This window comes from Rhodococcus (subgen. Prescottella) equi (genome assembly GCF_003013675.1).
In the GTDB taxonomy this organism is placed as follows: Bacteria; Actinomycetota; Actinomycetes; order Mycobacteriales; family Mycobacteriaceae; genus Prescottella; species Prescottella equi.
In genome coordinates, this window is record NZ_CP027793.1 from 574657 (window position 1) to 805342 (window position 230686).

Sequence of the window (230686 nt, forward strand, 5' to 3'; positions counted from 1 at the left end):
CTCGCGTCGTTCGCGACCTTCGGACTCGCGTTCGTCGCCCGTCCGCTCGGCTCGATCCTGTTCGGCCATTTCGGTGACCGGATCGGCCGTAAGGCCACACTCGTCGGCTCGCTGCTCACGATGGGCATCGCGACGTTCCTGATCGGCCTGCTGCCCACCTACCACGCGGTGGGACTGTGGGCGCCTGCGCTGCTGGCGCTGATGCGCTTCTGTCAGGGTCTCGGCCTCGGCGGAGAGTGGTCCGGTGCCGCGCTGCTCGCGACGGAGACCGCGAAGAGCGGCAAGCGTGCGTGGGCCGCGATGTGGCCGCAGTTGGGTGCCCCCATCGGCTTCTTCTTCGCCAACGGCCTGTTCCTGCTGATCACGTTGGCACTCGGTTACACCAGCAGTTCGAACCCGGACCTCGACAGCGCATTCCTCACGTGGGGCTGGCGTATCCCGTTCCTGCTCAGCGCGCTGATGGTGATGATCGGTCTCTACGTGCGTCTCAAGCTCGAGGAGACGCCGGTGTTCGCCCGCGCGGTCGCGAACGGCGAGAAGGTCAAGACTCCGCTCAAGCAGGTCTTCAAGACCAGCTGGCGTCAGCTGATCATCGGCACGTTCGTGATGCTCGCGACGTACACGCTCTTCTACATCATGACGACGTGGGTGCTCAGCTACGGCACCGGCAAGACCGCCGCCGACGGTGGGTACGGCGCGGGCTTCCAGTACCGGGACTTCCTGGTGCTGCAGCTGGTGGCGGTGCTGTTCTTCGCGGCGACGATCCCGGTCGCCGGCTGGCTCGCCGACCGCTACGGCCGACGCATCACCCTGCTGGTCATCACCGCCGCCATGATGGTTTTCGGTCTGACCTTCGGAGTCCTGCTCGCGGCCGAGGGCATGACCGACGCCCGGATGCTGGTGTTCCTGATCATCGGCATGGTGCTGATGGGTCTGACGTTCGGCCCCATGAGCGCGGTGCTGCCGGAACTGTTCCCCACGAATGTCCGCTACACGGGTTCGGGTATCGCCTACAACACCGCGAGCATTCTCGGTGCGGCGGTTGCACCGTTCATTGCGACGTGGCTCGCCGAGAGCTACGGCGTCGGCTGGGTCGGCATCTACCTGTTGATCGCGTCGGCCCTGACGTTCGTGTCGCTGCTGGTCATGCGCGAGACCAAGGACGAATCGCTCGACGACGTCGCCTGACGCCGGAGCTCGGACGGGCACGCTTCCGCACTGCGGGGGCGTGCCCGTTTTCGTCGTGTGTGGGTGTTTTTCCGGGAATCGGAAAACTGTGAGCCGATTTCATTCGCGCGCGTCGAGTGCGGATATCCAGTATGTTCCGAAACGCTTGTAATGCGCGGCATCTGAGTTCGAACCCGTTTTGTCCTCGTGTGACGAAAAGGAGTTTCCAGAGTGCGTAATCCAGTTCTCCGGATTTCGGCCGTCGGCGTGCTCACCGCCCTGGTCGCCCTGACGACGGTGGTCACCGGCCCGCCGAGCATCGCCCAGCCTCCCGCCGGCGTCCTCACGCTCGCGAAGTCGGCGTCGCCGGAGACGGGGCTCGCATCGGGCGACACCGTCACCTACACATTCGTCGTGACCAACAGCGGGACGACGGCGGTCTCCGGAATCGCCGTGGAGGAGACTGCCTTCACCGGTTCGGGCGGGGCGCCCGGTGTCACGTGCGAGTCGGACACGGTGGACCCGGGGCAGTCGGTGACGTGCACCGCCGACTACGAGGTGACCGACGCGGATCAGGCCGTGTGTCTCGTCACCAACACGGCCGTGGCGACCGGCGACGCAGAGGGAACGCCCGTCAGATCGGCGCCGGACGCCGCGCGAGTCGTCACGGACTGCGCGGGCGACCTGGCCGGAAGCGCGATCCTGCCTGCGGCACTGGGGTCTGCGGACGCCGGGTCACTGGGCATCCTCGCCCCGCTGGCTCTGGGGTCGTTGGGTGTGGGGTCGCTGGGCTCGTTGGGTGCGCTCGGTGGCCTGATCGGGGTGGCGCTCACCACGCCGTACCAACCGGCCCCGGCCGCCCAGTGCCTGAACCCGCCTTTCCAGAACGTGCCGTTCCCGTACGTGCCGGGGCTGACGTCGCCGTGCCCGGGTGAGCAGAACGGCGGTCGGAACCCCGAGGGCCCCTGATCGAAGGGCCGATTCGAGAGGCTCGAGACAGGCGAGTGGCTCGGGACGCGCAGTCCCGGGCCACTCGTCCGCGTCGAGGTCTCGTTCTCACTGGCGGACGAACAGCGGATACCGCTCGCCGGCAATCATGCGGTCGTAACGGACGCGGGCGCGCTTCTCGCTCTCGTCGAGGGCTCCCGCGATCCAGGCGTACGTCCACGGCCCTTCGTCGAGGGCGACGATCGCGATCGTGTACGGCGTGAAGTCGGTGCAGTTCCGGCTGGGCGAGACCTCGATGACAGTCCACGAGACGATCGATCCGCTGCCGGCAGAGGGTGCCCGGCTGATGTCGGTGCCGCGGCACGACGAACAGATCGCCGCGTCGGGTGCGAGCAGGGCGTCGCAACTGTCGCAGCGGCCGATGGTGAAGGTGTCCACATCGGCGGTGGTGCGGGTGAGTTGAGCGTGCATCGGGAGACCTCGACTTCGTGAAGCTTGGGTTGTCCGGCTCCCACAGTTCCAAGACGGACGCAAGGCCACGACGGTAGAAGTACGCGTAGGCATACCTGTTTCCCGTGCACAGGTACCCGCGTGCGGCGAAGTCCCAGGTCAGGCCGACGCGTCCTAGGTCTCGTGACCCCGTTCGACGACCCACGCGGCGATCTGGGTCCGCGAGTTGAACCCGAGTTTCGCGAGGACGTGTTCGACGTGGCCCTGAACGGTGCGCAGGGAGATGACCAGCTTCTCGGCGATCGCCTTGTTGGTCAGGCCCTGTGCCACCAGTTCGGCAACCTCCTGTTCGCGCGGCGTCAGATCCGACGCCGCGCGCTCGGTCGGGGCTGCCTCGGGTAGCCGGTCGGCGACCGCGAAGTCGACCACCTCGTCGAGCGTCAGCTCGCAGCCGCGGCGGACCGCGGTATCGAAGGCGCGGGAGCCGAGGGCACCCTCGCACAGCGTCCGGGCCTCGTCACGGTTGGACCGGAGCGCGGGGATCACCACACCCGGATTGCCGGCGGCGGACCACAGGGCGTCCGCCGCTCCCAACAGGATCGCCGACCGCTCGAACTGGCCCGCCGCCGCGGCGGTCCACGCAAGGGCCTCGACGGCGATCGCCGTCCCGAGCAGGTCGTCGACGTCGCCGCTCAGCGCCGCCGCCTGCGCGAAGTCCGGGCGGGCTGCGGCCGGGTCGTCGTGCCATTCGGCGAGGCCCCGCATGCACAGCGCGTACGAGCGGTAGATCGACTCGCCGCGGGCGCGGGTGATCTCGAGGACCTCGTCGGTGTACCGGGCGGTCTCCTCACGCCGCCGCAGGACCGCCGTTGCGGTTGCGAGGCCGAGCACGGTGGAGATGTATCGCAGAATGTTGTGTCCGGAGCGGACGGCGTCGACGATGCTGTCGAGCAGGCGGATCGCTTCGGCAGGATCGTCTGCGTAGATCTGGACGTGTCCGGCCGCATGGGTTGCGATGATCTCGGCCAGGCGATCGTCGAGCCGGGCGGCCTCGTCGCGTGCCTCGCGGACGAGCGCCTGGCCCATCGGGACGTCGCCCTGGTTCGCGGCCAGAATCGCCGACGCAGCCAAAGCCTTCACGCGCTCGCGGGTCGGCTCCCCACCCTGAGCGGCGAGCACTCGTGCGAGCCAGAGGCGGCCTTCGTTGAGCAGTCCGCGCGAGATCCAGAAAATGTACAGAACATTCGCGATCCGCAGACCGTTCTCCGCCTCACCGGGTTCGGTGAGGCAGTACTCCAGCGCCGCCGCCAGGTTGGGGCGTTCGCGCTCGATCCTCGTGATCCACGACGACTGGTCCGGACCGATCCATTCCGCCTCCGCCCGGTCCAACAGCATCAGGTACCAGTCCCGATGGCGTCTTCTCAGCTCGGGGAACTCGCCTGCCTCGTGCAACCGCTCGAGTCCGTACTCCCGCAGGTTGTCGAGCAACCGGTAACGCACCACGCCCGGATGCTCCTCACGGATGAGGATCGACTTGTCGACGAGGGACGCGACGACGTCGAGCAGGTCGTGCGACGTGTGCTCCTGCGCGGCGACTGCCTCGGCGGCGTCGAGTTCGAACCCGTGGGTGAACACCGACAGCCGACGCCACAGCTCCCGCTCGTCCGGATTGCACAGGTCGTGGCTCCAGTCGATGCTCATCCGCAGCGTCTGCTGGCGGTCGGGCGCCGATCGACTGCCGCCCGTGAGCAGCCGGAACCGGTCGGTCAACCGTTCGAGGACCTGATCGACCGACATCGCCCGCAGCCGCGCCGCGGCGAGTTCGATGGGCAACGGTAGGCCGTCGAGTTCGGTGCAGATCGCGACGACCGAGTTGCGGTTCTCGTCCGTCAGCTCGAAACCCGGTACGGCGGCGGCCGCGCGCTCGGCGAACAGGTTCACCGCCTCGTACTGGGCGAGCGCCCGTAACGGCGTCGACTCGTCGGGAATCGGGACGGTCATCGGCGGCACCCGCAGCACCATCTCGCCACCGATCGCGAGGGGTTCGCGGCTGGTCGCGAGGATCCGCAGGTCGGGGCTCGACCGCAGCAACGTCTCGGCGAGCTTCGCGACGTCGTCGATGAGGTGCTCGCAGTTGTCCAGCACGAGGAGCAGGTTCCGGGAGGCCAGGTAGTCGGTGAGGACCCGCGTGGTCGGCACCGCCGACTGCTCGCGAAGACCCAATGCCGCGGCCACGGACTCCGCGACGAGCTGCGGATCGCGGCGTTCCCCGAATTCGACCAGCCAGACGCCGTCCGCGAACGATCGCTGCGAGTCGGCTGCCACGCGCAGCGCCAGCCGGGTCTTGCCCACCCCTCCGATGCCGGTCAGCGTCACCAGCCGGGACGCGCCCAGCGCCCGCCTCGTCTCGGCGACCTCGCGGCGCCGGCCGACGAAACTGGTCAGATCGAGAGGCAGGTTGCCGACCTTGCCTCGCACGGCGGGTGCCATCCGTGACCTTCTTTCGGTCTCCTCAGGTCACGGTACGCCTGCTCACGAGGCCGCCGCCGTCACTCGTCGGCCAGCCATCGCTCGACGGCGGCGGTCCCGGCGCCGAGTCGGTCGAGGCTCGCCGCCCGGCTGGGCGATTCCAACGGCGAGGCGCTGAACCGTGTGGCCGCCCGCGGGGCCAGGTAGGTCTCGTTCTCGGAGTCCAGAACCTCGTGGAAGAAGTCCACCGCGGTGAGATGCTCGTCGTCGAACAGGTCGTCGACACTGGAGATCGGCATCGCGGGGACGTCGAGTTCGTCGAGGATCTTCAGCCAGTCCTCGGTGGACCGCTTCTCGAGCAGTTCCTCGAGGAGGACGTACAACTCGTCGATGTTGCGGTTCCGTGCCTCGACGGTCCGGTAACGGTCCTGGTCGAGCAGCTCGGACCTGCCCACGAACTCGAGGAACCGGCGCCAGTGACCCTCGTGGTAGACGACCACGGAGATCAACCCGTCCGACGTCCGATACGGCCGACGATGCGGCGAACGCATCCGCGCGTAACCGGTGGGGCCTTCGGGTGGGACGAATGCACGTCCACCCCACTGCTCCATCAGGGTGAATCCGACGAGGGTTTCGAACATCGGGACCTCGATCGCCTGACCAGAGCCGGAGCGCTCCCGCCAGAACAGCGCCGCGGTGATCGCGTTCGCCGTGGCGAGCCCGGCGACCTTGTCTGCGATCGGGGACGACATGTACGAAGGCTGCTGCGCGACAAGGGTTTGCAACCATGCCAGCCCTGACGCCGCCTGGATGCAGTCGTCGTAGGCGGGACGTCCGGCGTACGGACCGTCGCTGCCGTACCCGGTGACGGCTGCGTGGATCAGCCGGGGGTTGATCTCCAGAGCGGTGTCGGGCCCGATGCCGAGTCGGCGGGCGGCCGTGGGGCGCATGTTGTGCACCAGGCAGTCGGCCCTTCCGATCAGGGCGCGGATGGTCGCGCGCGCCTCGTCGGACTTGAGGTCCAGTTCGATGCTGGACTTGTTCCGGTTGCTCGCCACGAAGACGCTCGCCATGCCAGGGGTCCTTGTCGTCCCGAGGCTACGGGTGATGTCACCCCCCGGCGCCTCGACCTTGATGACGTCCGCCCCCATCTCGGCGAGCAGCTGTGTGCAGTACGGCCCCGAGAACGTCGTGGTGAAGTCCAGTACGCGGATGCCGCCAAGTGGGCCGGTGCCACCACTCATCGCGGGTCGCCCGAAACGATCGGCTTGCTCGGCTTGGTGTCCCAGGCGGCTTCGCCCTTGCGTCCCATCGACCACATCTGGACGCCGCGTTCGATCTCGACGGCCGCGCTCCACGGCACTCCGGGCTGATCGAGCTCGAGTCGAGCGCTGTTCTTGATCCGCCGGGCGAGGAGGGGGTCGCGGGCCGCGATCGCCACCAGTGCCTCTGCCTCGGCGAGGATTTCGTCAGGTTCGGCGGTGTCCCAGGCGAGGCCGCGGCGCACGGCATCGGTGCCCGAGAGTGCCGCACCGAGCACGCCCATCGCGAGTGCCTGTTGGCGCCCGACGGCCCGTCCGAGCAGCGCCAGGTGGCCGCCGCCGGGATGAATGCGCCGCGCGAGGAAGCCGCTGTCGAGCACTGCGTCGGGGGTGACGAGCATGACGTCGGTCGCGAGCGCCAGGTTCAGGCCGGCACCCACCGCCCCGCCGACGACCGCGGACACCGTCGGCACCGGCAGATTGCCGATACGCACGAAGGCGCCGTATACGGCCGAAACACGCGCCACCGCCTCGGACGAGGCCGGCGCGGCGGATGAGACGGCGAGATCGCGGGTGTCCGCGCCGCTGCAGAAGTACGGGCCGACGGAGGCGACGACAACCGCGCCGATCGACTCGTCCTGTTCCACTCGGTCGCAGCATTCGCCGATCTGTGCGGCCATCTCGAGCGTGATCGCGCCTTTTCGGTCCGGGTTGTCGAGGGTGATCCGCGCAATGGAGCCCTCGACGGCGAACAGCACTCGAGGGGTGGCTGGGGACTCGGTCATGGGCAACCTCGCAGACGTCGATTCGGTGGCTCCCGCGCGATCGGAACGCCCGGGTTCGATCAGAATGCAGCACCAAAGATTGGATTACAAGATTGGATCCAATCTGTTGACAAAGTGGCAGGCTCCCTCTTGAATGAAGGCTCGGTAGGGCGAACGATGTTCGCCGACTTACCTTCCCGGATCCCACGCCGCCATCGCGGCGGCCGGGGCCGGTGCCGGAGGCCGCGCGCACGCTGCGCAGCCCAGGACGGCTGATCGGAGCGGGCGGGCACGGTGCGTTGTCGGAAGGTAGTTCATTGCTCACATTGGCAGCAGTAGGTGGCGTCGCCGACGAACTCGTCGCGCTGCGTCTCGAGGTTCGCGAGTTCCTGCGGGAGGAGATCGAGTCCGGTCGTATCCGGACCGAGGCCGACGCGTGGATGTCGGGAATCGACATCGAATTCAGCGGGCGGCTCGCTGCCCGCGGGTGGGTCGGCATGACCATCCCGGTCGAGTACGGAGGTCACGGTCTGACGGCCCTGGAGCGCTACGTCGTCACAGAGGAACTGCTGGCCGCGGGTGCGCCGGTGGCCGCGCACTGGATCGCCGACCGGCAGATGGCGCCGGGAATCCTGCGGAACGGAACGGAAGCGCAGAAGCGCTCGTGCCTACCGGGAATTGCCAAGGGGGAGAGGTTCTTCGCGATCGGAATGAGCGAGCCCGATTCCGGCTCGGACCTGGCGTCCATCCGAACCCGGGCGGTAGAGGTGGAGGGCGGCTGGAGGCTGTCGGGCACCAAGGTCTGGACGAGTGCGGCGCACGTCGCGACCGACATCGTCGTCCTGGCCCGAACGGATCGCGGTGAGTCCCGACACGAGGGTCTGTCGCAGTTCCTGGTCGATCTGCCGCACCCGGACATTCACATCCGGCCGATCGTCACGATCGACGGTGAGCATCACTTCAACGAGGTCGTGTTCGACGATGCCGTGATACCCGCAACCAGTCTGCTCGGCAGGCGTGGCGACGGCTGGCGCCAAGTGACCACGGAACTGTCGAACGAACGCTCGGGTCCCGAGAGGATCCTGAGCACACTCCCGCTGCTGACGGCGTGGGCGAGCCGGGAATCGACCGAGGCGTCGCCGGTCGAACGGCTCGAGATGGGCCGCCTGGTCGGCCGTATGACGGTGTTGCGTCAACTCTCGCTCGCAGTTGCCGACCGCTTACGCGCCGGGAAGAACCCGGTGGCGGAAGCGGCCTTGGTCAAGGATCTCGGCACCCAGTACGAGGGCGACGTCGTGAATGTCGTCCGGCGACACATCCCCTCGGGGCCGGACGCCACAGGCGACACCCTGACCAGGCTCTCGACCCAGTCCGTACTGCACTCGCCGGCTTTCACCCTGCGGGGCGGAACGAACGAGGTGCTGCGCTCGATCGTGGCGAAGGGACTGTGACAGCGATGCGCGAACATCATGCCGAACTCGGGGACGCCGTGCGGGCGGTCCTGGGCACTCGCCGCCGAACCGACTCCCGGCCGGTCGACGAGGTGGACCTTTCGCTGTGGAACGACCTCGAACAGCTCGGTTTCACATCGCTGACCGTGCCGCCCGAGCTGGGTGGATCCGGGGGAGATCTCCTCGACGCCGCCGTGATCCTGCGGGAGTCCGCAACGGCTGCAGTGCCATTGGCGGAGGCGCTCTTCCTGGCCGGCCCGCTGCTCGCGGCCGCCGGACTGCCGTTCCCGCGGGGGCCGATAACGGCCGCGGCCGCCGAGAACGTGGAGCTCGGTCGAGACGGCGACGGGTGGCACCTGTCGGGTGCGGTGCGCGCGGTGCCCTGGATCCCGGGAGCCGACCACGTCGTGCTGCTGGTGCGGCGTGGCGGGCGCGGCGCGGTCGCCCTCGTCCCGACCGGGGAAGCCGGGTTCACGGTGGTCGAGGGCCGCAACCTCGCCGGGGAACCGCGCGGGACCGTCCTGCTGGAACGGGTCCGGGTCGCCGCAATCGAAGACCTGGGGGAGACCGACTGGTTCCGGAGGTTCGAGATGCTCGGCGCCGCCGCGCGGGCCGCCCAGATGGCCGGCGCTGCCGGCGCGGTCCTCGCCGCGACCCGTGAGTACGTCCACGTGCGACACCAGTTCGGTCGGCCGCTGGTTGCCTTCCAGGCCGTCCAGCACCAGTTGGCGCGTCTGGCCGCGGATGTCGTGACGGTCGAGGTGTCCTCGGATGCCGCCGTCATCGCGCTCGTCGACGACGATCCGCACGCTGCCCTGCTCGTCTGTGCTGCCAAGTCCGAGGCGTCCTCGCTCGCCGGGCCGATCGCGTCCGTGGCGCACCAGGCACACGGCGCACTCGGGTTCACGATGGAGCACTCGCTCGGCGCGTTCACGACTCGCCTGTGGGCGTGGCGCGAGGAGTACGGAAACGAACTCCACTGGTGGAACCGAATCGCCGATCTGGTGCGCGAGTCCGACGGCGATCTGTGGGGGTTGGTGACAGGAACGGCACAGATTCGTCCGGGAGATGGACGAATCGATTGGCGGGTCGGTAGTGGCGAGCAAGGCTGACATGACAGCGGAGCTCGCCGCGGACACGGACGACCGGGAGGAGACGACGGTGCTGCAGTGGGACGAGGACGTGCGGGCGGTGCTCGCGGCTCGGCGCGCGAGGCCGACGTTGCAGGAACTCGGTGTCGAGCGGTCCCGCACCATGCTCGAACAAGCCCCCCGGCCCAGCGGGCCCGAGATGCGCAGCGTGCGGTCGACGGAGTTCGACGGGCCGCACGGTCGCGTGCCGGTCCGGATCTACACCCCCGAGGGCTCTGTTTCCCCCGCGCCGGCGCTGGTCTGGTTCCACGGCGGCGGCATGATCATGGGCTCCCTCGAGTCGTGGGATCACCTCGCTCGGGCGCTGGCCGTCGCGTCGGGGGCCGTCGTGGTCAACGTCGGGTACCGCCTCGCGCCGGAACACCGGTATCCGGTAGCCAACGACGAGGCGTATGCCGCCGTGGAATGGGTTGCCGCGCAGCATGTCTCTCTCGGCGTGGATCCCGCGCGCATCGCGGTCGGCGGCGACAGTGCGGGTGGATCGCTCGCCGCCGCGACAGCCCTGCGTGCGCGCGACGCCGGGGGGCCGACGCTGGTTCAGCAGGTCTTGGTGTATCCCGGTATCGAGCGCCGGTCGCCGCGGCAGTCGATGGTCGAGTTCGCGGACAGTCCCTTCCTCTGCGCGACCGATGTGGATTGGATGAAATCCCTCTACCTGGGCGACGACCCCACGGCCGACGATCAGTACGGCGTTCCGGCGCTGGCCGACGATCTGTCGGGTCTGCCGGCCGCAATCGTCGTGTCCGCTCGGTTCGACCCGCTGCGCGACGGTGTCGAGGAGTTCGGCGTGCGGTTGCGCGATGCCGGGGTCGCCACCGCGCTTCTGCGCTATCCCGGTGTGGGGCACGGCTTTCTCGTGCAGGTCGGATCCTTCGCCCGCGCCGATACCGCGGTCGCCGAGATCGGGGCCCTCGTGCGTGCGCGGTTCTCTCGTCCACCTGCTTTCGCCGAAACGCATGCCACCACGTCGGAGGTGCATTCGTGACTGTGCCGGACTACACCCGCAAGAGTCTGTTCATCGGTGGTCGGTGGCACACGCCGCGATCGACGGACTTCCGGCCCGTGCACGAGGCCGCTACGGGGGCGCTGTTGGGCACCGCGCCTCTGGCCGGTCCCGACGACATCGACGCCGCGGTGGCGGCGGCGCGTGCCGCATTCGACAAGGGTCCGTGGCCGCGGATGTCGGTGTCCGAGCGCGGCGCGGCGTTGCGGGCACTGGCCGCGGAACTGGACAGGCGCGGTGACTTCACCGCGGAACTGGTGAGCCGCGAGAACGGTATGCCGTCCGTGATGTCCCGAGGCGCCAACGTCGCGGTTCCGGTCGCACTTCTGCACCGATACGCCGATCTCATCGAGACCGGCGGGCTCGAGGAGGTGCGTTCGAGCCCGCGCGGAGCAACCATCGTCCGCAGGGCTCCGGTGGGTGTCGTGGCGGCGATCGTGCCCTGGAACTTCCCACAGCTGATCGCGATGGCGAAGATCGCGCCCGCACTCGCGGCCGGATGCACCGTGGTGGTGAAACCGTCTCCGGAGACCGCGTTGGACGCCTATGTCCTCGCCGACGCGGCCGAGGCGGTGGGTCTCCCCGACGGCGTGCTCAACATCGTTCCGGCCGAGCGGGATTCAAGTGCCGCCCTGGTGGCTCATCCCGACGTCGACAAGGTGTCCTTCACCGGCGGGACGGCCGCGGGTCGTCATATCGGTGAGGTGTGCGGTCGGCTGCTCCGCCCGGTGACGCTCGAGCTGGGCGGCAAGTCGGCTTCCATCGTCCTCGACGACGCCGATCCGGACGTGTTCGCTGCGCAGCTGGCAGCGACCTCCTTCATCAACAACGGACAGGCATGCGTGCTGCACTCGCGCATCCTGGCTCCGCGGTCACGATACGAGGAGATCGTGAGGATCGTTGCCGAGCAGGCACGCTCACTCGTGGTGGGCGACCCCCTGGACCCCGGCGTCACTTGCGGACCGATGGTCTCGCAGGAGCATCGCGACCGTGTCATGGGGCATATCGAGGCGGCCCGCGCATCGGATGCGCGACTGGTCGCCGGCGGTCGTGCGCTGGACGGGCCGGGTTGGTTCGTCGAACCGACCGTCTTCGCCGACGTCGATCCGCGTAGTCGCCTGGCCCAGGAAGAAGTTTTCGGGCCTGTCGTCGCGGTGATCCGCTACGAGGACGACGACGATGCGGTCGCGATCGCGAACGACAGCCCCTACGGGTTGGCCGGAGCGGTCTGGACCCGCGACGTGGAGCGCGGCGTGGAAATTGCCCGTCGAATCCGGACGGGCACTTTCGGAGTGAACTACTACCAGATGGACCTCGGAGCGCCGTTCGGTGGAACCAAGGCGAGTGGCCTCGGCCGCGAACTCGGTCCCGAAGGACTCGATGCGTTCGTCGAATACCAGTCGATCTATGTCGGCACCTCGGAACGGAAGGTCGGAGTATGAAAACTCGCGCTGCGGTGCTGTGGGCGCCCGGAAAGCCTTGGTCGGTCGAGGAGATCGAGCTGGACGAACCCGCCGCCGGTGAAGTGCTCGTCGAACTGACCGCCAGCGGTCTGTGTCATTCGGACGAGCACTTCCGGGACGGGACGAGCGTGATCGGGTACCCGTTCATCGGTGGTCACGAGGGGTCCGGGATCGTTCGGCGGATCGGTCCCGGGGTCACCGAGCTGGAGCCCGGGGATCATGTCGTCTTCAGCTTCATCCCTGCGTGTGGGAGGTGCCGTTCGTGTGCCCGGGGAATGTCGAGCGTGTGCGACATGGGTGCGCACATCGGAGTAGGAACCCAGATCTCCGACGGCACCTCTCGTCACCGTGTACGCGGTGAGGATGCGCGCTTGATGTGCGTCGTCGGAACGTTCGCCGAGCACACGGTGGTGAATCAGGCGTCGTGCGTGAAGATCACACCCGACGTGCCGCTGGACAAGGCGGCCCTGGTGGGCTGCGGAATCCCCACGGGCTGGGGATCGTCCGTATACGTCGGGAAGGTCACGTCCGGTGACTCGGTGGTCGTTCTCGGCATGGGTGGAGTCGGTTGTGGCGCGGTGCAGGGCGCCGCTCTGTCCGGGGCACGGCACGTGGTGGTGGTCGATCCCTCTCCGTTCAAGCGGGCGGAGGCGAAGAGGTTCGGCGCCACGCACACCGCGGAGACCGTCGAGGAGGCCGGAGCTCTCGTCCGTGAGTTGACCTGGGGGGCCATGGCCGATGTCGTCGTCATCACGGTCGGGGTGATGACCGGTGGACTGCTCGCTCCTGCGATGTCGCTGCTCGGCAAGGGCGGAACCTGTGTCCAGGTCTCCGTCGGCGACCCGGCAGAGACCGCAGTTCAACTGAGCCTCATCGATCTGACGTCGATGCGGAAGACGATCACCGGGTCCTGGTACGGCAACGCCAACCCCCGGTCGGATATCCCGCTCCTGTTGCGTATGTACATGGAGGGCAAGCTACTTCTGGACGAGATGATCACCCGGACGTACACGTTGGACGACATCAACGTCGGATTCGAGGACATGCGCCGGGCCGAGTCGGTTCGCGGAATGATCCTGTTCTGACATACGGCCGGTGCGCCCGGGACGAAGGTCCCGCCCGGTGACGTATGTGGCCACTGGACGGGAAAGCGCTATCCCCCAATGGAACCGGCACTCCTAACGTGGTCGATGCCCGGCAGGTCCGGGGCAGTGTCGTGCAGTAGTGGAGAAGGACGTGGTTTCGTGAATCCGACAGAAGCTCATTTCGACGTCGTCGTCGTAGGTGCCGGCGTCGCAGGTATGTACGCGGTGCACCGTCTGCGGCAGCGAGGACTGACGGTATGCGGGTTCGAATCGGCTGCCGGAGTGGGTGGAACCTGGTACCACAACCGCTATCCCGGGGCGCGGTGCGACGTGGAGAGCGTGGACTACTCGTTCTCGTTCGACGACGACCTGCAGCAGGACTGGACGTGGAGCGAACGGTTCGCCACTCAGCCCGAGATCCTCGCGTACCTCGAACACGTCGCCGACCGGTTCGATCTGCGCAGCGCGTTCCGATTCTCCACGCGTGTGGGGTCGGCGATCTTCGACGAGACCGAATCGTTGTGGCACGTCACCACCGACGGTGGCGACCGGGTCACGGCGCGCTACTGCGTGTTCGCGACCGGGGTTCTCTCCGCAACCAACGTCCCGGACATCCCGGGACGCGACGCGTTCGCCGGTGAGTCCTACCACACCGGAGAATGGCCGCACACCCCGGTCGAGTTCGCGGGCAAGCGCATCGCGGTGATCGGTACCGGCTCGTCCGGCATGCAGTCGATCCCGATCATCGCGCAGTCGGCCGATCATGTCTACGTCCTGCAGCGCACCGCCAACTACTCGATCCCCGCAGGCAATCGACCGTTCCCCGAGGACGAGATGCGCGAAATCAAGGCGAACTACGCGGACCGGCGCCGTCAGGCCTGGTCGAGCGGAGGCGGATCACCGTTCACCGCCTACCCCAAGGGTGCGCTCGAGGTCTCTGCCGAGGAACGTACCCGCGTCTACGACGAGTGGTGGCAGCGCGGTGGTGTGCTGTTCAGCAAGGCGTTCCCGGATCAGTTGTCGAATCCGGAGGCGAACGACACCGCCCGGGAATACTGGGAGAGTCGGATCAGCGAAGTCGTCGAGGATCCGGAGCTGGTCGACAAGCTGACACCGAAGGACCATCCCATCGGAACGAAGCGAATCGTCACGGACAGCGGATACTACGAGGTCTTCAACCGAGAGAACGTGACGCTCGTCGATCTGCGCGAGACGCCGATCGTGTCGATCACCGAGACCGGGATCCGGACCACCGATCGCGACTACCCGCTCGACATGATCGTCTACGCCACGGGATTCGATGCGATGACGGGATCGTTGAGCCGCATCGACATCCGTGGCCGCGATGGCCGCGAGCTCCGAGCCGAATGGGCCGGGGGTCCGCGCACCTACCTCGGCCTGGGAGTCGACGGCTTCCCGAACATGTTCATCCTCACGGGTCCCGGCAGCCCCGGGCCGCTCGCGAACATGGTGCTCGGTGCGGAACAGCACGTCGACTGGCTCACCGGTCTGCTGGACCGCGCGGAGGCGGACGGCGTAGTCACGATCGAGGCGAACGCCGACGCGGTCGAGAGCTGGGTTCGCGAGTGCAACGCTCTGGCCGAGAAGACGCTCTTCCTGCAGGCGAACTCGTGGTATCTCGGCGCCAACATACCGGGGAAGCCGCGGGTCTTCATGCCGTACATCGGCGGCTTCGCCGTCTACGGCCGAATTCTCGAAGATGTTGCCGCCGACGACTACCGGGGGTTCACGCTGGCGCGTGCGGACGGTGCGGACGGTGGGGACGGTGCGGACGGTGCGTACGGTGGGGACGGTCAGGTCCGGCAAGCCGCGCCCCTAGCCGCGAGTTCCCGGGGGCGTCTCGCGTGAGCGCGCACCCGACGCGGGAAGTCCACGACAACCCGGCTTCTCCGACGCCGGTGTTCACCGCGTCTGTGCGTGAGCCCATCTGGGCGAGGGTGCGGAACACCCTCGCCGCGACCGAATACCGATCCCGGGAGGGAACACGATGACAAGCTTCGCGCTCGACGGCCGGACCGCCCTCGTCACGGGTGGGGGCCAGAACACCGGTCTGGGAATCGCCCGGACGCTCGCGGAGGCCGGGGCACACGTGATCGTCAACGACATCACCGCCGAGCGGGCCGAGGCGGGTGCCGCCGCCGTCCGGGAAGCGGGAGGTGCTGCGACGCCCGCCGCATTCGACATCACCTCGTACGAGGAAGTGTCCGCTGCGACGAAGAAGATCGGTGAAGAGATCGGCGTCGTCGACATCCTCGTCAACAATGCCGGCCTGCCTGCCGGCGCTCAGATGTTGCCGTTCCTCGAAACCCCGCGACACGAGTGGAACCCGTACATCGACATCAACATCTTCGGCTCGTTGCACATGATGCATGCGCTGCTGCCCGCAATGGTCGAGCAGGGGTGGGGTCGCGTCGTCCAGATCTCCTCGGGGTCGGGATCGGTCGCGAGCCGCGGGTTGGGCGGCACCTTCTACGGCGCGAGCAAGGCCGGTATCGAAGGAGCGGTACGCCATATCGCCACCGAGGTCGGTCCGGGGGGCGTCACCGTCAACACCCTCGCCCTCGGTCTGATGGAGAAGCTGCGGGACGCGATCGAATCCAAGTCCTCGCCGATGCTGAACGCGATCTGGGAGGGCAACGTCATGCAACGAATCGGTACCGGTGACGACGTGGGGGCGGCCTGTCTCTGGTTGTGTTCCGGTGCCGGTGAATTCGTGTCGGGCCAGACGATTCACCTCAACGGCGGCTCCTACTCGGGCCGTTGAGGGGTCGGAACCACGGGTGAGCGAGATCCGGCTGTGGTTCGTTTCCCGCCAGCCGGACGTTTGGACTCGATCCCGGAAAGGGGCGGCCCTAGCGTCGCTGGGGTCACTGTCAGGCCGATCGATCGGCCTATTCTTCTGAAGGAGCATCCATGACCACACTCGAGCGGCATCCGATGACACCCGTCGCGCCTCCCTCGGTGATCCAGGACTTCTACACGCCGGAAGAGCTGGACACCATCTTCGGAGTGATCCGCGACAACGGACCCTGGCGCCTGATTCTCGCGCATCACTTCGCGTCGACGGAGGAGTACCTGGCGGTGTCGGGCGGCAAGGACCGTAAGGCCGACGCCCGCCTGTCCGACTTCACTTCACCGGTCTTCCGGGGGTTCCTCGCCAACGACGGGGTCGTGTTCCACCCCGAATTGAACGACATCTACTTCGGACGCAAGCTCCTCGACACCGCGCTCAGCCTCCACGGCGCGAAGTACGGCATGGCGCACAATCTTCTGTTCAATCTGGGTGGGCCGTCACACAGCTTCGATGCCGGCCATTTCGATACCGGAAGCTTCCGCGGCATGGGGCTCCACAACACACCGCTCTGGCTGATGTCGGTGATGGCCAAATCGGGTCTGTTCGATGCGTGGGAAGTGAAGACCGCGCAGGTGATCACCTACTTCTACAAGTCGGACTTCGCAGGCGGCTTCACGTACTGGCCCGACGGACCCGACGGGGACCCGCAGCGCCTGCGCCCGCCCTTCTGGAACACCGCGACACTGACCGACAACTCGCGGATGTATCACCGCCGTGAATCCAACGGTCCGGTCGAACGGCGGGATTGCCCCGAACTGGAGATGACGTCGCTGCTGCACAGCCTCCCCGACGGATCGTGGTCGGTCCGCAACGGTGACAAGGAGATCGCCCGATTCGACGAAGCCGACATGCGAATGCTGGTGCACTACACGGCGCTCCTGTTCGACGACATCGACGACGTTCGTCGGTACCAGAACCATACGGACGACATCGACGCAGAGCGGGCGATCGGAATGCTGGTCTCCGACATGCGCGCGAAGGGCGCCACCGTCGAAATGCCGGGCGACCCCATGGCCGATCCGGCGTTCATCGGGCAGTTGACCGAGTTCTACGCGATGGCGCCGAGCCGGTATCCCGCTGAGGCGCCGCTCGAGGTCGTCGGCCGCTAGACCGGCCGATGTGGTCGGCCGTATCGACTCGAAGATGCCGCGGATCGTAGGCGGCGGCCCGGAAGCGCCCCCCGCTCTCGGGCAATGAAGGGATTTGATCATGACTTTGACCTGGACGTCCGGCGGTTCTGCCGGTGCGCAGGAGCGTGTGACGGAGGCGGACCTGGGCGCGGCGATCGATGTCGCCGACCCGGGTGCCCTGCTGATGACGATCGTGCATGTCACCGGCGACCTGTCGTTGCTGGACGAGTTCGAGGCGAAACTGGACGACGCCAAGCGTGCGCGCGGTGCGGACAGCGCCGCATCGCAGACCCATTACGGGGCTCAGTCCGGTGCCGACGCGGTGCCACCGGGGCAGTTCCCGCCGGAGATCTCGGAAGAGGTCCGATCGCGTGCCAGGACTGTGCTCACTGCGGACCTACCGGTCCGGTTGGGGTCGCTGGATCCGGAGATCTTCCGACGGATGGCTGCGCTGTGCACGGCGAGCGCGGTCGACGAGGAGTTCGTCCCCCTCCTGTTGGAACAGGCCGGGTTCGAGAAGTCCCGCCGCTGTGTTCCGGTCACGACGCGGCCGCCGGCGGACTTCGATGTCATCGTCATCGGTGCCGGGATGGTCGGCCTCAACGCCGCGATCAAGCTCGAGGAAGCAGGTTTCGCGTACACGGTGTTCGAAGCCGCCGAGGGAATCGGCGGAACGTGGTGGCGCAATACCTATCCCGGCGCGGCCGTGGACACCCCCAGCCACTACTACTCGTACTCCTTCGAGTTGAATCCGAACTGGACCAAGTACTACCCACCGGGTCCCGAGTATCTCGAGTACATGCGCGGCGTCGCCGAGAAGTACGACCTCTACCGGAACATCAGACTGTCCACGTCGGTGCTGTCGGCCGACTGGAACGAGGACGACCAGCGTTGGACCGTGGTGACCCGCTCGGCCGACGGGACGGTCGAGCGGCATCGGGCGAGGGCCGTGGTCACCGCTCTCGGGATGCTCAATGCGCCGAACATTCCCGATGTCGAGGGCCTGGCCACCTTCGAGGGCGAGATCGTGCACACCGCCGAATGGGATCCGCAACTGGACCTGACCGGCAAGCGTGTGGTGATCCTCGGCACGGGATGCACTGCGGTGCAGGTGGTTGCGAACATCGTCGACCAGGTCGAGAGCCTCGACGCCGTGGTGCGCAGCCCCCACTGGATCGTGCCGGAGAAGGCCGTCGTGAACGACGTTCCGGAGGGTGAGCGGTGGGCGATGCGCCACCTGCCCTACTACCAGGAATGGTTCCGGCTCAAGGCCTACTGGCTGGCATCCGACAATCTGTACCCGATGCCGCGCATCGACCCGGAATGGGCGGCCACGCATCTGTCCGCGTCGCAGTCGAACGACCGCGTCCTGCAGACTGCGCTCGCGCACCTGCGAAACTCCTTCCCGGATCGACCGGATCTCATCGACAAGCTCACCCCGGACTTCCGTCCGTACGCGAAGCGCATCGTCAAGGATCCGGGATTCTTCGCCGCACTCAATCGAGAGCATGTGGCCCTGCACCGGGCCTCGTTCGCACGTGTCCACCCCAACGGTGTCACCACCACGGAGGGGGAGTTCATCGAGGCGGACGTCATCATCTTCGCAACCGGCTTCAAACTGCAGTTCGCCTCCTACATCGACATCACGGGCCGCGGCGGGCACAAGCTGGCCGACGTGTGGGACGACGGTGACGACCCGCGTGCCTACCTGGGTATCCAGGTGTCGGGGTTTCCGAATCTGTTCGTCACGGCCGGCCCCAACAGTGCACCGAATCATGGTGCCGGGCACAACATCCTCAGTGAAGAGCAGGTTCACTACATCGTCGAGTGCCTGCAGCATCTCGTCGAGAGCGGGAATGCGTCGATGGACGTGTTGCCCGAGGTCCAGGAGGACTACAACCGGAGGGTCGACGAAGCGCTCGATCTCACCGTGTGGGCGCATCCGGGTGAAACCGCGACCGGCTACTACCGCAACAAGAAGGGTCGCGTCGTCGTGTCGTGTCCGTGGCGACTCGTGGACTACTGGACCATGTTGCGTCAGCCGGCCGTCGAGAACTTCCACTTCGTACCGGAGCCGGCGCACCGCGCTGAGTGACCCGATGGGTCGGTGGGCTCGCCTCCGGGGTGAGCCCACCGACCGGTCACTGGCCGATCACCACCCGGTCGACGGCACAGAAGGTGTGGCACACCCGGTCGCGAACCACTACCTCGGGACACTCGGGGTCGAACCAACGATCGACGACGGCCCAGTGGACCGGGTGGTCGAGGTACTGGCCCGTCACGTCACCGACCTCGCGAAACTCCTGCTCCCACACGTGCGTCCATGAAACTGGACCCGTGGATGTCTCGACGGGGGACAGCCTCCACGCCCGCATCGACGAGATGTGCCGAGGCATGGAGAGGATGTCGCTCTCGAATTGTTCCAGGGATTCCTGGGTCGCTGACGGGTCGACGCGAACCAGCAGTGCGCGGTAGAGGGTGCCCGGGTCGGCGCCGGGCGCACGACCCGTGGTGCCGCAGTGGTACTCGACGCCGTACACCTTCTCGACGGAGGGCGACGCGAGGATTTCGTCCACACTCGTGCGGACGCGCAACCATTCGTCGCGGTCGGCGAACTGCAGATGAGCGATGAGGTCTCCGCCGTTGATCGCTCCCGGAAGGGTACGCCCCACGACGGTGACGGCCGTGCCGATCGCGTCGACGGTTGTGCGCAGACGGGTCTCGAAGTCGTCCGGGTTCGCGCCCGCGACCAGATGGACGATTCGCGTGAGGTTAAACATTGCAGAGCTCCTCGACGTCGGCGGCCTCGCCGGCCATCGAGCGCGAGCGTTCGACGATCAATTCGTCCACGCTGTCCCACCACTGTGCGAGCGTGACGTCGGGCCGACCGAGTCTGGTCATGTTCCACCAGGCTGCGACGTCCTCGAGCGACCATACGATCGTGACGACGTTGGACGTCTCACCCTGCCAGATCGGCGGACTGACGAGGATGTGCTCGAGCGTCATGCCCCGGGACCGCCCGCCGGGTACGTAGGCGGTCGTGTATCTGTCGACGAACTCGCGACCACGGCCCGGCGCCGTGACGACGCGGTCGACAACGAGTGCTTTTCCTGACATGTAACGAGAAGCTAGTGTCGGCGGACTCGTTTGAGAAGTCGATATTTCCGTTGCACGGGAACAGAATTCGGCTGGCTATCGGTCGTCCGGTGCAGGCCCCCGGAGGCCGAGGACGAGATTCGCGGTCTGCTGTCCGCCCTCGCGATGGTGCTCCATCAACTCGACGAGCCGTTCGTTGTCGTGGGCGCGGAGGGCGTCGAGCATCTCGTCGTGTTCCCGGACCACTCGTGCTCGTCCTTCGGCTTCGTACAGATACACCGCGTGGTACGGCATCGCGAGCGTCCACAGGCGACGCAACTCCTGCACGACGAGGTCGAGTCCGGACTGCTCGAAGATCGCGAAATGGAAGTCCTGGTTGCACAGCCGCATCCCGAGGAAGTCCCGCACCTCGGCCGCTGCCTTGACCTTCTCGCCCAATTCCTCGATGCGGTCGACGGCTTCGGCGTCGATCGTGGGCAGAGCGCGGAGCGTCTCACGCTCGAGTACCGATCGCATGAGGTAGATCTGTTCGAGTTCGGACTGGTCGAGGCGCGCGACGGAGTATCCGACGTTGGGCACGTGCTGGACCAGGCCGTCGGACGTGAGTTGGCGCAGGCTTTCCCTGATGGGGAGACGGCTCACACCGAGGCGTTCCGCCATCGTCTCCTGCCGGATCTGCTGCCCGGGCAGCAACTCGCCCGAGAAGATCATGCGCTTGAGCTCGTCGAGCACCTGTGCGGTCGCGCGCCCGGACGAAGTCGCTGCGGGAGTCTTCACATCACTTCGCTTCCGGATCCGACGTCGTGGCGGCCAGTGCCACCAGGCAGGCCGCGGCCAGTGTAGCGGCTCCGGATATCCAGAACATCGCGGCGAACGCGTCGAAAGTCGGGAGAACTCCGTCGACGGTGCGCACCGCCCACGCGGTGGCGACAGCCGCCATGGTGGCACTGGCGGTGGACGTCCCGATCGAGCGCAGCAGGGAACTGAGCCCGTTCGCCGAAGCGGTTTCCGACGGCGGTACGGATCGCATGATGAGAATCGGTATCGCGGCCTGAGCCAGCGAGAGCCCGATCCCGACGGCCGCGGCGCCCACCAGCACCTGCCACAGTTCGGTGCTGAGGTAGACCCGCGCGACGAAGACGATCGCCATCTCCACGGTCGCGATCAGCAGTGTCGTCCACGCGCCGTACCGGGTGATCGCCCGGGCCGCGACCGGAGCCATCGCGACCCCGACGAGCGTGGGCGGAATCATCCACAACCCGGCTTCGAGGATGCCGAGGCCGAAGCCGAAGCCGGCCGCGCGGGGCGTCTGCAGCAGCTGGATGGACACGAGGACGTTGCTGAACAGCGCGAATCCGACGAGCGCGGACGACACGTTGACCAGCAGGACCCTGGGCCGTGCGGCAACCCTCAAGTCGACCAGTGGCGAACGCGACCGTAGTTGGAGCGGCACCCACAGCGCGATGAGGAGGCCCCCGGTGCCGACCAGCGCCGTCGTCGCCGGCCACCCCCACTGCGCGCCCTTGGACAGCGCCAGCAGCAGCGATGTCAACGCGCCCGCCAAAAGGAGCGCTCCCGCACAGTCGAAGCGCGCCCGCGAGCGGAGTGAGGTCTCCGGCACGATGCGTGCCACCGCAGCGGTCAGCAACACGCCGCATCCGGCCGTCACCCAGAAGATCCCGCGCCAATCCAGGTAGTTGACGAGTACACCCGCCAGGGGGAGGCCGGCCGCCGAGCCGATCGCCAGCGAGGCGCCCATCGCGGACACGCCCCCGGGGACGCGTTCCGCTGGTAGCACGTCTCGCATCGTCGCGATCGCCACGGGAACCAGGGCCAGCCCGCAGCCCTGCAGGATGCGGGCGATGACGAGGGCCGGGAGGGCGGTGAAGAGGCCGCCCATCGCCGAGCCCACGACGACGACCACCAGCGTGAGCATGATCATCCGCTTCTTGCCGAACATGTCGGCGAGACGGCCGATCAGCGGGGTCACCACCGCTCCGGTCACGAGTGTGGCGGTGACCAGCCATGAAGCGCTGCCGGCGGACACCCCCAACAGCCCGGGAAGTGCCGGCAGCACCGGCAGGATCATCGTCTGCTGGAGGGTCATCACGGTGCCGCAGATCGCGAGGATCGCTATCACCCGATTCGAGAAGCCGGTGCGGCTCGGTGGGACGGGAGGACGTTCGGCGACCGGCGAGAGCAGCTGGCGTGTCGGGGTTTCGTGCTCAGGCACGCGAAGCGCTGGTTCCGCGACGCAAGGTCCGGGAGCCGCCGACCGTGACTTCCCCGAACGGTGGGGCCTGCGTGTACGACGGGCCACGGCCGCCGGTGGACAAGACAATCCCGTGTCGCATGGTCAGATGCTGGTGCGGGGACCGGTGCAGGCCAAGCGATTGTCTCACTCGATGGACACTTCCGTCCGCGAAGCTCCTGCTAGCCCTACGGATGGTAGCCGCTGTCCACCCAGCGGGAAATGCCTGTTGTCGCGCCGAGTTCGAAAGTGCGCTAATCCGGTGCCGGGGTGATCCGGACCACACCCTCCCTCGGCGCAGCCTTCCCGGCTCGATTGCCGATGTGCCAGTTCGAACTTCGAGGATTCAGATGACCAACGCCACCCGGTTCGCCTTCACGAAGGTGTTCGTGACCGATCTGGACGCGCAGGCGTCCTTCTACAAGTCCGTGTTCGAACTGAGCGAGAAGGCCCGGATAGTGGGGAGGGTCGGCGCGGACGCCGTCGAGGAGGTCCTGCTCACCACGGGGTGCGGTGACGATTCGACGCTCGGCCTGTGGTGCTACCGCGACCGACCCGCACCTGCTCCGGGCGAGGCGACCCTCGGATTCGACGTCCGCGATGCGCACGAAACGATTCGACGGGTCGAGCACGCCGGTGGTGCCGTCGTCGAATCCGTCAAGGGCATACCGGAACACGGCGTCCTCGTCGGCTTCGTGGCCGACCCCGAGGGTCACCTGATCGAGGTCGTCCAGACCCTCTGACCGCACCCCTCCCATTCGGAAGCTTCACCCAATCGAGGAGTCTTCATTGACAGCCCGAATCCGCACGACCGCAACCGTTGTCACCGGCGCCGCCTTCGCACTGCTGATCGCCGGTTGCTCAGGCGCGTCGACCGCGACCACGAGCGGTCCCGCCGGGGAACCGCAGCGAGGCGGCACCCTCGTCCAGGCCTACAACACGGATGCGCAGTCCGTGGATCCCGCGACGTGCGCGATCGGAATCGGTGTCGCCCCGTGCCAGGCGGTCTACGGCGCGCTTCTCTACTACGATTTCGAGACCGGTGAGATCACGCCCGGCATGGCCGAGTCCTTCACGTCGGACGACGGCAAGGTGTGGACCCTGAAACTGCGTCCGGGCCTGACGTTCACGGACGGAACGCCGTTCGACGCCGCTGCCGTCGCCTTCAACTGGGACCGCATCCTCGACCCTGCGCTGCTGTCGCCGAGTAGGGCTGCGGCCCAGACGATCACGTGGAACGTCGTCGACGAGACCACGCTGACGGTCACGTCGAACGAAGTCAACCACCAACTGCCGTTCCAGCTCACCGAGTCCCTCGCGTTCGTGGCCTCACCCACCGCGATAGCGCAGAAGGGCGCGGATTTCGCCAACGCGCCCGTCGGCGCGGGACCGTTCCAGCTCACTTCGTGGGCTCGTGGCACGCAGATCGAGTTCGACCGCAACCCCGGCTACTGGGACGCCCCGCGACCGTACGCGGACAAGCTCGTGATGAAGACGATCGCCGCCGACGACCAGCGCTTCAATGCTCTGCAGGCCGGCGAGATCAATGTGATGACGGTCGTCGGGGACAAGTATGTCGAGCGGGCGCGCGGGGCCGGGATGAATATCGTCCAGTCCCAGCAGCTCGGCGGAAACGGCGTGCGCCTGAACTTCCGTGGACCGCTCGCGGACGCCGGATTGCGCACGGCGGTCGGCAAGCTGATCGACAACGACCAGATCATGGCGGCCGCCTTCCCGGACGATCCGGGAGCTACGCACTTCATGCCCGACGACAGCCCGCTCTACGACGAGCAGGCGGTATGGCCGGACAAGGATGTCGACGGAGCCCGAAAGCTCGTCGACGAGTACCGGGCCGCCCACGGCGGCGCCGACATCACGCTCACCTATGTGACTACCGCCGGCAGCCCCGTTCTCAACCGTGTCGCCGAACTCCTGCAGTCGCAGATCCAGCAGGTGGACGGACTGAAGCTGGACATCAAGTCGCTCGACGGCGCCGGTTTCGCGTCGGCAATGACGTCGGGGAACTACGACCTCATCATCAGCTCCCTCGGCGGGGCTCACCCCGAGAACCTCTACAAGGTCTTCCGCACCGGAGCCGCGGGCAACAACTCCGGGTACTCCAACCCGGTCGTGGACCAAGCGTTCGAGATCACCCACAGCTCGAGCGATCCTGCGGTCGTGAACGAGGCCTACAAGACGGCCATTCGGCAGATCGTCGCCGATTCGGCGTACCGATTCTGGCGTCCCAGTGAGTCCACCCTCCTGTCGGCGGCCTCGGTGCAGGATGTTCAACCGGCCTACCAGTACTGGTTCCGCCCCGAACTCGCCTGGATCCGGTAGCCGTGGCAGCGACGACGTCGTCGATTCGTCGATCGAACGCCGCCAGGGTGAGGACGAGAAGGGTTTCGGTGGCTGCTGCCAAGCTGATCGCGGTGCTGACGCTCGTCAGTGTCGTCACGTTCCTCCTTCTCGAGATGATTCCCGGTGACCCCCTTGCGGTGATGCTCCCGGAAGGGGCGTCGCCGGAGATGCGGGCGGCGGCCGCGGAACGCTTCGGCCTCGACGGTCAATTGGTGCAGCGTTATCTCGAATGGGTCGGCAACGCCCTGCAAGGGGATCTGGGCAGGTCGATGCAGACACAGGTCCCGGTGACCGATGCGATAGTCGAAAGGCTCCCGGTCACTCTGGAACTCGCGGGACTGTCGATTCTCGTCGCGTTGCTGATCGCCCTCCCGTTGGGCGTGTACTCGGGCTACCGCCCGGGCGGAATCGCCGACCGCATCGTCACACTCGTGTGTTCGGTGACGCTGTCCATTCCGAGCTTCCTACTCGGCGTTCTGCTGGTGTTCGTGTTCGCCGTGACGTTGCACGCGTTGCCTGTGACCGGATGGACTCCGTTGTCGGCCGGCCTGGTTCCGCACCTGCGGAGTCTGGTTCTTCCGGTCGCGACGCTGGCGGCGATCGAGGCCGTGGCCTTCATCCGGCTTCTGCGTAACGACATGGCGGCGACCCTGCAGCAGGACTTCGTCCTCTCTGCCCGGGCCCGGGGTATCTCGACGCCTCGGATCCTCGTCGTCCACGCCCTCCGACCGTCGGCCTTCTCGCTCGTGACGGTGCTGGGTGTGTCGTTGGGCAGACTCATCGGAGGCACCGTCATCGTCGAAACCCTCTTCTCTCTACCAGGATTGGGATCGCTCGTGGTCACCGCCATCAACGGCCGCGACTACCTCCTGGTGCAGGGAATCGTGCTGGTCGTCGCGGTCGCGTACGTGCTGCTCAATTCCCTGGTCGACCTGGCCTATCCGTTGCTGGACCCGAGAGTGAGATCAGCATGAGTACGACGACCGACGTGTCGCTTCGCGGTCCGGACGCCGGGAAGGGCGATCCACCTTCTGCCCCGGCCGGATCGTCGATCCGTGCGACGAAATCTCGCCGTCGTCGCCGCGGGCGCAACGTCGTAGCGGCCCTCGGGGCGGCGTGGCTCGTCCTGATCGCCGGCGCCGCCGTCCTCGCGCCGGTGTTGCCATTGCCGGCGCCGGACCACGTGGGCGACCAGTATTCCCTGGCGCCCTTCCGGACGATGACCCATCTGCTCGGCACCGACCAGCTGGGCCGGGACCAGCTCAGCCGGGTCGTGTTCGGTGCTCAGGTATCGCTCGCCGTCGCGGTCGGGGCGACCCTTCTCGCCCTCACGGTCGGTACGGCCGTCGGACTCGCCGCCGGATACTTCCGCGGCGTGACGGATGTGGTCTTCGACATCACGACCAACACGACGTTGGCCTTCCCTCCGTTGATCCTGTTGGTCGCGCTCGTCGCCGTGATGCAGCCGAGCGTGACGACGTTGACCCTCGGTCTGGGAATCGTCGGGGCCCCGACGTTCGCACGCATCGCGCGCGCGAACGCCATCTCGTTCTCCGGTCGTGAGTTCGTCACGGCGTCGAAATCGTTGGGCTCGAGTACGTTCAGGATTCTCCGTCGGGAAATCCTGCCGAACATCCTCTTGCCGGTCTTCTCCTTCGCGACCGTCGTGGCCGCGTCACTCGTCGTCGCGGAAGGATCGTTGAGTTTCCTCGGACTCGGTATTCCGCCACCCACGCCGAGCTGGGGCGGAATGATCGCGGCGGGTCGGGAGAGCCTGTACGACCACCCGCACCTCGTCCTGGTGCCCGGGTTGTTCTTCTTCTTGACGGTGCTGTCGCTCAATCTCATCGGAGACTGGGCGCGAGATCGAGTCGGACGGGAGTCCTCGCTGTGAATACCGCTGTCCGCCCAGAACAATCGCTGACCGCCGACGTCACGACAGATCCTCCGGCACTGTCCGTCGCCGACCTGCGGGTGTGGTTCGACACGCCTCGTGGACCGGTCCGGGCAGTCGACGGGGTGACCCTGGACGTGAAGCCGGGACGCACGCTGGGAATCGTCGGCGAATCCGGCTCGGGCAAGTCCGTTCTGTCCAGAGCAGTGATGAACATCCTGCCGCCGAACGCCATGGTGCGGCCCGGATCGCGTGTCGAGGTGGAGGGTCGCGACGTCGCGACGCTCACCCGAGGCGAAGCGAAGTCGCTGTGGGGTTCGCGCATCGCCATGGTGTTCCAGGATCCGATGACGTCACTGACCCCGGTCCTGACCATCGGACACCAGCTCACCGAGACACTGCGGCGGCACCTGCCGTTGACGAGGGCCCAGGCGTCGGCCAGGGCCGAGGAACTGCTCGGGTGGGTGGGTATTCCCGAACCGCGGAAGCGTCTGGGCCAGTATCCGCACAGTCTCTCCGGGGGCATGCGCCAGCGGGTCGTCATCGCCCTGGCTCTCGCCTGTTCGCCGCGGCTGTTGATCGCCGACGAGCCCACGACAGCGCTGGACGTGACGGTGCAGCACCAGATCCTGAATCTGCTGGCGCGCCTGCAGGAAGAGTCGGGGATGGCGCTGATCCTGATCACCCACGACCTCGGTGTCGTGGCGGGACGAACGGACGAGATCGCGGTGATGTATGCCGGCAGGGTCGTCGAGCAGGCGCCCACCAAGGCTCTGTTCGGGGCTACCCGGCACCCCTACACGCGGGCGCTGTTGCGGTCGATCCCACGGATCTCCGATCCGAGCCATACTCGCTTGGCGGCTGTTCCGGGCCGTCCGCCCACCGTGATCGATCCACCGCCCGGCTGCTCGTTCGCGCCGCGATGTCCACACGCGCAGTCGCGATGCCTCGAGCAGACGCCGGTGCTGACCGACGATCCCACCGCGGGCGACCGGCACCGGATCGCGTGCTTCTACCCCGTGGGCACCGTCGAAGGCGAGTCCGCATCAGCTGCCAACGTCGCCGTCGGCGTCACCGCCGCCGGTCTTCCCGTCGACGCGAGGAGCGTGATCTGAGATGGCCGGAACAGGAACGGCGCATCTACGCGACGACGAGGTCGTGCTCAGCGCGCGCGATCTCGTCGTCGAGTACGACACCGCAGGCGCGGGCAAGGTGCACGCGGTGTCGAACGTCAGTCTCGACATCCGGCGCGGGGAGACGCTCGGCCTGGTCGGCGAATCCGGCTGCGGGAAGTCGACACTCGCGAAGGCCATCATGCAGCTACCCCGGCCGACATCCGGGGTCGTGATGTTCGAAGGTCGTGACCTCACGACACTCGCACCTCGCGAGTTGCGTTCGGTGCGCCGCCCGGTGCAGATGATCTTCCAGGATCCGATCTCGTCGCTGAACCCGCTGCGCAAGGTCCGGGACATCGTCGGGGAGGGTCTCGACGTCGTCGGAGGGCGTAGCCGTCGAGAGCGGGATGCGCTTGTCGACGACATGCTCGAAGTGGTCGGGCTCGACCCGGAGACGGCCGGCGACCGTCGGCCTCACGAGTTCTCCGGGGGACAGTGCCAACGGATCTCGATCGCTCGCGCGATGGTCGTGGAGCCGGACCTCATGATCTGCGACGAGCCCGTCTCGGCGCTCGACGTCTCGGTCCAGGCTCAGATCCTGAACCTGCTCGAAGACATGAAGGAACGGTACGGACTGACGCTGCTCTTCATCGCGCACGATCTGGCGGTCGTCAAGAACATCAGCGATCGGGTGGTCGTGATGTACCTCGGCAAGATCTGCGAGGTCGCGGATCCGAACGAGATGTATGTCGCGCCGTTGCACCCGTACACCGAGGCACTGCTCTCGGCCGTCCCCGAGCCGGATCCCGAGGTCGCGCCGTCGGAGTCGAGCCTGTCCGGGGACCTGCCCTCGCCCCTCGATCCTCCGTCGGGCTGCCACTTCCGGACCCGGTGCCCGCGCGCCGCCGCGCTGTGCGCGGAGAGTGAGCCCCGGATCCGGGAGGTGCGACCGGGGCATTTCGTGGCCTGCCACTTCCCGTCGACGACATCTACGTGACGAGCGTCCGCACAGTGGGAAAACGCTCTTCATCAACGGCCGGGTCAGCGGCGATCCTTCGCAAGAGCGGCGAATCGACCTCCGGTGGTGACAGATCGAGCGGCCGCACCGGTCCGAACGCCCGAAAGGAACGCGCATGACGGCATCCGCCTGCCACCCCACGACACCTCGTGTGCCGCCGCAGTCCGTCGGCGTCCTGGGCCGGGCCTGGGCCGTCACTCCAGCGGATCACCCGGGAGGGGCTGCCCCCGAGTCGTTCGGGGCGGTGTGAGGGAGACGCCCGGGGGAGCGAGTTCGGGTCCGGACGACGGGGACGGCGTTCCCGGCGCCGTTCTGGACCGGGCCGTGCTCGTGCTCGGAGCATTCGACAGGGGCGGGCAGTTGACTCTGACGGACGTCGTGAGGCGCACGGGACTCCCACGCTCGTCAGCCCATCGGATGATCGTGCGTCTCGTCCGGATGCGGTGGCTCCGCCGTGACGGCCGACGGTATTCGCTGGGACTCGGGTTGATCGAGCTCGGTTCGCTGGCTCTGCACCAGGACAGGCTCCGTGCCGCTGCGCTTCCCTTCCTGCACGAGCTGCACCGGTCGACGCGACTGGTGGTTCATCTCGCGGTTCTCGCAGGTCGCGACGTCGTTTGCCTGGAGAAGCTCGGGCGCTGCCCGGCAGAACCGGTGCCGACCCGTGTCGGAGGGCGATGTCCGGCCCGCGACAACGCGATCGGGCGCGCCCTTCTGGCGAACACGCTCGGTGGGGAGCGCGAGTACGAAGGGATCCGCCGCGCCGGCGCGGCCTACGAATGGGACGACCGGAGGGGATACGGCGCCATCGCCGTCCCGGTGGGGCCTCCCGGTGCGTTCGCCGCGGTCGGGATCTCCGGTCCTCGCGCGCACGTGCACTTCGACTCTCGACATGTCGCACCTCTTCGGGCTGCCGCGAACAGCATCTGGCGTTCGACCGATCCGGTGTGGAGATCGCGGGATCGGACCAGGTACGGCGCGAGCGAGGCGGCAGTTCGAGGCGTCCCCGCCACCCGGTTGTTGTGATGCGCGTCACCGTGTGGCAGGATCTGCCAAACAGACAGGAACTGCCTTGGAGGTCGTGTTGACTGTGATCAGCCGCGATGATTCCCCCCACGCCGTCGTCGACCGAGTGATCTCGGTCCTGAGTGCGTTCTCCGGATCCGAGGCGCTGACCTCGTCGCGGATCGCGCATCGGACGGGCCTGCCTCGGTCGTCCGTGCATCGGCTGCTGCAACGGCTGGTGGAGTTGGGCGTGATCAGGCGGGACGGGTTCGACTACCGGGTGGGGCTCAAGCTCTTCGAGCTCGGCAGTGTCGCTCTCGCCCAACACGAGGTCCATCAGATCGCGATGCCCTACATGTCGAGGCTCAGCCGCGCGACCGGGATGAGCGTCTATCTGGCCACTCTGTCGGGTCCCGACGTGGTGTTCATCGACGAGGTGTGGACTGACTGGGCCGCCCCGTTGCGTCGGGGAATCGCGCATCCCGCCCACCAGACCGCGTCGGGGAAGATGCTCCTGGCATGTCTTCCGGCGGAGGCACGGCCGGGCATCGATTTCACCGGGGTGACCCCGAAAACCCGGTACAGCATCACCTCTCAACAGGGTCTCGATCGCGAACTCCGGCGGATTCGGGAAACCGGTATCGCCACGACCCGCGAGGAGTACTACCTCGGATCGATGTCGATGGCGGTACAGGTCGGCCCTGCCGATCACGCCACCACCGCGTTGTCGCTGTGGGGGCCCGTCGAGCGGATGCGTCAAGCCGAACTCGTCGTACACCTGCGGCAGGCCTCCCGTGCCATCTGGACCGCGGCACAGCAGGGCCCCCGATGGGAACGCCGGAACTCGGTCTCTCGTCCCGTCGGCGAGTCCGGTGCCGCGCCGGGACAGCCCGTGGGCCGGTGAAGGGGAGCCGAGCCTGATGTCGGCGCGCTTCCTACTGCAGCAAGGAGTTCCGATGCTCACCAGCGGTTCCGCGGGTTCCTCGTTGCACCCTAGAATGGGCGACGTTCGTCGGCGGGCTTCGGCCGACATGTCGAACCGGGCATCCCGCCCGGGATCGCCGGCTCACGGTCCTCCGGCGGAAACGAGGGCGGAAGGAATGACAATGCAGGGTGGCCGGGCCGCGACACTCGTCGAACGTCGGCATGCCGACGTCCGCTTGGCCGTCGCGACGGCGGCACGGGATCTGTTCGTCGAGAATCACTCGACGTCCGTGACCGTGGAGGCGATCGCGCAGCGAGCAGGGGTTTCCGAACGCACCTTCTATCGCCACTTCCCCACCAAGGCGGACATCGTCATGCCGCTGCTGGAACGGTCTATGGACCGTCTCCTCGGTGCTCTCGCCGAGTCGGCAGGGGCGAGCACCGGCGTCGTGGACGCGCTGGTGGACGCTCTGACCGAGGAACTGGCGACCGATCTCGAAGATCGGCGAGAACTGCTCGAACTACTCATTCGGACGCCCGAGTACCGCCTGCGGTGGGAGAGTGTCGACGACTGTGTCGTCTCGGTACTCGCCGACTGGCTTCGCGAGAGGTCGGTTCATCCCGGCGACGACTTCACCCGCAGGACGACCGCCATCCTGATCCTGACGGCGTCGCGAGCGGCGTACACCGAGTGGATTCTCGCCCGGCCGGACACGGGGGTCGACGAGTTGCGCAGGCTCCACATCAGGGCGCTCGAGGCGATCGCCGGGGGATGGCGCAGTCACTGCGGCCACTGAGGTGGGGACGCGAAAGGAGGGGCCGCGTCCGGTTCGGACGGGGCCCCTCCTATCGGTGATGCGCGTCGGTGACGCGAACGTGCCTACAGCAGAGCCGCGGGTAGCTCGCCACCCGACAGATCGTGGCCCCAGTAGCTGTCGGCGGTGATCTCCTCGGACGTGTAGAACGTCTCGTCCACCAGGTGCCCGTCGGTGCCGAACTCGACGTCCCAGCCGCCGGGCGCACGGACGTAGAAGGACACCATCTTGTCGTTGGTGTGGCGGCCCAGCGTCGAGGACACCGGGAATCCGCCCTTCACCACGCGGTCGAGGGCCTGGCCGACGGCGTCGAGCGAGTCGACCTCGACCATGACGTGGATGAGACCGGGCGCCCCTTCCCTCGGCGCCGGGATCAACGCGAGGCTGTGGTGCCGCTGGTTGACCCCGAGGAATCGAACGCGGATCGGCCCGTACTCGGGTGGGGCAGGCAGGCGGAAGGCGCCGCGCGGCAGGAAGCCGAGGACCTCGGTGTAGAAGTCGAAGGTGCCCTGCAGATCGGTCACCGGTAGTACGACGTGGCCGAGACCTTGTGCGCCGGTGACGAACTTGGCGCCGAACGGGGTGACGACCGGACTGTGGTCGAGAACCGCGCCGTGGAAGATCTCGAGCGTGGCCCCGCCGGGATCCTGGAAGGTGATGACCTCCTCGACGCGGCGGGCGTCGGCCTCCTCGACTGAAAGGGGCTTGACCGCGATCCCGGCCGCCTCGACTGCGGTCCGCACTCGGGTGAGGGCGGCGTGGTCGCGGACCTCCCAGCCGACGGTGACGACGCGGTCGTCCGCTCCGGGTACGACCACGATGCGGGCGGCGCGCTCGTCCATGCGCAGGTAGAGGGCCTCGGGGTCCGGCCCGGAGCCCTCCGCGAAGCCGAGGACGTCGAACGCGAAGGTGCGCCAGCGCTCGATGTCGTCGGTCTGGACGGTCACGTAGCCCAGGGCGCGGATGTCGGTGCCGAAGCCCCCGACGATGGGGTTTGTCATGGATTGTCTCCGTTGATGTTTCGGAATCTCTGTCAGATCATCATTCGGAGCGGGCCCTGCGGGTCCACTCCGAGGTTCGCCAGCGAGGCTGCGTGGAAGGTGGTTCCGGGCACGTGAATGCCGTGATGCAGGCCCGCATGGGCGTCACGCCAGAAGCGCTGCATCGGCTTGTCCATGCGCAGCGCGTTTCCGCCGCAGCGGGCGTAGACCTGGTCCATCGCCGTGACGGCCTGCCAGGCCGCGTTGACCTGGGTAAGCCTCCCCTGCGCGCGCTGCTCGAACGTCGGGGTCCTGCCGGCTTCCACCAGATCCCACATGCGATCGACGTTGGCCAGCAGCGAGTCCCGGGCCGCACGCAGCTGGGCGGTGGCCTCACCGACCGCATACATCGTGTACGGGTCGTCCTTCATCGGGGCCCCGGTCGGGCTGATTCGTTCGCGCTGATACTCGTTGGCATGGTGAAGCAGGCCCTCGCAGATGCCGATCGTGGCCGACGTGATGCCGAGCGGGAACATGTTGGACCACGGCATCAGGTAGAGCGTCTCGGTGCGGCCGTACTTGCGCACCGCGGTGCCGTCCATGACCTCGGCGGCGTTCATGACGCGGTAATCCGGCACGAACGCGTCCTCGATGACCAGATCCTTCGAGCCGGTGCCGCGCAGACCCACGACGTCCCAGGAGTCCTCGATGATCTCGTAGTCGGTGCGCGGGATGATCACGTGCAGGCCGGTCGGGGGCATCACCATCCGGCCCTCGTCGTCGGCGAGCCAGGCGCCGAGAAAGGCCCAGTCGCAGTGATCGGTGCCGGAGGAGAACGACCAGCGGCCCGAGAGCCTGTACCCGCCGTCGACCGGCACGCACATGCCGCCGGGCATGTACGGCGACGCGAGCCACGTGTCCTGATCCTCGCCCCAGACCTCCTGCTGGACCTTGGGATCGGCGAAGGCCAGCTGCCACGGGTGCACGCCGACGATGCCGTGGACCCAGCCGGCCGACGGATTCAGCGACGCCGTGCGCATGACGGTCTCCGCGAATTCGCGCGGATGGACCTCGAGGCCTCCGTGCTCCTTCGGCTGGAGCATCCGGATCAACCCGGCTTCCTTCATCTTCTTCGCGGATTCGTCCGCGAGTCTGCCCAGCCGATCCGCTTCGACGCCTTCGGCGAACAGGTCGTCGGCCATGGCCTCGACCCGCGAAAGTACTTCGTACGTCATGTCTTCAGGTCTCTTCTCGAATGTCGTTCTACTCGGCGGCGCTGCCGGTACGCAGCGCGATGTTCTCGGCGACTTCCTTCTTCCAGCTCTCGACCGCCCGGGTGGTGTCGATCTCGAACTCGAAGCGCTTGGTCATGTCTTCCGTGATGTCTTCGACATCGACGTAGAACTGCTGGTACCAGCGGCGCAGCTGGTAGACCGGCCCGTCCTCCTCCGACAGCAGCGGGTTGTCGATGGGCGCCTTGTTCTTCCAGATCTCGACGTCCTGCTCGAATCCGATTTCGACGCCCTTGGCGAACTCCGCGGCCACGGCGGCGGTTTCCGCGTCGGACAGTCCGGGGATCTTCTCCACGATGACGCCGTACTGGAGGACGAACGAGTTGTCGGTCACGGGGTAGTGGCAGTTGATGAGGATCGTCCTCATCGTGTGTCCGGCGGAGTCGTTCTCGAGCCAGTCGATCATGTACGAAGGACCGAAATAGGATGCTTCCGAACGCCCTTCGGCGTCCGGGTTCCCGTCGTAGTTGGTGCCGAGCATGACGTCGCCGCGCGGCTGTGAGCGCATGTACTGCGTCGCGATGTGTCCTTCGAAGACGTTCTTGAAGTACTTCGGGAAGGCGTAGTGGACGTAGAAGAAGTGCGCCATGTCGACGACGTTGTCGACGATCTCCCGACAGTGTGAACCCTCGATGCGGATCGAGTTCCAGGTCCAGTCGGTCCACTCGTCGGTGCCGTACTCCGCGATCTCGGGGATCGTGACGTCGGCCGGCGGCGGGTTGCCCTGCGGGTCGTTCCAGACGTACAGCTGGCCGTTGCGCTCGAGCGTGGTCCACGCGCGGGTCTTGGCGACCGGGGGAACGCGCCGGGCGTAGGGAATGTCGGTGCACTTGCCCTTGCCGTTCCAGCGCCAGTCGTGGAACGGACAGGCGATGGTGTCGCCCTTGATCTCGCCCTGGCTCAGGTCGCCGCCCATGTGGCGGCAGTACGCGTCGAGGACGTTGAGCTCGCCCTTGCTGTCGGCGAACACGACCAGCTTGGTGCCGAACGCCTCGATCGAGTGCGGCTTGCCGTCCTTGAAGTCCCGGATGAGACCGAGGCAGTGCCAGCCGCGCGCGAAGCGGGTGGGCGCCGCGGCGGCCTCGATCATCCGGACCTCTTCGGTCTGCGGCACATCTGTCGCGTCTGTGGTCATCGTTCCTCCGTTTGCATGTATGCGCCGGTGACACGGCTGTTGATCCGCATGATCCGGCCGGCGGCCCTCCGGTGTGAAGGGCATGTGTTCAGTGGATGGACAGGTCGGCGTCGCCCGAATTCGCGCCCGGCCCGGGCGGCCGCGGGCCTCTGCGTCGCAGGCCCGGGCGGTGCAGGTCGCGGAGTATCGCTACGGCCGTTTCCCGGACTGCGGCGCGGGCCTGTGTGGCGAGGGGGGAGAGGCGGGACGGGGTACAGACGGACACTGCGGCCGTCGTGCCACCTCGGGGAGCGACCCGGGCGACGATGTGTGCCAGTTCGCCGTCACCGCCATCGATCTGCGATGTTGTCTTGACAGGGTGGTGGGCCCCGGCGTCGGCCCAGCCGAGCAGTGCCTCCCCCAGCACGCTTCCTGCGGCGGGCACCCGTAAACCCGTGCGTGTCGGCGACAGTCGGTCGAGGGTGTCTCCGACCTTGCGGAGGTAGACGACATCGGTGCCGTCGAGGACGGCGAGGTGGACCACCAGCCCGGTCCTCCGATGGAGGCGAAGCAGGTGCGGCTCGGCTGCCTGCGCGAGGGGGTCCTGATCGAGGGCCAGCGAGCCGAGTTCCACCAGACGGGTTCCCAGGCGGTGCGTATTACCCTCCCGCTCGAGCCATCCGATCGCTACGAGTTGTTCGAGGATCCGATAGGTCGAGGTGCGTGGAAGGCGGGTGGAGTCCATGATGTCGCAGCCGGTCAGGGGGCTGTTCGATCCGAATGCGTCGAGGACCGTCCCGATCCTGTCGAGCAACGTCGTTCGGGCGACAGTGGTCGAACGGGAGGTGTGCGGGTTCTTCATGCTGCTCCGATCCGCGCGACGTGAACGGTGGGCCTGCTCGGCGACAGGAGAAGGGCGCTGGAGACGAGGTCGCATCTCCTTGGCAGCTTCTGTCTAGGTGGCAGAGTCTGCCACACGCTGGTGTCGAACAAAAGCCCCCGTGGCGAGGGTGCCGGGGTGACCCGGAGGAATCTCGTCCGCTGAGTGGACAGCAGTACTGGGCGCCTCCCCGGGCCGCGGACGATGCTGTCGCTCAACAGATTGTGGAACTGCTCGGGCGTCGACTCGCGTCACGTGGAGAGCGATCTATTGGTGTGGAGGAAGCATGGCGCCGTCGTTGACAGGTAGGACTGCCCTGGTCACGGGCAGCAGCAGGGGAATCGGACGTGCGGTGGCTCAGCGCTTGGCGGCGGAGGGCGCGACCGTGGTGGTGACCGCGCGATCCCGGGGGGTGTCGGAGTCGGTCCGGGCAGGCCGCAAGGCGGCCGTCGCGGGCAGTCTCGACGAGACGGTGTCCCTCATCGAGGAGGCCGGCGGTCGGGCCGTCGCCATTCCCGCGGATCTCGAGGACGCACAGGCGCGGGATCAATTGGTGGACAAGGTTGTCGACAGTGTCGGCAGCATCGACATATTGGTGAACAACGCGGGATTCGCCGACTACTCGTTGGTCGAGGAGATGGAAACGGCGACGTTCGATCGCACGGTCGACCATTACCTTCGTGTGCCTTTCGCGCTGTCGCGTGCCGCCATCCCGCACATGCGAAAGCAGGGGGCGGGCTGGATCGTCAACATCGGATCCGTGACCGGGCTGGCCCCTATCCGCCCGTTCCGGGAGTACAACAAGATCTCGGGTGACGTGATCTACGGCTCGATGAAGGCGGCTGTCCACCGCTTCACCCAGGGGCTCGCAGCCGAGGTCCTCGACGCCGGCATCGCGGTCAACGCGGTGGGCCCGTCCACGGCGATCATGACGCCGGGTGCGGCGTCCCTGATCCCGGAGGGCTACGAGACGGAGCCCGTCGAATACCTGGCCCAGACGGTGTTGGCGATGTGCACGTTGCCTGCTGCGGAGCGAACCGGCCACGTCGCCTTCAGTCTCCACTACCCGTGGAGCCAGAACCTTCCCGTGATGACGCTCGACGGCCGAACCGAACTACCCCGCCGGGAACCGCCGGAGTGGGCCAACCCGAACATCCTGCCGGCAGGCCTTTGATCGACGACGAAAGAGGACACATGAGTCAGCTGGAGATTGCGCCCGAGGCCGTGGCGCAGACAGTGGCCAAGTGGTGGTTCCACTACGACGAGTGGACCCCCGACGTGCTTCGCGCCATGGCGACCGACGACTTCCACTTCGTGTGTCGAAGCGATACGGGCGCCACCGACTACGAGGACTTCATCCGCGCGGACCTGAACGGTGTGGACGCGGTCATGGCCTGGCAGGAGGCGCACCGCAGAGACAGTCCGTATCCTCTGCGGCACAACGGAACGAACGTCTTCGTCACCGGCTTCGACGGCACGGAGACCACCTTCTCCTCCTACATCTTCGTCACCAAGATTGTTGACGGCAAGCCCTTCAACTTGTCGAGCGGCATCGTCCGAGGAGCGATACGTGCGGGTGTCGACGGTGCGCCGCGACTCAGCGAGCTCGAGGTGGTACTCGATACGCGTGACTCCGTCCGCTATGCGGATCTGTCCGCAGGAGCTTCGGTGGGGGTGGGAGACGATCATGGCGCTCACGGCTGATGCTCAGCGCTTGATCGACGGCATCGCGGCCGACATGAAGTTGCCGATGCACACCTCCTCCGTGGGAGAACTGCGGGCTTCCTATGCGGCCCGGATGACCGCACCGACGACCGAGATCCATTCCGTGCGTGACGTGGTCGTTCCCTCAGCGGCCGGTGGGGTGCCGGTGCGCGTCTATCGACCGACGGACGAGGAGTCGCTGCCGGTCGTCATGTGGCTGCACAGCGGGGGATGTGTGTTCGGTGGTCTGGATCAGAACTCCGAATACCTGCGGAAGCTGAGCCTGGCGGCGGGCGTGGTCGTCGTTTCGGTCGACTACCGATTGGCACCCGAGCATCCGCACCCGGCCGCACTCGAGGACTGCCGGATCGTCTGGGACTGGCTGGTGTCCGGGCCTCCGGAGGTGCCCGCCGATGTGACACGTGCGGTGGTTGCGGGTGAGAGTGCCGGCGGCACACTCACCTTCGCCCTCACCCAACAGTTGCGTGACTCGGCGGGTTCGCTGCCCGTCGCGCAGGTGAGTTTCTACGGCGCAGCCGAGATGCGTGTGTCGAACCCGGAGCAACGGTGCCTGATCGCGTCCCCCGAAGACTGCGAATGGTTCTGGGACCTGTACGCGCCGGACCCGCAATCGCGACAGTTTCCGGACGTCAGTCCGGGTCTCGCCCGCGATCTCACGGGTCTGCCGCCCACCTTCGTCGTCACCGCGGAGGTCGATCCGACCAGAGACGCGACGGAGGCGTATGCGCAGCGACTCGCCGCCGCAGGTGTCGACGTGAACCTGATGCGCTACGAGGGTGTGATGCACGGCTTCGCGACCATGCTCGGGGCTCTTCCTCAGGCGCGCAACGTCTTCGACCGCACGGTGGCATTCCTTGCCCCGATCCTGGCGAGTCCGCGCGCCGGGACGTGACCGGTCGATTGCAAGCAAACCCCGGCCGGTACCGCCTGTCGGAGCACAAGAACTAGGAGGGGCAGTGTCCATAGCCCAGGTCAGATTCTCGACGGGCACAGCAGTCGTCACGGGTGGCGCCGCGGGGATCGGCGAGGGGTTCGTCCGACACCTTGCCGGTCTCGGCATGACGGTCGTCATCGCCGACATCGACGAGAGTCGCGCGGCAGCTGTCGCGGCGGACGTCGAGAGATCGGGAGGCGTCGCGGAACACTACCGACTCGACGTGACGGATCCGGCCGCCGTCGACGCGATGGCGGCGGACGTCTTCGCGCGGCACGGCACCGTCGAACTGCTCGTGAACAACGCGGGAGTGGAGAATGCCGGGCTCCTGTGGGAAGTCGGGGTCGAACGCTGGAAGCGCGTCATGGAGATCAATGTGGACGGTGTCTTCTACTGTCTGAGATCCTTCGTTCCACGCATGATCGCGGCCGACGCTCCGGCGTGCATAGCCAACCTGTCTTCGGTGGGCGGCCTGAAAAGCGTTGCGGTCCAAGCTCCGTACATCACCAGTAAGCACGCCGTGCTGGCGATGACCGAATGTCTCCATCAGGAATTGTCCCTCGTGGACGCGCCGATCCAGGTGTCGGCGGTGCTGCCGCACTCCATTCGGAGCCAGATCTTCCTGGCTGCTCAGGAGGCTTCTCCGTGCGAGAACGACACCGCCAACGCCGTCTTCGAGGCGATGCAGCGCGACAACGTCGAATCGGGGCTCGACCCGGTCGAAGCGGCCGCGCACATGACGGAGGCCATCGCGCGTGGAGATTTCTGGGTGTTCTCCGACGACGAGAAGTGTGCCGCGGTCGCGGCGCAGAGGGCCGGCCAGTTGGTCGGACTGACACCGCCACCGGATCCTCGGGAGATGCTCACACGGATGGGGATCGAGGTGAGTGCGTAGTGGCACCGGTTGCAGCTTCGCGCGCGGGACGACTGACTGCGCGGCACGCTCCGGCGCTGGTGGCAGCTGCTGTGTCCACCCTTCTCCTCGTGAGCTGCGGCACTGCGGATCCCGCCGAGTCGGACGGGGCGGACGAGCCGTACCGTGTGCTCGTCACCGGCGGGATCAGCGCGCAGGGGGCGCTCGCAGCCAACGCGCAGACGTCGATTCTCGCGGCGAAGGCCGGCGCGCAGGTGCAGAACGAGGCCGGCGGCATCGGTGGCCGCCGGATCGAGCTGACCGTCGTCGACGACGGAGGGGATCCGACGAAGGCCGTCACCGAACTGCGCAAGGCGATCACCGCGCAGAAGCCGGATCTGTGCCTGAGTTCGGGCCCGTCCGCGGTGAGTGCCGCGGTTCTGCCGATCCTGAACCAGAACGACATCCTTTCGTTCGGGGTGGCACCGACCTCGGATTCGACCGACCCGTCGAAGTTCCCGCTCAACTTCGACGTCGGTGTGGGCCCCACCGAAAGTGCGCGGGGGATCGTCGGTTTCGCGAAGGAGAAGGGTTACGACGACATCGGTGTGGTGCACGGCAGCACCGCGTACGGAGAGTCGTTCGGCAAGGAGATGACGAGCGCGCTGAAGGATGCGGGTCTCGAACAGGCCGGTAACGAGGAGTACGAGGCGACCGCCCTCGACATGACCGCGCAGCTGCAGGCCCTGAAGAACGCCGGTGCGAAGGCGATCGCGTTGGATGCGTACGGCGCGCCGCTCGGCTACGTACTGCAGAGTATGCAGCGGCTCGACTGGGACGTGCCGTTGATCGGGAACATCTCCGTCGGCGCGACGAACCTGGTCGCGAACGAACCACCGGCAGGCGTCCTCGGCACCCCGGCGAGCGAGAACCTCGTGGTCCAGGTGTTCGGCAGCACGGTTCACGACACCGACGCCGAGACGGTGAACCGGATGGTCGACACGATGGCGTCGCTCGGCACGATCTCGTCGACGCTGGTGATCGCCGGCCAGTACGACGCCTTCCCACTCGTCGCGGCCGCGGCCGAGTACGCGGGAACCACGACCGATGCCGCGAAGCTTGCCGAGGCACTCGAGACCGAGGAGGTCCAGGCGAACGCGTCCACGGCGTTCTTCTCGCGGTACCACTTCACCGCGGACGACCACGGGCCCAACCCGGATCAGGACGAGATGCGGTTCGTCGCCCCCACGAAGGTGCTCAACGGCCAGTTCGGCAATCCTCGCGCGTGAATTCGCCGACGACGAGACAGTGGAGGACGGAACGGATGGATACCAAGTCAGAGGGGGTCGTGGTGGGGACGGACGGGATGCCGCCGGCCGAGCAGGCAGCGGCGATCGAAGCGATCCGACGCGTCTTCTCCTCCCGGCTCCGCATCATGGACACCAAGCAGTGGGATCTCTACGGCAGCGTGCACACCGAGGACGTCGTCAGCGAGACCTTCGATCCGGACAATCCGGTGATCGGTCGGCAGGCGCTCACCGAGGCGATTCGGGCCGTGCTCGACGGCAACGTCTCGGTCACGTCCGTTCATCACGGTCATACTCCGGAGATCACGTTGACATCGGAGACGACTGCCGTGGGTGTCTGGGCCATGGAGGACATGCTGTGGTGGACCAACGGCGCGAGCGAGGAGCATCTGCACGGCTACGGGCACTACCACGAGGAGTACCGCAAGGTCGGCGACGACTGGCTGATCAGTCGTCGCCGGTTGACCCGCCTGCGGGTGGATCTGACCCCCGACTTCTTCGCGTATCGGGAGGAGTCCGCACGCATTCCGTGACCGGAGTGCGAACGCGCCGAGAAGGGCTGTGGCCCCGAGGATCGATCCTCGGGGCCACAGCCCTTCTCGTGCCTGCGCCGCGGATCTACCTACCGCGAATCGCGTCGAACACCTTGGGATCGACGAGGGTCGAGGTGTCGCCGAGATCGCGGCCCTCGGCGACATCGCGCAGCAGGCGGCGCATGATCTTGCCGGAGCGGGTCTTGGGCAGCTCGGGGACGACGGTGATCTGGCGTGGCTTGGCGATCGGGGAGATGTCGGTGGAGACCTGCGAGCGCAGCTCGGCGATCAGAGTGTCACCCGTGTTCTCGGCGCCTTCGCGGAGGATCACGAACGCGACGATGCCCTGACCGGTGGTCTCGTCGGCGGCTCCGACGACGGCGGCCTCGGCGATGGACGGGTGGCCCACCAGCGCCGACTCCACCTCGGACGTGGAGATACGGTGCCCGGAGACGTTCATGACGTCGTCGACGCGGCCGAGCACCCACAGGGCGCCGTCCTCGTCGTACTTGGCGCCGTCCCCGGCGAAGTACCAGCCCTCCTCGGCGTATCGGGACCAGTAGGTGTCCTTGTAGCGCTCCATGTCGCCCCAGATGCCGCGCAGCATCGCCGGCCACGGCTGGTCGAGGACCAGGTAGCCACTGCCACCGGGGCCGAGTTCGTGGGCGTCGTCGTCGACGATCTTCGCGGAGATGCCGGGCAACGGCGCCATGGCGGATCCGGGCTTGGTGGCGGTGACGCCGGGCAGCGGCGAGATCATGATCGCGCCGGTCTCGGTCTGCCACCACGTGTCGACGATCGGGGCCGTGCCGCCGCCGATGACGTCGCGGAACCAGCGCCACGCCTCCGGATTGATGGGCTCACCCACCGAACCGAGCAGCCGGATCGACGACAGGTCGTGGGCGTCGGGGATCTCCCGACCCCACTTCATGAACGTGCGCACCAGCGTCGGCGCGGTGTAGTAGATCGTGACGCCGTACTTCTCGATGATCTGGAAGTGCCGGTGCTCGTCGGGGGAGTTGGGGGTGCCCTCGTAGACCACCTGCGTGACGCCGTTGCTCAGCGGGCCGTACACGATGTAGCTGTGTCCGGTGACCCAGCCGATGTCGGCGGTGCACCAGTACACGTCCTGTCCGGCCTTGTGGTCGAACACGTTGTGGTGCGTGTACGACGCCTGCGTCAGGTAGCCGCCGGAGGTGTGGATGATGCCCTTCGGCTTACCGGTGGTGCCGGACGTGTAGAGGATGAACAGGGGATGCTCGGCATCGAACGCCTGCGCCTCGTGCGTGTCCGACGCCTTCTCGACGGTGTCGTGCCACCACAGGTCACGGCCGTCGGTGATGTCGACGTCGATGCCGGTCCGCTTGACCACCAAGACGTTCCGGACGGAATCGGCATCCGCGACGGCCTCGTCGACGGCGGGCTTGATCGGGGCCGCCTGGCCGCGGCGCCACTGTCCGTCGACGGTGACGACGAGCTTGGCGGCGGCGTCGTCGATGCGCGAGCGCAGCGCGGTCGCCGAGAATCCGGCGAAGACGACCGAATGGGTCAGGCCGAGCCGGGCGCACGCGAGCATCGTCACGATCGCCTCGGGGATCATCGGCATGTAGATGGCGACGCGGTCACCGGCGACGAGGCCCAACTCGGTGAAAGTGTTTGCCGCGCGGCTCACTTCGGCAAGCAGGTCGTTGTAGGTGATGTCGCGGCTGTCGCCCGGCTCACCCTCGAAGTGGATCGCGACGCGGTCGCCGTTGCCCGCCAGCACGTGCCGGTCGACGCAGTTGTACGCGACGTTGAGGCTGCCGCCGACGAACCACTTCGCGACGGGGGCGTCCGACCAGTCCAGGACCTCGGTCCACGGGGTGGCCCAATCCAGGCGCCGGGCCTGGGCGTCCCAGAAAGCCAGCCGGTCGCGGTCCGCCTCGGCCTGCAACTCGGGCCCTGCGTTCGCTGCCGCCGCGAAGGCCGCGCTCGGTGGGTACACCTGGGGTGCGTCGGTTGCACTGCTCGTCATCTCGGCTTGCCTTCTTTCCGGGTCGAAATCGACGGTTGTCGCACGTGTGAGGGTAGTCACACGCGGCCGTGGCCGCACGATTCGCTCCCGTGGAGTGGTCGCTGTGTGCGGCGATCGGTCGAAACGGTGCGACAGGCGGTCGCCGCACGGCGGGGACGTTGCGATCGGGCCTCGAACGGGTGCCGATCCGGTCGGGGAGCGCGGGACTGCGGCGGCCGGCGCCGGCGCTGTTTATCGTCGCAGGAACCAACCGAGTGTTTCGGGAGGTGGCGGTGACTGTTCGGCGGAGCTGGGCGGCTGCGGTGGCGTCGACGCTTGTCGTGGTGCTGGTGTCGGCGCTGCTCGCGGCCTGCGCCGGAGCGACGGCCCCGAGCGCGCACACGGTCTATGCGTGGAGTGGTGAGCCGCAGAACCCGTTGATCCCCACCGACACGGGCGAGAACACCGGCGGCCGGGTGCTCGACGCAATCTTCGCGGGCCTGGTGTCGTACACCGCGGCCGGCGACGTGGAGAACGAGGTCGCGCAGTCGATCGAGACGGTCGACGGCCGGCGGTACACCGTGACGCTCGAGGACGGCTGGACGTTCACCGACGGCACGCCCGTCACCGCGCACTCGTTCGTCGACGCATGGAACTACGGCGCGCTGTCCACCAACGCGCAACTGCAGTCCTCGTTCTTCGACCCCATAGAGGGCTACGACGAGGTGGCCGCGTCGAACCCGACCGCGACGACGATGTCCGGACTCGAGGTACTCGGCGACAAGACCTTCACGATCACGCTGAAACAACCGGAGGCGGCGTTCCCGAAACGCCTGGGATTCGCCGCGTACTACCCGTTGCCGCGGTCCGCGTACGCCGACATGGCCGCGTTCGGGCAGCACCCGATCGGCAACGGCCCGTACCGGTTCGCGGGCGACGACGCGTGGCAGCACAACGTGCGCATCGACCTCACGGTGAACGCCGACTACCGGGGCCCGCGGACGCCGCGGAACGAAGGGGTGACCTTCGTGATGTACAGCAGTCTCGACACCGCGTACACCGACCTGCTGTCGAACAATCTCGACGTCCTCGACGGCGTCCCGGCCAGCGCACTGGACACGTTCGAGGAGGACCTGCCCGGGCGGACCGTGAATCAGCCGTCGGCGACGATCGAGACGTTCACCATCCCGGAGCGGCTGCCGCACTTCGGCGGCGAGGAGGGGCGGCTGCGGCGGCAGGCGATCTCGCAGGCGATCGACCGCGACCGGATCACCGAGCGACTGTTCGCGAGTACGCGCACACCGGCCCGCGACTTCACGAGTCCCGCCGTGCCCGGTTGGTCGCCGGACCTGCCCGGATCCGCGAACCTGAGTTTCGCCCCCGACCGCGCGCGGGCGTTGTGGGCGCAGGCCGACGCCATCGCGTCGTGGAGCGGGACGTTCGCGATCGCCTACAACTCCGACGGTGGCCATCAGGACTGGGTGGACGCCGTCTGCAACAGCATTCGCAACACGCTCGGCATCGACGCGCACGGTGCGCCGTACCCGACCTTTGCGCAGTTGCGCACCGAGGCCACCGAGCGGACGATCCGGACCGCGTTCCGTTCCGGTTGGCAGGCCGACTACCCGCAGCAGTACGGGTTCCTGGCGCAGAACTACCAGACGGGAGGTAGTTCCAACGACGGCGAGTACTCCGATCCCGAGTTCGACGCTCTGCTGCGCGCGTCGGCGGGGGCGACCGATCCGGTCGAATCGCAGCGGCTGATCGACGACGCACAACAGATCCTGTTGCGCGACCTGCCGGCGGTGCCGAACTGGAACCGCAATGCGTCGGGCGGCTGGTCCGAGTACGTGACGAACGTCCGGATCGGGTGGGACGGTGTGCCGCTCTACTACCTGGTCGAGAAGGACTAGCCGTGCTGCGGTACACCGGGCGCCGTGTGCTGCAGATGATTCCGGTGTTCATCGGAACCACGTTCCTCATCTACGCGTTGGTGTTCCTCCTCCCCGGAGACCCGGTCGCGGCACTGGCCGGGGATCGGGCACTCACCCCCGCGGTGACCGAGCAACTGCGTGCCCGGTACCACCTGGATCAGCCGTTCCTGGTGCAGTACCTGCTGTACCTGAAGGGGCTCCTGACGCTCGACTTCGGCACGTCGTTCTCCGGACGCCCCGTCGGAGAGGTTCTGGCGCAGGCTTTTCCGATCACGTTGAAGCTCGCTTTCACGGCGATCGTCATCGAGACGGTCCTCGGGATCGGGGCCGGACTGATCGCCGGCCTCCGGCAGGGCGGGGTGTTCGACGGCACCGTCCTGGTCCTGAGTCTGGTTCTCATCGCGATACCGGTGTTCGTGCTCGGCTTCCTGGCACAGTTCTTCGTCGGAATCCGTTGGGGGCTGGCGCCGCCCACCGTCGGCGCCGACACCAGTCTGTCGCGCCTGCTGCTGCCGGCGTGTGTGCTCGCCGCGGTCTCGTTCGCGTACGTGCTGCGGCTGACGCGCACGTCGGTCGCGACGACGCTCTCCGCCGATTTCGTGCGGACCGCGACCGCAAAGGGTCTGTCCCGGCCGCGGGTCGTGTGGGTGCACGTGCTCCGCAACTCTCTGATCCCGGTCGTGACCTTCCTGGGCGCCGACCTCGCGGCGCTGATGGGGGGTGCGGTGGTCACCGAGGGCATCTTCAACATCAACGGGGTCGGCGGCACGATCTATCAGGCGGTCATCCGCGGCGAGGCGCCCACGGTCGTGTCGTTCGTCAGTGTCCTCGTCGTGGTCTACCTGATCGCGAATCTGTTCGTCGACCTGCTGTATGCCGTCCTGGATCCGAGGATTCGTTATGCCTGAGGCGCGCGGGATGTGGGGATCGGCGTGGCGACGGCTGCGGCGGCGCCCGATGTTCCTCGTCGCGTGCGTCATCCTGGCCGTCGTGGCCGCGGTCGCGCTGTTCCCGTCGGTGTTCACGAGTGTCGACCCGCGTTACTGCAACATCGCCGACAGCCTCGCACCGCCGCGGTCGGGGCACTGGTTCGGCTTCGACCGCCAGGGCTGCGACGTGTACGCGCGCACTGTCTACGGCGCTCGCCCGTCCGTCACCGTCGGGGTGTGCGTGACCGCGTCCGTGCTGGCGATCGGTGTGCTGTTCGGCGCGCTCTCCGGCTACTACGGCGGCTGGGCCGATTCGCTGCTGTCCCGTGTCACCGACATCTTCTTCGGGATCCCACTGATCCTGGCGGCGATCGTGCTCATGCAACTGTTCGCGCAGCGGACCATCTGGACGGTGGTGGCGGTCCTTGCGCTGTTCGGCTGGCCGCAGATGGCGAGAATTGCTCGCGGAGCGGTCATCTCGGCCAAGTCACGCGACTTCGTCCTCGCTGCCCGCGCCGTGGGCATGTCGGGGCCGTCGATCCTCGTCCGGCACGTGCTGCCCAACGCGCTCGCACCGATCATCGTGGTGGCGACGATGTCGCTGGGGACCTTCATCGTCACCGAGGCGACGCTGTCGTTCCTGGGGATCGGGCTACCGTCCACCACGGTCTCGTGGGGCGGCGACATCAGCACCGCGCAGGTCACCCTGCGCCGCGGGTCGACGATCCTGTTCTATCCGGCCGGCGCGCTCGCGATCACCGTGCTCGGGTTCGTCCTGCTCGGCGACGCCCTGCGCGACGCGCTGGATCCGACGCGAGCGAGACACCGGTGACCGCGCCGCTGCTCGAGTTGGACGGGCTCGAGGTGACCTTCGGCACCGGTACCGGCGCGGTGCGTGCGCTTCGCGGCGTGGATCTCACGGTGCAGCGCGGCCAGACCGTCGCGATCGTCGGCGAGTCCGGTTCGGGCAAGTCGACCCTCGCGCACGCGCTCGTCGGGCTGCTGCCGGGCGCAGGCCGGGTGACGGGCGGCCGCATCACGTTCGAAGGGCGCGACCTGGCACACGCGTCGGAGCGAACTTTCGTCGGAATCCGGGGGAGCGGAATCGGGTTCGTGCCGCAGGACCCCGCGACCAATCTCGACCCCGTCTGGAAGATCGGGTTCCAGGTGCGCGAGACGCTCGCCGCCAACGGGATCGCGAAGGGGCGGGCGGCCCACCGCCGTGCGGCCGAACTGCTCGCGCAGGCGGGTCTGGACGACGCCGAGGCCCGCGCCGGGCGCTACCCACACGAATTCTCGGGTGGTATGCGTCAGCGGGTCCTCATCGCGATCGGGTTGGCCGCCCGGCCACGACTGCTGATCGCCGACGAACCCACGTCGGCGCTGGACGTGACCGTCCAGCAGCGCGTACTCGACCATCTCGAACGCCTGACCGACGAACTCGGGACTGCACTGCTGCTCATCACGCACGATCTCGGGGTCGCCGCCGAGCGTGCCGAACACGTCGTCGTGATGCACGCCGGTGCCGTCGTCGAATCCGGCTCGCCGGAGCAGATTCTCACCGCACCCGAACATCCGTACACTCGCCGGCTCGTCGCGGCGGCGCCGTCGCTCGGGGCCACCCCGACCCGGCAACCTCCGAACGCGCCGGCCGGCGCGCATCCACTCCTCGTCGTCGACGGCCTGCGAAAGCTGTTCCACAGCAGACGCGCCGAGGTCATCGCCGTCGACGACGTCTCGTTCACCGTCGACCGCGGCACCACCACCGCGATCGTCGGCGAATCGGGTTCGGGTAAGACGACGGTGTCGCGGATGATCCTGGGGTTGCTGCCTCCCGACGGCGGCTCGGTCCTGTTCGACGGCACCGATCCGGCGGCACTCGGCCGCCGCGAGAAGGAGTTCCGACGCCGCGTCCAACCCGTGTTCCAGGACCCCTACGGCAGCCTCGACCCGACGTACTCGGTGTTCCGGATCGTCGAGGAACCGATGCGGGTGCATCGGATCGGTGATCGCGGCGAGCGTGCGAGGCGGGTGCGTGACCTTCTCGAGCGCGTCGCACTGCCCGCCGATCTGTCCCGTCGCTTCCCGGCCGAGTTGTCCGGCGGGCAGCGGCAGCGGGTGGCGATCGCCCGGGCCCTCGCTCTGGCACCCGAACTGCTGGTGTGCGACGAGGCGGTCTCCGCTCTCGACGTCGTCGTACAGGACCAGATCCTGCGTCTGCTCGACGAACTGCAGCGCGACCTGGGGCTGACGTACGTCTTCGTCAGCCACGACCTGGCCGTGGTCCGGCGGATCGCCGACCGCGTCGTGGTGATGCACGGCGGCCGAGTGGTGGAGGAAGCGGCCGCGGAGGACGTGTTCGAGCACCCCGGACACGAGTACACCCGGCGCCTGCTCGACGCCGTACCGGCGCGGCGCCGGCGCCGCAGAGACGGGTAGCGTCTGACAGCGTGACTGATCCCTTGCAGCCGCTGCTGGACCTCCCGGGTGTCGTCGACGCCGCGGATCGCGCGCGCGACGCGTTGGGCGAGGTGCACCGACACCGGACCAACCGCCGGGACTGGCCCAAGACGGCCACCGAGGCGTCGGTTCGCGCTGCGCGCGCGTCGGCGTCCATCGACGGCGGATCGACCGAGCTGCCGGTGCCGGGAACGGTCGGCGACCCGGTGCTGTCCGGTGCGTTGCGTGTGGCGCAGGCGCTCGACGGAGAAGCGCTCACGATCATCCTGCCGACGTGGCAGCGAGCGCCGCTCCAGGCGCTCGCCCGGTTGCACCTGCTCGCCGCGGCGGACCTGGTCGACGACGCCGCCACCTTGGGGCGGCCGCGGACCGATCCCGGGGTCGGCGAGCGTCTCGACATGCTCGCGCAGTTGGTGACGGGGGGCACGAACGCGCCCGCACCGGTGCTCGCGGCGGTCGTGCACGGTGAGCTGCTCGCGCTGCGACCGTTCGGGGTGGCCGACGGCATCGTGGCCCGTGCCGCATCCCGACTGGTTGCCACGTCGACGGGTCTCGATCCGCACAACCTGGGCGTGCCCGAGGTGAGCTGGATGCGTCGCGCGCCGGCCTACCGTGACGGCATCGCCGGGTTCGCGTCCGGCACGGCCGAGGGCGTGGGCAGTTGGGTGATCCTGTGCTGCGGCGCCCTGGAAGCCGGTGCCCGCGAGGCGATGTCGATCGCGGATGCCGCAGCGGCGGGCTGACGAAGCGCGCGTTCCGGGTCTCGCGTTCCCGGAAGTCGCGGGTGCCCGCACATGCGAAGCGGGTGGTGTCACCGACCGTGGTCGGCGCCGCCACCCGCTAGCACGGATTCCGGGTTACCAAGCGTGCAAGGTGGGTTGTGTGTCAACGGCCTCGGCGTGGTCTCGGGCGGTGCCGGTTCGTCCCGTGCAACGTGTGCAGGGTCCTTGCCGTCAGTCATCCGAGTCACGCAAGCCCACAACGCTTCTGCCCTTATAGTGGCTTGTGCTCCGCGTGGGTACCTGGTACCCGTGCTGGGAAGTCCGGTCGGGGAATCGGTCCTTCTCTTCCGGATCGATCCTGGCTTTCCGGCCTTCCGTAACTCCTTTGTACCCTGTGCCCCCACCCACTTCAAGTGGCAATTTTCCTTTGTGGCAGATGCAGGTTCAGCGTTTGCGGCGACGCATCCCGTAGGTGAAGGCGCCGGCCACTGCGGCGCTCGACAACACGGCGGCCGCCGCGGTGACCGTCGAGCGGGAGGGGGACTGCAGTCGTGCACGCAGTGAAACGGGGTTGGAGAAAGACAATACGGGCCAACCATTTTCGGCGGCAGCGCGGCGCAGTCCGCGATCGGGATTGACTGCGGTGGGGTGGCCCACTGCCTCGAGCATCGGCAGATCCGTCACCGAATCCGAGTAGGCGTAGCACTGGGCGAGGTCGTAGCCCTCGCGCTCGGCGAGCTCGCGCATCGCCTGGACCTTGCCGTCGCCGTAGCAGTAGAACTCCACGTCACCGGCGTACCGGCCGTCCTCGACCACCATTCGCGTTGCGCAACTGTGGGAGGCGCCGAGCGCGTCGGCGATGGGTGTGACGACCTCCTCGCCGGAAGCCGACACGATGACGACGTCGTGCCCGCGCAGCTTGTGGTCGGCGATGAGGTCCGCGGCCTCCGCGTAGACGAGTGGATCGACGATGTCGTGCAGGGTCTCGGCGACGATCGCGCGGATCTGTTCGACATCCCACCCGGCCGTCATGCTGGTCAGGTGGCTCCGCATCCGCTCCATCTGGTCGTGGTCGGCGCCGGAGAGGATGAAGAGGAACTGTGCGTAGCTGCTCTGCAGGACCGATCGCCGCGTGATCAGCCCTTGGGCGAAGAACGGCTTGCTGAAGGCCAGCGCGCTGGACTTGGCGATGATCGTCTTGTCCAGGTCGAAGAACGCGGCGGTGCGTCCGCGGCGGGTGAGGTCGCTCGGGTCGGCGGTCACCCGACCAAGAATAGGGGAGAGACCTCGTCTTCGGCCCGGTACCGGGTACCGGACGTTCCCGACGATCCGGGCGGATTCCGGCGATCGCTGAACTTGCAATTATTCCTGCACCTGGGTGTAGTATTGCTTCTACCTGGACGCGATCCAGGCGTGTTCAGCCCGACCCCCCGGGGCTGAACTCTGACGACCCCCGCCTCCTCCCCCCCTGGCGGGGGTCGTCCCATATCTCGGCCCGGACGGCCCCGGTGCCCCTCATTTCCCGTGGTAGAGCTGCCGGGACAGTTTCGTTCCGCCGAACTGGTACGAACGTACGAAAATTCATCCACACCCCGCGGATCTGTGCACATTCGACGTATCGACGTGCCGGCGGCGCGTCCCGGTGCCGCAGGCTGGCCGACATGACCACCGCATCCCGTGCCACCCCCGCTCTCGGCAGCCGCGGGGTAGTCGCCGCCGTCGGCGAGCGTGCCGTGCTCGAGATCCTGCGCTCCGTCGCCGCGGCGACCGATCAATCGTTTGCCGAGTCGGCCGCGCCGGTCGGCCGCAGCGTGTGGATGTCGGCGGACCTGGTGGTGCTCGACGCCGCCGCGGCGCGCGAGTGCGCCGCGGGACTGCCGCGCCGCGACCGAGTGGTGCTCGTGTGCTCAGGCGTTCCGGGCATCGCCGATTGGCAGGCCGCCGCAGAGGTGGGCGCCGACCGGGTATTGGGTCTGCCGGCGGACGAGGACGTCCTGGTCGCGGTGTTCGCCGACCGCAACACCCGACGCGAGGCGGGTGGCGCGGTCGTATCCGTCGTCGCGGGCAGCGGTGGCGCGGGCGCCTCGACGATGGCGGCCGCGATCGCCCTCGCCGGCGCGCGGGCGCGGAAGACGGATCGCGCACCCGGGGTGTTGCTGCTCGACGCGGACCCTCTCGGAAGTGGACTCGACCTACTGCTGGGCGTGGAGAGAGCGCCGGGGCTACGGTGGTCCGGCCTCGCTGTCGAGGGTGGGCGGGTGCTCGCCGACGCGCTGCATGCCGCGTTGCCCGCGCAGGCCGGGGTCAGCGTGCTGGCCTGCGATCGAGACAGTCGTACGGGCGGGCTCACACCGGCGGCGGCCACGGCCGTGGTGGAGGCCGGCCGACGGGCGGGGTGCCTCGTGGTGTGCGATGTCGCCCGACATCCCGGCGAGGTCGGCGAGAGCGTCGTCGAACTTTCCGATCTCGTCGTCGTGGTCGTCCCCGCCACCGTGCGCGGTGGCGTGGCGTCCGGGCGGGTGCTGTCGTGGATCACGCAGCGGAACCCGCACCGGGGCATCGTTGTTCGCGGACCCGCCCCGGGCGGGCTGCGGGGGACGGACCTCGCGGAAACCCTGGACGCGCCGGTGATCGCCGTGATGCGGCCGGCGCCTCGTCTCGACGCGATGCTCGAACGCGGCGGGCTCGATCCGGGGGAGCGCTCGCCGCTCGCAGCGGCGGCACGGTCGGTGCTCGACGTCCTCGCAGCCCGCCCCCGCTCGGGGCGGTGGGCGGCATGAGCGCGTTGTTCTCCACCGACCTGCTCGACCGGGTGCGCGAGCGGCTCGCGACCGCCGACGGCGACCCGACCCCGGCGACCGTCGCCGCCGCCATCCGCTCCGAGTCGGGTGGCGTACTCGGCGACACGGATCTGCTGGCGGCGCTGCGCGTGTTGCAGACCGAGCTGACCGGCGCCGGCCCGCTCGAGGCGCTGCTTGCCCAGCCGGGCGTCACCGACGTACTGGTCACCGCCCCCGACGCGGTCTGGGTCGATCGCGGTGCCGGGCTCGAACGAGTCGACGTGACGTTCGCGGACGAAGCGGCAGTGCGCAGGCTGGCGCAGCGGTTGGCGTTGTCCGCGGGCAGGCGACTGGACGACGCGCAGCCGTGGGTCGACGGCCGACTCCCAGCGGCGGGCGGCGGGGACCTGGGTGTCCGACTACACGCGGTACTCGCCCCGGTCGCCCAGGCCGGGACCTGCCTGTCGCTGCGGGTGCTGCGGCAGGCGACGCAGGGGTTCGACGATCTGGCCGCGTCCGGTGCCCTGCCCGGTGACGCGCGCTCGCTGCTGGAGCGCATCGTGCGCGCACGGCTCGCGTTCCTGGTGACGGGCGGTACCGGGGCTGGGAAGACCACGATGCTGGCGGCCCTGCTCGGGCGAGTCGATCCGGGCGAGCGCATCGTGTGCGTCGAGGACGCCGCCGAACTCGCCCCGGCCCACCCGCACGTGGTGCGTCTGGTCGCGCGAGTGGCCAACGTCGAGGGCGTCGGTGCGGTGACGGTGCGCGACCTCGTCCGCCAGTCCCTGCGTATGCGTCCGGACCGCATCGTGGTCGGCGAGGTGCGGGGCGCCGAGGTGGTCGATCTGCTGACGGCGCTCAACACCGGTCACGACGGCGGTGCGGGCACCGTGCATGCCAACTCGCCCCGCGAGCTCCCGGCGCGGCTCGAGGCGCTCGCCGCACTCGGCGGGCTCGACCGGGCTGCACTGCACAGCCAATTGGCGGCCGCGGTCCAGGTGGTGCTGCACGTCGAGCGGGACACCTCGGGGCGCCGGCGCCTCGCGGAGATCGCGGTGCTGCGCCGCGACCCCGCAGGGACGGTGGAGGTGGTACCGGCCTGGACATTCGGTGGGGGAGTTCATGCGGCAGGGAAAGTGCTGCAGGACATGCTGCTTCGACGGGGTGAATCGTGAGCGCGGTCGCCCTGGCGCTCGCGGCGGCCCTCCTGATGGTGCCCCGCAGGGGTGCGCCGGCCCGTCTGCGGTCCGCCGCGCCTCCTCGCGGCGGGGGTGCGCCGCCGTGTCGGCCGCGGTGGCGTCGAGTGTCGCCGTACGATGCCGCCTTCGCGGCGTGCGTTCCGCTCGTGGTCGTCGGTGCGATCGGCCCGGCGCTCGCCGCGGCGGTAGTCCTCGCCACCGCGCGCCGGCGGCACCGACGGCGCGCCGAAGTCGAGCGGCGTCACCGGGAGCGTGCGCAGGTGCTGGCCGGGCTCGAGGCCGTGATCGGCGAACTGGGGGTCGGCGCGCACCCGGCGGCGGCGTGCGATGTGGCCGCGCAGGAGTGCCGCGGCGACGCCTCGGTGGCGCTGCGCACCGCAGCGGGGCGAGCGCGCCTGGGTGGGTCGGCGGCCGGTGGACTCGTTCTGCCGGGCAGTGTCGTCGCCGACGAACTCTCCCGGCTGGCGGAGGCGTGGTCGGTGGCCGAGTCCCGTGGACTCCCGCTCGCCGAGCTGCTGCAGGCGGCGCGCACGGACCTGCAGGGGCGCAGCCGGTTCCGTGCCAGAGCTGATGCCGGACTGGCCGGCGCCCGGGCCACGGCTGCGGTTCTCGCTGGCCTGCCCGTCCTCGGGATCGGGTTGGGACAGCTCATGGGAGCCGCGCCCGTGCGGGTACTCGCCGGGGGCGGCCTCGGCAGCGCGCTACTGGTGGCGGGAACCGTGCTGGGCGCACTCGGGCTGGCGTGGACCGACCGAATCGTCGACCGGGCGGTGCCGTGATGTGGACGTCGGCGCTCATGCTGGCCGCCGCGGTGCTGGTCGTCCCCGGCACGGACCGCCTCCGACGACGGCTGCGTGCTTCGGCCGAGGCCGCCGACACGACCGCGGGCGCCGACCGTGCCACCAACGACGCGCCGTCGACGCGGCCGGACCCGCTCGCCGTCGCGGGCACCTTCGACCTCCTGGCAGCGTGTCTGAAAGCAGGCCTGCCGGTGCCGGACGCCGTCGCCGCGGTGGCTGCGTCGGCGCCGGATCCGCTGGGGGAGTCGTTGCGGCGCACCGCGGACCGGCTCGCGCTCGGTGCGGACCCGGCCACTGCGTGGGACGTCGTGGCGTCGGAGCCCGCGACCGAGGCGTTGGCCCGGATGGCCCGACGGTCGGCTCGATCGGGCGCCGCGCTGTCGTCGGCGATGGCGGACCTGGCGACACAACAGCGGACGGAGGCCGAGGACCGTGCGATCGCCGCTGTCGAGAAGGCCGGCGTGCTCATCGGCGGACCGCTGGGGCTGTGCTTCCTGCCGGCGTTCGTGTGCCTGGGCATCGTCCCGGTGGTGATCGGGCTGGCCGGTCGGGTGCTCGAGGGTGGGCTGCTCTGACCGAATCCGAAGGACCCCGGCGCGGGTACGCCGCGCCGGCATCTATGAAGGGGGAAAGCAATGTGGTCGAGGATGTTTCGAGGGGTTCAGGCCCGGATCATGACGGCTGCGACGGGGGACGACGGCATGTCCACCGCCGAGTACGCCATCGGCACCATCGCGGCCGCGGCGTTCGGCGCGGTGCTGTACACGGTGGTCACCGGCGATTCGATCGTCTCCGCGCTCACCGGGATCATCGACAAGGCACTCGCCACGTCGGTGTGACCGGGCGTCCCGGCCCGCGCGGCGACACCGGTGCGGTCACGGTGGAGGCGGCCATCGCGATCGCTTCCATCGTCACCGTGGTGGTGCTGTGCATCGGGGCGATCGTGGCCGTGTCCACACAGGTGCGATGCATCGACGCAGCCCGGGAAGCCGCCCGCCTCGCCGCACGCGGCGACCGCCCCAACGCGGCCGTCGCGGCGGGTCGGGTGGCCCCGCACGGGGCGGAGATCGAGATCCGGGACGACGGTGCGTTCGTCGTCGCGACGGTTCGGGCGCGGGCGACACTTCTGCCGGTGGTCGAACTGTCCGCGGAGTCAGTGGCGGTGAAGGAACCGGAGCAGGACAGCGGATGAGGAGGAGGATACGAGCACTGGCGCGTGACGAGTCCGGCGGTGCGACAGTGCTCGCCTGTTTCACGCTGGCCGCGCTCGTCGTGGTCACGGCTGCCCTCGTGCACGTGGGCGGGGTGGTCGTCAGCAGGCACCGGGCGCAGTCCGCGGCCGACCTCGCGGCGCTCGCCGCCGCCTACGCGCTCGACGGTGGAGGTGAATCAGCCTGCGCTGCCGCGTCGTCGATCGCGGATCGGATGCGGGTCGAACTCGCGGATTGTTCGGTCGACGGCTGGCAGGTCGTGGTGGCGACGACAGTGTCGGCTGCGGGTTCGGGTGTGCTGCCGATCGGTCCGGCCCGTGCCGTCGCTCGGGCCGGACCCCTCGAATGATGCCGTCACACCGCGGGATCCGACGGGGTCACGGCGCCGAGGATCGCGGTCAGCACCCGCACGGCGCCGTCCTTGTCGAGCGGATGGTTGCCGTTGCCGCACTTGGGGGAGTGCACGCACGACGGGCACCCGGCCACGCACTCGCACGCGTCGATCGCCTCCCGGGTCGCGCCGAGCCAGCGGACGAGTTCGTCGTGGCCGCGGTCGGCGAAGCCGGCGCCGCCCGGGTGGCCGTCGTAGACGAACACGGTGGGGAGACCGGTGTCCGGGTGCAGCGCGGTCGACACGCCGCCGATGTCGCCGCGGTCGCACGTCGCCACCAGCGGAAGCAGGCCGATGGCGGCGTGTTCGGCGGCGTGCAGCGCACCAGGGACCCGGTCCGCTCCGATGCCGTGTTCCTCGAGCAGTTCCGGCGTGACCGTGTACATCACCGCGCGGGTGTGCAGCGTCTGCGCGGGCATGTCGAGTTCCACCGAGTCGAGTACTTCGCCCGACGACAACCGGCGCAGGTATCCCACCACCTGATGGGTCACCTCCACCTGCACCAGCGCGACGCCGACCTCGCCGTACCGCTTGTGTTCGGCGACGTCGGCGATCGCGATGTCGGTGACCTCCCGGGCCGAGGTGGTCCAGTCCGGTTCCTCCGGGTGGACCAGCGCGAGACCCTCGTCGAGGTCGAGGTGGTCGACGACGAACGACTCACCCTGATGGATGTGCACCGCGCCCGGGTGGGCGGTGGCCGGGGCCCGCCCGGCGTCGACGGTCCCGAGGAGCCGGCCGGACTCGCTGTCGACGATCGCGATCTGGGCGCCGATGCCGCCCCGGATGTCGAGCGCACTGTGCGGATCGGATTCGGCCGTGACGAACCATCCGTGTGCACGACGTCGGATCAGGCCCTGCGCCGCGAGTTCGGTCAGGACTTCGGTGGCGCCGAAGTCCGCCACCTCGGCGTCGGACAGCGGCAGCTCCAGTGCCGCGCACAGCAACTGAGGTCCGAGCACGTACGGGTTCGTGGGGTCGGTGACGGTCGCCTCGACCGGGCGGTCGAGCAGCGCGGACGGGTGATGCACGAGATAGGTGTCGAGTGGGTCGTCGCGCGCGACGAGCACCACGAGGGAGCCTTGACCGCGGCGTCCGGAGCGCCCGGCCTGCTGCCAGAACGATGCGACGGTTCCCGGGAACCCGGCCACCACCACTGCGTCGAGCCCGGCGATGTCCACCCCCAGCTCCAGGGCGTTGGTCGTTGCGACGCCGAGAAGCCGGCCGTCCGCGAGGGCGGACTCGAGGTCGCGGCGATCCTCGGCGAGATATCCGGCACGGTAAGCGGCGACACGATCGGCGAGGTCGGGGTCCACGTCGGCGAGGGCCCGCCGCGCGCCGATCGCGGTCAGTTCGGCGCCGCGCCTGGACCGGACGAACGTCAACGTCCTGGCGCCCTCGACCAGCAGGTCCGCCATGATGCGCGACGCTTCGGACCCGGCCGCCCGCCGCACCGGGGCGCCGTTCTCGCCGGTGACCGACGCCAGTAGCGGGGGCTCCCACAGCGCGATCGTGCGGGGGCCGTGTGGTGATCCGTCCTCGGTGACCTGCGCGCACGGCGCTCCGATCAGCCGCGACGCGGCCGCTCCGGGGTCGGCGGTGGTGGCGCTGGCCAGGACGAATGTCGGATGGGCTCCGTACCGGGCCGCGATGCGGCGGAGTCGGCGCAGGACCAGCGCGACGTTCGATCCGAAGACGCCGCGGTACGAGTGGCACTCGTCGACCACGACGTAGCGGAGGTTGCGCAGCAGGTGCGACCACCGTTGGTGCGATCGCAGGATCCCGAGGTGCAGCATGTCGGGGTTGGTGAAGATCCAGCGCGAGTTCGCGCGCGCCCACTGCCGAAGTTCGATGGAGGTGTCGCCGTCGAACAGGCAGGGATGGATCGACCGCAGATCCGGCTCGGACTCGGTGAGTGCCGCCGTGGCGCGCAGTTGATCGGCGCCGAGCGCCTTGGTCGGTGACAGATACAGAGCGGTGCCGCGGGATTCGCCGGCGAGTGCAGTCAGGACGGGAAGCTGGTACGCCAGCGACTTGCCCGACGCCGTCCCGGTCGCAACCACCACGTGCTCACCGGCGGCCGCGATGGAAGCGGCCTCGGCCTGGTGGCTCCACGGCTGAGGGATGCCGGCTGTGCGAAGGGCCCGGACCACGGCCGGGTCCGCCCATTCCGGCCATTCCGAGTAACTGGACACGCGGGGCGGTAGATCCGCGGTGAAGGTCAGGGGGTGCTCGCCCGGAGGAGTGCCCGCCAGAATCCGGTCCAGAAGCATCCGGCCGAATGAGTCGTCGCCGTTTCCGTCGGGTCGACCGGGATGGGGCGGGGGATTCACGGGGGCCTCTCCGGAAACTCGTCGGTGTTGCGTTCTGGGTGACTGCTACGCGTCGGACCTGGGCTTTTCATCCTATCGACGGCCTGTCGGAATTATCCGCGTGGGGTGTACCGGAGAGTAGCCGGAGTGGCACTGCGTGCAAGATCAACTATTTGCAGTTTTTGTTCGTCTTTCGACTGTTGCGCGCGGGTCGGACGTGGTTGACTATGACCTGGTCGCAGCTTCTGTGTTCGTTTACACGCCCGCAGGATCGATGTTGCGAGCGCGGTGCTTGTGCGTTCCTGAGGGGGAATCGAGAAAGTACAGCGGTCGGAACCGGCCCGGTGGACCGGAAGTGCTGTCCATCGAATCCGGTGTAAGAAAGAGAAGGAAAAGCATGGCACAGGGCACTGTGAAGTGGTTCAACGCGGAAAAGGGCTTCGGCTTCATCGCTCCCGAGGACGGCTCCGCTGACGTCTTCGTCCACTACTCCGAGATTCAGGGCAGCGGCTTCCGCACCCTGGAAGAGAACCAGCGCGTCGAGTTCGAGGTCGGCCAGGGCACCAAGGGCCCGCAGGCCACCGGCGTTCGCGCCATCTGATTCGTTCACCAGCTGAACGTCAGAACTGAACGACAGGCAGAGCCGGCCGTCACGACCGGTGCCTGACGTCGTCCCCCACTGCCGACTCGGCAGTGGGGGACGACTGCGTTGAGGGGTGATCCCGCCGGGCTCCGCGGTGCAGATGCACGAAGAGCGCGAACAACGCGAATCCGTGGCCTAGTGTCCACTTGTGGCCCAGCTGTCGTTCTTCTCCGCCGAGTCGATGCCCCCCGCGGTGACCGACCTCGGCGGGCTGCTCGCGGCGCAGGGGCAGGTGGCCGTCTCGAAGGACGGCGCTCGGGTGTCCGTCGTCGTCGACAGTCTGTGGCGGGCCGAAGCGATCGCCACGTTGATGGCCGAGGCGGATCTCGAGCCGGAGATCGGTACTTCGGAGGAAGGACGGCCGCTCGTTCGGACGGCCTCGGTTCCGCATCTGATCGATCTCGCCGCTCGATGGACGCGGGGGGCGGTCAAGTCCGTGCCCCCGGGTTGGATTCCGGGCGCGCGTGAACAACGGGCGTGGGTCCTGGCCGCCGGACGCGTCGAGGCCGACGGCCAGCGCTATCTTCTCGGCCTGGACCCGCATGCGCCGGACACCCACGTCGTCCTGGCCCAGTCGCTCATGCGGGCCGGCGTCGCACCGACAATTGTCGGAATCAGGGGGTCCACTCCTGGATTGCGCATTTCCGGGAGAAGGCGCCTGATGCACCTCGCGGAGAATATCGGCGAAGCCCCCGACGATCCGGACGCTCGCCGCAACTGGCCGCACATTTGAGCGAACGGACCGGGACGGATCTACGTGATCGGCTTACCGGTGTGACACCCTGTTACTGACCGGACCCGGTATAACGGGGTCGAAGGCGAGATTCGCATCAGGTGCACACGGTGGCACTGATCGAGCAGGAAGGTGCGGACAACAGGTGGCATCACGGGAGAAGAGCACGGCGGACGGAGCGTCCGGCACGCGCCGCCTCGTCATCGTCGAGTCACCGACGAAGGCCAAGAAGATCGCGCCCTACCTCGGGAAGAATTACGTGGTGGAGGCGTCGGTCGGCCACATTCGCGACCTCCCGCGAGGCGCTGCGGACGTGCCCGCGAAGTACAAGGGTGAGCCGTGGGCGCGCCTCGGTGTGAACGTCGACCACGACTTCGAGCCGCTGTACGTCGTCAGCCCGGAGAAGAAGTCGAAGGTCACCGAGCTCAAGAGCCTGCTCAAGGATGCCGACGAGCTGTACCTCGCCACCGACCCCGACCGTGAGGGCGAGGCCATCGCCTGGCATCTCCTCGAGACGCTCAAGCCCAAGATCCCGGTCCGCCGAATGGTGTTCCACGAGATCACCGAGCCGGCCATCCGCGCCGCCGCCGAGGACACCCGCGACCTCGACAACGACCTGGTCGACGCACAGGAGACCCGACGCATCCTCGACCGTCTCTACGGCTATGAGGTCAGCCCGGTGCTGTGGAAGAAGGTCATGCCGAAGCTGTCGGCGGGCCGCGTGCAGTCCGTCGCGACGCGCGTCATCGTGCAGCGCGAGCGCGAGCGCATGGCGTTCCGCTCCGCGGAGTACTGGGACATCTCGGCGACGCTCGACGCCGGTGCCGACGCCAGCCCCCGCGCTTTCGGTGCGCGCCTCGTCTCGGTCGACGGCTCCCGCGTCGCCGCAGGACGGGACTTCGGGCCCGACGGCAAGCTCAAGTCCACCGGCGTGACGGTGATCGACGAGGCGTACGCCCGTCGGCTCGCGGAGGCCCTCGAAGGCGTCGACCTGGTCGTCTCCTCGGCCGAGGACAAGCCGTACACGCGCAAGCCGTACGCGCCGTTCATGACGTCGACGCTGCAGCAGGAGGCTGCGCGCAAGCTGCGCTTCTCGTCGGAGCGCACCATGCGGGTAGCGCAGCGTCTGTACGAGAACGGCTACATCACCTACATGCGAACCGACTCGACCACGCTGTCGCAGTCGGCGATCTCCGCGGCGCGGGCCCAGGCCACCGAGCTGTACGGCGCCGAGTACGTACACGCCACTCCGCGCCAGTACACCCGCAAGGTGAAGAACGCGCAGGAGGCACACGAGGCGATCCGTCCGGCCGGTGACGTCTTCCAGACGCCGGGTCAGCTGCACTCTCGTCTCGAGAACGACGAGTACCGCCTGTACGAGCTGATCTGGCAGCGCACCGTCGCCTCCCAGATGGCCGATGCCCGCGGCACCACCCTGACGCTGCGGATCACCGGCACCGCCGGCACCGGCGAGGAGTGCACGTTCTCGGCGTCCGGCCGCACCATCACGTTCCCGGGCTTCCTGAAGGCGTACGTGGAGAGTGTCGACGAGGAGGCCGGCGGCCAGTCCGACGACGCCGAGTCGCGCCTTCCGGTCCTGACGCAGGGCCAGGAGGTGACCGCTACCAAGCTCGACCCGGACGGTCACTCCACCAATCCGCCGGCGCGCTACACCGAGGCGAGCCTCATCAAGGCTCTCGAAGAGCTCGGCATCGGTCGTCCGTCGACGTACTCCTCGATCATCAAGACCATCCTCGACCGCGGTTACGTCTACAAGCGCGGCAGCGCGCTCGTTCCGTCGTGGGTCGCGTTCGCGGTGATCGGGCTGCTCGAGACGCACTTCGGCCGGCTCGTCGACTTCGACTTCACCGCGGCGATGGAGGACGACCTCGACGAGATCGCCGGCGGCCGCGAACAGCGCGGCAACTGGCTGTCGAGCTTCTACTTCGGTGACGCGGCGGCCGCGGACGACTCGATCGCGCGGGCCGGTGGCCTCAAGAAGATGGTCGGTCAGAATCTCGAGGACATCGACGCCCGCGAGATCAACTCGATCCGCCTGTTCGACGATGCCGAGGGCCGCGAGGTCCATGTGCGGGTCGGACGCTTCGGTCCCTACCTCGAGCGGATGGTCCAGAACCCGGACGATCCGGACGGCGACCCGGTCTCGCAGCGTGCGAACCTGCCCGACGACCTGCCGCCGGACGAACTCACTCCCGAGTACGCCGAGAAGCTGTTCTCGACGCCGCAGGAGGGACGGAAGCTGGGCGTCGACCCGCTGACCGGCCACGAGATCGTCGCGAAGGAAGGCCGCTTCGGCCCGTACGTCACCGAGATCCTCCCCGCGCCGGCACCCGAACCGGAGCCGGACATCGTGCCCGTCGAGGCGGCGGCCGACGGCACCACCAAGACGAAGGCCGTCAAGAAGGCGCCGGCGAAGAAGGCCGCGAAGAAGGTGGCCGGCCCCAAGCCGCGCACCGGATCGCTGCTCAAGTCGATGGACCTGGCCACCGTCACGCTCGAGGATGCCCTCAAACTGCTGTCGCTGCCGCGCGTGGTGGGTGTCGACCCCGAATCGAAGGAAGAGATCACCGCGCAGAACGGCCGTTACGGGCCGTATCTGAAGAAGGGCACCGATTCCCGTTCTCTGGAGAACGAGGATCAGATGTTCACGGTGACGCTCGAGGAGGCACTGAAGATCTACGCCGAGCCGAAGCGGCGCGGGCGTCAGGCTTCGGCGGCTGCTCCGCTGCGGGAACTCGGCAACGACGCGGCCACCGGCAAGCCGATGGTCATCAAGGACGGCCGCTTCGGCCCGTACGTCACCGACGGCGAGACCAACGCCAGCCTGCGCAAGGGCGACGAGGTCGAGTCGATAACCGACGAACGCGCGTCCGAACTTCTCGCCGATCGTCGCGCTCGCGGCCCGGTCAAGAAGAAGGCCGCCGCGAAGAAGGCACCGGCCAAGAAGGCGGCGGCGAAGAAGACTGCAGCCAAGAAGGCGCCGGCCAAGAAGGCCGCGGCGAAGAAGTCGTGACCAGCCGCGCCGTCGCCGTCGGCAGGGACAGTTAGGCTCGGCGCGTGGCGGGTGTTTTCGATCGACTGGTCGGCCAGGAGCACGTCGAGGCAGAGTTGACGGCTGCTGCGACGGCGGCGCGCGGCGGCGACGCCGGTTCGCGGATGACGCACTCGTGGCTGTTCACCGGTCCGCCCGGGTCGGGCCGGTCGGTTGCCGCGGTGTGCTTCGCCGCGGCACTGCAGTGCACGTCCGACGGAGTCCCGGGCTGCGGCGAATGTCAGGCCTGCACGACGACGATGGCCGGCACGCACGGCGACGTCCGTCGGGTCGTGCCCGAGGGGCTGAGTATCAGCGTCAGCGAGATGCGCGGCATCGTGCAGACCGCCTCGCGTCGACCCAGCACGGGCCGCTGGCAGGTCGTCGTCGTCGAGGACGCCGACCGTCTCACCGAGGGCGCGGCGAACGCGCTGCTCAAGGTCGTCGAAGAACCGCCGGAGCGGACGGTGTTCCTGCTGTGTGCGCCGTCGGTGGACCCGCAGGACATCTCGGTGACGCTCCGTTCCCGGTGCCGGCACATTCCCTTGGTGACGCCGAGTGTGGACGCGATCGCGCAGGTGCTGCGGGAGCGGGATCACCTCGACGCCGAGACCTCGGACTGGGCGGCCTCCATCTGTGGCGGGCATGTCGGGCGGGCCCGGCGCCTCGCGCGGGACGAGGACGCGCGCAGCCGACGCAAGCGTGCCCTGGCTCTGGCGGGCGCGGCGCTTCGGCCGGGCACCGCCTACGCCGCCGCCGAGGAGTTGGTGCAGTCAGCGGAACTCGAGGCCCGAGAACTGACCGCCGAACGCGACGAGCGGGAGACCGAGGAGATGCGGACCGCGCTCGGCGCGGGCGGCACCGGCAAGGGCGCCGCCGGAGCCCTGCGGGGCTCGGCCGGCGTGCTCAAGGAACTCGAACGTCGTCAGAAGTCTCGCGCCACCCGAACCGGGCGCGACTCACTCGATCGCGCGCTCATGGATCTCGCCGGTCTGTACCGCGACGCATTGGCCTACTCGTTCGGGTCGTCCGCCACTCCCAATCATCCCGACATGGCGGAACAGGCGGCGGACCTCGCGGGTCGCACGTCGCGAGAGGGCCTGTTGCGGTGCATCGAGGCGATCCTGGACTGCCGGGAGGCACTCGATCAGAACGTCAAACCCAAGTTCGCCGCCGACGCACTCGTCGCCCGCCTGGGCGCCGAGTTCAGGTAGAACGAGCCCGATTTGCATTTGGGCCGGGGGGACGGGATAGACTCGCGTGCGCCGAAAGGCACGCTGCCTTAGCTCAGTCGGTAGAGCATTTCACTCGTAATGAAAAGGTCGCGAGTTCGATTCTCGCAGGCAGCTCCGAGAGGGCCCCTCACCACCAGGTGAGGGGCCCTTCTGGTTTCGGCGACTCGGTGGCCGATCCGGCGCGGTCGCCGAAACCTCGCGGTACGGCCCCGCGGGGAGGACGATGAACCGTGGGACGGGCGGTCCCGCCGGCACTCCATGGGAGAAGGTGACTCATCGTGTGGATGGAGATCTTCTGGCTCATCCTCATGGTCGGCGCCCTGGTCATGTTGATACCGATCGCACGACAGGTGTTCCGTCGATCCGACGACGACCGGGATCACCACGATTCGTGACGGCAGGTCTCGACAGGGCTGCGAGCGAGGCGGCATGCTCGGGAGGTGAGTGATTCGCTGAAGACCCGCGTTCGCGAGAAACTCCTGCGCCAACTCTCCGAGAACGGGGGTCACCCGGTGGAGGAGGTGGAGAGCGACGATCCGCGTCTTGTCGCGATCGACTCCGACCTGGCCGCTCTCGACGAGGTCGCCGAGGACGATCCCCTCGTGGAGGAGTTGGCCACCAAGTACTGGGTTCCCTGACCCAGCCGGTCCGGACGGCCACGCGGCGTACATGACCGTGCTTTCGACGGCCTGATCAGGCGATTTGGCAATCGCCGAACGGTTCGCGTAACTTATTCCAGGTCAGAGCGACACGGACACCGACCCGGCCGCGACCTTCACTGGTCAGCGAGGGAAAACGAGGTTGTACGGGGAGCGCCTGGCGGTTGCCGATACTCCTTCCGGTCGCCGATTTGCGTCGGTGTCGGGTGCGGGTTAGGCTGGAACGGTTGCCCCGGAACGAGAAACTGTGTGTTTCGAGTGATGGTGTGTGCGTGTTCTTTGAGAACTCAACAGTGTGTCGATGAATGTCAGTGCCAATTTTTGGTACTCCATCACTTTTTGTGGTGGGTATTTGCTGATTGTCTCATTCTTCCGTCTGGGATGGTCAGCGCAAACAGCTAGTTTGAGTTTATTTTGCTAGTGATTTGACTCGATGTCTATGACTGATTGCCGGTTTTGCCGGCCAATCTTGAGTCTTCAACGGAGAGTTTGATCCTGGCTCAGGACGAACGCTGGCGGCGTGCTTAACACATGCAAGTCGAACGGTAAGGCCCCTTCGGGGGTACACGAGTGGCGAACGGGTGAGTAACACGTGGGTGATCTGCCCTGCACTCTGGGATAAGCCTGGGAAACTGGGTCTAATACCGGATATGAGCTCCTGTCGCATGGCGGGGGTTGGAAAGGTTTACTGGTGCAGGATGGGCCCGCGGCCTATCAGCTTGTTGGTGGGGTAATGGCCTACCAAGGCGACGACGGGTAGCCGGCCTGAGAGGGCGACCGGCCACACTGGGACTGAGACACGGCCCAGACTCCTACGGGAGGCAGCAGTGGGGAATATTGCACAATGGGCGAAAGCCTGATGCAGCGACGCCGCGTGAGGGATGACGGCCTTCGGGTTGTAAACCTCTTTCAGCAGGGACGAAGCGAGAGTGACGGTACCTGCAGAAGAAGCACCGGCCAACTACGTGCCAGCAGCCGCGGTAATACGTAGGGTGCGAGCGTTGTCCGGAATTACTGGGCGTAAAGAGCTCGTAGGCGGTTTGTCGCGTCGTCCGTGAAAACTTGGGGCTCAACCCCAAGCTTGCGGGCGATACGGGCAGACTTGAGTACTGCAGGGGAGACTGGAATTCCTGGTGTAGCGGTGAAATGCGCAGATATCAGGAGGAACACCGGTGGCGAAGGCGGGTCTCTGGGCAGTAACTGACGCTGAGGAGCGAAAGCGTGGGTAGCGAACAGGATTAGATACCCTGGTAGTCCACGCCGTAAACGGTGGGCGCTAGGTGTGGGTTTCCTTCCACGGGATCCGTGCCGTAGCTAACGCATTAAGCGCCCCGCCTGGGGAGTACGGCCGCAAGGCTAAAACTCAAAGGAATTGACGGGGGCCCGCACAAGCGGCGGAGCATGTGGATTAATTCGATGCAACGCGAAGAACCTTACCTGGGTTTGACATATACCGGAAAGCCGTAGAGATACGGCCCCCCTTGTGGTCGGTATACAGGTGGTGCATGGCTGTCGTCAGCTCGTGTCGTGAGATGTTGGGTTAAGTCCCGCAACGAGCGCAACCCTTGTCCTGTGTTGCCAGCGCGTAATGGCGGGGACTCGCAGGAGACTGCCGGGGTCAACTCGGAGGAAGGTGGGGACGACGTCAAGTCATCATGCCCCTTATGTCCAGGGCTTCACACATGCTACAATGGCCGGTACAGAGGGCTGCGATACCGTGAGGTGGAGCGAATCCCTTAAAGCCGGTCTCAGTTCGGATCGGGGTCTGCAACTCGACCCCGTGAAGTCGGAGTCGCTAGTAATCGCAGATCAGCAACGCTGCGGTGAATACGTTCCCGGGCCTTGTACACACCGCCCGTCACGTCATGAAAGTCGGTAACACCCGAAGCCGGTGGCCTAACCCTTGTGGAGGGAGCCGTCGAAGGTGGGATCGGCGATTGGGACGAAGTCGTAACAAGGTAGCCGTACCGGAAGGTGCGGCTGGATCACCTCCTTTCTAAGGAGCGTTCTCCAGTGGAGGGGGCAACAGAGGTTGTCTTCTTGCTGGCAGAGGCCGTTTAGTCCCCAATCGTGGGACTGCGGTTGCTCATGGGTGGAACACTGACTACCTCGTCTGCGTATCGGATGGTCACATGGCCGCCGGCAGGCGATATATCGGCATACTGTTGGGTCCTGAGAGAACACGTGAGTGATCTTTCAAGGAAGAAACGACGAGCGGGAAACGCAGGTCATACCGCAGCGGGAACTTCGGTTCTGGTTGGTCCGGTGTCTGCACGGGTTTTCTGTTTGTGTGTTGTTTGAGAACTGCACAGTGGACGCGAGCATCTTTGTTGTAAGTGTTTAAGAGCGTACGGTGGATGCCTTGGCACCAGGAGCCGATGAAGGACGTAGGAGGCTGCGATAAGCCTCGGGGAGCTGTCAACCGAGCTGAGATCCGAGGATGTCCGAATGGGGAAACCCAGCCACAGTGATGTGTGGTTACCCGCGCCTGAATATATAGGGCGTGTGGAGGGAACGTGGGGAAGTGAAACATCTCAGTACCCACAGGAAGAGAAAACAACATGTGATTCCGTGAGTAGTGGCGAGCGAAAGCGGAAGAGGCTAAACCATGGGTGTGTGATAGCCGGCGGGCGTTGCATTCGTGGGGTTGTGGGATCCGTCTTGTCAATTCTGCCGGATTGGCCGACAGTGAGAAATCATCGTGTTAGTCGAAGTGGTCTGGAACGGCCTGTCGTAGAGGGTGAGAGTCCCGTAGACGAAAACATGGTGACTGTCGTGACGGACACCCGAGTAGCAGCGGGCCCGTGAAATCTGCTGTGAATCTGTCGGGACCACCCGATAAGCCTGAATACTCCCTGGTGACCGATAGCGGACTAGTACCGTGAGGGAAAGGTGAAAAGTACCCCGGGAGGGGAGTGAAATAGTACCTGAAACCGTGCGCTTACAATCCGTCAGAGCCTGCGCCACTTCGGTGGGTGGGTGATGGCGTGCCTTTTGAAGAATGAGCCTGCGAGTTAGCGGCATGTCGCGAGGTTAACCCGTGTGGGGTAGCCGTAGCGAAAGCGAGTCCGAATAGGGCGTTTGTAGTGGCATGTTCTAGACCCGAAGCGGAGTGATCTACCCATGGCCAGGGTGAAGCGACGGTAAGACGTCGTGGAGGCCCGAACCCACTTAGGTTGAAAACTGAGGGGATGAGCTGTGGGTAGGGGTGAAAGGCCAATCAAACTCCGTGATAGCTGGTTCTCCCCGAAATGCATTTAGGTGCAGCGTCGCGTGTTTCACTCTGGAGGTAGAGCTACTGGATGGCCGATGGGCCCCACAAGGTTACTGACGTCAGCCAAACTCCGAATGCCAGAGTGTGAGAGCGCGGCAGTGAGACTGCGGGGGATAAGCTTCGTAGTCGAGAGGGAAACAGCCCAGATCGCCGGCTAAGGCCCCTAAGCGTGTACTAAGTGGAAAAGGATGTGGGGTCGCGAAGACAACCAGGAGGTTGGCTTAGAAGCAGCCACCCTTGAAAGAGTGCGTAATAGCTCACTGGTCAAGTGATCCTGCGCCGACAATGTAGCGGGGCTCAAGTACACCGCCGAAGCCGCGGCATTCACATAACACCCATGCGGGTCTACGGGCCTGTGTGCAGTGGTGTGGATGGGTAGGGGAGCGTCGTGCAGCCATGGAAGCGCCGGAGTGATCCAGGTGTGGAGGCTGCACGAGTGAGAATGCAGGCATGAGTAGCGAAAGACGAGTGAGAAACTCGTCCGCCGAATGACCAAGGGTTCCTGGGCCAGGTTAATCCGCCCAGGGTGAGTCGGGACCTAAGGCGAGGCCGACAGGCGTAGTCGATGGACAACGGGTTGATATTCCCGTACCCGTGTGAACGCGCCCCTGGTGAATCAGTGATGCTAAGCGCCCTGAAGCCGCCTTCGAACCTTCGGGTTCTCCGGTGTGTGGATGCGCGTGAACCGATCTGGTAGTAGCCAAGCGATGGGGTGACGCAGGAAGGTAGCTGAGCCAGTCAGTGGTAATACTGGTGTAAGCGTGTAGGGCGTGACCTAGGCAAATCCGGGTCACATACAGCCTGAGACGTGATGCGTAGCCGATTGAGGCGAATTCAGTGATCCTATGCTGCCGAGAAAAGCCTCTAGCGAGCTTTCACACGGCCCGTACCCCAAACCGACACAGGTGGTCAGGTAGAGAATACTAAGGCGATCGAGATAACTGTGGTTAAGGAACTCGGCAAAATGCCCCCGTAACTTCGGGAGAAGGGGGGCCTCGTCTGGTGACGGAACTTGCTTCCTGAGCTGGGTGGGGCCGCAGAGACCAGAGAGAAGCGACTGTTTACTAAAAACACAGGTCCGTGCGAAGTCGTAAGACGATGTATACGGACTGACGCCTGCCCGGTGCTGGAAGGTTAAGAGGACCGGTTAGCCAGTAATGGCGAAGCTGAGAATTTAAGCCCCAGTAAACGGCGGTGGTAACTATAACCATCCTAAGGTAGCGAAATTCCTTGTCGGGTAAGTTCCGACCTGCACGAATGGCGTAACGACTTCTCTGCTGTCTCAACCACAGACTCGGCGAAATTGCATTACGAGTAAAGATGCTCGTTACGCGCGGCAGGACGAAAAGACCCCGGGACCTTCACTATAGCTTGGTATTGGTGTTCGGTTCGGTTTGTGTAGGATAGGTGGGAGACTGTGAAGCGGGCACGCCAGTGTTCGTGGAGTCGTTGTTGAAATACCACTCTGATCGTATTGGACATCTAACCTCGGACCATGATCTGGTTCAGGGACAGTGCCTGGTGGGTAGTTTAACTGGGGCGGTTGCCTCCCAAAATGTAACGGAGGCGCCCAAAGGTTCCCTCAGCCTGGTTGGCAATCAGGTGTCGAGTGCAAGTGCACAAGGGAGCTTGACTGTGAGACTGACAGGTCGAGCAGGGACGAAAGTCGGGACTAGTGATCCGGCACCGGCAAGTGGAAGCGGTGTCGCTCAACGGATAAAAGGTACCCCGGGGATAACAGGCTGATCTTCCCCAAGAGTCCATATCGACGGGATGGTTTGGCACCTCGATGTCGGCTCGTCGCATCCTGGGGCTGGAGTAGGTCCCAAGGGTTGGGCTGTTCGCCCATTAAAGCGGCACGCGAGCTGGGTTTAGAACGTCGTGAGACAGTTCGGTCTCTATCCGCCGCGCGCGTTAGAAACTTGAGGAAGGCTGTCCCTAGTACGAGAGGACCGGGACGGACGAACCTCTGGTGTGCCAGTTGTTCCGCCAGGAGCACTGCTGGTTAGCTACGTTCGGAAGGGATAACCGCTGAAAGCATCTAAGCGGGAAGCCTGTTCCAAGATGAGGTTTCTCACCCCCTCGAGGGGGTAAGGCCCCCGGCAGACCACCGGGTTGATAGGCCAGAACTGGAAGCACAGTAATGTGTGGAGGTGACTGGTACTAATAGGCCGAGGACTTACCACAAAGAAGCTACGCGTCCACTGTGCGGTATCTGAAACAACACACAGATACCATTCACCCCCACCATCTTTCGGGTCTTCGGACCCCGGGGATGGGTTCGGGTAGGGGTGTTGAATGTGTGACAGTTTCATAGAGTTACGGCGGCCATAGCGGAGGGGAAACGCCCGGTCCCATTCCGAACCCGGAAGCTAAGCCCTCCAGCGCCGATGGTACTGCACTCGACAGGGTGTGGGAGAGTAGGACACCGCCGAACACCCGTTAACCGGAAGGCCCCCACCAGCATTGGTGGGGGCCTTCCGGCATTTCAGCACCTCTTTCACCGATCCACGCGCGATACCGCCGGCACGCACGAGTGCAGGATTCGAAGACGCCAGAAATCCAGGAAGCCCGCCACGACAGCGTCGGGCGCGGCCCTCGCCGTCGACGGTCAGTGCTTCTCGTTGATCTGGAACGGAGCCCGTCGGCCCTGCTCTCTGCCGAGGGCGACCAAATGAGATCAGACGTCTGAGGTCTGTAGACTCCCTGTGGGAGGTGACGGTGATGGCCGGACAGATGCTGCGAAACGGGCCGTTGGTGCCGCAGCTCGAGCAGGTTCTGCGCGGGCGGATCGACTCCGGTGAATGGCCGGTGGGCCGTAGGCTGCCCAGCGAGGCGGAGTTGGCCGCGGAACTCGGGGTGGGGCGTTCGTCGGTTCGGGAGGCGGTGCGTCTGCTGGCGCGGGACGGGTGGCTCGACGTCCGGCACGGCGTCGGAACATTCGTCGCAGAGCCGCCTGCCGCGGCGGCACTCGAGCAGCTGCTGCGCCGTTCCCGGGTTCTCGAGGTGCTGGAGGTCCGTCGTGCCCTCGAAGTCGAGGCGGCGCGGCTGGCCGCCGAGCGCGGCCACTCTGAGGCTCTGGCCGACCTCCGCCGGCAGGTCGAGGAACGGCACGCGAGCCGGTCCGCGAGTGCCTCCGAGTTCGTGTCGGCGGATCTCGACTTCCATAGATCCGTCGTCGTGCTCGCCGGCAATTCGGTACTCACGGCATTGTTCGACTCGGTTCGGCCTGTTCTCCACGCCGCTCTGGTCGACATGGTGGAGAACGAACCGGCGCTGCCGGACACCGGCGGCGCCCACGACCGCCTCGTCGCCGCGCTGGAGCTCGGGGACGGTGCGGCCGCGGTCGACGCGACGACAGCAAACCTCGACCCTATGATCGCGAGCCTGCGTGACGGAAGGAACGGCCAGTGAGTACCGGTACGGATGACAAGGTGGTGCTGAGCACCGAGGGCGTCGATCTGATCCGCGACGGGCGAAAGATCCTCAGCAGCATCGACGTCCGCATCGAGCAGGGGCAGCACTGGGTGCTCCTGGGCGCCAACGGAGCCGGCAAGAGCACGCTGCTGAGTCTGCTCGGTGCCGTCACGCATCCCACCCATGGAACGGTCCACGTGCTGGGGCATCGGCTCGGCCGGGTGGACATGCGTGAGCTGCGATCGCACATCGGGCACGTCAATCCGCGGCACGCGATCGAGCGTCCGCTGACGGTGCACGACGTCGTGCTCACCGGACTGACGAACACTCCCGAGTTCGCGCAGCGGTGGCAGCCGACCGACGCGGACCGGGCGCGGGCCGCGGAACTGATCGCGATGATGGGAATGACGTCGCGTATCGAGGCACGCTGGCCCGTTCTGTCTCAGGGCGAACGCGGCCGGGCGTTGATCGCGCGGGCGCTGATGCCCGATCCGCCGGTGCTGCTCCTCGACGAGCCGGCCACCGGCCTCGACCTCGCGGCCCGCGAGCAACTTCTCACCGCGCTCGACGAGATGCGGGCGCAGCACCCGTTGATGGCGAGCATTCTCGTCACGCACCACATCGAGGAGATCCCGACCACGACCACGCACGCTGTGCTGATTCGGGAAGGTCGCATCACCGCGCAGGGGGATGCGGAGTCGGTGATCACCACCGCGCGCATCAGTGAGTGCTTCGACCACCCCATCAAGATCGTGCGCCACGGCGGCCGGTATTCCGCGCAGTCCCGCACGGCCGTCCCGCCGTCCGCGGACTGACCCCGCCCGCAGGCAGATCTTTCGCAAGGCGTATAAATACATCTTGTGTCTAAGTTGTACTCAGCAGCCGAGTCGGCCTACCGCGAGGTCAAGGAACTGATCCTGTCCGGCGCACTGCCGGGCGGCGAGCTGATCAGCGAGGGCGAGATCGCGTCGCGCATGGGATCGAGCCGAACGCCGGTGCGAGAAGCTTTCCTGCGACTCGAGGCCGAAGGTTGGATGCGCTTGTACCCGAAGCGTGGTGCGTTGATCGTTCCGATCGCCGACGGTGAGGCCGAGCACGTCGTCGATGCCCGCCTGCTCGTCGAGGTGCATGCGGTGGAGGCCGTCGCGTCGAACCCGCGGGCGCGGGATGCGCTGGTCGCGGCACTACGGGAGAACCTGGTGCGCCAGCGCGAGCTGGTGTCGACAGGCGGCGACGCGCCGCAGTTCAGTGCGCTCGACGCGGACTTCCATCGGACGCTTGTGCGTGCGGGAGGAAACCCGTTGCTCGAGACTTTCTACGACGGCCTGCGGGAGCGTCAGCGCCGGATGACGGCGTCGTCGCTCGCTCGGGACCCGGAACAGATCACCAAGATCGTCGAGGACCACTCCCGGCTGACGGACCTGATCGCGGCCGGCGACGCGGCCGGCTTCGCGGCCGCGGTCCGCCGCCACATGCGAGAGGTCCACGCGCTCGGAGAGGGGAGCCGGCGATGACAGCCGTCAGGGAAGACGCAGTCGTCGACCCGCGCTCCGCCGCCCGCCTGCGGCACTGGACGCTGGTCGCGGCGGGGATGTTCGCGGTCGCGTGGGGCGGCAACGAGTTCACGCCCCTGCTGGTGATGTACAAACTGGACCACGGCTTCACCCAGGTGGTGGTCGACACCTTCCTGTTCGCGTACGTGCTCGGCATCGTGCCGGCGCTGCTGATCGGCGGTCCGCTGTCGGACCGGTTGGGGCGGCGTCCGCTGATGATTCCCGCGCCGTTCATCGCGGTCGCCGGTTCACTGGTGCTGGCGACGGGGCCGGACTCGGCGGCGTGGCTGATCGTCGGACGCGTGTTGTCGGGTGTCGCGCTGGGGCTGGGGATGGCCGTCGGCGGGAGCTGGCTCAAGGAACTGTCCACACCGGATCGCGATCCGGCTGCCCGGCCGGGGGCCGGTGCCCGCCGTGCCGCGATGAGCCTGACGGCCGGTTTCGGCATCGGTGCAGGTGTGGCCGGTATCCTGGCGCAGTGGGCGCCGTGGCCCAGTGCGCTTGCGTACCTGGTTCATTCGGCGCTGTCACTGGCGGCGGGCCTCGCGCTGCTGCGGGCGCCGGAGACCCGGCCCGCAGTACCGAAGGCCGAGCGTCGTTCGCTGGCGCGGGATCTGAAGATTCCCGCCGTGGGGCACCGGCGCTTCCTGTACGTCGTCGCGCCGGTCGCGCCGTGGGTGTTCGGGGCGGCCGCATCCGCGTACGCCGTGATGCCGGCGCTCATGACCGGCCGCAGCGGCAGTGCCCCCGTGGCGTTCTCGGCGTTGCTGTGCATGATCGGGCTCGGATCCGGCTTCGCGATCCAGGCCGTCGGCCGCAGGATCGACACCCCGTCGAACGCCCGTGCCGTCGCGGTCGCTCTCGCGGTGCTCGTGCTGGGAATGTCGGTGGCGGCCGTCGCATCGAACGTGCTGACTGTGCCCATGTCGATGATCGCGGCCGCGATCCTGGGCTGCGGTTACGGACTGGCGCTGGTGTCGGGTCTGCAGGAGATCCAGCGGATCGCCGGCCCGGACGATCTGGCCGGACTCACCGCCGTGTTCTACTCGCTGAGCTACCTCGGCTTCGCGGTGCCGGCCGTGATGGCGATGATCGCCGAATCCACCACCTCGCTGACCTATCCGATGATGTTCGTGTTCGGTGCTGTGGTCGCCGCAGCCAGCCTGGTGCTGGTCCTCGTCAAGTGGCGCCGGCACCTGCCCGAGGTGTCAGAGCGCGGGTAGCGGTTTCGCCCCGAGCCAGCTGTCCCACAGCGCCCGCAGCGGCCTGTCGGTGAAATGCGCTGCCAGATCGGTGAACTGCTCGGTGGACACCGTCGCGTGCCGATACTTCGCGGTCCACTGCTGCAACAGGCCGAAGAATGCGTCGTCCCCGAGGTGCTGCCGCAGCGCGTGCAGTGTGAGGGCGCCGCGCTTGTAGATGCGGTCGTCGAACATCAGTTCCGGTCCGGGGTCGCCGAGCAGGATGTCCTGCGGCTTGCCGGCCAGACCTCGATGCGCCTGCGCGGCGTGGGTGTGGGCGTCGGGCCCGCCGGAGTTCTCCGACCACAACCATTCGGCGTAGCAGGCGAAACCCTCGTGCAGCCAGATGTCCTTCCACTGCCCGAGCGTGAGGCTGTTGCCGAACCACTGGTGCGCGAGTTCGTGGGCGACCAGACGTTCCGAGCCCCGTCGGCCGTCGCAGTGGTTGGCGCCGAAGATCGACAGGCCCTGCGCCTCGATCGGGATCTCCAGGTCGTCGCCGGTGACGACTACGGAGTAGTCCTCGAACGGGTAAGGGCCGAAGAGCTTCTCGAAGACCTCCATCATCTGCGGCTGCCGGCCGAAGTCGTGGTCGAACCGGTCACGCAGATCGGGGGGATGCACGGCGTGGATCGGGACCCGGCCGTGGCCGACGCGTCGGCGCTCGTACGGGCCGATCTGCAGCGTCGCCAGGTACGTCGACATCGGCTCGGTCTGTTCGTACACCCACGTGGTGTGGCTGGCCTTGGTCTGCTTGCGGACGAGTTTGCCGTTGGCGAGGGCGTGATACGGCGAATCGGTGGTGATCGAGATGCGGTAGCTGGCTTTGCAACTCGGGTGGTCGTCGCACGGAAACCAGGACGGCGCGCCGTTGGGCTGGCTCGCCACGAGTGCGCCCTCGGTGAGTTCCTCCCAGCCGACGTCGCCCCACTCGGTCACGATCGGTTGCGGGTTGCCCGAGTACTGCACGGAGATCGTGAGCACGCCGCCGGCCGGGATCTTCTGCGCCGGCGCGATCGTGAGCTTCCCGTCGCGGTGGGTGTACTTCGCGACGCGGCGTCCGTTCACCGACAGCTTGGCCACCTGCATCGTCGGCGCGAGGTCCAGCGAGACGCGGGGGCGCACGTCGGTGGTGGTCGCGGTGATCGTGGCCTTGCCGGACAGTCGGTTGCTGTGCACCTTGTAGGTGAGTTCGAGGTCGTACCGGGACACCCGGTAGCCGCGGTTGCCGTTCCGCGGCAGGTAGGGGTCGAGCGGCCCCTCGGACGTCTTGCCGGGCTTCACCTTGCGGCTCCGTCGGCCGCCGAATCGTTCCACGGCATCGAGTCGTTCCACGGCGCAATCGGATTACCCTGCCATCGGGTGGACGCCGGGACGACGTCGCCGCGCATGACGAGCGACGCGGGGCCCACGGTGGCGCCGTCGCCGAGTCCGGCGGCAGGCAGCGCGACGCAGTGCGGGCCGAGGGTGGCGCCCGCGCCCAACGTGACGGTGTCCATGGACATGATCCGATCATGGAACAGGTGCGTCTGCACGACGCACCCTCGTTCGACGGTGGCGCCGTCACCGAGCGTCACCAGGTCGGCCTCGGGCAGCCAGTACGTCTCGCACCACACGCCGCGGCCGATGGTCGCGCCGAGACCGCGTAGCCACACGTTCATGACGGCCGTGCCGTTCGCGGCGCGCGCGAACCACGGGGCGGCGACGGTCTCGACGAACGCGTCGGACACCTCGTTGCGCCATACGAAAGAACTCCACAGCGGATGCTCGACGGCGCCGATCCGGCCGACGACGAGCCACTTCGCGGCCACCGACACCGCGCCCGCCACGGCGCCCGCGAGCATCAGGACCACGCCGCCGCACACAGCGGCGAGCGGGAAACCGCCCACCGAGACCAGCCACGCCAGCGTGAACAGGACCCCGAGGCCGATCCCGAACGTCACCATCACCGGGATCAGTCGGCACGTCTCGACGAACGCGCGGGCGACCTTCAGCCGCAGCGGCGGCTCGAAGGTGCGGGACGCGTCGGACTCGGTGGCGGCCCTGCGCAACCGGACCGGCGGGCTGCCCAGCCACGACGACCCCGACTTGGCCTTGCTCGGAGCGGCCGACAGCACCGCGACGAGCCCGTTCTTGGGGACCCGTCGGCCGGGACCGGCCATGCCGGAGTTGCCCAGGAACGCACGCTTGCCGACCTTGGCGGGTTCGATGCGCATCCAGCCGCCGCCGAGTTCGTAGCTCGCCACCATGGTGTCGTCGGCGAGGAACGCGCCGTCCGCGACGGTGGTGAACTTGGGTAGCACGAGAGCCGTGGAGATCTCGGTGTCGCGGCCCACCTTGGCGCCCAGCAGTCGCAACCACAGCGGCGTCAGCAGACTCGCGTACAGCGGGAACAGGAACGTCCGCGCCGAATCCATGAGGCGCTCGGTGGCCCACGCCTGCCAGCCCACGCGGCTGCGGACCGGGTGGTAGCCCTCGGTCAACCCGATCGACAGCAGGCGCACGGCGATCACCGTCAGTGCCGCGAAGACGAACAGGCTCGCCAGTGTCGCCACCGGCAGGATCACCAGCGCGCGCCGGAAGGCGTCGCCGAGATCGGCGGCGCCGCGGACCCGCAGGCCGACGAGGAGCAGGCCGGCGGCCAGACCGAAGATCGGCATGCCCGCCAGGACGACGGAGGTGACACCGAAGATCGGTACCCAGTGCGCGGCGCGGCGCGGCGGGTGATCCGGCCACGGGTGCGTGGCCTTGCCGACCTTGACGGCGGGCGATCCGGCCCAGTGCTGGCCCGCCTTGACCTTCCCGAACACCGCGGAGCCCGGTGCGACCTCCGCTCCCCGGCCGATCCGCGCGCCCGGCAGCAGTGTCGACCGAGCGCCGACGGCGGCACCGGCGCCGATCCGGATCTCGCCGATGTGTACGACGTCGCCGTCGATCCAGTGCCCCGACAGGTCCACCTCGGGCTCCACCGAGCACCCGTCGCCGAGCACGAGCATGCCGGTGACCGGCGGCAGAGTGTGCAGGTCGACGCCGCGGCCCACCCTCGCGCCGAGGGCGCGGGCGAAGTACAGCATCCACGGCGCGCCGGACAGATTGTCGGCGCCGCTGGCCTCCACGAGTCGCAGCGCGATCCACAGGCGCAGGTGTTCGGGGCCGCCGCGCCGGTACGTGCCCGGTTCCAGGCCGCGCAGCAACAGCCGGGCCCCGGCGACCGCGATGGTCATCCGGCCGAACGGGGTGATGAAGAGGACGAACGCCAGCGCCACCCACCACCAGGACAGCGTCGGCGCCCAGTCGACGTCGAACCACGCCAGCACGTTTCCGGTGATCGCCAGCCAGGTCACCCACTGCAGTCCCGTGAGCGTCATGAGCGGCACCGTGACCGCGATCTGGGCGGCCTGGGCACGGCGGGACATCGGGGTGACGTGCCGGGGCGCGGTACTCGCGGCGGGGGAGAGTTCGTCGAGGAAGGCGGCGAGGGAGCCCAGCCGCGGATGGTCGTACAACTGCGCGACGGTCACCTCGGGGAAGCGCTCGCGCAGCGCCGTCACCAGTTGGGCCGCGGAAAGCGATCCGCCGCCGAGCTCGAAGAAGTCGTCACCGGGTCCGGTGATGCTCGCGCCGAGGATCGACGCCCACAGACCCGCGACCCAGGCCGCGGTGCCGTCGAGGCCCAGTGCTTCGCCCGGATCCTCCGCCGCGCCGGGCAGCGGCCACGGCAACGCGTTGCGGTCGACCTTGCCGGACGTGCGGGTGGGGAGTTCGTCGACCAGCGCGAGTCTGGGGACCAGGGCGGCCGGTAGCTGCTCGGCCAGCTGGTCGCGAGCCGCCTTCAGGTCGAAGTCGGGGTCGGTGCTGGCGAGGTAGCCGACGAGGACCGATGTCCCGGCCGCCGTCTTGCGGACCGCGGCGGCGGCGCCACTGACACCGGGAAGGTGCTGCAGCGCGTTGTCGACCTCGCCGAGTTCGATGCGGCGTCCGCCGAGCTTGACCTGGTCGTCGGCGCGGCCCTGGAACAGCAGACCGGCGGTGTCGAGGCGGACCAGGTCGCCGCTGCGGTACGCGCGGTCCCAGCCGAGCGTCGGCATCGGGGCGTACTTCTCGGCGTCCTTCGCCGGATCGAGATACCGGGCCAGCCCGACGCCGCCGATGACGAGCTCGCCGACCTCGCCTTCGGCGACCGGTTCACCGGACGCGTCGACCACCGCGAGATCCCAACCGTCGAGCGGCAGGCCGATCCGGACCGGACCGGTGCCGTTCATGCGCGCTCCGCACGCGACGACGGTGGCCTCGGTGGGGCCGTACGTGTTCCACACCTCGCGGCCGGGGATGGCGAGACGTTCGGCGAGCTCCGGCGGGCACGCCTCGCCGCCGAAGATCAACAGCCGCACCGCCTCGAGTGCCTCCGCCGGCCACAGGGCAGCGAGCGTCGGAACGGTGGAGACGACCGTGACGTCGCGGGAGACCAGCCACGGTCCGAGATCCATACCGCTGCGTACCAGCGAGCGTGGTGCGGGCACCAGCGTGGCGCCGTGCCGCCACGCCAGCCACATCTCCTCGCACGACGCGTCGAACGCCACCGACAGCCCCGCCAACACCCGGTCGCGGGGGTTGATCGGATTGCCCTGCAGGAACATTCGTGCTTCCGCGTCGACGAACGCGGCGGCGTTGCGGTGCGTGACCGCGACACCCTTCGGGGTGCCTGTGGAACCCGAGGTGAAGATGATCCAGGCGTCGTCGTCGGGGGTGGGCGGGCGGACCTGCGGCACCTCCGTGCGGCGAGGTGCGGTGCCGGGCCGCACGCCGTCGGCGGTGAGGATCGCCGCCACCCGGGCCTCCCCGAACACCAACTCGGCGCGCTCGTCGGGGTCGTCCGCGTCGACCGGCACGTACGCCGCGCCGGCCGCCAGGACCGACAGGATCGCCACGTACAGATCGCGCGAACCCGACGGCATCCGCACGCCGACCCGGTCGCCCGCGCCCACTCCTGCGTCCGCGAGGCCGCGGGCGCCGGCATCGATCTCTGCGAGCAGCTCGCGATAGGTGAGGGGGGCCGCGCCGTCGTCGATCGCGGTCGCGTCCGGGTGTTGCGCGGCCGTCGCCTCGAGGATGTCGACGAGGGTGCGGGGTGCGGGCGCGAGGCCCGCCCGCAGGAACTCGGCGGGTATCCGGTGCGACAACTGCTGGTCCGACTGGTCTGTTGCTTGCTGGGCAGACAATCCGGGACGTCCCTCTCTGTGCCTGGTCGGGCGGACATCAGGTTCTCTCACGTCCAGGTGTCCGGAGGATGAACACCCGCCCGGCCGGGCGAATCGCTTCTTCCCGGAGATTCTCCCCCGGATGTGTCGAAATCGGCGCGCCCCGCACGTCGTGTTGACGAAAGCGGGGTACTCGGCCCCGCGTCGGAGGGAGATGACGACATGTACTACTTGGCACTGCTCGCCGCCGAGGAGGGCGGACCCGCGTCGGTACCCGGGACCGACGAGTACGCCGCGTCGATGCAGCGGCATCAGGAGTTCTGGACCAGGGCGCAGGAGGCCGTCGCAGGTGGCGGGCTGTATCCGGGTTCGGAGGCCGCGACGATCCGGCACGACGGCGGCGGGAACGCGGTGGTGACGGACGGGCCGTTCGCCGAGGTCACGGAGGTGGTCGGCGGCTACTACGTGTTCGACGCCGCCGACCTGGACGCCGCGCTGAGCATGGTGCGGCAGATTCCCGAGGTCTCGACCGGGCACGTCGAGTTGTGGCCGATGGTGTTCTGGAACTCCCAGGACGAGCCGATGGACACGTGGTGGGCCGCACTGCTGCGCGAACCGTCCGGAGCCGCGAACGAACCCGGATCGGCCGAATGGGAGGCGCGGGTGACCGAGCACAAGCGGTTCGGTGAGATCGCGGGCGCCCGAATCAAGGGATCCGGCGCACTGTTCCCGCCGGCGTCGGCGACGACCGTGCGGCTGCGCGACGGGGAGATGCTGCTGACCGACGGACCGTTCACCGAGGCCGACGAGATCGCGAACGGTATCTACGTGCTGTCCGCTCCCGACCGGGACGCGGCGATCGCGCTCGCCTCGCAGATTCCGGTCGGGTCCAAGGGGTGCGTCGAACTCCGGCAGATCGTTGCCGGCTGACCGAGTCGCGGCCGAGGTGGCGACGGTGGGGCTCACGCGCCCGAACGGCTGCGCGGCGACCGCGAGGTGGACGCGTTCCGGCAGAAGTTCGAGGACTTCGACGAGGAGATGCCGTCCGTCGCGGACGACCAGTTGCGGTTGATCTTCACGTGCTGCCACCCGGCGCTGTCCGCGGAGTCACAGGTGGCGTTGACGCTGCGTCTCGTCTGCGGACTCACCACCGCCGAGATCGCGCGCGCGTTCCTGCGGCCCGAAACCACGGTGGGACAGCGACTCAGCCGCGCCAAGTCGAAGATTCGGAACGCGGGGATCCCGCTGCGGCTACCGTCCGACGAGCAGTTCCCCGAGCGGCTGCCCATCGTCCTCGCCTGCGTGTATCTCGTTTTCACCGAAGGCTACTCGGCGACGGCGGGGGAATCCGCGGTCCGGGCCGAGCTGTGCGACGAGGCGCTGCGGCTAGGGCGTCTGCTGTGCGTACTCGTGCCCGCGGAGCCCGAGGTGTGGGGCCTGTCGGCCCTGATGTGCCTGCAGGACAGCCGACGTGACACCCGTGTCGACGCGACCGGACGGGCGGTGCCGCTCGACGAGCAGAACCGCGGTCGATGGAACCGCGAGCGGATCGCGGAAGGCTTGGCGTGCATGACCGTTGCCGGTGAGAGTGACGGCGGACGGTATGCGATCGAGGCGTCGATCGCCGCCGCGCACGCTGTCGCACCGACCTTCGCGGACACCGACTGGGTCGGCATCGTCGGCGCGTACGACCGGCTGCCGGCACTGCGGGAATCTCCGGCAGTGCGAATCAATCGTGCTGTGGCGGTGAGTTTTCGGGACGGACCCGACGTCGGGCTGCGGGTGGTCGACGAGCTGGGGACCCCCGGCGCGGATCGGCTCGAGCACGTGGTGGCGGCGGTTCGCGCCGATCTCCTGCGGCGGGCCGGGCGGCCGCAGGAGGCGGCCCAAGTGTGACCACCGTCTCATGTTCGAAGGGTTGACGGTGGGTTGACATCGCGAGGACGGCTCTGCCATTCTCGTTGCCAGGTCACGAGTACCAGCGTCAAGCCCCGGCTAGCTGGTCGGCAACCCTCCAACCGCGGTGGGGTGCTCCGGGTGACGACCAGGTCATGGTCCACAAGGACATGGCAAGCGCGGACTCCGATGGCGTCGACTTCCACTGCCGACGAGTCCCAAGACTCGAAGGATTTGTGATGACCGCTGTACTGACCGCCGACGCCTGCGCCACCGCTCCGATCGCCCGGGTGTCCGGCTGTGACTTGCAGGTTCCGCTCGTCGGGGGTGGAACCTGCGTTTACGCAAACTTCGACTACGCAGCCAGCGCCCCGGCGTTGTCGCAGGTCACGGACCGCGTCCAGGAGTTGCTGCCCTTCTACGCCAGCGTCCACCGCGGTGCCGGCTACGCCTCGCGGGTGAGCACCGAGGCCTACGAGAACGCCCGTGGATCCGTCGAGCGCTTCGTCGGCACTGACACCGACCAGGTCGTGGTCTTCACCCGCAACACCACCGATTCACTCAACCTGCTCGCCAGCTGTGTTCCCGGCGACGTCGTGGTCCTCGACATCGAGCACCACGCGAACTTCCTGCCGTGGAAGAACTCTCGCGTCGTCGAGGCCGCCGACACGGTGGCCGAGACCATCCGCCGCATCGTCGCAGAGCTGTGCGCCAAGCCCGCTGCCCTCCTCGCGATCACCGGCGCCTCCAACGTCACCGGCGAGGTCCTCCCCATCGCCGAACTCGCCGAGGTCGCCCACCGCTGTGGTGCCCGCATCCTCGTCGACGGCGCACAGCTCACTCCGCACCGCCGCGTGAACCTGGCCGAGAGCGGTGTCGACTACCTGGCGTTCTCCGGGCACAAGCTGTACGCGCCGTTCGGGGCCGGCGTCCTGGTCGGCCGTCGGGACTGGCTCGACGAGGCCGAGCCCTACCTCGCCGGTGGCGGCGCCGTGCGCGAGGTGACCGTCGACGAGACCTGCTGGGCCCCGGCCCCGGCCCGCCACGAGGCCGGCAGCCCCAACGTCCTCGGTGTCGCGGCGCTCGCTGCTGCGTGTGATGCGCTGGCCGCGTTGGACTTCGACAAGGTGGTCGAACACGAGCAGGTGCTCGCCTCCCGTCTCGCGGAGGGGCTCGCGGAGATCGACGGCGTGCAGTTGCTGCGCCTGTGGTCGGACGCCCCGGACAGCGTCGGCATCGTCACCTTCACCATCGACGGCTACGAGCCCGGCCAGATCGCCGCATACCTGTCGGCCGAGCACGGCATCGGTGTGCGCGACGGTCGATTCTGCGCCCACCCGCTGCTCAACCGCATCGGTCACGCCGGCGGTGCGGTGCGCGCCAGCCTCGGCCTGGGCACCGGCTCCGACGACGTCGAGCGGCTGATCGCCGCCGTCCGCCGGCTGGTCGCCGGCGAGCAGACGTGGAACTACGGCAAGACCGACGGCCTGTGGAACCCGGTTCCGGAGACGCGTGGCTTCTCCAGCAGCACCGACGGTGCCGCCGAGTGCGTCTGACCGTCTCGGAATCGGTCTGATTCGAACTGTGGTGGGGGACAGGATCGGGGGATAGCGTGACGCGCATGCAGTCGACGCACACGCACGGGCAGTGGTCCCGCCGTCATGTCGATCTGTGCCGCACCTCCTCGGACAGCTGTACGCGCTGACGCCCCGCGCCCTCCATCAGCTGTCTTCTTCCGAGGAGTTCGTCATGTCCCACTCCGTTTTCGCCTCCGTCCCGTCCATCGCCCCGCGGCGTCCGCTGCGGGTGGCCGTCGAACTGACCGGTGCCGGGCATCATCCCGCCGCATCGCGGATCGCCGGCAACGTCCCGCTCACCGGGCCCGACTACTGGGTCGACCTGACGGTTGGCCCCGACATCCTCGACCTCGCCGCCCGGCCCGCCGTGGTGCAGCGCATCCAGGCTGCGGATCTGCGCGACGCGCAGCAGGCCCGCGAACGGATCCGCGCCGAGGTCGCCGCCGAGGGGCGGGATCCGAACAGCGTCACCGTCCTCGTCGACATCGAGGTCCTGATCGCGCCCGATTCGCGAAGCGCGCGTACCGAACTGGCACTGCTCGACGAGACTCTCGGGGTGCCGCACCAGTCGTCGTCGCTGACGTACGTTGGGACCGCGGAGGGACTCGGGAGCCTGCTCGCCGACATCCGTGCCGCCGACGTAGCGGACGGCGTCACACTGCTGCCGCTCGCCCTCCCGAAGGTGCTCGAGCGCATAGTGGACGGAACCCTGCCCTGGCTGGAGCGTCGTGGCTTGGCGACCGCGTCGGACGCCGTCGACGAGGCGCTTTCCCGGTTCGGGCGGACTCGCCCTGCTCGCGCGTCCTGAGTTCGCCCCGTCAGCCCGGTTTGCGGGCCTCGATGAGGAACCGGGTGGAGTGGGCGACGAACGACCCCTCCGCTCGGATCCGCCGGTCGAGGTCCCGTAACCGGCCACGGTAGGCGTCGACGGTGAAGCCGGGGACGATCCAGATCACCTTCCGCAGGAAATAGATCGCCGCGCCGACGTCGAAGAACTCCATGCGTAGCCGCTCGAACCGCAGATCCACGACCTCGAGTCCGGCGGCGTGCGCCTCTGCCACGGCCGTGTCCGGATGTCGCAGTTCTCGCGCCTCGGGCTGCGGACCGAGGAAGTACTCGGTGAGTTCGAAGGCGCTCGCCGGCCCCACGTGTTGCGCCAGATAGGTGCCGCCGGGGGCGAGCACACGGGCGATGTCCGGCCACGAGACGACGTTGGGGTGGCGACTGCTGACCAGATCGAAAGCGTTGTCCGCGAACGGTAGTGGCGGCTCGTCCGACGCGTGCACCACCACCACGCCGAGCGGGTGCAGCATCTCGGTGGCCTTCGCGAGGTTGGGCGGCCACGATTCCGTCGCGGCCGTGGTGGGAGCGATCGCCCCCGCGCCGGCGAGGACCTCTCCGCCTCCGGTCTCGATGTCGAGCGCGGCCGACGCTCGCGCGAGACGCGCACCCAGCAGACGCTGGTAACCCCAGGTCGGGCGCTCCTCGGTGGCTCGCCCGTCGAGCCACGAGAACTCCCAGCCCTCCGTCGGGGCGGCCTCCGCCTCGGCGACCAATTCGTCGAATGTGCGCTCCATGACAACGAGTTTCCCAGAGATCAGAGGGTTTTGATCAGTCCGCCGTCGATGACGAAGTCGGCTCCGGTGACGTTGCTGCAGCGATCACTGGCGAGGAACAGCACCAGATCGGCCACCTCGTCCGGGCGGGTGAATCGTCCGGTCTCGGAGCCGGCGGCGGCGGCCTCGACGACCGCTTCGGCGCTGCTGCCACTGACACGCGCGACGGTGGACGCCACCCCGTCCTCGGCCAGCCACAGCGCCGTCGTCACCGGCCCCGGACTGACGGTGTTGACCCGGATATTCTGGCCGGCAACCTCTTTGGACAGTGATTTGCAGAAGTTGGTGAGCGCGGCCTTCGCCGCGCAGTAGTCCACCACCCCGGGATCCGGAAGAAGCGCGTTGACCGAGCTGACGGTGACGACGGCTCCGCCGCCGCGGCGAACCATCTGGGGGAGCGCCGCACGGGTGGTGCGCACCGCGGACAGGAACGTCACCGACAGAGACGCGATCCAGTCTTCGTCGGAGACGCTCGTGAAACCACCGGTGCGTGGCGTGACCGCCCCGGCGTTGTTGACCAGGATGTCCACTCCGCCGCGTTCGGCCGCAGCCTCGACCAGCGTGACCGGGCCCTCCGCCGTGGACAGGTCACACGGCACGAACGTCACATTTCCCTGGGCCTCCAGCGATTCGAGTTCGGGAGTGCGAGTGCGAGATCCGGCGACGACGTGGCAATCCTCGGATGCCGATGCGCGCGTCACCGCCAGCCCGATGCCCTTGCTCGCGCCCGTGACCACGACGGTCTTCCCGGCCAGATGCAGGTCCATCACTTCTCGATCCTGTGGATCGGACGGTGTCGGATCCCATGCTACCGGCGTCCTGCCGAGCCAGAGGGCGCTCTTCGCGACGACAGGTGCGTGAGCGGTCCGGTTCGGGAACACTGCCCTCATGGTGGAAGTGCGTGCCGGAATCAAGAGGCAGGTCGGGGCGGTCGTCGTGCTGGCACTGACATCGGTGTTCGTGGCCGGTTGCGCACGCCCTGTCACGTGTGACGGCACGGTCACCGCCCTGCATGCCGATCCGGGTCCGTGCCTCCGATTCGGGGTGAGCACGCCCGGCGGGTCGACGGCAGTCGACGAATTCCTGACAGTTGCCCGCACCGTCGGCAAGGCGCCCAGTGTCGTCCTGTCGTTCTCCGACTTCGCTACGGCGCCGCCCATCGCCGGACTCGATGCCGTGAGCGCGTTCGGTGCCGATCCGATCGTCACGTGGGAGCCGTGGAGATGGATCGAGGGTGGCACCTACGATTCGAGCGGATTCGCGCTGCAGTCGATCGTCGACGGTGTGCACGACGACTACCTGTACCGGTGGGCGGACGAGCTCACCGCGTGGGGGAAGCCGGTGTATCTGCGGTTCGCGCACGAGCCCAACGGCACCTGGTACCCGTGGAGCGTGGCCGCAGGTACCCCCGCCGATGTCTACGTCGCGGCTTGGCGGCACGTGCACGACCTGTTCGCGACCCGACGCGCCCACAACGTCAAATGGGTGTGGTCTCCAAATGTCTCGTTCCCGGGCAGTAGCTCGACGGGCGCGACCTACCCCGGAGACGACTACGTCGACGTGGTGGGTGTGGACGGCTACAACTGGGGAACTTCGCAGCCGTGGAGTCACTGGATCGCGCCGACCGACCTCTTCGTGCCGACCATGGACGAACTGCGCCGGATCGCTCCGGGGAAACCGCAACTCGTGACCGAAGTGGGCAGCGCGGAAGCCGGAGGGTCCAAATCCGAGTGGATCCGGAATCTCGTCCGAATGATCGAGAGTCGACGCGACGTCGCCGGATTCGTGTGGTTCGATCATGACAAGGAAGCGGATTGGAGTATGGCGAGCACCCCGGAATCGGCAGTTGCACTCGCCGAGGCGTTGGGGACGAGGTATCGCTGATGACGACTGTCGGGGCGGGGATTCCGCCGGAGCTGGAACGCGACCGGCTGCGATCGCTGAAGCAACTCGAGCTCATCGACACCCCGCGCGAGGAGCGGTTCGAACGGCTCACCCGCATGGCCCGTCACGTGTTCGGTGTGCCGATGTCGAGTGTGTCCTTGATCGACCAGGATCGGCAGTGGTTCAAGTCGATTCAGGGATTGCCGTTGTCCGAGGTGCCCAGGGAGCGGACGGTGTGCCAGACGACCATCGCCCGCAGCTACGACCACGCCGAGGATCCGGCTCTCGTGTTGGAGGACGCGGCCGCGGATCCGGACTTCGCTTGGATCCCCGGTATCGGTGGCGACGGCGGTATCCGGTTCTATGCGGGGTACCCGCTCTACGGACCCGGTGGCCACCCGGTCGGCACCTTCTGTCTGTACGACACCGTTCCCCGCACGCTCGATGCCGACCAGGTCGCCGCCTTCTCGGAGTTGGCGGCGATGGTGCAGCGCGAACTGCAGTGGGCCGACGATCTGGAGCGGGCCGCGGCGATCCAACGCCAGTTGTTGCCGCGGCCGCTGTCCGGGATCGACGGCGTCGACGTTGCGGCCGTGTGCATCCCGGCGTTCGTCGTGGGGGGAGACTTCTACGACCACTATCCGATCCGCGGTGGTCTGGTGGTGACGGTCGCCGATGTGATGGGCAAGGGGATGGGCGCGGCCATCGTCGCCGCGGGCGTGCGGTCGGCCTTCCGGGGCGCGTCCCGACTGTTCGGACGGATCGACTCCGACGGTTCCGTCGCTCTCGACGCCGGGACGGCGACCACGGCTGCGGCCGAGCATCTCTCGGAGGATCTCGAGGACACCGGAACCTTCGCGACGGCGTTTCATGCTGTTCTCGACTGTGAGACCGGCACGGTGACCTACGTCGACGCCGGCCACGGCCTGTCGATGGTTCGCCGCAGTGACGGCACCGTCGAAGCCCTGGGCACGGTCGGATTACCGCTGGGCGTCGTGCAGGGCGATTCGTGGTCGGCTGATCGCATCGTGCTGGAGGACGGGGACATGCTGGTGGTGTGCTCCGACGGATTGCTCGACCTTCTCGACGGAGGCAGCGACTGTCGCGCGGTCCACCGCTTCGTGGCGGACAAACCGAACGCGTCGGCCCTCGTCGAGGCAGTTCGAGCCGTCACGGCCGACGCCCCGCCCCTGGACGATGTCACGGTTGTCGCGATCCGCCGGGGAGGCCGCCGATGACGGCGCTCGACACCGATGCCGCGAAGGCCACCTACCCGTCCTTCGGGTTGCGCGCGCTGATCGTGCTCACCGCCGTCCTGGGTCTGAACTACATCGTGTGGCGATGGTTGTTCTCGGTGAACTGGTCTGCTTGGTGGATCGCCGTCCCCCTGGTCGTGGCCGAGACGTACAGCCTGATCGACTCGTTGCTGTTCGGCTTGACGATGTGGCGGCTGAAGCGGCGGAAGGCGCCGCCCGAGGCCCCGCCCGGCGTGACCGTGGACGTGTTCATCACGACTTACAACGAGCCGCTCGACCTGGTTCTCGGCACCGCGGAAGCCGCGCAACGCATCCGGTACCCGCACACCACGTGGATCCTGGACGACGGAGATCGACCCGAACTCGCCGCCGCTGCAGCACGACTCGGGGTCCGCTATCTCACCCGTTCGGCAGTGTGGGCCGACAAGCCGCGGCACGCCAAGGCCGGAAACCTGAACAACGCCCTCCTGGCCACCGAGGGCGAGTTCCTACTCGTCCTCGACGCCGACCAGGTTCCCGATCCGGAGATCCTCCACCGCACGCTCGGCTACTTCCGGGACGAGAAGATGGCGTTGGTTCAGACGCCGCAGTACTTCGTGAACGTTCCACCGTCCGATCCGCTCGGCAGCCAGGCGCCGCTCTTCTACGGGCCCATCCAGCAGGGCAAGGACGGGTGGAACGCAGCGTTCTTCTGCGGATCCAATGCGGTTCTGCGCCGAGAAGCGCTGATGCAACTGGGGATCACCGGCTACGTGCGGGCGGTCGAGGACGGCGTCCGCCGGACCCTGCGCACCGCGAGCAAGGTGCTCGATCGCGCCCGGATCGAGACCGACGAACCGTCTGTGCAGGCCGCTCTGGACTCGGTACGTGCGGCGGTCGTCCGCGCCCGCGAGGATCTGCGCGCCGAGATCCCGATCGCCGACGTGACGTTCGAATTCCAGCAGCGGGTGGATGCTGCCGCCCGCGCCGTCGTCGAGGCCGATGCCGATGCGATGCGCGCCGACCTGGCAGCCATCGAATCGGTACTGGGGGAAGCGGATCCGGACGACGCGTCGGGGGTCCTCCTCGACGACACCGTCCTGCGACGACTCGCGGACCGCGACTGGTCTCCGCTGGGTGCGATCGAGTCGGTGCGCCGCATGATCCGCGCGGTCGACGTCGGCCGGGACGACGAAGCGCAGCCCATGCTCCCGCTGGCGACGATCTCGGTGACCGAGGACATGGCCACCTGCATGCGGCTGCATGCGCAGGGCTGGCGGTCGGCGTACCACCACGAGGTCCTCGCCCACGGTCTTGCTCCCGAGGATCTCGGCACGATGCTGACCCAGCGGTTGCGGTGGGCGCAGGGGACGATCCAGGTGATGCTGCGCGAGAACCCGCTGGTGCAGCGGGGCCTGACACTCGCGCAGCGGTTGATGTACTGGGCCACGATGTGGAGTTACCTGTCCGGGTTCGCCGCCATCGCCTACATTGCGGCACCCGCGGTGTACCTGATCTTCGGCGTCATGCCGGTGGACGCCTACAGCTGGGACTTCTTCGGTCGGCTCGTACCGTTCCTGGTGCTCAACCAGTTGCTCTTCTTCGTCGTCAGCAGGGGGACGCCGACGTGGCGCGGCCAGCAGTACAGCCTCGCGCTCTTCCCGGTATGGATTCGCGCGTGTACGACCGCGTTCGACAACGTGGTCCGCGGGAAGTCGCTGGGATTCGCAGTGACACCCAAGACGCGTCAGGAGCAGGGCGCGCTGCCGTGGCACCTGGTCCGCTGGCAACTGGGCGCGATGGGAATGCTCGTGGTTGCCTCCGTGACCGGGCTCGTCCAGCTCTACTTCGGTGCCATCTCGGTTCTCGGTGTCGGCGTCAACCTGTTCTGGGTGCTCTTCGACCTCGTGATCCTGAGCGTCGTGATCAAGGCGGTCCGCTACCGTGGGCCGGATTCGGAAGGAGTCAGATGAAGCGGTTCGACATCCGAACCACGGACGCGGGCGTCGTGGTCATCAGTCCACAGGGTCGTCTCAACATGACGGCGGCGCCGATCCTCCGTGAACAGTTGCGCGAACTCGTCGAGGCCGGGTCGACCAGGCTGGTTGTCGACCTGGGCCGGACCGATTTCATCGACTCATCGGGACTCGGGGCTCTGATCTCCGGCCTGAAGACAGCCCGTCAGGCCGGCGGTGACCTGCGTATCGCTGCGCCCACCGCGCAGATCGAGACGGTGCTCGAACTCACGAATCTCAACCGCGTCCTCCGCAGCCACGACAGCGCAGACAGCGCGTTCGATGCCCGGTGAGAGCTCCGGACCCGACGCGGGGAGCAGCAGCGGTGCCGGGCGTTCGCTGAGGCTGGTCACGGCCTCGGACACCCTCGACCGCATCCATGCGTTCCTGGACGAGGCGCTGGCCGGCGAGCCGGTCGACGATCTGGTGCGCATGCAGTTCGAGATCGCGGTGGCGGAGATCGCCGCGAACATCGTCGAACACACAGCACGGGACGCGCCGGTCGGTGTGCATCTGGAACTGCGCCTGCTGCCGGACCGACTCGAGGCGGAGTTCCGGGACGACGGCAGACCTGTTCGGGTCGACTTGGCGTCGGTGGCCCTCCCGGACGACCTGGCCGAACGCGGACGCGGCTTGGCGATAGCGCGCGGGGCGCTCGACGAACTGTCGTACCAGCGCGACGGCGACACCAATCGTTGGCTCCTCGTCCGGCACCGGTAGCCGGGACACCAAACCGACGGACGTCAGTCGATCGGGGTGGCCCGGTGGTAGCGGCCCTCGTGGTACAGCAGGGGAGCGGCGGAGGCCTCGGCGTCGTTCTCGTTGTGCAGGCGGGTGATCAGGCCGATCACCAGGGTGTGGTCGCCGGCCGGGATCAGCTGATGGATGGTGGTGCGCATCCAGATCGGGGTGCCGTGCAGCACGGGCTCGCCGGTCTCGAGGCGCGACCACAGCGACTCGTCACTGAACCGCTGGTCGGCGCTGCGCGAGAACCGCTGCGAGAGGTGCTGCTGGTGCTCCCCGAGCAGATGCACGACAACCGAGTCGGCGGCGTGGAGCGCATTGATGCTCGACGAGTTCAGTGCGATGTTGAACGAGATGAGCGGCGGATTCATCGACAGCGACGCGAACGACGTCGCCGTGAAGCCGACCGGACCGTTCTCCGAATCGAGAGTGACGATGGTGACGCCGGCCGGGTGGCGGCGCATCGCGGCCTTGTACTCCTCGTTGCTGATGCTCTCCACGCCATCGGCGGGGACGACAGCAAGCTCGGACGCATTCTCGACAGACTGTGACAAGGCATTCTCCGATTCGAACCTGGTGGACTGCCGCCACTATAAGGCCAGGCTCACCGGGCAACCAGGTTCTCGTTCACTGAGCGGGCAACTGCTGTTCCCCTTGCTCCGTCCGGCATCCGACCGATCAGTCCATGTCGACGGCCAGACCGGCCGTGACCCGCAGAAGTTCGGGAAACGTGCTGCGGAAGACCGTGTCGGGATGCCCGGCGGCCGCCCACAGTTCCGGGTGGGCGGCGAGCGCGGAGTCGAGATATGTCGGCAGGTTGGTGGGGTGTCCCAGCGGCGCCACACCACCGATCGGCTGCCCGGTGACCTCCTGCGCGAGATCGAGCGGGGCGCGCGTCAGGGTGCCCTGCAGACGAGCCCCGGTGGCGGCCAGGTCCACCTCGTGTGAGCCCGAGACGAGCAGCAGCACCGGCTCGTCGTCCAGGAGGAAGATGAGCGACTTCACGATCGCGCCGGGATCCGCGCCCAGAGCTTCCGCAGCCTCCAGGGCGCTGCGGGTCGGTGCCGGCTGGGTGACGATGACGCCGTGGTGGCCGCGCGCGATCAACGTGTCGGCGACGTGCGCCGCATTGGGATGCAGCAGCCTGGGCATGGGTTCAGAGTAGGACTACTTCGCGGCCGGGGCAGCCGTATCGGCACTCGAACTGACGGTCCTCCGTGACCGCCACGCCGTGAAGCCGAGGAGCAGTACGGCCCCGACAGCCGTGTACAGCGCCAGCGCCACCGTGGGCTGTCCCAGCCCGACGTTGTCGAAGTACACGATGCTGCGCACCCCCTCGGTGCCCGCGCCGGGCGTGATCCACTTACCGATGGCCGCGTAGAAGCTCGGGATCACGTTGGCGCCGAACGCGCCCCCCGCGCTCGGATTGCCGAGGACCACGAACACCGCGATCGCGAGCGGCACCGCGAGGATGCCGACCGCCGCCCGCAGGCCCAGGGTGAACAGGCCGGTGGCGAACACGACTCCCGTGCCCAGAATCCACAGCGGGAACCAGTGTCCGGCAAAGGTTCCCAGGACGTGTGTCGTGATGAGTGCGCCGAGGGCGCCCGAGACGACGGAGTATCCGAACATCACGGCGACATGTGCCCATGCCTGCCGGAGCGTCGCAGGTGCTCCGATGATCAGGCCGATCGCCGCCGCCAGCAGGTAGCCGCCGACGACCCAGCCGATCGACAGGTAGAAGCCCGACAGTCCGCGGTTGTCGTGCGCCCCGACGGGGATCTCGTCGCGCACGACCAACTGGCGGTCCTGGCTCTGCGCGACCTGTCCGAAGACCGACTCGAGTGCCGAAGCGATGGAACTGCCACCCGCGCTCGCGGTGATGAGGGTGTCGGTGCCGTTCGGTGCGATCACATACGCACCCTGGATCTCGCGCTCGCGGAGCAGCTGCCGCACCTCGGCGGTGTCGACGGCGGTGCGGGCGTCGACCGGACGTCCGTCGAGCGCGTTGAGCTTGTCGACCGATTGCTGCGGTATCCCGGCGGGCACCCCCGGTCCGGCGACGACGGCGACCGAGATGTCCCGCGGTGTCGGCTGGTGGAAGGCCGCGACGTAACTGAGGATGAATCCGAGTTGCAGAGCCAGCACGCCGACGACGAGCGCGGCCATCACCTTGCGGGAGCCGAAGCGCTCGAGCGGACTGGCAGGCGCCTGGGGGACGGCGGGGGTGGTGGCGGACGACGTCGGAACGTCGGCTGTCTCGGTGGCAGGTGCGGTCACGGGTGTCCTCGGTGTCTGAGTGGTTTCGCGGTCTTGTCGATACCGTGGGTATTGAATACCCTAGGTATCGTGACTGGTAGTCGTCAAGACGAGTTGTCCGCGACTGCGCGGCCGGGGCGGGACGTGGTGCGGGCGCGGATCCTCGAGGCCGCCGCCGACGAGTTCGCCGAACAGGGCTTCGCCGGCGCCAAGCTCGCCGAGATCGCCCGCCGCGCCGGCTTCACCAAGGGGGCCGTGTACTCGAACTTCGAGTCGAAACAGGATCTGTTCGCCGAGTTGTTCGCGCAGCGCTCCCTCGACCTCGCCGGCCGCGTCCTCGCCGAGATCTCCGGCCTGGACCTCGCCCACGCGGTGGGTCGCGGCGGTGCGGAGATCGCGTCCGCGCTCACCGCTGACCCGGGATGGTCGCTGCTGGTACTCGAGTTCGGTGTCCAGGCCGGCCGCGACCCGGTCGTGAAGCAGGCATACCTGCGCGAACGTCGTTATCTGCGCGGCAAACTCGTCGAACTGATCGGCGACCGTGCTCGGGAGTGGGGGGTGGACCTCGACGTCCGCACCACCGCCATCGCCTTGATGGCCCTCATCTCCGGGCTGGTCCTCGAACACTCCGTCGACCCCGAGGAAGTGGACCAACGCGCGATGGGTGAGGTGGTGACCACCCTGTTCGCCGGAGCCGTCGCGCGGGCCACGCGGTCTCAGTAGTCCGGAAACCCGCCCTCCGGCCCCAGCATCCGTTCCAGCCGGGTCCGTGTGATCCGCGCGAGTTCCGTTGTCCGGACTTTTCGTTCGGTGTCGACGTCGTGGGTCATCCGCGCCGTCAGGTCGGCCAGCAGCGCGCGTCCGTCACGCCCGTCGGAGAACCACACGTACCGGAAGCCGAACAACTCCTCGTACGCCGCGGCGGCGTCCTCGAGGGTGTGCATGACGGCGGCATCCTCGACCCACACGGCGCACTGCTCACGGAACGAGGGTCGGCTGCGGGCCCGGGAACCGATCCGGGGATGACCCTGCAGCGCCTGCTCGATCTCCGGCTTGGACAGCGCGTGCAGTTCCGCGTCCGCGGCCGCCAGAAGCTCGGTGTACGTCCGGTATTCGCGGCCGTCGGCGATGCGCGTCGACCACGACAGGCAGCAGCAGCACTCGAAGAGCGCGTGCACCGCCCGGCGGCGGGGCAGCTCGTTGAACCGGTCGAGGCCGATTCCCTGATGCATGAGCATGTGCAACCCCTCTCGACATCGTGCCACCTGCGGGTACTCAGATCATGCGCGTGTCGCGGCGTGGAACGGGTCCGTGGACGGGGGAATTTCCGCACATTTAACGACCCGCCACGGTTGCCGAGGGTGGGCCGCGCACTGGAATCGCGACTCCGGAGCGCCGGGCCGACCGAACTGGGAGTATCGAGTACGCCCGCGACGCGATGGGACAGGAGGACGACATGCGCGTCACTCGCATAACGGCCAATCTGCATGTCCCCGAGGTCGATGGGGCCAAACGGTTCTACGCCGACTTCCTCGGATTGAGCACCGAGGAGTTCGACATGGGTTGGGTCACGCGCCTCACTTCTCCCGACACCGGCGTGAGCGTCCAGCTCGTCACCGGCGACGCATCGGCGCCCGAGGATTCGGTGGTGTCGGTGCACACGACCGACGTCGACGCCGCGTACGCCGAAGCGCAGGCGGCCGGATACGAGATCGTCCATCCGCTCACCACGGAACCGTGGGGGGTGCGCAGGTTCTTCGTTCGCGCACCGGACGGCAACGTCCTCAACATCGTTCGGCATCACGAATGACGGCACTACATCCGCAACAGAGGAGCGCACATGAGTTCGGTGAATCTCGGCAAGCAGCACCCGGACGCGTACAAACAGTTGATCGCGCTCAACGGGCAGGCCGACGCCGCGGTCGAAGCGTCGGGTCTGGGCCCACTGGTCGGCGATCTCGTGAAGATCAGGATCTCTCAACTCAACGGCTGCGCCTTCTGCCTCCGGATGCATACCCGCGACGCCCTCGAGAAGGGAGAGACCACCGATCGGGTGGCCGTACTGGCGGCCTGGTGGGAATCGCAGTACTTCTCGCCGCAGGAACGGGCGGCGCTCGCGCTGGCGGAGCAGGTGACACGACTGTCGGTGCCGGACGCCCGGGCGTGGGACGACGGATCCCTCACCGACGAGCAGGTGTCGGCGATCAGTTGGCTCGCGATCGTGATGAACGCGTGGAACCGCGTCGCGATCACCAGCCACTATCCCGTCGCGCCCTGACTCTGGTGCGCCCGAGGCCGTCAAGTTACTCTTCGGTAATGACGGAACAGCAGAGCTGGAAGGCGTTCACAGTCGAGCGCAAGGACCACGTCGCGCAGGTGACGCTGATCGGACCCGGCAAGGGCAATGCGATGGGACCGGACTTCTGGGACGAGCTGCCCGGCATCTTCGCCGAACTCGACGCCGACCCCGAGGTGCGGGCGGTCGTGCTCGCCGGATCCGGCAAACACTTCTCGTTCGGGTTGGACCTGCCCGCGATGAGTGGAGGCTTCGGCGCCGTGCTCGCCGACAAGGCCCAGGCCGGGCCGCGCACCGACTTCCACAACCTCATCAAGCGGATGCAGGCCGGTATCAACGCTGTCGCGGACTGCCGCAAGCCCGTCGTCGCCGCGATCCAGGGCTGGTGCATCGGCGGCGGCGTCGACCTGATCTCGGCCGCCGACATCCGTTACGCGAGCGCCGATGCGAAGTTCAGCATCCGCGAGGTCAAGGTTGCTATCGTCGCCGACATGGGCAGCTTCGCCCGCCTGCCGGCGATCATCGGCGACGGGCATCTGCGTGAACTCGCGCTGACCGGCAAGGACATCGACGCCGCCCGCGCGGAGAAGATCGGACTGGTCAATGACGTGTTCGAGGACGCCGACGCAGTACTCGCCGCGGCCCACGCGACCGCCGCCGAGATCGCGGCCAACCCGCCGCTCGTGGTGCAGGGTGTCAAGGACGTGCTCGACCACAGCCGATCCGCGGCGGTGAACGACAGCCTGCGTTACGTGGCCGCGTGGAATGCGGCCTTCCTGCCGTCGGAGGACCTCACCGAGGCCATCACGGCGGTGTTCCAGAAGCGTCCACCCGAGTTCCGGGGACGCTGACCGCGATGTGACGAGCGACGGCGGGGGCCGGACATGACCGAGGAACCACGAGGTACCGATCCCGCCGTCGCCCCCGGGCAGCAGGCGACCTTCAGTCACCGTCAGATCCTGGCGATCCTCAGCGGCCTGATGCTCGGCATGTTCCTCGCCGCGCTCGACCAGACGATCGTCGCGACCGCGATGCGCACCATCGCCGACGACCTCGACGGCTACGCGCTCCAGGCGTGGGTGACCACCGCCTACCTGATCACCGCGACCCTCGTCACCCCGCTGTACGGAAAACTCTCCGACATCTACGGCCGCAAACAGTTCTTCATGGCCGCGATAGTCCTGTTCGTCATCGGCTCGGTGCTGTGCACCTTCGCGCAGTCGATGTACATGCTCGCGGTGTTCCGGGCGATCCAGGGCCTGGGCGCGGGCGGCCTGTTCTCCCTCGCCCTCGCGATCGTCGGCGACATCGTCTCCCCGCGCGAGCGAGCCCGCTACCAGGGCTACTTCCTGGCCGTGTTCGGCACGTCGAGCGTCCTCGGCCCGGTGATCGGGGGCCTGCTGTCGGGGCAGCCGTCGATCCTGGGAATCGCCGGTTGGCGGTGGGTGTTCCTCGTCAACGTCCCCATCGGACTGGTCGCGCTCGCCGTGGTGTGGCGGGTCCTGCACCTGCCGCCCGTGCACCGGCCGATGCGGATCGATTGGTGGGGCGCCCTGGTCCTCGCGGTAGGCCTGGTGCCGATTCTCGTGGTCGCCGAGCAGGGGCGCGCGTGGGGCTGGACCAGTCCGGAATCGTTGACCTGCTACGCGATCGGCGTCGTGGGCGTGCTGGGATTCGTCGTCGTCGAGTACTTCATGAAGGACGCGGCACTGTTCCCGCTGCACTTCTTCCGCGGCCAGACGTTCGCGCTCGGCGTGCTCATCAGCTTCCTGGTGGGTGCGGTGATGTTCGGCGCGATCACCGTCATTCCGCAGTACCTGCAGGTGGTGCAGGGCTCGAGCCCGACGCTCGCCGGATTCCAGATGCTGCCCGCAGTACTCGGCATCGCGATCGGCTCGGTGGTCTCCGGCCAGTTGATCGCCCGCACCGGCCGCTACCGGATCTTCACGATCGTCGGCGCCGTCCTCATTGCGGTGGCCGCGCTGCTGCTGCACTCGGTGACCGCGCACACCAGTCTGTACGTCTTCATGACCTTCATCTTCGTGCTCGGGCTCGGGCTGGGAAACCTGCTGCAACCGTTGACCCTCGCGATTCAGAACGCGCTGCCGCCCAAGGACATGGGCGTCTCCACCGCATCCGCAACATTCTTCCGGCAGATCGGCGGCACGCTCGGCGTCGCATTGTTCCTGTCGATCCTCTTCGCCCAGCTGACGCCGTCGATCACCACGCAACTGCAGGACGCCGCCCGGTCACCCGAATTCCAACAGGCGGTCGCGGCCGGTGCGAGCAGCCCGAACCCGGTGGAGGCCGAGATCGCTCGCGGCCTGATGAGCGGGGACCCGAGCGCCGCGAGCGCCGCGATGAACGACACGTCCTTCATCGAACAGCTGAACCCCACGCTCGCGGCCCCGTTCAAGGACGGATTCGCGATCGCCTTCGAGGCCGTCTACCCGCCGATCGTGGTCCTCGCCGTCGTGTCGCTGGTGCTGATCCTCATCTGGCGGGAAGTCCCGCTTCGGCAGAAATCGGGTGTGGACGCCGACGAGTCCGTCGACAGCTGACACGTCGGCGGCGGTTCGTCCGTCATCGGCCCTGGATGCCGATACCGTTGAGCTTCTGCGGGTTACGGACGAAGTCGATCGAGGTGACCAACCCCTCGGTGATGCCGAGCGCGACGACGCCGTCCAAAGCGTCGCCGACGAAGACCAGGAGTGCCGGGTTGTGGTTGACGACGGTGGCGCGCATGGTCTTGTGCGGTCCCTGCGCCGCGATGCCGGACAGGAAGGCGGCGATCGCCTCGGCGCCGAGGACCGGTTCGAGTGCGGCCCGGACGATGCCGCCACCATCGGCGGTGAGGACGGCATTCGGATCGAGGACACGCAGCAGCCCTTCCAGATCTCCGGACGTCGCGGCCTCGGCGAAGGCGTCGACGACACTGCGGTGCACCGTGGGATCGATCGTGAATCGTGGCTTGCGGGAATCGATGTGGTCGCGAGCGCGCGAGGCCAGTTTCCGACAGGCTGCGGGGTTTCGGCCCAGCGCCGTACCGATCTCGGTGAACGAGAGCCCGAACAGGTCGTGCAGGACGAACGCCGCGCGCTCGGCCGGGGCCAGCGTCTCCAGGACGACCAGCATCGCCCACGAGATGGAGTCGGCCAGGCTGACCGCGTCGGCCGGATCGGCTGCCGTCTCCACCGGCTCCGGCAGCCAGGGGCCGACATAGCTCTCACGCCGGCTCCGCGCCGAGCGCAGCACGTCCAGAGCGAGGCGGGAGGTCGTGGTGACCAGCCATCCGGTGAGGTCGTCGATCTCGTCGAGGTTGCTGCGCTGCAGGCGGATCCAGGCTTCCTGGACCACGTCCTCGGCCTCGGTCACGCTGCCGAGCAGCCCGTAGGCCACGCCGACCAGGCGTGGCCGCAGGGCGTCGAACTCGGATGCGACGGACATGTCAGCCCCACTGACCGGGGGTGTAGCCGCCTGCCGGCGTGGCCGCGATGACATTCATCCGATTGTAGGAGTTGATCAACGCGATCAACCCGACCAGCGCGGCGAGTTGGTCCTCGTCGAAGTACTTGGTGGCGTTGGTCCAGACGTCCTCCGGAACGCCGCCCGCGGCGTCGGCGATGCGGGTGCCCTGCTCGGTCAGCTCGAGCGCGGCGCGCTCCGCATCGGTGAAGACGGTGGCCTCTCGCCAGGCTGCGACGAGGTTGAGGCGCAGCGCCGACTCGCCGGCGTGGGCGGCGTCCTTGGTGTGCATGTCGGTGCAGAAGCCGCAGCCGTTGATCTGGCTGGCACGGATCTTCACCAGTTCCTGCGTCGTGGCGGGCAGCGTCGAGTCGCCGATCACCTTGCCCGCCGAGTTGATGTACTTGGTGAACTTGGCGGCAGTGGCGTTGCCGAAGAAGTCGAGTCGAGCGTTCACGGTACTTCCTCCTGATGCGTTGTTTCGCGGTCGGAGGGAGGACGGGGCGGGCGCGACTTGTGTGACCTGTTGTGAGGCAGGTCACAACATAGCCGGCCTCGTGGGGCGGCGGCTCGGCGGGCGTCAGATCCGCCGCATCACCGAGACCACCTTGCCGAGGATCACGGCCTCGTCGCCGTCGATGACCTCGTAGGCGGGGTTGCGCGGCTCGAGCAACACGTGCCCGTTACTGCGTCGCAGCACCTTCACCGTCGCCTCGCCGTCGATCATCGCGGCCACGATCTCGCCGGAGTGCGCCTCCTCCTGGCGGCGCACCACCACGGTGTCGCCGTCGCAGATCGCGGCGTCGACCATCGATTCGCCGCGCACCCGCAGCGCGAAGACGGTGCCCGAGCCGACCAGCTCGCGCGGCAGCGACAGCATCTCGTCGGCGTGCTCCTCCGCGAGGATCGGAGCGCCGGCGGCGATGTCGCCGACGACCGGGACCGTCACCGTGTTCTCCGTGGACCGTCCCGGCGCGGAGCCGGTGAGGAACGGGCGCACGTCCAGCTGTCGGGTCATCGACCCGCCCCGGCGCAGGAAGCCCTTGTCCTCCAAGGCCTTCAGATGCTTCGACACCGTCGATGTGGACCGCAGCCCCACCGCGTCCGCGATCTCACGGGTACTCGGCGGGCACCCGTGCCCGTCCACCCAGTCCCGGATCGTCAGCAGAATCCGCTGCTGACGCGGCGGCAGGGTGGAGGCGTCGAGGCCGCCGAACATGTCGAGATCGTCGTAACCGGTCACCCGCCGAATCGTAGTGGGGGCGTCGGACGGCGCCGGAAGGCAGCAGAAACAGCGAGGGGCGGGACCACCATCGTGGCCCCGCCCCTCGCAGACGAACTCAGTGTCCGCCGTTGGCCTTCAGGCGCTCGACGGCTTCCGTGATGACCTTCTCGGCCTCGGCCCGACCGACCCAGTCGGCGCCCGTGACGTGCTTGTTGGGCTCGAGATCCTTGTAGTGCACGAAGAAGTGCTTGATCGCGTCCAGCTCGAACTGCGCGACATCCGCCAGATCCTGGATGTGATCCCAGCGCGGGTCGCCCGCGGGGACGCACAGCACCTTGTCGTCGCCGCCGGCCTCGTCGACCATCTTGAACATGCCGACCGGGCGGGCCTCGACGATGACGCCGGGGAAGACCGACTCGGGCAGCAGCACCATCGCGTCCAGCGGATCGCCGTCCTCGCCGAGGGTGTTCTCGATGTAGCCGTAGTCGGCCGGGTAGCCGAAGGAGGTGTAGAGGTAGCGGTCCAGCTTCACGCGGCCGGTCTCGTGGTCGACCTCGTACTTGTTGCGCTGGCCCTTGGGGATTTCGATGGTGACGTCGAACTCCACGTCATGTCCTCACTGTCTGGGTCTACTGGCTGTCTGCCTAGCCCGCCTGGATCGACGGTTCGGGAAAAGGGTAGCCGGTCGGCGATACTGTGTGATGCGGGCGCCGGAAGCAGTGGGAACTGCGCGCGAGACGATCTGGATGGTCCGCGGAATCAGCGGCGAGAGATTTCGGAGGGACGTTGGCGGGCGACGGGAAGAAGAAGATCGGCGCACTGGCCGGACGCCGCCGCCGAAATGTCCGGATCCTGATGTCGCTGGTCGCCGTGCTGATCGTCGCAGCCGCGGCACTGACGATCGTCCTCGTCCAGAAGGACACCTCCACCGCGGCGGACGGCGCCACCACCACGTCCGCCGAGCCGTCGCCGGTCACCGCGACGCCGCAGGTGGCACCGGTTCCCGACGACGCGCCGATGCCGACTCCGGCCGCGCTCGGTGCCGTCCTCGCCCCGCTGGTGTCGAATCCCGCGCTCGGCGCCTTCACGGGTGTCGTCGCCGACGCCCGCACCGGCACCACCCTGTGGAGTCAGAACCCCGACACTCCGATGACCCCGGCGTCCACCGCCAAGATCCTCACCGCCGCCGCCGCGATGCTGTCCCTGTCACCGGACCATCGGGTCGAGACCCGCGTCGTGCAGGGTTCGCGACCCGGCGAGCTCGTGCTCGTCGGCGGCGGCGATCCGACCCTGACGGCCCAGCCGGTCGGCCAGCCCAGCTACTACCCGGGCGCGCCCCGGATAGCCGACCTCGTCGAGCAGATCCGGCGCGCGGGTGCGGAGGTCGACAGCATCGTCGTCGACATCAGCGCCTACGCCGGCCCGACGATGGCGCAGGGCTGGATGCCCGAGGACGTCGCCGCCGGCTACATCGCGCCCATCGAGTCCGTCATGATCGACGGCGCGCGGAGCGACCCGTTCGCCGAGGAACCGCCGCGCAGCGCCACCCCGGCACTCGACGCCGGTCGTGTCCTCGCGCAGGCCCTCGGCATCGATCTCGCCCGAGTCACCGTGGGCAAGGCCGAATCCGGCGCCGCCCCCGTCGCGAGCGTGCTGTCCGCGCCGTTGCGTGACCGGCTCGGGCAGATGATGCGTCGCTCCGACAACGTGCTCGCCGAGACGATCGCCCGCGAGGTCGCGGTCGCGAAGAACTCCGAATCCTCCTTCACCGGTGCGACGGAAGCGATCGGGAAGACGCTCTACGACGCCGGATTCAAGACCGACGGGCTCACCCTCCACGACGGCAGCGGGCTGTCCGTCGACGACCGGGTCCCGGCCCGGCTGCAGGCCGACATCCTCACCGCGGCGGCGGGGGAGACCAAGCCGCAGCTGCGGCCGATGCTCGACGACCTGCCCGTCGCCGGTGCCACCGGCACCCTGTCCGACCGCTACGCGTCGGGCGACCGGACCGGCGCCGGCTGGGTGCGCGCCAAGACGGGAACGCTCTCGGTCGCCAGTGCGTTGACCGGGTACGTCGTCGACGTGGACGGTCGGGTACTGACGTTCGCGCTGATGTCCAACGATCGTCCGCCGGAGGTGAGCCGTCCCGCACTCGATGCGGTGGCGGGTGCGCTGCGGCTGTGCGGCTGCAGGTGAGGTAGCAGGTAGCAACCGGAAGTGGGTCGAGAGGTGACGGAGCCCGAGCACGGATTCGCGAACGCAGTGGACTGGGGTGTCGCCGCGCGCGCCGGTGCCCGCCTGGCCCCGGCCGGACCGGCCACGTCCCGCTACACCGCGGAGAGCGTCGTCGCCGAACTCGCGCAGGCGTCGATCCGCGCCGAAGGACCGGTCCGCGACGTCACGAGGCTCGCCGACGGGCTGCCGATCCCCGAGGCTCAGGTCCTCGATCGGGCCGGCTGGATCCGCGCCGCCGCGCAGTCGATGGCACAGCTCACCGGTTCCGATCTCGAGGCCGGGCAGAAGACGCTGCTGGCCGGCAAACCCGGCGGACTCCAGGCCGGGGCGATGCTGGCGTTCCTGTCGTCGGCCATCCTCGGCCAGTACGACCCGTTCACCGGTGAGCACGGCGCACTGCTCCTCGTCGCCCCCAACGTGTTGCAGGTGGAGCGCACGCTGCGGGTTCCGCCCAGCGACTTCCGGCTGTGGGTGTGCCTGCACGAGGTCACGCACCGGGTCCAGTTCTCGTCGGCGCCGTGGATGGGCGACTACATGCGCCGGTCCGTCGCCACGCTCGGCGAGGCCGCCGACGAACCGATGACCGAGATGGTCACCCGGCTCGCGGGTGCGCTGCGCGAACGCCGCCGCGACGACCTGCCCCCGGACCAGCGCGGCATCGTCGGACTGCTGCGCGCGACACAGGCCGAGCCGCAGCGGCAGGCGCTGGACCGGATGCTGATGCTCGGCACGGTGCTCGAGGGTCACGCCGACCACGTGATGGACGCCGTCGGACCCGACGTCGTGCCGTCGGTGGTCCGCATCCGCAAGGCGTTCGACGCGCGCCGTCACCGCAAGAGCAACCCCGTCCAGCGCGTCGTCCGTGCGCTGCTCGGGATCGACGCCAAGATGGCGCAGTACGTGCGCGGCAAGGTGTTCGTCGACACCGTCGTCGCCAAGGTCGGGATGGACGAGTTCAACGCGATCTGGTATGGCCCCGACGCGCTGCCCGTCACCGCCGAGGTCGATGATCCGGACGCGTGGATCGCCCGGGTCCTCGGGTGAGCGCACCGTCCTCGCCGCCGCTGCTCCCGGAGGAGCCCGCGATTCTCGAGGTCAGGCACGCGGTGCGCGCCTGGCTGGCCCGGCACCACCCGGCGGGAGGTGTCGTCGTGGCGCTCTCCGGCGGCGCGGACTCGCTGGCGCTCACGGCGGCCGCGGTCGCCGAGGCACCGTCGGTGCGGGCCGTGGTCGTCGACCATCGCCTGCAGGACGGGTCCGCCGAGGTCGCCGCCGCCGCGGCCGCCCGCGCACTCGAGTTCGGTTGCGCCGGCGCCGACGTCGTGCCCGTCGACGTCACCGGACCCGGGGGGCTCGAGGCCGCCGCCCGCGCTGCCCGCTACGCAGCCCTCGACGCCGCGCGCGCCGGGCGCCCGGTACTGCTCGGCCACACCCTCGACGACCAGGCCGAGACCGTGCTGCTGGGCCTCGCTCGCGGCTCCGGTGGCCGGTCGATCCGCGGGATGGCCGGCTACGACGCGCCGTGGGGCCGCCCGCTGTTGGGGGTGCGCCGCGACGTCACCCGTCGGGCGTGCGCCGAGCTGGGCCTGGCCGCGCACGAGGATCCGCACAACGCGGACCCGGCATTCACCCGGGTCCGATTGCGCACCGAGGTGCTGCCGCTGCTCGAGGACGCCCTCGGCGGCGGTGTCGCCGAGGCGCTCGCCCGGACCGCCGAACACCTCCGCGAGGACGGCGAGGTCCTCGACACACTCGCCGAACGGGCCGTCGCGTCCGCACGTGACGGAAATGACCTCGTGATCGAGTACCTGGTCGACGTTCCGGTCGCCGTGCGGCGCCGCGTCCTGCGGCTGTGGCTCCTCGACCTGGGAGCGAAGGCATTGACGGACAAGCAGTTACGTGCCGTCGACGACCTCGTCGGCCGCTGGCGCGGGCAGGGCGGCGTCGCGCTCGGCGGCGGGAGAACGGGAGTCAGGTTGGTTGCATCCCGGCGGCGTGGCAGGCTGTCCGCGGGGTTCGTGAACGACTGAAGGGAATGCTCCGTGTACGAGGGCGACATCGCATCGGTACTGATCTCCGAGGAGCAGATCGAGGAGCGCACAGCCGAACTGGCCGAGGCCGTCGCCGCGCGCTACGCCGACGAATCGATGCAGGACGACCTGCTGCTCGTGGGTGTCCTCAAAGGCGCGATCTTCTTCATGACCGACTTCGCGCGGGCCCTGCCGATCCCCACCCAGATGGAGTTCATGGCCGTCAGCTCGTACGGCTCGTCGACGTCGTCGTCCGGCGTGGTGCGGATCCTCAAGGATCTCGACAAGGACATCGCCGGCCGGCACGTGCTGATCGTCGAGGACATCATCGACTCCGGACTGACGCTGTCGTGGCTGATGCGCAACCTCCGCACGCGCAACCCGGCGTCGCTCGAGGTCGTCACACTGCTGCGCAAGCCCGAGGCGTGCAAGGTCGACGTCGACGTCGCGCACGTGGGCTTCGACATCCCCAACGAGTTCGTCGTCGGATACGGCCTCGACTACGCCGAGCGCTACCGCGACCTGCCCTACATCGGCACCCTCGACCCCAAGGTGTACGGCGGATAGGTCCCCTGGGACACGACGCGTTCGAGTGCCCGCAGATCCTCCTCGAGCAGGCGGAACAGCCAGTACACGAAGACGAACGCGATGACGCCGCCGACGCACAGCACCCGGACGGCATAGATCACGACGGAGATCTCGTCGGGGGACAGGAACGTCACCCCGGCCACCCCGACCAGCGGCACCGACGCGGCCACCGCCAGGTACATGGTGCTGCGCCGGTCCAGTCCGCGGAGTCGTCGCTCGTCGCTGCTGCTGGTGATGCCGTGCGGCAGCAGTGACGGGTACAGGCAGCGCACGGCGTAGAACGTGACCAGGAAGAACGGGTACGCGACGGCGATCGCGCCGCACACGATCTGGGATCCCAGGAAGTGCACGTACGCGCCCTGCGGGATGCTGCCGGCCGCGATCTGCAGCGACACCGGGAACACGATGCCCGCCACCAGCCACAGCGCGAACACCACGGCGACGATCCGGTCGCCCATCAGCAGCGTGTCGGCGCGGGCGCGGGCGAGGGTGGCGGCGTCGTAGGTGCGGCCCTTGCGCAGACCACGGGGCACGGAGATGACGTAGCGGCAGAAGTAGACGATCAGTACGAACCCGAGCGGGAACAGCACGCTGTTGATCACCCGCGACACCTCGACGAACCGTTGCTGCGCCTCCGCGGACAGTTCGCTGATGATCAGCGTCTGGTTGTGGTGGTAGTTGTACATCGCCGCCAGCGCGTTCGGGACCCCCGCACCCAACGCGACGATCGGGATCATCCACGGCCGCAGCCGGTACCGCCAGCTGGTCGGGGGCGGGTCGACGAGGTCGCGGGCGCGTGCGTCGAGGCACAGGTCGAACTGCTGCGCCAGCTCGGCCCCGGTGGCCCATCGACCGTCGGGGTCGGGGGCGAGGCACGTGAGCAGGACGCGGCGCAGCGCGGCCGGACAGTCGTCGGGCAGCTCGTCGCGGAACTGTGGGTCGATCTCGCGGCGGCGCAGCCCGAGCATCCGCTCGAGGGAGGTCGCCGACTCGCCTGCGCCGCTCTCGTCCGCGAACGGACGCCGCCCGGTGAGCAGCTCCCACAGCATCACCCCGAGCGCGTAGATGTCGCTGCGCGCGTCCAGATCGGCCGCCGATCCGCACATCTCCGGGTGGCAGGCCTCGAGCTGCTCGGGGGACATGTAGGCCAGCGAGCCGCCGAAGTACGCGACCGGGCTGGTGCCCGCCACGCGATCGCTGAAACTGATGTTGAAGTCCGCGAGCTTGGGCACGCCCTCCGACGTCAACAACACGTTCGCGGGTTTGATGTCGCGGTGCAGTACGCCGTGCTGGTCGGCGTAGTCGAGCGCGTCGGCGAGACGTCGGCCCAGCCACGCCACCGTCTCGGGCCACGTCAGCGTCGCGAGCTCGTCGCGCACGCTCGAATCCGACGGCCGGATCTCGCCCTTGCGCTCGAGAACCGCATCGATCGACTCGAGCAGCAGCCGCCCCGTCCGGGGATGCCCGGGCGGGTGTTCGCGCACCCGGCGCAGGACGTCCAGCAGGGTGCCACCCGGCACGTACTGCATGTACAGCAGCTTCAGCTCGCGGTCGGCCAGTTGGCGTTGGTCGAACACCCGCACGATGTAGTCGTGGTCGAGCTGGGCCAGTGTCTGCGGTTCGGTGCCGTGGTCGTGGGAGATCTTCACCGCCACCAGCCGCTGCATCGACCGCTGCCGGGCCAGGAAGACCCGGGCGAACGATCCGCGGCCGAGCCCGGTCAGCAGGTCGAAGTCGTCGATGTGGTCGCCGACCTCCACCTGGTCGAGCGCATGCTGCGCGCCCGGCTGCGCGACGAGGGTGCTGCGGTAGTCGCCGGCGCCGTCGAGCACGTCCGTCAACCGGTCGGCGTGCTCCGGGAATTCCCGTGCGTACTCCGCGACGTCGACGGTGTGCCCGCCGCGCCGGCGCAGGTGGAAGTCCTCGTAGATGAGGTCGGGGGGCAGCGGCTTCGACCGCAGTTCGGGGAACTCCTCGCAGTACGACGCCAGCGATCTCGGTCGGTCGGCGCGCAGCAACCGGTACTCGAGATCCACCTTGATCAGCTCGACCAGCGCCGCCCGGCGCAGGGCGTCGCCCACCGGCAGACCGCCGGGGAGGAAGTACTCCAGGTCCGGCGGAGTGCCGTCGCCGGGTGCTTCCCATGCGGACGCGAAGCGGGCCACGACATCGGCCAGGAACGACACCGTCCGGGTTCCGGGTTCGGCCGGCTGAACACCGGTGACCGTCGACGCCGCGGCTCTCGTGGCGCCGGCGGTCGATTCGACTGAACCGTCCATCACTCGTCACCGTCCGAAGATGGGGAGTGCAGAAGGGTGGGTACAACTCACCCCTCGGGGTACTCGAAATCTTATCGCCGACGGACGGATACTCGGCAGGTGCGAGATCATCTGGTCGAGGAGTTCACCGCCACGTCGATCGCAGCCCGGGTCCGCGCGGGTGAGCTGTCTCCCGTCGCCGCCGTCGAGGACGCGCTAGGCCGGATCGAGCAACGGGACCCCCGGATCAACGCCTTCGTACGGGTGATGCGGGACCGCGCGCTCACCGAGGCGCGCAGGCTGACCGAACGCGAGGATCTCTCCGATCTGCCGCTCGCGGGAGTGCCCGTCGCGATCAAGGACAACGTGGAGGTGGCCGGCGAACCGATGCGGGACGGCTCGGTGGCCACCAGCCCGATGCCCTCGGCCCACGATCACCCCACCGTCGCGCGGCTGCGGGCGGCCGGGGCGATCCCCGTGGGGCTGACCGCGGTCCCCGAACTGTGCGTGTGGGGCGCCGTCGACTCCCCGGGGCGGATCACCCGCAATCCCTGGAATCCGGCGCTCGTGCCGGGCGGATCGTCGGGCGGCTCGGCCGCGGCCGTCGCCGACGCGATGGTGCCGATAGCGCTCGCCGCCGACGGGATGGGATCGATCCGGATTCCGTCCGCCGCGTGCGGCGTCTTCGGTATCAAGCCGGGCCGGGGACTCGTCCCGGCCGAACTCGGTGTGCACTCGTGGTTCGGGATGTCGGAGAACGGCCCCATCGCGTCGACCGTCCAGGACGCGGCCCTGATGCTCGCGGTGCTCGCCGATCGGCCGGACCTGGCGCAGGTGCCCGCACCGCGGCCGCTGCGAATCGGGGTCGCGACCAACACGCCGTCGCCGATCGTGCGGTTGGACGGTGAATGGGCCCGGGGTGTGGAGGCGACGGCGGCGCTGCTGGGCGCGGGCGGTCACCACACCGTCGGCACGAAGGTGCCGTATCCGCCGAACATGACCGCGGCGTTCGCCCGCTGGTTCGCCGGCACCGCGGCGGATGCCGCCGAGTTGGACCCGGCGTTGCTGCAGCGGCGGACCCGACGCCACGTCGCGATCGGACGCGTGGTGGAGCGGGCGGGCCTGGTCCGCGCCTCTCAGGTGGAACGCCTGGAGGCGCGGATGCGCCGGTTCTTCGACGAGCACGACGTGGTCCTGACGCCCTCCCTCGCGCAACCACCGCTGCCCGCCATCGAGTGGAGCGAGAAGTCGTGGGCGGCCAACGTCGTCGCAAATGTACGATATGCCCCGTTCAGTGCGCTCTGGAACGTCCTCTGCTGGCCGGCCGCGAGTGTTCCGGTCGGTATGCACAGCGGGTCGGGAACACCGCTCGCCGTGCAGATAGCCGCGCCTCCCGGAGGTGAGTCGCAGATTCTCGCGGTGGCCGCCGAAATCGAGCGTCGTCAGGGATGGTCGCGGCACCCCGGTGTGTGAGATGCGGCACGAAACGGGTGGCCACGGCCCCCGATCGGCTCCGGCCGGGAACCAGGACGGCACCGTCGTGCGTTGAACGCAATGACCCCACTTCTCGGAGTGGATGGCTGCTACCAGGCATCGAGCATCATCGTTCGCGGTAATCTGAGATGTCCGGACAGCCGGGAGTTGATTTGTCCGGTACGCCGGACTGATGACCCGTGAACCTGCACGAGCGTAGCCCGCACTACCGAAAGGACCGGCCGCCGTGGCCGAACCTGTATGAACCGCAAGACTGTGTTCCGCAACCTGGCGATAGTCGCCGGCGTCCTGTTGGTGATCTACGCCTTCAGCTACTTCGGTAACGACACGCGCGGCTTCAAATCGGTCGACACCTCCGTGGCGATCGCCCAACTCGACGCCAAGAACGTCGACAAGGCGCAGATCGACGACCGCGAACAGCAGGTGCGCCTGTGGCTCAAGAACGGCGACGACGCCACCGACGGCAAGACCGAGATCATCGCGAAGTACCCGAGTGCCGCCTCCGAGCAAGTGTTCGACAAGGTCGCCGGGTCCGGGGCGGAGCAGTACAACACCAGCGTGACGCAGGAGAGCTGGCTGACGTCGATCCTGCTGTTCGTGCTGCCGATGATCATCCTGCTCGGCATCTTCTTCTTCGTCATGAACCGCATGCAGGGCGGCGGGCGCGGCGGAATGATGGGCTTCGGCAAATCGAAGGCCAAGCAGCTGTCGAAGGACATGCCGAAGACGACGTTCGCGGACGTCGCGGGCGCCGACGAGGCGGTCGAAGAGCTGTACGAGATCAAGGACTTCCTGCAGAACCCCGCGCGCTACCAGGCGCTCGGCGCCAAGATCCCCAAGGGTGTGCTGCTGTACGGGCCCCCCGGCACCGGCAAGACGCTGCTGGCGCGCGCCGTCGCGGGCGAGGCCGGCGTGCCGTTCTTCACGATCTCCGGTTCGGACTTCGTCGAGATGTTCGTCGGTGTCGGCGCATCCCGCGTGCGCGACCTGTTCGAGCAGGCCAAGCAGAACAGCCCCTGCATCATCTTCGTCGACGAGATCGACGCCGTCGGCCGCCAGCGTGGCGCCGGACTGGGCGGCGGACACGACGAGCGTGAGCAGACCCTCAACCAGCTGCTCGTCGAGATGGACGGTTTCGGTGACCGCCAGGGCATCATCCTGATCGCCGCGACCAACCGCCCCGACATCCTCGATCCGGCCCTGCTGCGCCCGGGCCGCTTCGACCGGCAGATCCCGGTCGGCGCCCCAGACCTGGCGGGCCGCCGCGCGATCCTGAAGGTGCATTCGCAGGGCAAGCCGATCGCGCAGGATGCCGACCTCGAGGGCCTCGCCAAGCGCACCGTCGGCATGTCCGGCGCCGACCTGGCGAACGTCATCAACGAGGCGGCCCTGCTGACGGCCCGCGAGAACGGCACCGTGATCACCGAGGCGGCGCTCGAGGAGTCCGTCGACCGCGTGATCGGCGGCCCGCGCCGCAAGAGCCGGATCATCTCCGAGCACGAGAAGAAGATCACCGCGTACCACGAGGGCGGCCACACACTCGCCGCCTGGGCGATGCCGGACATCGAGCCCATCTACAAGGTGACGATCCTGGCTCGCGGGCGCACCGGCGGTCACGCCATGACGGTGCCCGAGGACGACAAGGGTCTGATGACGCGGTCCGAGATGATCGCCCGCCTGGTGATGGCGATGGGCGGACGCGCCGCCGAGGAACTCGTGTTCCACGAGCCCACGACGGGTGCGTCGTCCGACATCGACCAGGCCACCAAGATCGCTCGTGCGATGGTCACCGAGTACGGCATGAGCGCCAAGCTGGGTGCGGTGCGGTACGGCCAGGAGCAGGGCGATCCGTTCCTGGGTCGCTCGATGGGCATGAACTCCGACTACTCGCACGAGGTGGCCCGCGAGATCGACGAGGAGGTGCGCAACCTGATCGAGGCGGCGCACACCGAGGCGTGGTCCATCCTCAACGAGTACCGCGACGTCCTCGACATCCTGGCGCGCGAACTGCTCGAGCGCGAGACGCTCACGCGCAAGGATCTGGAGGAGATCTTCACGTCCGTCGAGAAGCGTCCCCGGATCACGGCGTTCAACGTGTTCGGCGAGCGCACGCCGTCGGACAAGCCGCCGATCAAGACGCCGCGCGAGCTCGCCGTCGAGCGGGGCGAGACGTGGCCGCCGGTTGCCGAGCCCACGCAGGCGATCCCGCAGCCCGCGTTCGCGCACCGGGAGTCGACGGCTCCGGTGAACGGGCACGACGCGACGGATCCGAACCGGGCGCCACGGCCCGAGCAGTCCTACCCGCCGGGCCGGCCCCAGGCGCAGCAGCCGCCGCACGGCACGATGCCCGACTACGGTGCCCCGGCCGGCTGGTCGGCGCCGGGTTGGCCGCCGAAGGAAGGCGCCGACAGCCGGAATCGGCCTCAGCACGGTGGCTGGCAGCAGTACCCGCAGTGGGAGCCCCCGAATCCGCAGCCGGGCGGCCAGGGTGCCCGACCTGGGACTGAAGGGACCGGACGGTCTGATGACGATGCTCGGACGCAGGCATGGGAGGGGCCGAGCGGCTCGCAGTAGTCGGCTCGCAACTAGGCTTGGCCCTGGCCCACTCCTACCTGGGTGGGCCAGGGCAGTCAGCCCCGATACTGGAGGTGCGGTCGGTTGTCGGTGAATCAGCTGGGGAGCGAGTCGGTCGCCCTCGCCACTGGGAGGCCTTTCGATCAGGCGCGCGCGGAAGCGGCTGTTCGCGAGTTGCTGCTCGCGGTCGGTGAGGACCCCGACCGCCCGGGTCTGCTGGACACCCCGGCGCGCGTCGCACGCGCGTACCGCGAGGTCTTCGCGGGTCTGTACACCAACCCCGACGACGTCCTGAACACGACCTTCGACGAGGGACACCAGGAGCTGGTCCTCGTCCGCGACATCCCCATGTACTCCACGTGCGAGCACCACCTGGTGTCGTTCCACGGTGTCGCCCACGTCGGCTACATCCCGGGTCCGGAGGGTCGCGTGACCGGCCTGTCGAAGCTCGCCCGGTTGGTCGATCTGTACGCCAAGCGTCCGCAGGTGCAGGAACGGCTCACCAGCCAGATCGCCGACGCGTTGATGGCCAAGCTCGCTCCGCGTGGCGCCATCGTCGTCGTCGAGGCCGAGCACCTGTGCATGGCCATGCGGGGCATCCGCAAGCCCGGCGCCAGCACGACGACGTCGGCGGTGCGGGGACTGTTCCAGTCGAACTCTGCTTCGCGTGCCGAGGCGCTGGATCTGATCCTGCGCAAGTGATCGCCTTACCGCGCCCCGGCCGCCCCGTCGTGATGGGCGTCCTCAACGTCACCGCCGATTCCTTCTCCGACGGTGGGCAGTTCCTCGATCGGGACGCGGCCGTCGCGCACGGTGTGCACCTGCACCGGCTCGGTGTGGACATCGTCGACGTCGGTGGCGAGTCCACCAGGCCGGGTGCCGCCCGCGTCGATCCGAAGATCGAAGCGGAGCGCGTGGCCCCGGTCGTCGCGGCTCTGGTGGACGAGGGTGTGACCGTAAGCGTCGACACCATGCGGGCATCGGTTGCGCAGGCCGCGATCGAGGCGGGCGTCACCATCGTCAACGACGTCTCGGGTGGGCGTGCCGACTCCGACATGGCCCGCGTCGTCGCCGACGCCGGGGTGCCCTGGGTGCTGATGCATTGGCGGCCCGCGGGCGAGTTCGTGCATGCCGGCGGCTCGACCCACTACGACGACGTGGTGCGCGACGTCCGCGACGAGCTGATGGTCCAGGTGGACGCGGCGATCGCGGCGGGGGTGGATCCGTCGGCGCTGGTGCTGGATCCCGGTCTCGGCTTCGTCAAGGACCCCGACCACAACTGGCAGTTGCTGCACGCGCTTCCGGAATTCGTCGAACTCGGCTTCCCGGTGTTGATCGGGGCGTCGCGGAAACGTTTTCTGGGATCGCTGCTCGCCGACGCCGACGGGGTGGTGCGGCCGCCGTCGGGGCGGGAGACGGCCACCGCGGTGATCTCGGCGCTCGCCGCGATGCACGGCGCGTGGGGCGTACGTGTGCACGACGCGCAGGCCTCGCTCGATGCGATCGCGGTGGCGTCGGCGTGGGCGCGAGGTGCCCAGAGTTGATTCTCGTTTGTGCCAGGAGGTGGCGGTGAGCGGTGGCGGTAGTGGCCCGGATGTCCCGGAAGTCTCGGGTGATCGCATCGAGTTGCGGGGACTGAAGGTCCGCGGCAACCACGGGGTGTTCGACCACGAGAAGCGGGACGGTCAGGACTTCTACGTCGATGTGACGCTGTGGATGGACCTCGCTCCCGCGGCGGCGTCGGACGATCTCCAGGACACCTTCGACTACGGCGACCTGGCGCAGCGCGCCGCCGCGATCGTGGGTGGCCCGGCGCGGGATCTGATCGAGACGGTCGCCGCCGAGATCGCCGACGACGTCATGCGCGACGACCGCGTCCGCGGCGTCGAGGTGGTGCTGCACAAGCCGTCCGCCCCGATCCCGCTGACCTTCGCCGACGTCGCGGTCGTGGCGACCCGCTCGCGCGCCGGCGCCGGGATCCGCCGATGAGCCGGGCCGTCCTGTCCATCGGATCCAACATCGGTGACAGCCTCGCCCACCTGCAAGGTGTGGTCGACGGTCTCCGGGAACACGTGGTGGCGGTCTCCCCGGTGTACGCGACGGCCCCGTGGGGCGGCGTCGAGCAGCAGGACTTCCTGAACGCGATCGTCGTGGTCGACGACCCCGGCACCGATGCCCACGGCTGGCTGCGGCGCGGGCAGGAGCTCGAGGCTTCGGCCGATCGTGTCCGCGAGCAACGGTGGGGCCCCCGCACCCTCGACGTCGACGTCGTCACGTGCGACGGCATCCGCAGCGACGACCCGGAACTGACACTGCCGCACCCGCGGGCACACGAGCGTGCCTTCGTCCTCGTGCCGTGGCTCGCCGTCGAACCCGATGCGACGCTCGACGTCGACGGGGTGGACGTGCGGGTGGACGAGCTGCTCGCGCAATTGGACGCGAGTGAAAGGGACGGAGTTCGGCGGACGACGCAGCGACTGGAACTACGGTAACTGTGATGAAGCCGACCCGGATCTGGGACCTGTTGTCACTGTCGCTGCTCGCGGCAGTGGCGACGTGGCTTCTGCTGCGGGTCGCGTACGGCTCGCTTCCCCCGATCCCGGTCTATGCCGGGGCGTCGCTGTACCCGGTTGCGCTCATCGAGACGATTCTCGCTTTCGTCGTCCGCTCACGTGTGCGCGAGCACGCGATCGGTGACGGGCCGAGGCAGCTGCACCCGATCACCGCGGCCCGGGCGGTCGCGCTCGCGAAGGCATCCGCACTGGTCGGAGCGGCGAGCGCGGGTGTCTGGGCGGGGTTTCTGGTGTTCCTGTGGCCACAGAGGTCGCACCTGCGGGCGGCCGTGTCCGACAGTTCGGGCGTCATCGTCGGGTTGATTGCGGCCGTTTTGCTGGTGGCTGCCGCACTGTGGCTCGAGCACTGCTGCCGCACGCCCGACGACCACCCGGACGAGCCGGCGCATTGAGCGGCACACACCTCGGATCAAACGGGCATAACGGATTGTTGCCACCGTTGTGTCCGGAGCTGGGAACTCTCCCGGTCCGGCTACCCTGATCGCATGACGGTTCCCGGTCGCGCCAAGCAAGTACGCCGTAATCGGCGTAGTGCGAGCCAGATGATCGTCGCCGGCCTCGTCGTGCTCGCCGTGGTCGCGTCGCTCCTCTTGATTTTCAGTGAAAGTGTCCAGCTCCTGCGCGTGGGGCTGGTCGTCGCGCTGTGGGCCGCCACGCTCGGTGCCATCGCGATGACGAAGTACCGCCGTGAGTCCGCGCTCGACAAGGCCAAGGTTCGCGACCTGCAGAAGGTGTACGAACTGCAGCTCGAGCGCGAGATCACCGCACGCCGCGAATACGAACTCGGTGTCGAGGTGCGAGTTCGCGGAGAACTGGGCGCCGAGGCCGAGACCATCGCGGCGCTGCGCGAGGAACTCGCGGCGCTGCGCAAGAACCTCGAGGTCCTGTTCGACGGCCGCCTGCCCGAAGACCGCGTGGCACTGCGCGCGGAGTCGATGCGCGTCCAGGAAATCGCCGGCGGCTACCAGCCCGCCGCGTCGGGACTGTTCGTTCCCGGGGCGGAGAAGCCGGCACGTAACGACAACCAGCCTCCGGCCCCGCGGGGACCGTCCTTCGCGACCCCGTACGACGAGCCGATGACGGCCGAGACGACGGTCGTGCAGCCCGAACCCCTCGATGTCGAGGCTGTGGACGACGAGGCGGAGAAGGTCGAGAAGGCCGAGAAGACTCAGCCGCAGCCCGCGCCCGAACCGCAGCCCGCGCCCGAACCTGAGCCCGAACCGCAGCCCGTGCAGGAGCGGAAGCCGGAACCCGAGCCGGAGCCGGAGGCGGAGTCGCAGTCCGAGCTCGACGACTCCGCACGTCCCACCTCGCGACGCTCGCGCCGCCTGTCCGAGGACGCCGAGCCCGCGGGTGCGCACTCGAGCGGACTCTCGGTCGCTGAGATCATGGCCAACATGAAGTCCGCGGAATCGAGCGGGAGCGCGCCGCGCCGGCGCCGGCGGGCAGAGTAACCGTTCTGCGTCGCACGCGAGTGAGCTGTAGATCACGTCTGTAGCCCGTGGCGGCGCCTCTTCGCGCGGCGCTATCCTCTCCGCAGGACGTCTGGTACCCGCCGAGCGGGACTGGAACGAACGAGAGGACAAGTGTGACCTCTTTCGGGATCACCAATGGGCCTGCGCCTGCGCGATTGACGGTCGGAATCGTCTCCGCGGGTCGGGTCGGCACAGCCGTAGGCTCCGCTTTGGAGCGAGTCGGTCATCTGGTCGTCGCCTGTTCCGCGGTGTCCGACGCTTCCGTCCACCGCGCCGAGACGCGACTGCCGGACAGCGAGATCCTTCCGGTTCCCGAGGTCGCGGCCCGCGCGGAGCTGTTGGTCCTCGCGGTTCCCGACGACGAACTCGCGGGACTGATCAAGGGTCTCGCCGCGACCGAATCGGTACGCCCCGGCACCATCGTCGTGCACACCTCCGGCGCCAACGGCATCGGTATTCTCGAACCGCTCACCGCGCAGGGCGTCGTCCCGCTGGCGATCCATCCCGCGATGACGTTCACCGGCCATGCCGAGGACACCGCACGGCTGTCCGACGCCTGCTTCGGCATCACCGCCGCCGACGACATCGGCTACGCGATCGGCCAGTCGCTCGTGCTCGAGATCGGCGGTGAACCCGTCCGGGTCCGGGAGGACGTCCGCCCGCTGTACCACGCCGCGCTCGCGCACGGCAGCAACCACCTGGTGACGCTGGTCGTCGACGCCGTGGATGCGCTGCGTGTGGCGCTCGAGGGGCAGGAACTGCTCGGCCAGGAACTGGTCGGCTCCGATCCCAACGGGCTGCCCGAGCGGGTGCTGCAGCCGCTGCTCTCGGCGGCGCTGGACAACGCCCTGCGGCGTGGACAGTCCGCGTTGACCGGCCCCGTCGCCCGGGGAGACGCGGCCGCAGTCGCGAAGCATCTCGAGGTTCTCGAGGGCGTCGACCCGCAACTGGCCGCCGGCTATCGCGCCCTGTCGCGGCGGACCGCGCAACGCACGGGATCCAAGCCCGAACTGATGGAAGTACTCGAGGACCGAAGGTGAGCACTGTGACCGAAGCTTCTGCACTGCAGGGCGGATACAAGCGCGGCGAACTGACCGTGCACCACGACCCCGCGATCCTGACGCGGGTGTCGAAGGCGCTGCGCGGCGTCGGCCGTCAGGTCGCTCTCGTGCCGACGATGGGCGCCCTGCACGCCGGGCACATCGAGCTGGTCCGACAGGCGAAGCTGACCGGTGCTGTCGTGGTCGTGTCGATCTTCGTGAATCCGCTGCAGTTCGGCGCGGGCGAGGACCTCGACGCCTACCCGCGCACCCTCGACGCGGATCTGGAACTACTGCGTGCCGAGGGTGTCGAGTTGGTGTTCGCGCCCACCGCCTCCGCGATGTACCCGGACGGGCCACGGACCACGGTGCAGCCGGGTCCGCTGGGTGCCGAACTCGAGGGCGGGAGCCGTCCGACGCACTTCGCCGGCATGCTCACCGTCGTCGCGAAGCTGCTGCAGATCGCTGCGCCCAACGCCGCGTTCTTCGGTGAGAAGGATTACCAGCAACTGACGCTCATCCGGCAGATGGTCCGCGACCTCAACTTCGACGTCCGGATCGTCGGGGTGCCGACGGTGCGCGAACAGGACGGCCTGGCGCTGTCGTCGCGCAACCGCTACCTCGACGCCGACCAGCGGCAGCTGGCCACCACGCTGTCGGCGGCGCTCGTCGCGGGTGCCCACTCCGCGGCCGGTGGTGCGGAGGCGATCCTCGGCACCGCCCGTGCCGTGCTCGACGCCGTCCCCGCGATCGAGGTGGACTACCTCGAAGTTCGCGGCGTCGATCTCGGGCCGGCCCCGGAGCGCGGCGACGGTCGTCTCCTGGTCGCCGCCCGTATCGGCACCACCCGGCTGATCGACAACGTCGGTGTCGCAGTCGGCACCGGGTTCCTCGAGCGCGACACCCAGCCGGGCGACCCGGCCGTCGCGGACATCTACTGACCTCCTCCCACAGACACACCGAAGGGCCGAACATGTTGCGCACCATGATGAAGTCGAAGATCCACCGGGCGACGGTCACGCACGCCGACCTGCACTACGTGGGTTCGGTGACCGTCGACCAGGATCTGATGGAGGCGGCCGACCTGCTCGAGGGTGAGCAGGTGACGATCGTCGACATCGACAACGGCGCCCGCCTCGAGACCTATGTGATCACCGGCGAGCGCGGCTCGGGTGTCATCGGGATCAACGGTGCCGCAGCGCATCTGGTGAACCCGGGCGACCTCGTCATCCTCATCGCCTACGGCGTGATGAACGAGGACGAGGTCCGCGAGTACGCGCCGCGCGTCGTGTTCGTGGACGGCGACAACAAGCCGGTCGAGCTCGGCTCGGACCCCGCGCACGCGCCCGAGGGTTCCGGTCTGATCACGCCCCGGATGCTCTCCAGTCTGGTGTAGGACGGTGCTCCTCACCGTCGACGTCCGGAACACCAACATCGTTCTCGGGCTGTTCACCGGCAGCGGCTCGCACTCGAAGCTGGTGCAGGACTGGCGGATGCGCACCGATCCGCGGATGACCGCCGACGAGTTGGCGCTCAAGTTCCGGGGCCTGCTGGGTGCGAACGCCGAACAGGTCACCGGTGTGTCGGCGCTGTCGACCGTGCCGTCGGTGCTGCGGGAGATCCGGGTGATGCTGGGCCGCTACTGGGACCACGTACCGCACGTCGTGGTGGAGCCCGGGGTGCGCACGGGGGTGCCGTTGCTGGTCGACAACCCCAAGGAGGTCGGGGCCGACCGAATCGTCAACAGTCTTGCGGCGCATCATTTCTACGACGGTGCGTGCATCGTCGTGGACTTCGGGACGTCGACGTGCATCGACGTCGTGTCGGCGAAGGGGGAGTTCCTCGGTGGCGCCATCGCGCCGGGCCTCGAGATCTCCACGGATGCGCTGGCGTCGCAGTCGGCGGCGCTGCGCAAGGTCGAACTGATCCGCCCCAGGTCGGTGGTCGGGAAGAACACCGTGGAAGCGATGCAGTCCGGCGCCGTGTTCGGATTCGCCGGCCTGGTCGACGGTCTGGTGCGCCGAGTTCGCGCGGAGCTCACGGCATTCGGTGGCGCGGACGTCGCCGTCATCGCGACCGGTGACAGTGCGCCGTTGATCATGCCGGAGTGCGAGACCGTCGAACACCACGAGCCCGAGCTGACGCTCGAGGGTCTGCGTCTGGTGTACGAGCGCAATCTCGCGCGTCGTGGAGCGCGTCGCAGCGAGATCTGAGGCGAAGTTGCGCGTCGCCACGCGTGTTCGGGGTTTCCCTGTCGGCGATGTTGTGTCACACTGTTCGACATGTTCCGTTGCATGAGCGCCCAGGAGTGTTGTCGAGGCTGAACGCTGCCTTGACCAATTTCACTTCCTGGAGCTTTGCTCATGCCTTCTTCTTCTTTCGGCGTCTCCACGTCTGCGCTCGACCTCTCCACTCACCCCGACGTCCGTCGTCTCGGATCGTCATTGCCCACGCGACTGCGTCCCGCCGACCTGCTCCGGATCACCGACCAGGGTGCCGCCGACGTCATCGAGGGTCGGCACGACCACCTGCTGCCCGCGGCGTTCCCGACGCACGAGCGCTGGTCCACGCGGCTGTCCTCGGACGACGACGTCGACGTCTGGCTGATCAGCTGGGTTCCGGACAAGTCCACCGAATTGCATGACCACGCAGGATCTTTCGGTGCGCTGACCGTGCTGAGCGGCAGCCTCGCCGAGTACCGGTGGACGGACGGCGATCTGCGTCGCCGCACCCTCGACGCCGGCGATCAGGCTGCCTTCCCGCTCGGGTGGGTGCACGACGTCATGCGTGCTCCCGGCCCCGCCACCGACAGCACCGAACCCACACTGAGCGTGCACGCGTACTCGCCGCCGCTCACCGCCATGTCCTACTACGAGGTCACCGAACACGGCGCGCTGCGCCGCACCCGTACCGAGCTGACCGATCTGCCCGAAGGGGGCTCCAAGTGACCATCGACCAGATGCTCGAGGACGCTCGTTCCCAGCTCGACCGCATGTACGTCTTCGAACTCGTCGAGGCTCACCGCCGCGGCGCGATCTTCGTGGACATTCGCCCGCAGGCGCAGCGTGCGCGTGAGGGCACACTGCCCGGGGCGCTCGCGGTCGAGCGCAACGTCCTCGAGTGGCGGCTCGATCCGTCCAGCGACGCGCACCTCGCGCTCGCGGTGGACCACGACGTCGAATGGGTGATCGTGTGCTCCGAGGGTTACACCTCGAGCCTTGCGGCGGCGTCGTTGCGGCAGCTCGGGCTGCACAAGGCCACCGATCTGGTGGGCGGCTACAAGGCGATCAAGGCGGCGGGTCTGCTCGGCGCGTTGATGGGCGAGCGCCACTGCACCCGTGAACTGGCATCGGTGTCGGCGCACTGACCCCCGACGTCCGGCGGATCCGAAGGCAAGACGTGATACCGGCGCCAAGCTCGACGAGCGCCGCCCTATAGTCTTGTACCCCGTGAGTGAAGCACCCGCGCAGCCAGTAGACGACACCCCCGAGCAGCTCCGGATCCGCCGCGAGAAGCGGGAGCGTCTGCTCGCCCAGGGGCAGGAGCCGTATCCGGTCTCCGTGCCACGCACTCACAGCCTCGCGGAGATCCGTGCCAAGTACCCCGATCTCGAGCCCGACTCGAGCACCGGCGAGCAGGTCGGCGTCGTCGGCCGGGTCATCTTCGTCCGCAATACCGGCAAGCTCTGCTTCGCGACGCTGCAGGAGGGCGACGGCACCCAGCTGCAGGCGATGCTGAGCCTGGCGAACGTCGGTGAGGACGCCCTCGCGGCGTGGAAGTCCGACGTCGACCTCGGCGATTTCGTGTTCGTGCACGGCGAGGTCATCAGTTCGCGCCGCGGTGAGCTCAGCGTCATGGCCGACACGTGGCAGATGGCGGCGAAGTCGCTGCGCCCGATGCCGGTCGCGCACAAGGAGATGAGCGAGGAGTCGCGCGTCCGTCAGCGCTACGCGGACTTGATCATCCGTCCCGAGGCCCGCGACATGGCGCGCAAGCGTGTGGCGGTGGTGCGTGAGCTGCGTAACGCGCTCGAGCGCCGTGGCTTCCTCGAGGTCGAGACGCCGATGCTGCAGACGCTGCACGGCGGCGCCGCCGCGCGTCCGTTCGTCACGCACTCGAATGCGCTAGACATCGACCTGTACCTGCGCATCGCGCCGGAGCTGTTCCTCAAGCGCTGCGTCGTCGGCGGTATCGAGAAGGTGTTCGAGATCAACCGCAACTTCCGTAACGAGGGTGTCGATTCGACGCACTCTCCGGAGTTCGCGATGCTCGAGACGTACGAGGCCTACGGCACGTACGACGACTCCGCGAAGATGATCCGCGAGCTCGTCCAGGAAGTCGCGCAGGCGGCGTTCGGCACGCAGGTCGTCACGCTGGCCGACGGCACCGAGTACGACCTGAGCGGCGAGTGGAAGACGATGGAGATGTATCCGTCGCTGTCCGCCGCGATCGGCGTCGACGTCACTCCCGACACCACGGTCGAGGAACTGCTGGCGCTGGCCGAGCGGGTGGGACTCGAGGTCCCGAAGGACAAGGGCTACGGCCACGGCAAGCTCGTCGAGGAGCTGTGGGAGCACCAGTGCGGTGATCAGCTGTTCGAGCCGACCTTCGTGCGGAACTTCCCGGTGGAGACGTCGCCGCTGACGCGTCAGCACCGCAGCCTGCCGGGGGTGACGGAGAAGTGGGATCTGTACGTCCGCGGATTCGAGCTGGCCACCGGCTACTCCGAGCTGGTCGATCCGATCATTCAGCGCGAGCGTTTCATGGATCAGGCGCGCCTGGCCTCGGCGGGTGACGACGAGGCAATGGTTCTCGACGAGGAGTTCCTGGCGGCGATGGAACAGGGTATGCCTCCGACCACTGGAACAGGTATGGGAATCGATCGTCTGCTCATGGCGCTGACCGGATTGGGAATCCGGGAAACGATCCTGTTCCCAATTGTCCGGCCTTCCGCGCGCTGACCGGCGGCTTTATATTAAATTCCAATGCTGAGTCATCGAATTCGGTGACTCGGGGTACTATTGCATTCGAGTCGCCGACAGGCGGTTAGCGTCCGAGCAGGTCGCAAGATTCGGAAGGAATTGACCCCATGGCAAAGAAGGTCACCGTAACGCTCATCGACGACGTCGATCAGAACGCGACTGCCGATGAAACTGTCGAGTTCGGCCTGGATGGGGTTCTGTACGAGATCGATCTGTCGTCCGATAATGCTGCGAAACTGCGCGAGCAGCTCGAGGTGTGGGTTTCGCACGCACGCAAGGTGACGAAGAGTCGTCGCGGCGGAAAGAGTTCGGCCGCCGCCGGCGCCACGTCCTCGCGACCGTCCGTCGATCGGGAGCAGAGTGCGGCAATTCGCGAATGGGCGCGTCGCAACGGGTTCACGGTCTCGTCCCGTGGGCGCATCTCCGCCGAAATCACCGAGGCGTACAACAAGGCGCACTGATCACGGGCCGAGCACGGCTCCCGCGAATCGGGTCCACCTCCGCTGACTCGCTGATAACGTCCGCGATGTGCAGACGAGGTGGATCTTTGCGGGCACGCAGCCCGAGAAATTACCGCTGAATCGTGCTTCGGACGTTCCGCAAGAAGACCGTCCGGTTTTCTGTGACGCTGCGGGAATTTCGCTGATTCTGGGCAATCCCGGTGGGTCGTCGCGCTGCTCGGACGGCTGGGCGGGTAATCCGTGGGCAAGCCATTCGAGCGCGGAAGTGTCGGTGCGACGCGCCGGTGGTAAGTCGTCGCAGAGTAATTGGTCGGCCTTCCTGTCGGTGTCGATCGTCGAGGGCTATTGCGCCTTCCGGTCGCGATACTTCGCTATGCATGATCTCGAGTGGCCGATTTCTGCCGGCGGTGGTATGAAGCGTGTCGAGCCGTGCGTCGCGAAGTCACATCATTTCCGTGCTGGATCGCACGACGCCCCCGTGCCGACCGATTACGCGGTCGGCGCCGTTACAGGTGTGCCTGTAAAAGGCGGGTGGATCCGTAATCCCCGAGACGCGTGTACGGACTTCGCTGTCGGGCCAATCGTCGGAGGCCGACCGGACGGCGGCCCGTCGGACCCTCAGAGACGCATTAATTTGCGTCGGTAAGGTTCCCCGACGGTGACCGGCGGGCTGGAAGGAGTACGCGAGTGCGAACCGTTCCGGAAGCAGGCACGGGCGACCCGACGGCGTTGTCGGACACGCCGCGGAACCGTTGGTGGCCGCTTTCCCCACGCCGGGTTCTCGCCGTCGCGGCGGCGCTCGTCGCTCTTCAGCTCGTGGTGCGAGGCATCGTCGCGTTCGCGGGGGACTTCTACTGGGACGACCTGATCCTCGTCAGCCGGTCGGGGCAGTACTCGGTGCCGTCCGGCGCGTTCCTGTTCTACGACCACGACGGGCATTTCATGCCGGCCGCGTTCCTGGCTGCCTGGCTGGCTACGGCTGTGGCGCCGCTGAACTGGACGGTTCCGGCGATCATGCTGATCGTGCTGCAGGCGGGCGCCTCGCTCGCGGTGTTGCGGGTGTTGCGACTGCTGCTGGGCACACGCGCCGTCCTCTTGCTGCCGCTCACGTTCTACCTCTTCTCGCCCCTGACGCTGCCGTCCTTCGCGTGGTGGGCGGCCGGTCTGAACTCGCTGCCGATGCAGATCGGTCTCGCCTGGGTGGCGGGCGACGCTATCCGGCTGTGCCGGACCGGGCGGATGCGGTTCGCGGTGTCCGGCGCGATCGTCGCCGCGCTGTCGCTGGCGTTCTTCGAGAAGTCGGTGCTGGTGCCGATCGTCGCGTTCGCAGTGGTGGTGTTGATGTACCGCGTCGACGACATCGACCACCCGGTGCGCACGGCCCTGGCGAAGGGGCGTGCGCTGTGGATTCCACTCGCCGCGGTCGTCGCGTGCTGGGCGGCGTCGTACCTGGTGTTCACCGAGTCACGATTCGTACTGCCGAGCGCGACGCAGACCGCCGGTCTGCTGCATCACGGAACCTCTCTCGGTGTGATCCCGACGCTGCTCGGAGGTCCGTGGGCGTGGGATCGCTGGCCCCCCAGTCCGCCGTGGGCGACCCCTCCGCTCGTGCTCGTGGTGTTCGGGTGGGTTGCGGTGGCGGCAGCGCTGGCGTGGTCGTTGCGGTATCGCCTGCGCACCGGCGGAGTGTGGATCGCGATGGTCGCCTACGTCGCGGCGTCCGAGGCCGCGATGGTGCTCACCCGATCCGGACCCGACACGGCGTACGAGCTGGCGCAGACGCTCCGGTACGTCGCCGACAGCGCCGTCGTGCTCGCCATCGGCTGGGCGCTCATCGTGCGTGCGCCGCGCCGCGAAAGCGTCCGGCCACTGCCGAAGGTGCCGCCGGTCGCCGTGGCGGCGCTGACGACGCTGTTCGTCGCGAGCAGCCTGTGGTCGACGGTCACCTTCGTGCAACGTTGGCGCGACAACCCGACCGTCGACTACCTGGCGCACGCCCGTCAGTCACTCGCCGCGAACCCGGACACGCTGCTGCTCGATCAGCCGGTCTCGATCTGGGTACTGCTGCCGGTCGCCTACCCGCACAACACCACCAGTCACCTCTTCGCGCCGCTGCGGGACCGTCCGGAGTTCGCCCGGCACACCGACTACCTGCAATTGCTCGACGACTCCGGACGCCTGATCCCCGCCGCGGTGACGCCGACCCGGAATCTCGGCCAGGGCCCCGAACCGGGCTGCGGGTACCGGGTGGAGGGAGGCGGTGCGATCTTGCCGCTCGACGGTCCGCTGATCGACTGGGAGTGGACGGCGCAGCTGAACTACTTCGCGAGCGCGGACGGTGTGGTCGCGGTCGGTCTCGATCGCAGCGACGACACGGTGACGGTTCCCGTCGAGGCCGGACTGAACCAGGTCTTCGTGCGGCTGTACGGCGCCGGCGAGGGGCTACGGCTCACACCGGAGACGCCCGGACTGGAACTGTGTGTGGGCGCGGGACCGGTCGGTTCCGTCGTCGGCGCACCGAAGGCCGGGTCGTGAGCGAGGCGGGCTACATTCGGTCGCTGACGGGCCTGCGGGCCGTCGCGGCACTGCTGGTCGTCGGCGCCCACGCGGCGTTCTGGACCGGCCGGTACACCCCCGATCTGGCCGGTGGCGCGTTCTCGAGGCTCGAGATCGGGGTCGCGATCTTCTTCGTTCTCTCCGGATTCCTGCTGTTCCGGCCATGGCTGCTGACCGCGGCGGGGGAGCGCGCCTTGCCGTCGACGCGGACGTACCTGTGGCATCGCGCCCGCCGCATCCTGCCGGCGTACTGGATCACCGTCGCCGCGACGTACGCGATCTACCTGTTCCGGGACGACGCTGGCGAGACCGGGCTGGGCTGGTCGGGCTTCCTGCGGAACATGACGCTCACCCAGATCTACGGTCCGGGCCATCTGCACACCGGTCTCACCCAGATGTGGAGTCTCGCGGTCGAGGTCACGTTCTACCTGCTGTTACCGGTGATCGGCTGGCTGCTGGTGGTCGTCGTCTGCCGGCGGGAGTGGCACCCCATGCGCCTCGCGATCGCACTGCTCGCCCTCGTCGCGGTCTCTCCGCTGTGGACGTCGATCACCCACGGCACCGACATCACGTTCACCGCCCGGCTGTGGCTGCCCGGATTCGTAGCATGGTTCGCGGGCGGAATGCTGCTCGCGCTGGCGTCGGTGACGATCAGGCGCTGCAACCCGTACGGAACGGGTTTGCTCGCGCTCTACTTCCTGCTGCTCGCGTGCACCCCGCTGGCCGGGGAGGCGACCATCGTGCCGTCGAACGCGACCGAGGCGATCAGCAAATCCATGCTGTACCTGCTGTTCGCGACGGCGCTGATGGCGCCACTCGTGATCGGCGATCGCCCCGGCCCGCTGGGGCGGCTGTGCTCGTCGGGCCCGATGGTGTGGCTCGGGGAGATCTCCTACGAGATGTTCCTGGTGCATCTCGTCGTCATGGAATTCGTCGTCGACATGCTCGGCTACCGGACGTTCCAGGGCTCGACGGTCGGCGTATTCGTCGTCACCGTCGCGTTCTCCGTCCCGATCGCGTGGGCGCTGCATCGGACACTCGAACGCGTGATCCCCTCGGGCCCCCGGGTGGAGCGCCGGCCGATGACGGTGGTGCGGCGTGGAGCCGACCGGGTGCCCACTACGAGTCCGGTCGACTGAGGGGCGGAGAGTTCGAAGGCTGTGTCACACCTTCCCTCCGGCCGGTGTCTCCATGCCGAGTGCACGTGATCCGAGTGCACACGAGCGGAGGAGGAATCATGACCAGCAGAACCCGGATCCCCCGGGCCGAGTTGACCGGAATCTGCGGCGCGGTGGTCAAGCGCATGTCGCGCAGGATGCTCGGCGACGTGGCCGAACCGGTGGAAGTGACCTGGCACAACCGGACCACCCCCGACGTCGCGGACGACGTCGAGCTGGCCGAGAACGTGTCGATCGCGATGCTGACGGTTCTCGAGACCCTCGGGCCGGTCGAACGGGCGGTGTTCGTGCTGCACGAGGTCTTCGAGATGCCGTACGCGGAGATCGCGGAAGCGGTGGGCCGGAGGCCGGCCTCCGTGCGGCAGATCGCGCACCCGGCGCGCGAGCACGTCGGGGCACGCCGACCGCGGATGCAGGTCGACCGAGCCCAGCAGCAGGCGGTGGTCGAGAAATTCCTGGCCGCCGTCTCCACCGGTGATGTGCAGGCGCTGGTCGACGTGCTCGCTCCGGACGTCGTGGTGGTCGCCGACGGCGGCGGCATCGCGACGGCGGCGCGCAAGCCCATCGTCGGCGCCCGCCGGGTGGCGGTCTTCCTGTCCAAGGCGGCATCGCTGCCGGGTTTCGCGACGACCACGACCTGGCTCAACGGGATGCCCGGCATCCGAATCGACGTCGACGGCGAGGCCACCGCGGTGAGCGTGGTCGTCGAGGACGGCCGCATCACCCGCGTCTACGCGATCCGGAACCCGCACAAGCTGGGGTCGCTGGACAGCGTGTGGGATCTGCGGCGGTGACCGAGTGCGGTGATGTTCGCTTCAGGCGTACAGCGTCCGGGAAACGTTTCCGCGACCTGCGGCGTTGAGAACTTTATGCAGGTCCGCTCCGCACGTTTGACGGGTGGAGGAGCGGCAGGTCGCAAGGCAGCCCACTAGAGTATGAGGTGGGGTCGTGGAACCTTCGTCGGTTCCGGAGGCCGTCAGCCTGTTGTGCCGGAGCGAAACGCGGCGGGAGGACCGAGACGCAGGTCTCGGAACTGATTGCCGGAGAGTGTGAGGGAGAGCGATGTTCGAGAGGTTCACCGATCGCGCGCGGCGCGTCGTCGTCCTGGCTCAAGAAGAAGCCAGGATGCTCAACCACAACTACATCGGCACGGAACACATCCTGCTGGGTCTCATCCACGAGGGTGAAGGCGTGGCGGCGAAGTCGCTGGAGTCGTTGGGTATCTCCCTCGAAGGTGTCCGCAGCCAGGTAGAGGAGATCATCGGCCAGGGTCAGCAGGCCCCGTCCGGACACATCCCCTTCACTCCGCGTGCCAAGAAGGTCCTCGAGCTCAGCCTCCGTGAGGCGCTGCAGCTCGGCCACAACTACATCGGCACCGAGCACATCCTGCTCGGCCTGATCCGCGAGGGTGAGGGCGTCGCCGCCCAGGTCCTCGTGAAGCTGGGTGCCGACCTCAACCGTGTCCGCCAGCAGGTCATCCAGCTGCTGTCGGGTTACCAGGGCAAGGAGCCGGCCGAGGCCGGCGGCAGCCGCGGCGAGGCGGGTACCCCGTCGACGTCGCTGGTCCTCGACCAGTTCGGCCGCAACCTCACCCAGGCCGCCCTGGAAGGCAAGCTCGACCCCGTCATCGGCCGCTCGAAGGAGATCGAGCGCGTCATGCAGGTGCTGAGCCGCCGTACCAAGAACAACCCTGTCCTGATCGGTGAGCCGGGCGTCGGCAAGACCGCGGTCGTCGAGGGCCTCGCGCAGGCCATCGTCAACGGCGAGGTCCCGGAGACCCTCAAGGACAAGCAGCTGTACACGCTGGACCTGGGTTCGCTGGTTGCCGGCAGCCGCTACCGCGGTGACTTCGAGGAGCGCCTGAAGAAGGTCCTCAAGGAGATCAACACCCGCGGCGACATCATCCTGTTCATCGACGAGCTGCACACGCTGGTCGGTGCGGGCGCGGCCGAGGGCGCTATCGACGCGGCCTCGATCCTCAAGCCGAAGCTGGCCCGCGGTGAGCTGCAGACCATCGGTGCCACCACCCTCGACGAGTACCGCAAGTACATCGAGAAGGATGCCGCCCTCGAGCGCCGGTTCCAGCCGGTGCAGGTCGGTGAGCCGACGGTCGAGCACACCATCGAGATCCTCAAGGGTCTGCGCGACCGCTACGAGGCGCACCACCGCGTCTCGATCACCGACAGCGCGCTGGTCGCGGCGGCCACCCTGGCCGACCGCTACATCAACGACCGCTTCCTGCCGGACAAGGCCATCGACCTCATCGACGAGGCCGGCGCCCGAATGCGCATCCGCCGGATGACCGCACCGCCGGACCTGCGCGAGTTCGACGACAAGATCGCCGACGCCCGCCGCGAGAAGGAGTCCGCGATCGACGCGCAGGACTTCGAGAAGGCCGCGAACCTCCGCGACAAGGAGAAGACCCTCGTCGCGCAGCGTGCCGAGCGGGAGAAGCAGTGGCGTTCGGGTGATCTGGATGTCATCGCCGAGGTCGACGACGAGCAGATCGCCGAGGTGCTGGGCAACTGGACCGGCATCCCGGTCTTCAAGCTCACCGAGGAGGAGACCACGCGTCTGCTCCGTATGGAGGAGGAGCTGCACAAGCGGATCATCGGCCAGGAGGACGCCGTCAAGGCCGTCTCCAAGGCGATCCGTCGTACCCGCGCCGGCCTGAAGGATCCGAAGCGTCCGTCGGGCTCGTTCATCTTCGCCGGCCCGTCCGGTGTCGGTAAGACCGAGCTGTCCAAGGCGCTCGCGAACTTCCTGTTCGGCGAGGACGATGCCCTCATCCAGATCGACATGGGCGAGTTCCACGACCGGTTCACCGCGTCGCGTCTGTTCGGTGCCCCTCCCGGCTACGTCGGCTACGAAGAGGGCGGCCAGCTCACCGAGAAGGTGCGCCGCAAGCCGTTCTCGGTGGTCCTGTTCGACGAGATCGAGAAGGCACACCAGGAGATCTACAACACCCTCCTGCAGGTGCTCGAGGACGGCCGTCTCACCGACGGTCAGGGTCGTACGGTCGACTTCAAGAACACCGTGCTGATCTTCACCTCGAACCTCGGTACCTCGGACATCTCCAAGGCCGTGGGTCTGGGCTTCTCGGCGGGAACGGGCAGCGAGTCGAACTACGAGCGCATGAAGCTCAAGGTTCACGACGAGCTCAAGAAGCACTTCCGCCCCGAGTTCCTCAACCGTATCGACGACATCATCGTCTTCCACCAGCTCTCGCAGAACGAGATCATCCAGATGGTGGACCTGATGATCGGTCGCGTCGAGGCGCAGCTGAAGAACAAGGACATGGACATCGAGCTGACCGAGCAGGCCAAGTCGCTGCTCGCGAAGCGCGGCTTCGATCCCGTCCTGGGTGCGCGACCGCTGCGTCGCACCATCCAGCGCGAGATCGAGGACCAGCTGTCGGAGAAGATCCTCTTCAACGAACTGGGCCCGGGCCAGATCGTCCTGGTCGACGTCGAGGGCTGGGACGGCGAGGGCGCCGGCGAGAACGCGAAGTTCACGTTCCACGGATCCCCGAAGCCGGTCAAGGTTCCGGACTCGCCTGCCGAGGCGCTGGCCGGTGCCGGTGACTCCACCCCCTCCGAGGGCGGTTCGGCCGAGTAGGTTCACGTAAAGCGACGCCCCGCGAGCGAAAGCTCGCGGGGCGTCGTCGTGTCACGAGGCCTGAGTCCGAATCTCGGTTCCGGTGAGGGCAGAGCTCGTCGACACCGTGACGTGGGCGGCGCGCCGGGTGCGGTCCGGTCCGAACAGCGCCGATTCCTGCCGCGCCCACCGGTCCCAGTGCGGGCGGAATATCTCGCCGTCCCGTTCCAGTGCCCGACGCATCCGGTCGTCCGGGTGGGCGTCGACGAAAACCCGGACCGCGAAGTACTCCCGGGCGACGCCGCACGTCGACCCGGCGCCCTCGACGACGAGGTACCGGTGACGGCGGACGGCACGCCACTCCGCGTAGTCGCCGCGGTGCCAGTCGTACCGGCGGTACCGCGGGATCCGGCCGTGCCGGGCCGGGGAGAGGACTTGTCGGACCAACCGCGGAACCGCGGCGGCGAGGCCGTCCCAGCCGGGGTACAGGTCGTCCATGCGAACTGTCGGGGCGTCGTCCAGCGCCGCGGCGACCCGCGCGGCAAGCGTCGACTTGCCGCCGCCGGATGGTCCGTCGATGCCGATCAGGATCGGTCCTCGTCCGCGGTGCCGGAGATGGCGCCTGTGCGCGGCGTGCGCGAGCGCGACGATTCGGGCCGTGCTCTCGGCGAGCGCCGGGAGGTCGGTGTCGACGGTCATGGGCAGCACGCTATGCCAGATCCGGGGCTCGCCGGCGCAGCATCGGCATTTCGGGCCACGCACCGGTCGGGATGGTGTGGACTGGCCGGATGACATCCGCAGCGGCGGGGACTCGTCCCGCTCGGGCCCCACTCGTCCTGGCGGCGCTGATCCTCGTCGCCGCTGTGGCGAACCTGAACCTGGCGGTCGCGAATGTCGCGTTGCCGGACATCGGCAAGGCGTTCGACGCGAGCCAGACGCAGCTCAACCTGATTGCCGTCGGCTACTCGGTAGGACTTGCAGGTTCGGTGCTCTACCTCGGAGCACTCGGCGACCGGTACGGGCGCAAGATGATGCTGGTACTGGGGATGGCGCTGTCCGTGCCGGCATCCGTCATCGCCTCGACGGCGCCGACCGTCGAGGTGTTGATCGTCGCCCGACTGCTCGGTGGCGTCGCGGCCGGCATGGCCTTCCCGACCACTCTCGCGTTGATCACCGCGCTCTGGTCGGGGCCGGGACGGACGAAGGCGATCGCGTTGTGGTCCGCGATCGGTGGCGGTATCTCGTCGCTCGGCCCGCTCGTGTCCGGGGCCCTGCTGAAGTCGTTCGAGTGGGGCTCGGTGTTCCTGGTGACGGTCCCGTTGGCGCTGGTGGCGCTGGGCGCGGCGGTGGTGTTCGTGCCGAGCCACGTCAACGAGTCCGCCGACCCGGTCGATCATCTCGGCGGCATCGTCTCGGTGATCCTGGTGGCGGCGCTGGTGCTGGGAATCAACTTCGCCCCCGTCGCCGGAATGCGTACGACGGCACTGTCGATGTTGTCGGTGGCTCTGGCCGCCGGGGTGGCCTTCGCCGTCCGGCAGCTACGCGCGAGGTTCCCTCTCTTCGACCTGCGGGTGGCTCGCCGCCGCATCTTCTGGGTCGCGGCGGTCGCGGGCATAGTCGTCTTCGGAACGCTCATGGGGACCTTGTTCATCGGACAGCAGTTCATGCAGAACGTGCTCGGGTACTCGACGTTGGCGGCAGGATCGGCCGGTCTGCCCGCCGCAGCCGTCATGGTGGTGGTCGCCCCGCAGTCCGCGAAGCTCGTCGAGTCGCACGGTGCCAGATTCACGTTGCTGCTGGGGTACGCGGCGATCGTCCTGGGACTGCTGGTGGCGCTGTTGTTGTGGAAGGAGGACGCGCAGTACTGGAAGATCGCGCTCGGCTACATGTTGCTCGGAGCGGGTGTGGGTCTGGCTGGTACGCCCGCCTCGCATTCGCTGACCGGGTCGGTGCCGGTGTGGCGGGCGGGAATGGCGTCGGGCACCGCGGACCTGCAGCGCGACCTGGGCGGAGCCATCGTGCAGTCGGTGCTCGGCGCGCTGCTCACCGCCGGGTACGCGGCGTCCTTCGCCGCCGCGATCGCCGCCGCCCCGCAGTCCGGTGACGTCGGTGACCAGACCCAGGCGGCGCTCGAGAAGTCCTTCGCCGGCGCCGAGAACGTGGCGGAGCGGTACCCGCAGTACGCGGACGCGATCACCGCTGCCGCCCGCGCAGCGTTCCTCGACGGGGACTCCCGGGCATACGTCGCGGCCATCGTGATCGTCCTGGTCGGCGCAGCGCTGGTCTTCTTCGCCTACCCGCGCCGCGACGGGGAGCGGGAACTGCTCGAGCGCTATCGCGAGATCGACCGGGCGGCAGCCGAGCGCGCCGAGTCGCGGTCCTGAGCTCCGTCAGTCCCCGGCGCCCGTCGCCACCCGGGGCGACGACGGCCGCATCAACAGTGCCGCGGCCAGGAAACACAGCGCCCCGATCAGTGTGCCGAGGTTCGCGGCCGTCGCGCTCTCCGGCCGATGCGTTCCGGGGACGAGCAGGGCGCCCGCCGCGGACACCCCGAAGGCGACCGAGCCGATCGCGCCGAGCCACGTGCTGCCCCAGTTCCGCGCGTGCGGATCCCACAGCCCGTCGACGTCCGTGGTGGCGACGACGGCGAGCGCTGAGGCCACGAGGAAACACAGCGAACCGAACACGTCCGGTTGCCAGACGAATTCGCGGTGCTCGGGCAGGGTCAGGCTGTGTACGAGGGCGGCGCCGGTGCTGACGTTGAACAGCAGGGTGCCGACGAACTGCACGAAGGCCGACCACCAGTCGTACCGGTCCACCCGTGATGTCGAGGCGGTGGGAATCAGGCGTCCGCTCAGCCGGAGTTGGATGAAGGCGGCAACGGTGAAGAACAGAGAGCCCACGAAGTACGTGAGGTTGTCGGCCTCGCTGCCCACCCTCGTCGCGTAGCCCGGGAGCGCGCCCACTGCGAACAGGATCGAGCCGATCGCGAAGCCGAGCGATTCGCGGCGTAGCCCGACCTTCTCCAGCTGTCCCATGCAAGTACACGATAGGGGGTAGTTTGCGAGGAGGACGTGGACCTACCGACGAGAGGGGATCTGCACATGCCCACACGCACCGCACGTACCGCCTGGAACGGGACACTCGAAAAGGGTTCGGGTCAAGTGGAACTCACCAGTTCGGGAGTCGGCACGTTCGAAGTGTCGTTTCCGAAGCGGGCAGCGGACGATGCCGGGGGTACGACCAGTCCCGAGGAGCTGATCGCGGCGGCGCACTCGTCCTGCTATGCGATGCAGTTGTCGGCGTTGATCGGGGAGGCGGGCGGTACCCCGCAGAGCCTGGACATCCGCGCCGACGTCTCGCTCGGGCCGGACGACCCCGGATTCAAACTGACCGGCATCGTACTCACGGTGCGCGCAGAGGTCGACGGCCTGGACGCTGCGGGGTTCGCCCGCGTCGCCCAGGCCGCCAAGGAGTCCTGCCCGGTGAGCAAGGCTCTGACCGGCGTCGCCATCACGCTGGACGCCGCGCTCGAGTAGCCCCCTGGTTGTGAGCGCTCGAACGTACTGGGGCGGAAAGGTTCCCGATTCTCAGGTGCGTTCGAGCCTCGCCCGGATCTGTTCCATCTTCGCGCGTAGTTCGTCCTGGCTGACGATGCCGCGATCGAGGAAGGTATGCGCGGTGGTGATGGCCGACCGCGAGTGCACCGGGAACTGGCTGTAGATGGTTTCGCCGAGTTCGTCCTCGGTGTGGCGGCGTTCGAGGTTGTCCCACGATCCGCGCCACGACAGGCACTCGCAGGTGGCCTGCATCGCCGACTCCCAGGGATCGGGCTTGCGGTCGGTGTCGTCGAGGTCGCCGGCTCGTTCGTTCCCCGGTTGCAGTGTTCGCAGAATGACCTCGTAGCCCTGGGTTGCGGTCATCGGCCGCCTCCTGCCGACGGTGCCTTCGATGCGTCCCAGTCCGCCGTGGGCAGTGCCACGCCGATCATCGTGTCGCGGGTGACGATCTTCTGGAGTTGTTCCTCCGTCCAGCCCTCGGTGCCCTCGGGTCGCATCGGCATCACCATGAACCGGGACTTCTGGTTGGAGTCGTGCACGCGCACTTCGACATTCGACGGGAAGTGCAGGCCGAACTCGGCGAGTACCTCGCGGGGACGGCGGACCATGCGACGCCGGTAGTTCGGCGTCCGGTACCAGTCCGGCGACATGCCGAGCACGGGCCGCGGATAGCACGAGCACAGGGTGCACACGATCACGTTGTGCACCTCGGGGGTGTTCTCGAGAACGTAGAAGAACGTGTAGTCGCTCGGTGTGCCGCTGCCGGTCGGGTCACGCCAGTCGATACCCACCTCCTTGCACGTCTCGGTGCCGTTCTCGAGCAGTCGCTTCTTGAACTCGGGGTCGGTCCAGGCCTTGGCTACCAGCTTGGAGCCGCCTGACGGCCCGATGGATTCGGCCCACTCGGAGAATCGGCGGTGGTCCTCGGCCGAGAAGAGTCCCTTCTCGATGGCGAGCTCGCGCAGGGCGAGCTCGAGGACCTCGAACTCACTGATCTCCTCGGAGGCCTGGATGGGCTTGTGTGGATCGCTCACTTCTCCTCCTCACTCGTTCGTCCCGGCAGGCCGAAGCCAACCTTCTGCGCACTCGGTCTCGAGTGTGTCGACGGGGAACCCGGTGTAGCGGGGCCACAGATCGGTCTGCTTGAAGCGGACGACGTAGAAGGGTTCCTTGCGTCCGGTCTCGAGCTTGTCGAACGCCTCGTCCTCCGGTATCACCCACTCGGGGCGGTGTTCGACGACGGTCCCTTCCTGATTGCGCACGAACGCCTGTGTGCGGGTGTGGAACAGGCTCGTCTGGTCCTTCACGACCACGCGGTCGCCCACCTTGAACTTGGGGGTCATTTCCGTTCCTCCTGAAGCCGGGCGCGCACTTGGTCGACGCGGTCGCAGAGTTCGTCGAGGGGGATGAGGCCCTTGTCGACCATCACCTTGGCCGCCACGGTGAGCCATCGGGCGTAGTACGGATAGCCGAAGTACTGCGTCTCGCCGAGATCGACCTCGGCCCGCCGACGCATCTCCGCATTCCACGAGCCCCGCCAGGCCAGGCACTCGCAGGTGACGTAGGTGTTCAACTCCCACGACTCTTCGCCCTTCTCCAGGTACGGGACCGAGAGCGCGGGCTGCCCGCCGACGTCGTGGAGGACGTGCCGCAGGACGTCGTACCGTGCGTTGGAGATCGTGTACGGCGAATCCTGGACGTCGTGCTCCGCTGGTGCGATCTTGGCCAGACCATCGGTGAGCGTCTGGAATCGGGCTTGGTTTTCGGTGGTCATGGAGGTCTCCCTTCCATGTGGGTTCGGGGTGCTTGTGCGGTCGTTTTCGAAACCTCGCCAGTGCCCCTCCTACGGTCGCGCTGTGCCGGTCGTCGTCGCGTCGTACACGGCAGTGGGAACCGGCCCGTGCGTCGCCCTGCGCTGTGCGCGTTCGGTGAGGAATGCGAAGGTGAGGCCGAGGCACAGCCACAATGTCGCCTGGGTCGCCAGCGACGAGATCCGGAACTCCCACAGCAAAGTTGCGGGGAAGTCGTCTCCCACCTCGTTCACACCCGGCAGCAGGAGGTAGCCGACCGTCACGATCACCAGGAACGTGAGGATCGAGGCGCCGACCCTGATCGTCCAGTACCTCTGGGAGACAAGGATCTTCGCCGTGTACACCGTCGCGCTGACTGCGAGCAGTCCGAGCGCGAGCGCCGCCAACCACAGCCAGGTGCGCTGGTCGATCGTCTCCGGGTCGCCTACCGCGGGTGGGTTCGCCGGGTACTTGAAGAACGGCACCGCCTCGACCGCGAGCCAACCTCCTGCGGCCAGACCGAGTGCCAGCAGCGGACCCGCCACGGTGGTGAACCGTCTCGCGTAGTGGGTGACGACTCCGAATATCGCGCCGATCGCGATACCGGCGAGAGTGGTCGCCAGGAACAATCCCGCGCGCTGGCCGTCCCGTGAGACGAGCGCATCGTCACCGTGCGAGTGTGTCGCCGTCCCGGCTTCGTGGTCGTGTGATCCTGCGGCGTCGGCGGCGGGAGCCGACTCCTCGATGGCGATCGCCGCGGCGACGTGTGGTTCGCCGAGTGCGAAGGCCACGGCACCGGTCAGCACGCCGGCGATCAGTCCCGCGAGCAGGCCGCGGAGCAGCAGACTTCGCAGCGATCCTGCTAGTGGCATGGGAGCCCCAGGAGGTGCCGGCCGTCGTGCATCAGTTCGTGCATGTACATTCCGCTGCGCGAGATCGCGCCCTGATCGAATCCGACCAGGTAGAGGGTGAGCAGGGCGAGGAGCACGACGCCGACCGCGACGAGCGCGATTCCGAGCGATTCGATTGCCCTGTCGGGACTGTGGACGAGAGTCATGTTTCCTCCTGGGGTGCGCCCCGGAGCGGGTGGGAGAGAGGGGCGGATCCGGCACCGAGGCCCAACCGTGCGAGCGGCCCGGCGGATCAGGATCCGAAGGCGGCGTGCAGTCTTGCCCGACGACGAGCCGACGGGGGTCGAGTGGCCTGCTCTTCGGCGTCGGATCGAGGGCAGTTCCGACGCTACACGCGACGGTTCCACGCCTGCACGCGGTTGTGCTGATCGCACAACCGCGGGGACGGACCGGACACCGTGAGAGTGGCGGGGCTCGGCGACCCCTCGACGCCGAACCCCGCCGAGCACGGGACCTGCCGACAACTACTGCAGCAGAATCGATTCACCGCCCGAGAAGACTGAATCGTGTACTTCGAGCACTGCGGGGACGGTTCCGGCGGGCACGTCGAACACGATCGTGGCGTCCACGGAGTTGCCGGGATTGATCTGTTCGAACGGCACACCCTGGTCGAGGGTGAAGGTCGCCATGTCGTCGACCGAATACTGCCGTCCCTGTGCGTCGACCATCTTCTGTGCCGAGGTGGTGAAGCTCTGCTCCCGATCGCCGATGTTGCGGACGGTCATCCGTACGAGGACGAACTGCCCCTGCGCCTTCTCGGTGAGGTACTCGTTCGTCCCGACCGTGGGAACTCCGGCTTCCACCCCGTGCACGACGAACTCGAACTTGCCGTCGCGGACAGGGGTTCCGATCCGGGCATCCGACGGTCGTTCGACGGCGGCGCCGGCCTCGCGGGCTTCCCGAGTGGGGCCGTCGCCCGATCCTCCGGTGGCCGCGACGATCGCGATGATCGCGACGACGGCGACGCCGAGCGAGGTCAGTACCTTGTGTCGGCCGAACCAGTTCTTCTTCGCGGGTGGGGGAGGCGTGTAGCCGGGCTGCTGCGGATGCGGGAACTGCTGCGGAGCGCTCACCGAGCTTCCTTTCGATGTTCGTGGCGCGCAGTCGGGTGGCGGCGCGCGTCGTGCTGTGACGAGCACATCGCAGTGGTGCCGTCGGCGTCTTCCTCCTCACGGACCGATCGTCTCCTCATTTCGTACTGTTCGCGCCTGCGACGATCCGACCTCCGTCGGATGCCGCGGTGTCGGTCGAATTGCGTACCGTCCTCCTCGTGAATCCCGAGAGAGCCGTGCGGATCCGGCGTCGAGTGTGGACCGTGCTCGCGGTGTCGTTCAGTGCGTTCTGCTCGCTCATGACCGTCGGGCTCGCGTCGATGTCGGCGAACACGCCGGCGTGGAACCACGGGGTGGGACTCGTCCTCAACCTCGTCGCCGCGGCGGCACTGGTGTGGCGGCACGAGCGTCCCTGGCTGGTGCTGGCGATCGCGCTGGTCGGCCCGATCGTGTTCGAGACCGATGCCACCGCCGCTCTCGTCGCGCTCTTCGCAGTAGCCGGGGTTGCACGCGGATACCGGTTGGCCGGTGCGGCGGTCGCGGTCTGGGTGGCGTGCGCGGTGTCCCTGCTGTACGACGCGCATCGCCTGCGTGAGTACTCGGTTCTCACGATGGCCTCGGAGAAGCCCGAGGACGGCAGCCCGATGCCCCAGTACGTCGTCGCGGCGTGGATCCCGCTGCTGGTCGCGGCGATCGTCGTCGCCCTGGTTCTGGCGTCGGCGACCGTGGTTCGTACGCGGAGCGCGCTGGTGGAGGCGGAACAGGTGCGAGACGCGGCGACCGAACGCAGCGACGTGATGCGCGACGAGATGATCCGGGCCGAGGAACGGACCCGGATCGCTCGGGACATGCACGACACGCTGGCCGCCGGTCTGAGCCGCATCTCGCTGTTCGCGGGAGCCCTGCAGGTCAATGCTGCCGACGATCCGGAGAAGGTCGTCAACTCGGCGGCACAGATCCGAGCCACCGCCCACGAGTCGCTCGACGATCTCAAGAGCATCGTGGGGGTCCTGCGCGGCACCGGTGGTCCCCAGCAGTCGGCCCGGCACCAGGGAATCGACGCGGTGCCCCAGTTGGTGCAGGCGGCCCGTGCCGCCGGCATGCACTGCACACTGGCCACCGACCTCGCACCGGGTGACGTGGGTGTGTTGTCGGGGCACGTCTGTTTCCGCGTGGTGCAGGAGTCGTTGACCAATGCCCAGAAGCACGCGTCCGACCAGATCGTCGCGATCTCCCTCGAAGGTGCACCCGAGCGCGGGATCCGGATCCTGGTCCGGAACGCGTTGAGCAACAGTGTCACCGAAGTCGGAGTCGGATCGAGGACCGGGTTGCGCGGGCTGGCGGAGCAGGCGCGGGAGATCGGGGGGTCCTTCGAGGCCGGGCGTATCGGATCGGAGTTCGTGGTGAGTTGCTGGGTTCCCTGGACTGCTTGATCGGCCGGAAATGTCGGTGTCGGCCGCTAATCTGTCCACACTATGGAAGACCTTGGGGGAATTACGGTTCTGATCGTCGACGACGATCCGTTCGTTCGACGGGGGGTAGCGGACATTCTCGAGCCTGCACAGGACATCGTGGTGGTGGGGTGTGTGAGTGACGGCGACGAGGTGCCTGCCGCGGTGGCGTCGCTGCAGCCGCACGTGGTGCTGATGGACCTGAAGATGCGCCGGACAGGCGGTCTCGAGGCGACGCGCAGCCTGATGGAGCTGGAGTCGCCGCCGAAGGTGATCGCGATGACCGCGATGGACGTGGACGACCTCGTCGTGCAGGCCGTCGCGGCCGGTGCGCACAGCTTCCTGAGCAAGGACGAGGCCCCGCTCACCTTCCATCAGTCGGTCCGTGTGGTGGCGTCGGGAAACACGCTTTTCAGCCCGGAGGCCCTGCGGCGCATAGTGTCCGAGAGCGAAGGGACGGCTGGTTCGACGCCGGTGGTACGCCCCGATCTGAGCAGGCTCACCGAGCGGGAGCGGGAAGTCCTGACCGTGCTCGCCGAAGGTGAATCGAACGCGGACATCGGCCGCCGGCTGTTCCTCGGCGAGACCACGGTGAAGTCGCACGTATCGGCGATCTTCGAGAAGCTCGGTGTGCGCAATCGTGTCGAGGCCGCCCTGCAGGCCTACCGAGCAGGCCTGGTCGTCTGACCTGGACACTTGCCCTACTTCGTGGGATTCGTCTGATTTCCGCAGGTCGTGCCCTATCCGATGGTCTGCGACTCGCGCAAGTAACCCGACCGTGATAAATCTAGTGACATAGATCACACATCCAGTGGAGTGACGGCTGTCGGGGACGTCGGATCGTGAGACCAGGGAGGGCACATGGGGAGCCTGAAGATTCACCCTCAGATCCGCATCGACGAATACACCAAGTCCGGTGTCTGGACTCAGGACACCGTCCAGCAGTTACTGGCCGAAAGGGTGCGAGATCGAGGCAGTCAGCTCGCGGTCGTCGACCCGGTGGACAAGTCCGAGTACGTGGACGGGGTCCCCGGCCGGGTCACCTGGGCCGAGTTGGACGCCGAGGTCGATCGGCTCGCGGCGATGCTGTTGCGCGCCGAGGTCCGTGCCGGTGAGGTCGTCGGTGTCCAGCTGCCCAACACCGTCGAGCAGATCGCCGTCGTGCTGGCCGTCTGGCGGATCGGGGCGATCGTCTCGCTGCTCGCCGTTCACTCGACCGAACCCGAGATCGTCGAGGTGTGCAACGAATCGTGTGTGAGCGCCTTCGTCACCGCGGCTCGGATCGGCTCCAATCACGTTGCCGAACGGGTGATCTCGGTGCGAACGCAGATCCCGACGCTGCGGACCGTTCTCTCGTACGGCGTCGGCGTGCCGGACGGTGTCGTCCGGATAGGCCACGGCGTCGCCACCGCCGCGGACATCGCAGAGGTTGCGGCGCACGTCGCGGCCGACAGTCCCGCGGCGGACGACTGCATCGCGATCTGCTGGACGTCCGGCACCGAGGGGCGGCCCAAGGGCGTTCCACACGCGCACTGCGAGTCCCTCGCCCACGCGCGTGGTGTCGTCGAGGCGGCGGGCCTCACCGCCGACGACGTGATCCTCAACCCGTTCCCGATGATGACGTCGGCGGGGATCATCGGGACGATGCTGCCCTGGCTGTCCACGGGATGTGTTCTGGTGCAGCATCAGCCGTTCCGTTTGGACGTGTTCGTGCGGCAGATCGCCGAGGAGAAGGTCACGTACACGGCCGGACGCCCGTCGATGCTGGCCGCCGTCGACGTCATGGAGGGGCCGTCCGTCGACCTGTCCACCCTCACCCGGATCGGGGTGGGCGCGGGGCCGCTGGACCCGCAGACCGTGCAGCGCTGGCGGGAGCGGTACGGCGTGGAACTGGTGAACTTCTTCGGCACCATCGAAGGTGTCACGCTGCGGTCCGACCCCGACGCCCGCTCGGACGATCGGCCGCACGCGATGCTGTACCCGCGTTCCGGTCACGGGCGGGGCACCGTGCTCAAGCTGGTCGATCAGCAGACCGGTGCCGAGATCGTCGATCCCGGTGTGCTCGGCGAACTACGCGTCAAGGGGCCGACGGTGTTCTCCGGGTATCTCAACCCGGCGCGCGACCGCGACCCGTTCGATGCGGACGGTTTCCTGATGACCGGCGATCTGTTCGTGATCGACGGCCCCGACGACGCCTATCTGCGCTTCGTCGACCGGGCGTCGGACATCATCCGGCGGGGCGGCGTGCGGATCGGGTCGGTCGATCTCGAGACGATGATCGCCGAGCATCCGGCCGTCTCGGAGGCTGCGGTGATCGGCTGCCCCGACGGTCGGCTGGGTGAGCAGGTGGTCGCCGTCGTGGCGTGCCGGCCCGGCGCCGCCATCAGTCTCGAGGAGATCGGGCAGTTCCTGGTGGATCGCGGTATCGATCCCGGGGAGACGCCGCAGCGCCTGGTGATTGCAAAGGGGTCCGCGGGGTTGCCCCGCAGCAGCACCGGCAAGGTGCTCAAGCGCGTCCTGAGGGAGGAACTGGCGCGGCGCTGACCGGTCGGCGGCGGGCGCGGAACAAGTCGCGTCCGCCGTGTGTTCGAATGCGTCGTGACCATCGAGAGCAATGTCGGCGCCGAGCCCGCCGAGAACGAGCCCGCTGCGCCGACCGCCCTGATCGAGGTGTGGTCGGACGTCGCCTGCCCCTGGTGCTACATCGGTAAGCGCCGCTTCACGGCGGCCCTCGACCGGTTCGAGGATCGGGATCGGGTCTCGGTGGTGTGGAGGTCGTACCAACTCGCGCCGGACACCCCGGTCGGCGCGCGCCGCGGCGAACTCGAGGCGCTCGTCGAGCTCAAGGGGATGCCCGCCGACCAGGTGCGTCAGATGTTCCAGCACGTCGCCGCGACGGCGGCGGCCGACGGGCTGGTCATGGACTTCGACACCGTGATCGCCGCCAACACGTTCGACGCGCACCGCTTGCTGCATCTCGCGGGGGAGCGCCGGGATGCGCTGCTGGAGGCGCTGTTCCGGGCCCACTTCACCGACGGGAAGGTGATCGACGACCGGAACGTGCTGGCCGACCTCGCGGCGAGCGTCGGGATGGACGCCGCCGAGGCGGCGGCCGCACTCGCCGGCGACGCCGGCGCCGACCTGGTGCGGGCCGACCTCACGGCGGCCGGGCAACTCGGGGTCTCAGGGGTGCCGTTCTTCGTCGCGAACCGCCGCCTCGCGGTGTCGGGGGCGCAGCCGCAGGACGTGTTCACGGAGTTGCTGCGGCGGGCCGTCGCGGACGCCGACACCGAAGGTGCGGACAGCGGTGCAGCCCCCGGCGGGGATGCCGAGGGCTGCGCCGACGATTCGTGCGCGGTCTGAGCTAGCGGACCGCCCGCCGGGCCCCGCGTTCGGTGAGGAAAGCGAAAGCCAGGCCGAGTGCCAGCCACAGTGTGGCCTGGGTGGCGAGAGACGAGATGCGGAACTGCCACAGCAGGGTGGCGGGGAAGTCCTCGCCGACCTCGTTGATTCCGGGTAGGGCGAGGTAGCCGATCGTGACCACCGCGAGGAACGCGGCAACCTGTCCGATGACACGGGTCGTCACCAGGTCCTGATCCCGCAGCGCACGCCCCGCGTAGACGGCCGCCGCAACGGCGAGCAAGCCGAGGAGCACCGAGGCGAGCCACAGCAGGGTCCGCTCGTTGATGGTGTCCGGGTCGCCGACCGCCGGCGGGTTGGCGGGGTACTTGAAGAACGGCACGGCTTCGATTGCCAGCCAACCGAATCCAGCCACCGCGATGGCGAGGGGGGTGCCCGCCATCGCGGTGAACCGGCGTGCGTAGTGCACGACTACCGCGAAGATCGCGCCCAGCGCCAGGCCGGCGAGCGTCGTCGCGAGGAACAGGCCGAAACGTTGCCCGGTACGGCTGACGAGGGCGTCGTCGCCGTGGGAGTGTCCCTCCGGCTCAGCGGCTTCCGCACTGTGATCGTGCGGAGCGGTCTCGCCCACGTGGTGGTCCGGTTCGGCCGGTGCGGCGGATTCCTCGATCTCGATCGCGGCCTGCACGTGCGGCTCACCGAGCGCGAATGCGACGACACCGCCCAGCAGACCGGCGATCAGGCCGGCCAGTAGTCCGCGCAGAAGTAGGGTCCTGAGGCTTTCGGTGACGGGCGTCAGCGTGTTCAGTGGCACGGCAGGCCCAGCAGGTGTCGGCCGTCGTGCATCAATTCGTGCATGTACATGCCGCTGCGGGAGATTGCGCCCTGGTCGAACCCGACCAGGTAGAGCGCGAGCATGGCGAGCAGCACTACTGCCGCCGCGATGAGTGCGACAGCGGCCGAATCGGCCGACTTGTCGGGTGAATAGGCGATTGCCATCGGTGCCTCCTGGGGATTACGCGTCCCGCTAGGTCCATGCGATGGCCGGGGTGTCTGGCTTTCGAGGGCAGACCCTCGATCACAGTGGCGCGACCGCTCCGGAATGGCACCGGATTACCGTCGATCCATCGCTCTGTCGAGCGAACTCTGGCATCCCGAAGTCACGGTGTCAATCGGATGATCGACACCGTGACCGATTTGTCCGTTACCGGCTCGGTTCGTCGTCGAACCGGATGCGGTGGATCAGGATTCGGGCTTCGCCGCCACGTCGAGGACCACCTCGAACTCGAGCAGCGAGGCGCCGGTCGCGACGGGCTTCGCGCGCTCACCGGCGTGCGCCTCGCGGGCGGGCCCGCTCGCCCACGCCTGGAAGGCCTCGTCGGATTCCCACTGCGTCACCACGAAGTAGCGGCCCTCGCCCTTGACCGGACGCAGCAGCTGGAACCCGAGGAACCCGGGGGAGTTCTCCACGGCGTGCGCGCGGTTCGCGAACCGCTTCTCCAGTTCGGGTCCGGCACCCTCGGGTACCTCGATTGCATTGATCTTCACGACTGCCATGCTCGCGAGGGTACTCCGGGCCCACGCGGGTTCTCCCCGAGTCGCCGGGGGTTCGGCTACCGTCGGATCCGTGTTGCACGACGAGGGTGGGACGGGGCGGCCGATACTGCTCCTGCACGGGCTCATGGGCAGTGCCAGGACGTGGTCGCGGCACGTGTCGTGGTTGCGCGAACACGGCCACGTCTACACGTTCGACGCGGCCGGGCACGGGCGGCCGATCGACGGGGAGCCGACGACGGAGCTGTTCGTGGCCGACCTCGCCGCTGCTGTCGCCGGACTGGACGAGCCGCTCACCGTGATCGGGCACTCGATGGGGGCGCTGCACGCGTGGTGCTTCGCCGCGTCGCACCCCGATCGCGTACGCGCGTTGGTGCTCGAGGACATGGCGCCGGACTTCCGGGGACGCACCGCACAGGACTGGGCCGCAATGGTTTCCGCGTGGCCACAGCCGTTCCCCACCGAGGACTCCGTGCTCGAGTACTTCGGTGAGGTTGCGGGCCGCTACTTCCTCGATTCGTTCGAGCGGCGCCCGGACGGCTGGTATCTGCACGGTGACGTCGAGACGTTCCGCGACATCTCGGAGGAGTGGGGCACCCGCGATTTCTGGGCGCAGTGGGACGCCGTCCGCGCGCCCGCGCTGCTCATCGAGGGCGAGTTCACGATCACTCCCGAGGGGCAGATGCGTCGCATGCTCGACGGCCACGACGCCCGGTACGTGTGGGTGGCGCAGGCCGGCCACCTCGTCCACGACGACCAGCCCGAGCGGTATCGGACCGCGGTGGAGGAGTTCCTGACGTCGCTGCGCTGACGGTGGTCAGCGACTGCCCTCGCCGGCCAGCGCGAACATCCCGTCCTCGGTCTGCTCGATCAAGCCGTCCACCAGCAGCGAGTCCAGCGCGCGGTCGCGTTGTCCGGGATCGCTGAGCCACACCAGGTCCAGCTGGGCGCGTTCGACCGGGTGCGCGCTGCCGCGCAGTACGTCCATCAGCTTTCCGCGGACCTGGCGGTCGGTGCCCGCGAACTTCTGCACCTTGCGGGGTTCTCCGGTGTACGCGGGGCGCCCGGCCTCCACCCACGCACAGCGCGGCAGCGGGCAGTTCGCGCAGTCCGGGGTGCGGGCGGTGCAGATCGTCGCTCCCAGCTCCATCAACGCCGCGGAGAACCGTGCCGCCCGTTCGCGGGAGCGGGGCAACAACGCGTCGACGTCGGCCATGTCGCGCTTGGCCGCCGGGTTGCCCTGATCCGCCCGGCCGTGCACCGCACGCGCCACGACGCGTCGAACGTTGGTGTCCACCACGGGAACCCGCTGTCCGTACGCGAAGCAGGCAACCGCGCGGGCGGTGTAGTCGCCGATGCCGGGCAGGCTCAGCAGTACGTCGACGTCGGCCGGGACCACGTCGTCGTGCTCACGTGCCAGCACGCCCGCGCAGTCGTGCAGGCGCAGTGCCCGCCGCGGGTACCCGAGCTTGCCCCACGCGCGTAGGACGTCGGCCTGGCTCGAGGCCGCCATGAGCGAGGGCACCGGCCAGCGGCGCACCCACTCCTCCCAGATCGGGGCGACGCGGACCACCGGCGTCTGCTGCAGCATGATCTCGCTCATCAGGATGTGCCAGGCCGTGACGCCGTCCCGGCGCCACGGCAGGTCCCGCGCCTGCTCGTCGTACCACCGCAGCAGCGCCGCGCCGTCGACCGACCCGGAAGACACCGAAGACCCCGAAGACACCGAATCCCTCATCCTTCTCCGTTCACCACTCCGGGCTTTCGTCATCGGTCCAATCGAGACGGCAGGCGGCGGAGGGTGCACAATTGCCCCATGCCCAATTCCAACCCGATCTCCGCTTGGAAAGCCCTCAAGCAGGGTAACGAGCGTTTCGTCAGTGGTACCCCGCTGCATCCGAGCCAGGGTATTGCCGACCGTGCGAAGCTGGTCGACGCCCAGCATCCAACCGCAGTGATCTTCGGCTGCGGTGACTCCCGAGTCGCCGCCGAGATCATCTTCGACCAGGGCCTCGGCGACACGTTCGTCGTCCGCACGGCCGGTCACGTGATCGACAGTGCCGTCCTCGGATCCATCGAGTACGCCGTCGCGGTCCTCAATGTCCCACTGATCGTCGTGTTCGGCCACGACAGCTGCGGCGCCGTCAAGGCCACACTCGACGCCCTCGACAACGGTGCCATTCCGGCCGGCTTCATCCGTGACGTCGTCGAGCGCGTCTCGCCGTCGATCCTGATGGGGCGCCGCGAGGGCCTGAGCACCGTCGACGACCTCGAGGGCCGTCACGTCGTGGAGACCGGCTCGCTGCTGATGCAGCGGTCGCGGATCATCTCCGAGGCCGTCGAGGCCGGTAAGTGCGCCATCGTCGGCGTCACCTACAAGCTCGCCGAGGGCGACATCAAACTGCAGAGCGTCGTCGGCGACGTCGGCGAGTCCGTCGACTGACACCTCCGTCACAGCGGCCCCGGAGCGATATCGGCTCCGGGGCCGCCGGTGTGCGCGGAGCCGGGGCGGCACTTCTTTAATGCATGGTCCGGCAGCTTCGGGGGAGCGACACGCCGAGGCTGCTCAGGCGGGTACCGGCCGGGGCCAATTACGGTTGAGTCGTGCTTGAACCGAACGGACCGTTGCCCCCGGAGATCTACTGGCGCCGGCGGGCGCTCGCCATCGGCGCCGCCGTCGTGGTGCTCGCGCTGATCGTCTGGATCGTCCTGTCCATCGGCGGCGGTGACGACGACTCCGAGTCGACCGCCGCCGCGGCCACGTCCGAGCTGACGGAATCGAGCGAGGCGCCGACGACGTCGCAGGCCGAGGATCCGTCGGGAACCTCGGGTGCCGACTCGTCCTCCACGACGACGGCGAGCAGCACCACGTCGGCCAACCCGTCCAAGGACTGCGCCGACCAGTCGCTCGCGCTCAAGGTGACCCCGGACCAGCCGCAGTACAAGGCGGGTGACGAGCCGGGCTTCACGATCGCCATCACGAACATCGGCACCAACGCGTGCGAGCGCGACCTCGGGTCGGGCCTGCAGCAGGTGCTCGTGTACTCGCTCGACGGCGCGAACCGCCTGTGGTCCAACGTCGACTGCTTCCCGTCGTCGGAGCCGGAGGTCCGGACGCTGGAGCCGGGCGGCCAGGCACGCTTCACCGTCAAGTGGTCGGCGAAGACGTCGGCGCCGGGCTGCACGGCGCCGCGCGAGCCGGTGGCCCCCGGCGGATACACCGTGGTCGGGCAGCTGGGCTCCCTCAAGAGCAACCCGGAGCCGTTCAACATCGCATGAGCCGACGGCACCGGCCCGACGGACCGGCCTAGTCGTACGGCCCGTTGATCGACGCCTCCGCGAGTCGCGACAGGCCCTCCCGGATGTGCCGGGCCCACAGGCCGCCGATGCCGTCCACCGACTGCAGGTCCGCGGCAGTTGCGGCCAGCAGTCCCTGTAGCGTCCCGAACGAGCAGACCAGCCGGTGGATCTGCATGAACTGCAGCCGCGGAACCCTGGTGAGCACGCGATAGCCGCGCGGACTCATCGGCGCATCGAGGGCCTCGATCGTCCCGGGGTACCCGAACGCGCGGGCAAGCGTCGTGAGGTCGAGCAGGTCCACGTCGGTGAGCTTGTCGAGCGCGGCGAGGGTGCTATCCACCGCCGTCGCCGAGGCCGGCTCGCTGCCGGCCAGGTAGTCGCGGACCATCAGCTGCCGGACGGCGTCGTTGTCGCCGACGAGTTCCTCCAGCTGCAGTGCCAGCTGCCGGCCGTCGGTCCCCAGTTCGAGGACGTCCTGCTCGATCTCGACCGAGACCCGGCGCACCATCTCGAGTCGCTGCACCACGGTCAGGGCGTCGCGCAGGGTCACGAAGTCCTCGATCTCGACCACCGACAGCTGCCTGGTGACCTCGTCGAGGCGGGACTTGTAGCGCTCGAGGGTGGCGACGGCCTGGTTGGCGCGCGAGAGAATCGTCTCCGACGCGTTGATGACATGCCTGATCCCGCCGACGTACACACTGACGATGCTCATCGACTGGCTCACCGACACCACCGGATATCCGGTCTGGATCGCGGTCCGTTCGGCCGCACGGTGCCGGGTCCCGGATTCGACGGTCGGAATGCGATGGTCCGGCACCAGCTGCACATTGGCGCGCAGGATGCGGGTGCCGTCGGTGGACAGCACGACGGCGCCGTCCATCTTCGACAGCTCGCGCAGCCGGGTGGGCACGAAGTCGACGTCGAGTTCGAAGCCGCCGTCGCACAGTTCCTCGACCTGGTCGTCGTAACCGAGCACGATCAGCGCGCCGGTGCGTCCACGCAGGATCCGCTCGAGGCCGTCGCGGAGGGCGGTTCCGGGCGCGAGCCGGGCGATGGTCTCCCGGGTGTCGCGTGCAACCGTCGACGCGGGCACATCGTTCATCGCGGATCCCCCCAGGTGCGGTCGACGTCACATCTTGCCGTGCCGCATACGGGCCGCGGTCGGGCCGCATCTACATTACCTAGTTGTGAGCAGTACTTGGATCTTGCCCGATGACCTCGTTCTTCCGGAGGTGCCGGACTGGTACCCCGCTCCCGGGGAACCGCTCCCGCAGCACTGGTCCAAGTGCTTCGGCTGCGGCGACGACCAGCCCGCCGGTATGGCCATGACCTTCCAGGCCGGCGAGGACCTGACCGTCACCGGTCGGCTCGAGGTGGCGAACCGCTATCAGGGCGGACCGGGTGTGATCCACGGCGGCATCCTGTCGACCGCGTTCGACGAGGTCCAGGGCATGGCGTGCATGGTGCTCGGCGGCCCGGTCGTCACCGCGCACCTGGAGATCGACTTCGCCCGGCCCATCCCGCTCAGCTCGGTGCTCGAGTTCCGTGCGCGGATCGAGGGCACCGTCCGGCGTAAGGCCTACACGACGTCCGAGGCGTTCATCGTCGAGGGGCCGGGCACCGACCCGAACACCCCGGTCGCGACCTCGCGCGGGCTGTTCCTGACGGTCGACCCGGAGCATTTCGCGCCCACCGCGGCGTTCGTCGACGGTCAGCCGACGTCGCCGTTCGGCACTTCCGCGGTCTGACGCTCAGCGAAGACTCAACGCCCGCAAGGCATCTCCGACGTTCGCGACCTCGATCGCCCGGATGCCCTTCGGTAGTTCGCCGGAGTCGACCGGAACCACCGCGCGCGTGAAGCCCAGGCGCGCGGCCTCGGCGACCCGGCGGCCGACGCCGCTCACCCGGCGGACCTCGCCGGCCAGGCCGACCTCGCCCAGCACGACGGTGCCGGCCGGGATCGGACGGTCCTTGCTGCCCGACGCCACCGCGATCGCGAGCGCGAGATCGCACGACGGGTCCGTCATCCGCATGCCGCCGACGGTCGCGGCGTAGACCTCCTTGTCGGAGAGCTTGATCGAGTGCCGGCGCTCGAGCACGGCCAGCACCATCGACACGCGCGCCGAGTCGAGTCCGCTCACCGCCCGCCGCGGCGACGGGTTGTGGGTGGGCGCCACGAGTGCCTGCACCTCGCCGAGCAGTGGACGCTTGCCGTCCATCGTGACGGTCACGGCGGTGCCGGGCACCTCGTCCAGTCGGTGGTGCAGGAACAGGCCGGACGGGTCGCTCACGCCGACGATGCCGTCCTCGCGCAGTTCGAAGCAGCCCACCTCGTCGGCGGCGCCGAACCGGTTCTTGATGCCGCGGATCATGCGGAGGGTGGAGTGCTTGTCGCCCTCGAAGTGCAGCACGACGTCGACCAGGTGCTCGAGCGACCGCGGGCCGGCCACCGCGCCGTCCTTGGTGACGTGGCCGATGAGCAGCACCGGCACGCCGCTGGCTTTCGCGAGTGACGTCAGCGCACTCGTGATGGCCCGCACCTGCGTGACACCGCCGACGACACCGTCGACGTCCGCCGCGAGCATGGTCTGCACCGAGTCGACGATGAGCAGCGTGGGGCGGACCTGCTCGACGTGACCGAGAACCGTCGCCAGATCGGACTCCGCGGCGAGGTAGACCCGCTCGTGCACCGCGCCGGTGCGGTCCGCGCGCAGGCGCACCTGTCCCGCCGACTCCTCGCCGGTGACGTACAGCGCGCGGTCGTCGGCGCTGCGGGTGGCCCACCGGTGGACCACCTCGAGCAGCAGCGTCGACTTGCCCACGCCGGGTTCACCGGCGAGCAGCACCACCGATCCGGGGACGACTCCGCCGCCGAGGACCCGGTCGAGTTCGTCCACGCCGGTCGCCTTGGCACGCGTGGTCTTGCCGTCGATCTGGGTGATGGGCGTCGCAGGTGTGGACGGGAGCAGTGCCGCCGCGCCCGCGCGGGCCAGCGAGGCTCCGGGGCGGGACGTCACCGCTGCCAGGACCGGGGCCTCGTCCATGGACCCCCAGGTGCCGCACTCGGGGCAGCGGCCGACCCACTTGGCAACCGTGTGCTGACACGACGAACACCTGAAGCTGGATTTGGGTTTGGCCACCCGGGAATCCTAGTGGCTGCCACAGACAGGAAGGCCCGGGCGACACTGTCGCCCGGGCCTTCCTTCACGTGCTGTGGGTCAGTGCCCCTCGGACACGACGGGGGACTTCTCCGACTCGTGGCGCTCGGTCTTCGGGCCGGCGTCGACCGGGACCTGCACGACGATGTCGCCGGCGTTCTCGAACGTGAAGATGACCGGGAAGGTCAGGCCCGGACGGACGCCCTCGCGGATGTCCTGGAGGGTGACGTCGATCAGGCTGACGTGCTCGGGCGCCTCCTCGGGAACCGAGACGTCCGGGTTGCCGGCGCCGAGCGCGAACTGCGGCTTGATCTCGAGCGTGCCGTCCTTCTCGTCGATCTTCACCGAGCCGGCGTAGTCCGTCTTGATGGACTTCAGGCGGTCCGACTTCGACTCGCTGAGGTTGACAGCGGTGAACGCGAGCTCGGCGTCGCCGCCGGGCTCGATGCTGAACTCCTCGGAGTTCGGGTACACGACGTGCACGTTGCGCAGCGCGATGTCACCGCTGGTGGCCTGGTTGCCGTTGATGGCAGCGACCTGGGTCGCGGTCTGCGAGATCTGACCCGCTCCGCACGCGGACAGCATGAGCGTCGCGCCGGCGGCGAGAGCGACGGCGGCCATGACTCGGCGAGTCGGCGACGCAGTGAGAGCAGTCACGGGTTGTCCTCCATGGGTCAGGTTCACAATCCACTAGGCAGAGTAGTAGTCACCCTCGAGGCGCCGCACTCTGGGTACTCGTTACGAGGTCGTGTCGGGCGCGCAACGGTTGGCGGAGTACAGGATCGGGCGTCCGCGGGGGTGCTCCGGAGGGGTCTCCGAGGGGGGTCGAAATGCACGGTTGGGGCACTCTGTCAACCCCTAAGATCAGGTAACGACGCCCCTGACCTGCGCCGTTGATGGGACGATCGTTTGGTCACGTGTTAAACTCGAAAGATCGAAAGGGGCACGGGACAGATGATTTTCAAGGTCGGAGACACCGTCGTATACCCCCATCACGGAGCGGCGTTGATCGAGGCGATCGAAACCCGCACCATCAAGGGTGAGCAGAAGGAATACCTCGTTCTGAAGGTCGCGCAGGGTGATCTCACCGTCCGCGTTCCCGCGGAGAACGCCGAGTACGTCGGCGTGCGTGACGTGGTCGGTCAGGAGGGTCTCGACAAGGTGTTCCAGGTGCTTCGTGCGCCGCACACCGAGGAGCCGACGAACTGGTCTCGCCGTTACAAGGCGAACCTGGAGAAGCTGGCCTCGGGTGATGTGAACAAGGTCGCCGAGGTCGTGCGTGATCTGTGGCGGCGTGAGCAGGATCGCGGCCTGTCGGCCGGCGAGAAGCGGATGCTGGCCAAGGCGCGTCAGATCCTCGTGGGTGAGCTGGCCCTGGCGGAAGGTACGGACGACGCCAAGGCGGAGATCATCCTCGACGAGGTCCTGGCCGCAGCATCCTGACAGTGAGTGACAACGGGGGGCCGGTCGTAGCGCTGGTCCCTGCAGCCGGACGTGGTGTTCGGCTGGGTGAGCCCGTGCCGAAGGCGTTCGTCGAACTCGGTGGGCGCAGCATGCTGCGCCGCGCCGTCGACGGACTCCTCGGTTCGGGCGTCGTCGACACCGTCGTGGTGATCGTTCCCGACGAACTCGTCGAGGCGGCTCGGGCAGACCTGCCCGCGGGAGTGCTCGTCGTCGTCGGTGGTGAGGAGCGCGCGGATTCGGTCCGTGCGGGTCTCGCCGCGGCGCCCGAAGCCGGTCTGGTGCTGGTGCACGACGCCGCGCGGGCACTGACGCCGCCGTCGTTGATCGCCCGCGTCGTGGCGGAACTGCAGGCCGGTCGCACTGCGGTCGTGCCGGTCCTGCCGGTGAGCGACACCATCAAGACCGTCGACGTGCTCGGCACCGTCACGGGCACACCGCCGCGTTCGGAACTGCGAGCGGTCCAGACCCCGCAGGGCTTCGACGCCGACCTGTTGCGTCGGGCGTACGAGGACGTGAACGGGGACGCGACCGACGACGCCGGCCTGGTCGAGCGGCTCGGCGAGCCGGTCCGGACCATCGTCGGCGAGCCCGAGGCATTCAAGATCACCACCCCGTGGGATCTCGCGCTGGCCCGGGTACTGCTCGGGCAGGCCGGACCCGAGTAAGGAGCCCGAGAGCGTGCGAGTCGGAATCGGTACGGACGTCCATCCCGTGGAGAAGGGCCGTCCGTGCTGGATGGCCGGTCTGTTGTTCGACGACGTCGACGGCTGCGCCGGGCACTCGGACGGTGACGTCGCCGCCCACGCGCTGTGTGACGCACTCCTCTCGGCGGCCGGTCTGGGCGATCTCGGTTCGGTGTTCGGCACCGGCCGACCCGAGTGGGACGGGGTTTCCGGTGTGCGGATGCTCACCGAGGTCCGACGTCTGCTCGGTGACGCCGGCTACACCGTCGGCAACGCATCCGTGCAGGTCATCGGCAATCGGCCGAAGATCGGTCCGCGCCGCGAGGAGGCCCAGCGGGTGCTCGGTGACGTCCTCGGTGCACCGGTCTCGGTATCGGCGACCACCACCGACGGACTGGGGCTCACCGGTCGCGGCGAGGGCATCGCCGCGGTGGCGACCGCGCTGATCATCCCCGCTGCTAGCGCCCGGTAGAATCGCTCGTCGTGACCCTGCGCCTATACGACACCGTGACACGGGCTCCGCGTGACTTCGTCCCGCTGACCCCCGGACATGCCTCGGTGTACCTGTGTGGCGCCACCGTCCAGGGCGAACCTCACATCGGCCACGTCCGCAGTGGCGTCGCGTTCGACGTGCTGCGCCGCTGGCTGCTCGCGCACGACTACGACGTCGCGTTCGTGCGAAATGTCACCGATATCGACGACAAGATCCTGAACAAGGCCGCCGAGGCGGGCCGCCCCTGGTGGGAGTGGGCCGCGACGTTCGAGCGTTCGTTCGACTGGGCCTACCGGCAGCTGGGTGTGCTGCCGCCGTCGGTGGAGCCGCGGGCGACCGGGCACGTCACCCAGATGGTCGAGATGATGCAGCGGCTCATCGACAACGGCCACGCGTACGCGTCGGGCGGCGACGTCTACTTCGACGTCCGGAGCTTCCCCGAGTACGGGCGGTTGTCCGGGCACAAGCTCGACGACGTCCACCAGGGCGAGAGCGCCGGTGCGGGGAAACGGGATCCGCGGGACTTCACGCTCTGGAAGGCCGCCAAGCCGGGCGAGCCGTCGTGGCCCACACCGTGGGGTCCGGGCCGGCCCGGATGGCACCTCGAATGCTCGGCGATGGCGGTGTTCTACCTCGGCCAGGCGTTCGACATCCACTGCGGCGGACTGGATCTGGTGTTCCCGCATCACGAGAACGAGATCGCGCAGGCCAAGTGCGCCGGTGACGACTTCGCGCAGTACTGGCTGCACAACGGCTGGGTCACCAAGTCGGGCGAGAAGATGTCGAAGTCGCTCGGCAACGTGCTTTCGGTGCCGAACGTACTCAAACTCGTTCGCCCGCAGGAACTTCGGTACTACCTCGGCAGCGCCCACTACCGGTCGATGCTCGAGTACTCCGAGGAGGCGCTGCAGGAGGCCGCCGCCGGGTACCGGCGTTGCGAGTCGTTCGTGCAGCGGACGGCCGAGCGGGCCGGCGAGGTCCAGGTCGGCAAGTGGACCGAGGAGTTCGCGGCGGCGCTCGACGACGACCTGAACGTGCCTGCGGCCCTTGCCGAGATCCACGGCCGGGTACGCGAGGGCAACATCGCGCTCGAGTCCGGTGACGCGGACGGCGCGCGGGCGCTCGCCGGCCAGGTCCGGGCGATGCTCGGGATCCTGGGCGTCGATCCGCTCGACGAGCAGTGGACCGCTGCGTCGGACGACGCGGCGGCGATGGGCGCACTCGACGTGCTCGTGCAGGCCGAACTCGACCGGCGCCAGCAGGCGCGGGCCGACAAGAACTGGGCGGTGGCCGACGAGGTCCGCGACCGGTTGGCTGCGGCGGGCATCGCCGTGACCGACACTCCGAGCGGACCCGAGTGGTCGCTCGAGCAAGCTTCTTCCAACGAATCGGGTAAGTGATGGCGGGTAATTCGAGCAGGCGCGGTGCGATCCGCAAGGGTGGCACCAAGAAGGGCCAGGTCGTCGGATCCGGCGGCAAGCGCAGCAAGGGCCTCGAGGGTCGCGGTGCGACGCCGCCCGCCGAGGCGCGCACCAAGCATCCCGCGGCCAAGAAGGCGCGGGCGGCGGCACGCGCGGCGGACCAGCGGCAGATGCAGCGGGCGGCGGCGATCCGTCGGGCCGACGACTCGCCGGAGATGGTGCTCGGACGCAACCCCGTCGTCGAGTGTCTGCGCGCGGGTGTGCCGGCGACGGCGCTGTACGTCGCGGTGGGCGCCGAGACCGACGACCGGCTCAAGGAGTCGGTGCAGCGGGCGGCGGACGCGGGAATCTCGATCCTCGAGGTGCCGCGCACGGACCTCGACCGCATGAGCGCCAACGGCATGCACCAGGGCATCGCGCTCCAGGTGCCGCCGTACCGGTACGCGCATCCGGACGACCTCCTCACCGCGGCGCGGTCCCGGCAGGAGCCGGCACTGCTGGTGGCGCTCGACAACATCACCGATCCGCGTAATCTCGGTGCCGTCGTGCGCTCGGTGGCCGCGTTCGGTGGCCACGGTGTCGTGATCCCGCAGCGCCGCAGCGCCAGCGTCACCGCCGTCGCGTGGCGCACCAGCGCCGGTGCCGCCGCACGGCTGCCCGTCGCGCGTGCCACGAATCTCACCCGCACCCTCAAGGACTGGCAGAGCAAGGGCGTCCAGGTCGTCGGCCTCGACGCGGGCGGCGATACGAGCCTCGACAACTACGAGGGCACCGGTCCGGTCGTCATCGTCGTCGGCTCGGAGGGCAAGGGCCTGTCCCGTCTGGTCCGCGAGACCTGCGACTCGATCCTCAGCATCCCGATGGCCGGCGAGGTGGAGTCGCTCAACGCGTCCGTCGCGGCGGGCGTCGTGCTGTCCGAGATCGCGCGCCAGCGCCGGAGCTGAGCGTCAGAGAACCTTCCGGAACCTGATCCGACATCCCGGCCGCAGCTGCGCTGCGGCCGGGATGTCGTCTTCGAGGACCACCGCGATCACCGGGTAGCCGCCGGTCACCGGATGATCGGCCAGGAACAGCACCGGCATTCCGTTCGGTGGCACCTGCAGGGCTCCGGAAACCATGCCCTCGCTGGGCAGTTCGCCGGTGCGGGCGCGGTGCAGCGGGCCCGTACCGTCCAACCGAGCCCCCACCCGGTCGGTGTCGGTCGTGACGGTCCACAGTCGTTGCACCAGTGCGGAACGCGAGGCCGGTGTGAACCAGTCGGCGCGGGGCCCCATCCGGACCCGGAGTTCGACGGGGTCTGCGGCGGTGGCCGGCGGCGGGATGAAGTCCTCGGCGGGCAGTTCGCGGTGCGCGTCGCCCACGGGCAGGCGGTCCTCGGCGCGAACCGGTGCCGGACCGATCCCGGAGAGCGTGTCGGTGGCCCGGCTGCCGAGCACCGGCGGGACGTCGATGCCGCCGCGCACCGCGAGATAGGTGCGCAGGCCGGCCGGCGCGATGCCCAGCGCGATGTCGTCGCCGTCCCGGAGGTGGAGGCGCGAGAAGAGCGGTCGGGGTACGCCGTTCACTGTCAGCGGCGTCGGTGCGCCGGTGACCGCTACGGTCGCGTCTCCGTGTAGCCGTGCTCGCAGACCGCCGAGCGTCACCTCAAGGGTGGCGGCGTCGGGACCGTTTCCGACGAGGCGGTTGGCGGCATCGTGAGCGACGACGTCGGCCGCGCCGGATGCCCCCACTCCCAGGGCTGCGTGTCCGGGCCGGCCGCGGTCCTGGACGGTGGTGCGTGCGCCGGCGCGCAGGACTTCGAGCCATGCCATGCGTCGATTGTCGCGCATTTCGGGCGGTGGTCACTACGATCGATCGATGCTGACAGCTGCGCTGTACGGTCTCGGAACGGCTCTGCCGTTGTTGTTCGGGGCGTGGATCGGATTGCGCTACAACCTGCCCAGGCCGCTGCTCGCAGCGTTGATGGCTTTCGGTGCCGGCACGATGGTTGCGGCGGTGTCGTCGGAGCTGTTCGCGCCGGCGTTCGCGATCGAGGGAGTGTGGGTCGCGGGCACGGCGCTCCTCGCGGGTGCGCTCGTGTACGTCGTCGCGGATCATCTGGTCGAGAACAAGCTCGGGCCGGCCGCGTTGGGTTGGGCGCTGATGCTGGGGTCGCTGCTCGACGGGATCCCGGAGAACACCGCGCTGGGCGTCTCGCTCATGGAGGGCGGGGGAGTGGTGCTGCTCGTGGCGGTTGCGGTCGGCAACGTCCCCGAATCCGTTGCGGGCGCGGCGTCGATGCGTAAGCAACCCGGGTTCGATTCGCGTCGGGCGTTCGGGGTCTGGGCGATCACCGCGGCGGTCCTGGTGTTGGTGGTGGTCGGCGCGAACGCCGTCTCCGACAACATCTCCGACGGCGACATCGCCGTCATCCAGGCCTTCGCGGGCGGCGCGACCATCGCGGTGCTCGCCGACTCGCTGATGCCCGAGGCCTATCGGGAGGGCGGCTGGTGGGTGGGGGTCTCCACCGCCCTGGGCTTCCTCGTCGCCTTCGCCCTCGGCGCCTGACCCGCGTTTTGCGCACTTGTCGCGACAATCCCCGCCCCCACCCCGCGTTTTGCGCACTTGTCGCGAGAATCGCGGGGCGTGGGGCGCGATAAGTGCGCAAAACGCGGGAGCCGGGAGGGTGCGGCCGGGAGGGGTGGGGCGGAGGGGCGGGATACGGGGGCGGATCAGACGGCGCGGAAGGTGACGGCCGCTCCCGGCTGCAGGAGGGCCGGCGGATCACGGTCGACGTCCCACATCGGTTCGGCGGTGCTGCCGATCAGTTGCCAGCCGCCGGGGGAGCTGCGCGGGTAGATCCCGGAGAACTCCCCGGCCAGCCCGACGGCGCCGGCCGGGACCGTGGTGCGGGGTGACGACCGGCGGGGCACGTGCAGGCGGGAATCCTGGCCGGCCAGATATCCGAAGCCTGGGCTGAAGCCGACGAACGTGACCGTCCACGTCTGCCCGCTGTGGGCGGCGATCACGCCGTCGGCTCCGAGACCGGTGAGCGCGCCGACCTCGTCGAGATCCGGGCCGTCGTAGCGGACCGGGATCTCGACGGGCGCGGTGGGCGGCAGCGTGTCGGCGGTGATCGGGTCGGTCGAGCGCACCCACGCCGCGACGTGGTCGGGGCGGACTCCGCGGAACCGCACGAGCACGGTGCGTGCGGCGGGCACCAGATCGGTGACCGCCGGGTGCGGGTCGGCGGTCATGCCGCGGAAGTGGGCGAGCGTCGCGTCGAGTCCGTCGAACTCGACCAGCAGCGCCCGGTCCCCCATGTCCAGGATGCGCATCAGACGAACGGTTTCACGTGAATCTTCTCGGCGTCGAGCAGCTTGCGGATCGCCGCGGCCATCGCGACCGCGGCGGGAGTGTCGCCGTGGACGCAGATCGTCTCCGCCGGGACGACGATCGGGGTGCCGTCGATCGCCTCGATCGTGCCCGTCGTGACCAACTGCAGCACCCGCTTCGCGACGACGTCGGGGTCGTGCACGACGGCGCCCGGTTCGGTGCGGGGGACGAGCGTGCCCTCGGGGGTGTAGGCGCGGTCGGCGAAGGCCTCGGTGACGACACGGAGTCCGGCGCTCTCCGCCTCCTCGAGGAACGCGGACCCGGGCAGGCCGAGCACCGGCAACGACGGGTTCACGGCCCGCACGGCGTCGACGACGGCCCGCGCCTGATCACGGTGGTGGACGATCGCGTTGTACAGCGCGCCGTGGGGTTTGACGTACGTGACGGCCGATCCCGCGGTGCGGGCGAGGGCGTCGAGGGCTCCGATCTGGTAGATCACATCGGCCGTGAGGTCCGCGGCGGAGACGTCGATGAAGCGGCGACCGAACCCGGCCAGATCGCGATAGCCGACCTGGGCGCCGATCCGGACGTCGCGCGCCGTCGCGTCCCGGCACGTGCGCAGCAGCGTCGCGGGATCGCCGGCATGGAATCCGCCGGCGACGTTCGCGCTCGTCACGAGGTCGAGCATCGCCGCGTCGTCGCCGAGGGTCCACGCGCCGAAGCTCTCGCCGAGGTCGCTGTTGAGATCGATCATCGCCACGCCTCGATCCTAGTTCCGCGCGATGCGGTACCGGCCGCCCGCGACGGGTTACCGGGCGGTGGGCCGCACCGTGAGGATCTGCGACGACGTTCCGATCGGGCCGCGCACGCCGCTGACGGTGCTGTGGGTCAGTCCGATCCCGGAGGCGCCGAAGCTGACGGACGTGTCGAACCCGACCCACTCGCCGTCCGGTTCGGCGAACAGGTGCAGGGTGAGGTCGAGGTTGGGGAACGCCACCTCGGCGGGGCTGACCCGAGTGGCCATACCGTTGGCGATGTCGAGCACACCGGCCGTTCGGGCGACGGCGCTGACCGGCTCGTCTGCGACCAGCGGGATCGGGGTGCGCACCCAGAACGACGCGCGTCCAGGTTCGACGTGGTCGCGGCGCACGTCGACGGACTCGATGAACCCACCCGGCCAGACGGTGGTCGCGTCCCACGTCGGCATGGCGTCGGGTGCGGCGATGGACGGGAAGGGGGTGCCGCCGAACGGTGCGGTCTCGAAGGACTGCATCAGCCAGGCCCGCGCCACCACGGCGGGCCGGCCGTCGTGGCTGAGTGTGGCCTCGACCAGTTCGATCGTGCGCCCGGCACGCAGTGTCCGGACGGCCGTGTCCACGACGCCGATCGGGAGGGTGCCGAGGATGTCGTAGGACAGGCGGCCGATGGCCGGACGGTCGTCACGGCGCCGGTCGCGGTCGGTTTCGATTGCGTGCGCCAGTAGTCCGAGCGCGGGTGCGATGTGCTGTTCCTCGGTGTTCCACGCGCCACCGGTGTGGTTGGTCGCGCGGAAGCTCGTCTCGGAAAGCCGTTCGAAGTAGTGGATCGTTCTCTCCCTGCGCACTAGTGCCTGCCGACGATTCGATTCCGAATCTAGGGCGACGGCCCCATATTCGGGCACCCCCGATCGGGGGTGAACGGGTGTCTACGGCGCGCTGCAGCCGTTGCCGTCGTGCACGACCACCACCAGGACGGCCCGCGTCGGCGACACCGATCGGACGCGGTGTGGGGTGTTGGCGTCGAAGTACAGGCTGTCGCCCGCGTCGAGGGTGATGACCTGATTGGGAATGCTCACCTCGACGGTGCCCTCCTTGACGAAGACGAACTCCTCGCCGGGGTGTTCCATGTAGTCGGAGCGGGGCTGCGTCGTGGGATGAACGATGAACGGCTGCATGGCCTTACCGATCATCCGGGTGGCGATCGCGTCGTAGACGGCGCTGTCGTCGTCGGCATCGACCTGCGCGCGCTCGGCGTGCCGCTCGATCGCCATCACGCTGTTGTCGGGGGTGTCGGAGAACAGTTGGCTGACGTCGGCGTCCAGGGCGCGGGCGATCTCGAGCGCCACCGCGATCGAGGGTGTGCTGATTCCCCGCTCGACCTTCGACAGGTAGCTCTTGGTCAACCCGGTGTCCTCGGCCAGTGCCTCCAGCGTCAGGCCTGCCCGGCGTCGATGCGACCTCAGTAGCGCCGCCATCCGTCGAACCTCTCTCTCGCTCCGCGCACGGCGTGGACCGACGTCCTCGCGCGCCCTCCCACCCTAACGATCGATCTACTCTGTTGCACAATAGGACACCTTGTGTCATATAGTGCTCGATGTGTCACTCACGCGTTTCGGTTGAAGGGAGCCACGAGGATGGCGACGACGATGAAGCTCGGTAAGGCCGAGTTGATGAAGACCGCCGAGAAGGCGATGCTCACCGAGGTGTCGACGGCGCAGTGGACGGATCGGCAGAAGATCGCCCTCACGTGCCGTGCGCTGTTCGACGCCGGTCACGACTCCGGGCTCGCGGGTCAGATCTCGGCGCGCGGTCCGCGGCCGGGAACCTTTCTGACGCAGCGGCTGGGGCTCGGGTTCGACGAGATCACCGAGGGCAATCTGCTGCTCGTCGACGAGGACCTGCAGGTTCTCGAAGGGAGTGGAATGGCGAACCCGGCCAACAGGTTCCACAGCTGGATCTACCGGGCGCGGCCGGACGTGAACTGCATAGTCCACACGCATCCGCTGCACGCGGCGGCGTTGTCGATGCTCGAGATCCCGCTGCAGATCTCGCAGATGGACACCGCGCCGCTCTACGACGACTGCGCGTTCCTGCCCGACTGGCCGGGGGTGCCCGTCGGCAACGAGGAGGGCGAGATCATCTCCGCCGCACTGGGAGACAAGCGGGCGATCCTGCTCGCGCACCACGGACAGCTGGTGGTGGGGGCGACGATCGAGGAGGCCTGCTCGTCGGCACACCTGATCGAACGCGCGGCCCGGCTGCAGTTGCTCGCCATGGCGGCGGGCGAGATCAAGCCGCTCCCGCCGCGGCTGGCGAAGGAAGCGCACGACTGGACGCTGACCCCGCGGCGCAGTGAGGCGAACTTCGGCTACTACGCCCGCCGGGCGCTGCGCTCGCACCCGGACGCGATCGACCACGACCTCTCGAATCCGACCGCCGAACCCGATTGGACTGCACGGTGACCCACATCAGCGGAATCGTCGCGTATCCCGTGACCCCGTTCGACCTCCGCGACCCCGCCCGGATCGACGTCGACGTCCTGCAGCTGCTGCTCGACCGCATGATCGAGGCGGGAGTCGACGCGATCGCTCCCCTCGGAAGCACCGGCGAGAGTGCTTATCTCGACCGAAACGAGTGGATCACGGTCGCGGCCGAGACCATCCGGCACATCGACGGCCGGGTGCCGACCGTCGTCGGAGTGTCCGACCTGACGACCGCCGGCACGGTCCGTCGCGCCCAGATCGCCGAGCGGCTCGGGGCGACGGCAGTGATGGCGCTGCCGATCTCGTACTGGCGCCTGACCGAGGCCGAGCTCCGGCAGCACTTCACCACCCTCGCCGACGCCGTCGGCATCCCGGTGATGGTCTACAACAACCCGGCCACCACGGGTATCGACATGTCCGCGGAGTTCCTGTTCGACCTCGTCTCGACGGTCGAGAACATCACGATGGTGAAGGAATCCAGCGGGGACATCGCCCGTATGCACCGGCTCGCCGACCTCAGCGGCGGCACGCTCCCGTTCTTCAACGGCAGCAATCCGCTTGCGCAGAAGGCATTTCGGGCAGGGGCCGTCGGGTGGTGCACGGCGGCGCCGTGTCTGATCCCCGACCGCATCGTCGAGTTCCGTCGCGCGGTCACTGCCGGTCGGGACGACGAGGCCGCCGAGATCTTCCGCCGGATCCGCCCCTTCCTCGACATGATCGTCAGCCGCGGACTCCCGACCACCATCAAGTCCGGTCTCCGCAGCATCGGTGTCGAGGCCGGTGTTCCGCGCCTGCCGCAACTTCCCCTCGGGGAACCCGAATCCACTCGTCTCAGGGACCTGATCGCCGCCGCCACCCGGTAGCGGGACGGTCCACCCACATCGCACGACTCTCGACCACCGACAGGAGCACGACCATGGCAACCACGACGAAGATCCGGTTCCTCCTTCCCGCCGACGAGGCCCGCTGGCGGGTGCTGTTCCGCGCGTACCGCGAGTTCTACGAACTGCCCGAATCGGAGGAGGTCGTCTCCCGCGCCTGGGGTTGGTTCATGGATCCCCGGCACGAGTGCAAGGCCCTCGTCGCGGAGGTGGACGGCGAGATCCTCGGGTTCGCGCACCACCGCCGCTTCTCGTCGCCGTACACCGGAACCACCGGCCTGTTCCTCGACGACCTGTTCACCGATCCCGCGGCCCGGGGCCGGGGTGTGGGAAGGGCTCTGATCGGCCGGCTCACCGAGATGGCCGCCGCGGAGGGCCACGCGCTGGTGCAGTGGGTGACCGCCGAGGACAACCACCAGGCTCAGGCGCTCTACGACACTCTCGCGAAGCGCACGAACTGGGTCACCTACGAGGCGCTTCCCGCCGCGACGTAGTACTACCTCCAGAACGTGAAAGCGCTACCACCCGCGGGTGGTAGCGCTTTCACGTGGGGGCTCGACTCAGGCGTGCAGGTGCTCGCCGGCCGGGACGACCGCGCGTCCCGCCGACCGCCGCCGCGACGCGCCGATCGCCCGGCACACCAGGTAGATAACGAACGAGATCGTGGTGACGAACGTCGAGACCGGAACACCCGGCGCAAGCGAGAGCAGGATGCCGCCGACGGCGGCCAGCTCGGCGAACAGCACGGCCAGCACCGTCGCCTTGAGCGGGTTCGCGGTGACGTGCCCGGCGGCGGCGGCCGGGGTGATCAGCAGCGCCATGACGAGCAGCGCGCCGACGATCTGCACACCCAGCGCCGCGGTGATGCCGACGAGCACCGCGAACACGATCGACAGGGCGCGCACCGGAACCCCGCGGGCGGCGGCGACCTCGGGGTCGGTGCTGGCGAACAGCAGCGGCCGGTAGATCACCGCCAGCGTGCCGAGCACGACGACCGCGCAACCGAACAGCAGTGCCAGACCCGAGTTGCCGGGGGCGACGATCTGTCCCACCAGCAGGGAGAAACTGGTGCCGGTGCGGCCGTCGTACGCCCACAGGAACAGCACCGACAGACCCAGACCGAACGCCATGATCACGCCGATCACCGAATCGCGTTCGCGTGCCTTGGTTCCCAGTAGGCCGAAGAGGACGGCCGCGACGACGGACCCGACCACGGCACCGATGCCGACACCGACGCCGATGAGCAGCGCGGCCGACGCGCCGGTCAGCGACAGCTCCGACGTCCCGTGCACCGCGAACGACATCTGCCGACTCACGATCAGCGGGCCGATCACGCCGGCCAGCAGGCCGAGGATCGCGCCCGCGATCAGCGCCTGCTGGACGAAGTCGTAGCGCAGCAGGTCCGCGGTCGCGGAGAAGTCGAGCAGGTGCGACATCGCGTCGGTGAACTTGTTGCTCATGCGTGGTCCTCGGTGTGGTGGACGCCCTCGCCGGGGCGCGGGCCGCCGCCGCTGCCGAGCGCGTCGATGGCGTCGCCGGTGCCCACGACGACGAGACGGCCGCGCACGTGCAGCACCTCGACGTCGGTGCGGTACAGCTCGGACAGCACCTCGGAGGTCATGACCTCTTCGGGCGTCCCGATCCGGAACTTGCCGTCGACCAGGTAGAGGACGCGGTCGACGAGCGGCAAAATCGGGTTGATCTCGTGCGTGACGAACAGAACCGCGGTGTCGTGGTCACGGCGTCGACGGTCGATCAGTTCGGACACCCGGTGCTGGTTGGCCAGGTCGAGACTGAGCAGCGGCTCGTCGCACAGCAACACCTTGGGGTCACCGACGAGGGCCTGCGCGATGCGCAGCCGCTGCTGTTCGCCGCCCGACATCGAGCCGATGGGGGCGTCGGCGTACGCCTGCGCACCCACCTGCGCGATGGCGGAGTCGACGATCGCGCGCCGTCCGGCGCGGCCGAACAGGCCGGTGCCCCAGCGGTGTCCATCGACGCCGAGACCGACCAGGTCGCGTCCGCGCAGCGGCAGACCCTCGTCGAGGGACTTCTGCTGCGGCACGTATCCGACGTGGGCGTTGCCCGCCCGCGCCGGGGTACCGGCGATGCGGACTGTGCCGCACGTCGGAGCCAACTGTCCGAGCAGGACCTTGAGCAGCGACGTCTTTCCGGAGCCGTTGGGGCCCAGCACGGCGATGAACTCGCCCTGCTCCACGGTGAGGTTCAGGTCGGACCACAGCGTGCGCTCACCGAACGACAGGCAGGCGTCGCGCAGTTCGACGGCGGGGGTACTGCTCACGACGCACCGTTCAGGGCGTCGGCGAGCGACTGCGCCGTAGCGGTCTGCCACTGCACGAAGTCCATGCCTTCGGGGAGCGTCTCGGTCACCTCGACGACCGGGATGCCCGCGTTCTCGGCGTTCTCGCGGATGTTCTCGGTCACCTTGTCCACGGTCTGCGAGTTGTAGACCAGGACACGTACCTTCTTGTCCGCCAGCAACTGTCGCGTCTCGGCGATCGACGCCGGCGACGGGTCGGTGCCGTTCTCGACGGCGCTGGTGAACGCCGCGGGGGTGACGTCCTTCAGCGACGCGGCCTGCAGCAGGTAGTGCGCGATGGGCTCGGTCTGCGCGATCGGCGCGTCGCGGTGGGCGGCGGCGATGCCGGCCGTCGTCTCGGACACCTGGCGCAGCCGGTCGCGGAACGCCGCGGCGTTGCGGTTGTAGACGTCGGCGCCCTCGGGGTCGAGCTTGCCGAGTTCCACGGCGATCGCGTCGGCAGTGGCGTCGACGGTGGGCATGTCGTACCAGACGTGTTCGTTGACCGACCCGTGCGAGTGGCCCGCATGCTCCTCGGCGGACTCGGTGGCGTGGGTGCCGGTGCGCTCCTCGTACAGATCGAAAGCGTCGACGGCCGGTTTGTCGCCGGCGGACTTCAGGACGTCCTCGACGAACTGGTCGTAACCGCCGCCGTTGAGGACCACCAGGGACGCATCGGTGATCTTCGCGGCGTCGGCCGGGCTGGCCTCGTAGGAGTGCGGGTCGGCCGACGGTTCGGTGACGATCGAGGTGACCTCGAGTCGGTCGCCGGCGACGGCCTGCGCGACGCTGCCCCAGACGTTGGTGGACGCGACGACGCGGATCTCGCCGTCGGAGTCGGGGGAGGTGCCGCACGCGGTGAGTGTCAGGGCTGCGAGGGCGGCGCCCAACGCCGCCGCTGTGGTTCGAGTGGAACGGAACCTTCGGGGCATGCGCACTTCTTCTCTCCTGATCACGACTCGGAAGATCGTCGGCCCGGGACCGGGCCCAAACGTTATTGGTAATCGTTTCCGTTTCACTTTAGCGGAAACCGTGCAGGTCGCATCGGTCCGGGGCGGGTTCCAGTTCGCCCTGACGCGTCCGAACCGCTACCGTCCCGTTATGCCAAGGTCTCGACAGCCACGTCGCCAAGCCACTCTGGCGTCGCTCGCCGCCGAGTTGAAGGTCTCGCGGACGACCGTCTCCAACGCGTACAACCGTCCCGACCAGCTGTCGGCTGAACTCCGCGAACGTGTGCTGCAAGCGGCGAAGCGCCGAGGCTATCCCGGGCCCGACCCGGTCGCCCGCTCGTTGCGCACCCGCCGCGCCGGTGCCGTGGGCCTGTTGCTGACCGAGGCCCTCAGTTACTCCTTCCGCGATCCCGCCGCGATGAGTTTCCTCGCGGGCCTCGCCGAATCCTGCGAAGCCGCCGGCCAGGGCCTGTTGCTCGTTCCGGCCGGGCCCGGGCGCGACGACGTCGACGCCGCCGCGGTGGTGCAGCAGGCCGGTGTCGACGGTTTCGTCGTGTACTCCGTGGCCGACGACGACCCCTACCTGGCCGCGGTGCGGGAGCGGCACCTGCCGACCGTCATCTGCGACCAGCCCCGGGAAATGTCGGGCGCGTCGCTCGTCGGGATCGACGACCGGGGCGCCATGCGGAAGGTCGCCGACTACCTCATCACGCTCGGACACGTGGAGATCGGCGTGCTGTGCATGCGGCTCGGTCGGGATCGCGCGGACGGCGTCGTGCAGGGGGAACGTCTGCACGCCCCCAACTTCCACGTCCAGCGCGAGCGGATCGCCGGCGTCCGGGACGCGATGTCCGACGCCGGTCTGGACCCGTCGTCGCTCACGGTCGTCGAACGCTTCGAGCACACCGCGCAGTCCGGGCACTCCGCGGCCGCGCAGGCCTTCGCGGTCAACCCGAAGATCACGGCACTCGTGTGCACCACCGACGTGCTCGCGCTCGGTGCGCTGGACTGGGCACGCTGCGAGGGCCTCGACGTTCCGGGCCGAGTGTCGATCACCGGCTTCGACGGGATCGAGGAGGCACTACGCGAAGGCCTGACCACGGTGCGTCAACCGCAGGAGGACAAGGGCCGCCGCGCCGGCGCGCTGCTGATGTCCGGGTCGGACTCGGGCGTCACGACAGTCGAGATGCTCGAGACCGAACTGGTGCGCGGGCACACCGCGGCCTCCCCGCCCGAGCCCTAGCGAACCTTCGCGTCCGCACTCAGCAACTGTGCGCACCGCAGCAGGCCCAGGTGGCTGTACGCCTGCGGATGGTTGCCCAACGAGCGCTCGGCCACCGGGTCGTACTCCTCGGCCAGCAGGCCGGTCGGGCCCGCCGCGTTCACCAATTGCTTGAACAACGCCTCCGCGTCGGAGCGCTGCCCGATCAGCAGGTACGCCTCCACCAGCCAGGCGGCGCACAGATGGAAGCCGCCCTCGATGCCCGGCAGTCCGTCGTCGTGGTGGTACCGATACACGGTCGACCCGCTGCGCAACTCCCGCTCCGTCGCCAGCACCGTCGCCGCGAACCGCTCGTCCTGCGGGTCGATCAGCCCGGACAGGCCGATGTGCAGGGTCGCGGCGTCCAGGTCGCTGCCGTCGTAGGCGGCGGTGTACGACTCGACGTCGGCGTTCCACCCCTTCTCGATGACCTCCTCGGCGATCTCGTCGCGCAGCGCCGGCCACGACTCGCCCGCCCGACGGCCGAACTTCTCGGCGAGGGTGAGCGCGCGATCGACGGTGAGCCAACCCATCACCTTCGAGTACACGTGGTGGCGCGGGTTGTCGCGGATCTCCCAGATGCCGTGGTCCGGTTCGCTCCAGCGACGCTCCACGGCCTCGACCATGGCGGAGACCAGTTCCCAGTCGCGGTCGGTGACCGCATCCGATCCGGCCATGCCCTTCTTCTGCCGGGCCAGGGCTAGATCGGAGATCAGGTCGACGATCGGACCGAACACATCCAGCTGGACCTGCTGGTTCGCGGCGTTGCCGACGCGCACCGGACGGGAACCCGCGTATCCGGGGAGTGAGTCGATGACCGCCTCGGGCGGTAGGCCGGTTCCGTACAGCGTGTAGAGGGGGTGCAACCGCTCCGGGCCGTGGAGCGTCTCGAGCACCCCGTGCACCCATTCGAGGTAGTTCTCGGCCTCCTCCAGCGATCCGAGGCTGACGAGGGCCGACGCGGTGAGTGCTGCGTCGCGCAGCCAGCAGTAGCGATAGTCCCAGTTACGAACGCCCCCGATCTCCTCGGGCAGCGATGTCGTGGCAGCTGCGAGGATCGATCCGCTCGGTGCGTGCACCAGTCCGCGTAGCGTCAGGGCCGACCGCTTCATCAGGTCCGGTTTGAGGGGCGGCAGATCGAGCGTGTGCGCCCAGTCTCGCCAGTAGGACTCGGCGATCTCCCGGCGCTCGGGCTCCGACAGTAGGGATGGGCTCAGATCCTCTGTACCGCAACGCAGTTCGAGAACAATCGGGCCCTGCGACGGGTCCACGACCGCGTGTGCGGTCTGCTGGGTGCCGTCGCTGGTGATGTCCCAGTGCACGCCGGGGGAACGCAGCACCATCGGCTCGCTCGTGCCCGAGACCCGCAGCCCGTCGGTGTCGGGTTCGAGTTGTACCTGAACCTGACCGAACTCCGGGCGGGGTGCGAAGCTGACGACCGCTTTCGCGCGCCCGGTGATGACGCGGGTCAGGTCGGTGCGGCTCGGCTGGACGTCGTGCGGCAGGTAATCGGTGACCGTGAGGCTGGCCCAGCGGGTCTGTACCGTCATGGTGCCGTCGAGGTACTGCTGGCTCAGCGGCAGCGCCTCTCGCTGTGGGCCGACGCTGAAGTGGCCGGCCTCGGTGCCTCCGAGTAGGTGTGCGAACACCGCCGCCGAATCCGGTTCGGGATGGCACAGCCAGGTCATGTTCGCGTCGGGCGTGATGAGAGCGACCGAGCGAGGGCTGGCGAGCATCGTCAGGCGTTCGATCGGTGGAGCGTCGGCTCCCGAGAGCCACGTGCGCCGTTCCTCGAGCAGGAACGCCAGCGCGGCCGCGACGTCTTCGGTGGATTCGACGCGGTACTGGGCGCGGGTCTCGCCCTCGCCCACCTTGATGCCCAGATCGGGACCCTGGAGGCGCCCGAACGCCTTCTCGTCGGTGACGTCGTCGCCGAAGAAGACCGCAGCTGTCGCGGCCTCCTGGTGGCGCAGGATGTCGAGCGCGTTGCCCTTGTCGGTCGCGACGACCGCGAGCTCGATGACGGCTTTGCCCTCGGTCACCTGCACGCCGGTCCACAGGGCCGCCTCGGCGTGCACAGCGGCGAGTGCCTTCGCACCCACCTCGGGACTGGCGTTGCGCACGTGCAGCGCGGCGCTGGCCGGCTTGGTCTCCACGGTGACGCCGGGATGCAGGTCCGCGATCCGCGACAGCTCCGCCGTGACCTCGCCCAGTAGCTTGCGGGCATTCGCGTCGATCGCGTGCACGAAGCCCACGTCGAACTCCGAGCCGTGGCTGCCGACGAGCTGCACCTCGGCGGGCAGGCGGGACAGCGTCGCCAGGTCCTTGAGTGCGCGTCCGGAGATGACGGCGGCCGTCGTGGCGGCCAGGCCGGCCAGCGCGCGCAGGGCCCGCACCGACTCCGCGTGGGGATAGGCCTTCTCGGGGTCGCTGACGATCGGCGCCATCGTGCCGTCGTAGTCGGACGCGACGAGCAGGCGAGGGGTCCGGGCCACGGTGGACAGGGCCCGGCGAAGTTCGATCGGCAGATCCAGAGCGCTCACAGCTTCAAACCTAAGCGATTGCGGACGGGCTGGCGCGCTGCGTTCGGGTTGCGGCCGTCGGATCCGGTCAGAACGGGGTCTTCGACCCGTCACCGAGGAGCAGCTCGACGGTCAGTTCGAGGCGCTTGGCGACATCGGTTGCCGACGAGCGACGAGTGAGCCACGCCACGAGATTCGACAGCCATACATCGCTGATGACACGGGCGACGGCAAGCTGTTCCTCGGTGGGCTCACCGTCGGTGATGGCCCGCGCGAACAACGTGTCCATGAGCTTGCCGACCTGATCGACCTCCGCCGCCGCGGACGCGTCCGCGAACATGAAGGCGCGCGTCATGGCCTCGGTGAGGAGGGGATCGCGCTGCATCGCCTTGGTGATCTGGCCCAGGATGAGCTGCATCCGCTCGAGCGGGCTGTGGCCCGGGGGGATCTTGCCCTTGGACTCGATGCGCTCGAACTCGCGCGCCAGGGCCGACACCAGCAGGTGCACCTTGGAGGGGAAGTAGCGGTAGAGGGTGCCGACGGCGACGTCGGCGCGCTCGGCCACCGCACGCATCTGCACGGCCTCGTAGCCGCCCTTGGATGCGAGGGTGAGGGTCGCGTCGAGGATCCGCTTGCGACGCTCACGCTGAGCGTTGGAGCTGAGATCGTCTTCGCTGAGGGTCGAGACCGTACCCCCGGTGGAGCGGGATCGAGATGAGGTGGTCATCGACAGTTTCCTTCACGCCTTGACTCTTGACGGCCGAGCATATTAGAACACGTTCTAAATGAATATGTCATCCACGAAAGGTGGGTAGCCGTTGTGACAATCGCCACGAGTGACGAACAGAAGGCCGTCCAGGAGTCGATTCAGGCGTGGGCGCGCTCGGCGGCCCCGATAGCCATTTTACGCGAGGGACCTGCGGACTTCTGGCGCCAGACCTGGCCGTCGGTGGCGCAGCTGGGGCTCTTCGCCGTGGGTGTTCCCGAGTCGGTCGGCGGGGTCGGCGGACAGGTCGTCGATCTGGCCGCGATGTTGGAGCAGTCGGCCGTCGAACTCGTCGGCGGTCCCGTTCTACCCACCGCGCTCGCGGGCCTCGTGCTCGGGCGCTGCGACGGTGCCGCGGCGAAGGCGTGGGCAGGGCAGATCGCCGAGGGTGAACTGCCGGTATCGGTGGTGCTCGACGCCCCGGCGCTCGAGGCGACGCCCGACGCGGACGGCGGTCTCGTGCTCGCCGGCGACGCGGGCAACGCCCTCGGCGGTGAGCCGGGCGTCGCCGTGCTCGTCCCCGCACGCTCCGGTGCCGACGTCGTATGGTGCCTCGTGGACGGTGCGGCGACAGGCCTGACGGTCGAGTCGCTCGACATCCTCGACAAGAGTCGCGCCGTCGCCCGGATCCGGTTCGACGGCGTCGCGGTGACGCCCGATCGGATCGTCACCGGCGTCGCGCCGGACCTCGTACGCGACCTCGCGGCCACACTGGTCGCTGCGGAGGCGGCCGGGGTGGCGGGCTGGAGCCTGCGGACCGCGGTCGAATACGCCAAGATCCGCGAGCAGTTCGGCAAGCCGATCGGCTCGTTCCAGGCGATCAAGCACCTGTGTGCCGAGATGCTGTGCCGCGTCGAACAGGCGCGTGCCGTCGCGTGGGATGCGGCCGTCGCGGCAGAGGACGCGCTGCCGGACCCCGACACCGGTCGTTCGGGCACCTCCGAGCTGCCCGTCGCGGCTGCGGTGGCGGCGGCCGTCGCGCTGGACGCGGCCGTCCAGAACGCCAAGGACTGCATCCAGATCCTCGGCGGTATCGGCTTCACCTGGGAGCACGACGCGCATTTCTACCTGCGCCGCGCGGTCTCCAACAAGCAGTTCCTGGGCGGCAGCAACGTCTGGCGCGCACGGGTGACCGAGCTGACCCGCGCCGGAGCACGCCGCCACCTGACGATCGATCTGTCCGACCTCGAGTCGGAGCGGGCCGCGATCCGCGACGAGGTGGCCGCGCTCGCCGCGGTACCCGAGTCGGAGCGGCGTGTCGCGGTCGCCGAGTCGGGGTACGCCGCGCCGCACTGGCCGCGTCCGTACGGCCGCGGGGCGAGCGCCGCCGAGCAGATCCTGATCGCGGAGGAGATGGCGGCGGCCGGCGTCGAGCGTCCCGATCTCGTCATCGGCTGGTGGGCGGTCCCGACCGTCCTCGAGCACGGCAGTCCGGAGCAGATCGAACGGTTCGCGCTCCCGACGCTGCGCGGCGAGATCACGTGGTGCCAGCTGTTCTCCGAGCCCGGCGCGGGCTCGGACCTGGCATCGCTGCGGACGGTCGCGGAGAAGGTAGACGGCGGCTGGAAGCTCAACGGCCAGAAGGTGTGGACGTCGCTCGCCCGCGAGGCGGACTGGGGCATCTGCCTGGCCCGCACCGACAAGGATGCGCCCAAGCACAAGGGCATCACGTACTTCGTGCTCGACATGAAGACCCCGGGCATCAGGATCTCGCCACTGCGCGAGATCACCGGCGACGCGCTGTTCAACGAGGTGTTCCTCGACGACGTGTTCATCCCGGACGACTGCGTCGTCGGCGAGGTGAACGGCGGCTGGAAGCTGGCCCGCACGACACTTGCGAACGAGCGGGTCGCGATGAGTGGCGGGTCGTCGCTCGGCAAGGCCGTCGAGGATCTGCTCGCGCTGGCGGGCGAGCCCGACGCCGTGACTGCAGACCACCTGGGCGCGTTGATCTCCGAGGCGCTCGTCGGCTCGCTGCTCGAGCTGCGCACGACGCTGCGTCAGCTCGACGGCCAGGACCCCGGTCCGGCGTCGAGCGTGCGCAAGCTCGTCGGTGTCCGCAACCGTCAGGGGGTCGCGGAGTTCGCCGTCGAGCTCGCGGGAGAGGCCGGCTGGGTCGAGGGCCCGCTCACGCGCGAGTTCCTCAACACCCGCTGCCTGTCCATCGCGGGTGGCACCACGCAGATCCTGCTCACCGTCGCGGCCGAGCAGTTGCTGGGTCTGCCCCGCGGCTGACGAAGGATCGACGCTGCGAACGACACCCGCCCGGCCGCTCCGGGCGGGTGTCGTCGTATCGGCCGGGTCCGCGGTGGTGGCGTGTCGACTCGGTCACACCGACCCGTCCGCGAGCGGGTCGACTCCGAACAGGAGTTGTCGGGCAGCGGCGGCGGACCGGCGGGGTGGCTCGTCGGCCCAGAGATGGTCGCCCACGGGGCGGTGGCGGAGGTGAACATGTTCTCGATCGTGTAGGACTTTCTCCGTTACCCTGCAGGTGATACAACTGGAACACGTTCTAAATCGTAGGCGGGATCGGCAACGTGGATTTCTCTCTGGATCAGACACAAGAAACGGTGGCGGAGATCGTCGTGGGCCTGCTGGCCCGCGAGCACACCGATCCCGCCGACACCGGCGGCTTCAGCCCCGAGTTGTGGCAGGCGCTCGCGAAAGCGGACCTGCTCTCCCTCGCGGTGCCCGAGCGGCTCGGCGGCGACGGCCTCGGCGTGCTCGAGGTCGCGACGATGCTCACCGAGATCGGACGCGGAGCGGCGCCGGTTCCGGCGCTGGCGACCCTGGGGTTCGGCGTGCTGCCGGTGCTCGCGCTCGGCTCGGCCCAGCAGCAGGACGCGCTGCTCGACGGCATCGCGGGCGGACGCGTGCTGACCGCAGCACTGGCCGAGCAGGGTGCCGCGTTCCCGTCGGTGCCCTCGACGACGGCCGTCGCGGACGGTGACCACGTCGTCGTGACGGGCCACAAGATCGCGGTGCCGTTCGCCGACATCGCGCACCGCATCCTGGTGCCCACCGACGCCGGCGTGGTGCTCGTGGCACCGGACGCGCCGGGCGTCACGCTCACCCCGAGTGCCACGTCGTCCGGCGGACCGGAGTTCTCGCTCCGGCTCGACGCGGTCCGTGTCCCGGCCGGGGACGTTCTCGGTGACGGCATCGACGGTGTCGCGACGCTGAACCGGATCGCGCTCGCGAGCATCGGCGCGTACGCCGACGGCCTCCTCGCCGGCGCCACCGCCCTGGCCGCCGACCACCTCACCACGCGTGAGCAGTTCGGCAAACCGCTCGCCGCGTTCCAAGCCGTGGCGCAACAGATCGCCGACGTCTATGTGACGTCGCGGACGCTGCACGTCTCGGCGCTCGCGTCGGCGTGGCGGGTCGCCGAAGGGCTCGACGCCGCAGACGATCTCGACGTACTGGCGTACTGGATCGCCTCGGAGATCCCGGCGGCGATGCGCACGCTGCACCACCTGCACGGAGGCATCGGCGTGGACGTCACGTACCCGATGCACCGCTACTTCTCCATCGCCAAAGACCTGGCGCGCCTCGTCGGCGGCGCGTCGTACCGACTCGACCTCGTGGGGGCCCGGTGTTCATCGATCTGACGCCCGAACAGCGCGAGCTGCAGGCAGAACTGCGTCGCTACTTCTCCGGACTGATCTCGCCGGCCGAGGCCGAGATCATGCTCACCGAACGACACGGCCCCACCTACCGTGAGGTCATCCGCCGGATGGGCAAGGACGGCTGGCTCGGAGTCGGCTGGCCGGTCGAGTTCGGGGGCCGCGGCTTCGGTGAGATCGAACAGCAGATCTTCGTCAACGAGGCTGTGCGCGCGGATGTCCCGCTGCCGTCCGTGACACTGCAGACGGTCGGTCCGACGCTGATGACGTACGGGACCGAAGAGCAGAAGCGAAAGTTCCTGCCCGCCATCCTTGCCGGTGAGGTGCACTTCGCGATCGGCTACTCCGAGCCCGACGCCGGCACCGACCTCGCGGCGCTGCGTACCACGGCCGTTCGCGACGGCGACGACTACGTCGTCAACGGCCAGAAGATCTTCACCACCGGTGGTCACGACGCCGACTACATCTGGCTCGCCGTCCGCACCGGCGAGGCCGAATCGCGTCACCGCGGCATCTCCATCCTCATCGTGGACACCAAGGATCCGGGGTTCTCGTGGACCCCGATCATTACCGCGGACGGCGCGCACCACGTCAACGCCACGTACTACTCCGACGTCCGGGTTCCGGCGAGCATGCTGGTCGGCGAGGAGAACAAGGGTTGGAGGTTGCTGACCACCCAGCTCAATCACGAGCGCGTCATGCTCGGACCGGCCGGGCGTGTGGCGGGTCTCTACGAGAAGGTGTACGACTGGGCCGCGAAGCGGGAACTGCTGGACCTGCCCGACGTTCGTCGCGGACTCGGCGAGATCCACGCCACCTACCGCCTCAACGAATTGCTCAACTGGCAGGTCGCGGCGGCCACGGGTGACGTCGACATCGCGGACGCGTCGGCCACCAAGGTCTTTGCGACCGAGCGCATCCAGCGGGTGGGCCGGATCGTGGACGAGATCGTCGGCGCGCACGGCGATCCGGGCGATCCGGAGACGGCGGCGCTCATGCGCTGGCTCGACGTCCAGGTCAAGCGCAACGTCGTGATCACCTTCGGGGGTGGTGTCAACGAGGTCATGCGCGAACTGATCGCGGTGGCCGGACTGGGATTGCCGAAGGTGCCGCGATGACCGAGAACGACGTGACCGCACAGATTCTCGCCGGTGCCGAACAGATCAAGGCGGGCGGCGCGAGCAAGCCCCGCGCGGGCCGTGACCCGATCAACATGCCGATGATCCGCAACTGGCTCGAGGCGATCGGCGACGAGAACCCGATTTACGTGGACGAGGACGCCGCCGTCGCCGCCGGCCACGGCGGGATCGTCGCGCCCCCCGCGATGGCGCAGGTATGGACCATGCGCGGTCTCGGTGCGGTGCGCGAGGAGGACGATCCGCTGGGGCGGATGACGCAGATCCTCGACGACGCCGGCTACACGTCGGTGGTCGCCACCAACTGCGACCAGATCTACCACCGCTACCTGCGTCCCGGCGAGGAGGTGACGATCGAGTCGACTCTCGAGGAGGTCGTCGGCCCCAAGCGAACCGGACTCGGTGAGGGCTGGTTCTTCACGACACGCAACTTCTGGAAGGTCGCTCGCGAAGACGGCACCGGGGAAATCGTCGCCGAGATGATGTTCCGCATCCTCAAGTTCATGCCGCCGGCCAAGGACGTTCCTGCATTCGAAAGTGCTTCGGTTCCCGAGGATCTCGATCCGACGCGGATGATGCGGCCCACGCCGTCGCGCGACACCCAGTTCTTCTGGGACGGGGTGGCCGCGCACGAACTGCGGATCCAGCAGCGGCCGGACGGTTCACTGCAACATCCGCCGGTGCCCGCGCTCTGGAAGGACAAGGCCGAGACCACCGACTACGTCGTCGCGTCCGGCCGCGGCACGGTGTTCAGCTTCGTCGTCCACCACGCCCCCAAGGTGCCTGGGCGGTCGCTGCCGTTCGTGGTGGCGCTCGTCGAGCTCGAGGAGGGCGTGCGCATGCTCGGCGAACTGCGCGACGTCGACCCGTCCGAGGTCGTGGTCGGCATGCCGGTACAGGCACAGTTCCTGGACTTCCCGGGCGATGACGAGACCGGTAACGAGCCATGGACGCTGTACGCGTGGCGTCCGGTGAAGGAGTCGTGAGATGACCAGCGCCCTCGACATCTCGGTCGGCGATCAGCTGCCGGGCCTCTCGATCCACGGCGATCCCAAGTTCATCGTCTCGACGGCGTTGGCCACCAGGGACTTCCAGGACGTGCACCACGACCGGGACAAGGCCCAGCAGCGCGGGTCGAAGGACATCTTCGTCAACATCCTCACCGATACCGGCCTGGTGCAGCGGTTCGTCACCGACTGGGCGGGCCCGCGAGCCCGCCTCACCTCGATCAAGTTGCGCCTCGGTGTGCCGTGGTACGCGTACGACACGCTCCACCTTTCCGGTGAGGTCGTCGCGGCGGAGGACGGTCTGGTCACGGTCAAGGTGGTCGGCAAGGACAGTCTCGGCGATCACATCACGTCGACGGTCACACTCGTGATGAACGACGATTCGGACGGAGGACGGGCATGAGCGGGTTGTCCGGGAAGGCCGCGATCGTCGGCATCGGGGCCACCGACTTCTCGAAGGATTCGGGCCGCAGCGAGCTGCGCCTGGCTGCCGAGGCGGTGCGGGCCGCGCTCGACGACGCGGGTCTGAAGCCGTCCGACGTCGACGGTCTGACGTCGTTCACGATGGACACCAACACCGAAGCAGCCGTTGCTCGTTCGGTGGGTATCCCGAACCTGAAGTTCTTCAGTCGCATCCACTACGGTGGCGGCGCGGCGTGCGCCACCATCCAGCAGGCCGCGATGGCGGTCGCGACGGGCGTCGCGGACGTCGTGGTGGCGTACCGCGCATTCAACGAGCGCTCGGGTGCGCGCTTCGGCCAGGTCAACACCGGGCTGGTGCAGCAGGTGAACTCGTCGGGCACCGACAACGCGTTCTCCTACCCGCACGGTCTGGGGACCCCCGCGTCGTTCGTGGCGATGGTCGCGCAGCGCTACATGCATGTGTACGGCGCCACGAGTGAGGATTTCGGCCGCGTCGCGGTCGCCGACCGCAAGCATGCAGCGGTCAATCCCGACGCCTTCTTCTACGGCAAGCCGATCACGCTCGAGGATCACCAGAACTCGCGATTCATCGCCGAACCGCTGCATCTGCTGGATTGTTGCCAGGAGACCGACGGCGGCATCGCCATCGTCGTCACCTCGCCGGAGCGGGCCGCGGATCTGCCGAACAAGCCGGCCGTGATCGCGGCGGCGGCGCAGGGCAGTGGGCCGGACCAGTACATCATGACGAGCTACTACCGTGACGGCCTGACGGGTCTGCCCGAGATGGGCCTGGTCGGCGATCAACTGTGGGAGCAGTCGGGACTGCGGCCGTCGGACATGCAGACCGCGGTGCTCTACGACCACTTCACGCCGTACGTGCTGATGCAGCTCGAGGAACTCGGTTTCTGCGGCCGCGGCGAGGCGCGCGACTTCATCGCCGACGGTGCGATCGAACTGGGGGGCCGGCTGCCGATCAACACACACGGCGGTCAACTCGGCGAGGCGTACATCCACGGTATGAACGGCATCGCCGAGGGCGTCCGTCAGATCCGGGGTACCTCCGTCAATCAGGTGCCGGGTGTCGAGAACGTCCTCGTCACCGCCGGAACCGGCGTTCCCACCTCGGGACTGGTGCTGACCGCGTAGGACACGAGAGTTTCCCGCACGCTGGGACGCCGGTATTGCGGGCGTCCACGCGCTGCTGAAAGGTGGCGTCGCGAGGAGTCGGCTCAGCCCGGTCCGGCGGCCGTGTGACTGCCGCCGAGTCGAGCCGGTTGCGTGACGAGAGAGGAACTGTGACGTGGCAGTGGATCGCCGACCTGATTTGCACCCGGACGTGGAGTCCATGCTTGCTGTGCTCGAGGCAGGATTTCCGGACGTCACCAAGTTCCCGGCGGCGGAGCTTCGTGAGGTGATCGCTTCTCGCCGGGCACCGTTGGCGTACCAGCCCGACATGGAGACCGTCCGCGACGTCACCATCGACGGACCGGGCGGGGACCTGAAGCTGCGTGTCTACGTACCGCATTCGGAGTCGAACGACCCGCTGCCGGTCATCGTCTTCGCGCACGGTGGCGGGTTCGTGTTCTGCGACCTCGATTCCCACGACGAGTTCTGCCGGTCGATGGCGGACGCCGTGGACGCCGTGATCGTCTCGGTCGACTACCGGCTGGCGCCGGAGCATCGGGCGCCCGCCGCGATGGAAGACGTCTACGCCGCCCTGGTGTGGACTGCGGACAACGCCGGCGAGTACGGGGGCGACCCCACCCGGATCGCTCTCGCGGGCGACAGCGCGGGTGGAAATCTGGCCGCCACGGTGGCGCTGGCCGCGCGGGACCGGGGAGCGCCCCGGATCGCGGCACAGATCCTCGTCTATCCGGTCATCGACGACGACTTCACGACCGAGTCGTACACGAAATACGGAGTGGGCTACTACAACACGACCGATGCGATGCGTTGGTACTGGGATCAGTACGCGCCTGAGGACCGGTCGAGCGAGTACGTGGTTCCCACCCGGGCGGCGACGCTCGCGGGGCTGCCCCCCGCACTGGTCGTGACGGCCGAACTCGATCCCCCGTGTTCGTCCGGCGAAGACTACGCGCAACGGCTGGCGGCGGACGGGGTGCCGGTTGTCGCGCACCGATTCGACGGCCTCTTCCACGGCTTTCTCACCTTTCCCAAGCTGTCGCTCACCGGTCCGGCACGGCTCGAGCTGTGGCAGATGATCCGGGACGTCCTGAAGGTGGGCGATCCGTCCGCCCGGTGAGGCCCCGCAGTCGCTGCAACGGCCCCCGAACCGTCCGGTTCGGGGGCCGTTCCTGCGGGTGTCCGGATGCGGCGGGTGTCCGGATGCGGATGGAGACTCGCGATCAGTGCTCGGCGAGGTGACTGCGGAGCGTGTCACCGGCGTACTTCTTGCGGAGCAGTCCGCGGTCCTGGAGGCGCGGGACCACATCGTCGACGAATTCGTCGAGCCCGGTCGGTAGATCGGCGGGCAGCACGATGAACCCGTCAGCGGCGCCCGACCGGAACCAGCGCTCGAGGTCGTCGGCGACGGTGTCGGGGGAGCCGACCAAGGTGCGGTGTCCGATGCTCAGGCCGACGCGCTGTGCCAACTGCCGGACGGTCAGCCCCTCGCGCAGCGCGATCTCGGTGAAGAGCTTCGGCCGCGACACGCTCGCGTTGGCGGGCAGAGACTCTCGTAGATCGGGGAAGGGCCCGTCTAGGTCGAATCGGGACAGGTCGATGCCGCCGAACGACTGGTTCAGGAATTTCAGTGTGGTCCCGTCGTCGATGTGGGATCCGAGTTCGATCGCCAGCTCACGGGCCTCGGCGTCGGTTCTGCCGACGATGGGCGTCACCCCCGGAAGGATCTTCACGGCGTCGGTGGTCCGGCCTGCGGCCGACACCAGGCTCCGCATCCGGTCGGCGAATTCCCTCGCCTCGGACAGTTCGTGCTGGGTGGTGAACACGAGGTCCGCGACACGCGCGCCCAGTCGCATGCCGGTGGGGGACGATCCCGCTTGCGCCAGAGGGAGCCGGCCCTGCGGGGACCGAGGGATCGTCAGTGGGCCCGCGACCTCGAAGAACTTGCCCCGATGATCGATGCGGCGAACCTTGCTCGGGTCCGCCCACACGCCGGACGCCCGGTCGCCGACGATGGCGTCCTCGTCCCAACCTTCCCAGAGGGCCCGGACCACGTCGACGAACTCTTCTCCGCGAGCGTAGCGATCCTCGTGGTCCGGGAGCTTGGCGGAGCCGTAGTTCTCGGCGGCGGCGGGAATCGCGGTGGTCACGATGTTCCAACCGGCCCGCCCGTTGCTCAGATGGTCGAGAGTGGCGAACTGGCGCGCGACGGTGAACGGATCGTTGTACGTGGTCGAACTGGTGCCGATCAGACCGATCTTCTCCGTGACGGCCGACAGCGCCGCGAGCACGGCGATCGGATCGGGTCGGTCGGTGGCGTCGGCGGCGATCGCGGGGGACAGGTTCAGCGCATCGGCGACGAAGAAGGCGTCGAAGCAGCCCCGTTCGGCCGACCGGGCCACCGCAGCCCAGTGGTCGAGCGTGTGCATGTTCGCGGGATCTGTTCGTCTCGAACGCCATACGGACTGTCCGACGCCGACGCCTTGCGCGAAAACGGCGAGATGCATCTGTCTGGTCATGGGACGTGTCGCTCTCCGCGATGCGGCTCGGTCGGCCTCCGGTCATCGCTTGGTCGGGGTGGTTCGCTCGGACCGTCGAGCAGCGCGAGTTCGTCGGCAGACAACTCGAAGGTTGCCGCTGCAACGGAATCGACGACGGATTCCGCCCGCGAGGCACCGGGGATGGGGATCACCACCGGCGATCGGTGAAGCTGCCATGCGAGTGCGACGCGGTGGGGGCTGACGCCGCGAGCTCGTGCGATCGCTTCGAACGGAGAGCCCGCTCCGCCAAGGCTCTTCGCTTGTCTCATACCCCCGAAGGGGCCCCAGGACAGAAAGGCGAGACCTCGGTCCTCGCAGGCTCGTATCTCGACCTCGGCGGATCTGGCGCTGGGGGAGTACTCGTTCTGTACCGCCACCAGAGCGTCACCCAGGATCTGCTGCGCGATATCGATTCGGCGGACGTCGGCGTTGGAGATACCGACCCGCGCCACCAAACCCTCGTCGTGGAGGTCACGGAGCGCGAGCATCGACTCCTCGTACGGAATCTGGGGATCCGGTCGGTGGTGTTGGTAGAGGGGGAGCGGGTCGAGTCCGAGTCGTCGGATCGACGCGATGCAGGCCTTGCGCAGATGCTCGCGGCGACCGTCCGTCCACCAGGTGTCGGTCTCGGCGAACCGCAGGTGGCCCCCTTTCGTGGCCACGACGACGTCGTCGAGCGGGCCCGGCCATCGCCGTAGCGCATCGGCGAGTGCCAACTCGTTGACGCCGTCGCCGCCGCGCGCGGGCCCGTACACGTCGGCGGTGTCGAACAATCGGACGCCGACGTCGAGTGCGGTGTGCACCGCCCGCCGACCGCGCTCGACGTCGTACCCCGGAACCTGCGTGATGGTCATGGAACCGAACCCGATGGCAGGCAGGAGAAGGTCGCCGAGTCGACGGACCGGAAGGCGGGTGGTGATCATTTGCCGACCGCCGTCCACCCACCGTCGACGGGCAGGCACACGCCGGTCACGAAGCTCGCGTCGAGCGCGAGGTACTCGATCGATCGCGCCATCTCCTCGGGCTCGCACATGCGATCCAGCGGCGTGCGTTTCACAGTGGCGGACACGTCGTAGCCCTGATCGATCATCTCCTGGACCATCGGCGTCAGGGTGTGCCCGGGCGCGACGCTGTTGACGCGAAGAAGAGGTGCCCACTCGATTGCGAGATTCTTGCTCAGTTGCTGGACAGCGGCTTTCGCCGGGCCGTAGTCGGCCTGCCGTTCCCAGCCGCCGCACGCCGTCGTCGACGAGATCGTCACGATCGACCCGGGCCTGCGGGCCTCGACCAGCGGGCGTGCGAACGCCGAGGCGACCAGTAGGGTTCCCATGACGTGGACGTCGAAGACTCGTCGCACACGTTCGGGATCCATCTCGAGCGCGAGAACGTAGGCCCCGCGGATTCCGTGGCAGGTCACGAGTACGTCGGGCTGCGGCGCCCGAGTGCTCGCGCGGAGCATCGCCGACTCCACGGCGGTGCCGTCGGTCGCGTCCACCGTGTAGTAGTCGACGCCCTCCACGCGTGCGGCAGGTACGTCGAGATCGAACACGCTGACTCGTAGTCCCCGCGCGAGGAACCGGTCGACGACGGCCGCCCCGATCCCGCTCGACCCGCCCGTCACCACGGCATGCCGGGCATCCATCACAAGCCTTCCTGCGGAGCGGCGAACCGCGATGCGAACGCGTGGATGCTGGCGACGACGTGGTCGAGTTCCTCGTCGCTCATGCCGTGGCTCATGCCGAGCGACATGCCGCGCTCGAACACCTCGTCCGCGAAGGGCAGCCCGCCCTCGGGGATGCGGTACTCGACATTACGCATCATCGGGTGCCGGGTGACGTTGCCGCTCCAGACCGTTCGGGTATCGATGCCCGCAGCTTCGAGCGACTCCTGGAGTTGGGAACGGCTGAACCCGGCGTTCTCGCGGACCGTCACCGGGTAGCACAGCCACGCAGTTCGGAATTCCTCGAGCTGCCTCGGCAGGCGGAAGAGGCTCGGGTAGGCACCGAAGGCCGCCGAGAAGGCCTCGAAGATCTGTGCTCGCCGTTTGTAATTGGTGTCGAGCTTGCTCAACTGGACCAGTCCGAACGCGGCACCGAGCTCCGACGGCTCGAAGTTCCACGGCAGGACGTCGAAGATGAAGTCGTTGTCGTACGCGACGCCGTCGAGGTCCTCACGGAAGACGCGCCCGGTGCGAGCCTGCTCGGACCCGAACAGGTGCGGCTCGGACCGCCGCCCCCAGCGGCGCAGCATCAGGCCCTTGTCGCGCAGCTTCTCGTCGTCGAGGCACACCATGCCGCCGTTGCCGGCGGCCGTGATGATGTGCGCCATTGCGAAACTGGTGACCGTGATGTCCGAGCGCGAGCCGGTCTTGGTGCCGCGCAGGGTGGTTCCGATGCAGTCGCACGAATCCTCGATGACCTCGAGGTCGTGCTTGTCGGCGATCTCGCGGATGACGTCCCAGTCGGGGGCGTTGCCGGCGAGGTTCGGCACCAGGATCGCCTTGGTCTTGTCGGTGATCAGCTCCTCGATCTTGCCGACGTCGACGTTGTAGGTGTCGGGCTCGACGTCGACGAACACCGGGATCCAGCCGCCCCGCACGATCGGCGAGACGTCCGTCGAGAACGTCAGCGGCGAGGTGATCACCTCGGAGCCCTTGGGCAGATCCAGCAGCTCGAGCGCCAGGTACAGCGCGGACGATCCCGAGTTGCACATCAGGCCCAGCTTCTTGCCGTACAGGTCGGCGACCTTGCGCTCCATCTCGGCGACGTTCTTGCCGATCTTCAGCGCGAACGGACCACCACGCAAGACCTCGAGGCAGGCCTCGATCTCGCGCTCGTCGTGGACACTGCGGGCGTAGACAACCCTGGTCATGGAATCTCCTCGTCGGTCGAAGTGTCTGCGGTGGTTGACGGTCGAGTGGGTTCAGCGAATGGTCGATCCGGCGTCGACCGGCAGCGAGATGCCGGTGACGTACCGCGCGTCGTCGGATGCGAGGTACATGAGCGCGTTCGTCACGTCGGACGCATCGATGCGTTCGACGGGCAGCGAATTGACGAAGATGGGGGCGAGGTCGGGACGCTCGGCCAGCAGTTCGGGAAGTACCTGCGAGTGCCCCTGTGGCGTGTCGACCCCGGTGGGGTTGATCATGTTCACCCGTATGTTCCGGTCGGCCAATTCGAGCGCCAGCGACCTGCACAGGCCGGTGAGGGCGTGCTTCGCCGCCGTGTATGGCGCGTAGAACGGCAGCCCGACCGTGCTCGCCGTCGACCCGATGACGACGATGTTCCCTCCGCCGGTGGCTTCCAGGTGCGCGATGGTGGCGGCGCAGGTGTTCCACACGCCGGTGAGGTTGACGTCGAGCGTCGTTCTCCAGATTTCGTCGGTCACGTCCTCGTGCCGTTGCACCGTGCAAATGGAGGCGTTCGCCACGACGACGTCGAGTCGGCCGAGCTCGTCGACGCCTTTCGCGACGGCCCGCTCGAGGGCGGTTCGGTCCCGCACGTCGACCTCTGCAGCGTGCACGCGCCGGCCTGCCGCTTCGATCAGGCGAGCAGTCTCGGCAAGTCCTTCGGAGGTTCCCATCGGGTAGGGGACGAGATCGATCTGTCGGCAGATGTCGAGCGCGATGACGTCGGCCCCCTCGGATGCCATCGCCACGGCGTGACTGCGTCCCTGGCTCTGCGCCGCCCCGGTCACCAGCGCAACTTTGCCGTGCATTCTCATAAAGGCCCTCCGGACGTGAATTCTTTTTGTTCCATTGAGTGGTCACCGATGTTCTGTAATGGTTCGCGGCTGTGCTATTTCGCCGGCGGTCCTGTGCGTCATCGAGCGTCGTCGAGCCGGGAGGCCAACCGTGCGGCGGTCTCAGCGTCGAGTAGTTCGATGGTCAGCCCCAGTGCGTCGCGGTGATAGGCGGTGCCGACCGGGCACCGACCGTCACCGAGCCCGCCCATCCACAGTGGTGCCCCGCGACGTGCGAGGGCCGCCGACGCCGCGGCCAGGTCGTCGACCACGAATCCGAGGTGATGTACCCCCGAATGGGGCTGCCATACGGAAGTTTCAGGGATTTCGCGGAGCAACTCCACGTGTGGGGGGCCGTCGATGCTGAGTCCGAGGCGCTGGACCGTCGAGTGCGCGATGCCGTCGATCCGGCAGTGGTAGTGCGACTCCGGCAGCAGACGTATCGGGAGGCCATAGAGGTCTTCGAAGTGTTGCACCGCGGCTTCGGAGTCCGGCACGACGATGCCGACGTGATGCAGCTTTCCGAGTCCGAAATCGACGTCGGGTACGGCGAACGGTCCCACCGGAATCCTCCTTGTAGTTGCGTCACAAGTGCGAGTGCGGGTTCGGATCTCGAGATGAATGATCGTTCAAAGCTGCGTTCGGACTCAAGGATCTGTTCCATGCAGTGAACACTTGACCGGCCGAAAGTGCGTGTTAGCATTCGCTGAATGAAGGTTCAATATTCGATATCGGTCGGGATCCGCGGGTGTGAATCGAATCTTCTCGATGCTGTGGTCGCCCCACTCGCGAACCCGGGCCGTCCGTTCGCCGCGTCTCTCGTTCCCCGCGTCGCATCACAGTGAGGCAAACCGCCATGCGCTCAGCTCCACCACCGTCCACGCTGCTCGATCGGGTAGCCGCGGTGCTGGGCGCGTTCGATACGGGCCGTGGCCAGATGACGCTGGCCGAGCTGGCCGCGCACACCGGAATCCCGCGGACGTCGTCCTACCGAATTCTCGAGCGCTTGGTGGCGATGAAGTGGCTGCAGCGTCACGGCAGTGCCTACGAGCTCGGTCCCCGGCTGATGGAGCTCGGATCGCTTGCCCTGCAGCGCAACAGTCTGAGCGTGGCCGCGACGCCGATCGTCCACTGGCTTCACCGCACCACGGGGCACGTCGTCTTCCTGGGAGTTCTCGACGGCCCGGACGTCCTGTACCTGGAAAGGGTGGGAGGGAGCCTGGCGCAGCAGCTTCCCAGCCGGCCGGGTAGCCGTCAGCCTGCCCACCGGTCGGCGATCGGGAGGAGTCTCCTCGCGTCCAGCGCTCAGGGCCTCGCCTTCGAGTCCAGCGGGGAGGGTGGGGGCATCAACATCATCGCGGCACCGATCGACACCCGTGGCGAACTGCGGGCCGGCATCTCGATCTGCGGGCGGCCCTCTCGTGTCCAGTTCAGTCAGGCGCACGGCGCGCCGGTGCGTCAGGCTGCCGGCGCGATCTTCCGGGCACTCGAGCAGGCCCGGAGGGCCCGTGCGCCTTTTCGGTAGTGGGGACTACCAGAAAGGCGCACGGGCGCGAAGCGCCTAGTGCGTCGCCAGCGCCACGCGCCGGCGCTCGTCGGCCGTCTCGGGACGGCCCTCGCCCGGGAGGTCGACGCGGACGTGGTGAAGACGCCCGGTGAACGCGAAGCGGCCCACGATGTCCTCGCACACCGGGCTGCCGCGGTTGACGCCGATGTCCAGCTGTTCGTTCATGCTGAAGATCGCGCGAGTCGTCTGCTCGACGCGGCCGCTGCCCACCTCGACGTCGTCGACGAACAGTCGCGCCACTCCGCCCAGACCGATTCCGCCTCCGTCGTAATCGAATTCGAGGCGCACCTCGCGGGTGTCCGCGGTCAGCTCCACGTCCGGTCGCACGAACGTCGTGCCGCCGCCGCTGAAGTTGTAGCAGAACACCGGCTTCGACGCCGCGACGTACAACGCCAGGCCGCCGAAGCTGCCCCCGACGCTTGCCAGCACACCCTCGCACGGCTCGCCGCCGGTCTCGAGGGACGCGGTGAGGACGTACGACCGGTTGAAGAACGGCGGTGCCGCCTTCTCCGGCAGGCCGTTCATGTGCGGGTACAGCGTGATGCTCGTGCGTCCGCGCAGCGGATGCGGCGGCCGGTCCGCGGGTGCGGCGTTGCGGGTCACGGTGCGGTCGTCGAGCGGCAGCACTTGGTACCGGGCCGCCTCGACGAGGAACTTCTGCTGGAGCTCCGCGAGCTTCTCGGGGAACTCGTCGGCGAGGTCGCGAGCCTGCGACCAGTCGACGCTGGTGTCGTACAGCTCCCACCGATCCTCGTCGAACGTCGGCAGTTGCAGCCCGTACGTCGCCATCAGCCACGGGGCGCGGTGCAGCGTCACCGCCGTCCAGCCGTTGTCGTAGATGCCGCGGTTGCCGTAGATCTCGAAGTACTGCGTGGTGTGCCGGTCCGCCGCGTTCGCGTCGGTGAAGGTGTAGTTCATCGCGACACCTTCCATCGGCTTCTGCGGCACCCCGTCGACCGAATCGGGAGCGGGCACACCGACAGCCTCGAGAATGGTCGGCGTGATGTCCACGCAATGGTGCCACTGGTGGCGGAGTCCGGCCTCGCTGATTCCCTTGGGCCAGTGCGCGATCAGGCCGTTGCGGGTGCCGCCGTAGTGCGACGCCGCCTGCTTGGCCCACTGGTACGGAGTGTCGAGGGCCAGCGCCCACGACGCCGGGTAGTGCGGGTAGCTGGTGGGGGTGCCCAGCTCGTCGAAGCGTTCGAGCACCTCGGCGGTGGTCTGCTTGTAGCCGTTGAGTCCGGCGAGGTAGTTGAACGAGCCTTCCATGCCGCCCTCGGCGGAGGCGCCGTTGTCACCGAGCATGTAGAGCACCAGCGTGTTGTCGAGCGCGCCCGACTCCTGCAGCCGGTCGACGAGACGTCCGACCTGATCGTCGGTGTGCTCGAGGAATGCCGCGTACAGCTCCATCAGGCGGGCGGAGACCTTCTTCTGGCCCTCGTCCAGGTCGTCCCAGTGCGGCAGATCGCCCGACCACGGCGCCAGTTCGGTCTCCGGCGGCACCACACCGAGCTGCTTCTGCCGCTCGAGCGTGATCTCTCGCTGCCGGTCCCAGCCGTGGTCGAACTCTCCGCGGTACTTGTCGAGATAGCTGTCCGGAACTTGCAGCGGCGCATGGCAGGCACCGAACGGCAGGTAGCAGAACCACGGCTTGTCGGGGTCCATGGTGCCGACGGACTCGATCCACTCGATCGCCCGGTCCACCAGGTCCTCCGACATGTGGTAGCCCTCCTCGGGCGTGCACGGCGGATCGACGACGGTGAAGTCCCGGTACAGCACCGGCGCGAACTGGTCCGACTCGGCGCCGAGGAAGCCGTAGAAGCGGTCGAATCCCTCGCGGGTGGGCCACCGGTCGAACGGGCCGGCCTCGCTGATCTCCCATGTCGGTGTCTGGTGCATCTTGCCGAACGCGCCCGTCGCGTACCCGTTGCCCTGCAGGATGCGGGCAACCGTGGCAGCCGAGTCGGGTCGGGTGCCGTTGTAACCGGGCGCCGCCGTGGCTTGTTCGGCGATCACGCCGAAGCCGACGCTGTGGTGGTTACGTCCGGTGAGCGTCGCGGCCCGCGTCGGCGAGCACAGCGCGGTGGTGTGGAACCGGGTGTACTTGACGCCGTCGGCGGCCAGTCGTTCCGCGGTGGGGGTACGGCACGGCCCGCCGAACGCGGACGGGGCACCGAATCCGACGTCGTCGAGCATCACCAGCAGGACGTTCGGTGCGCCGGACGGCGGACGGACGGGCTGCGGGCGGCTGAACGGCTCCGTCTGGTTGCGGTAGTCGACCGCCGTGGAGATCTGTGGATCGGTGCGGACGATGGGGATCGAATGACGGTTCATGGAGCACCTCTCTGGGGGTGTGGAACGAGTGCGGAACGTCGTATTCATTGCGGCGGAGCCCATTTCGAGGCACATACTCTGCGAGGCTTCGAGGGGGCGGGCCCGACGTCGCCGGATCTGCGGGGGAGCGTACCCGCTGCGCCTTGACCCTTAAAGCGCCGACTTACTACGCTCTCGGCGTGTCGAATCCCGGAAGCGCGAAGAGCGCGATGATCGAGGTCGCCGAGCGGATGTTCGCGGAACGTGGCATCGACGGCGTGTCGATGCGTGACGTTGCCGCCGCGGCCGGTCAGAAGAACAATTCGGCCGTGCAGTACCACTTCGGCGGGCGCGACGGTCTCGTGCTCGAGGTCTTCCGGCGCCGGATGCGCGAGATCAATCGCAGTCGCGCGGCCTTCCTGTCCAAGCTGGACGAGGAGGGCCGCGGACAAGACATCCGAGGTCTCGTCGAAGCTGTCGTCGTGCCGCTCGCCGACTACCTCCGCACGTCGGGAACCGACTCGTACTACGCGCAGTTCATCGCCCGGGTGTCGCCTTCGGTGGACATCGCGAACGCGGAGCTGTCCGACGTCACCGAGGTCAGTCGCGAGGTCTCCACGCGGCTGATGCGGGCGCTCGACCACCTCCCACGACGGGTCGCGGTGATTCGGGTGGACCTGATGCTGAACATGGCGGTCTCGGCCCTCGCGGTCTTCGAGCAGCGCCGAAACGGCGGCAACACCCTGGTGGACGTCGGCTTCGACGAGACCGTGCGTCATCTGATCGACATGTCGGTGGGGGCGCTCGAGGCACCGGACTCGACCTCGGCGTGACCGCCCGCGACGCGCGGTGACTGCAGGCCGCCGGTGGCAGGCCGACGTCCGTGCTTCATCACGAGAGCGACCACGACGCCGAGGAGTCCGACGGCGGCCGCGTAGAGGAAGCCGCGGGAGAGCGCCGCGTCCGCGTACAGGACGGCGTGGGTCTTCGGGTCGACCGCCTGCACGTGGTGCGACATCACCACACCGGTGACCGTCACGGCGATCGCGGAGCACAGCTGCATCGTCACCCCAGCGATGGCGGTTCCCACGCCGCTGGTCTCGGGCGGTAGTGCGTCCTGCACCAGATTGGCGTTCGACGAGTGCAGGAAGCCGACCGCGAAGCCTGCGATCGCGCTGAGCAGCGCCACCTGCCACGGCAACGTCAACAGCTTGCTGCCCAGGAACATGGTGATCAGGAAGAAGATCCCGGAGCCGAGCAGAACCTGGCGGGCACCGATCCTCTTGGCGAGGAACCCGCCGAACGGCCCGGCGAACATGGCGGTGATACCGAGCGGGCAGGTCCACAGTGCGTACTGGGTGGCGGAAAGTCCGGCGCCGTAGGAGATTCCCGGGAGTCCGGCAGGTGTCTGCAGCAGCGTCGGCATCAACATCGAATGTGCGTTCATCATGTACGCGAGCCCGGTGACAGCCAGCACGGTGGGACCGAACCTGCGGCCGAAAAGGATTCCCAGGTCGATCAGCGGGTGCGGCGCGATCCGCTGCCACGCGACGAAGGCGACCAGCATGACGACGCCCACCAGCAGTAGCCCGCGGGTACTGGTGGCCGACCAACCCCACGAACTGCCCTTCGTGATGCCGAGGAGCAGGACGGCGACGCCTGGTCCGAGCAGGGCGGTGCCGAGGTAGTCCACAGGACGGTCGGTGCGGACGGGGCTCTCCGGAACCACCGACCAGTACAGCGGAATCAGTGCGGCGAGATAGACGGCCATGAACCAGAAGATTCCGTGGAAGCCGAATCCGTCGATCAGCCAGCCCGCGATGAACGGGCCCGCGACCGCGGACATTCCGATACCGGTCGCGACCATGCCCAGTGCGACGGGAACGAAATCGCGCGGCATGATGTCGCGCACGAGGCTGTACGAGAGCGCGACGATTCCGACCAGGACGCCCTGCATGGCTCGGCCGGCGAGCAGCACGGGGAACGTGGTCGCCGTCGCGCACACGACGCTGCCGAGCACGAATACCGCGGCGAGGCCGAGGATCACGCGCTTCTTACCGAGCCGGTCGGACGCCTTGCCGATGAGTGGCATGAGCGTGGCGCCGGTGAGAGTGACGATCGAGACCACCCACGCGATGTTCAACGTCTGGAACGCCGGTGCCATGTGCGGCATCGCCGGGTACACCATGAGGATCTCGAAGGTTGCGATCTCGGAGAAGAAGATGATCACGGCGAGCACGGCGAAGATGCGAGCTCGTGGAATCTTGCCGTGAACAGGAGTGAGGGCTAGCGCCATCGTGGTCCTTCGTTTCGTATATCGAGCGGCGACGGCCGCGCAGGGCAGCACTGAGGCGCAGATCGGCTCGTCGTCGTGAGGAAGTCGTGAGGGAGGTGCCTGGCGGTGGCGTTCGCGACGGAGTCGGGGTGGTGGCGAAGTCGCCCCGGGGAAGGGACCTTAGTCCCACCCGGACGGCGTCCTGTGACGCGGGTCCCACTCAGTGGGTGGCGGGGCTGGCTGCCTCCGTCCCGCCGCTGACTTCTTCAATGCTCTTTCCAGACAGCATGTTTCGACAGTTTAAGTCAGTGTCTTGACGATTTAAGTCGCTGACTGATACTTTGCCGGGGACGTACTCGTCGGCTCAGCCGAACGGACGCGTCGGCGGTGGTGTGTTCGGAGCGGGATCCCTCGAAAGCCAGGAGACTTGCATGGCAACGCTGACCAGTAGTCGAACCGTCGAGATCGGCGGCCATTCGATCGAGTTCGGACCGCGCGGGATGCGCAGGTGCGCCGACGGTTTCGCGTCGGAGCCCTACACGCAGTTCGAGGTGCGGCCGATGACGCCGTTCATCGGTGCGGAGATCCACGGCGTGGATCTGCGGGATCCGAGTCCGGAGGCGATCGAAGAACTGCGCCGGGCCCTGCTGGAATGGAAAGTCGTCTTCTTCCGTGATCAGCAGATCACCGGGACCCAGCACCGCGACTTCGCGCGTCACTGGGGTGAACTGGAGGTGCATCCGCTGCTTCCCCAGGGTGAGGTTCCCGAGGTGGTCCACTTCGAACGAGGCGAGGACAGTCCCGGAACGGAGAACATCTGGCACGTCGACGTGACGTGGCAGAAGCGGCCGCCTCTCGGGTCCGTCCTGCGGGCGCTGGAGGTGCCGCCGGCCGGTGGCGACACGCTGTGGGCCGACATGGGGAACGCCTACGACTGCCTGTCCGACGAGGTGAAGGAGAAGATCGAGGGACGCGTCGCGGTCCACGACTTCGTTCCCTCGTTCGGTCGGTCGATGAGTCCCGAGAAGCTTGCGGCGATGCAGGAACAGTTCCCGCCGGTGGAACACCCGATCGTCCGGATCCATCCCGAGACGGGCCGCCGGACGTTGTTCGTCAACAGCCTGTTCACCACACACATCCCGGACATGGACCCGGTCGAGGGCGAGGCACTGCTGCGCCACCTCTTCGACCAGGCCAAGGTGCCCGACTTCCAGTGCCGGTTCCGGTGGCAGCCCAACTCGATCGCGTTCTGGGACAACCGTGCCACGCAGCACTACGCGGCCAGCGACTACTTCCCGCACCGCCGCGTGATGGAACGTGTCGCCATTCTCGGCGACGTGCCGGCCTGAGGGGGCGCCGTGCAGGCTCCAGACGAGCGCCGGCGGCGCAACGAAGATCTCGACGCGGCGTGGCAGGGGTTGTGCGACAACCTTTCCCGAGCTTCGAAGGTGATCGCGGGCGACCCGCGGTCGGACGACCCCGCGATGCGGGCGGCGGGCTACCGGTACCTGCTCAACCTGCTCAACGCCGGCCTCGAGCAGGTGGTTTTCAGCGCCGATCCGGACTACCCCGAGCTAGGACACCTGCAGGACAACACCAAGCGGTACGCGACGGAGTCCCCGGACTGCCTGTTCGGCCACGCGGTGCTCGACCCGGCAGGGACGTACCGGCTCACCGGAACCGGTGGGCGAGCCCGCTACATCGGACTCACGCTGTACGACACCGTGACCCTGTACGAGAAGGCGCAGTCGGACGGCGACCGGCCGAAGGACTTCCGGGCCGCGTTCCAGGCCGCTACCGGGTCGACACTCGGTGCGATCTCCAACCCTGGCGGAATAGCGTTGCGCGACAACGGTGATTTCGAGGTGATCATCAGCGCCGAACCGCACGACGGCAACTGGTTGCCGATGCCGCCGGCGACGAGGGACATCATCACCCGCCAGTACTTCTACGACTGGAACGCCGAGGATCCGTACCACCTGTCGATCGAGCGGATCGACGTCCACGGGTCCGGCCCGGTCACCGAGCCGGTCACCGTGACAGCCCAGGTGGAATCCGTCGGACGTTTCGTCGACGGCTTCGCCGAATACTGGGCGGCGATGTACAGCCTGCGCGACGGCGACCGCAACGTGCTGCGCACCCAGCCGGCGGTGAGCTCGTCGTACGCCGGTGACGGTGGGCACATCGCATACGGCGGTGGCACTTTCGAGATCGCACCGGACGAGGCTCTGATTCTCGAGGTGACGCCGCCGGAATGCCACTTCTGGAACATCCACCTCGGTGACTACTGGGGACAGTCGCTCGACTACACCTACCGGCAGACGTCGCTCAACGGACACCAGGCGGTGCTCGACCCCGACGGTGTGTTCCGGGCCGTGGTGGCGCACCGTGACCCCGGCGTCGCGAACTGGCTGGACACCGCGGGCAACGAGTTCACCCGGTGCGTGTACCGATGGTGGCTCGCCACCGGCACCGATCTGCCGACGCCGACGGTGCGTAAGGTGAGGTTCGACGAGGTCCTCGCCGAACTGCCCGCGACCACGGAACGGGTCGACGCGGCCCGGCGCCGTGCAACGCTGGCGCGCAGGCGCGCGGCCGTGTTGAAGCGTTACGTTCGGTGACACGATCGCCGGGGCACGAGGAGGAGCAATCACGATGACGACGCGCGGGTGGAGGCCCAGGGCTTTCCGGGAAGGGGAGGATCCGGACCCGCGCTTCACGCTCGCGAACGAACGCACCTATCTCGCCTGGGTGCGCACCGGGCTCGGCCTGATCGCCGCCGCGGTCGGCCTCGAAGCGTTCGGAACGGACGTCGTGGGCCCCACCGTGCACACCGTCCTGGTGGTCGGCCTGCTCGTCGGCGCGGTGTTGCTGGTGGTCTTCGCGTTCCTCCGATGGATGGGGGTGGAGGCGGCGATGCGCACCGGTCGCAGCCTTCCGGTTCCGGCGATCGCGGCCGTCCTGGCCGGGATGATCGCCGGCGCCGGCGTCACACTGCTCATCGTGGTGCTTCGGTGAGCACGGCGGCCGCGGGGCAGCGGGATCCCGGCCTGCAACCCGAGCGCACGACGCTCGCATGGGTGCGCACGGCCGCGAGCCTCGCCGCGGTCGCCTTCCTCTGTCTGCGCTACGTGCCCGGATCCTCGGTGGTAATCCAGGTCCTCGGTACGTGGGCGATCGTGTCGGCGTCCGTCGTCGTGGTGACGGCCCGCCGCCGGTACGAACGGGTGAGCGAGCGCTTCGACGCAGGTCGTGCCGTCTATCCGTTCGCTCTGCTGCTCGGACTGGCCGTCACCGTCGTCGCCCTCGCGGCGGTGTCGGCGGCCGTCATCCTCGTCGACGGACGGTGACGATCGCGTCGCATTTCGCGATCGCGGCGTCGAATGTGCTTCGGTGGGGAGCGTGCAGGAGCCTCCCGCTGGGCGGGACTTGTGGCCGTAGTCACATCCCTGGCGGGTAGTGATAGTTGCGGACCCCGTGTGTCGTCACGGTCCCCGATCTCGAGGAGAGCAGCAGTATGGAGGAGTTCGAAGGCAAGGTCGCGCTGATCACCGGCGGAGCCCGGGGACAGGGACGGTCGCATGCCGTGGCATTCGCCGAACGCGGCGCCGACGTCGTCATCTGTGACCGGTGCGAGGACAGCGACTCGGTGTTCTACCCGCTGGGCACCGAGGAGGACATGGCCGAGACCGTGCGCCTCGTCGAGGCGACCGGCCGCAAGTGCATCGCCGTCAAGGCAGACACCGCCGACCGCGCCGCGATGGACGATCTCGTCGCGCGCGCCGAGTCCGAGTTCGGCCGCGTCGACATCGCGGTCGCGAACGCCGGTGTCTCGGTTGCCGCCCCGGTGCAGTCGATGACGTCGGCGCAGTGGAACGAGGCCATCGGTTCCAATCTGACCGGTGTCTTCAACACGATCGGCGCGGTCTCGCCCGGCATGATCGAGCGGGGCTACGGACGCATCGTCACGATCTCCTCGATGCTCGGTCGCGCCGGCAACACCAACATGGTCGCGTACGCCGCATCGAAGTGGGGCGTCATCGGCATGACGAAGAGCGCCGCGCTCGATCTCGCCCAGAACGGCATCACCGTCAACGCCATCGCGCCCGGCAACATCTCGACCGGGATGATCCACAACAAGGCGCTCTACTCGATGATGCGACCGGATCTCGAAGAACCGACGATGGACGACGTCGCCCCGGTCTTCCAGTCCCTGCACGCGCAGCCCGTGCCGTGGCTCGACCCGTTCGAGATCACCCGTGCAGTGCTCTTCTTCGCCGCCGAAGCCAGCGCCCACATCAGCGGCACCGTGCTTCCCATCGATGCCGGTAATGCCGCCCGTGTGACCGGGTGACAGTCGATCCCCCGCCCGCTCCGCGCACCGCGCGGAGCGGGCTCGTCATCGGGGTACTGAGCCTCAGCGGGATCCTGGTGGCGCTCCTCCAGACGCTCGTCGTTCCCGTCCTGCCGGCGTTCGCGGTCGACCTCGGCGTCCCGCCGACCAGCGCCTCCTGGCTGGTCACCGTCACGCTGTTGACGGGCGCTGTCGGCACACCCCTGATCGGCAAGCTCGCCGACATGTTCGGCAAGCGCGCGATGATGCTGGTGTGCCTCGGGCTGATGATCGCCGGATCGGTGGTCGCGGCCGTCGGTTCGGGCTTCGTGACGGCGGTCGTCGGTCGCGGGCTGCAGGGCTTCGCCATGGCGCTCATGCCGGTCGGCATCAGCATGATGCGGGACGTCCTTCCGCCCGAACGGCTCGGCAGTGGTGTCGCCTTGATGAGCGCGACGATCGGCATCGGCAGCGTACTCGGGATGCCGCTCGCCGGCGTCCTGCACGAACATCTCGGCTGGCAGTCCCTGTTCTGGGTGCCCGCAGCGTTCGCGGTCGTGATGGCGGTGCTGCTGCCCTTCGTGGTCCCGGAGTCGAACACCCGCGCCGCGGGCCGTTTCGATTACGCGGGTGCGGCGCTGTTGACGTCCGCCCTGAGCGCAGTGCTGCTCGCGATCTCGAAGGGCGGCACCTGGGGGTGGGGGAGTCTGCCCACCGTGGGGCTCGCGACTGCCGGTGTGATCGGGCTGGCGGTGTGGATCCCGTTGGAGTCGAGGGTGTCCCATCCGCTCGTCGATCTCCGGACATCGATCCGACGGCCGGTCCTCGTCTCCAACCTGTGCGCGCTCCTTCTGGGGTTCGCCATGTTCCTCAGCTCCTACGCGTCCACGCAGGAACTGCAGGTGCCGAGGTCGGAGGGGCACGGCCTCGGGCTCAGCGCCGCGGCAGCAGGTCTCGTCATGCTCCCGGGCGGCGTCGTGATGATCTTCCTCGCCCCGGTGTCGGCCGCGATGATTCGCGCGTGGGGCGCCGGCGTCACCCTGGCCGTGGGGGCGGGCGCGATCAGTCTGGGTTTCGTCGAACGCGGCGTGTTCGGCAGCAGTGTCCTCACGGTGGGAATCAGCGCGTTCGTCGTCTCGGTGGGCGTCGCGTTCGCGCTCGCCGCGATGCCGGTCCTGATCACGATGGCGGTGCCACTGGACCAGACGGCGTCGGCGAACAGCGTCAACAGCCTGGTTCGCGCGGTCGGAACCTCGGGTGCGAGTGCTGTCGGTGCGGCTGTCCTCGCGGCTTCAGCGGTGATGGTCGGCGCCACCGCGGTGCCCTCGCCGATCGGGCTGGATCGGCTGTTCTGGCTCGGCGCGGCGGTCTCGGCGGTCGCGTTGATCGTCGTCGTCTGTGTTCCGCTGCGGCTCCGGACCGGCACCGCGCGGGTGGACGCGGACGCCCCGGGGCCCGACCCGGCCCGCGTCAGCTGACCGCTACCAGCCCATCCGGCCGCGCTACCAGCCCATCCGGCCACGGTGCCAGTTGTCGTCGTACCCACCGTGCGAGATCCACACCGCCGCCATGACGATGTACGCGATCGCGAGCAGCACGAGAATTCCGCCGAGGATCCACAACGACAGCTGCCCCAGTTTGCGGACCCGATCCGACGCGTACTGCGCGCCGGCGTAGTCGCCGCGCGCCCACCTCGGATACACCTCGAACGCGTTGCTGAACGCCGCGAACGCGAGGGGCCAGAACGCGACCAGGGAAGCGACCGCCCAGCCGGCGTTGGCCGGAGGTGGAGCCGGGGGCTGCTGGTGTGGTTGCGGACCCCCCGCGTACCCGGTCGTGGGTTCCGTCGGGCCGGTCGGCGGCGGGGGAGGAACAGGATCCGGATTCGTCGATGTCATGACAGCACTCCCTCGTTCGCGACTGTCACCGATCACTTTCGACGGTACGCCGACGGTGCCTGCCCGGCACACGACGACGCCGGTGGTGCCCGAGCGGTTACTCGGGCACCACCGGCGTCGGTGGAACGGTTCAGGCGGCCCTACGGAAGCAGCTTGTCCATGAATCCGTTGGTGAACACGCGATGCGGGTCGATCTGGTTGTACCGAGCGCGCGCGGTGTCCCAGTTCTCGGTCGTCGGGACACCTTCGATGTAGGTGGCGCGCATCTTGTTCGTGACGATGTCGTTGTCGGTGTACGGGTCGGGACCGAACGCCCACCCCTTCGACCACTCGGGCCGGAAGGTGGCGTCGTCGTTGTTGTAGTGGCTCCGCATCCACTGCTCCATCTCGCGGTAGAACTCGAACATGCCGGGGGTGCCCGGAACACCGAGAACGTTCAGCCAGATCGCGACGTCCCAGTCCGGATGATCCGGACGCGGACGGGTCGCCGAGATGGTCGGCGGGCCCACCGACGGCACCTTGACGTCGGCTGCCTGATCGAGCCCGCAGCAGCGGATCTCGACCGGACCGTTGAGCGGGAACTCGCCCTTCGCGCGGTAGAACTCGATGCGCTCGTGGAACCACTCGGTGAAGTCGTTGATCACGGTCGCGATGTTGGCGCGGCTCGTGACGACGGCGCCGCCGCCCTCGGTGAGTCGCAACGTCGTGGCCTTGATGTAGAACTGGACGTCCTTCGACCAGCCCCAGATGTCGTTGGCATTCGTCGCGGCCAGCCCGAGCTTGGTGATCTCGTACATCGCCGGGCCGAACAGCGGTGCGATTCCGGGGTTTCCGGCGTTGATGGCGCCGATCATGTCGGTGATGGGCTCCGGCAGGTTGTCGGAGAAGATGTAGTTGTACGGGCCGGAGACCTCACGCGCCTGCGGAGGCTTGCCGACGAGGGAGCCCGCCGAGCCGAGGCTTCCGACCTCGTTCGACGAGTCCGGCTTGGTCGGCGAGACCGTCCACACCTTCATCCACGGCTTCTCGGTGAACGGGTACCAGATCGCCTCGGCGCCGCCCGATTCCGCGACGAACTTCTCGAACGTGCGGCCGTCGGCGCCCTTCGGCGCGAACAGTTCCCGCCACGGGATGTCGGTGTAGCTCTGGCACCGCTGACGGAAGTTGGGGCCGGCCTGCATCGTCACCGAGGTCAGGAAGCAGCGCCCGAGGTTGGTGAGCAGTGGGGTGATCCGAGGATCGTTGCGCTGGTACGTCTCGAGTGCGTAGGTGGTGCCGTTCCAGACGACCGCGGTCAGTTCGGTGACCAGGTTGCTCAGCGAACCGTAGGTGTGACCGGGCAGCGTGGTCTGGCCGACGGCCGGCAGCGCCGCACCGTGCGCGTTGACCGCGAGGGCGCCACCGATCGACAGCACACCCGGAGCGGGGAGGTTGGCCCAGCCGAGGTTGTGCTTCTGCAGTTCGGTGACGATCGCCTCGATGCTGGCGCCGGCACCGGCGGTGACGGTGGCCACGGGGCCGCTCGTGTTCACCGTGATGCCGTTCAGATGCGTCATCGTGTCGGCGAGGAGCACCTTCTCGACGTTGGCCCCCTTCTCCACGGTGAGCGGGGTCCAGCCGTGCATCGCGCCGCGCGGGCGGATCTTGTAGTCGTGCTCGTGCGCCCAGTTGGCAAGGCGAACGACATCCTGTGGCGTCTTGGGCGAGCAGACCCAGGTGGCGTCCAGCATGATCTCCTTGGACCAGTTCTGGTACGCCTGCTGGAACAGTGCGATGTCGTTCGGGAAGTTCGGCGGCGTCGGAAGCGGCGCGACCGGCCCGGTCGATCCGAGCGATCCGAGGGAGCCGGCGGAACCGGCAGGGACGGCGAAGGCCGGGGTCCAGCCGCCGAGTGCGCCGGCTGCCAGCACGCCGGCGCCCGCAGCGCCCGCGGTGAGGAATCCTCGCCGGGACAGCCGTAACTGCTCGTCGTTGAGCGTCATTCGTGTACTCCAAGGTGTGTGAGGGGAAAGAAGTACGGGTGCAGATATTCCCGGTCGGGTCGGCGTGGACGCCGACCCGACCGGTACAGCTGTGTGCGGACGTCGCTAGGCGACAGTGAGCACGACGTCGGCCAGGGCCGGTGAGTCGTCACGCTCGGGAACGGTTGCGGAGATCAGCAGCTGGTCGCCGTCGCGCCACATTCGCGTCCGGAGGCTTTCGCCGGGGAAGACTACCCCGGCGAAACGAGCGCGAAATCCCTTGACGCGGCTGGCATCACCGTCGAGGACGGTGTCGGTGGCAGCCTTGCAGACGATCCCGTAGGTGCACAGTCCATGCAGAATAGGCGCCGGAAAGCCCGCAGCGGTCGCAAATGCCGGATCCGAGTGCAACGGGTTCCGGTCACCGCACATCCGGTACAGCAGCGCCTGCTGCGGCAGGACCTGCGAAATCGACTCGAAATCCGGTGTCCTGTCGGGGAGAGCGACCGATTCGGACGGTCCGCGCTCACCCCCGAAACCACCCTCGCCCCGCGCGAAGATCGACGATCGGGCCGTCCACAACGGCGACCCGTCCAGCGCGACCGTAGTGGATTCCTGCACGATCACCGCGGCCTTGCCCTTGTCCCACACCTCGGCGATCCGAGTCGTGGTCTGCGCCGACCCGCTGGCGGGGATCGGCGCGTGGACGGTGACCTCCTGGCTGCCGTGGACGACCTTCGCGAGGTCGATCTCGACGCCCGGGAACGACACCCGCGGCGCCTCGGTCGCGTGGATGTTCGCCACGACCGTCGCGAACGTCGGCAGCACCTGGGGCTTGACGTCGTCGAGGTAGGCGAGCTCCCGGGGATCGAGTGGGCGTGCGCCCGCACCGATTCCGAGGTGGTACAGCTGCACGTCCGAGGGAGTCCAGGAGAACTCCTGAGCCTGTAGCTCGGCTCCGATCGCGATCGACGGATCGATGGGCACTGTCGTCTCCTGTCAGTTCGTCACGGACGGCGCTGCGGCACGGGCACGGTCGGCGATGTCGAGCACCGCGAGGTACGCGAACGTCATGGCGGGACCGATGGTCGCGCCCGGTCCGGCGTACGTGTGGCCCATGACCGGAGAGCTGCAGTTGCCGGCCGCGTACAGGCCTTCGATGACCGAGCCGTCCTCGCGCAGCGCGCGGCCGTCGACGTCGGTGCGAATGCCGCCCTTGGTGCCGAGGTCGCCGGGCACCATCTTGATCGCGTAGAACGGCGCCTTGCTGATCTCGGCGAGGCTCGGGTTCTTCAGCCGCGGATCGCCGTAGTAGTGGTCGTAGCCACTGTCGCCGCGCCCGAAGTCCTCGTCCTTACCGTTGCGCGCGAAGCCGTTGAACCGCTCGACGGTTTCCGTGAGCGCGTGGGCCGGCAGCCCGGCCTTCTCCGCGAGTTCGGCGATCGTGTCGGCCTTGACGACCACTCCGGCCTTGAGCCAGCGTCCCGGGAACGGCGAGCGCGGCGTGATGCCGGCGAAGGTGTACCGGTTGCGGTAGCGCTGATCGAGGATCATCCAGGTCGGAATGTTCTCGCCCGGACCCTCGCCCTGGCCGTACTTGCCGCCGTACATCATGTGAGTCGCCTCGACGTACGGTGCGGCCTCGTTGCCGAAGCGCTGGCCGCGGGTGTTGACCATCATGCTGCCGGGCAGCGTGCGCTCCGACAGCGCGAACCAGGGGCCGCCGGTGAGCGGGATCGACGGACCCCACCACGCGTCCTCCATGAACTCGACTGCCGCACCGAGCTTCTGGCCGGCGACGATGCCGTCACCGGTGTTGGCCGCGGCACCGACGGTCCATTCGGTACCGATCGGGGCGCGCTGGTACTTCTTGCGCATCTCGTCGTTGTGCTCGAATCCGCCCGAGCCCAGGACGACGCCGTGGCGGGCCCGGATGATCTGCTCGGTCGGTCCGTCGGGGCCGTCGACGAGTGCCTTCACGCCGCGCACCGCGCCGTCCTCGGTGTACAGCTCGGTGAGCGGGGTGTTCAGCAGGATCGGGACCCCGGCGTCGCGCAGGCCGAGTCGGAGGCCGGCCATGAGGGCCTGCCCGCGGACCAGGAGATCCTTGCCGCGCGCCTTGGCCGCCAGGAATCGCATGCCGACCTTCATGGCACGCAGCGGTCCGCGGCGGTTGCGCATGAGCAGGTTGAGCCAGCGGTAGTCAGCCTGGGTGATGACGAAGTTCTGTGGGGCCTTGACGTAGTCGGGCTCGAGGTTCTTGCGGTCGTCACCGAGCCGATTGCCGTCGAACGGGACCGGCTCGACGGAGCGTCCGCCGAGCCGCCCGCCCGGCGCCTCCGGGTAGTAGTCGGAGTAGTCGGGCACCCACTGCAGCTCGAGGGCGCTGTTCTCCATGACGAACGACAGCATCTCGGGTCCACGGTCGATGTAGGTGTCGATCTTCGCGGGATCGACGACGTCGCCGATGATGCTGTGGAGGTAGGTGCGCGCCGCGTCGACGGTGTCGGTGACACCGTCCCGCTTCAGTACCTCGTTGTTCGGGATCCAGACACCTCCGCCCGACCGTGCGGACGAGCCGCCGTAGTGGGCGGCCTTCTCGATCACGACCACACACAGCCCCTTGTGTGCCGCGGTGAGGGCTGCGGTCATGCCGGCTGCGCCGCTGCCGACGACGACGATGTCGTATTCCTGCTTGCTCATGTAGAACACGTTATAGAACTAGGTGCATGACAGTCCATGCTTTCTGCCAGGAAGTATTGCCGGGTCTTTACACCGGCCTCGGTTGCAAACGAACACGTGTTGCAGTCAAGTCGGCGAGAGGGTGGAGAGGCGGGCCGGCCGGGCGCGGCGAGGCCCCGAACCGTTGCACGGTTCGGGGCCTCGCGGTGGGCGCTGGTGAGTACGTCAGCCGGCGGAGTCGGTCCGCCGTTCCTCCGGGACCTCGAGGATGCCTTCCATCACCGCGTGCTGGATGCTGCTGAGCAGTCGGGGGCACGTCTGACGCGACCCGGCACGCCCGCCGGCGGCCGTGAACTCCGGGCACACCTCGGCAGGGTTGCCCTGCCACTGGATGCTGGTGTGCTTGAAGCTGTTCTTCTGGACGAGCACGCATGTTCCGCACGCTCGGCACTGCACCTCTTGCAGCCCCTGCTCGAGGTAGTTGTGCTGGTCCACTGCGGTCTGTGCGCGGACGGCCTCGACCCGGGCCGGGCTGTCGGCGTAGCTGGGGGCCTTGGCCCAGGTCGAGGTCATCTTCACACTCCCGTCTTGTGTTCGGCGGCCGACTCGGCCGCCGCCTTCTCCTCCGCCTGGCGTGCCAGGTTCGCGTCGACCTCACGCTGCCAGGCCTCGACGGCCTTGCTGGTGTCGATCTCGAACTCGAACCGCTGTGTGGCCTTCTCGTCGACGTCTGCGACGTCCACATAGAACTGGTCGTACCAGCGTCGCAGCTGATAGACCGGGCCATCCTCCTCGCAGAGCAGCGGATTCTCGATCTTGGTCTTGTTCTTCCAGATCGCGACGTCCTGCTCGAAGCCCATCGCCACACCCTCGGTGAACTTGGTGGCGAGCTTGTCGCTGGTGGCGTCGTCGAGCCCCTTCGGCTTCTCCACGGCCACGCCGTACATGAGCACGAAGGAATCCTGGGTCACCGGGTAGTGGCAGTTGATCAGGATGCTCTCGACCTTGTAGCCGCTGTAGTTGTTGTGCAGCCAGTTGACCATGTACGACGGACCGAAGTACGACGCCTCCGAGTCCAGGACCGAATCGCCGTACTGGGTCCCCATGCTGCCGACGTCGGGCCGGCCGTGGTTCTGCAGGTACTGCGACGCGACGTGGCCCTCGAAGACGTTCTTGAAGTACTTGGGGAAGCCGAAGTGGACGTAGAAGAAGTGCGCCATGTCGACGACGTTGTCGACGATCTCGCGGCAGTTGGAACCCTCGACCAGGATGCGGTTCCACTTCCAGTCGGTCCACTCGTCGGTGAACACCTCCGGCAGGCGCGGAATCGTGACGTCGTCCGGCGGCGGGTTGCCCTCGGGATCGTTCCACACGAAGAGCTGCTTGTTCTCCTGCAGCGTGATCCACGAGCGGGTCCGTGCGATCGGCGGCACTCGACGGGCGTACGGGATGTCGGTGCACTTGCCGTTGCCGCCCCAACGCCAGTCGTGGAACGGGCAGGCCACCGAGTCGCCCTTGATCTCACCTTGGCTGAGGTCACCGCCCATGTGCCGGCAGTACGCGTCGAGAACGTGGAGCTTGTTCTGGCTGTCCGCGAAGACGACCAGTTTGGTGCCGAACGCCTCGATCGCGTGCGGCTTTCCGTCGAGGAACTCGCTCTCCAGACCGATGCAGTGCCAACCGCGTGCGAAACGCGTCTGCGGAGCTCCCACATCGATCTCACGAATCTGCGCCATCAGTACCTCACATCCCTTGTAGCTGTTGCTAGAACACGTTATAGAACTTCGACGGATTTCGCTAGATTTCAGGTGCTTGTGATCGGCAAAGACTTCGTATGACCAGTGGAATTGCCGTTTTCTCGACATGGAAGAGAACGTGTTCTAGTCTCAGGGCAAGTCAACATCGAATTACAGACGGGAGCGTCCAGTGGGTGACCATGACAGCCACGAGGTGATGCAGCGGATCGACGCGCTACTGCCGGTGCTGCGTGAACGCGCGCAGGAGACCGAGGATCTGCGCCGCATCCCCGACGAGTCCATCAAGGCGCTCCAGGAGACCGGCTTCTTCCGGTTGGTGCAGCCGAAGCAGTGGGGCGGTCTCGAGTCCGATCCCGTCACCTTCTACACCGCGGTCCGCAACATCGCGAGCGCCTGCGGCTCCACCGGATGGGTCGCCGGTATCCTCGGCATCCACAACTGGCACCTCGCCCTGTTCGACCAGCAGGCGCAGGAAGACGTGTGGGGCAAGGACACCGACGTCCGGATCTCGTCGTCGTACGCGCCGATGGGCGCGGGCGAGGCGATCGAGGGCGGCTACAAGGTCAACGGCGCCTGGGCATGGTCCTCGGGCTGCGACCATGCGTCGTGGGTCGTCGTCGGTGGACCGGTCATCAAGGACGGCCGCCCCGTCGACTTCGGCAGCTTCCTCATTCCCCGTGAGGACTACGAGATCGACGACGTCTGGAACGTCGTCGGCCTCAAGGGCACCGGCAGCAACACCGTCGTCGTCAAGGACGTCTTCGTCCCGCGGCACCGGTTCCTGAGCTTCAAGGCCATGAGCGACCTGACGGCACCGGGTCTGCAGCAGAACACCGCCCCGGTCTACAAGATGCCGTGGGGAACCATCCACCCCACCACCATCTCCAGCCCCATCGTCGGCATGGCGTACGGCGCCTACGAGGCCCACGTCGAGCACCAGGGCAAGCGTGTTCGTGCGGCGTACGCCGGCGAGAAGGCCAAGGACGATCCGTTCGCCAAGATCCGGATCGCCGAGGCGTCCAGCGATATCGATGCCGCGTGGCGTCAGCTGTCGGGCAATGTCGCCGACGAGTACGCGCACCTGCTCGCCGGCGAGGAGGTGCCGATGGAACTGCGCCTGCGTGCTCGCCGTGACCAGGTTCGCGCCACCGGCCGCGCGATCGCCTCGATCGACCTGCTGTTCGAGAATTCGGGTGCCACGGCGCTCGCGAACGGCACTCCGATCCAGCGCTTCTGGCGCGACGCGCACGCCGGCCGCGTGCACGCCGCCAACGACGCCGAGCGCGCGTACGTGATGTTCGGTGGCGCCGAGTTCGGCCTGCCGCTCACCGACACGATGGTCTAGGGGCGGAACATGACGGCAACCGAGGAGCTCACGTACGAGTCGACCTCGCGCTTCGCGCAGGTCCGCGACGACCTGAAGCTGCACTACCACGAGGCGGGAGTCGGCAACGGCCCCACGATCGTGCTGCTGCACGGCGGCGGTCCCGGCGCGTCGTCGTGGTCCAACTTCGCGAAGAACATTCCCGTTCTCGCGCAGCAGTTCCACGTGATCGCGGTGGACCAGCCCGGCTACGGCCGGTCCGACAAGCCCACCGAGCACCCCCAGTACTTCCGGCACAGTGCGTCGGCGCTGAAGGATCTGCTCGACACGATCGGTATCACCGAGCGCGTTCACCTGCTGGGCAATTCGCTCGGCGGCGGTGCCGCGGTGCGGTTCGCGCTGGACTACCCCGATCGCGCCGGCCGGCTGGTGCTCATGGGCCCCGGTGGCCTGAGCGTCAACCTGTTCGCGCCGGATCCCACCGAGGGCGTCCGGAATCTCGGCAAGTTCGCGTACCAGCCCACGCGGGAGAACCTCGAGGCGTTCCTGCGCATCATGGTGTTCGACCAGAAGCTCATCACCGACGAGCTGATCGACGAGCGGTTCGCCGCCGCCAGTGCGCCCGAGTCGCTGGCGGCCGCCAAGGCGATGGGTAGGTCGTTCTCGAGTTCGGAGTTCGAGCTCGGAATGTTGTGGCGCGACGCCTACAAGCTGCGTCAGCGGGTGTTGTTGATCTGGGGTCGCGAGGACCGGGTCAACCCGATCGACGGTGCGCTGGTGGCGCTCAAGATGATTCCGCGGGTCCAACTGCACGTCTTCGGCGGCTGCGGACACTGGGCGCAGCTCGAGAAGTTCGACGAGTTCAACCGGCTCGCGAGCGACTTCCTGCTCGACAGCGACATCGCCCGAGGCTCCGCCCGAGAAGGGGGTAAGTGATGAGTATCCGTTCGCTGGCGTACCTGCGCATCGAGGCGACCGACATGGCCGCGTGGCGCGAGTACGGGCTCAAGGTGCTCGGCATGATCGAGGGCAAGGGCTCCAATCCCGACAACCTGTACCTGCGCATGGACGACTACCCCGCGCGCCTGGTCATCGTTCCCGGTGAACGTGACGGCCTGTACGCCACCGGCTGGGAGTGCGCGAACGCCGAAGGGCTGCAGGAGATCCGTGAGCGCCTGGCCAAGGCCGACTGGGAGTTCGAGGAGGGCACCAAGGAGGAGGCGGCCGAACGCAACGTCGTCGAGTTCGTCAAGTGCCGGGACGCTTCGGGGTCGCGCCTGGAGATCTTCCACACGATCGCCCTGCAGCACCGCCGCATCGTGAGTCCGTACGGGCACAAGTTCGTCACCGGCGAGCAGGGGCTCGGGCACGTCGTGCTCGCGACCAAGGACGACGCCGCGGATCTCGAGTTCTACCGTGACGTGCTCGGATTCAAGCTGCGCGACTCGATGCGCCTGCCTCCGCAGGTCGTGGGGCGTCCGGCGGACGGTGACCCGGCGTGGCTGCGCTTCCTGGGCTGCAACCCGCGCCACCACAGCCTCGCGTTCGCGCCCCTGCCGAACCCCTCCGGCATCGTGCATCTGATGGTCGAGGTCGAGAACTCCGACGACGTCGGGCTCTGCCTCGATCGCGCGCTCCGCAAGAACGTGAAGATGTCGGCGACGCTGGGCCGCCACGTCAACGACCTGATGCTGTCGTTCTACATGAAGACGCCGGGCGGATTCGACGTCGAATTCGGTTGCGAGGGCCTCGAGGTCGAGGACGACACGTGGATCGCCAAGGAGAGCACCGCCGTGAGCCTGTGGGGTCACGACTTCACGGTGGGGTTCAAGTAATGTCCGCGCACGAGACGGCTGGTGCGGGGACCGGCGCGGAGATCGATCCGCGCCAGTTCCGGACCGTGCTCGGCCAGTTCTGCACCGGCGTCACGATCATCACCACGATCGACGACGACGCCCCGGTCGGGTTCGCCTGCCAGTCGTTCGCGGCGCTGTCGCTCGATCCGCCGCTCGTGCTGTTCTGTCCCACCAAGGCGTCGCGCTCGTGGGCGGCGATCGAGCGCTCCGGTCGCTTCGCCGTCAACGTGCTCGCCGAGGAACAGCAGTCGACGTGCGCCCGGTTCGGATCCCGAGAGCCCGACAAGTTCGCCGGAATCGACTGGACTCCATCGCCGTTGGGTTCGCCGATCCTCACCGGATCGCTCGCGCACATCGACTGCACGGTCGAGACCGTGCACGACGGTGGCGACCACTACGTGGTGTTCGGGCGCGTGCATTCGATGAGCGAGATCAAGACCGAACGGCCGCTACTGTTCTATCGCGGCCAGTACACCGGCATCGAACCGGACAAGACCGTGCCGGCGAAGTGGCGGGACGATCTCGAGGCGTTCCTCACCACCGCCAGCGAGGACACCTGGTTGTAGCAAGCTTGCCCCGGGGGAGGAAAAAGGGCTGAAGGGTCCCTTCGTGCGCTGACAGCGCGTGAAGGGACCCTTCGTCTGTTCGAGGCCCTTCAAAACCGCAGGATGCCGGACTAGGATCGAAAGTGATGCTCGTGCGGATGCCGTGTTGTGGATCGTGAAAGCGACTGCGCGAGCAGTCCATCGGCGCGGGTGCGCCAAACTCATGCGTGACGCGTCGACCATTGTCGCGAGTCGAGGATGTGAGATTCATGGCCAAGACGCTGCGGACGGACGAATCCGTCGTCATCAATCGTCCGCTTCCCGAGGTGTTCGAGTACTTCACCGATCCCGTGCACGCGCTGGAGTGGGGAACCAACATCAGCGAGTACAAGATGCTCTCGGGTGCGCCCGACCAGGTCGGCTCGGTGGCATCGCTCGACGCACGGGTTGCCGGCGCGAAGGTTCACGCCACGGAGGAGATCACCGCGTACGAGAAGAACAAGCGGATCGGCTTCGCCTCGCGGGAGTCGAAGATCGGGTACACGCGTGAGCTGGATTTCGACAGTGACGGCGACGGCGCCACCAAGGTGACGTTTCTACAGGAGGGCGAGACCGGCTCCGGTCTCTTCAAGTTCGCCGATGCCATCGTGCAGAAGCTGTACGCGCGAGACGTACGGGGAAACCTGGAGAACGCCAGAGAGATTCTGGAGAACCCGAACGGCTGAAGGGTCCCTTCGTGCGCTGTGAGCGTACGAAGGGACCCTTCAGCCGGTGAGGGAGCTAGCGGACGGTGAACTCCGCCGAGGTTCCGGTGAAGGCGAACACCGCCCCCTCCGGGTTCTTCCAGTTGCCGAAGTGCTGGATGCGGTAGGTGCCCGACGGCGTGCCGGGGGGCACGTCCCACGTGATGCGTGCGACGGAGGAATTGAGGCCCTCCCGGCGCCAGCGGTACTTGGTGGCCCAGTCGCCGTCGTCCGCGTGCCGGGTCCACCGGTCGCCGTCGCGCCGTTGCACCTCGAAATACGTTCCACGACGGTGCAGGTCGTTCTTGGGGTGGCCGGTGACGAACTCGACGGCCACCTGCTCGCCGGTGCCGATGCTGCCCGCGGGCTGCACGACGACGTCGCCGAAGTCGCGGCCGGGTAGCGGTGCGTCGAAGGGGAACTCGCGTCCGAAGCCGGGCTGGAAGCCGGACAGATCGCGCGGCGCCGGGCCGCGCGGGACGTCGGCGCCCGCCTTCATCGCTGCCGCGAGGGCCGCGAAACCCTGCTGGTACGCGGGAAGAGTGTTGCGGCCGAACAGCGTCGAGCCGCCCTCGTACTGCTGGGCGTCGTACTCCTCGGGCGTGGTGCAGTAGCTCGAGTACGCGTTGGCGTAGCCGTTGAAGATGACGTTCTCGAGCGGGACACCCAGTTCCTCGGCGACGGTGCGGCGGATCCGCAGGCCCGAGACGATCGTGAACTCCGCCGGGCCGCCGACGACGTAGACGTCACCGATGCGGATGATCTGGATCTTGAGCACGTGTGGCACCCAGCCGTCCGGGGGCAGCAGGCCCACGGGCACCAGCACCAGCTTGGGGGCCTGCGCGTCGGACAGCCACTGCGGGGTGGGGGTGTCGATGCCGCCGAGCGCGTCGATCATCGGGTTGCGAGTGCCCTCGGTGAAGATCTCGATCGCCGGGCCGTCCTCGGTGCTGCCGGCCGCCATCGCCGCGCCCACACAGGCCGGGGCGGTGCGACGGACCTGGCCGTCGGAGGTGTACTTGCCGTCCACCACCTGGTTCGCCATGTCCAGGTACATGATTCGGCTGTCCACCGTGGTCGATGCCAGCGGCGTGGCCTTCCTGAACGCCTCGCGGGCGGCCGCCACCTGCCGCTCGCCGATGATCCGGGTGTTCTCGAATTCGTCGGCGGTGGGACCGTGGCCGGGCTTCAGATCCAGGTTGGGGGACATGTCGCCGGTGTTGGTCTGCGGGAAGCACGCGACGAACCCGGGCTTACCGTCGAGGTAGCGCACCCCGGCGACATCGTGCTCCCAGAAATACGCGGCGGCGCCCTTGTTGTCGCCCGAGATCAGGTGGTTCTTGTTGGTCAGCGACGCGCCGTGGGTAGGGAACCAGCCGATGCCGCCGACGTTGTCGCCGCCCTGGCTGATCCGGAGCACGCGCATCGCGGTGTCGATGCCGAGCGGGTAGTAGTCCTTGTCGCCTTGCGGGTTCCGATCGAAGGCCGCCCTCGACCGGTTCACGCTCGCGTCCTTCAGTTCGCTGCGCCCGTACGCGACGGTGCCGGCCGCGAGGTTGTCGTGCGCCGCGACGATGGCCTCCACGACGCCGTCGACCTCGGCGTCGAACACCTGCGGCTGGAAGCCCAGCGTCGCCAGGCTGTAGGCGTAGTCCTGCGACGCGCCGCCGCACGCCGCGTGCGAGTGCACCGCCGTGAGCATCACGTTCTTCTCGGTGTACAGGTCACCGTACTTCGCGGCGAGTCGGGCGAGCACGGCGTCGTGCACGGCCTGGAACACCATGCACGTATCGGCGCAGGTGTAGACGACGCGGTTGTCGTCGGCGTCGGCGAAGACATAGGCGCGCACCCGGGTTCGCTGGTGCAGGCCCTCGGCGCGCTGGTCGAACTGCGAGTAGCCCATCATGCCGTTCTCGGCGACCGGGCCGGTCATGTCGGACAGGCCGACTCCGACCCGGAACCCGCGATCGGGCGCGGCTCGGTGGGCCGGGGCGGTGGCCGAGCGAGGCTGAGCTGAAGCGGTCGAGCTGGCAATGGCTGCGAGCGCCGGTGCGGCCACGGCTCCGGCCAGCACGCTGCGTCGACTGATCGTCACGACGTAATCCTTTGCGCGAAGTGGAGAATCGAACTTGAGCAAGCGTCCAAGTCTCCAGCACACACCAAGCGGTCTGGATTCGCAAGGCCCGGCGCGCCGCGCGGTTCGGGGGATCAGACGGCCGACGCGTCCCCGAAAGTCATCCGCAGGTCCGGGATCGTGGTGGTCGCCAGGGCGCGGCGGGGCAGCCCCAACGATCGCAGTTCGTCGGCGATCGGGTGGTCCCCGAGGGTCAATTCGGCTCCCCCCAATCGCGTCCGGACTCCGCGCGGGTTCATGTCCCACGAGGTGCGCCGGGTGACGCCGTCGAGGTGGGAGTAGGCGTCGAGCGAGGTGTTGGTCCCGCGTCCGGGCATCGGGATGCCCTGCTTGACGGTGAGTTCCGCGATGAGGCGCCCGTCCTGGCTGACTCTGCCGCGGCGGACGTCGCTGACGTGGTCGGCCTCGAAGTCCGCCATAATCTTCGGGAAGCCCCAGATGCCGCGGCCGGCGGCGAGGGTGAACTCCCCGTCGACCGGGAGCTGGTGGATGAGGGCGCCGGCCTTGCCGCGCGCCAGGGAACGCAGATCCCGTCGCACGTGGTTGAAGCCGCGCTGCTCGTGATCGCGCACCATGAACGTGACGCCGAATTCGTTGTAGGGACCCAGGTCGCCGTCGATGTAGTCGACGAACACCAGCCCGCACAATCCGCGCCCGCCGCGCCACTGCAGGATCTCGAGGCCCGTATGGTCGACGAGTCGCTGCGCGGCCTTCGTGGGGACCGAGTACATCGCCATGAACGCCGACGCCGTCCGGATCTCGACCGGCATGTCGACCTGCTTGCCGAGCACCTGATGTGAGCTCACTGCGACACCACTCCTCGTAGTCCGTCGGCGCCGTAGACCTGTTCGAGCATCGACGTGAAGTCGGGTCCGCGCCGGAGCATCTGGCCGCCGTCGACGTTGATGACCTGTCCGGTGATCCAGGTGGACTGCGGGCCGAGCAGGAACAGTGCGAGCGCAGCGATGTCCTCGACCTCGCCGACCCGGGCGAGGGGAGTGCACGCCAGATAGTCGTCGAGGATCGGGCCGCCATCGGTGATCATCGCGACCAGGTCGGTGCGGGTGAGGCCGGGACGGATGCCGTTGACGCGGACGTTGCTGGCCCCCAACTCGTCGGCGGCCAGTTGCACCAGGTGGTCGACGCCCGATTTGGACACCCCGTAGGCGCCGAACCAGCGGTGGGTGTTGCTGGACGCGATCGACGAGATCGCGACGATCGCTCCACCGCCGCCCGCGACGAGCGCGCGGGCGCCGTGCTTGATCGTCAGCATCGTGCCGGTGACGTTGAGTTCGACGGTTCGGCGCCACGCGTCGGCGTCGAGTTGCGTGATGGGGGCGATGGTCTCGTTGCCGCCCGCACAGGCGACGACGCCGTCGAGGCGTCCGCTGGTCTCGATCGCGCGCGCGACGGCACCCTCGACGTCGCTCTCGACGGTGACGTCGCCCGCGACCGTGGAGACCGACCCCCCGGATGCGAACGCGCCGGTCGCCGCGATCTTCTCGGCTGCTGTCGTCAGCTTGTCGGCGCTGCGTCCGCAGATCGTCACGTGCGCGCCGGCCGCGACGAGATCCTGCGCGATCCCGAACCCGATGCCGCTTCCGCCGCCTGTGACCAGGACCGATCTGCCGGTGAATGCGCCGGCGTCCGCCTCCGAACCCATCACGTCTCCCCTCGTGTGACCGATACCCCGCCGATCGTAGGAACAAGTTCTACTATCGGGGCAGGTTTGGGTGATTGTCGAGGCTTTCCGGTCCATCCGTTCGGATGAAGGAGCACGCGCATGACGATCGTGGACGACACCGATCTGCTCGACGGCCGCTTCTATGCGGGCACCGAAGGCGACCCGCGCGCGGCGTACGCGTGGATGCGAAGCAATCAACCGGTGTTCCGGGATCGGAACGGGGTGGCGGCCGCGGCGTCGTACGCCGCGCTGATCGCCGCGGAGCGCGACCCGGCGCTGTTCTCCAACGCGGGTGGGATCCGCCCGGAGACCGGTCCGCTGCCACAGATGATCGACATGGACGATCCCGCGCACCTGCAACGCCGGCGCCTCGTCAACACGGGCTTCACCCGCAAGAAGGTGGAGGCGAAGATCGGGCGGATCCGCGAGATCTGCGACCAACTGATCGACGCGGTGTGCGAGAAGGGGGAGTGCGACTTCGTCGCCGATCTGGCCGCACCGCTGCCGATGGCGGTGATCGGCGACATGCTCGGCGTCCGGCCCGAGGAACGCGACGTGTTCCTGCGGTGGTCGGACGACCTGGTGAAGGCGCTGGGCAGCAACGCGACCGAGGAACAGCTGAAGGCCATGATGGACGCGTACGTCGCCTTCAACGAGTACACCTTCCGCACCATCGCCGAGCGGCGCGAGGAACCCGCCGACGATCTCATCAGCATCCTCGTGCACGCCGAGATCGACGGGCAGCGGCTCGACGACCAGGAGATCGTCAACGAATCGCTGCTGATCCTCATCGGCGGCGACGAGACCACCCGGCACGTCCTCAGCGGTGGCATGGAACAGCTCATGCTGCACGAGGATCAGCGCGACCGTCTGGTAGCCGACCCGTCCGGCGTCCCGCTCGCGGTGGAGGAGATGCTGCGATGGGTGTCGCCGATCAAGAACATGGCCCGCACCGTCACCCGCGACACCACATTCTTCGACACCGACCTGCGCGAGGGCGAGAAGATGCTGCTGCTGTTCGAGTCCGCCAACTTCGACGAGACGGTGTTCGACGCCCCGGATCGCTTCGACACTCGGCGGTCGCCGAACCCGCACGTGGCCTTCGGTTTCGGCACCCACTTCTGCCTCGGCAACCAGCTCGCGCGGCTGGAGGGCGCCATGATGTTCGAGCGCCTCCTCGCGCGACTGCCCGACATGGCGCTCGCGACGTCCGAGCCCCTGCCGCGGCGGCCCGCGAACTTCGTGTCGGGTCTCGAGGAGATGCCGGTGAAATTCACGGCGGCGGCGCGGCGCTGACCGCTCAGCCCGGTTCGCCGTTGAAACGCGCTGCCATCGCCGGGGACAGAGTGATCTGGTGCTCGATCCGCTCGGTGACCGGCAGCGCGTGGATCGCGGTGATCGCGTCCCACTTGAACGCACCGCACTCGCCCGTGGGCAGCCACGGCGGGCGCATGCCGAGTCCTTTCTCATCGACCAGCCAGACGATTGGCGGTGTCGGCTGACCCGTTAGACAGGTCAGCTCGTCCGGCGGTGGTTCGGAGGGCAAGCGATAGCCGGCGAGTACCGCGGTCATGTCGCCCTCACGGTGCTCCTCGACCCATGTCACCGCGTGGTCGACGACCTCGGCATCCGCCCCGTTGTTCCAGGCGCCCTCGCACGTGACAACCCTGACGGGCTCGAAGCCGTCCGGGATCGGCATCGGGTCGGGCACGGACGGGCGGGCCTGCGGCAGATCGGAGAAGCCGAGCAGATTGCCCGCCAGGCAGGTCGGTTCGACCAAGCCCGCGATGTCCGCCCTCGGCGTGGTCGCGGCAGTGCTGACGTCGGTGCTGCCCGACGAACCGCAACCCGCGGCCACGCCGACGGCCAATACCCCCACACAGATTCTCGAAGCCCCCATAGCGGGCACCCTACGTACCGGACGGGACGCGCGTGGGCGAACCGCCGTCCTCAGGTAGTGGTCGTCAGGCGGTAGGGGCGAGCCGCATCGCCGGCAGCGGCGGCAGGTTCTCCGGGTCGAGGCGAAACTGTTCGTCGATGCCCTTGCGGGACTTCGAGGCCGACTCGGCGATCGCCTCGTGCAGCGCAGTCCCGTCGAGTCCGCGGGCGCGGTAGCGGGCGGTGATCTGTTCCCACGTCATGTTGGGGTCGGTGATCTCGAGACCCAGTGCGGTGATCCGGTCGGACATGACGACTCGGGTGTAGGTCCGCAGCGCATTGCGCATCTCGAACAGGACGCGTGAGCGCACCTCGGCCGGGACCCCGATCGCCCTCTGAGTGTCGTTGGCACGAGCGATCTCTCGTTCGCCGTAAAGGTAGACGATGCGGGCGTCGCGGGAGTCCAGGGTGCCGGGGAGGTAGAAGGGGACCCCCGGGATCTCGACGGCCGCGGATCCGGAATTCGGTGCGCCCGGAGCCGTCATGACCTCTGCGACTGCGGTGCCCGGCAGCAGCAGGGCGAGGGTGCTCAGTATCGCGGCAGCGGCCGCGCGGCCGAACGTCTTCACGTGGTCCTCCCGAAACGACCGACTGTTCGGTCGCAGTCGGCGAGTTGTCGGGAAGACTACCGGGCGGACCTTCGACATCGATTGCCCGTTCCCTGGATGGATGTTTCTTAGTTTCAGAACGGCGGGGCGCCGTCGTAGTCGATGGTCCCAACCGGACAGGATGTGCGCGGGGCGGGCCGTCGACGATGGCGTGCGGGGATCAGGCTGTCGAGTAGATAGTCGAGGTCGCCTTCGGCTGTCGAGTAGTTGAGGCGCGCGAGGGTACGGGCATCGGTGAGTCGAGCCGTGAGCCGGTCGTCGAGTCCGGCCGTCAGGTCAGGTCCGGCTGCATCTCCGGATCGGCGAACGGTCCGCGCGGATGCGTGATCGTGGCCCGGCCGGTGGGATCGAGCCATTCGAGACGACCTTCACCGATCTGACGGACGGACCAATAGCCGAGCGTCTCGAGTCGGTGATGGGTCCGACACAGGCAGGCAAGATTCGATTCGGTGGTGAGCCCGCCCCGCTCGGGGTGATCGTGGTCGAACGGAATCGTGTGGTCGAGGTCGCAGGTGGCGGCCGCCGCGGCGCAGTTCGGGAATCGGCACACACCATCTCTCGTGCGGACGATCTCGGACAGTCGGCCGCTCGGCCGATAGGTTCTTTCCTGCAATCGCTTTCGCGTTCTCGCCGTGACCGTCGGCGGAGAGTGCTTCGGCGCCGGAAGGGGTGGGCCGCTGCCGAGCACCGGTCCGCTGAGTGAGCCCTCGGCCAGTCCGGCCAGTCCGGCCCGATCGGCTGCGGACAGCATGAGGATCCGCTTCCACGTTGCATCCGCGGCGAGTTCGCGGGCGAGGTCGGCGTCTATGGCCCCGTATCCGGACAGGTAGCCGGGCGCGTCGTCGAACCCGAGGAGGGTCGATGCATTCACTCCGACGAGCAGCTGGACCTTCATGCCCGCGCCCTTGGTGACGGTGCCGGGTTCGGCCGTGCAGTCGGGGCGGCCGCAGCGACATGCGAGGTGGGTGTGGCCGGCGGCTAGGGCGACGAGTGCATCCGCGCGGCGTTGAGCCTGCGTGCGTGGATCGTGTGCGCAGACGTCGAATGCCATCGCGCGGAGTCGCATCGCGAGGATGCGGCCGCCTTCGGCGGGCAGTAGACCGTCGAGATGCGACATCGCGTTGTCACCGGCGATTACTCTGACCAGATCGATCATGCGTCGTGCCGCGGATTCGGTGAGCCCGAGGATGCCGGCGACCTCGACGTGCGCGAACTCGCCGTGACGCGCCTCGTTCCGTCCCGCTCGCGCATCCTCCTCGCAGCGGATTACGAACAGGGTCGTCACCCAATCGATCTCGCGGAACTGCTCGCGGGCGATTCGGGCGTGCTGCTCGGCGAGTGCGGCGGACGCATCCGCGTCCACCGTCTCTCCCGCCGCCACGGAGTCGAACATAGTTTCGATAGTAGCGGAGCCCTCTGACAGACTCGGGTGACTACGCGCAGCCCGGCGCGGGTGCGTCCTCCGACATCGGCTTGCCCGTCGGAAGCACGTAGAGCACGTGCAGGACCATCGGGGCCGGACCGAGGTTGCGGCCCATGTGGACGTAGCCGTGTCCACTCGGTTCGACGATGGTGCCGCCGACGTTGTAGATGCCGTCGGTGGTGCAGTCGGACTTGTAGTGCGTCAGCGTGCCTTCCGTGACGATGCCGTACAACATGCCGTCGTGGAAGTGCCAGCCGGTGGTGCCGCCCGGTGCGATCGTGACCTTCCGGAGGATGTAGTCCTGGTCGCCGACGGTGGCCTGCGCGATGATCTCGCCGGTGACGCCCTCGCTCGGGGTGGCTGCGGCGACCCCCGGGGCCAGGCCGAGGGCCACCGCGGCGGAGACGGCGGCGAGGGCGAAGCGGTGGCGAGCGCGCATGTCTGGTCCTTCCCCGAACCGGTCTAGGTGCGGGACCATCGTGCGGGAAGTGGGCGGCAGCCGCGGCGTTTTCGCGAATCTTCCGCGATCGGCCTAGCTCGGCGCTCCCAGGTTCATCTCGTCCGGGTGGAACCCGACGCGCACGCCGTCGTCGAGGGTCGCGATGTCGGTCAGGTCCTGTTCGGTCAGTTCGAAATCGAACACGTCGATGTTCTGCGCGATGCGATTGTCGTGCACGGACTTCGGAATCACGATGAGGTCGTTCTGCAGGTGCCATCGGATGAGAACCTGCGCGGGGGACTTGCCGTGCGCGTCGCCGATACGGGTGATGACCGGGTCGTCGAGCAGCGTGTTGGGCTTGGACGCGTCCCCCCATCCGGAGTTGCTGGTGCCGCCGAGGGGACTCCACGACTCGACCGCGATTCCGTGGAGGGCGGCGAAGTCGCGAATGGCGTGCTGGGGGAGATGCGGGTGCAGTTCCACCTGGTCGACGGCCGGGAGCAGGCCACCACGGTCGACCAGTTCCTGGAGGTGGTGCGGTTCGAAATTGCACACCCCCACCGCCTTGGCCCGCCCGGATTCGGCGATCTTCTCCATCGCGTCCCATGTGCGCAGACGAGTGTCCTGGTCCTGCAGCGGCCAGTGCACCAGGTAGAGGTCGACGTAGTCGAGCCCGAGGCGCGACAGGCTCGTGTCGAACGCGGCCAGCGTGGGTTCGTAGCCCTGGTCGGAGTTCCACAGCTTGGTGGTGACGAAGACCTCGTCGCGGGGCACGGCCGACTTCGCGATGCCGCGGCCGACGCCCTCCTCGTTGCCGTATGCCGCGGCGGTGTCGATGTGCCGGTAGCCGGCGTCGTCGAGCGCGAAACGGACAGCGTGCTCGGTCTCGTCGTTGGTGGCCTGCCATACGCCCAGGCCGAGTTGGGGGATGACTGTTCCGGAATTCAGGGTGATCTCGGGAGTGGTCATGGATCCAGGCTAGGAGCGTTCGAGGTCCGCTGCAGGGAAGTCAGGCGCCCTTCGCCGGCGGCTGTGCCCACTTGTGCGCGAGGAACTCGAAACTCGGGACATCGTCGAGCGAGATCATCGACTCGTAGATCCGCTCGTACGACGTGCGCGTGATCCGCCAGCGGCCGTCGTCGTCGCGGCGATAGCCGTCCCGGTAGTAGCCCGCGCCGCGGATCAGGCACCGATGCTCCGGGATGATCACGGTGTCCTCGAACGCCCACGACCCTTCCGCCGTGGATCCCACGACCGTGATCTCGGGGTGATGGGCGAAGTGCACCGAGGTGACCGCAGGGGTGAGCGCCTTCCGCATGAAGCCCACCAGGGCGTCGCGGCTCTCGAACACCAGCGGCCTGCTCAAGGCGTGCGTTCCGTACTCGGCGACGACGTCGTCGGCGAGTGCGTCGGCGAAGTCGTCCCAGCGTTTGAGGTCGAGCGTGCGGAAGTACCGGTACTTGAGCTGCCGGATGTCCTCGAGCGCATCGAGTTCTTCGGGGGAACGGACCGTCATCCGCGGAGCATCACACAGCGGCGCGGCGCTGTGGATCGATTCCACGGAATTCGTTTGCACACCGTACATCCCGGTCGCCGGGAGTCGGAACCCGTTGAGAACGACGGACTGTCACCATGTGCTCACTGTCGGAGTGGACGGAGGACGCGATGGACCTCGGTGTGGAACAGTTCGGGCTGGGCGGTCGCACTGCCCTGGTGACCGGTGCCGGCCGGGGCGTCGGGGCCGGTATCGCGCGCGTCCTGGCCGCAGCGGGAGCGTCGGTGGCGGTCAACGATCTCCATGCCGATCGCGCCGAGTCGGTGGCCGAGACGATCACGGAGGCCGGTGGACAGGCGGTGGCCTGCCCGTTCGATGTCACGAACGTCGACGCCACCGCCGACGCGCTCGCCCGGACGACTGAGCAGGTCGGCGACATCGACATCCTCGTCCACAACGCCGGCGTCCCCGACGGCGGCGGCCGGCCGAACAAGTTCGTCGACATGCCACCCGCCGACTGGCAACTGCAGATCGACCTCAACCTGGCGGCGACGATGCGCATCGTGCAGGCGGTGCTGCCCCGCCAGATCGAGAACGGGTGGGGCCGCATCGTCCAGATCTCCTCGGGAGCGTCGTCCCGCGGACTGCCGATCGGCGTCGGGGCGTACGGCGCCGCGAAGGCGGGCTCGGAGGCGCTGATCCGACACCTCGGCGTGGAATGCGGACCGCACGGCGTCACTGCCAACGCGTTGGCGCTGGGGTTGATGGAGGGGCTGGGGCGCGCCGACGATCCCGCCGTGCAGAAGATGATCCGCGGGATTCCGATCGGCCGACTGGGTACCGGTGCCGACGTCGGTGCGGCGATCCTGTGGCTGTGCAGCGAGGCCGGGGGTCTGGTGAACGCTCAGGTGATCCACCTCAACGGCGGCACCGTGTTCGGGCGTTGAGGGGTCACGGACACGACTGGCCACCAGGCCACAGCCGCGCCGCATCGCCCGCCTGGGATCATCGACACGTGACGGGAATCAGACTGGTGGCCTCCGATCTCGACGGCACCCTGCTGCGGTCCGACCGGATGGTGTCGCCGCGCACGGCGCGGGCGATGGCTGCGGCGCGAGATGCAGGCATCGAGGTGGTGTGGGCGACGGCGCGGGCCCGTCACTCGGTGGACGCCCTGGCCCGGTCGTGCGGTTTCCGCGGCGAGGCGATCTGCGCCAACGGAGCGGTCACCCTGGACCTCGCGGACGGCACGCCCGAGATCACCGGCACCGTCTCGATCGAGGTCGCCGAGGCGCTCGCCGCCATGGACCGCGTCCGCACGCTCGTACCCGGCGTGGTGTTCGCCAACGTCGGGCCGACGACGTTCGTGGCCGAACCCGAGTACGCGGCCCTGTGCGACTACGCCGACCACCACCGGACACTCGACGAGATGATTCTCGAGGAGCAACTGCCGCGAGTGGGGGAGCCGATGGTCAAGATCGTCGCCCGGCATCCGGAGGTGCCCAGCCGCGAGCTGTACCGACTCGCAGTCGAGGCAGGGGTGGACGGTGTCGAACTGACGCACTCGGGTGCCCCGTACGTCGAGATGGCGGCGACCGGGGTGTCGAAGGCCAGTGCGCTCGCGCGACTGTGTGCGGCGAGAGGCATCGCGGTCGGCGAGGTGGCGGTCATCGGTGACGCCGTCAACGACATCCCGATGCTGACGTGGGCCGGTACCGCGCTGTGTCCCGCGAACGCGATACCCGAGGTGCGAGCCCTCGCCGGCCGGGTGCTGCCCTCCAACGACGACGACGGTGTCGCGCACTACCTCGAAGAATTGGCAGGTCGAGAGGAGCTCGTCGAAAATAACTCTGGTCGGATTCCCCTCCGTCGGCAATGATGCTTTGCGTCGGAACACGTCAGACGAAGGGTGCGGCTTGATGCTCAGGCAGGAACGGGCGGTGATCACGCGGCAGCAGATCGTCAACGGTGCGGCGGAGATGTTCGACCGCGTCGGATACGAGCGGGCCAGCCTCGCCGAGATCGTCGAGTTGTCCGGTATCACGAAGGGCGCGCTGTACTTCCACTTCAAGTCGAAGGACGACCTCGCGAGTGTGGTCATCGACGAGCAGCACGCGATCTCGATGAAGGCCGTCGAGGCGATCACCTCCTCGGGTGAGCCTGGACTCGACCAGTTGGTGATGCTCTGCTACGAGATGGGCCGGCAGATGCTCGAGGACACGATCGTGCGGGCCGGGATCCGGCTCACCCTCGAGATGAGCGCCGAAGGCGGGCCACAGAGGCCGTACGAGGACTGGGTCGATGCCTGTGAGCTGGTGGCGCGCGCCGGGATCGAGGAGGGCGACATCGTCGACACGGTCGTCCCGGAGGAGCTGGGCCGCTTCATCGTCGGTGCCTTCACCGGCGTGCAGATGGTCTCCAACGTGCTCACGGGACGGGAGGATCTGTACGAGCGCATCGACCAGATGTTGTCGTTCCTCCTGCCCGGCATCATGGCGCCGCGACGCCGGCACAAGGCCGCGCGCATCCGCGAGGCGCGCTGGATCCCGCAGACCGAGGACTGAACCACCCGATGTACGCCGAGGGCCGGCCCGAAAGATTCCGGGCCGGCCCTCGGGTGATCGAGAGGCAGATCAGGCGGGCAGACCCGCGAGCGTCTCCATCTCCTTGAAGAACTCTTCCGGCTGCCCCAGCAGCTGAGCGCTGCCGTGGGCTCGCTTGAAGAACAGGTGTGCGTCGTGCTCCCACGTGATCGCGATGCCACCGTGCAGCTGGATGGCGTCACCGGTGACCGCGAGGAACGCTTCCGAGCAGTACGCCTTCGCGACCAGCGCGTCCGCGGCGGCCGTCGGCAGACCCTCGCTCAGCGAGTGCACGGCCGCGTACGACGCCGAGCGGGCAGTCTCCACCAGGAAGTACAGGTCCGCCATGCGGTGCTTGAGCGCCTGGAAGCTGCCGATCGCGCGACCGAACTGGACGCGGTCCTTGCTATAGTCCACCGTCATCTGCATGCAGCGCTCGGCGGCACCGACCTGCTCGGCGGACAGCGCGACGATCGCGATGGTGCGGACCTTCTCGAGCGCCGCGGTCGCGTCGTCGGCGGTGAGCCGCACGGCCGGGGCGGAGTCGAATTCCACCAACGACATCGGGCGGGTGAGGTCCATCGTCGGCAGCTGACGGCGCGCGACGCCGGCAGCGGTCGGGTCGACCTCGAACAAACCGATGACGCCGTCCGAGCCTTCCACGGCCGCGGCCACGATGAGCACGTCGGCGTGCGCACCGTCGAGCACGTAGTGGGCGGCACCCGACACGGTGTAGCCGGCGGCGTCGCTGCCGGCGGCCGTGCACGCGACGTCGTCACTGCGCCAGTGGCCCTCGGGGCCCACCCAGCAGAGTGCCGCGATGGACGAGCCCTCCGCGATGCCCGGCAGCAGGCGCTCGCACGCCTCGTCGTTGCCGGTCGCCAGGATCGCCTGGGCGGCGAGGACCGCGGAGCCGAACATCGGCGACGGCGTCAGCGCGGCGCCGAGTTCCTCGAGCACCAGGTGCTGCTCGACGAGGGTGGCGCCGAAGCCGCCGAACTCCTCGGGGATCGCGAGCGCCGCGACACCGACCTGCTGGCACAGCACGTCCCACAGGCCGCGGTCGAACGCCTCGCCCGATTCGAGCGTCTTGCGCAGTGCGGCCGCGTCGGCGCGCTTGGCCAACAACTGGGCAACCGTCTTGCGGAGTTCGATCTGCTCCTCCGCGAACACTCCGACCCCGCTCACAGCGCGCTCGCAATCCGTGCGCGGTGGGCCGAGGCGGTGCCCCACGCGGACTGCAGGGCCCGCGTCTTGGTGAGCCACAGCGACAGGTCGCACTCGAGGGTGTAACCGATCGCGCCGTGGACCTGCAGCGCCTTGCGCGACGCCACGTACGCGGCGTTCGCGGCAGCAACCTTGGCGGCCGACACGTCGCGGGCGATGGTGTCGGATCCCTCGGCGATGGAGATCGCCGCACCGTACACCAGCGGGGTCGCCATCTCGACGGCCACCAGGGCGTCGGACATGTGGTGCTTGACGGCCTGGAAGCTGCCGATCACGCGACCGAACTGCGAACGGTTCTTGGCGTAGTCGGTGGCGGTCTCGATCATCGCGTGGCCGGCGCCGATCAGCTGCGCCGACGCGGCCAGCACCGCGAGGTCGTACGCCTTCTCCGCGGCGGCGGCCACGTCCGCACCCTGCGCGAGCGTCTCGACCGACTCGACCTCGAACAGGCGCCGGGCCGGGTCGACCGACTCGAGCTGCGTGGTGGGGCGGACCAACTCGAGGGTGTCACCGGAAACCCGCAGCACCGGCTCGGCGACGTCGGCGTCGAGGGCACGCGGCGTGGACGGCTCGAGGACCAGCGACGCGAGGTTGCCCTCGGCGATACCGGGCAGGAAGCGCTTGGCCAGCTGCTGGTCGTTCAGCGCCGACAGCAGTGCGGGGACGGCGGCAGCCGTCTCCAGGACGGGGCCGGGAACCGCGGCACGGCCCAGCTCGATGAACGCGACGGCCAGGTCGGCCGGGTGCGCGCCGATACCGTCGAACTCCTCCGGCACGGCGAGCGCCGTCACGCCGGTCTCGGCGAGCTGCTGCAGCAGGGCCAGTCCGGCGGCGGTGTCGTTCTCACCCCACGACCGGACGACGGCCGGGGTGTTGGCGTTGGCGAGCAGGCCGCGGAGGCTCTCCGCGAAATCGCGCTGCTCGGTGGACAGAGAGAATTTCATCGATCCGCCTTCGGGAGTCCGAGCATCCGCTCGGCAACGATGTTGCGCTGAATTTCGTTGGTGCCGGCGTAGATCGGGCCGGACAGCGAGAAGAGGTACCCGTCCTGCCACTTGCCGGCGAGCTCGCCGTCGGCGCCCATCAGGTCGAGCGCCGTCTCGTGGATGCGGACGTCGAGCTCGGACCAGAAGATCTTGTTGATCGAGCCCTCGACGCCGAGGGGTACACCCTCGAGCATGCGGGTGACGGTGCCCCAGGTGTGCAGGCGGTACGCCTCGGCGCCGATCCAGGCGTCGACCACGCGGTCCCGCGACGCTGTGTCGGCGGGGTCGGTCTCGGTCTTCCACACCTCGATCAGGCGGTTCACCGCGGAGATGAAGCGGCCCGGGCTGCGCAGGGACAGGCCACGCTCGTTGGACGCGGTGCTCATCGCGACGCGCCAACCGTTGTTCACCTCACCGACGACGTCGGTGTCCGGGACGAAGACGTCCTCGAAGAAGATCTCCGCGAAGCCGGGCTCGCCGTCCAGCTGCGGGATGGCGCGCACGGTGACGCCGTCCTGGTTCAGCGGGAACATGAAGTACGTCAGGCCCTTGTGGCGTTGCGCCTCCGGGTCGGTGCGGAACATGCCGAAGCCCCAGTCCGCGTACACGGCGCGCGAGCTCCAGGTCTTCTGACCGTTGAGGATCCAGCCGCCCTCGGTGCGGCGGGCCGTCGACCGGATGCCCGCCAGGTCGCTACCGGCCTCCGGCTCCGACCAGGCCTGAGCCCAGATGTCGTCGGCGCGGGACATGCGCGGCATGATGCGCGCGAGCTGCTCCTCGGTGCCGTGCTCGAAGAGCGTCGGCGCGAACAGGAAGATGCCGTTCTGGCTGACGCGCCCGGGCGCACCGGCCTTGTAGTACTCCTCCTCGAAGAGAACCCACTCGATCATCGACGCGTCGCGGCCGCCGTACTCTGCCGGCCACGCGACCGTCGACAGGCGTGCGTCGGCGAGCTTGTGCTCCCACTCGCGGTGGGCCTCGAAGCCCTCCGCGGTGTCCATCGACGGCAGCGGTTCCGCCGGGACGTTGGCCGCGAGCCATTCGCGCACTTCCAGCTGGAAGGCGCGGGCCTTTTCATCCAGTTCGAGATCCACTATTTCGCCTTCGCTTTCATACTGTTGACGTCCATTCCACCCAGCGAGTCCCTGCCCACCTCGGCGTTGTGCGCGTGGGCGAAGTGATGCAGGCCGAACACCGAATCCATACCTGCGCGCTGTCCCATGAGGTCCTCGCACTGGTTGACGGCTTTCTTGGTGAGGGCCAGGCCGAACCGCGGCATCTCCGCGACGCGGGCGGCCAGCGCCAGGGTCTCGGTCTCGAGGTCGGCACGCGGCACCACCCGGTTGACCATGCCCACCTCGTAGGCGCGCTGCGCGGAGAAGCGATCGCCCGTGAAGAGGATCTCCTTCGCGAACCGCGATCCCAGCACCCACGGATGTGCGAAGTACTCGACACCCGGAACACCCATGCGGACAACGGGATCCGAGAAGTACGCATCTTCCGACGCGACGATCAGGTCGCAGCACCACGCGAGCATGAGGCCACCGGCGATGCAGGCGCCGTGGATCTGCGCGATCATCGGCTTCGGAATCTCCCGCCACCGACGGCACATGCCCAGGTAGACCTCGGTCTCGCGCGCGAAACGCTGGTCGCCGCCCGCCTTGCCGAGGTGGTCCCACCACAGCGCGGCCTTGTTCTCGTAGTGCACGTGGTGGTCGCGGCCGGGCGTGCCGATGTCGTGGCCGGCGCTGAAATGCTCGCCGTTACCGGCGAGCACGATCACCTTCACGTCGTCGTCCTCGACGGCCCGCTCGAACGCGGCGTCGAGGGCGTACGTCATCACCGAGTTCTGGGCGTTGCGGTAGTCGGGGCGGTTCAACGTCACGAACGCGACGTGATCCCGCACCTCGTAGGTGACGACCTCTCCCTCGTCGGGAAGCTCGCCCCCACCGGGAACGTCGTGGGGGACGGTCATGCCTTGCCCTCTCGCAAATCGTTCTTGAGCACCTTGCCCGACGGGTTGCGCGGAAGCGCGCCGACGATCTTCACCTCGCGCGGAATCTTGAAGTTCGCCAGACGCTCCTTGCAGAACGCGATGACGTCCTCCGCGGTCACGTCGACGCCGGCCTTCGGCACGATGTACGCACGACCGACCTCGCCGGCCCGCTCGTCCGGGATACCGATGACGGCCGCCTCGACGATGGAATCCATTCGCGCCAGCGCATTCTCGATCTCGGCGGGGTACACGTTGAACCCGTTGGAGATGTACATGTCCTTGAGGCGGTCGGTGATGTCGAGGTAGCCACGCTCGTCGAGCACGCCCACGTCGCCGGTGTGCAGCCAGCCGTCGGCGTCGATGGTCTTCTTCGTCGACTCCGGGTCGTCGAGGTAACCGAGCATGACGTTATCGCCGCGCACCAGGATCTCCCCGTGCTCGCCGATCTTGACCTCCATGCCGGGGATCGCCCGTCCGGACGAGGTGGCGACCGTGACCGGGTCGTCGTCGGTGCGGCACATCGTCACCACGACGGCCTCGGTCTGGCCGTAGGCGGTGATGACGGCGTCGTAGCCGAGTTCGGCCTGCATCCGCTCCACCAGCACCACCGGAATCGCGGCCGCGCCGGTGATCGCGACGCGCAGGCTCGACAGGTCGTACTCGTCGCGGGTCGGGAAGTCGAGGATGGTCTGGTGGATCGTCGGGGCCCCCGGCAGGACACTGATCTTCTCGTTCGCGATCGTCGTCATGATCGTGGGGACGTCGAAGACGGCGGCGGGCACCATCGTGGCGCCGCGCAGGATGCACACCATGAGACCGGCCTTGTAGCCGAAAGTGTGGAAGAACGGGTTGATGACCAGGTAGCGGTCGTTCTCGTCGACCTCGGCGCAGTCGGCCCACGCGTCGGCGATACCGACGGTCTGGCGGTGCGCGGTCATGACGCCCTTGCTCTTGCCGGTGGTGCCGGACGTGAACAGGATGTCGGCGACGTCGTCGGGGGAGACGGCGCGGGCGCGAGCGTCGGCCTCCTCCACGGAAACCGGCTCGGCTGCGGCGGCGAGCTGATCCCATTCGAGGATCTCGCCGCCGGGGAACTCGGTGGTGGGGGCGCCGGAGGTCGGGTCGTCCGACGGCGTGCGGAGTACGAGCTGCAGCGACGGGATGCCGCCCGGGCCGGCGGCCTTGAGGACGTCGGCGAGACGGTCGTTCTTGAGGAACCGGTCCGGCACGACCAGGACCTTGGCGCGGGTGCGCTCGAGCAGGTCCAGGGCCTCGTGCCCGGTGTAGCGGGTGCTGATCGGCACCAGCGTCGCGCCGGCGTACTGCGCGGCGAGGAAAGCCTCGATCCAGTGGTGGGTATTGGGTGCCCAGACGGCGACGCGGTCGCCCGCTTCGACGCCCTTGGCCATCAGTGCGCGGGCGGCGAGGCGCACACGCTCCAGCAGTTCGGTGTAAGTGGTGCGGTCGGATCCGTCCGCAACAGCCTCGTTCGATCCGAATTGTTCAACGGCGCGCCACAGCGCGGCCGGGGTCGTCCGGGGCTCGGTGGTCACATTCGTGCTCACAATCTCTCCTAAGGCGAGGCGGAACCTCTATACAAAGCAAGTGCTTGGTAGGGTACCGTATCGCTGTGGACGTTAGCCAGGGTATTGAGACCAGCGAGCAGGCAGCTGCTGACGAGGCCTTTGCGCGGGAAATTCGCGAATGGCTCGAAGAGAACCTCTCCGGGAAGTTTGCCGAGCTGAAGGGCCTCGGCGGGCCGGGACGTGAACACGAGGCGTTCGAGGAACGCCTCGAGTGGGACCGTCACCTGGCTGCCGCCGGCTGGACCTGCCTCGGGTGGCCGAAGGAGTACGGCGGTCGCGAGGCGACGCTGAGCCAGCAGATCATCTTCCATCAGGAATACGCACGCGCGAATGCGCCTGCGCGCGTGAGTCACATCGGTGAGGAGCTGCTCGGCCCGACGCTGATCGCGTTCGGCACCGAGGAGCAGAAGCAGCGCTTCCTGCCGGGCATCAAGACCGTCACCGAGCTGTGGTGCCAGGGTTACTCCGAGCCGGGCGCCGGCTCCGACCTCGCCAACGTGTCGACCACGGCGCGACTCGACGGCGACCAGTGGGTGGTCAACGGCCAGAAGGTCTGGACGTCGCTCGCGCACCTCGCCGACTGGTGCTTCGTCGTCGCGCGCACCGAGCCGGGCTCGTCGCGCCACAAGGGTCTGTCGTACCTGCTGGTTCCCATGAACCAGGAGGGTGTCGAGGTCCGCCCGATCATCCAGCTCACCGGCACCTCCGAGTTCAACGAGGTGTTCTTCGACAACGCCCGCACCGACGCCGACCTGGTCGTCGGTGGCGAGGGCAACGGCTGGGGCACCGCGATGGGCACGCTCACCTTCGAGCGCGGCGTCTCGACCCTGGGGCAGCAGATCGGCTTCGCCCGTGAGCTCGAGTCGATCGTCGAACTGGCCGAGCGCAACGGTGCCGCCGAGAATCCGGCGATCCGCAACAAGATCTCCCGCGCGTGGACGAGCCTGCAGGTCATCCGTGCCCACGCGCTGCGCACGCTCGCGAGCGTCGACGCCAGTGCCAACGGCGGCGAGGCGTCCGTCGCGAAGCTGCTGTGGGCCAACTGGCACCGCGGGCTCGGCGAGCTCGCGATGGAGGTCCAGGGCGCCGCGTCGCTGATCGGTGTGGAGAACACCGAGCCCGGCGAGGAGCTGAACGACCTGCAGCGACTGTGGCTGTTCACGCGCGCCGACACCATCTACGGCGGATCCAACGAGATCCAGCGCAACATCATCGCCGAGCGTGTGCTCGGCCTTCCCCGAGAGGCACGCCCGTGACCGCCACCATCAAGTCCCCGCTCGCCGTCGCTCCCGAAGAGGTCGCGGGCCACGACCTGCTCAAGGGCAAGAAGATCGTCGTGACCGCCGCGGCCGGCACCGGCATCGGTTTCTCGACCGCGCGCCGCGCGCTGCTCGAGGGCGCCGACGTCCTCGTCTCGGACTTCCACGAGCGTCGTCTCGGTGAGACCGTCGAGAAGCTGTCGGCCGAGTTCGGCAGCCAGCAGGTCGAGTCGTTCGTCTGCGACGTCTCGAGCACCGAGCAGGTCGACGCGCTGATCGTCGGCGCTGCGGAGAAGCTGGGCCGCATCGACGTTCTGGTCAACAATGCAGGCCTGGGCGGCGAGACCCCGATCGTCGACATGACCGACGAGCAGTGGGACCGCGTCGTCGACATCACGCTCACGAGCACCTTCCGCGCCACCCGCGCCGCGCTGCGTTACTTCAAGGAGGCCCCGCACGGCGGCGTCATCGTGAACAACGCCTCCGTCCTGGGTTGGCGTGCGCAGCACTCGCAGTCGCACTATGCGGCGGCCAAGGCCGGCGTCATGGCGCTCACCCGCTGCTCCGCGATCGAGGCCGCCGAGTTCGGTGTCCGCATCAATGCGGTGTCGCCGTCCATCGCCAAGCACCCCTTCCTGGCGAAGGTCACCAGCGACGAGCTGCTCGACAATCTGGCGTCGCGTGAGGCCTACGGCCGCGCGGCCGAGGTGTGGGAGATCGCGTCGGTGATCGCGATGCTCGCGAGCGACTACACCACCTACATGACCGGCGAGATCGTCTCGGTCTCGAGCCAGCGCGCGTAGGTAACCTTCCGTGCTCGTGGTGGCCGAATGTCACATCGGTGCAGTCCGACTGAACCGATGTGACATTCGGCCGCGGCACAGGAGTGTCCGCTGGGCGAAATGCGCCGATACCCTAGCAATCGCTTGGTTGGTAGGATGTCCGGCATGACTCCACCCCGAGGCGCCGACGAGTCTTCGAACAAGTCCGGGCGCCGCGCCGAGCTCCTCGAACTCGCTGCGGGCCTGTTCGCCGAACGCGGCCTGCGGGCCACGACCGTGCGCGACATCGCCGACGCGGCGGGCATCCTCTCCGGCAGCCTCTACCACCACTTCGACTCCAAGGAGTCGATGGTCGACGAGATCCTGCGCGGCTTCCAGGACGACCTGTTCGGCCGCTACCGCGAGATCGTCGCCGCCGGCATGGGCTCGCGCGAGACGTTCGAGGCTCTCGTGATCGCGTCGTTCGAGGCCATCGACGCCTCGCACAGTGCGGTCGCGATCTACCAGGACGAGGTCAAGCACCTCGCGTCCAACGAGCGGTTCGCGTACCTCGCCGAGCGTAACCAGGAGTTCCGCGACCTGTGGGTCGGGGTGCTCGAGGCCGGTGTCGCCGACGGCAGCTTCCGTCAGGACCTCGACGTCGAGATCGTCTTCCGTTTCATGCGCGACACGGTCTGGGTGGCCGTGCGCTGGTACCGGCCGGGCGGCCCGCTCACCGCCGAGGCCGTGGCCAAGCAGTACCTCTCCATCGTTCTGGACGGGCTCGCCAGCCCCGACTCCCACAAGTAATCCGACCCAGGAGCTGTTCATGCCCGAGGTTTACATCGTCGACGCCATCCGTACCCCGATCGGCAAGAAGAACGGTGGCCTGGCCCCCGTTCATCCGATCGACCTGGGCGCGCACATCATCAAGGCGCTCGTCGAGCGCACCGGTATCGACCCGTCGAACGTCGACGACGTCGTGTTCGGTTGCGTCGACGCGATCGGTGGCCAGGCTGGCAACATCGCGCGCCTGTCGTGGCTGGCCGCGGGCCTGCCGCAGCACGTGCCCGGTGTGACGGTCGACCGCCAGTGCGGGTCGAGCCAGCAGGCCATCCAGTTCGGCGCACAGGCCATCCTGGCCGGCACCGCCGACCTGATCATCGCCGGCGGCGTCCAGAACATGAGCCAGATCCCGATCTCGGCCGCCATGATCGTCGGTGAGCAGTACGGCTTCAGCACGCCGACCGCCGAGTCCAAGGGTTGGGCCGAGCGCTACGGCGACGAGGAGGTGTCGCAGTTCCGCGGCGCCGAGATGATCGCCGACAAGTGGGACATCAGCCGCGAGGAGCTCGAGAAGTGGGCTCTGCAGAGCCACGAGCGCGCCAAGGCCGCGATCGCCGAGGGCCGCTTCGAGAACGAGATCGTTCCCTTCGGTGACGTCACCACCGACGAGGGCCCGCGCGAGACCAGCCTCGAGAAGATGGCGAGCCTCAACGTGCTGGTCGAGGGTGGCCGCCTGACCGCTGCCGTCGCCAGCCAGATCTCCGACGGTTCGAGCGCGCTGCTGCTGGCGTCGGAGGAGGCCGTGCAGAAGTACGGCCTGAAGCCGCGAGCCCGCATCCACCACATGAGCGCCCGCGGCGACGACCCGATCTTCATGCTGAGCGCGCCGATCCCGGCGACCCAGCACGCGCTGGAGAAGACGGGCCTGACCCTCGACGACATCGACCTCGTCGAGATCAACGAGGCGTTCGCGCCGGTCGTCCTCGCGTGGATCAAGGAGCTCGGTGCCGACCCGGCCAAGGTCAACGTCAACGGCGGCGCGATCGCCCTCGGCCACCCGCTGGGTGCGACCGGCACCAAGCTGATGGCGACGCTGCTCAACGAGCTCGAGCGTCGCAACGGCCGTTACGGCCTGCTCACCATCTGCGAGGGCGGCGGCACCGCCAACGTCACGATCATCGAGCGCATCGAGAACTAGTCCTCCCGCTCACGAATGCCCTGCCGGTTCCCAGTGAATCGGCAGGGCATTCGCCGTTCCCGTCCCCCCGCGTTTTGCGCACTTGTCGCGACTCGGATGCCCGGCGGAGCGCGACAAGTGCGCAAAACGCGGTTGCTGGGGCGGCCTCAGGGGCGTTTGCGGGCGACGCCGGCGATCTGGGTGTTGACGGGCAGGAAGGGCGAGCGCAGGCGGTAGGCCTCGATGGCCGTCTCGGTGAATCCGGCGGCCTCGACGACGGCCTGCAGGTGGCGCTCGCAAGAGCAACCCTCGAAGGTCCAAGCCCACGGCCTGCGTGCGGCCCGCTGCAGACGGCGCAGCGAGGTGCCGTCGGGCGCGGCGACGTGCTCGAGGAACGCGTAGCGTCCGCCGGGGCGCAGGATGCGGTGGACCTCGGTGAGGACGGCCGCGGGATCTGCCACGGTGCAGAGCACGAGGCTCGAGATGACCGCGTCCACCGACGTGTCCGGCAGCTCGAGCCGTTCGGCACCGGTGGTGTGCAGTTCCAGATCGACCCCGGCACGCGCGGCCCGCGCACGCAGGCGCTCGTGCATCGCCGGGTTCGGCTCGACGCCGATCAGCCGGGTGCCGGCGCGGAGGTAACGCAGGTTGGCGCCCACTCCGGGCCCCAGTTCGACGACTGTCCGTGGCAGGTCGTCGAAGAGGGACTGTTTGTGCGGTCGCAGCAGGTGATCCAGATATCGGTCGAGGGCGCTGAAGAACAGGGCGTTGAACGGTCCGCGGAGCGGATGGAACCGGAAGGCGCCGGGCGCGGTCGGCGCCGACTCCTCGGGTTCGCGGGACATCACATCGTGGCTGGCCATCGCTTGCGCTCCTTTCGAGGTTCGCGTCGGTCGATGTGACTACGAGCCTCGCGGAGCGGCACCGCCGCGGATAGGAGGGAACTACCCCTGCCGGTACCTCAATCCGGTACCTCGACGTCGGGAGCCGGGCCGGCCGAGACGCTCCGGGCCCACCAGGCGGCGACCTGGGCGCGGGACGAGACCCCGAGCCGGAGCCGGATGCGCTCGACGTGTCCCTCGGCGGAGCGCTCCTCGATGCCCAGCCGCTGCGCGATCTGCCGGTTGGTCATGCCCTCCGCGACGAGCGCCGCCACCTGCAGTTGCCGCGCGGTCAGCGCGTCCGGCGGTTCCGGGGGAAGCGCGGTGGTTCCGTGCCCCAGGAATTCGAGCATCGCGTGCACGACGGCGGCGGCGTCGCCGACGTGCGGGAAGTGGCTGCGGCCGGGCAGCGATATCAGCCGCGCGCCGGGGATTCGTGCAGCCAGTGTGCGGCCCGCGCGGTAGGGGATCGCCCGGTCGCCGCGCCGGTGTACGACGAGCGTCGGGGCGCCGACCCGGTCGAGCAGGTCGGTCACGTCGATCTCGTAGCACTGCGCGAGCAGGTCGGCGGCCAGTTCGGCTGGTGCGGCCTCCTTCTGCAGCCGAGTGAACAGCGCCCTGGTCGCGGCATCGGCGTCCGGTATGAAGATGTCGGCCAGCATCTCCGAGCCCAGCCCCCAGTGCGCTCGGATCATGCCCAGCACGGCGGTGCGAACCCCCGGCGCGGCGACGTCCGAGCCGTCGGCGTAACCGCCGTACAGGATCAGCCGGTCGACCCGCTGCGGGAAACGTGCCGCGAAGGCGATCGACACCGGCGCGCCCAGGGAGATGCCCAGCAGATCGAAGCGTTCCAGACCCAGGTGGTCGGCCAGAGCCTCGAGCAGCGTCAGATCGGCCGCCAGGCCCGCGGGCCCCGGCATCTGATCGGACAGCCCGCAGCCGGGCCGGTCGTATTGGACGACGGTGCGAACCGCCGACAGCGGTATGAAGAAGTCGCGGTAGGCGCGGTCCTGCCACAGCAACTCGAGGTGGCTGATCCATGCCGCCGGGACCAGGAGCGGCTTCCCTCGGCCGGTGTGGGCGTAGGCGATCCGCGCACCGGTCGGCGCCGTGAAGAAGCGGACCGGACGGCGCGTATCCCGCGCGGACGGTTGACCCATGACGGGCCTCCAGCTCGAGCTCTCTACCTCACACCATCATGCCCGAGCGTCCGAGCCGCGGCCGTCGCGTCCGGCATCGGCCCAGGTGCCGACTCAACTATTTTCGGCAGCCCGCTCGGTTCGCTCCTGGGCCGTCTCGGTCGTCGCGGCCGGCGTGCCCCGGCTGATCAGCCAGCCGACGGCCGCGGCGAGGGGGAACATCACGACGCCGTAGACCGCGCCCGGGATCGCGATGTCGACGCTGTCGAGGACGCTGATCGAGATCGCGATGGCGAGAGTGCTGTTGTGGACACCGATCTCCATCGAACACGCGATGGACTGCCGCCTGCCCGCGCCGAGTACCTTCGGAACCCAGTAGCCGACGGCGAGGCTCGCAAGGCAGAACAGCGTGGTGATCAGTCCGACGTCGGCGAGGTAGCTGCCCACGTTCTCGTTCTCGGCGGCGATGGTGCCGATGATGACGAGCACCAGCACGACGGCCGACGCGATTCGCACGGGCTTGTCCATGCGGTGTGCGAAATCGGTCCACCGGGCACGCACGAACATGCCGACCGCGACCGGGATCAACACGATTGCGAACACCTGCAGCACCTTGCCGAACTGCAGCCCCATCGAGGTTCCCGTATCGGGATCGAAGTAGCCGAGGGCGAAGTTGGTGACGACGGGCAACGTGACGACCGCGATCACCGAATTGACCGCCGTCAGAGTGATATTGAGGGCGACATCGCCGCGGTAGAGGTGGCTGAAGAGGTTCGCGGTGGTGCCGCCGGGGGAGGCGGCGAGAACCATCATGCCGACCGCCAGGAGCGGTGGCAGGTCGAAAAGGAGCACCAGGCCGAAGGCGATGGCAGGCAGTATCAGCAGTTGGCAGGCGAGTGCGATGGTCACGACGCGCGGATGTCGTGCGACGCGAGCGAAGTCCGCGGTCGTCAGCGACAGACCCAGGCCGAACATGATGATCGCGAGGGCCGCCGGTAGTGCCACGGTGGCCAGGGGAGAGTCCATGTCGTTCGCCGTTCCTCGTCTGCGGGTGTGACGCGCACGGTAGCGGCAATGACGCAGGGGAATGGCCGAAATGCCGGAATATGTTCTCCGTCGTCAGATCCGACGCCGGCGCAGCGACAGTGTGAAGCCGACCGGCATGAGCGTCAGACGCTCCTGGATGCGGAGCTGGTAGTCGGGGTCAGCGGTGAAGTCGTAGCGCCGCAGGATCGTGCCGAGGACGAGGACGGCCTCGTGGATCGCGAACTGGCGTCCGATACAGGCTCGTTCGCCGGTCCCGAACGGTTTGTAGATGTGTGGGGCGCGGCCGCGAACACGCTCGGGAGCGAAGCGGTCCGGGTCGAATCTCTCGGGGTCGGAGCCCCACGCGGAGTCGCGGTGCAGTGACGGGATGAGGACGAGTACCCACTCGCCGGCCCGCATCGGATACCGGTTCGCGAGTACCGTGTCCTCCCGCGCCTCGCGCGCGTAGGCGGGCGCCGTCGGCCACAGGCGCAGCGTCTCGTCCAGGACACGGCGGACGTAGCGTAGCTTCGCCACCTGCTCGAAGGTCGGGGTTCCGTCACCCCACACCGCGTCGACCTCGGCGCGCGCCTTCGCCAGTATCTCCGGATGCTGCGCCAGATAGTGGAGCGCGAACGACAAGGCGCCCGAAGTCGTTTCGTGGCCGGCAACCAGGAAAGTCACGACCTGATTCCGAATGTTCACCTCGTCCAGACGATTCGGGTCGTCCTCGCGCGCCGCCCGCAGCATGATCTCCAGCAGATCCTCGGGCCCCTCCGCGTCGCTGTCGCGGCGCTGCCGGATCACCTCGTCGACCACCTGTGCGAGATACGCGGTGTCCTGTTCGTTCTGCCGATCGGACTTGCGGTACAGCAACTTCGACACGAGCGGCACTTTCCGGAACGTGCGCCGCTGGGCGTGGGTGAGCGCGCGGA

Annotated in this window: 221 protein-coding genes, 1 tRNA gene, 3 rRNA genes and 1 riboswitch (2 of these 226 running past the window's edge); of the genes, 139 read left to right on the forward strand and 86 right to left on the reverse strand. The window is 68.2% G+C overall.

All coding sequences use genetic code 11. The features are described from left to right. Together C7H75_RS02635 and C7H75_RS02640 are read left to right on the forward strand one after the other, a co-directional pair. Positions 1-1188: the 3' portion of an MFS transporter gene (locus C7H75_RS02635; RefSeq protein ID WP_037085731.1), read on the forward strand. 174 nt of this gene lie to the left of the window's left edge; only the last 1188 of its 1362 coding nucleotides appear in the window; the start codon falls outside the window, past its left edge; it ends in the stop codon at positions 1186-1188. Between the two features lie 210 nt (positions 1189-1398). After that, positions 1399-2136, forward strand: a complete 738-nt coding sequence (locus tag C7H75_RS02640) for a CLIPPER-2 domain-containing protein (RefSeq protein WP_022593836.1) — start codon at positions 1399-1401, stop codon at positions 2134-2136. Positions 2137-2223: 87 nt separating this feature from the next. Here the strand turns inward: C7H75_RS02640 and C7H75_RS02645 are convergent, their stop codons facing one another. The 4 genes from C7H75_RS02645 to C7H75_RS02660 form a co-directional block, all read right to left on the reverse strand. Beyond that, positions 2224-2586 (reverse strand): Zn-ribbon domain-containing OB-fold protein, encoded by a 363-nt coding sequence (locus C7H75_RS02645; RefSeq protein WP_022593838.1) that lies wholly within the window; start codon positions 2584-2586, stop codon positions 2224-2226. 153 nt (positions 2587-2739) lie between these two features. Then, the gene (locus tag C7H75_RS02650; protein WP_022593840.1) at positions 2740-5055 is read right to left on the reverse strand and encodes an ATP-binding protein; all 2316 of its coding nucleotides are present in this window, start codon (positions 5053-5055) and stop codon (positions 2740-2742) included. 59 nt (positions 5056-5114) lie between these two features. Further along, complete coding sequence (locus tag C7H75_RS02655; protein WP_005515866.1) at positions 5115-6278, reverse strand: CaiB/BaiF CoA transferase family protein; 1164 nt, start codon at positions 6276-6278, stop codon at positions 5115-5117. Beyond that, positions 6275-7081: an enoyl-CoA hydratase-related protein gene (locus tag C7H75_RS02660; RefSeq protein ID WP_005515865.1), complete on the reverse strand. Its 807-nt coding sequence runs from the start codon at positions 7079-7081 to the stop codon at positions 6275-6277. Before C7H75_RS02660 ends, C7H75_RS02655 begins: the two co-directional genes overlap by 4 nt. A 296-nt stretch (positions 7082-7377) precedes the next feature. On the opposite strand from C7H75_RS02660, the gene C7H75_RS02665 reads away from it, so the two are divergent. The 9 genes from C7H75_RS02665 to C7H75_RS02705 all read left to right on the forward strand — a co-directional run bounded on the left by C7H75_RS02665 (position 7378) and on the right by C7H75_RS02705 (position 19313). Then, positions 7378-8511 carry an acyl-CoA dehydrogenase family protein gene (locus tag C7H75_RS02665; protein WP_044990393.1) on the forward strand — a complete coding sequence of 378 codons (1134 nt, stop codon included), beginning with the start codon at positions 7378-7380 and terminating at the stop codon, positions 8509-8511. 5 nt (positions 8512-8516) lie between these two features. Continuing rightward, positions 8517-9623 carry an acyl-CoA dehydrogenase family protein gene (locus C7H75_RS02670; protein WP_005515862.1) on the forward strand — a complete coding sequence of 369 codons (1107 nt, stop codon included), beginning with the start codon at positions 8517-8519 and terminating at the stop codon, positions 9621-9623. A gap of 1 nt (position 9624) precedes the next feature. Continuing rightward, positions 9625-10647, forward strand: coding sequence for an alpha/beta hydrolase (locus tag C7H75_RS02675; RefSeq protein ID WP_080559286.1), 1023 nt, complete (start codon positions 9625-9627; stop codon positions 10645-10647). Next, positions 10644-12107, forward strand: a complete 1464-nt coding sequence (locus tag C7H75_RS02680; protein ID WP_005515860.1) for an aldehyde dehydrogenase — start codon at positions 10644-10646, stop codon at positions 12105-12107. The genes C7H75_RS02675 and C7H75_RS02680 overlap by 4 nt, the downstream gene beginning before the upstream one ends. After that, positions 12104-13213: an NDMA-dependent alcohol dehydrogenase gene (locus tag C7H75_RS02685; protein WP_044990395.1), complete on the forward strand. Its 1110-nt coding sequence runs from the start codon at positions 12104-12106 to the stop codon at positions 13211-13213. The genes C7H75_RS02680 and C7H75_RS02685 overlap by 4 nt, the downstream gene beginning before the upstream one ends. A gap of 159 nt (positions 13214-13372) precedes the next feature. Then, a complete protein-coding gene (locus C7H75_RS02690) occupies positions 13373-15082 on the forward strand; it encodes a flavin-containing monooxygenase (protein WP_022593844.1) in 1710 nt (569 codons plus the stop codon). Positions 15083-15221: 139 nt separating this feature from the next. Next, positions 15222-15998: an SDR family NAD(P)-dependent oxidoreductase gene (locus C7H75_RS02695; protein ID WP_022593846.1), complete on the forward strand. Its 777-nt coding sequence runs from the start codon at positions 15222-15224 to the stop codon at positions 15996-15998. Between the two features lie 149 nt (positions 15999-16147). Next, entirely contained in the window at positions 16148-17197 is a 1050-nt protein-coding gene (locus C7H75_RS02700; protein WP_005515855.1) for a hypothetical protein, read from the forward strand. Between the two features lie 100 nt (positions 17198-17297). Beyond that, entirely contained in the window at positions 17298-19313 is a 2016-nt protein-coding gene (locus C7H75_RS02705; RefSeq protein WP_044990397.1) for a flavin-containing monooxygenase, read from the forward strand. Between the two features lie 46 nt (positions 19314-19359). On the opposite strand, the gene C7H75_RS02710 is transcribed toward C7H75_RS02705, so the two are convergent. From C7H75_RS02710 to C7H75_RS02725, 4 genes are all read right to left on the reverse strand, one after another. Continuing rightward, on the reverse strand, positions 19360-19998 hold the full coding sequence (locus C7H75_RS02710) for a Dabb family protein (RefSeq protein WP_084961604.1): 639 nt from the start codon (positions 19996-19998) through the stop codon (positions 19360-19362). Continuing rightward, positions 19991-20335: a hypothetical protein gene (locus C7H75_RS02715; RefSeq protein ID WP_022593851.1), complete on the reverse strand. Its 345-nt coding sequence runs from the start codon at positions 20333-20335 to the stop codon at positions 19991-19993. Before C7H75_RS02715 ends, C7H75_RS02710 begins: the two co-directional genes overlap by 8 nt. Positions 20336-20410: 75 nt before the next feature. Next, complete coding sequence (locus C7H75_RS02720; RefSeq protein WP_022593853.1) at positions 20411-21091, reverse strand: GntR family transcriptional regulator; 681 nt, start codon at positions 21089-21091, stop codon at positions 20411-20413. Between the two features lies 1 nt (position 21092). Then, positions 21093-22547 (reverse strand): MFS transporter, encoded by a 1455-nt coding sequence (locus tag C7H75_RS02725; RefSeq protein ID WP_139812420.1) that lies wholly within the window; start codon positions 22545-22547, stop codon positions 21093-21095. Between the two features lie 368 nt (positions 22548-22915). On the opposite strand from C7H75_RS02725, the gene C7H75_RS02730 reads away from it, so the two are divergent. The 10 genes from C7H75_RS02730 to C7H75_RS02770 all read left to right on the forward strand — a co-directional run bounded on the left by C7H75_RS02730 (position 22916) and on the right by C7H75_RS02770 (position 31679). Beyond that, positions 22916-23308 carry a VOC family protein gene (locus C7H75_RS02730; RefSeq protein WP_022593857.1) on the forward strand — a complete coding sequence of 131 codons (393 nt, stop codon included), beginning with the start codon at positions 22916-22918 and terminating at the stop codon, positions 23306-23308. A 46-nt stretch (positions 23309-23354) separates the two neighbouring features. Beyond that, positions 23355-24905: an ABC transporter substrate-binding protein gene (locus C7H75_RS02735; protein WP_005515846.1), complete on the forward strand. Its 1551-nt coding sequence runs from the start codon at positions 23355-23357 to the stop codon at positions 24903-24905. Positions 24906-24973: 68 nt separating this feature from the next. Beyond that, positions 24974-25900, forward strand: a complete 927-nt coding sequence (locus tag C7H75_RS02740) for an ABC transporter permease (RefSeq protein WP_233281850.1) — start codon at positions 24974-24976, stop codon at positions 25898-25900. Continuing rightward, positions 25897-26820: an ABC transporter permease gene (locus tag C7H75_RS02745; protein WP_005515844.1), complete on the forward strand. Its 924-nt coding sequence runs from the start codon at positions 25897-25899 to the stop codon at positions 26818-26820. The genes C7H75_RS02740 and C7H75_RS02745 overlap by 4 nt, the downstream gene beginning before the upstream one ends. Further along, positions 26817-27935, forward strand: a complete 1119-nt coding sequence (locus C7H75_RS02750; protein ID WP_022593861.1) for an ABC transporter ATP-binding protein — start codon at positions 26817-26819, stop codon at positions 27933-27935. The genes C7H75_RS02745 and C7H75_RS02750 overlap by 4 nt, the downstream gene beginning before the upstream one ends. Position 27936: 1 nt before the next feature. Then, complete coding sequence (locus tag C7H75_RS02755; RefSeq protein ID WP_022593863.1) at positions 27937-28932, forward strand: ABC transporter ATP-binding protein; 996 nt, start codon at positions 27937-27939, stop codon at positions 28930-28932. Positions 28933-29068: 136 nt separating this feature from the next. Beyond that, positions 29069-29203: a hypothetical protein gene (locus C7H75_RS26280; protein ID WP_255221281.1), complete on the forward strand. Its 135-nt coding sequence runs from the start codon at positions 29069-29071 to the stop codon at positions 29201-29203. A gap of 80 nt (positions 29204-29283) precedes the next feature. Next, positions 29284-29979 (forward strand): IclR family transcriptional regulator, encoded by a 696-nt coding sequence (locus C7H75_RS02760; RefSeq protein WP_231815081.1) that lies wholly within the window; start codon positions 29284-29286, stop codon positions 29977-29979. A gap of 64 nt (positions 29980-30043) precedes the next feature. Beyond that, on the forward strand, positions 30044-30862 hold the full coding sequence (locus tag C7H75_RS02765; protein WP_231815083.1) for an IclR family transcriptional regulator: 819 nt from the start codon (positions 30044-30046) through the stop codon (positions 30860-30862). A 196-nt stretch (positions 30863-31058) separates the two neighbouring features. Further along, positions 31059-31679, forward strand: a complete 621-nt coding sequence (locus C7H75_RS02770; RefSeq protein ID WP_005515837.1) for a TetR/AcrR family transcriptional regulator — start codon at positions 31059-31061, stop codon at positions 31677-31679. Between the two features lie 83 nt (positions 31680-31762). Here the strand turns inward: C7H75_RS02770 and bphC are convergent, their stop codons facing one another. From bphC to C7H75_RS02790, 4 genes are all read right to left on the reverse strand, one after another. After that, positions 31763-32698 carry a biphenyl-2,3-diol 1,2-dioxygenase gene (gene bphC, locus C7H75_RS02775; protein WP_005515836.1) on the reverse strand — a complete coding sequence of 312 codons (936 nt, stop codon included), beginning with the start codon at positions 32696-32698 and terminating at the stop codon, positions 31763-31765. Positions 32699-32730: 32 nt separating this feature from the next. Further along, positions 32731-33912, reverse strand: coding sequence for an acyl-CoA dehydrogenase family protein (locus C7H75_RS02780; RefSeq protein WP_022593869.1), 1182 nt, complete (start codon positions 33910-33912; stop codon positions 32731-32733). A 28-nt stretch (positions 33913-33940) separates the two neighbouring features. After that, positions 33941-35104: a 3-ketosteroid-9-alpha-monooxygenase, oxygenase component gene (locus C7H75_RS02785; protein WP_005515833.1), complete on the reverse strand. Its 1164-nt coding sequence runs from the start codon at positions 35102-35104 to the stop codon at positions 33941-33943. Positions 35105-35192: 88 nt separating this feature from the next. Next, complete coding sequence (locus tag C7H75_RS02790) at positions 35193-35945, reverse strand: IclR family transcriptional regulator (protein WP_022593870.1); 753 nt, start codon at positions 35943-35945, stop codon at positions 35193-35195. A gap of 304 nt (positions 35946-36249) precedes the next feature. Here C7H75_RS02790 and C7H75_RS02795 point away from each other — a divergent pair, with 304 nt between their 5' ends. The 6 genes from C7H75_RS02795 (at position 36250) to C7H75_RS02820 (ending at position 41315) form a co-directional block, all read left to right on the forward strand. Continuing rightward, positions 36250-37137, forward strand: coding sequence for an SDR family NAD(P)-dependent oxidoreductase (locus C7H75_RS02795; protein ID WP_005515831.1), 888 nt, complete (start codon positions 36250-36252; stop codon positions 37135-37137). A gap of 20 nt (positions 37138-37157) precedes the next feature. Continuing rightward, positions 37158-37667, forward strand: coding sequence for a nuclear transport factor 2 family protein (locus C7H75_RS02800; protein WP_022593871.1), 510 nt, complete (start codon positions 37158-37160; stop codon positions 37665-37667). Further along, a complete protein-coding gene (locus C7H75_RS02805; protein ID WP_022593872.1) occupies positions 37651-38580 on the forward strand; it encodes an alpha/beta hydrolase in 930 nt (309 codons plus the stop codon). Before C7H75_RS02800 ends, C7H75_RS02805 begins: the two co-directional genes overlap by 17 nt. Before the next feature lie 64 nt (positions 38581-38644). Beyond that, a complete protein-coding gene (locus tag C7H75_RS02810) occupies positions 38645-39517 on the forward strand; it encodes an SDR family NAD(P)-dependent oxidoreductase (RefSeq protein ID WP_022593874.1) in 873 nt (290 codons plus the stop codon). Positions 39518-39549: 32 nt separating this feature from the next. Then, on the forward strand, positions 39550-40764 hold the full coding sequence (locus C7H75_RS02815; RefSeq protein ID WP_044990426.1) for an ABC transporter substrate-binding protein: 1215 nt from the start codon (positions 39550-39552) through the stop codon (positions 40762-40764). A gap of 35 nt (positions 40765-40799) precedes the next feature. Further along, a complete protein-coding gene (locus C7H75_RS02820; protein ID WP_022593877.1) occupies positions 40800-41315 on the forward strand; it encodes a nuclear transport factor 2 family protein in 516 nt (171 codons plus the stop codon). Positions 41316-41400: 85 nt separating this feature from the next. Here the strand turns inward: C7H75_RS02820 and acs are convergent, their stop codons facing one another. Then, entirely contained in the window at positions 41401-43329 is a 1929-nt protein-coding gene (gene acs, locus C7H75_RS02825) for an acetate--CoA ligase (protein ID WP_005515823.1), read from the reverse strand. A 272-nt stretch (positions 43330-43601) separates the two neighbouring features. Here acs and C7H75_RS02830 point away from each other — a divergent pair, with 272 nt between their 5' ends. Genes C7H75_RS02830 through C7H75_RS02850 form a run of 5 tightly spaced genes read left to right on the forward strand, consistent with a single transcriptional unit; the run spans position 43602 to position 49374 of the window. Next, positions 43602-45221: a peptide ABC transporter substrate-binding protein gene (locus tag C7H75_RS02830; protein WP_226347563.1), complete on the forward strand. Its 1620-nt coding sequence runs from the start codon at positions 43602-43604 to the stop codon at positions 45219-45221. 2 nt (positions 45222-45223) lie between these two features. Continuing rightward, a complete protein-coding gene (locus C7H75_RS02835) occupies positions 45224-46150 on the forward strand; it encodes an ABC transporter permease (protein WP_005515820.1) in 927 nt (308 codons plus the stop codon). Then, a complete protein-coding gene (locus C7H75_RS02840; protein ID WP_022593881.1) occupies positions 46143-47003 on the forward strand; it encodes an ABC transporter permease in 861 nt (286 codons plus the stop codon). The genes C7H75_RS02835 and C7H75_RS02840 overlap by 8 nt, the downstream gene beginning before the upstream one ends. Further along, positions 47000-48610, forward strand: a complete 1611-nt coding sequence (locus C7H75_RS02845) for a dipeptide ABC transporter ATP-binding protein (RefSeq protein ID WP_106850914.1) — start codon at positions 47000-47002, stop codon at positions 48608-48610. Before C7H75_RS02840 ends, C7H75_RS02845 begins: the two co-directional genes overlap by 4 nt. Positions 48611-48621: 11 nt before the next feature. Further along, positions 48622-49374, forward strand: coding sequence for a Fic family protein (locus C7H75_RS02850; protein ID WP_005515817.1), 753 nt, complete (start codon positions 48622-48624; stop codon positions 49372-49374). Between the two features lie 423 nt (positions 49375-49797). Here the strand turns inward: C7H75_RS02850 and C7H75_RS02855 are convergent, their stop codons facing one another. Next, positions 49798-50616, reverse strand: a complete 819-nt coding sequence (locus C7H75_RS02855; RefSeq protein WP_005515815.1) for an HAD family hydrolase — start codon at positions 50614-50616, stop codon at positions 49798-49800. Positions 50617-51014: 398 nt separating this feature from the next. Here C7H75_RS02855 and ssd point away from each other — a divergent pair, with 398 nt between their 5' ends. The 7 genes from ssd to C7H75_RS02890 are packed head-to-tail and all read left to right on the forward strand — an operon-like array spanning position 51015 to position 55692. Next, a complete protein-coding gene (ssd, locus tag C7H75_RS02860; protein WP_106850915.1) occupies positions 51015-52133 on the forward strand; it encodes a septum site-determining protein Ssd in 1119 nt (372 codons plus the stop codon). Then, entirely contained in the window at positions 52130-53308 is a 1179-nt protein-coding gene (locus C7H75_RS02865; RefSeq protein ID WP_064079776.1) for a TadA family conjugal transfer-associated ATPase, read from the forward strand. Before ssd ends, C7H75_RS02865 begins: the two co-directional genes overlap by 4 nt. Beyond that, entirely contained in the window at positions 53305-54111 is an 807-nt protein-coding gene (locus C7H75_RS02870; protein ID WP_037084670.1) for a type II secretion system F family protein, read from the forward strand. The genes C7H75_RS02865 and C7H75_RS02870 overlap by 4 nt, the downstream gene beginning before the upstream one ends. After that, on the forward strand, positions 54108-54707 hold the full coding sequence (locus tag C7H75_RS02875; protein ID WP_013414749.1) for a type II secretion system F family protein: 600 nt from the start codon (positions 54108-54110) through the stop codon (positions 54705-54707). Before C7H75_RS02870 ends, C7H75_RS02875 begins: the two co-directional genes overlap by 4 nt. 60 nt (positions 54708-54767) lie before the next feature. Then, positions 54768-54971, forward strand: a complete 204-nt coding sequence (locus C7H75_RS02880) for a DUF4244 domain-containing protein (RefSeq protein ID WP_005515809.1) — start codon at positions 54768-54770, stop codon at positions 54969-54971. Next, positions 54968-55324 carry a TadE family type IV pilus minor pilin gene (locus tag C7H75_RS02885; protein WP_106850916.1) on the forward strand — a complete coding sequence of 119 codons (357 nt, stop codon included), beginning with the start codon at positions 54968-54970 and terminating at the stop codon, positions 55322-55324. The genes C7H75_RS02880 and C7H75_RS02885 overlap by 4 nt, the downstream gene beginning before the upstream one ends. Next, the gene (locus C7H75_RS02890; protein ID WP_044990402.1) at positions 55321-55692 is read left to right on the forward strand and encodes an Rv3654c family TadE-like protein; all 372 of its coding nucleotides are present in this window, start codon (positions 55321-55323) and stop codon (positions 55690-55692) included. Before C7H75_RS02885 ends, C7H75_RS02890 begins: the two co-directional genes overlap by 4 nt. 5 nt (positions 55693-55697) lie before the next feature. On the opposite strand, the gene C7H75_RS02895 is transcribed toward C7H75_RS02890, so the two are convergent. After that, positions 55698-58004 carry a DNA 3'-5' helicase SftH gene (locus C7H75_RS02895; protein ID WP_106850917.1) on the reverse strand — a complete coding sequence of 769 codons (2307 nt, stop codon included), beginning with the start codon at positions 58002-58004 and terminating at the stop codon, positions 55698-55700. Between the two features lie 436 nt (positions 58005-58440). On the opposite strand from C7H75_RS02895, the gene C7H75_RS02900 reads away from it, so the two are divergent. The 13 genes from C7H75_RS02900 to C7H75_RS02960 all read left to right on the forward strand — a co-directional run bounded on the left by C7H75_RS02900 (position 58441) and on the right by C7H75_RS02960 (position 73832). Beyond that, the gene (locus C7H75_RS02900) at positions 58441-58644 is read left to right on the forward strand and encodes a cold-shock protein (protein WP_005515803.1); all 204 of its coding nucleotides are present in this window, start codon (positions 58441-58443) and stop codon (positions 58642-58644) included. Between the two features lie 190 nt (positions 58645-58834). Next, on the forward strand, positions 58835-59419 hold the full coding sequence (locus C7H75_RS02905; protein ID WP_005515802.1) for a hypothetical protein: 585 nt from the start codon (positions 58835-58837) through the stop codon (positions 59417-59419). Positions 59420-59564: 145 nt separating this feature from the next. Continuing rightward, a complete protein-coding gene (gene topA / locus C7H75_RS02910; RefSeq protein ID WP_106850918.1) occupies positions 59565-62453 on the forward strand; it encodes a type I DNA topoisomerase in 2889 nt (962 codons plus the stop codon). Positions 62454-62497: 44 nt separating this feature from the next. Continuing rightward, a complete protein-coding gene (locus C7H75_RS02915; RefSeq protein WP_013414753.1) occupies positions 62498-63685 on the forward strand; it encodes a DNA polymerase III subunit delta' in 1188 nt (395 codons plus the stop codon). Positions 63686-63747: 62 nt separating this feature from the next. Then, positions 63748-63820: transfer RNA gene (locus C7H75_RS02920), tRNA-Thr, on the forward strand. Between the two features lie 326 nt (positions 63821-64146). Further along, a complete protein-coding gene (locus C7H75_RS02925; protein WP_005515797.1) occupies positions 64147-64344 on the forward strand; it encodes a hypothetical protein in 198 nt (65 codons plus the stop codon). A 498-nt stretch (positions 64345-64842) separates the two neighbouring features. Continuing rightward, positions 64843-66361 (forward strand): 16S ribosomal RNA (locus C7H75_RS02930). Between the two features lie 334 nt (positions 66362-66695). Next, positions 66696-69826: ribosomal RNA gene (locus C7H75_RS02935) — 23S ribosomal RNA — on the forward strand. Between the two features lie 133 nt (positions 69827-69959). Beyond that, positions 69960-70076, forward strand: a 5S ribosomal RNA gene (gene rrf / locus C7H75_RS02940). The 16S, 23S and 5S rRNA genes sit together here, the layout of an rRNA operon. A 287-nt stretch (positions 70077-70363) precedes the next feature. Then, positions 70364-71053 (forward strand): FadR/GntR family transcriptional regulator, encoded by a 690-nt coding sequence (locus C7H75_RS02945; protein ID WP_022593906.1) that lies wholly within the window; start codon positions 70364-70366, stop codon positions 71051-71053. Continuing rightward, on the forward strand, positions 71050-71871 hold the full coding sequence (locus C7H75_RS02950) for an ABC transporter ATP-binding protein (protein WP_022593908.1): 822 nt from the start codon (positions 71050-71052) through the stop codon (positions 71869-71871). Before C7H75_RS02945 ends, C7H75_RS02950 begins: the two co-directional genes overlap by 4 nt. Positions 71872-71916: 45 nt before the next feature. Further along, positions 71917-72570: a GntR family transcriptional regulator gene (locus C7H75_RS02955; RefSeq protein WP_022593910.1), complete on the forward strand. Its 654-nt coding sequence runs from the start codon at positions 71917-71919 to the stop codon at positions 72568-72570. Further along, the gene (locus C7H75_RS02960; protein ID WP_022593912.1) at positions 72567-73832 is read left to right on the forward strand and encodes an MFS transporter; all 1266 of its coding nucleotides are present in this window, start codon (positions 72567-72569) and stop codon (positions 73830-73832) included. Before C7H75_RS02955 ends, C7H75_RS02960 begins: the two co-directional genes overlap by 4 nt. Here C7H75_RS02960 and C7H75_RS02965 read toward each other — a convergent pair. Both C7H75_RS02965 and C7H75_RS02970 read right to left on the reverse strand, forming a co-directional pair. Next, positions 73818-75134 carry a M1 family metallopeptidase gene (locus C7H75_RS02965; protein ID WP_044990461.1) on the reverse strand — a complete coding sequence of 439 codons (1317 nt, stop codon included), beginning with the start codon at positions 75132-75134 and terminating at the stop codon, positions 73818-73820. The genes C7H75_RS02960 and C7H75_RS02965 overlap by 15 nt on opposite strands. Further along, the gene (locus C7H75_RS02970; RefSeq protein WP_372489968.1) at positions 75131-79120 is read right to left on the reverse strand and encodes a Pls/PosA family non-ribosomal peptide synthetase; all 3990 of its coding nucleotides are present in this window, start codon (positions 79118-79120) and stop codon (positions 75131-75133) included. Before C7H75_RS02970 ends, C7H75_RS02965 begins: the two co-directional genes overlap by 4 nt. 150 nt (positions 79121-79270) lie before the next feature. Between C7H75_RS02970 and C7H75_RS02975 the strand changes: the two genes are divergently transcribed. The 4 genes from C7H75_RS02975 to C7H75_RS02990 all read left to right on the forward strand — a co-directional run bounded on the left by C7H75_RS02975 (position 79271) and on the right by C7H75_RS02990 (position 83329). Further along, positions 79271-79978 (forward strand): YciI family protein, encoded by a 708-nt coding sequence (locus C7H75_RS02975; protein WP_084848758.1) that lies wholly within the window; start codon positions 79271-79273, stop codon positions 79976-79978. 66 nt (positions 79979-80044) lie between these two features. After that, on the forward strand, positions 80045-80944 hold the full coding sequence (locus C7H75_RS02980; protein ID WP_372489582.1) for an RNA polymerase sigma factor: 900 nt from the start codon (positions 80045-80047) through the stop codon (positions 80942-80944). Positions 80945-81015: 71 nt separating this feature from the next. Further along, positions 81016-81130: riboswitch (SAM riboswitch) on the forward strand. A 53-nt stretch (positions 81131-81183) separates the two neighbouring features. Then, complete coding sequence (locus C7H75_RS02985) at positions 81184-82500, forward strand: aminotransferase class V-fold PLP-dependent enzyme (RefSeq protein ID WP_064059612.1); 1317 nt, start codon at positions 81184-81186, stop codon at positions 82498-82500. 193 nt (positions 82501-82693) lie between these two features. Next, the gene (locus C7H75_RS02990; protein ID WP_084848791.1) at positions 82694-83329 is read left to right on the forward strand and encodes an LLM class flavin-dependent oxidoreductase; all 636 of its coding nucleotides are present in this window, start codon (positions 82694-82696) and stop codon (positions 83327-83329) included. A gap of 10 nt (positions 83330-83339) precedes the next feature. On the opposite strand, the gene C7H75_RS02995 is transcribed toward C7H75_RS02990, so the two are convergent. Together C7H75_RS02995 and C7H75_RS03000 are read right to left on the reverse strand one after the other, a co-directional pair. Then, the gene (locus C7H75_RS02995) at positions 83340-84098 is read right to left on the reverse strand and encodes a methyltransferase domain-containing protein (RefSeq protein ID WP_005515784.1); all 759 of its coding nucleotides are present in this window, start codon (positions 84096-84098) and stop codon (positions 83340-83342) included. 20 nt (positions 84099-84118) lie between these two features. Beyond that, positions 84119-84904 carry an oxidoreductase gene (locus tag C7H75_RS03000; protein ID WP_106850919.1) on the reverse strand — a complete coding sequence of 262 codons (786 nt, stop codon included), beginning with the start codon at positions 84902-84904 and terminating at the stop codon, positions 84119-84121. Positions 84905-85025: 121 nt separating this feature from the next. Between C7H75_RS03000 and C7H75_RS03005 the strand changes: the two genes are divergently transcribed. Genes C7H75_RS03005 through C7H75_RS03025 form a run of 5 tightly spaced genes read left to right on the forward strand, consistent with a single transcriptional unit; the run spans position 85026 to position 89991 of the window. Further along, the gene (locus tag C7H75_RS03005; protein ID WP_175271621.1) at positions 85026-86021 is read left to right on the forward strand and encodes a glycoside hydrolase family 26 protein; all 996 of its coding nucleotides are present in this window, start codon (positions 85026-85028) and stop codon (positions 86019-86021) included. Next, a complete protein-coding gene (locus C7H75_RS03010; protein WP_022593929.1) occupies positions 86021-87259 on the forward strand; it encodes a PP2C family protein-serine/threonine phosphatase in 1239 nt (412 codons plus the stop codon). Before C7H75_RS03005 ends, C7H75_RS03010 begins: the two co-directional genes overlap by 1 nt. Beyond that, positions 87256-89229: a glycosyltransferase family 2 protein gene (locus C7H75_RS03015; RefSeq protein WP_106850920.1), complete on the forward strand. Its 1974-nt coding sequence runs from the start codon at positions 87256-87258 to the stop codon at positions 89227-89229. Before C7H75_RS03010 ends, C7H75_RS03015 begins: the two co-directional genes overlap by 4 nt. Then, positions 89226-89564 (forward strand): STAS domain-containing protein, encoded by a 339-nt coding sequence (locus C7H75_RS03020; protein WP_005515778.1) that lies wholly within the window; start codon positions 89226-89228, stop codon positions 89562-89564. Before C7H75_RS03015 ends, C7H75_RS03020 begins: the two co-directional genes overlap by 4 nt. Continuing rightward, positions 89554-89991 (forward strand): ATP-binding protein, encoded by a 438-nt coding sequence (locus C7H75_RS03025; protein WP_069856328.1) that lies wholly within the window; start codon positions 89554-89556, stop codon positions 89989-89991. The genes C7H75_RS03020 and C7H75_RS03025 overlap by 11 nt, the downstream gene beginning before the upstream one ends. A 23-nt stretch (positions 89992-90014) precedes the next feature. Here C7H75_RS03025 and C7H75_RS03030 read toward each other — a convergent pair whose 3' ends face one another. The 3 genes from C7H75_RS03030 to C7H75_RS03040 all read right to left on the reverse strand — a co-directional run bounded on the left by C7H75_RS03030 (position 90015) and on the right by C7H75_RS03040 (position 92295). Then, the gene (locus C7H75_RS03030; protein ID WP_005515775.1) at positions 90015-90569 is read right to left on the reverse strand and encodes a flavin reductase family protein; all 555 of its coding nucleotides are present in this window, start codon (positions 90567-90569) and stop codon (positions 90015-90017) included. Positions 90570-90693: 124 nt separating this feature from the next. After that, positions 90694-91167 (reverse strand): YbaK/EbsC family protein, encoded by a 474-nt coding sequence (locus C7H75_RS03035; RefSeq protein ID WP_005515774.1) that lies wholly within the window; start codon positions 91165-91167, stop codon positions 90694-90696. 15 nt (positions 91168-91182) lie between these two features. Then, complete coding sequence (locus tag C7H75_RS03040) at positions 91183-92295, reverse strand: ABC-2 transporter permease (protein ID WP_081205615.1); 1113 nt, start codon at positions 92293-92295, stop codon at positions 91183-91185. A gap of 69 nt (positions 92296-92364) precedes the next feature. On the opposite strand from C7H75_RS03040, the gene C7H75_RS03045 reads away from it, so the two are divergent. Then, positions 92365-92997, forward strand: coding sequence for a TetR/AcrR family transcriptional regulator (locus C7H75_RS03045; RefSeq protein ID WP_044990433.1), 633 nt, complete (start codon positions 92365-92367; stop codon positions 92995-92997). Here C7H75_RS03045 and C7H75_RS03050 read toward each other — a convergent pair. After that, on the reverse strand, positions 92991-93512 hold the full coding sequence (locus tag C7H75_RS03050; protein WP_084847004.1) for a 2-oxo-4-hydroxy-4-carboxy-5-ureidoimidazoline decarboxylase: 522 nt from the start codon (positions 93510-93512) through the stop codon (positions 92991-92993). The two genes, C7H75_RS03045 and C7H75_RS03050, sit on opposite strands and share 7 nt — an antisense overlap. Positions 93513-93730: 218 nt before the next feature. On the opposite strand from C7H75_RS03050, the gene C7H75_RS03055 reads away from it, so the two are divergent. Genes C7H75_RS03055 through C7H75_RS03070 form a run of 4 tightly spaced genes read left to right on the forward strand, consistent with a single transcriptional unit; the run spans position 93731 to position 97131 of the window. Beyond that, positions 93731-94084, forward strand: a complete 354-nt coding sequence (locus C7H75_RS03055; protein ID WP_172504556.1) for a VOC family protein — start codon at positions 93731-93733, stop codon at positions 94082-94084. A gap of 30 nt (positions 94085-94114) precedes the next feature. Next, the gene (locus C7H75_RS03060; protein ID WP_013414768.1) at positions 94115-94552 is read left to right on the forward strand and encodes a carboxymuconolactone decarboxylase family protein; all 438 of its coding nucleotides are present in this window, start codon (positions 94115-94117) and stop codon (positions 94550-94552) included. Between the two features lie 38 nt (positions 94553-94590). Beyond that, positions 94591-95421, forward strand: coding sequence for a crotonase/enoyl-CoA hydratase family protein (locus tag C7H75_RS03065; protein WP_013414769.1), 831 nt, complete (start codon positions 94591-94593; stop codon positions 95419-95421). Positions 95422-95454: 33 nt separating this feature from the next. Then, positions 95455-97131, forward strand: coding sequence for an MDR family MFS transporter (locus C7H75_RS03070; RefSeq protein WP_005515765.1), 1677 nt, complete (start codon positions 95455-95457; stop codon positions 97129-97131). 22 nt (positions 97132-97153) lie between these two features. Here the strand turns inward: C7H75_RS03070 and sigJ are convergent, their stop codons facing one another. The 4 genes from sigJ to C7H75_RS03090 all read right to left on the reverse strand — a co-directional run bounded on the left by sigJ (position 97154) and on the right by C7H75_RS03090 (position 99867). Next, positions 97154-98017 carry an RNA polymerase sigma factor SigJ gene (sigJ, locus tag C7H75_RS03075; protein ID WP_013414771.1) on the reverse strand — a complete coding sequence of 288 codons (864 nt, stop codon included), beginning with the start codon at positions 98015-98017 and terminating at the stop codon, positions 97154-97156. Between the two features lies 1 nt (position 98018). Further along, on the reverse strand, positions 98019-98492 hold the full coding sequence (locus C7H75_RS03080; RefSeq protein WP_013414772.1) for a carboxymuconolactone decarboxylase family protein: 474 nt from the start codon (positions 98490-98492) through the stop codon (positions 98019-98021). Between the two features lie 123 nt (positions 98493-98615). Further along, positions 98616-99278 (reverse strand): transcriptional repressor LexA, encoded by a 663-nt coding sequence (gene lexA, locus C7H75_RS03085; RefSeq protein ID WP_106850921.1) that lies wholly within the window; start codon positions 99276-99278, stop codon positions 98616-98618. A 97-nt stretch (positions 99279-99375) separates the two neighbouring features. Next, positions 99376-99867 carry an inorganic diphosphatase gene (locus C7H75_RS03090; RefSeq protein ID WP_005515761.1) on the reverse strand — a complete coding sequence of 164 codons (492 nt, stop codon included), beginning with the start codon at positions 99865-99867 and terminating at the stop codon, positions 99376-99378. A 179-nt stretch (positions 99868-100046) separates the two neighbouring features. Here C7H75_RS03090 and dacB point away from each other — a divergent pair, with 179 nt between their 5' ends. Genes dacB through hpt form a run of 4 tightly spaced genes read left to right on the forward strand, consistent with a single transcriptional unit; the run spans position 100047 to position 104092 of the window. Next, positions 100047-101456, forward strand: a complete 1410-nt coding sequence (gene dacB, locus C7H75_RS03095; protein ID WP_106850922.1) for a D-alanyl-D-alanine carboxypeptidase/D-alanyl-D-alanine endopeptidase — start codon at positions 100047-100049, stop codon at positions 101454-101456. A 33-nt stretch (positions 101457-101489) separates the two neighbouring features. Continuing rightward, a complete protein-coding gene (locus C7H75_RS03100; protein WP_106850923.1) occupies positions 101490-102539 on the forward strand; it encodes an Rv3626c family coenzyme F420 biosynthesis-associated protein in 1050 nt (349 codons plus the stop codon). Continuing rightward, positions 102536-103525 (forward strand): tRNA lysidine(34) synthetase TilS, encoded by a 990-nt coding sequence (tilS, locus tag C7H75_RS03105; protein ID WP_233281851.1) that lies wholly within the window; start codon positions 102536-102538, stop codon positions 103523-103525. The genes C7H75_RS03100 and tilS overlap by 4 nt, the downstream gene beginning before the upstream one ends. Before the next feature lie 12 nt (positions 103526-103537). After that, positions 103538-104092, forward strand: a complete 555-nt coding sequence (hpt, locus tag C7H75_RS03110; protein ID WP_005515752.1) for a hypoxanthine phosphoribosyltransferase — start codon at positions 103538-103540, stop codon at positions 104090-104092. Here the strand turns inward: hpt and C7H75_RS03115 are convergent. After that, complete coding sequence (locus C7H75_RS03115; RefSeq protein WP_106850924.1) at positions 104053-106392, reverse strand: serine/threonine-protein kinase; 2340 nt, start codon at positions 106390-106392, stop codon at positions 104053-104055. The genes hpt and C7H75_RS03115 overlap by 40 nt on opposite strands. Positions 106393-106491: 99 nt before the next feature. Between C7H75_RS03115 and C7H75_RS03120 the strand changes: the two genes are divergently transcribed. The 20 genes from C7H75_RS03120 (at position 106492) to C7H75_RS03215 (ending at position 128322) form a co-directional block, all read left to right on the forward strand. Continuing rightward, entirely contained in the window at positions 106492-107844 is a 1353-nt protein-coding gene (locus tag C7H75_RS03120; protein ID WP_106850925.1) for an amidase, read from the forward strand. 261 nt (positions 107845-108105) lie between these two features. Further along, positions 108106-110439: an ATP-dependent zinc metalloprotease FtsH gene (gene ftsH, locus C7H75_RS03125; RefSeq protein WP_106850926.1), complete on the forward strand. Its 2334-nt coding sequence runs from the start codon at positions 108106-108108 to the stop codon at positions 110437-110439. Between the two features lie 84 nt (positions 110440-110523). Further along, positions 110524-111141: a GTP cyclohydrolase I FolE gene (gene folE, locus C7H75_RS03130; RefSeq protein WP_005515748.1), complete on the forward strand. Its 618-nt coding sequence runs from the start codon at positions 110524-110526 to the stop codon at positions 111139-111141. Positions 111142-111173: 32 nt separating this feature from the next. Further along, positions 111174-111983, forward strand: coding sequence for a dihydropteroate synthase (folP, locus tag C7H75_RS03135; RefSeq protein ID WP_044990435.1), 810 nt, complete (start codon positions 111174-111176; stop codon positions 111981-111983). 25 nt (positions 111984-112008) lie between these two features. Next, positions 112009-112428 (forward strand): dihydroneopterin aldolase, encoded by a 420-nt coding sequence (gene folB / locus C7H75_RS03140; protein ID WP_022593951.1) that lies wholly within the window; start codon positions 112009-112011, stop codon positions 112426-112428. After that, complete coding sequence (gene folK / locus C7H75_RS03145; RefSeq protein WP_064077718.1) at positions 112425-112931, forward strand: 2-amino-4-hydroxy-6-hydroxymethyldihydropteridine diphosphokinase; 507 nt, start codon at positions 112425-112427, stop codon at positions 112929-112931. Before folB ends, folK begins: the two co-directional genes overlap by 4 nt. A 5-nt stretch (positions 112932-112936) precedes the next feature. Next, a complete protein-coding gene (locus tag C7H75_RS03150; protein ID WP_005515741.1) occupies positions 112937-113404 on the forward strand; it encodes a DUF3180 domain-containing protein in 468 nt (155 codons plus the stop codon). A gap of 93 nt (positions 113405-113497) precedes the next feature. Continuing rightward, positions 113498-114466, forward strand: coding sequence for a DUF6779 domain-containing protein (locus C7H75_RS03155; RefSeq protein ID WP_106850927.1), 969 nt, complete (start codon positions 113498-113500; stop codon positions 114464-114466). A 134-nt stretch (positions 114467-114600) separates the two neighbouring features. Then, the gene (locus tag C7H75_RS03160; protein WP_005515738.1) at positions 114601-115527 is read left to right on the forward strand and encodes a Rossmann-like and DUF2520 domain-containing protein; all 927 of its coding nucleotides are present in this window, start codon (positions 114601-114603) and stop codon (positions 115525-115527) included. Then, positions 115524-116468, forward strand: coding sequence for a pantoate--beta-alanine ligase (panC, locus tag C7H75_RS03165; RefSeq protein WP_013414785.1), 945 nt, complete (start codon positions 115524-115526; stop codon positions 116466-116468). The genes C7H75_RS03160 and panC overlap by 4 nt, the downstream gene beginning before the upstream one ends. 32 nt (positions 116469-116500) lie before the next feature. Beyond that, positions 116501-116923: an aspartate 1-decarboxylase gene (gene panD / locus C7H75_RS03170; RefSeq protein WP_005515735.1), complete on the forward strand. Its 423-nt coding sequence runs from the start codon at positions 116501-116503 to the stop codon at positions 116921-116923. Between the two features lie 4 nt (positions 116924-116927). After that, positions 116928-117740: a type III pantothenate kinase gene (locus tag C7H75_RS03175; RefSeq protein WP_022593959.1), complete on the forward strand. Its 813-nt coding sequence runs from the start codon at positions 116928-116930 to the stop codon at positions 117738-117740. Positions 117741-117890: 150 nt separating this feature from the next. Then, the gene (locus tag C7H75_RS03180) at positions 117891-118475 is read left to right on the forward strand and encodes a cysteine dioxygenase (protein ID WP_005515731.1); all 585 of its coding nucleotides are present in this window, start codon (positions 117891-117893) and stop codon (positions 118473-118475) included. Then, positions 118472-118894, forward strand: a complete 423-nt coding sequence (locus tag C7H75_RS03185) for a rhodanese-like domain-containing protein (protein ID WP_005515730.1) — start codon at positions 118472-118474, stop codon at positions 118892-118894. The genes C7H75_RS03180 and C7H75_RS03185 overlap by 4 nt, the downstream gene beginning before the upstream one ends. Positions 118895-118976: 82 nt before the next feature. Next, a complete protein-coding gene (gene lysS, locus C7H75_RS03190) occupies positions 118977-120488 on the forward strand; it encodes a lysine--tRNA ligase (protein WP_022593961.1) in 1512 nt (503 codons plus the stop codon). A gap of 128 nt (positions 120489-120616) precedes the next feature. Further along, a complete protein-coding gene (locus C7H75_RS03195; RefSeq protein ID WP_005515728.1) occupies positions 120617-120970 on the forward strand; it encodes a histone-like nucleoid-structuring protein Lsr2 in 354 nt (117 codons plus the stop codon). Between the two features lie 687 nt (positions 120971-121657). Then, positions 121658-123505 carry a hypothetical protein gene (locus tag C7H75_RS03200; protein WP_106850928.1) on the forward strand — a complete coding sequence of 616 codons (1848 nt, stop codon included), beginning with the start codon at positions 121658-121660 and terminating at the stop codon, positions 123503-123505. Continuing rightward, entirely contained in the window at positions 123502-124665 is a 1164-nt protein-coding gene (locus C7H75_RS03205) for an acyltransferase family protein (protein ID WP_064079605.1), read from the forward strand. Before C7H75_RS03200 ends, C7H75_RS03205 begins: the two co-directional genes overlap by 4 nt. Positions 124666-124763: 98 nt before the next feature. Further along, a complete protein-coding gene (locus tag C7H75_RS03210) occupies positions 124764-125498 on the forward strand; it encodes a sigma factor-like helix-turn-helix DNA-binding protein (RefSeq protein WP_064079604.1) in 735 nt (244 codons plus the stop codon). A 268-nt stretch (positions 125499-125766) separates the two neighbouring features. Then, positions 125767-128322 carry an ATP-dependent Clp protease ATP-binding subunit gene (locus tag C7H75_RS03215; RefSeq protein ID WP_005515718.1) on the forward strand — a complete coding sequence of 852 codons (2556 nt, stop codon included), beginning with the start codon at positions 125767-125769 and terminating at the stop codon, positions 128320-128322. 51 nt (positions 128323-128373) lie between these two features. On the opposite strand, the gene C7H75_RS03220 is transcribed toward C7H75_RS03215, so the two are convergent. Then, positions 128374-129000: a nucleoside/nucleotide kinase family protein gene (locus C7H75_RS03220; RefSeq protein ID WP_233281852.1), complete on the reverse strand. Its 627-nt coding sequence runs from the start codon at positions 128998-129000 to the stop codon at positions 128374-128376. Between the two features lie 89 nt (positions 129001-129089). Here C7H75_RS03220 and C7H75_RS03225 point away from each other — a divergent pair, with 89 nt between their 5' ends. Continuing rightward, the gene (locus C7H75_RS03225) at positions 129090-130685 is read left to right on the forward strand and encodes an MFS transporter (protein ID WP_106851976.1); all 1596 of its coding nucleotides are present in this window, start codon (positions 129090-129092) and stop codon (positions 130683-130685) included. A gap of 6 nt (positions 130686-130691) precedes the next feature. On the opposite strand, the gene C7H75_RS03230 is transcribed toward C7H75_RS03225, so the two are convergent. Then, positions 130692-131339, reverse strand: a complete 648-nt coding sequence (locus C7H75_RS03230) for a hypothetical protein (protein ID WP_106850929.1) — start codon at positions 131337-131339, stop codon at positions 130692-130694. A 66-nt stretch (positions 131340-131405) separates the two neighbouring features. Between C7H75_RS03230 and C7H75_RS03235 the strand changes: the two genes are divergently transcribed. Beyond that, positions 131406-131840: an OsmC family protein gene (locus tag C7H75_RS03235; RefSeq protein ID WP_013414795.1), complete on the forward strand. Its 435-nt coding sequence runs from the start codon at positions 131406-131408 to the stop codon at positions 131838-131840. Between the two features lie 51 nt (positions 131841-131891). Here the strand turns inward: C7H75_RS03235 and C7H75_RS03240 are convergent, their stop codons facing one another. From C7H75_RS03240 to C7H75_RS03270, 7 genes are all read right to left on the reverse strand, one after another. Beyond that, positions 131892-132224 (reverse strand): SH3-like domain-containing protein, encoded by a 333-nt coding sequence (locus tag C7H75_RS03240; RefSeq protein ID WP_005515712.1) that lies wholly within the window; start codon positions 132222-132224, stop codon positions 131892-131894. Further along, on the reverse strand, positions 132221-132895 hold the full coding sequence (scnC, locus tag C7H75_RS03245; protein ID WP_013414796.1) for a thiocyanate hydrolase subunit gamma: 675 nt from the start codon (positions 132893-132895) through the stop codon (positions 132221-132223). Before scnC ends, C7H75_RS03240 begins: the two co-directional genes overlap by 4 nt. Positions 132896-132904: 9 nt before the next feature. Further along, positions 132905-133204, reverse strand: a complete 300-nt coding sequence (locus C7H75_RS26425) for an SH3-like domain-containing protein (protein WP_005515709.1) — start codon at positions 133202-133204, stop codon at positions 132905-132907. After that, positions 133201-133635: an SH3-like domain-containing protein gene (locus tag C7H75_RS26430; protein ID WP_081122509.1), complete on the reverse strand. Its 435-nt coding sequence runs from the start codon at positions 133633-133635 to the stop codon at positions 133201-133203. The genes C7H75_RS26425 and C7H75_RS26430 overlap by 4 nt, the downstream gene beginning before the upstream one ends. Before the next feature lie 69 nt (positions 133636-133704). After that, complete coding sequence (locus C7H75_RS03260; protein ID WP_106850930.1) at positions 133705-134523, reverse strand: CbtA family protein; 819 nt, start codon at positions 134521-134523, stop codon at positions 133705-133707. Continuing rightward, positions 134514-134708, reverse strand: coding sequence for a CbtB domain-containing protein (locus C7H75_RS03265; RefSeq protein WP_005515704.1), 195 nt, complete (start codon positions 134706-134708; stop codon positions 134514-134516). The genes C7H75_RS03260 and C7H75_RS03265 overlap by 10 nt, the downstream gene beginning before the upstream one ends. A 318-nt stretch (positions 134709-135026) precedes the next feature. Further along, positions 135027-135635: a DUF4352 domain-containing protein gene (locus C7H75_RS03270; protein ID WP_022593979.1), complete on the reverse strand. Its 609-nt coding sequence runs from the start codon at positions 135633-135635 to the stop codon at positions 135027-135029. A 167-nt stretch (positions 135636-135802) separates the two neighbouring features. On the opposite strand from C7H75_RS03270, the gene C7H75_RS03275 reads away from it, so the two are divergent. The 4 genes from C7H75_RS03275 to C7H75_RS03290 all read left to right on the forward strand — a co-directional run bounded on the left by C7H75_RS03275 (position 135803) and on the right by C7H75_RS03290 (position 140428). Then, a complete protein-coding gene (locus C7H75_RS03275; RefSeq protein WP_013414799.1) occupies positions 135803-137047 on the forward strand; it encodes a sensor histidine kinase in 1245 nt (414 codons plus the stop codon). 42 nt (positions 137048-137089) lie between these two features. After that, positions 137090-137752: a response regulator gene (locus tag C7H75_RS03280; protein WP_005515691.1), complete on the forward strand. Its 663-nt coding sequence runs from the start codon at positions 137090-137092 to the stop codon at positions 137750-137752. 174 nt (positions 137753-137926) lie between these two features. Next, on the forward strand, positions 137927-139609 hold the full coding sequence (locus C7H75_RS03285; RefSeq protein WP_106850931.1) for a class I adenylate-forming enzyme family protein: 1683 nt from the start codon (positions 137927-137929) through the stop codon (positions 139607-139609). Between the two features lie 60 nt (positions 139610-139669). Continuing rightward, positions 139670-140428 carry a DsbA family oxidoreductase gene (locus tag C7H75_RS03290; protein WP_175274826.1) on the forward strand — a complete coding sequence of 253 codons (759 nt, stop codon included), beginning with the start codon at positions 139670-139672 and terminating at the stop codon, positions 140426-140428. A gap of 1 nt (position 140429) precedes the next feature. On the opposite strand, the gene C7H75_RS03295 is transcribed toward C7H75_RS03290, so the two are convergent. The 3 genes from C7H75_RS03295 to mhuD all read right to left on the reverse strand — a co-directional run bounded on the left by C7H75_RS03295 (position 140430) and on the right by mhuD (position 141982). Beyond that, positions 140430-141239 (reverse strand): CbtA family protein, encoded by an 810-nt coding sequence (locus C7H75_RS03295; RefSeq protein ID WP_005515688.1) that lies wholly within the window; start codon positions 141237-141239, stop codon positions 140430-140432. Further along, positions 141230-141424: a CbtB domain-containing protein gene (locus C7H75_RS03300; RefSeq protein ID WP_005515687.1), complete on the reverse strand. Its 195-nt coding sequence runs from the start codon at positions 141422-141424 to the stop codon at positions 141230-141232. The genes C7H75_RS03295 and C7H75_RS03300 overlap by 10 nt, the downstream gene beginning before the upstream one ends. Before the next feature lie 243 nt (positions 141425-141667). Then, a complete protein-coding gene (gene mhuD / locus C7H75_RS03305) occupies positions 141668-141982 on the reverse strand; it encodes a mycobilin-forming heme oxygenase MhuD (protein WP_005515686.1) in 315 nt (104 codons plus the stop codon). Positions 141983-142052: 70 nt separating this feature from the next. Between mhuD and C7H75_RS03310 the strand changes: the two genes are divergently transcribed. Beyond that, positions 142053-142790, forward strand: coding sequence for an alpha/beta fold hydrolase (locus C7H75_RS03310; protein ID WP_106850932.1), 738 nt, complete (start codon positions 142053-142055; stop codon positions 142788-142790). 6 nt (positions 142791-142796) lie between these two features. Here the strand turns inward: C7H75_RS03310 and C7H75_RS03315 are convergent, their stop codons facing one another. Next, a complete protein-coding gene (locus C7H75_RS03315) occupies positions 142797-143717 on the reverse strand; it encodes an HhH-GPD family protein (protein WP_106850933.1) in 921 nt (306 codons plus the stop codon). A gap of 78 nt (positions 143718-143795) precedes the next feature. Here C7H75_RS03315 and C7H75_RS03320 point away from each other — a divergent pair, with 78 nt between their 5' ends. Together C7H75_RS03320 and C7H75_RS03325 are read left to right on the forward strand one after the other, a co-directional pair. Further along, complete coding sequence (locus C7H75_RS03320) at positions 143796-144422, forward strand: carbonic anhydrase (protein WP_005515682.1); 627 nt, start codon at positions 143796-143798, stop codon at positions 144420-144422. Positions 144423-144583: 161 nt separating this feature from the next. Then, positions 144584-145258, forward strand: a complete 675-nt coding sequence (locus C7H75_RS03325) for a hypothetical protein (protein WP_037084638.1) — start codon at positions 144584-144586, stop codon at positions 145256-145258. Positions 145259-145286: 28 nt separating this feature from the next. On the opposite strand, the gene disA is transcribed toward C7H75_RS03325, so the two are convergent. Next, entirely contained in the window at positions 145287-146381 is a 1095-nt protein-coding gene (disA, locus tag C7H75_RS03330) for a DNA integrity scanning diadenylate cyclase DisA (RefSeq protein ID WP_081185932.1), read from the reverse strand. 85 nt (positions 146382-146466) lie between these two features. Between disA and C7H75_RS03335 the strand changes: the two genes are divergently transcribed. After that, the gene (locus tag C7H75_RS03335) at positions 146467-147027 is read left to right on the forward strand and encodes a PaaI family thioesterase (RefSeq protein WP_106850934.1); all 561 of its coding nucleotides are present in this window, start codon (positions 146467-146469) and stop codon (positions 147025-147027) included. Positions 147028-147030: 3 nt separating this feature from the next. On the opposite strand, the gene radA is transcribed toward C7H75_RS03335, so the two are convergent. Together radA and C7H75_RS03345 are read right to left on the reverse strand one after the other, a co-directional pair. Further along, positions 147031-148419, reverse strand: coding sequence for a DNA repair protein RadA (gene radA, locus C7H75_RS03340; protein WP_041673837.1), 1389 nt, complete (start codon positions 148417-148419; stop codon positions 147031-147033). Between the two features lie 78 nt (positions 148420-148497). Next, the gene (locus tag C7H75_RS03345) at positions 148498-149094 is read right to left on the reverse strand and encodes a copper chaperone PCu(A)C domain-containing protein (protein WP_005515677.1); all 597 of its coding nucleotides are present in this window, start codon (positions 149092-149094) and stop codon (positions 148498-148500) included. 297 nt (positions 149095-149391) lie between these two features. On the opposite strand from C7H75_RS03345, the gene carD reads away from it, so the two are divergent. From carD to rlmB, 5 genes are read left to right on the forward strand one after another with little or no spacing between them, the layout of a single operon-like run. After that, positions 149392-149880 carry an RNA polymerase-binding transcription factor CarD gene (gene carD, locus C7H75_RS03350; RefSeq protein WP_005515676.1) on the forward strand — a complete coding sequence of 163 codons (489 nt, stop codon included), beginning with the start codon at positions 149392-149394 and terminating at the stop codon, positions 149878-149880. 2 nt (positions 149881-149882) lie between these two features. Beyond that, complete coding sequence (gene ispD / locus C7H75_RS03355) at positions 149883-150566, forward strand: 2-C-methyl-D-erythritol 4-phosphate cytidylyltransferase (RefSeq protein ID WP_013414808.1); 684 nt, start codon at positions 149883-149885, stop codon at positions 150564-150566. Between the two features lie 13 nt (positions 150567-150579). After that, on the forward strand, positions 150580-151056 hold the full coding sequence (ispF, locus tag C7H75_RS03360) for a 2-C-methyl-D-erythritol 2,4-cyclodiphosphate synthase (protein ID WP_013414809.1): 477 nt from the start codon (positions 150580-150582) through the stop codon (positions 151054-151056). An 11-nt stretch (positions 151057-151067) separates the two neighbouring features. After that, positions 151068-152477, forward strand: a complete 1410-nt coding sequence (gene cysS / locus C7H75_RS03365) for a cysteine--tRNA ligase (protein WP_005515673.1) — start codon at positions 151068-151070, stop codon at positions 152475-152477. Further along, complete coding sequence (gene rlmB, locus C7H75_RS03370) at positions 152477-153442, forward strand: 23S rRNA (guanosine(2251)-2'-O)-methyltransferase RlmB (protein WP_005515672.1); 966 nt, start codon at positions 152477-152479, stop codon at positions 153440-153442. The genes cysS and rlmB overlap by 1 nt, the downstream gene beginning before the upstream one ends. Positions 153443-153445: 3 nt before the next feature. On the opposite strand, the gene C7H75_RS03375 is transcribed toward rlmB, so the two are convergent. After that, complete coding sequence (locus C7H75_RS03375; RefSeq protein ID WP_041674552.1) at positions 153446-154309, reverse strand: 5-oxoprolinase subunit C family protein; 864 nt, start codon at positions 154307-154309, stop codon at positions 153446-153448. A gap of 46 nt (positions 154310-154355) precedes the next feature. On the opposite strand from C7H75_RS03375, the gene C7H75_RS03380 reads away from it, so the two are divergent. Continuing rightward, a complete protein-coding gene (locus C7H75_RS03380) occupies positions 154356-155045 on the forward strand; it encodes a ZIP family metal transporter (RefSeq protein WP_013414812.1) in 690 nt (229 codons plus the stop codon). 164 nt (positions 155046-155209) lie between these two features. On the opposite strand, the gene C7H75_RS03385 is transcribed toward C7H75_RS03380, so the two are convergent. From C7H75_RS03385 to C7H75_RS03400, 4 genes are all read right to left on the reverse strand, one after another. Next, a complete protein-coding gene (locus tag C7H75_RS03385) occupies positions 155210-155815 on the reverse strand; it encodes a 5-oxoprolinase subunit B family protein (protein WP_005515668.1) in 606 nt (201 codons plus the stop codon). Continuing rightward, positions 155815-156573, reverse strand: coding sequence for a LamB/YcsF family protein (locus C7H75_RS03390; RefSeq protein WP_005515667.1), 759 nt, complete (start codon positions 156571-156573; stop codon positions 155815-155817). The genes C7H75_RS03385 and C7H75_RS03390 overlap by 1 nt, the downstream gene beginning before the upstream one ends. Before the next feature lie 48 nt (positions 156574-156621). After that, complete coding sequence (locus tag C7H75_RS03395; protein ID WP_106851977.1) at positions 156622-157398, reverse strand: thioesterase family protein; 777 nt, start codon at positions 157396-157398, stop codon at positions 156622-156624. A 99-nt stretch (positions 157399-157497) separates the two neighbouring features. Then, positions 157498-158046 carry a helix-turn-helix domain-containing protein gene (locus C7H75_RS03400; protein ID WP_106850935.1) on the reverse strand — a complete coding sequence of 183 codons (549 nt, stop codon included), beginning with the start codon at positions 158044-158046 and terminating at the stop codon, positions 157498-157500. Between the two features lie 159 nt (positions 158047-158205). Here C7H75_RS03400 and C7H75_RS03405 point away from each other — a divergent pair, with 159 nt between their 5' ends. Genes C7H75_RS03405 through C7H75_RS03415 form a run of 3 tightly spaced genes read left to right on the forward strand, consistent with a single transcriptional unit; the run spans position 158206 to position 160429 of the window. Continuing rightward, positions 158206-159033, forward strand: coding sequence for an aldolase (locus tag C7H75_RS03405; RefSeq protein ID WP_005515664.1), 828 nt, complete (start codon positions 158206-158208; stop codon positions 159031-159033). Next, entirely contained in the window at positions 159030-159917 is an 888-nt protein-coding gene (locus C7H75_RS03410) for a dihydrodipicolinate synthase family protein (protein ID WP_013414817.1), read from the forward strand. The genes C7H75_RS03405 and C7H75_RS03410 overlap by 4 nt, the downstream gene beginning before the upstream one ends. A 53-nt stretch (positions 159918-159970) precedes the next feature. Continuing rightward, on the forward strand, positions 159971-160429 hold the full coding sequence (locus tag C7H75_RS03415; protein ID WP_022593997.1) for a GNAT family N-acetyltransferase: 459 nt from the start codon (positions 159971-159973) through the stop codon (positions 160427-160429). Positions 160430-160495: 66 nt separating this feature from the next. Here C7H75_RS03415 and C7H75_RS03420 read toward each other — a convergent pair whose 3' ends face one another. Genes C7H75_RS03420 through C7H75_RS03430 form a run of 3 tightly spaced genes read right to left on the reverse strand, consistent with a single transcriptional unit; the run spans position 160496 to position 163187 of the window. Further along, the gene (locus C7H75_RS03420) at positions 160496-161395 is read right to left on the reverse strand and encodes a metal ABC transporter permease (RefSeq protein WP_013414819.1); all 900 of its coding nucleotides are present in this window, start codon (positions 161393-161395) and stop codon (positions 160496-160498) included. Further along, complete coding sequence (locus C7H75_RS03425) at positions 161392-162237, reverse strand: metal ABC transporter ATP-binding protein (RefSeq protein ID WP_005515659.1); 846 nt, start codon at positions 162235-162237, stop codon at positions 161392-161394. Before C7H75_RS03425 ends, C7H75_RS03420 begins: the two co-directional genes overlap by 4 nt. Then, a complete protein-coding gene (locus C7H75_RS03430) occupies positions 162234-163187 on the reverse strand; it encodes a metal ABC transporter solute-binding protein, Zn/Mn family (protein WP_044990444.1) in 954 nt (317 codons plus the stop codon). The genes C7H75_RS03425 and C7H75_RS03430 overlap by 4 nt, the downstream gene beginning before the upstream one ends. A 169-nt stretch (positions 163188-163356) precedes the next feature. On the opposite strand from C7H75_RS03430, the gene C7H75_RS03435 reads away from it, so the two are divergent. Continuing rightward, entirely contained in the window at positions 163357-164448 is a 1092-nt protein-coding gene (locus C7H75_RS03435) for a LacI family DNA-binding transcriptional regulator (RefSeq protein ID WP_013414821.1), read from the forward strand. Here the strand turns inward: C7H75_RS03435 and otsB are convergent. After that, positions 164445-167009, reverse strand: coding sequence for a trehalose-phosphatase (gene otsB / locus C7H75_RS03440; protein WP_081122496.1), 2565 nt, complete (start codon positions 167007-167009; stop codon positions 164445-164447). The two genes, C7H75_RS03435 and otsB, sit on opposite strands and share 4 nt — an antisense overlap. 67 nt (positions 167010-167076) lie before the next feature. Further along, a complete protein-coding gene (gene kstR / locus C7H75_RS03445; protein WP_005515654.1) occupies positions 167077-167715 on the reverse strand; it encodes a cholesterol catabolism transcriptional regulator KstR in 639 nt (212 codons plus the stop codon). Positions 167716-167808: 93 nt separating this feature from the next. On the opposite strand from kstR, the gene C7H75_RS03450 reads away from it, so the two are divergent. The 8 genes from C7H75_RS03450 (at position 167809) to lipP1 (ending at position 176209) form a co-directional block, all read left to right on the forward strand. Then, positions 167809-169989: an acyl-CoA dehydrogenase family protein gene (locus C7H75_RS03450; RefSeq protein WP_022594007.1), complete on the forward strand. Its 2181-nt coding sequence runs from the start codon at positions 167809-167811 to the stop codon at positions 169987-169989. Positions 169990-170070: 81 nt separating this feature from the next. After that, entirely contained in the window at positions 170071-170223 is a 153-nt protein-coding gene (locus tag C7H75_RS25610) for a hypothetical protein (RefSeq protein WP_157349022.1), read from the forward strand. Between the two features lie 68 nt (positions 170224-170291). After that, a complete protein-coding gene (locus C7H75_RS03455; protein WP_106850936.1) occupies positions 170292-171365 on the forward strand; it encodes an acyl-CoA dehydrogenase family protein in 1074 nt (357 codons plus the stop codon). Beyond that, a complete protein-coding gene (locus C7H75_RS03460) occupies positions 171350-172498 on the forward strand; it encodes an acyl-CoA dehydrogenase family protein (protein WP_081122493.1) in 1149 nt (382 codons plus the stop codon). Before C7H75_RS03455 ends, C7H75_RS03460 begins: the two co-directional genes overlap by 16 nt. Further along, positions 172495-173502 (forward strand): bifunctional MaoC family dehydratase N-terminal/OB-fold nucleic acid binding domain-containing protein, encoded by a 1008-nt coding sequence (locus tag C7H75_RS03465; protein WP_064077737.1) that lies wholly within the window; start codon positions 172495-172497, stop codon positions 173500-173502. Before C7H75_RS03460 ends, C7H75_RS03465 begins: the two co-directional genes overlap by 4 nt. A gap of 1 nt (position 173503) precedes the next feature. After that, entirely contained in the window at positions 173504-173926 is a 423-nt protein-coding gene (locus C7H75_RS03470) for a MaoC family dehydratase (protein WP_106850937.1), read from the forward strand. Continuing rightward, entirely contained in the window at positions 173923-175092 is a 1170-nt protein-coding gene (locus C7H75_RS03475; RefSeq protein ID WP_005515647.1) for a lipid-transfer protein, read from the forward strand. Before C7H75_RS03470 ends, C7H75_RS03475 begins: the two co-directional genes overlap by 4 nt. A gap of 160 nt (positions 175093-175252) precedes the next feature. Further along, on the forward strand, positions 175253-176209 hold the full coding sequence (gene lipP1 / locus C7H75_RS03480) for a LipP1 family hormone-sensitive lipase (protein WP_510853447.1): 957 nt from the start codon (positions 175253-175255) through the stop codon (positions 176207-176209). A 103-nt stretch (positions 176210-176312) separates the two neighbouring features. Here the strand turns inward: lipP1 and C7H75_RS03485 are convergent, their stop codons facing one another. The 6 genes from C7H75_RS03485 to C7H75_RS03510 form a co-directional block, all read right to left on the reverse strand. Beyond that, positions 176313-177608 carry an LLM class flavin-dependent oxidoreductase gene (locus tag C7H75_RS03485; protein WP_013414828.1) on the reverse strand — a complete coding sequence of 432 codons (1296 nt, stop codon included), beginning with the start codon at positions 177606-177608 and terminating at the stop codon, positions 176313-176315. Beyond that, positions 177605-178552 carry an aldo/keto reductase gene (locus tag C7H75_RS03490; RefSeq protein WP_064079430.1) on the reverse strand — a complete coding sequence of 316 codons (948 nt, stop codon included), beginning with the start codon at positions 178550-178552 and terminating at the stop codon, positions 177605-177607. Before C7H75_RS03490 ends, C7H75_RS03485 begins: the two co-directional genes overlap by 4 nt. Then, complete coding sequence (locus tag C7H75_RS03495) at positions 178549-179271, reverse strand: SDR family NAD(P)-dependent oxidoreductase (protein WP_106850938.1); 723 nt, start codon at positions 179269-179271, stop codon at positions 178549-178551. The genes C7H75_RS03490 and C7H75_RS03495 overlap by 4 nt, the downstream gene beginning before the upstream one ends. Continuing rightward, positions 179271-180500 carry a DegT/DnrJ/EryC1/StrS family aminotransferase gene (locus C7H75_RS03500; protein WP_106850939.1) on the reverse strand — a complete coding sequence of 410 codons (1230 nt, stop codon included), beginning with the start codon at positions 180498-180500 and terminating at the stop codon, positions 179271-179273. Before C7H75_RS03500 ends, C7H75_RS03495 begins: the two co-directional genes overlap by 1 nt. Before the next feature lie 51 nt (positions 180501-180551). After that, entirely contained in the window at positions 180552-181346 is a 795-nt protein-coding gene (locus C7H75_RS03505; RefSeq protein WP_005515630.1) for a mycofactocin-coupled SDR family oxidoreductase, read from the reverse strand. 104 nt (positions 181347-181450) lie between these two features. Next, positions 181451-181933, reverse strand: coding sequence for a VOC family protein (locus tag C7H75_RS03510; protein ID WP_013414833.1), 483 nt, complete (start codon positions 181931-181933; stop codon positions 181451-181453). 293 nt (positions 181934-182226) lie between these two features. On the opposite strand from C7H75_RS03510, the gene C7H75_RS03515 reads away from it, so the two are divergent. Continuing rightward, positions 182227-182895 (forward strand): IclR family transcriptional regulator, encoded by a 669-nt coding sequence (locus tag C7H75_RS03515; protein ID WP_064078768.1) that lies wholly within the window; start codon positions 182227-182229, stop codon positions 182893-182895. Between the two features lie 36 nt (positions 182896-182931). On the opposite strand, the gene C7H75_RS03520 is transcribed toward C7H75_RS03515, so the two are convergent. After that, a complete protein-coding gene (locus C7H75_RS03520) occupies positions 182932-185271 on the reverse strand; it encodes an arylsulfatase (RefSeq protein ID WP_084969739.1) in 2340 nt (779 codons plus the stop codon). A gap of 179 nt (positions 185272-185450) precedes the next feature. Here C7H75_RS03520 and C7H75_RS03525 point away from each other — a divergent pair, with 179 nt between their 5' ends. Beyond that, on the forward strand, positions 185451-186083 hold the full coding sequence (locus tag C7H75_RS03525) for a TetR/AcrR family transcriptional regulator (RefSeq protein WP_005515626.1): 633 nt from the start codon (positions 185451-185453) through the stop codon (positions 186081-186083). Here the strand turns inward: C7H75_RS03525 and C7H75_RS03530 are convergent. Further along, complete coding sequence (locus C7H75_RS03530; protein ID WP_106850940.1) at positions 186026-187546, reverse strand: MFS transporter; 1521 nt, start codon at positions 187544-187546, stop codon at positions 186026-186028. The two genes, C7H75_RS03525 and C7H75_RS03530, sit on opposite strands and share 58 nt — an antisense overlap. A 410-nt stretch (positions 187547-187956) precedes the next feature. On the opposite strand from C7H75_RS03530, the gene C7H75_RS03535 reads away from it, so the two are divergent. From C7H75_RS03535 to C7H75_RS03560, 6 genes are all read left to right on the forward strand, one after another. Continuing rightward, on the forward strand, positions 187957-188874 hold the full coding sequence (locus C7H75_RS03535; protein ID WP_084865768.1) for a TauD/TfdA dioxygenase family protein: 918 nt from the start codon (positions 187957-187959) through the stop codon (positions 188872-188874). 9 nt (positions 188875-188883) lie between these two features. Next, positions 188884-190146 (forward strand): DUF1214 domain-containing protein, encoded by a 1263-nt coding sequence (locus C7H75_RS03540; protein WP_064077748.1) that lies wholly within the window; start codon positions 188884-188886, stop codon positions 190144-190146. Positions 190147-190180: 34 nt separating this feature from the next. Continuing rightward, positions 190181-190543: a YidH family protein gene (locus C7H75_RS03545; RefSeq protein WP_005515619.1), complete on the forward strand. Its 363-nt coding sequence runs from the start codon at positions 190181-190183 to the stop codon at positions 190541-190543. Further along, positions 190540-190875, forward strand: coding sequence for a DUF202 domain-containing protein (locus tag C7H75_RS03550; RefSeq protein WP_005515618.1), 336 nt, complete (start codon positions 190540-190542; stop codon positions 190873-190875). The genes C7H75_RS03545 and C7H75_RS03550 overlap by 4 nt, the downstream gene beginning before the upstream one ends. A 167-nt stretch (positions 190876-191042) precedes the next feature. Beyond that, a complete protein-coding gene (locus C7H75_RS03555) occupies positions 191043-191879 on the forward strand; it encodes a mycofactocin-coupled SDR family oxidoreductase (RefSeq protein WP_013414839.1) in 837 nt (278 codons plus the stop codon). Next, a complete protein-coding gene (locus C7H75_RS03560; protein WP_013414840.1) occupies positions 191876-193336 on the forward strand; it encodes an MFS transporter in 1461 nt (486 codons plus the stop codon). The genes C7H75_RS03555 and C7H75_RS03560 overlap by 4 nt, the downstream gene beginning before the upstream one ends. Positions 193337-193360: 24 nt before the next feature. Here the strand turns inward: C7H75_RS03560 and C7H75_RS03565 are convergent, their stop codons facing one another. The 6 genes from C7H75_RS03565 to C7H75_RS03590 form a co-directional block, all read right to left on the reverse strand. Next, positions 193361-193756, reverse strand: a complete 396-nt coding sequence (locus C7H75_RS03565; RefSeq protein WP_064078777.1) for a CD225/dispanin family protein — start codon at positions 193754-193756, stop codon at positions 193361-193363. Positions 193757-193896: 140 nt separating this feature from the next. Next, positions 193897-195738 carry a cholesterol oxidase substrate-binding domain-containing protein gene (locus C7H75_RS03570; protein ID WP_106850941.1) on the reverse strand — a complete coding sequence of 614 codons (1842 nt, stop codon included), beginning with the start codon at positions 195736-195738 and terminating at the stop codon, positions 193897-193899. A 105-nt stretch (positions 195739-195843) separates the two neighbouring features. Then, on the reverse strand, positions 195844-196704 hold the full coding sequence (chsH3, locus tag C7H75_RS03575) for an enoyl-CoA hydratase ChsH3 (RefSeq protein ID WP_106850942.1): 861 nt from the start codon (positions 196702-196704) through the stop codon (positions 195844-195846). Between the two features lie 12 nt (positions 196705-196716). Next, positions 196717-198420, reverse strand: a complete 1704-nt coding sequence (kstD, locus tag C7H75_RS03580) for a 3-oxosteroid 1-dehydrogenase (protein ID WP_175280012.1) — start codon at positions 198418-198420, stop codon at positions 196717-196719. A 204-nt stretch (positions 198421-198624) separates the two neighbouring features. After that, the gene (locus C7H75_RS03585; RefSeq protein WP_005515611.1) at positions 198625-198978 is read right to left on the reverse strand and encodes a hypothetical protein; all 354 of its coding nucleotides are present in this window, start codon (positions 198976-198978) and stop codon (positions 198625-198627) included. Further along, positions 198975-200135 (reverse strand): 3-ketosteroid-9-alpha-monooxygenase, oxygenase component, encoded by a 1161-nt coding sequence (locus tag C7H75_RS03590; RefSeq protein WP_005515610.1) that lies wholly within the window; start codon positions 200133-200135, stop codon positions 198975-198977. Before C7H75_RS03590 ends, C7H75_RS03585 begins: the two co-directional genes overlap by 4 nt. 217 nt (positions 200136-200352) lie before the next feature. On the opposite strand from C7H75_RS03590, the gene hsaA reads away from it, so the two are divergent. The 5 genes from hsaA to C7H75_RS03615 all read left to right on the forward strand — a co-directional run bounded on the left by hsaA (position 200353) and on the right by C7H75_RS03615 (position 204606). Next, positions 200353-201501 (forward strand): 3-hydroxy-9,10-secoandrosta-1,3,5(10)-triene-9,17-dione monooxygenase oxygenase subunit, encoded by a 1149-nt coding sequence (gene hsaA / locus C7H75_RS03595; protein WP_172504621.1) that lies wholly within the window; start codon positions 200353-200355, stop codon positions 201499-201501. Between the two features lie 9 nt (positions 201502-201510). Continuing rightward, a complete protein-coding gene (gene hsaD, locus C7H75_RS03600; RefSeq protein ID WP_022594040.1) occupies positions 201511-202416 on the forward strand; it encodes a 4,5:9,10-diseco-3-hydroxy-5,9,17-trioxoandrosta-1(10),2-diene-4-oate hydrolase in 906 nt (301 codons plus the stop codon). Next, entirely contained in the window at positions 202416-203315 is a 900-nt protein-coding gene (gene hsaC, locus C7H75_RS03605) for an iron-dependent extradiol dioxygenase HsaC (RefSeq protein WP_022594042.1), read from the forward strand. The genes hsaD and hsaC overlap by 1 nt, the downstream gene beginning before the upstream one ends. Next, positions 203315-203902 carry a 3-hydroxy-9,10-secoandrosta-1,3,5(10)-triene-9,17-dione monooxygenase reductase subunit gene (gene hsaB / locus C7H75_RS03610; protein WP_005515604.1) on the forward strand — a complete coding sequence of 196 codons (588 nt, stop codon included), beginning with the start codon at positions 203315-203317 and terminating at the stop codon, positions 203900-203902. Before hsaC ends, hsaB begins: the two co-directional genes overlap by 1 nt. A gap of 248 nt (positions 203903-204150) precedes the next feature. Next, the gene (locus C7H75_RS03615; protein WP_041673847.1) at positions 204151-204606 is read left to right on the forward strand and encodes an SRPBCC family protein; all 456 of its coding nucleotides are present in this window, start codon (positions 204151-204153) and stop codon (positions 204604-204606) included. 55 nt (positions 204607-204661) lie between these two features. Here C7H75_RS03615 and C7H75_RS03620 read toward each other — a convergent pair whose 3' ends face one another. The 3 genes from C7H75_RS03620 to C7H75_RS03630 all read right to left on the reverse strand — a co-directional run bounded on the left by C7H75_RS03620 (position 204662) and on the right by C7H75_RS03630 (position 208421). Then, complete coding sequence (locus tag C7H75_RS03620; protein WP_106850944.1) at positions 204662-206719, reverse strand: neutral/alkaline ceramidase; 2058 nt, start codon at positions 206717-206719, stop codon at positions 204662-204664. A 113-nt stretch (positions 206720-206832) separates the two neighbouring features. Further along, the gene (locus C7H75_RS03625; protein WP_005515600.1) at positions 206833-207564 is read right to left on the reverse strand and encodes an acetoacetate decarboxylase family protein; all 732 of its coding nucleotides are present in this window, start codon (positions 207562-207564) and stop codon (positions 206833-206835) included. Further along, positions 207561-208421 carry an SDR family oxidoreductase gene (locus C7H75_RS03630; protein WP_106850945.1) on the reverse strand — a complete coding sequence of 287 codons (861 nt, stop codon included), beginning with the start codon at positions 208419-208421 and terminating at the stop codon, positions 207561-207563. Before C7H75_RS03630 ends, C7H75_RS03625 begins: the two co-directional genes overlap by 4 nt. A gap of 120 nt (positions 208422-208541) precedes the next feature. Here C7H75_RS03630 and C7H75_RS03635 point away from each other — a divergent pair, with 120 nt between their 5' ends. After that, positions 208542-209738 (forward strand): cytochrome P450, encoded by a 1197-nt coding sequence (locus C7H75_RS03635; protein ID WP_005515597.1) that lies wholly within the window; start codon positions 208542-208544, stop codon positions 209736-209738. Between the two features lie 4 nt (positions 209739-209742). Here C7H75_RS03635 and C7H75_RS03640 read toward each other — a convergent pair whose 3' ends face one another. The 6 genes from C7H75_RS03640 to C7H75_RS03665 all read right to left on the reverse strand — a co-directional run bounded on the left by C7H75_RS03640 (position 209743) and on the right by C7H75_RS03665 (position 214366). Further along, positions 209743-210342 carry a hypothetical protein gene (locus tag C7H75_RS03640; RefSeq protein WP_106850946.1) on the reverse strand — a complete coding sequence of 200 codons (600 nt, stop codon included), beginning with the start codon at positions 210340-210342 and terminating at the stop codon, positions 209743-209745. A gap of 64 nt (positions 210343-210406) precedes the next feature. Continuing rightward, positions 210407-210949, reverse strand: a complete 543-nt coding sequence (locus C7H75_RS03645) for a hypothetical protein (RefSeq protein WP_005515595.1) — start codon at positions 210947-210949, stop codon at positions 210407-210409. Positions 210950-211259: 310 nt separating this feature from the next. Continuing rightward, positions 211260-212381 carry an HNH endonuclease signature motif containing protein gene (locus C7H75_RS03650; RefSeq protein ID WP_233281853.1) on the reverse strand — a complete coding sequence of 374 codons (1122 nt, stop codon included), beginning with the start codon at positions 212379-212381 and terminating at the stop codon, positions 211260-211262. Positions 212382-212421: 40 nt separating this feature from the next. Continuing rightward, positions 212422-212850 carry a cupin domain-containing protein gene (locus C7H75_RS03655; protein WP_005515594.1) on the reverse strand — a complete coding sequence of 143 codons (429 nt, stop codon included), beginning with the start codon at positions 212848-212850 and terminating at the stop codon, positions 212422-212424. 93 nt (positions 212851-212943) lie between these two features. Then, entirely contained in the window at positions 212944-213819 is an 876-nt protein-coding gene (locus C7H75_RS03660; RefSeq protein ID WP_013414854.1) for an aldo/keto reductase, read from the reverse strand. 40 nt (positions 213820-213859) lie between these two features. Continuing rightward, positions 213860-214366 carry a nuclear transport factor 2 family protein gene (locus C7H75_RS03665; protein ID WP_201791803.1) on the reverse strand — a complete coding sequence of 169 codons (507 nt, stop codon included), beginning with the start codon at positions 214364-214366 and terminating at the stop codon, positions 213860-213862. 116 nt (positions 214367-214482) lie between these two features. On the opposite strand from C7H75_RS03665, the gene C7H75_RS03670 reads away from it, so the two are divergent. From C7H75_RS03670 to C7H75_RS03680, 3 genes are all read left to right on the forward strand, one after another. Continuing rightward, on the forward strand, positions 214483-215292 hold the full coding sequence (locus tag C7H75_RS03670) for an SDR family NAD(P)-dependent oxidoreductase (protein WP_081205102.1): 810 nt from the start codon (positions 214483-214485) through the stop codon (positions 215290-215292). A gap of 68 nt (positions 215293-215360) precedes the next feature. After that, positions 215361-216224, forward strand: coding sequence for an HAD family hydrolase (locus tag C7H75_RS03675; RefSeq protein ID WP_106850948.1), 864 nt, complete (start codon positions 215361-215363; stop codon positions 216222-216224). Positions 216225-216264: 40 nt separating this feature from the next. Beyond that, complete coding sequence (locus C7H75_RS03680) at positions 216265-216909, forward strand: ScbR family autoregulator-binding transcription factor (protein WP_005515586.1); 645 nt, start codon at positions 216265-216267, stop codon at positions 216907-216909. Positions 216910-216978: 69 nt separating this feature from the next. Here C7H75_RS03680 and C7H75_RS03685 read toward each other — a convergent pair whose 3' ends face one another. From C7H75_RS03685 to C7H75_RS03705, 5 genes are read right to left on the reverse strand one after another with little or no spacing between them, the layout of a single operon-like run. Then, the gene (locus C7H75_RS03685) at positions 216979-218115 is read right to left on the reverse strand and encodes an acyl-CoA dehydrogenase family protein (RefSeq protein ID WP_233281854.1); all 1137 of its coding nucleotides are present in this window, start codon (positions 218113-218115) and stop codon (positions 216979-216981) included. Beyond that, complete coding sequence (locus C7H75_RS03690) at positions 218112-219098, reverse strand: acyl-CoA dehydrogenase family protein (protein ID WP_013414858.1); 987 nt, start codon at positions 219096-219098, stop codon at positions 218112-218114. The genes C7H75_RS03685 and C7H75_RS03690 overlap by 4 nt, the downstream gene beginning before the upstream one ends. Continuing rightward, a complete protein-coding gene (locus C7H75_RS03695) occupies positions 219095-220234 on the reverse strand; it encodes an acyl-CoA dehydrogenase family protein (protein ID WP_005515582.1) in 1140 nt (379 codons plus the stop codon). The genes C7H75_RS03690 and C7H75_RS03695 overlap by 4 nt, the downstream gene beginning before the upstream one ends. Further along, the gene (locus tag C7H75_RS03700; protein WP_005515581.1) at positions 220234-221115 is read right to left on the reverse strand and encodes an enoyl-CoA hydratase; all 882 of its coding nucleotides are present in this window, start codon (positions 221113-221115) and stop codon (positions 220234-220236) included. Before C7H75_RS03700 ends, C7H75_RS03695 begins: the two co-directional genes overlap by 1 nt. Next, complete coding sequence (locus C7H75_RS03705) at positions 221112-222689, reverse strand: FadD3 family acyl-CoA ligase (protein ID WP_013414859.1); 1578 nt, start codon at positions 222687-222689, stop codon at positions 221112-221114. Before C7H75_RS03705 ends, C7H75_RS03700 begins: the two co-directional genes overlap by 4 nt. Before the next feature lie 77 nt (positions 222690-222766). On the opposite strand from C7H75_RS03705, the gene C7H75_RS03710 reads away from it, so the two are divergent. From C7H75_RS03710 to C7H75_RS03725, 4 genes are all read left to right on the forward strand, one after another. Next, positions 222767-223978, forward strand: coding sequence for an acyl-CoA dehydrogenase family protein (locus C7H75_RS03710; protein ID WP_005515579.1), 1212 nt, complete (start codon positions 222767-222769; stop codon positions 223976-223978). After that, complete coding sequence (locus tag C7H75_RS03715; RefSeq protein ID WP_005515577.1) at positions 223975-224784, forward strand: SDR family oxidoreductase; 810 nt, start codon at positions 223975-223977, stop codon at positions 224782-224784. The genes C7H75_RS03710 and C7H75_RS03715 overlap by 4 nt, the downstream gene beginning before the upstream one ends. Before the next feature lie 144 nt (positions 224785-224928). Beyond that, positions 224929-225552: a TetR/AcrR family transcriptional regulator gene (locus tag C7H75_RS03720; RefSeq protein WP_022594071.1), complete on the forward strand. Its 624-nt coding sequence runs from the start codon at positions 224929-224931 to the stop codon at positions 225550-225552. A gap of 19 nt (positions 225553-225571) precedes the next feature. Next, positions 225572-226726, forward strand: a complete 1155-nt coding sequence (locus tag C7H75_RS03725; RefSeq protein ID WP_064059634.1) for an acetyl-CoA C-acetyltransferase — start codon at positions 225572-225574, stop codon at positions 226724-226726. Between the two features lie 146 nt (positions 226727-226872). On the opposite strand, the gene C7H75_RS03730 is transcribed toward C7H75_RS03725, so the two are convergent. The 4 genes from C7H75_RS03730 to C7H75_RS03745 all read right to left on the reverse strand — a co-directional run. Then, positions 226873-227568, reverse strand: a complete 696-nt coding sequence (locus C7H75_RS03730) for a class I SAM-dependent methyltransferase (RefSeq protein ID WP_106850949.1) — start codon at positions 227566-227568, stop codon at positions 226873-226875. Positions 227569-227666: 98 nt separating this feature from the next. Next, entirely contained in the window at positions 227667-228746 is a 1080-nt protein-coding gene (locus C7H75_RS03735) for an alpha/beta fold hydrolase (protein WP_106850950.1), read from the reverse strand. 93 nt (positions 228747-228839) lie between these two features. Further along, the gene (locus tag C7H75_RS03740; RefSeq protein ID WP_005515572.1) at positions 228840-229751 is read right to left on the reverse strand and encodes a bile acid:sodium symporter family protein; all 912 of its coding nucleotides are present in this window, start codon (positions 229749-229751) and stop codon (positions 228840-228842) included. Positions 229752-229844: 93 nt separating this feature from the next. After that, a protein-coding gene (locus tag C7H75_RS03745; RefSeq protein WP_106850951.1) for a cytochrome P450 crosses the window boundary here: on the reverse strand, positions 229845-230686 show its 3' portion. 562 nt of this gene lie beyond the right edge of the window; only the last 842 of its 1404 coding nucleotides appear in the window; the start codon falls outside the window, past its right edge; its stop codon occupies positions 229845-229847.

Coding starts and splice junctions, on each gene's coding strand:
- C7H75_RS02660 (WP_005515865.1), bottom strand. CDS start 7,081: ATGACCGAGTCCCCAGCCACCCCTCGAGTGCTGTTCGCCGTCGAGGGC.
- C7H75_RS03485 (WP_013414828.1), bottom strand. CDS start 177,608: ATGACCAGACAGATGCATCTCGCCGTTTTCGCGCAAGGCGTCGGCGTC.
- sigJ (WP_013414771.1), bottom strand. CDS start 98,017: ATGTCCGTCGCATCCGAGTTCGACGCCCTGCGGCCACGCCTGGTCGGC.
- C7H75_RS03375 (WP_041674552.1), bottom strand. CDS start 154,309: ATGGCATGGCTCGAAGTCCTGCGCGCCGGCGCACGCACCACCGTCCAG.
- mhuD (WP_005515686.1), bottom strand. CDS start 141,982: ATGGCAGTCGTGAAGATCAATGCAATCGAGGTACCCGAGGGTGCCGGA.
- C7H75_RS02800 (WP_022593871.1), top strand. CDS start 37,158: ATGAGTCAGCTGGAGATTGCGCCCGAGGCCGTGGCGCAGACAGTGGCC.
- C7H75_RS03615 (WP_041673847.1), top strand. CDS start 204,151: ATGGCCAAGACGCTGCGGACGGACGAATCCGTCGTCATCAATCGTCCG.
- C7H75_RS03655 (WP_005515594.1), bottom strand. CDS start 212,850: ATGCGCGCTCGCCACCGCTTCGCCCTCGCCGCCGTCTCCGCCGCGGTG.
- C7H75_RS03055 (WP_172504556.1), top strand. CDS start 93,731: ATGCGCGTCACTCGCATAACGGCCAATCTGCATGTCCCCGAGGTCGAT.
- C7H75_RS02805 (WP_022593872.1), top strand. CDS start 37,651: ATGGCGCTCACGGCTGATGCTCAGCGCTTGATCGACGGCATCGCGGCC.
- C7H75_RS03475 (WP_005515647.1), top strand. CDS start 173,923: ATGAGCGGGTTGTCCGGGAAGGCCGCGATCGTCGGCATCGGGGCCACC.
- C7H75_RS03700 (WP_005515581.1), bottom strand. CDS start 221,115: ATGACCGTCCCCCACGACGTTCCCGGTGGGGGCGAGCTTCCCGACGAG.
- C7H75_RS02695 (WP_022593846.1), top strand. CDS start 15,222: ATGACAAGCTTCGCGCTCGACGGCCGGACCGCCCTCGTCACGGGTGGG.
- C7H75_RS03415 (WP_022593997.1), top strand. CDS start 159,971: ATGGCAACCACGACGAAGATCCGGTTCCTCCTTCCCGCCGACGAGGCC.
- hsaC (WP_022594042.1), top strand. CDS start 202,416: ATGAGTATCCGTTCGCTGGCGTACCTGCGCATCGAGGCGACCGACATG.
- C7H75_RS02840 (WP_022593881.1), top strand. CDS start 46,143: ATGCCTGAGGCGCGCGGGATGTGGGGATCGGCGTGGCGACGGCTGCGG.
- C7H75_RS03070 (WP_005515765.1), top strand. CDS start 95,455: ATGACCGAGGAACCACGAGGTACCGATCCCGCCGTCGCCCCCGGGCAG.
- kstR (WP_005515654.1), bottom strand. CDS start 167,715: ATGACCACCTCATCTCGATCCCGCTCCACCGGGGGTACGGTCTCGACC.
- C7H75_RS02780 (WP_022593869.1), bottom strand. CDS start 33,912: ATGACGTACGAAGTACTTTCGCGGGTCGAGGCCATGGCCGACGACCTG.
- C7H75_RS02890 (WP_044990402.1), top strand. CDS start 55,321: ATGAGGAGGAGGATACGAGCACTGGCGCGTGACGAGTCCGGCGGTGCG.
- C7H75_RS03260 (WP_106850930.1), bottom strand. CDS start 134,523: ATGCCACTAGCAGGATCGCTGCGAAGTCTGCTGCTCCGCGGCCTGCTC.
- C7H75_RS03065 (WP_013414769.1), top strand. CDS start 94,591: ATGACGGAACAGCAGAGCTGGAAGGCGTTCACAGTCGAGCGCAAGGAC.
- C7H75_RS03740 (WP_005515572.1), bottom strand. CDS start 229,751: ATGGACTCTCCCCTGGCCACCGTGGCACTACCGGCGGCCCTCGCGATC.
- C7H75_RS03640 (WP_106850946.1), bottom strand. CDS start 210,342: ATGGGGGCTTCGAGAATCTGTGTGGGGGTATTGGCCGTCGGCGTGGCC.
- C7H75_RS02785 (WP_005515833.1), bottom strand. CDS start 35,104: ATGACCACAGACGCGACAGATGTGCCGCAGACCGAAGAGGTCCGGATG.
- folP (WP_044990435.1), top strand. CDS start 111,174: ATGGGCGTCCTCAACGTCACCGCCGATTCCTTCTCCGACGGTGGGCAG.
- C7H75_RS03405 (WP_005515664.1), top strand. CDS start 158,206: ATGGCGACGACGATGAAGCTCGGTAAGGCCGAGTTGATGAAGACCGCC.
- C7H75_RS03515 (WP_064078768.1), top strand. CDS start 182,227: ATGCGCTCAGCTCCACCACCGTCCACGCTGCTCGATCGGGTAGCCGCG.
- C7H75_RS03235 (WP_013414795.1), top strand. CDS start 131,406: ATGCCCACACGCACCGCACGTACCGCCTGGAACGGGACACTCGAAAAG.
- C7H75_RS03690 (WP_013414858.1), bottom strand. CDS start 219,098: ATGAAATTCTCTCTGTCCACCGAGCAGCGCGATTTCGCGGAGAGCCTC.
- C7H75_RS03285 (WP_106850931.1), top strand. CDS start 137,927: ATGGGGAGCCTGAAGATTCACCCTCAGATCCGCATCGACGAATACACC.
- C7H75_RS03115 (WP_106850924.1), bottom strand. CDS start 106,392: ATGGACGGTTCAGTCGAATCGACCGCCGGCGCCACGAGAGCCGCGGCG.
- C7H75_RS03530 (WP_106850940.1), bottom strand. CDS start 187,546: ATGGCGCTAGCCCTCACTCCTGTTCACGGCAAGATTCCACGAGCTCGC.
- C7H75_RS03590 (WP_005515610.1), bottom strand. CDS start 200,135: ATGGCGCAGATTCGTGAGATCGATGTGGGAGCTCCGCAGACGCGTTTC.
- C7H75_RS03050 (WP_084847004.1), bottom strand. CDS start 93,512: ATGCTCATGCATCAGGGAATCGGCCTCGACCGGTTCAACGAGCTGCCC.
- C7H75_RS03630 (WP_106850945.1), bottom strand. CDS start 208,421: ATGGGTTCGGAGGCGGACGCCGGCGCATTCACCGGCAGATCGGTCCTG.
- C7H75_RS03435 (WP_013414821.1), top strand. CDS start 163,357: ATGCCAAGGTCTCGACAGCCACGTCGCCAAGCCACTCTGGCGTCGCTC.
- C7H75_RS02820 (WP_022593877.1), top strand. CDS start 40,800: ATGGATACCAAGTCAGAGGGGGTCGTGGTGGGGACGGACGGGATGCCG.
- kstD (WP_175280012.1), bottom strand. CDS start 198,420: ATGAGCAAGCAGGAATACGACATCGTCGTCGTCGGCAGCGGCGCAGCC.
- C7H75_RS03400 (WP_106850935.1), bottom strand. CDS start 158,046: ATGGCGGCGCTACTGAGGTCGCATCGACGCCGGGCAGGCCTGACGCTG.
- C7H75_RS03155 (WP_106850927.1), top strand. CDS start 113,498: ATGACGGTTCCCGGTCGCGCCAAGCAAGTACGCCGTAATCGGCGTAGT.
- C7H75_RS03500 (WP_106850939.1), bottom strand. CDS start 180,500: ATGACCAGGGTTGTCTACGCCCGCAGTGTCCACGACGAGCGCGAGATC.
- C7H75_RS03300 (WP_005515687.1), bottom strand. CDS start 141,424: ATGGCAATCGCCTATTCACCCGACAAGTCGGCCGATTCGGCCGCTGTC.
- C7H75_RS03495 (WP_106850938.1), bottom strand. CDS start 179,271: ATGGATGCCCGGCATGCCGTGGTGACGGGCGGGTCGAGCGGGATCGGG.
- C7H75_RS03265 (WP_005515704.1), bottom strand. CDS start 134,708: ATGACTCTCGTCCACAGTCCCGACAGGGCAATCGAATCGCTCGGAATC.
- C7H75_RS03650 (WP_233281853.1), bottom strand. CDS start 212,381: ATGTTCGACTCCGTGGCGGCGGGAGAGACGGTGGACGCGGATGCGTCC.
- C7H75_RS03230 (WP_106850929.1), bottom strand. CDS start 131,339: ATGGGACAGCTGGAGAAGGTCGGGCTACGCCGCGAATCGCTCGGCTTC.
- C7H75_RS02670 (WP_005515862.1), top strand. CDS start 8,517: ATGCGCGAACATCATGCCGAACTCGGGGACGCCGTGCGGGCGGTCCTG.
- C7H75_RS03150 (WP_005515741.1), top strand. CDS start 112,937: ATGAAGCCGACCCGGATCTGGGACCTGTTGTCACTGTCGCTGCTCGCG.
- C7H75_RS02900 (WP_005515803.1), top strand. CDS start 58,441: ATGGCACAGGGCACTGTGAAGTGGTTCAACGCGGAAAAGGGCTTCGGC.
- C7H75_RS03490 (WP_064079430.1), bottom strand. CDS start 178,552: ATGATCACCACCCGCCTTCCGGTCCGTCGACTCGGCGACCTTCTCCTG.
- C7H75_RS02710 (WP_084961604.1), bottom strand. CDS start 19,998: ATGTTTAACCTCACGCGAATCGTCCATCTGGTCGCGGGCGCGAACCCG.
- disA (WP_081185932.1), bottom strand. CDS start 146,381: ATGAACGATGTGCCCGCGTCGACGGTTGCACGCGACACCCGGGAGACC.
- C7H75_RS03180 (WP_005515731.1), top strand. CDS start 117,891: ATGCCTTCTTCTTCTTTCGGCGTCTCCACGTCTGCGCTCGACCTCTCC.
- acs (WP_005515823.1), bottom strand. CDS start 43,329: ATGACGAGCAGTGCAACCGACGCACCCCAGGTGTACCCACCGAGCGCG.
- C7H75_RS03665 (WP_201791803.1), bottom strand. CDS start 214,366: ATGACGGTCCGTTCCCCCGAAGAACTCGATGCGCTCGAGGACATCCGG.
- bphC (WP_005515836.1), bottom strand. CDS start 32,698: ATGACAAACCCCATCGTCGGGGGCTTCGGCACCGACATCCGCGCCCTG.
- C7H75_RS02795 (WP_005515831.1), top strand. CDS start 36,250: ATGGCGCCGTCGTTGACAGGTAGGACTGCCCTGGTCACGGGCAGCAGC.
- C7H75_RS03555 (WP_013414839.1), top strand. CDS start 191,043: ATGGAGGAGTTCGAAGGCAAGGTCGCGCTGATCACCGGCGGAGCCCGG.
- C7H75_RS03020 (WP_005515778.1), top strand. CDS start 89,226: ATGAAGCGGTTCGACATCCGAACCACGGACGCGGGCGTCGTGGTCATC.
- carD (WP_005515676.1), top strand. CDS start 149,392: ATGATTTTCAAGGTCGGAGACACCGTCGTATACCCCCATCACGGAGCG.
- C7H75_RS03010 (WP_022593929.1), top strand. CDS start 86,021: ATGACGACTGTCGGGGCGGGGATTCCGCCGGAGCTGGAACGCGACCGG.
- C7H75_RS02645 (WP_022593838.1), bottom strand. CDS start 2,586: ATGCACGCTCAACTCACCCGCACCACCGCCGATGTGGACACCTTCACC.
- C7H75_RS02655 (WP_005515866.1), bottom strand. CDS start 6,278: ATGAGTGGTGGCACCGGCCCACTTGGCGGCATCCGCGTACTGGACTTC.
- C7H75_RS03005 (WP_175271621.1), top strand. CDS start 85,026: ATGGTGGAAGTGCGTGCCGGAATCAAGAGGCAGGTCGGGGCGGTCGTC.
- C7H75_RS03000 (WP_106850919.1), bottom strand. CDS start 84,904: ATGGACCTGCATCTGGCCGGGAAGACCGTCGTGGTCACGGGCGCGAGC.
- C7H75_RS03240 (WP_005515712.1), bottom strand. CDS start 132,224: ATGACCGCAACCCAGGGCTACGAGGTCATTCTGCGAACACTGCAACCG.
- C7H75_RS02755 (WP_022593863.1), top strand. CDS start 27,937: ATGGCCGGAACAGGAACGGCGCATCTACGCGACGACGAGGTCGTGCTC.
- C7H75_RS02895 (WP_106850917.1), bottom strand. CDS start 58,004: ATGCTTCTGGACCGGATTCTGGCGGGCACTCCTCCGGGCGAGCACCCC.
- C7H75_RS03420 (WP_013414819.1), bottom strand. CDS start 161,395: ATGAGCAACAAGTTCACCGACGCGATGTCGCACCTGCTCGACTTCTCC.
- C7H75_RS03505 (WP_005515630.1), bottom strand. CDS start 181,346: ATGCACGGCAAAGTTGCGCTGGTGACCGGGGCGGCGCAGAGCCAGGGA.
- C7H75_RS02675 (WP_080559286.1), top strand. CDS start 9,625: ATGACAGCGGAGCTCGCCGCGGACACGGACGACCGGGAGGAGACGACG.
- C7H75_RS02715 (WP_022593851.1), bottom strand. CDS start 20,335: ATGTCAGGAAAAGCACTCGTTGTCGACCGCGTCGTCACGGCGCCGGGC.
- C7H75_RS02700 (WP_005515855.1), top strand. CDS start 16,148: ATGACCACACTCGAGCGGCATCCGATGACACCCGTCGCGCCTCCCTCG.
- C7H75_RS03570 (WP_106850941.1), bottom strand. CDS start 195,738: ATGACGCTCAACGACGAGCAGTTACGGCTGTCCCGGCGAGGATTCCTC.
- C7H75_RS03720 (WP_022594071.1), top strand. CDS start 224,929: ATGACTCCACCCCGAGGCGCCGACGAGTCTTCGAACAAGTCCGGGCGC.
- C7H75_RS02985 (WP_064059612.1), top strand. CDS start 81,184: ATGACCGCTGTACTGACCGCCGACGCCTGCGCCACCGCTCCGATCGCC.
- rlmB (WP_005515672.1), top strand. CDS start 152,477: ATGGCGGGTAATTCGAGCAGGCGCGGTGCGATCCGCAAGGGTGGCACC.
- C7H75_RS02705 (WP_044990397.1), top strand. CDS start 17,298: ATGACTTTGACCTGGACGTCCGGCGGTTCTGCCGGTGCGCAGGAGCGT.
- C7H75_RS02685 (WP_044990395.1), top strand. CDS start 12,104: ATGAAAACTCGCGCTGCGGTGCTGTGGGCGCCCGGAAAGCCTTGGTCG.
- folK (WP_064077718.1), top strand. CDS start 112,425: ATGAGCCGGGCCGTCCTGTCCATCGGATCCAACATCGGTGACAGCCTC.
- C7H75_RS02880 (WP_005515809.1), top strand. CDS start 54,768: ATGTGGTCGAGGATGTTTCGAGGGGTTCAGGCCCGGATCATGACGGCT.
- C7H75_RS03025 (WP_069856328.1), top strand. CDS start 89,554: ATGCCCGGTGAGAGCTCCGGACCCGACGCGGGGAGCAGCAGCGGTGCC.
- C7H75_RS03385 (WP_005515668.1), bottom strand. CDS start 155,815: ATGCGCATCCTGGACATGGGGGACCGGGCGCTGCTGGTCGAGTTCGAC.
- C7H75_RS26425 (WP_005515709.1), bottom strand. CDS start 133,204: ATGACCCCCAAGTTCAAGGTGGGCGACCGCGTGGTCGTGAAGGACCAG.
- C7H75_RS03660 (WP_013414854.1), bottom strand. CDS start 213,819: ATGACCACTCCCGAGATCACCCTGAATTCCGGAACAGTCATCCCCCAA.
- C7H75_RS03220 (WP_233281852.1), bottom strand. CDS start 129,000: ATGACCGTCGACACCGACCTCCCGGCGCTCGCCGAGAGCACGGCCCGA.
- C7H75_RS03680 (WP_005515586.1), top strand. CDS start 216,265: ATGCTCAGGCAGGAACGGGCGGTGATCACGCGGCAGCAGATCGTCAAC.
- C7H75_RS03015 (WP_106850920.1), top strand. CDS start 87,256: ATGACGGCGCTCGACACCGATGCCGCGAAGGCCACCTACCCGTCCTTC.
- C7H75_RS02770 (WP_005515837.1), top strand. CDS start 31,059: ATGACAATGCAGGGTGGCCGGGCCGCGACACTCGTCGAACGTCGGCAT.
- C7H75_RS03565 (WP_064078777.1), bottom strand. CDS start 193,756: ATGACATCGACGAATCCGGATCCTGTTCCTCCCCCGCCGCCGACCGGC.
- C7H75_RS03470 (WP_106850937.1), top strand. CDS start 173,504: ATGACCAGCGCCCTCGACATCTCGGTCGGCGATCAGCTGCCGGGCCTC.
- C7H75_RS03635 (WP_005515597.1), top strand. CDS start 208,542: ATGACGATCGTGGACGACACCGATCTGCTCGACGGCCGCTTCTATGCG.
- hsaD (WP_022594040.1), top strand. CDS start 201,511: ATGACGGCAACCGAGGAGCTCACGTACGAGTCGACCTCGCGCTTCGCG.
- C7H75_RS03210 (WP_064079604.1), top strand. CDS start 124,764: ATGACCAGCAGAACCCGGATCCCCCGGGCCGAGTTGACCGGAATCTGC.
- C7H75_RS03545 (WP_005515619.1), top strand. CDS start 190,181: ATGACGACGCGCGGGTGGAGGCCCAGGGCTTTCCGGGAAGGGGAGGAT.
- C7H75_RS03280 (WP_005515691.1), top strand. CDS start 137,090: ATGGAAGACCTTGGGGGAATTACGGTTCTGATCGTCGACGACGATCCG.
- C7H75_RS03315 (WP_106850933.1), bottom strand. CDS start 143,717: ATGAGGGATTCGGTGTCTTCGGGGTCTTCGGTGTCTTCCGGGTCGGTC.
- C7H75_RS03735 (WP_106850950.1), bottom strand. CDS start 228,746: ATGGGTCAACCGTCCGCGCGGGATACGCGCCGTCCGGTCCGCTTCTTC.
- panD (WP_005515735.1), top strand. CDS start 116,501: ATGTTGCGCACCATGATGAAGTCGAAGATCCACCGGGCGACGGTCACG.
- C7H75_RS02730 (WP_022593857.1), top strand. CDS start 22,916: ATGACCAACGCCACCCGGTTCGCCTTCACGAAGGTGTTCGTGACCGAT.
- C7H75_RS26280 (WP_255221281.1), top strand. CDS start 29,069: ATGACGGCATCCGCCTGCCACCCCACGACACCTCGTGTGCCGCCGCAG.
- C7H75_RS03060 (WP_013414768.1), top strand. CDS start 94,115: ATGAGTTCGGTGAATCTCGGCAAGCAGCACCCGGACGCGTACAAACAG.
- C7H75_RS02945 (WP_022593906.1), top strand. CDS start 70,364: ATGGCCGGACAGATGCTGCGAAACGGGCCGTTGGTGCCGCAGCTCGAG.
- C7H75_RS03725 (WP_064059634.1), top strand. CDS start 225,572: ATGCCCGAGGTTTACATCGTCGACGCCATCCGTACCCCGATCGGCAAG.
- C7H75_RS03670 (WP_081205102.1), top strand. CDS start 214,483: ATGTGCTCACTGTCGGAGTGGACGGAGGACGCGATGGACCTCGGTGTG.
- C7H75_RS03225 (WP_106851976.1), top strand. CDS start 129,090: ATGACATCCGCAGCGGCGGGGACTCGTCCCGCTCGGGCCCCACTCGTC.
- C7H75_RS02650 (WP_022593840.1), bottom strand. CDS start 5,055: ATGGCACCCGCCGTGCGAGGCAAGGTCGGCAACCTGCCTCTCGATCTG.
- C7H75_RS02995 (WP_005515784.1), bottom strand. CDS start 84,098: ATGGAGCGCACATTCGACGAATTGGTCGCCGAGGCGGAGGCCGCCCCG.
- ftsH (WP_106850926.1), top strand. CDS start 108,106: ATGAACCGCAAGACTGTGTTCCGCAACCTGGCGATAGTCGCCGGCGTC.
- C7H75_RS03430 (WP_044990444.1), bottom strand. CDS start 163,187: ATGCCCCGAAGGTTCCGTTCCACTCGAACCACAGCGGCGGCGTTGGGC.
- C7H75_RS03465 (WP_064077737.1), top strand. CDS start 172,495: ATGACCGAGAACGACGTGACCGCACAGATTCTCGCCGGTGCCGAACAG.
- C7H75_RS03730 (WP_106850949.1), bottom strand. CDS start 227,568: ATGGCCAGCCACGATGTGATGTCCCGCGAACCCGAGGAGTCGGCGCCG.
- hsaB (WP_005515604.1), top strand. CDS start 203,315: ATGTCCGCGCACGAGACGGCTGGTGCGGGGACCGGCGCGGAGATCGAT.
- C7H75_RS03215 (WP_005515718.1), top strand. CDS start 125,767: ATGTTCGAGAGGTTCACCGATCGCGCGCGGCGCGTCGTCGTCCTGGCT.
- C7H75_RS26430 (WP_081122509.1), bottom strand. CDS start 133,635: ATGACCACCGAAAACCAAGCCCGATTCCAGACGCTCACCGATGGTCTG.
- hsaA (WP_172504621.1), top strand. CDS start 200,353: ATGCAGCGGATCGACGCGCTACTGCCGGTGCTGCGTGAACGCGCGCAG.
- C7H75_RS03380 (WP_013414812.1), top strand. CDS start 154,356: ATGCTGACAGCTGCGCTGTACGGTCTCGGAACGGCTCTGCCGTTGTTG.
- C7H75_RS02960 (WP_022593912.1), top strand. CDS start 72,567: ATGACAGCCGTCAGGGAAGACGCAGTCGTCGACCCGCGCTCCGCCGCC.
- C7H75_RS02990 (WP_084848791.1), top strand. CDS start 82,694: ATGTCCCACTCCGTTTTCGCCTCCGTCCCGTCCATCGCCCCGCGGCGT.
- ssd (WP_106850915.1), top strand. CDS start 51,015: ATGACCACCGCATCCCGTGCCACCCCCGCTCTCGGCAGCCGCGGGGTA.
- C7H75_RS03520 (WP_084969739.1), bottom strand. CDS start 185,271: ATGAACCGTCATTCGATCCCCATCGTCCGCACCGATCCACAGATCTCC.
- C7H75_RS02790 (WP_022593870.1), bottom strand. CDS start 35,945: ATGAAGAACCCGCACACCTCCCGTTCGACCACTGTCGCCCGAACGACG.
- C7H75_RS03195 (WP_005515728.1), top strand. CDS start 120,617: ATGGCAAAGAAGGTCACCGTAACGCTCATCGACGACGTCGATCAGAAC.
- C7H75_RS02975 (WP_084848758.1), top strand. CDS start 79,271: ATGTACTACTTGGCACTGCTCGCCGCCGAGGAGGGCGGACCCGCGTCG.
- C7H75_RS03035 (WP_005515774.1), bottom strand. CDS start 91,167: ATGCCCAGGCTGCTGCATCCCAATGCGGCGCACGTCGCCGACACGTTG.
- C7H75_RS02745 (WP_005515844.1), top strand. CDS start 25,897: ATGAGTACGACGACCGACGTGTCGCTTCGCGGTCCGGACGCCGGGAAG.
- C7H75_RS03535 (WP_084865768.1), top strand. CDS start 187,957: ATGGCAACGCTGACCAGTAGTCGAACCGTCGAGATCGGCGGCCATTCG.
- C7H75_RS03320 (WP_005515682.1), top strand. CDS start 143,796: ATGCCCAATTCCAACCCGATCTCCGCTTGGAAAGCCCTCAAGCAGGGT.
- C7H75_RS02865 (WP_064079776.1), top strand. CDS start 52,130: ATGAGCGCGTTGTTCTCCACCGACCTGCTCGACCGGGTGCGCGAGCGG.